Below are 171,294 nucleotides of genomic sequence, written 5' to 3'. Positions count from 1 at the left end.
CATAAATTTTCTTTTGAATCTTTGTCTAACTTTTTGGGGTCAGTTCACGAACGGGTGGATGCCTGTTCGCTTTTTATATTCACTGAAAATTCATTATTTATTTGTTTATTTCACTATAAATTTGTATTAAGCTCTGCTATACTACTCTTTAGAACATAAAGATTTTAACATTGTTTTCGTATAAACCAAGGCTTAAAATCAGAAGATTTTATACTTAATATAAGAATATGAAACACAAATGCTATTATATTAGACATGACGGCTTATATTGTAAATTATATTAATAACGTTAGCCGAGCCACAGTTCTTGACTTTATGAGCTTATTGTGGTAAACTTAAAACCAAGTCCATGTGTGAAAAAAATTCCGCAGTGCCTGGATCATATGTGCGTTGAGCCGAGGGTTGAGCTTGCAAGGGTGTTGGACGATATTAACGAATTTTTTTAGTAACAGAATAGGCAGGAAAGTCCTGTCTTTAAAATAGGAGGAAATTTTATGAGCGAATACAAGATCTACTCATTGCATATGGGTAAGGCAAAATGTGCTGTTGATTTGGGCGATGGCTCTGAGCGTGGAGAGTATGTAAATCAGGATTACATTCTCAACAAAATGGGCAGACCACACAGAAGCATAAGCCTTATGTACTGCTACTATCCGCTGGATAAGGAGTTCCCCGGAAGAATTTCTGAGGTAATGAAAGACGCAGATGTTTCTTTTGCATGGGATTATCCATATGATGATTATTTCACATACAAGGGCGGTCTTGAGGGCAACACAGAGGGCGAGCCTTTTACCTTCATGAGAGATGTAAGACGTCATGGACAGGACGTTACACTCACACTCACAGTTGACCCACACGTTTCAGACGAACAGCTTATCGCTATCGCAAATGACCTTAGACCTTTCGGCAGACTTCTTCTTAGAATAAACCATGAAGCTACAGGCAACTGGTTCTCATTCAACAAGAGATGCACTTATCAGGAAGTTGCTGATTTCTACTGCCGTTTCAATAAGATACTTAAGGAATATGCACCAAACGTTTCTACTATTCTTTGTATCGGCGGAGTTGAGGATCCTAATAAGAAGGAGATCGAAAAGGAAGCAGAGTTTTCACAGGCTGTCAAGGAGACAGACATCTGGTCTGTTGACAAGTACATGGCTCTTCACTGGGGTTGGCCTTATGACGTTGCTGAAAGAGGCGGCACAAGCCACAAAAGAGATACTGTCAAGGCTACCTATGACATGACAAAGCGTTCTTTTGAGAGATTCAAGGAGATAAACGGCGGCGTTTCAAAGCCAATGGTCATGAGTGAGTTCAACGCTGACGGCGACGTTACAGGTCCATACGATCAGGCAGCAATGGTAAAGGAATTCTGCGATATGCTCAAGGCTGACGGCGAGGACTGGTTCTCAGGATTTACTTTCTATCAGTTCAGAGACAGAGGTCGCCTTGGTCTTGAAATTCAGGACCCTAACTATGCTGACTGCGGTATCGAGCAGCCTGTTATGAAGACATACAAGGAAATTATCCACGATGATTTCTTCAAGCCTGCAATGACAAGAGGCAACGAGGTGACACTGCCATGCACGCTTCGTTGGGGCGGTTCTGAGGACGCTGAGGGTCTGGAGATCCCTCTCCACTTTGAAAAGAATCCACACTTCTGCGAGGTTACATTTGATGATGATTCAAACATCATGATGGAGATAAACGGCAAGTGGTTCTACAAGTCACCTGAGGCAAAGACGATCGACCTTATGGCAGCTTTCTTTGAGAAGCCGCTGGAGGGTGAGGCTGATCTGACTCTCAGACTTTTTGCTCCTCCTGCAAGCGGTGAGAATGATCTGTCTGTTGAGGACGGACTTATGAACAGCTACACAGAGATCAAGAAGCTTCCTGATATCCGTATCAGATTTGAGCCAGTTGAGCTTTAATTTCAGACATAATTTAAGGGACGGTTTTGCCGTCCCTTTTTTGTTTATAGGGTGACAAATAATGCAAACGGGACGTCGGGGGCGCCGTCCCCTACAAAGCAAAAAGGTTGTATACTGCACAAAAATTCGTACAGTATACAACCTTTTTGTTATTTATCACATGGTGCTTGTCTTGACATTATCTGCATTGCGGCTTTAAGACCGTCAACGGCGGCGGACATTATGCCTCCTGCATAACCTGCACCCTCGCCGCATGGATAGAGATTTTCCACTGAGAGAGATACCATATCTGCGTTTCGTGTAATGCGGACAGGGGAGCTTGTACGGGTTTCAGGTGCGGTGAGCATTGCACCTTTATCGCCGAAGCATTTCATTTTTCGTGAGAAATTCTGCAAGCCGCCCTCCAGCATATCCGTCACGAATTTAGGGAATACATCACGAAGCTCTGTCGCCTTACAGCCGAGTGCGTAGGTGGGTGAAACTGTGCCTGCTGTTTCAGGCTTGCAATCAAGAAATCCGCCAACTGTCGTGCCTGCGCCTTTATATGAGCCTGTGAGAGTATAAGCTTTTTGCTCTATAGACCGTGCGAAAGCCACTCCGTCAAGTGGGCAGTGACCAAAGTCGTCAGGGGTAACAGCCACGACAACTGCAGCGTTTGCGTTTTCACCGTCACGGGCAAACTCGCTCATGCCATTTGTGACAGTGCCTCCGCTTTCGGAAGCTGACGGGACAACTGTACCGCCCGGACACATACAAAAAGTGTAAATACCTCTGCCGTTTTTATCACGCCATGAAAGCTGATATTCACCCTTTGGAAGCAGTGGATTGCCTGCATGGTCACCGTATAAGCTTTCGTCCACAGCCGCCTGCTTATGCTCTATTCTTGCACCGACAGAGAACGGCTTAGGCTCTAAAAAGATGTTTTTGCACTGCAAAAGCTCAAAAGTATCCCTTGCGGAATGACCAATAGCAAGTATAACAGCAGACACTTTTTCGTCCTTTTCACCTGCTGATATAGTTTGCACTTTGCCGTTAGCGATAGCCAGATCAGTGAGGGCAGTGTCAAATCTTACCTCGCCCCCAAGCTCTATTATCCTTTTTCGGATAGCTGTGACGATATTTCGCAGATTGTCAGTGCCGATATGCGGCTTAGCTTTGGTGAGTATCTCTTTCGGCGCACCGAAATCCACGAAGCGTTCAAGAACATATCTGCAAAGAGGGTCTTTTATTCGTGTGGTGAGCTTGCCGTCAGAAAATGTACCTGCACCACCTTCACCGAATTGCACGTTGCAATTGGTGTCAAGCTCGCCTGTGAGCCAGAATTTCTGTACCGATGCAGTACGTTTTTCCATTGAGCTGCCACGCTCTAAAATAATCGGTCTATAACCCTGCTCGGCAAGGGCAAGCCCTGCGAACATTCCTGCCGGTCCAAAACCTGCAATGACAACTCTGCCCTCGGTTTTTTCGGTGGATATGACAGGCTTGTAAACACTGCGCTCAACATAGGTCAGGGAAGTGTTCTTCTCACAAAGCTTTTTTTCAAGGTCGGCACTGTCAAGTGTCACGAAAACTGAGTGGACAAAGTGAATGTCGTTGCGCTTTCGTGCGTCAAGAGAGCTTTTGTGTATCTCGCAGTCTATGGCGTGCTTTGAGGCACTGCCTAGCTTTTTCAGAGCGGTGGAGATAACTTCCTGCTCTGTTGCGTTAAGGGGGGAACTTATTTGATTTACTATTATTGGCATATATCCTCCTGCGTTTTTACCGAAAAATCGGGACGAATAGATCGTCCCGATAAAATTCTATTAGTCTGAAACAACTATCTGTATCTCGTTTTTGCCGAAACCCCAAACATTGTTATAGGTCGGTGAATAGATTATAGCCTCTCGAGCGTAAGAACCAGAGTCGATTATGTCGCTGAGGTTGACCTGAGCGTACAAGTCGCTGTCCTTAAGCTTGTTTATCACATCTTCAGGACCGTAGACCTTGACGTTTGTGAGCTTTTTTGTTTCTATCTCAGTGGACTTGCCTGACGGCTTGCCTGTTGTGATGATATGGTCTGAGGTTATGGTGAACTCCTTCGAGGTGTATCCCTCTGAGTCAAAGGATACACGAACGTTTTCATCGCCATTCATATTGATCTCACCCGAGTTGAGAGGGATCTTGAAGCTGAACACCTTTGCAAGGTTTATCTCTGAAAGGTTTATGGAGCCGATAGTGATCGTTTCTGTATCCGAGTCGTCAAGATTTGGCGATACCACAGATATCTCCTCCTCGGAAAGCTTCAGCGGCAGGGAGTTGACATCAAAATTATCCGTACAATTTGAGATATCTACCTTTAGCTTTGCTGTCTTTTTCTTGTAGATAACAAAATTCACATCGACAGACTTTGTATCCTTGACTTCTATTTTAGATGGATCAACAACGTTGTCGTCATCGTCATAGAATACGATATCCTGTGTGTTGATAGTCGTGTCCTCAGATATTTTCTTTGATTTTGAGATCTGTGCCACTGCTTTGCTTATGTTGTCAAGGTCATTTTTCGGACCTTCAATTGTTATCTCGCTTGGCGATGTGGTAGTTTCTTTAAGGATATAGCCCTCCTCAGCGCTTATGAGCGGGGCTTCTGCGGTGAGTGGGATAGTCTTTGTGGTAAGTCTGTCAAACTCCACAGAAACAGTGTCAGGGTTGACAGAAACTACAGTTACCTTGTCGGTGGAATGTGATGACTTGACATCAATGTCAAGGTCGTAGGTACCCTCTTTTGTTACGTCATCAAGATTGACAGTTGCCACAAGATCTGCGGCAGTATAGCTGCCTATCTCATAGTTCATGCCCTTTATCTCAACGTCTACGGAGATATCCTTATAGTTGAGTGCGGAAAGTCCTTTTTCTTTTGCCTGCGTTCCGTCAAGTGAGAACACAACAGGAACGTTTGTTATAGTCTTGTTTATTGTAGGATACTGAGTGATAGAAAGGGCGAACCATATTATTACAGCAATGATTATGGAAAGTATTCTCAGACCAAAGTCTGCACCATGGCGATTTTCTTTTTTAGCCTTTTTTACTTTTTCCATTTTGAAATCACCCTTCCTGCAAAAGAATTTTCTCTAATGGAATTAGCGTCCTTTTCAGGCAAAAGACGATTGTCCAGAAGTCTTTTCAGAGAGTCCTTGGAATATCCTCTGGTAAGCTCTCCGTTTTCGGCAACTGAGATGTTGCCTGTTTCCTCAGATACCACGACGACTATTGCGTCAGAGTTTTCGCTCATTCCGATAGCTGCACGGTGTCTTGAACCGAGTTGTTTGTTTATAAGTTCGTCCTTCTGCGGTCTTGGCAGGAAACAGCCTGCCGCAAGTATTATTCCGTCTCTGATTATTACAGCACCATCATGGAGCGGTGTATTCGGGAAGAATATGTTTCCGAATATCGCTGTTGACGGTATGCAGTTGAGTATCGTTCCTGTAGCTATCTGTTCCCCAAGCTTTGTCTTTCTCTCACAGATTATAAGCGCACCTGTTTTGGTGGAAGAAAGACTTGCGGCAGAATCACATATAGCGTCAATAGCTTTTTTCCAATGTTCGGTGTTGTCGTCTGAGTCACTTGAGCTAAAGAAATTAAAGCCACCCAGACTTGTTCGTCCAACCTTTTCAAGAACACGTCTGAGTTCAGGCTGAAACATTATGATAAGAGCAAGGAAGCCCCACTGGAAGCAGATCTTCAGCAAAAATCTGATAGTTTGCAAATTGAAGAATACTGCAAGCAGGTAGCAACCTATAAGTATAAGGATACCTTTTGTGAGCTGCTGCGCCCTTGTTTCGCGAATAAGCTTTATGCCGTGGAATATCAGAAAGGAGAGGATAGCAATATCGACAATGTCATTAAGACCAATTGATGTAAAAACGCCCCAAATAGCGTTTATAACATAAGCGATACTGTCAAGCATAGTTCACACCCTTTCGATAATTTCTGTAAATGTAATGAAAAAACAAAACAAATACAGATGATTTTATATATATTAATAGTATATCATATTTTTTCGCAAAGTACAAGGGTTGAACAAGATTTTTTTTAATAAAAAGCGGACCTTTTTCAGTCCGCTTCTATATCAGCTCTCTTTTGGCAGATAAAATCTTCCTGAGAGTTTTTGTGTTTTTACTTCATTTATGAAGGCTTTCGGATCGGCTTCTTTTACAGCGTGTATGACCTTTTTGGTCTGTGCCGCTGATACTACTGAATAGACGATCTGTCTTTCGCAGTGTTCGTAAGACCCCTCGCCGTCAAGTATGGTCGCGCCATGCTGGCTCACTGCATAAATAGCGTCTGCTATCTCTTTGGGCTTGTTTGTTACGATAAGCAAGGTGCTTTGCTGGAATTTTTTGTAGAGCATATGCAAAACGGTTGTTGAAGCATATTGAAAGATGATAGAATACAGTGCTTTGTCCCAGCCGAACATAAAGCCTGCAACGCACAATATGACCGCATTGAAGCCAAGTATAACATTGAAGGTGTCCATATTGCTTTTCTCTGAAAGATAAATGGATATAAAGTCCGTTCCACCTGATGTTGCACCACGATTAAGGCAGAGGCTAATGGCAACGCCGTTTATCATTCCTCCGAAGATGCTTATGAGAAGCACGTCCTGGGTGATTATGTGGTCGGGGATAAGGTCGGTGAAAAAGCTGTTGAGCAGTATCATCACGCAGGAAAAAGCCGTGAACTTTTTGCCGATAAATCTGAAACCGATATACACGGGGATTATGTTCAGAGTTATGTTTATGATGCTGAACGGAAGCATTATGCCTGCAAGCTGTTTCACTGCACGCTGTATGAGTATGGACATTCCTGTCATTCCGCCTGGGTAAAGACCGCCTGTGTTTACAAAGGTCTTTGTGTTTAGCGCCATTAGAAAGGCGGCGACAGTCACGGCGATAATTGTGAAAATGTCTTTTCTGATATCTTTTTTCATGGCTTTGCCACTCCTTTCATATGTCAGCAATTATTCTCCTTTAAGCTCGGCAAATTTTTTCTGCATGGTAGGATTATTTTTGGTAAGGCTCTTGATAGTGAGAGCGTCAGCCTTTTTGTTAGCAAGGCGCAGATTGTTTTCTGATGAAATAAGATTTTCTTTTATCTTTGTGAGATGTGCTATAGACTTGTCTATTTCTGTGATAGCTTCGCCAAAACGTCTGCTTGCAAGTTCATAGTTTCGGGCAAAGCCCTCCTTGAAAGTGTTGATGTTTTGCTCAAACATTGTGATGTCGATATTCTCGTTGCGCACCTTTTCAAGCTCTTCCTTATAGGAAAGGGTATTCATGGCGGCATTTCTCAGTATGGTGATTATCGGTATAAAGCACTGAGGTCTGACTACATACATTTTATCATAAGCATATGAAACATCTGTGATGCCTGCGTTATAAAGCTCGCTGTCGCTTTCCAGAAGTGAAACAAGTACAGCGTATTCACATTTTTTCTCACGCCTGTCCTTGTCAAGCTCTTTGAAGAAATGCTCGTTCTTTTTCTTGGTGGAGGTGGTGTCCTGCTCGTTTTTCATTTCAAACATTATGGATATTATCTCCACACCGTTTTCATCACATTCACGGTAGATAAAGTCGCCCTTGCTTCCTGAGCTTGCGTCGTTATCCTTGTCAAAATAAGCGTTTCTGAATGCGGTAGCTCTTATCTTGTTGAACTCGTTCATGCAGTGCTGTTCAAGGCTCTCGCCCACCATTTTTGTAGACAGACGGCTTTTTAGGTCTTTGTAGTATGCGATAGCTTCGTCCTTGCTTTTTATCTGTGCATTAAGCTCTGCAATAGTGGAATTTTTCTCACTTTCCACTTTTGAAAGTGCAGTGGTAAGCTCCAAAGCCTTTTCAGTATCCTTATTTTTGATATCTGTTTCAAGACGTGTTATCTCCGCTTTATATTCATTTTCTGACTTTTGCATTTGCAGAGTATGCTCAGAATTGAGCTGCTGTATCTGCATATCACGCTGAGATATCTCCTGCCTGAGCTTGTCTTTTTCGCTGTTGAATTGCGATCTTGCTTTCTCCACAGCCATTGATATGGCAAGTTCTTTTTCTGTGGTCATAGATTTAGTCTGAGCGGTAAGCTGTGCGATAAGCTTTTCGTTTTGACTTATCTGCTCCTTTAGCTGCTCAAGCGTTTTTTCATACTCGGCTCTTGTGCTTTCCTGAGCCTTTGTGACTGCAAGTGTCTTTTCGCTCTCACCGTTAGCCGCAGCCGCTTTTAGCTTTTGTATCTCCATATCCTTGTCATTGACAGCTTTTGTGTACCTGCTGTCAAAATCAAGCTTAGCAAGCTTCAAAGCCTTGTCTTTTTCATCAGCCACACGCTTGTCAAGCTCTTTATCAAACTCAGCCGTTTTTACCTGAGCCACGATAGCCGCATAGCCCTGTTCATCAACTTTGAACACCTCTCCGCAGTGGGGACATTTTATTTCAGACATTTTATGTACCTCCGATTTCTTGTTTTTTCTTTAATATGATTATACCATATTTTATTCTCCTATACAAGAAATGAAGAAGATTTTTTTTACGACAAAAAAGCAGGAACGCAAAAATCACGTTCCTGCCAATTTGTTGAAAAGCCCAACAGTTAGCGAGGGACCAAAGGTTGCCCCTACATAAAATAGCTACGTCATTTGTAGGGGACGGCGCTCTCAACGTCCCGCTTGCTTGTTTTTTTCAGCACTCTCAGCAGGAACGTATTACCACGCTCCTGCGAAAATTTAGCCAAGTATTTTCTTTATATCTTCCTCTGGTGTGCTGATAGGTGTAAGCTGGAACTTATCGACCAAAACGTCAAGCACTCCCTTTGAAACGAATGCGGGGAGGGTCGGTCCGAGGTAGATGTTCTTTATGCCCAATGAAAGCAGGGTGAGAAGTATGCAAACTGCCTTTTGCTCATACCATGAAAGCACAAGCGTCAGCGGCAGATCGTTCACTCCGCAGTCGAACGCCTCGGCAAGTGCAAGGGCTATCTTTATGGCTGAGTATGCGTCATTGCACTGTCCGCAGTCAAGTATCCTTGGTATGCCGTCGATAGTGCCAAGATCCATATCGTTTATGCGGTATTTTCCGCAGGCAAGAGTGAGGATAAGGCTGTCAGGCGGCGTGAGCCTTGCGAAGTCGGAATAGTAACTTCTGCTCGGTGACGCACCGTCACAGCCGCCTATGAGGAAGAAGTGCTTTATCCTGCCCTCTTTCACAAGGCTTATTATCTTTTCGGCATTTGACAGCACTGCGTTGTGTGCAAAGCCTGTTGTTACTGTGTGACCGCCGTTCATGCCTGTCATTTCTCTGTCCTCGTCATAGCCGCCGCACTCAATGGCTTTTTCTATAACAGGCGTAAAATCCTTGTCGTCGCCAATGTGCACAAGCTCAGGATATGACACGATAGAGGTGGTGAAAACTCTGTCGCAATAGCTTTGACGGACAGGCATTATGCAGTTTGTCGTGAAAAGTATCGGTGCAGGGATATTGTGAAATTCCGTCTGCTGATTTTGCCAGCCTGTGCCGAAATTGCCCTTTAGCTGCGGATAGGCTTTGAGCTTTGGATAACCATGGGCAGGGAGCATTTCACTGTGAGTGTAGATATTCACTCCTTTATCTTTGGTCTGCTCAAGGAGAAGTTTCATATCGTGCAGGTCATGACCGCTCACGACGATAAAAGGCCCTTTTTCAATGGTCAGTGGAACTTCTGTAGGGACAGGGTCGCCGTATGCGTCAGTGTTTGCGGCGTCGAGAAGTGCCATACATTTCAGGTTCACATTGCCTGTTTCGAGCACCAGTCCCAACAGCTTTTCAGGGTCGTTCTCACTGCCTATGGCACGCAGAGCCTTGTAGAAAAAGCTTGTCACCTCGCTGTCAGTTTTGCCAAGTGCCTGTGCGTGATAAGCATACGCCGCCATACCCTTTATTCCGAAGAGGATAAGTGATTTCAGCGAGCGGATATCCTCATGATCGTTCCACAGTTTTTTCATGTCGTAGTCATCAAACTTCTGAGAGTTGATGCGGTTTCGCTCAATGTGTATCTCCTCTGTGAGCTGTTTTATGGTGACATTATTGAAGTTCACGTTCGTGATAGTCGTAAAAAGCCCTTTGAGTATGAGCATATCTGTTTTTTCAGTTGACGAGCCATTTTCTGCGGCGTTTGCAAGGGCGATAAGTGCACCGATTAGCTCGTCTTGATAAACTGCTGTGTCGGCTTTTTTGCCGCATACGCCTACTTTTCCGTCACAGCCTTTGTTGTGTGCAGTCTGCTGACACTGGAAACAAAACATATCTTTCACTGGTAAGACCTCCGTTTATTTGTGATAGGTCTATTATGTACCAATATGTAAAATTTATTCCTGGGTTTTATGAGAAAAACAGCCTAACTGCAAGTGCAGAGAATACAAATCCCATGGCGTCGGAAAGGCACGCCGCTGCAAATACTGAGGGATAAGCCTTTTGTTTTATGGCTGAAAAATATACTGCTATGGTGTAGAATGTGGTTTCCGTTGACCCCATTAAAACGCTTGCCACACGTCCGCTGTAGCTGTCAGGGGAAACGCTTGAAAGAATGGTTTCAAGGCAGGCGAGTGCGCCGCTTCCTGAAATGGGTCTGACTATGGCAAGTGGTATGCACTCTTCCGGAAAGCCCAGAAAGGTGGTCACAGGTCGGAGCAGTTTTGCTATAATATCAGCTGCTCCTGATGATGTGAACATTCCCACTGCTGTCATAAGCAGAATGAGCATTGGTATCAGCCCCACGGCGATTTTGAGGTTTTCAGTCGCACCCTCGCAGAACACATTCACTATATCCACCTTTTTCACAAGCCCATAGCAAAGTATAAAAACCATAAGCGCAGGCACGAAAATGTCACCGAAATCCATGGCGTTCGTCCTTTCTGAGGTTGAGGGCATAGACCATAAGACAGCCTGCGGTCACGGAGATAAGGGAGGAGAAAATGATAGCAGGCGTTACGTCAAAGGGGGATACTGCACCGTGTTCAAGGCGCATTGCCGCAATGGTGGAGGGGATAAGCTGAATGGAAGCCGTGTTAAGCACCACAAGCATAGAAATGCACCTCTTTCGTGCCGCAGGCGGAAGCTTCTGCATGGCTTTCACTGTGGCTATGCCTGAGGGTGTGGCGGCATTGCCTAATCCTAAAAGGTTTGCGGTCAGGTTCATTGTCACGGCATTCATGACCTCGGGGCAGTGTGCGGCATCTCTGAATAGTAGCCTTGTGACAGGGGATAGCATACGGGCAATGACCGCTGTTATGCCAGCCTTTTCACATATCTTCATAAGTCCGCCCCAAAGACACATTGAGCCACTCAGGTATATGACAAGCTCCACCGCTTTGTTACAGCCTTCAAGAGAAGCCACTGATACTGCTGTCATGTCGCCTTTAAGAAAACCGCATAACAAGGCGGATAGGGACAATATCACAATTATTACGCTTAATATAATTAACACTCCTTTCAGTTAGTATTCATATCAAGTTAATATATAAAAAACTTTGACAATAAGTGTGAAATTTTGGTGATAACGCTTGACAAATGTAATTATGTTTGTTATAATATGTTTATCATAAGATTTATGTTAAATGAAATACTATTTTTGTGTTTCAAATTAATTTAAAGGGGATTGATTTTATGAAATCTACAGGAATTGTAAGAAAAGTTGACGAGCTTGGAAGAATAGTTCTTCCTATCGAGCTCAGAAGAACCTACGACCTTGCTGTTAAGGACGCTATCGAGATCTACACAGATGATGACAAGATCATTCTGAAGAAGTTCCAGAGAACTTGTATCTTCTGCGGAAGCGGTGAAGAGTGCGTTGAATACAAGGGCAAGACAATTTGTGCAGCTTGTATGGCAGAGCTCAAGGGTGAAGCTAAGTAATTACATATTTGTAGTAATATTATGAAACAGACAGGACGGACATGAAAGTGTTTGTCCTGTTTAATTTTATGTATGAAAAAAAGCGTGTATGCAAAAAAACATACACGCTTTTTTATATTATAAGCTTTTTGAAATCATCTTCGCTGCCATTAAATACCGTCATGTGAAGATATTCGCCGCTTTCATAGAATGAGAATTTTACACGGTTGGTATAAGTCCAAAACGTCCAATCCATATCCTCGTCAGGCTTTGAAAACAGGCTCTCATACCATATCTTGTCCTTGTTAAATCTGCTGTCTGAAGCAACGATGTTTTTGTACGTCCGTTCTGTGCAGTATATGACAGGTCTTACGCCGTATTGCTTTTCTATCCTGTCGCAGAAGTCTGCAAGGTTATCTGCGGTTTCGTAATAGTCAGGTGGCAAAAGTCTGTAAAGTCCTCTCAGTCTTACCTCCACTGCAGGGATAAGCCTGCCGCTTAGATCCTCGCCCACGGCATTTATGAAATGCTCTGCCTGCTTAGTGCCGTCAGTATCAAGCTCCAGCACATGATATGCACCCACTGATATATCAGTGTCCTTTGAGCCGTTCCAGTTGTCACGGAACGCACCGTCCTCAAAGGTAGTGCCTTTGGTGGCTCTTATATAGGCGGTCTGGATATTCTGCTTAGCAAAACTCTTCCAGCGTATCTCGCCCATTGACTCTGTTACAACAGGTCCTCTTATTGGATAGTCACGCTTTTTCGGCTCATTGAACCACAGTCTGCCTGTATACAAAAGCACCGCAAGGTTTATCACAAGCACGACTGCACACAGTATTATCAGCCGTTTTACGAGCTTTTTCAGAAATCTGTGCCGTGGCTTTTCTTCCTCATAAGCCTCGTAGTTTGTATAGTCTGAAAGGTCACGATCGTCATACTCGCTGTCTATTTTGTTTATAGCTTCCTTGTCAAGCTTGAATTTCTTGCTGCGTTTCATTAGCAGTATCCTCTCGGTTAAATTCCTCGGAATTTGCGATAAGCTCCGCAAAGGTATATGTGTCAAGCTTGTTCCTTACCATTTCAGATATCTCGTTAAAAGCTTTCTGATAACAGCAGATACCGTCTGCACCTCTGTTGCAGGTGCAGTCTGGGGAAAGACATCTTGAAAAATAATATGTACCCTCTATGGCTTCAAGAACGTCTTTCAAGGTAAGCTGTGCAGGGTCTTTATTTATGATATAGCCCCCCTGCGTGCCTTTATATGACTTCACTATATCAGCCGCAACAAGCTTTCTCAGTATCTTCAGCGCAAATCGAAGTGTAACGCAGGCATCATTGGAAATGGTCTTTGCGTCCATTTTGTCTTTTTCGCGGCATAGAACGGATACTATTCTTACTGCGTAATCCGCCTCAAGTGTTATAAACATTTATTTCCTCCGAAACTTAGTCAAGGTAATCTCTTACCTTGTTGCTCCTGTTAGGGTGACGGAGCTTTCTGAGAGCCTTTGCCTCTATCTGACGTATTCTCTCACGGGTAACGTTGAACTGCTGACCTACTTCTTCAAGAGTTCTTGAACGTCCGTCCTCAAGACCGAAACGCAGTCTGAGCACCTTCTCTTCTCTCTCTGTAAGAGTGGAAAGCACCTGATTTATCTGCTCTTTAAGAAGCACAAGTGAAGCGGCTTCTGCCGGAGCCGGAGCGTCATCATCAGGGATAAAGTCGCCAAGATGTGAGTCCTCCTCCTCACCGATAGGTGTTTCAAGAGAAACAGGGTCCTGAGCGATACGCATTATCTCTCTTACTCTTTCAACGCTCATATCAAGCTCTTTTGCTATTTCCTCAGGTGACGGATCATGACCGTTCTTGTGGAGAAGCTGTGAAGATACTTTCTTTACCTTTGTGATAGTTTCTACCATGTGTACAGGTATTCTGATTGTTCTTGCCTGATCGGCGATCGCTCTTGTTATAGCCTGTCTTATCCACCATGTGGCATATGTGGAGAATTTGAAGCCCTTTGTATAGTCGAATTTTTCAACGGCTTTGATAAGACCCATGTTGCCTTCCTGGATAAGGTCAAGGAAGCTCATTCCTCTGCCCACATATTTCTTTGCGATAGAAACAACAAGTCTGAGGTTTGCTTCTGCAAGTCTTTTTCTTGCTTTTTTAGCGTCCTTTTCATTGCCGCTAGACATCTTTTCTGCAAGCTGTATCTCCTCCTCGGAGGTAAGAAGCGGCACTCTGCCTATTTCCTTAAGGTAGATCTTAACCGGGTCGTCGATAGCGATTCCGTCAGTTGAAAGGGAAATATCAACGCCGTCCTGATCCAGATCGTCTTCCGGGTTTACCATGTCAAGGCTGTCGTCGGTGATGATATCATCAATTATCTCAATATTATTTGCGGCACAGCTATCATAGAAGCTGTCCATTTGCTCGACGTCATAGTCGAGCTTTTCAAGAGCGTCAGTTATCTCTTTTGTAGTGAGCTTGCCTGTAGTTTTGCCGTGTTCCATAAGGTTATCAAGTATCTGTTTCTTGTCTGTCATTTCAAACACTCCAATCTCAATTTTTACATCGGTTGATCTTTGCTAATTCTTTTTGCGCATTTCTTCAAACTTTTTGAAGAAGTCGTCGTCGGATATATCCTCCTGTTTCTCCTTCGGCTTGTAGTTTAAAAGCACATTTATATAATCCTCAGCGACCTTGGCGTCAATGCCCAGTTCGCTGTATTTTTCCAGTATCTCCGTTATCTTACCCACTTCCTCGGGTGAAAATTCACCATTAAAAGATGATACAGAGCAATCCTGCAAATCGGTTATCTTGCTCGTCAGGCTTTCGTAAACACGCCTATTGAAGCTGGTAACGAATTTGTCGGGCGGAAGCCTTTTGAGAACATCTCCGCAGGCGTCATGATTATTGTAGAGATAATATATGATACCCGCTTCGGCGGCGGATTCTCGTCTGTGTTCATTGGCTTCGGGGTTTATTGTGTCACGCTTGTCAGCGAAGGTTATAGTGCGAGTCCATTCCTTTTTGCTATACTGATAGCGACGGTTTTTAAGTATAGCATTAAGTTCTGCATTGACAGTTGTGATGCTCACATTCTGTTCAGCCGCCACCTTTTTTGCGTATATCTCACGCTCAGTAGGGGAGCTTATATCCGCAAGGACTTTATAGGCTTTTTTGAGATAATCTATCCTGCCTATATCAGTGTCCATATCAATGCCGTCTTTGCATTTTTCTAGCTCAAACTCTATTGCACCGTCTGATTTTTTCAGCAAATGGCGAAAGTGGTCTGCTCCGAATTTGTTTATGTACTCATCAGGGTCTTTTGCACCGTTCATTTTTATAACTGTGGTCTTAAGGCCGGTTTCACCTAGAATTTTTATTGCTCTCGTTGTGGCTTTCTGACCTGCGCCATCTGCGTCATAGCATATGACAACGTTGTCTGCATAGTTGGATATTATCTTCGCCTGTTCAGGGGTGAGCGCAGTTCCGCAGGAAGCTACGGCATTTTCAAAGCCTGCCTGATTAAGGGAAATAACGTCAAGGTTACCCTCGCACAGAAGAATGGTCTTATCTTTCACTGCGGCGTTTTTGGCGAAGTTCATGGAGAAGAGAAATCTGTTTTTTGAATACACAAGGGTATCTTTTGAGTTAAGATATTTTCTCTTATCGTCAGGTGTGAGCGCTCTTCCACCAAAGCCCACTATATGACCTGCAAGGTCGATAAAAGGGAACATTGCACGATTTACGAAGAAATCGAACGTATTTCGGGTATTCTTCTGTGAACGTGAGATAAGCGAGCCTTGCTCCAATTCTTCCTCGGTGAAGCCCTCAGAGAGCATATAGCTTTTCAAGGCAGACCAACTGTTTGGAGCAAAGCCCATGCCATATTTCTTTATGGTTTCAATACTGAGCTTACGTTTGTTTATAAGATAGTCAAGACATTCCTTGCCCTGTGGTGTCTTTAGCTGATGATAGAAAAACCTTGCGGCTGTTTTATTCATTTCATAGAAGCGCTTTCTGGTATCGGTGCGCTTGCTGTCATAGCCGTTATCCTCCGGAAGCGGCACTCCGCCACGTTCTGCAAGGAGCTTGACAGCTTCCCAATAGTCCAAATTATTGTACTTCATTGTAAAAGTGATAACATCTCCGCCTGCTCCGCAGCCAAAGCAGTGAAAATACTCTTTGTCAGGGTGAATATGGCAGGACGGGGTTTTTTCGTTGTGAAAAGGGCAGAGGCAAACATAATCTCTGCCTGTTCTTTTGAGGGTGACATAGCTGCTCATGACCTCTGCGATAGGGTTGGCAGCTTTAAGTCTTTCTATAAAATCTATAGGCAGCGGCAAATTTCTTCCTCCTTGGGTATGCGCTAATACTTTGTCCACCCCAATGGGATAAACAGATTTTTAAAGGTCTCAATGGCAAAGCCGTCTGTCATGCCTGATATGTAATCGCAGATAGCGCGGTCAATTCCGAACTGATAGGCGAGATTCATATAAAAGGCAGGCAGCTTTTCTATATGATGAACATAGTAGTCATAGAGCTTTGCTATCATGTCTTTAGCTTTGACTTCTTCTGATTTGCACTTTGGATTTGTGTACACAAAGTCAAACATAAATCTATGCAGTGCAGTGTAGGCGTCACTCACTTCGTCGTCCATATGCAGGCTTTCAGCTCCGCCCTTGATAAGCGATGTCACAAGAGTGGTTATCCTCTCAGACTTGGATCCGCCAAGAACCTTTGTGATGTTTTTCGGGATATCCTCCTCGGTCATAATGCCTGCACGAACGGAATCGTCGATATCGTGATTTATATAGGCGATAACGTCTGCAAATCGCACAACATAGCCCTCTTTCGTGTCGGCTATCATGTTAGTGTGCTTTAATATTCCGTCACGGACTTCTTCTGTGAGGTCAAGACCCTTGCCGTCTTTTTCCAAAATATCCACTACACGCAGGCTTTGCTCATAGTGGTGAAAGCCGTCAGGGCTAAGCTCGTTGAGAGCCCTTTCTCCTGCATGACCAAAAGGCGTATGACCAAGATCATGACCCAGTGCGATAGCTTCGGTGAGATCTTCGTTGAGCCGCAAAGCCCGTGAGATAGTCCGTGCAATCTGACTTACCTCAAGGGTATGAGTAAGTCGTGTTCTATAATGGTCGCCTGCAGGGGACAGATAGACCTGAGTTTTATGCTTCAGCCGTCTGAAAGAGTTGCAGTGAAGTATCCTGTCACGGTCACGCTGGAAACACGTCCTCAGCGGACAAGGTTCGCAAGGCTCTTTACGCCCTTTTGAATCAACAGACAAGCAGGCGTTTTCGCTCAGAAATTGTTTTTCAAACAACTCGGTTTGTTCTCTCGGCAGCACAAAAATTCCCCCTTACAGTATATAAAACATACTAACTCTATATAATATATACTATAATAGTTCAAAAAAGCCTTTATTTTTACATAAAGGCTGAATGTTTTTGTATGATCGCACAAACTTCACGCAAAATCAGCAAGAAGATTTGTTTCTTCTGACAATTCAAGCTTGCCGCAGGATATATCCGTAAGCTGTTTTTTCAGCTTGTCTGAAAATTCAGACTTCACAAGAAACGCAAGATTTACAGAATCAGCAAAGTCCTCTTTTTCCATTATCACGCCATATTCAGGCAACGCATAGCTGACTTTGCCATAAAGTGTATAGTCGCAGGAAAAAGATATTCTTGAACACTCGCACATTTCCATTTTTCTTGCAGCGTTCACCGCCATTGAACAACCCTGAGAATAGGCTCTTGTAAGACCGCTTGCCCCTAAAAGTATTCCGCCGAAATATCGTGTCACCACCACGCAAACATCTGTAAGCCCGGATTTGTTTATTACATCAAGCACAGGCACTCCGCCTGTACCCTGTGGCTCGCCGTCGTCGCTGTATCGTGAAACGTTTCCCTCTCTCAACACATAGGCATAGACGTTGTGTCTAGCCTTGCGGTTTTCGGCTTTTATCCTGTTTATAAATGCGACAGCCTCATCAGCGGTGCTGACAGGTGCGATATGCCCGATAAATTCGGACTTTTTCTCCGTAAAGCTCGCCTGAGCTTCCTCATAGATTGTTGTATATCCCATTTGGTGTCCTCATATAAAAGAAAAAAGGAACGGAATTATCCGTTCCCTTTGAAAATTAGTCAAGATTAAATCTCTTCTTGAATCTGTCAACACGTCCGCCTGTATCTACGAGCTTCTGCTTACCTGTGTAGAATGGGTGGCACTTAGAACAAATTTCAACCTTGATATCCTTCTTTGTAGAACGAGTATGGATAACATTACCGCAAGCGCAAGTAATTGTTGTTTCCTCATACTTTGGGTGAATTCCTTCTCTCATTTGACTTCCTCCTTCCAAACTAAAATTATGACTCATAGAAGCCCATCATTTCAGTTTAGACAGTAGTTCTATGTAGTATTTATCAATATGCTGAACAAATCAGCTTTATTATTATACCATTATATACGTCACTTGTCAAGCACTTAACACTTTTTTTACATTTATCCTGCTCATTTCGACAAAACAAAAAGGCAACCCATCGGCTGCCCTTTGCTTGTGTAAAAATTTTGGAGAGGATGAAACGAGCTAAGAGTTTGATCTTAGTGTTTACATTCTTTTTTTCTTTCTCTGTTCTACATTACATATTATAGCCTTTAGGGGCTGTAACTTCAAGAACAGACAAGTTACATTTCACTACAATACTGTTACAAATTATTTCAATTTGTAACTTTAAAATAACCTTAAATTTTCCTCAAAGCAGGCTTATTATTCGTGGTCAACTCCGTATGCTGCACGGTATTCCAGCATTTTGTCAAGATACTCTTTGCCCTCAACAACACCGTCCTGAATAGCCTTGATGATATCGTTGATGTTTACGATAGAGTATACCTTTACACCAAAGTCTTTATAAGCCTGTTCAACGGCAGAGAGGTCAGTATCCAGTGCTTTTTCCATTCTGTCAACTGTTATAACCATGCCTGTTACGTTTACGTCTGCGGCACTTTTGAGCTTTGGCATTGACTCTCTGAGAGCCTTGCCAGATGTCATAACATCGTCGATGATTATTACCTTTTCTCCGTCTGCAAGCTTCTTTCCAACGAACATTCCGCCCTCGCCGTGATCCTTAGCTTCCTTTCTGTCAAAGCAGTAAGAAACGTCAATGCTATACTTGGTTGCAAGCGCGATAACGGCTGAAACAGCAAGAGGGATACCCTTATATGCAGGTCCGAAAAGTGTTTCAACAGGTATTTTGTTGTCAGCTATGCAGTCAGCGTAAAAGCCGCCCAACTTTGCAAGCTGTTCGCCTGTTTTATAGTTTCCGCAGTTGATGAAATACGGAGCTTTTCTGCCGCTTTTGAGAGTGAAGTCGCCAAACGTGAGAACTCCGCTGTCTACCATAAATTTTATAAATTCTTCCTTGTAGGTCATATTGAACTTCCTTTCAATTATGTTATTTTGATTATACCACATTTTTCACGGCTTTGCAAGGTTTTTTTGCCTGCCGAACATAAGTCCGTGAGAGCCTGTGGCAAGGCAGAAAACGCCGTGCTCACGCATATCTCCGCATATTGAGTGTATAACGCCGTATTGCTGTCTATCGGTGTTTATACGTGCGAAGCTTTCGCCAAGATCTTCAGAAATATAAAAGCCGTATTCGCCACTGATATTTCCTGTGACATACATTGCAGGAGTTTCCTCAAGCCCTTTTCCAAAGCCTATGCAGTTAATCCTGTTCTCAGGGAGAATATCACTTATACCCACGCTGTCACTCTTTATCTCAAAGCGGTAAAGTCCTTTTATGCCGTTTGCAAGCCAGAATACTCCGCTTTTATCTGGCTGTCTTGAAAGCTGATAGTGAGCGTATCGCGGACACTTTATGTCCGCTTTTATGGACACTTCTCTGAAAGTTGCACCTTTGTCACGGCTGATGTAAAGCCCCAGATTTTCTCGTTCTGCTATGGCGAAGAAAAGATCGCTGTTGTAATAGTCCGAGAAAATTTTTACGTTGTGTTCATCTGCTGAGTTTTCGTTACTGTCCGTAAAAATGGACTTTTGCCATGTTTTGCCCTCGTCGTCGGTATAGCAGACAGCCTTGTTAGAAAAGCCTCTGCCGCCTGCAATAGCCCACATTATGCGTTTGCCGTCGGCAGATATCGCTGTCCAACCTGAGTCTACATTAGGCTTTTCGATGTTGTCAAGCTTTTGGTCTATAAACTCAGAAAGCCCACGGGGCATGGGAAGTCTTTCCCACGTTGAACCGCAATCTTTGGATAAGATCAGACCGCCTTTTGTTTTGCCCGTCCAGTTGCCACGGGGAGTTGCAACGATGTATTCAGGTCTTTGAAGTGTGAAGTCTGCGTTTAGGCAGGTGATGTAGCGGTCGCCATTTTCGTTTGCAAAGGAATTTTCGCACTCACTGTCATAATCTTCAAAGGCAAAGCCGCCAAGGTCGCCAATGATATCTATAATGCGATTTCTGCCATGGGGAGTGGTGTATACATTAAGGTGAACAGTTTCCTCGATGCCCTCGCAGAATGGTTTGACAAGCACAACTCCGCTTGCAAGACCTGTTATCATGAACAGACCTGTTCCTGTGTTGAACAAGGCAGTGTCGCTGTCAAAAGGCGAAAGCTTTATGTCGCTTATCCAGTGGACGCAGTTTCCGCCTCCGTTGTATCGTGGTTTCATGTATGGGATATTCCAATCGAAGCGGCTATATTCAAGACCGTTCATTATTATCTGCCAGCTTTCACCGCTGTCGGTGCTTGTATAGATCATATCTCCGCCATTTTTTCGGCAGACAGTTGATAGCAAAAGCATTTTGCCGTTGGAACATATTCCGCTGTAGCCGCATGGGATATGGTCCTCGGGGGTGATGTCTTTGTCAAAAACAGTCACTCCATTTTCGATGCGGTATCTGTAGACCTTGCCGCCTGAAAGCGAGCCTGTGTCGCAAGCATAAGCACCCATGCCACCGTAGAATACTTCTCCGCTTGAAGCAAAAGTGATGTATATATATCTGCTGTCGCTGGTGATACGCTGTGGCACGAAGCCATAATAGGAGGAGTTTTCGTATTTCACAGGGTCGGGGGCGGTGAGGGGAACGAAGCTTTTCAAGCCGTCTGTGGAGCAATACAGAGTGTGACCTCTTGTTACACCATCAGGGGAGTTTGCTTCACCTGAACAGCCTGCTATAAAAAGTTTGCCCTCACTGTCTGTCCATATAAGCGAGATGTTTTTCTCACCAAACAGGTCTATGCTTTGCCAGCTTTCGCCCATATCATCAGAATAGATAATTCCTGCGGTCTGAGAGCCGAAATACAGCCTGCCGTTTTTGTAAATAAGTCTGTCACCTGTGGCTCTGCCAACTTCATTTCCGTGAACGCTGCATGGCAGTGTCTTTTGTATTATATTTTCTCCCTTGTCATCAGATATGCAGATATAATTTGAGCGTTTATCTCCGCAGGTGAAAAACAGCTTATTTGGGTCGTTTTCGTCAAGGGCTATTGCAAGGGGATAGGTCTGTGCAGGGTCGTCTGCGGTAACTTTGTCTGCCAGATAGACCCATGTGTTTTTGTCAAAGTCATAGCGATAAACGCCACCGATGTCGGTGCGTATATAAAGCGTTTTGCTGTCGGTGGGGTGGAAAGTGATACCTGTCACAAAGCCGCCTCCGCCTATTTTCAGATTGCCATATTCGTATTTGATAGGTGAAAGAGTTTTCATATATTTCTCCGTTACCATTCGATAGTAGAAACGTCAACAGGGTCTTTGTTTATCTCAACTTTGTCTACTTTGCTGTTTTTGACGGTTATAACTCTGTCAGCCATTGGTGCGATAGCGGAGTTGTGGGTTATGACTATAACTGTAACTCCGTCACGGCGGCAGGTATCCTGCAAAAGTCTGAGGATATTTTTACCTGTGTTGTAATCAAGAGCGCCCGTTGGTTCGTCGCAAAGAAGAAGCTTAGGATTTTTCGCCAATGCTCGTGCGATAGAAACACGCTGCTGCTCGCCGCCTGAAAGCTGGGAGGGGAAGTTGTTCATTCTGTCCTCAAGTCCCACTTTTTTCAGCACTTCTTCAGGCTGTGAGGCATGTGCGCATATCTGTGTGGCAAGCTCTACATTTTCCTTAGCAGTAAGATTATTCACAAGGTTATAGAATTGAAAAACAAAGCCTATGTCATATCTGCGGTATGTTGTGAGCTGCTTTTTATTAAAAGTGGCAATGTCCTTGCCGTCAACAAGGATCTTGCCCTCATCGCAGGTATCCATGCCGCCGAGCATATTAAGTATAGTAGTTTTTCCTGCACCGCTTGCACCCACGATAACAGCAAATTCGCCTTTTTCTATCTCAAATGAAACACCGTCTGCGGCATTTATGGTTATCTCGCCCATTTTGTATCTTTTATAAACGTTCTCGAATTTTACAAAGCTCATAGTCTGCACCCCCATATTGTCTTTACGTTATTGTATCACAATAATATGAACATTTCAAGGGCTTTTGCTACTTGAAATGGTGGAAGTGATATGTTATAATTGTATCTGAAACAGGCGTGAGCCTCACATTTTGACAAGGAGAGATATAAATGGAATTTCAGAAGCTTATTGAAAGCAGAAGAAGCATAAGAAAATATGACGGCAGTAAAAAGGTAACAAAAGAGCAGATAGAAACGCTCATAGCTGCCGCAACAGAAGCACCATCGTGGAAAAACTCTGAAACTGCAAGGTATTACTGCGTTCTCAGCGACGAGATGACAAAGAGGGTAAGAGAGGAGTGCTTGCCCGGATTTAACAGAGAAAGGTCTGAAAATGCGGCGCTTCTTGTAACGACTTTTGTACATACAAGAGCAGGTTTTGACAAAGAGGGTGATCCTGATAATGAAGTTGGCAATGGCTGGGGATTTTACGATCTTGGTCTGCACAATGAGATACTTCTTCTCAAAGCGGCTGAGCTTGGCTTAGGCTCGCTTGTAATGGGCATCAGGGACGGAGAAAAGCTCCGTGAGGTGCTTGAAATACCAGAAAGCGAGATCGTAGTATCGGTTATAGCCGTTGGCTATCCTGCAGAAGCCCCTGCCAGACCTAAAAGGAGAGCTGTTGAGGATATTGCAAAGTTCTTTTAATATGGGAGTTATGCAGTTTTTTAGCTTGTATTTGTGATATTGACCTTCCTGCGCTTTAGTTTGGTCGTCAGACCTTTCCTTACAGCATGGGGAGGTCTTTTTGTGCATAAAAATAAGGCGTTAGAACAAAATCTAACGCCTTACTGATATTCTTTTGAACACGAAGTCTTATCGTTGTTCACATTACAAGACTTGTGAAGTGGATTAAAACCTTACTTCATAGCCTCTTCAACTGCAACTGCGCAAGCAACTGTAGCACCAACCATTGGGTTGTTGCCCATGCCGATAAGACCCATCATCTCAACGTGTGCAGGAACTGAAGAAGAACCAGCAAACTGAGCGTCGCTGTGCATTCTTCCCATTGTATCTGTCATACCGTAAGAAGCAGGACCAGCAGCCATATTATCTGGGTGCAGAGTTCTACCTGTTCCTCCGCCTGATGCAACTGAGAAGTACTTCTTGCCCTTCTCAAGTCTTTCCTTCTTGTATGTACCTGCAACTGGGTGCTGGAATCTTGTTGGGTTTGTTGAGTTACCTGTGATAGAAACGTCAACATTTTCTTTCCACATGATAGCAACGCCCTCGGTAACATCGTTAGCACCGTAGCAGTTTACCTTAGCTCTCAGACCATCAGAGTATGCCTTACGGAATACTTCCTTAACTTCGCCTGTGTAGTAATCCATTTCTGTTTCAACATATGTGAAGCCGTTGATTCTAGCGATGATCTGTGCAGCGTCCTTGCCAAGACCGTTAAGAATAACTCTCAGAGGCTTTGTTCTAACCTTGTTAGCCTTCTCAGCGATACCGATAGCACCCTCAGCGGCAGCGAATGATTCGTGGCCTGCGAGGAATGCGAAGCACTCTGTGTCCTCTTCAAGAAGCATCTTGCCGAGGTTACCGTGACCAAGACCAACCTTTCTCTGGTCAGCTACAGAGCCAGGAATACAGAAAGCCTGAAGTCCCTCGCCGATAGCAGCAGCAGCGTCAGCAGCTCTTGTGCAGCCCTTCTTGATAGCGATAGCGCAGCCTACTGTGTAAGCCCACTTAGCGTTCTCAAAGCAGATAGGCTGAATGCCCTCAACGAGCTTATAAATGTCAAGACCCTTAGCCTTGCATACGTCAGCACACTCTTCGATAGTGTTGATACCGTACTGATTGATAACAGCAAGGATCTGCTTTTCTCTTCTCTCATATGATTCAAATAAAGCCATTGTAACAAATCCTCCTTATTCTTTTCTTGGGTCAACGATCTTAACAGCGTCAGCTACTCTGCCGTACTGACCCTGTGCTTTCTCAAAAGCAGTGTTAGCATCGTCGCCAGCCTTGATGAAGTCCATCATCTTGCCGAAGTTTACAAACTTGTAGCCGATGATCTCGTCATCTTCGTTAAGTGCAAGACCTGTAACATAGCCGTCTGTCATTTCAAGGTATCTAGGACCCTTTGCAAGTGTACCATACATAGTACCTACCTGTGAACGAAGTCCCTTACCAAGGTCCTCAAGACCAGCGCCTACTACAAGACCGCCCTCAGAGAACGCACTCTGTGAACGACCGTAAACGATCTGGAGGAAAAGCTCTCTCATAGCTGTGTTGATAGCGTCGCAAACGAGGTCTGTGTTAAGAGCCTCGAGAACTGTTCTGCCTGGAAGGATCTCTGATGCCATAGCAGCAGAGTGTGTCATACCTGAGCAGCCGATAGTTTCAACGAGACATTCCTGGATAACGCCCTCTTTTACGTTAAGTGTCAGCTTGCAGCAGCCCTGCTGTGGAGCACACCAGCCGATACCGTGTGTAAAGCCTGAGATATCCTTGATTTCCTTAGCTTTTACCCACTTTGCTTCTTCTGGAATTGGAGCTGCACCGTGAGCAACGCCCTGAGCGATAGGGCACATTGTTTCAACTTCGTGAGAATAAACCATTATTTACATAACTCCTCTCAAATGATTTTGGTGTAAATGTTGTATATTACATACACTTATATTATAACGCATATTTCGCCATTTTGCAATAGTATTTTATGATTTTTAATATTTTTTTCTCATTCTGTGGTAATTATCACGCTGCTGAGAGGTGCGAGTCTGAGCGGCAGCTTATAGTTTGTGGTATAAAGACCGCTGTTTATGCAGTTTGATCCACTATAAATATCACGGTCAGAGTTGAGAAGCTCTTTGTAGGCTCCGTTTTGCTCGACCTTCAGGCTATAGTTCTGATAGCTTCCGGAAAAATTGAACACCATATAAAGCGTCTTGCCGGAAGGGTCGCTTCTGCGGTAGGCATAAATGCACTGATTTTTGTTGTCTGCGTCTATCCAGCGGAAAGATGTGGAATTATAGTCGGACTTATACAGTGCAGGCTGTTCAAGATAAAGTTTGTGGAGTGCTTTCACATACTCGTGTAATGAATCGTGTATAGGATATGTGAGCAGATTCCAGCCAAGCTCTTTTTCATCACGCCATTCAAGATATTCGCCAAGCTCGTTGCCCATGAAGTTGAGTTTCTTGCCGGGGTGAGTGAACTGGAAAGTATACAGTGCTCTTATGGTAGCAAACTGCTCCTGCTGACTGCCGAACACCTTATCCACCATGGTTTTCTTGCCGTGAACTACCTCGTCGTGGGAATAAGGAAGAATGAAAAGGTCATTATAGAAATAACTCATGGAGAAAGTCATTTTATTGTGATGATTTCTGCGTTCAAAAGGCGGAGTCTTTATATAATTGATGGTATCGTTCATGAAGCCCAGATCCCATTTATAGTCAAAGCCAAGACCGCCGAACTCAACAGGGGCAGTTACCTTAGTGTAGTTTGTGGAATCTTCTGCGAAAAGCATAACGTCAGGGTGCATTTTCTGAATGGTGTAATTAGTGTTCTTCAAGAACCATATACCGCTGTCGTTCACAGCGTCATCAGTGTGGCCGTGACGATAGATAAGGTTTGCAACTGCGTCATATCTCAATCCGTCAACATGATATTTTTCTATCCAGAAATTAACTGAGGATTTTACGAAGCTAAGCACATGAGGCTTTGTGTAGTCAAACAGGGCAGTACCCCACTCGGAGTATCTGTCATACTCGTTGTCGCTTTCAAAGAGGAAGCCTCCGTCATAAATGTGCAGGGCATAGAAATCACGGACAAAATGTACGGGTACAAAGTCCAGAATAATGCCGATATTTTCCGCATGGCAGGCGTCTATGAACCTCATAAGCCCTCTGGGGTCGCCGTAACGGCTGGTTGCGGAAAAATATCCCGACACCTGATAGCCCCATGAGCCGTCATAAGGATATTCCGTCAGTGGCAGAAGCTCGATATGGGTATAGCCCATTTCCTTTACATAAGGTATGAGCAGGTCTATCATTTCTTCATAGGTGTAAAAGCGGTCGGTTTCTTCTTTTCCCTCTTTTATGCGCCACGAGCCGAAATGTACCTCATATATGTTCATAGGCTTTTCATAGCATTTGTCACGCTTTGAGAGCCATTCTTGGTCATTCCAGCTATAGCTGTCAATATCATACACCACAGAAGCATTTTTAGGTCTTACCTCGCTGTACACCGCAAAAGGGTCTGAGCGGTAGTGCTTTTCAAGAGTAGGCGTTGTGATAACATACTGATAAATGTCACCCTCTTTTGCAGGGCGTTCAACGCTCCATACCCCACGTTCATCGCATTCCATAGGGATAATATCTCCGTTCAGGCAAAGCTCTACCTTCCTTGCATGGGGCGCATAGGTGGAAAATCTTATGCCGTTCTCTGTTTTTACTGCCCCAAGAGCTTCATACGCTCTACAACTTTGACCATTTATAAATTCTGTGATGATATTGTTTTTCATGCCGTTTCCCCCTGTGAAAAATATTTATAAAAAGTTATTGAAATTTCATAAATTTATGATATAATAAAAGTTAGCGCGAATTGTCTGCTTTTTTGACACAAACGTGTCTTAGTCTGATTTTTCTTCAAAAAAGCACTTTTGTCGCTATGAATTTGAAAGGAATGTAGTTAAATGTCAAGCTCTGCGATAACCAAAAGTGCTTTGTGTGATTCACTGAAAAAGCTCTGCGAGCAAAAACCCTTTGATAAAATATCCATATCCGATATAACAGGTGAGTGCGGTCTTAACCGCCAGTCTTTTTATTACCATTTTCAGGATAAATATGAGCTTTTGAGCTATATCTATCTTCACGAGCTTTTCGCTGACATCACCAAAGGCGTAAACTACGACAACTGGTATGAGCGTCTTGAAGGATTTCTCGTAAATATGCTCAAAGACAAGCGCTTTTACTCAAACACGCTAAAAAGCAACGAAAAGATTTTCGAGCATTATCTTTTCAGAAGTATGCACAAGCTGTTTATCAGATTTTTCTATCACGCTGTTGCTATAACCAGAAAGCGTTCCGATAAGGCGAAGTTCTTTGCCGATTTTTATTCTCATGGCTATTGCGGAATAATAATAGATTGGGCAACGGGCGGAATGAGAGAAACTCCACATGATGTAATGCTGAAAATGCGTGAGCTTGCATACGAAAACGTTACCATTGGTGAGGGATTCAGACAGAACCTTTGACAAAAGTCACACAATCACTCTGTTATTTTATCATATTTTATGTAATAAGTGAATAGACAAACCTAAACATACGACAAAAAAAGCGACAGATCCAGATTTCTGTCGCTTTTATTTTTTTTACTTTGAAGCTTTTGATTTTCTTCTGTCAATAATAACGCATATTATGAATATCAGCAAGCCTGCCGCTGAAAGTGCTATGCCCTTGTGGAGCAACGGTGCGGTAAAGGTTATCTTTATGCTGTGGCTGCCCTTTGGTATCTTGAAGCCAAGGAATGCAGTGTCGGTCTTTTCACACTGCACCTCTTTGCCGTCGATCTCGGCGGTGAAGCCGTCGGTATACGGAATGGAAATGGTGAAATAGCCGTCATTTTTAACGTCTATAGTGCCGTTTATCACATCTCCGTGAGAGGTCTTCTTGTCTATCATGAACGGGTCAACGTCACGCACAAGGCTGTCTTTGTCGATGACATAACAGCGAACGTTGGTTATCTCATACTTGCCGTCAGAGAAATTCACCTTAACGCTGTCTGCACTATAGTCCTGACCTGTGGTTATGACATATTCAAAACGTCTGTTATTATTGTAATACTTCCAATCAGGTGCAGTGAGCTTGTTTTTATTGCCGTTTATGGACACCCAAGCGTCCTTTCTGCCACCCTTTATATCGTTGTTCACATTGAAAGATACAAACATTATCTCATTGTTCGTGAGCGTTTCGGGAAGCGTTATCTCCTGAGTGAAAGGCTTTTTGGCGTCAATGGTGTATTTTCCCCATTCACGCTTTATCTGGTCGCACTCTGTAAAGTTGATGGAGCGTACCTTTTTGATATCAGATGAAAATGACTTTTCCGTCTTATCCTCAACTATTATATTATTGAAAAGAGCTTCCACTGAGTATGGATAATTCAGGGAATTATATTCTTTTCTGCCGATAAGAGCATTGGTAGCATATCCGAAAGGCAGAACGTCATTGTTTTCATAAAGTGAAAGGCTTCCGCTCTCTTTTATCTTCTTGTAGCCTGACACTGCCTTTACCGGGTCGTCAGTGATAAGATATCTGTTTGAAAAATACATATCAGCAATAAGGCTTCGTGTCTGAGTGGTCAGGGAAGTGTTGCGGTATGAATTTTCGTTGTATATCTCACTGTAATAAAATTTGTTGTAATCTTTATTGTGCAGTGAGGAATATATTGACATGGTGTAATAATCTGCATTATATATCATGTTCACTGTGTTTACTTCGTCAACGCAGTTTGAAGTCCTCGATATCTCCTCTTGCGAGCCCACATAATCTGCAAGTGTATTCATATCACTGCTGTTATCATATTCAAGCTCTCTTAAAGGCACAAGCTCGTCTGCAAAGTTTGCATATACTGTGGATACCACGAGGCAAAGGGACATTCCTATATTAAGTATGAACTCTTTTTTGCAACGTCTGTATACAAACAGGCTCGACATAAGCACAACAAAGTCAAGGATAATATAAAACTCCACTTTTTTGGTGGTCTTGAACCAGAAAACTCCTGCCAGTGCAACTAAAAGGGTTATCACTGCAAGTGGTTTAAGCTTTAGCTTTCCTCTTATTATATCAAAATAGGTGTGTCCGAAAAGGAGCATACCAAGAGGAAGGAAAGGTATAAGAACTTTCGGGTCAACATACAGTGTGCCGTTTAACATATAGACTATTATAGGGCAGGTGGCTATTACCATCATAACGATCCCGAGAAATCTTCTGCAACGCTGTTTTGAGAACACCGCCGATATTATGCTAAGCACTGTGAAAAGGCAAAGCCCCATTGAGTAGTGATAATAGAGCAGAAATTTCAAGTTTACCCCAGGTATGAACGACTTGAGGTCAACATGACTGTTGCCTGCCTCTCTGCCTGAGAGCATACAGTGCAGTGTCGGCAGGATAAGCACGCACGCCATTATCACTGCTAGGATAAGCCTGAAAGCGAATGCTGTTCCGTCTTTGCAGAACTTCTTGAAAGTTGGCTTTTCATTTATTTTCAGCCAGCGGTAAACGCCATACACTGCCATTGCCGCAAGACCCGACACTGCAAAGAAATAGCTTGTCATGAGCATCAAAAATGCCCAAAGCGTCACCATGTATTTTCTCTTGCCCTCGAAATAATCCTCGATAGCCATAAAACCCAAAAGCAGGAAAGGCATATAATTCACGAACATTATGTGCCTGTGACTGTGGAAGATAAGGGGTGCTGAAAAGAGAAACACAAAGCTCAGTGCAAACGCTGTGTTGTCTGTGAATTTCTGCCGCATCCATATATAGAATATCCACAGGCTTGCTATAATGCCTATTATGGATACTATCTGTATATAGGTGGACATTTTCACAAAGGGCAGAAGATAAGAAAAAAGTATTATAGGCGAATAAAGCCCATAATATGACAGATTATAGATGTTCTCACCACAACCTATGTTCGGGGCAAAGGAGGGAAAAAAGTCCCCAGTTTTGTAAAAGAGCTTTCTGAAATAATCCGGGATAGCATAGTGCTGTCCGCCCCAATCAAGCTCAGAGCCATAGGCAAACTTGAATCTTGTCAATGCAAGCACAAAGAGAAGATATATCCCTGTAAGCACACACAGATGTATTATATTTTTCTTACTGAGCCTCATTCACAGCCACTCCCAGCGCAGTTGCAGTTTGTTTTTTCATTTCAGGGTGTTCACTGTAGCGTTTATACAGCGTCCAATCCTCATAATAAGCCATATGCCACAGCTTGTCTACAGTTTTCTTTTGAGAGGTATACATATCCGCAAGCTTTTTCTTGAACTCGTATCTCTCCTTTGATATCTTTGGCAAAGTGTTGCCCACCACCTTCAGACGGCTAGCCTTGTAATACTTGCCAAAGCAGTAAAGGTCACATTGGATATCGTTCTTATCGTATATCTCAGTGACGTAATTATGCACGTTTACATGGTGGATATGACCATATTCGCCTTTTTGATTATGCACAGCTATAAGCTTCCAATCCTTGCAGGTCATTATCTTTTCAAGGTCAGATTCGATACCGTCCTTAACAAGCGCCCAATCGTCACGCTTACCCCTGACTTTATCAGGATATTCAAGCATTATACACTCGTTTCCCGAGGCTTTCACCACGTCCTTGAACTCCTGAGAACGCACCTTATTTCTTCCGTTTGTTACGCACACAACAAGATAGCCTTTATCATAAAGATGTCCTCCGCCCCAAAGCACTTCGTCGTCTGGATGAGCAACTATCATAAGCTTATCAGCCTTTGATGACGAAGCAAGCTGTAACTGTATGGCGGATATAGGCGCAACGTCATAAGCCTGATTGACGGTATCTCTTATATGTCTTTTGTAGCCTAAAAACCACAGTGTGCCTATAAAAAGGACTATTGCCAGAATTATTGCTGTTTCCTTTATATGCCGTCTTGTAAATTTGAGCATAAAAATGCCCGCACCCTTGCAGGATCTCTTCTGCGAGATACGGGCGTTCACCTCTTTCTTTATTACTTGTTGTTCACATAGTCTACAAATCTTTCAAATGCAGCTTTTCCGTCTTTGTTTCGCTTATAAACGCCTGCATGTTCAAGCACCTTTGCGAACACGATGCCTATTTCTTTCTGCAAGACCTCGTGAACGTTCTCAGCTGTAATATTGTTTCTCTTTGATATTTCCTCAGCCCAATCAGCGTGCTTTTCGATCATCTCGTCACGGCGTACACCCTCTATGCCCTCTGTGACCAGAACCTGAGCAAGCTTTTCCATTTCGCCTTTAAGTCTTGACGGAAGCACTGCAAGACCCATTACTTCGATAAGACCGATATTTTCTTTCTTTATATGATGAAGCTCCTGATGTGGGTGATAAACGCCGAGAGGATATTCCTCGGTTGTGATGTTGTTTCTAAGCACAAGGTCAAGCTCATATCTGCCGTCCCTCATTCTTGCGATAGGTGTGATAGTGTTGTGCGGCTCACCCTCAGTTTCAGCGTAAATGAACGCTTCTTCGTCGGTGTAGCCTCTCCAAGCTTTGAGTATCTTGTCAGCAAGGTCAACGAGAGCGTTTTTATCCTCGCTGTTTATTCTGATAACTGACATAGGCCATTTAACGATACCTGCGTCAACGTTCTCAAAGCCCTTGAAAACTATCTTTTCTTCAACAGGGGCTTTCGCCATTGCAAAAGTATAATGACCGCCCTGAAAATGCTCGTGTGAAAGGATAGATCCGCCAACGATAGGCAGGTCAGCGTTTGAACCTATGAAATAGTGCGGAAACTGTCTAACAAAGTCAAAAAGCTTCTCAAATGCCGAGCGGTCTATTACCATAGGCGTATGCTTCTTATTGAAAAGGATACAATGCTCGTTGTAATAAACATATGGGGAATACTGAAGTCCCCAGTCTGTGCCGTTTATTTTAAGAGATATAACACGGTGGTTCTGTCTTGCAGGGGAGTTCACTCGTCCTGCATATCCCACGTTCTCATAGCACAGCAGGCACTTAGGATATCCCGACTGCTTTGCAAGTTTTGCCGCCGCAATAGCTTTCGGGTCTTTTTCAGGCTTGGAAAGATTGATGGTTATATCAAGGTCGCCGTACTCTGTTGGAGCTATCCAGCGCATATCTTTCTTAACTCTGTATCTTCTTATGTAGTCCGTATCCTGCGAAAGCTTGTAGAAATAGTCAGTTGCGACCTTTGCAGACTGGTGGTTGTAAAGTCCCCAGAACTTTGTGTCTACCTCTGACGGTCTTGGAGTAAGAAGCCCCATGAGCTTTGTGTCAAAAAGATCTCTGTATACAATAGAATTTTCTGTAAGACCCTTTTCCACAGCGTAATCGAGAAGCTCTTTGAGAGTGCTTTCAAGATCAACGTCAGAAAACTCCTCCGCTGGTTCGTCATATTCCTCAAGGTCAAGGGCTTCAAGAAGCCTGTTTGTGGTATAAACTCTGTCGCTCTCCTCAATAAGTCCGCTTTCCAGACCATATGTTACAAGCTTTTTAATGCTTTCAAATATCATGTTATAGATCCCCTTTTGTACAAAAGTATTAGGGGTAACCCCCTAAGCCAGCATCTATTATTATAGCCCATTGATTATTCTTTGTCAACCGACAGACGGGCTAATTAAGATACTTTTAAGCATTTGAAAAGCGTAATAAGAATATTTTAAGATTATTTTGCAGGGGACGCCAGCCCCTACATTTAATGTCAGGGAAAACGATTTAGCACCGAATATTAACAAATTGTTAAATCGACAAATGCCCTATTGACAAAAGCGGGAAGTATGGGTATAATAAAAACAATATGACAAAGGCGTTGACAGGAACAAAAGCAAAGTTCTGACATTACAGAGAGCCGTCGGTGGGTGCAAGGCGGTATGCGGAATTTGTGATAACTCGTCCCCGAGCCTGAACGGTGAAATTTTATTAGCCGCTCACGGGTTCTCCCGTTATAGAGATACGCATTGATAGATGCGGCTGAGATATGCGGTGTGAGCCGTATATGAATGAGAGTGGTAACACGGCAAAGCTCGTCTCTCCTTATTGGTAGGAGCGGCGATTTTTTTATGCCCTTTTCCACATCACTATCAAAATAATTATCGGCTTTATATTTATAAGGAGGATTTGACATGAAAAACGTAGAAAAGTATGAGAGAGGCTATTATATGCCTCCTGTAAAGTGCATGAAGTGGGCTGAAAAAGAGTATGTTGACCACGCTCCTGCATGGTGTTCTGTTGACCTGAGAGATGGAAATCAGGCTCTTATCATTCCTATGAGCCTTGAAGAAAAGCTGGAGTTTTTCACAAAGCTCGTTGAGATAGGCTTTAAGGAGATAGAGATAGGTTTCCCTGCCGCCTCTGAAACAGAATATGAGTTCTGCCGCACACTTATTGAGAAGAACATGATACCTGATGATGTTACTATTCAGGTGCTCACACAGTCAAGAGAGCATATCATAAAGAAAACATTTGAAGCTATCGACGGTGCAAAGAACGCTGTTGTCCACCTTTATAACTCAACATCTGTTGCACAGAGAGAGCAGGTTTTCCGCAAGTCAAAGGAAGAGATAATCAAGATAGCTACAGACGGTGCAAAGCTCTGTAACGAGTATAAGAAGCACGCAAAGGGCAATATCGTATTCGAGTATTCTCCTGAGAGCTTTACAGGCACAGAGCCTGAGTTTGCAAGAGATATCTGCAACGCTGTTATCGACATCTGGCAGCCTACACCTGAGAGCAAGGTCATCATCAACCTCCCTGTAACAGTTGAAATGTCAATGCCTCATGTTTATGCTCAGCAGGTAGAGTATATGTGCGACACTCTTCACAACAGAGAGAACATTATAGTTTCACTTCACCCACATAATGACAGAGGCTGTGCAGTGGCAGACTGCGAAATGGGTCTGCTTGCAGGTGCTGACAGAATAGAGGGTACTTGTTTCGGCAATGGTGAGAGAACAGGCAATGCCGATATCGTTACTATCGCACTTAATATGTACACTCACGGAGTTGACCCTAAGCTGGACTTCTCAGATATGCCTGCACTGGTAGAGCTTTACGAGAGAGTTACAAGAATGAAGGTTTATGACAGAAGCCCATATTCAGGCGCACTTGTATTCGCTGCATTCTCAGGCTCACATCAGGACGCTATCGCAAAGGGCATGAACTGGAGAAAAGAAAAGAGCTGTGACAAGTGGACAGTTCCTTATCTTCCTATTGATCCGCATGACGTTGGCAGAGAGTATGACGGTGACGTTATCAGAATAAACTCGCAATCAGGCAAGGGAGGAATAGGCTTTATCCTCCAAAATCAGTTCGGCTACGATCTTCCAAAGAAGATGAGAGAGGACTTTGGCTACAAGGTAAAGGCTGTTTCAGACCACAAGCACAAGGAGCTTATGCCTGATGAGGTCTACAAGATATTCAAGGACGAGTACCTCAACAAGTGCGCACCTGTTGATATTCCTGAAGCACACTATGTTCAGAAGCAGAACGGCACTATCTGCGCCGCTATCACAGCTTCAGTAAACGGCGTAACAAATGATCATACAGCAGAAGGCAACGGACGTCTTGACGCTGTGGCAAATGCTATCAAGCAGGCTTTGAACTTTGATTTTACCGTGGAAACATACACAGAACACGCTCTTGAAAGAAAGTCAACATCTGAGGCTGTTTCGTATGTTGGAATTTCCTGCGGTGATAAGATGTATTGGGGCGTCGGCAGACACTCAGATATTATCGTATCTTCTATCAAGGGTCTTGTTTCAGCTATCAACAACGCTTTTGAAGATAAGAAGTAATGAATAAAAATTTAAGGGACAGGCGAAAGTCTGTCCCTTTTTTTGTACAAAAAAATGCAGCCATATAGAATATGACCGCATTGTATATTATTTCTTTTTTCTTCTGAAAAGCCTTTTGAGCCAGCCGAAAAAGCCCTTTTTCTCCTTTTCAGGCTGGACAGCCTTGGCATCATTAACAGGAGCAGGCTTTGGTGCATTGGCGTATGCTTCAGCGTAAAATCTGCTTTGTGCGTCAATGGCGATATCTCCGCGCTCTGCACGGAGATATTTTCCGTCAGGCTGCATTATCCTTGCTTTTACGTTGTCCTGCATCTGGGTGTCAAAAATATCGAGGACACGTTTTTTTACTTCTTCACTGAGGATAGGTGCGGCGACCTCAACTCGCCTTGTGGTGTTTCTTGTCATATAGTCTGCACTGGATATGTATACCTTTTTGCGAACACCTGTGCCGAAAATATATATCCTTGCGTGTTCAAGATATCTGCCCACTATTGAGCGTATCTGCACATTGTCAGTAACGCCCTCCACGCCTGCCACAAGGCAGGATATACCTCTTATAACAAGCTCTACCTTCACGCCTGCCTGAGAACATTCGATTATCTTGTCCATAAGCACCTTATCAGTAAGAGAATTGAGCTTTGCGGCAACATATCCCTCACCGCCTGCTCTTGCAATGCTTATCTCATTATCCATAAGCTCCACCACCTTGTTTTGCAGGCAGTGTGGAGCGACCATAAGTGCCTTTGAGCTTTCCACAAGTTCGCACATTGAAAGCGTTCTGAACACCTCGCAAGCATCCTGAGCAATGTCATTGTTTGATGTCATAAGGCAAAGGTCGGTATAAAGCCCTGCGGTCTTTTCGTTGTAGTTTCCTGTACCCACCTGAACAGTGTACTTAACGCTGTCGCCTACTTTTCTTGTGATAAGACAAAGCTTTGAATGGACTTTAAGTCCCTGCGGACCATACATTACATGACAGCCTGACTCCTCGAGAAGCTTTGACCAACCTATATTGTTTTCCTCATCAAAACGTGCTCTCAGCTCCACAAGCACAAGCACGTCCTTGCCATTTTCTGCGGCATTGCACAACGCCTTTATTACCTTGGAGTTCTTCGCCACACGATACAAAGTCATCTTGATAGATGTAACGCTTTCGTCCTTAGCCGCCTCGTCAAGCAGCCTGATAAAAGGCTTTATGGACTCATAAGGATAGTGCAGAAAAAGATCCTTTTCGTCTATCTGCTCTATCATTGACCTTGACGGGTCTATCATAGCAGAGGGCTGAGGCTCCTGCTTTGGGAAGAAAAGTTCCTTTCTGCCCGATGCCTTGTCAAACACAGCGAACACATAGGACATATCAAGTGGAGTTTTCTCCACAAAGACTTGCTTTTCTGAAAGCTCCAACCTTGAAAGCAGTTCGTTCAGCACAGTGTCGGATATTTGCTTTGAAAGCTGCAATCTTACAGGACAAAGGCGTTTACGCTTGTTGATAAGCTCAGACATATTTTGTCTGAAATCAAGTTCCGAGTCAAAGCCCTCGTCAACGTCGATGTCGGCGTTTCGTGTCACTCTCATAAGAGCCTTTTCTTCTATTTTATAGCCCTCAAATGCCTTGTCAGCATAATGGAGAATAAGCTCTTCTACAAGGATATAGTTTGTGCACCCTTCATCAGCAGGAAGAAAGATCACACGCTGGAATTTCTCATTACAGCTAACTATACCCACTGTGACGGAAGATTTTGAAGCAAGCTTTGCCACTGCATAAATACTTTGATTTGCAAGAAACGGGAAAGGGTGTCTTTTATCGATAATAAAGGCGTTAAGAAACGGCTTGACCTCATAGGCATAATAAGCCTCAAGAAATTTCTTATCCTGTTCAGTGAGAGCCTTTATGTTTTTATGCACTATATTTTTAAGCTCCAGTTCCTCGCAGATAGCTTTGTATGTTTTATCTTTTATTGGTATAAGCTCATGAACACGCTCAAATATTGCAGAAAGCTGTTCAGATGGACGCATTTTAGACTTGTTGTCTTTATGATCGTCGTCCACAAGCGAGGAATCATAAAGCGAACCCACACGCACCCTGAAAAACTCGTCAAGATTGCTTGCAAATATCGACTGAAAAAGCAATCTTTCAAGAAGCGGTGTAGCACTGTCCTGAGCTTCTTCAAGAACTCTCTCGTTAAATTTAAGCCATGATAACTCTCTGTTATCGTAGACCTTGTTATTCATATTCTTATTTCTCCTAACTCCTATCGTAAGAAAGGCATCTTATATCATACTGTATTATTATACCGCCAAACGCATATGATGTCAATGCAGGTGCCGTAAAAAGCTTGTAAAATCGCCATAAAACAAAAAAACTCCCGCCCGAAGGCAGGAGCAGATCGTCTTGAAGATCAGATCCCGATATATTCCTTAGCGGTCTGGCATATATTTGCACAGTTATTCGCAAGGACGCTGTTGTCTTGTGGCAGATTCGGCAACATTATAAGCCAAAAAAGAATGAACACCATTATAAGCATAAGCGTAGCACCAGTCACAAGTATCAAAGCGGCTGAACGCTTTGATTTCAGTGTTGTATGTACGTCGCTGCACACTTTCTCGGCGGGCTGTGCATTTTCTTTTTCCTCGTTAGGAATACGTTTTTCTTGCTCTTTTTTACACTCAGTACACAACATATACTTTAAACCTCCATAATCTATTTTTACTTCATTAACTATTATACCACATTCTTACCGTCTTGTGTTAAGCTGGCAGCTATAATTTACAGAAATTTTGACTGAACTTTTTGTTAATATGTAAATAGATAAAGCTATATCCCGAAATATACCTTTGCAAGCTTGAAAAAGCCGTGCGATCATGATATAATAAATAAAAAAACACAGGGGATATTATATGCTCAAAAATAAAAAATTACTTTGTATATATGTATGTGTATTTGCATACATATTGTTCTTAACTGCAAACTGCGGATTTATTACAGACGACTACCACTTTCTTTTCGTTTGGAAAGATTTTGAACCACAGATAAATGATAAACCTATCAATGGTCTTAGTGACATACTGCTGTCCATGACAAATTACTACAACTATAGCGGCGGCAGAATAATCGCACACTTTGTGGCTTTTGTTTTCATAAATATAAACAAATGGTTCTTTAATATTATTAATTCCATAGTTTTCGTTTGTCTTGGCATTCTTATAAGGAAACTGGTCTATGACCGTCAAAAAGGAATACCACTGGCACAGGTCATCATATATTTTTCCATGCTTTTATTTCTGCCATCATTTGGTGACACAGTTCTGTGGATATCAGGATCCGTAAACTATCTGTGGACATCTGCTTTGCTGCTGTATACAGTATACTTTTGTAAAAAGCATCTTGATGACAGCAATAGGATATATTATATTGCTATGCCCATTCTGTTTTTCATAAGCTCAGCAACAAATGAAACAACTGGCGGGATACTGCTGGTATGGCTAACGATACACCTTATCACCATAAGACATAAGCCTGATCTGAAGATAGTATTGAGCTGCATTACTTCTGTCTTAGGTATCATGCTTGTGATCTTAGCACCTGGTAATCACAACAGGGCAGCTTTAGTAGAACAAACAGATGTCTATAATATCAAATCATTTTTGACATTGTTAAAGAATTATTTGGGCTGGTTTTTAAATGACTACAAGATCATAATTGTAGCTTTTATGATCTCTGTAATAGTACTCTATACCTGTAATAAGAAAAATACTATTATAACGTCCCTGCCATATTGTTTTGCAGGACTTGCAGGGCTGTCTGCATTGACCTTGACAGGTTTCTTTTCCATGCGTCCGACCTTCTTTGCAGTTCTTTTTATACTTGTTGGAACTCTAAAAGCAGCTTTTGATATAGGTTCAATAAAACAGGAGAAACTATCCAACCGAACTATCCAAAGATTGATTATTATATTTATCTGTGCATTCGTTGTAGTAATTATATACGATTTTTCATATGCCTTACTATATCTATTAGGCACAGCACAAGTCATATACACCTATATCCCAATATTACTTTGTACCACTTGCTTTATACTCCCACACATCAAATTTAGAGATCAAGACATTATCCCACATGATAAAGCTGATTCACTAAAAGAAAAATTACAAAAGTTATTTAAAGCAAAAAGCAAAATAATGTACATATCTATGATAATTATAATTTCGTCATTACTGGTTTATGATGCTTATGATTATTACATCACAATGTCTGACGGCAAAGACTTTTTGTATAAACGCTACGAAAGTTATATAACTGATGGTGATACGAATGTAGAGGATAGTATGTCTTATGACAATAGGTATATTCCTAATGAAATGTTTGTAAGCGGTGATTACTGCTGCAAATGGATAACTGAATGTTACAAGTATAATATTCAGAAACACGAGTTATATGGGTATTATAGCATTATCAAAAACGATCAAGCCTCTGCCCTGCGTCAAAACCCCTAAAAGAATAACTTAACAAAATCAAATATTGATATAATTCTGCTATTGACAAATGAGAAGTGTATGTTATAATTACTGTGTGTGGAAAAATCAACGAAATTACGTTGTAATTAGCTTTATGTGGAGGAAGTAAAAATGGTAGACAATGTACGTCGTGAATGTATCATGTCAATGTATGAGATATACCCTCTCAGCAGAAAATTGGTATTTGATACGTTTGATAAGAAAAAGTATGATATAACAAGAACTCAGCAGATAATAATGCTGTCACTATGTATTGAGGGAACGCTCACAATGTCACAGCTTGCAAGCAAGATAAACACTTCTAATGAGCAGGCAACAAGGGCTGTGGCACAGCTTGTTGACAAGGGCTTTGTTATCAGAATGCAAAACCCAGATAATCGCAGAGTTATCAACATCAGGCTCACTGACGAAGCTATGCGCTTTATGGAAAAGATGAAAAACGAGATACTTGATGATATACTTGGTAAATTTTCCAGTGTTTCAGATAGTGATATGAAAAAAATGAAGGACGCACTTGTATTTATAAATAGTATACTTAAAAAGGTGCTTAAATAGGAGGCTGTTATGACAAAGGCGAAGAAAATAGTCAGCCGTTGCGAAAGCTGTGTGAATTACGTTTTTGATGAGGATTGTGAATGTTACTGCTGCATGGTCGATCTTGACGAGGACGAAGCATACAGATCAATGAGCGACAGCGAATATAGCTGTCCTTATTACAGGCTTGATGATGAATATGCTGTTGTGAGAAAGCAAAATTGATGATAGATCGGTGAATACATGAAATTTGCCGATTTTTCTTTGCTTTGTTGAACGTGTAAAGTTTGAAAGCTTGTCGATGTAGCTATGTAAAGCTTATTTGCTTTGCAGTGAACATCTGTCGTTGAATAAGAATTGATCTGGGACTAAATTAATATTTGGCGAATGATAGAAAGTTATTTATCAAAGTTTACAAAATATTAATAAATACAGTATTAGTATACAATGTTAAAATATTGACTATGCAGGCTGCTATAATCAGAATAGGAAAGATTTTTTTGGGGAAAGTTGCAATTAGCGTAAAAACGCAGGTTTCGTATTGTTTCATGTTCAAGGCTAATAAATATGCCGTTTTATCATCTGCCGGCACTGGGAAAATGATAAATCAATATTGTGCGAACTATCAGTATATTTATATGCAATAAAATACAAATATGATATATTGTGGGATTGACAAATGGAAAATCAAGTGATATAATACTTGTAATTATATAGGTATATTGCGTCGGAGGTGAGGCTTTTGAAGGATAAGGCGCTTGAAAAATTGTCAAAAAATGAGCTGCTCGAGTTAATGCTTTATCTGCGAAAAGAATATGATAAGCTTAACGCAGAGAATGAAAAGCTTCTTCAAAAGCTCGAAGATAAAAAAAGTATCACTGACCGACTTGACAGGCTGGAGCGGCAGGTAGCTGCACTGACAGGTCACAAGCCGGTTGTTGAGCAGCCTGTAGTGGAGGAAGATCATGGCGGCAGATAGCAAGAACGAGGTGTTAAAAAAACCTGAGCTTCCTGATGTCCAGACACTTGAGCGGGTGGTAAAAAAGCATCATGAAAGGCGGGAATATCTGAGGATACTCCGCAGCACCGTGGCGTCGCTTCTTGTTGTGGCAGCGGCAGCAGTGATCATATCAATGTTATTTTTGCCTGTTTTGAGAGTAACGGGTACAAGTATGACGCCGACTTTGCATGACGACGAGCTGGTGGTGTGCAGAAAGCGTGGAAGCTTTCAGAAGGGCGATATAGTTGCGTTTTATTATAATAATAAGATACTGTTGAAACGTGTTATCGCTACAGCAGGAGATGTGGTGGATATCAAGGAGGACGGTACTGTTATCGTCAACGGAAAAACCTTGAATGAGCCGTATGTTGACGGCAAAGCTCTGGGAGAATGTGATATCGAGCTGCCTTATCAGGTGCCTGACGAGAGAATATTCGTTATGGGCGACCACAGATCTACGTCTGTTGACAGCCGTACAAAGAGGATAGGCTGTATTGCTGAGGAAGCAGTGCTTGGAAAGGTCTCACTGAGGATATATCCTTTTAAAAGGATAGGCACAGTGGACTAGCGTTTATTATAAATAGTGTATAATTTCGGAGGGAGTGATCCGTTTTGCAGAATTTTAACGGTAAAGTTCGGCAATATCTAAAAGAAAATGAAAGGAAAAAACGCAGCCGCTTGTTCGGTGTGGTGCTGTCTGTTGTTATGACAGTGTCAGTGCTGGCAAGTCTTGTTATGCCTGCAATAAGTGCCACTGAGGGTACTTCTGTGGCAGGGGGAAATGTTTCTTATAACGGCGGAAGCTATTCTTATAAGGATGCGAATAGCGTCACGATAAAAGCCTATGATGCGGTCGGTTCAGGAAAAGACCAATCTAAAAAGATCGAATTCAATGTGGAATTTGATTTTGATAAGGGCGAAATGACCAATAGGTATATTTATTTCCCTATCGACGATAATGTTAGCCTGCCCGAGGGCGGTATACCGTCAGACGGATCCTGGGGCGATGTTGAGGATACTCTTTTTACTGATGGCGGAGGAATTTCAGGTAAGTACAGAGTCGACGAGATAGACGGAAAGAAATATCTTTTCATTGAGTTTGACGAGCGATATCAACAGAAAAACGAGAAGGACGCTATAAGCGGTAAGGCGAGCTTTGAGGGTAATGTAAAGCGTAAGGATACAGATACAGGCGATAAGACCACTGTTGAGATAGGCGGTCAGACGGTTGAAATAGGCGGTTTTACTCCGCTCACTATGTCTGCCGTAAAGGACGCAAGCGAAACTGCAGACGGAGTTAAGTGGACTATCACAGTGGACAATCCTGCAAAGAAGCCTCTTGACAGGATCGAGGACGAGCTTTTTAAGGATGCTGTTGACGGAAGCTTCACTGTTTCACCTGAGGGTGCAGGAAGCTATGACGCTGCAAGCGGAAAGTTTGTTTTCAGCGATGGATTTAGCGAAGAAAATGTTACCATAAGCTACACGACCCCATATCCTACAAGCGACCCGAATTTCGTTATGTCAGGTAAGGTGGAAAACAAATCCACTACATATGATAAGGACGGAAATGGAGTAAAAGCAGATAAAACTATTTATTCTGAGTCAAAGAAGGATAAGATCTCAAAAACAGGCAAGAATGTTGACTACGACAATAATGAAGTCACATGGGAAATTGTTGTAAGCAACCCTAGCGGTGCAGACCTAAAGGGTTATCATCTTTATGATGAAGCATTCCCTGATGCAAAGCAAGGAAGCTTTGCACTTAAAGCTGACGATGGCTCAGATGTAAAGTACACACTTGACGGAAACACGCTTACGTTTGACGATAAAATAACAGCGTCCCAAATCACCATTGAGTATGTGACTGCTATCGATCCTGACAAGGCGGAAATTACAAATACAGTTAAAATGCAAAGACCTGATAAAAACCCATGGTCTGATATCACTTCAAGTGAAACTGTTTATAATAAGTATCAGATATCAAAAAGTGGCTGGATAGATAATAACACATTAGGTATAATCAAATGGGAAGTAACTGTTAAATGTAATGATAAAAACTCCACCCTTAAAGGTAAGACAATAACTGACAATATGCTTAAAGCAGGACAGAAGGTCAGCATTAAAATAGGAAACGATACTATTGATGCAACGGTTGCAAGTGACGGTGAGCTTGTTTTGCCTGACAGCATAGGCGACAATAACGAGGTAGTTATTTCCTATGAAACAAAGGTTGCTGACTATGATCTTGGCGACCCTGACAGCAGAGGATATTATTCAGTGAAAAATACTGCAGGTATTGACGGCTTCCATTCTGACAAGACGGTCTATTATAAGCCTGTAAATGAAAAGTCAAAAAAAGTTCTTGACATTTCTCAGAACGGGAGCAAGGTTACATATAAGTGGCAGGTGGAGGTCAAGCAGACAAACGGTTCCTTTAGGGGAAAGACTATAAGCGATGTAATGAACGCTGCGTCAAATGACGGCAAGTCAATAAAGAGCGTTCTTGACACTGATTCCATTATTATGTATGTTCAGAGAAATGGAACAGGAAGCTATGAAACTCTTAACAGTTCAAATTACACTGTAGTACCTAATGCCGACAACACTTCGTTTGAGATAAAGTTCAATGATAGTGAAGAATTTGACAATATAAACCTTGTGCAGATACAGTATAGCAGTACCGTAGATGTAACAGGTCTTGATGCAGGTACTATTATAAATGTAAATAACAAGGCTACTTATAAAGGTGAAACATTCGAGCCTAGTGCAGATAAGACTAAGTTTACTATAGGCGACAGCTCCAAAGCACCTTATGAAAAGTATGACGCTGCAAGCAGTGTAGCAGGTGACACAGTACATGATCTTAGCAGCCTGCCTGTTGTTACTGTAAATGGCGTTGAGTATTACAGGTTTGATTGGCGGCTTGATATCAATAAGGACGGCACTTATAAGTATGGCGATAATGTCGAGATCGTGGATACTTTGCCATCTGGCATGATCTTATATGAGAATAATGATTATCTGAAATATTCATCTGGAAATAGTTCTGATAAGTATGATTTTGCACAAACAAATCAGTTTAAATATTTCTATGATAAGACAGCCAATACGGTAACTTTCAAGACTGCATGGAATCAGCAGGACGCTTGGACAGCTTACTACAGCACACTTGTAAAGGTCGATGATGTTAAGAACGGCGTTTACAAGAATGGTACTGCAGCGTTCAAAAACACAGTTCAGGATAAAGCTGGAAAATATCCGGAGAGAAGCCAGACGCAGACAGTTAAGGAAAAGAACTTGAAGAAAACTTCTTCTCCGAAGTCCACCGGCTGTGAGATAACTTATACCATTGATGTTAACCCTAAAAAGCTCAAATGCTCAACAAACGGAATGATAACTCTCAACGATGTTATCAAGTGCGGAGGCACGGCTGTAGTTAAGACAAAGGACGCTCAGGGTAACATTCAGACAAAAACGGTAAGCATAAATGGCAATTCCGCTGTTGATATGGATCTGAAGTCTATCAAGGTATTTGACGCAGATACGGGTGCAGAGCTTGCTGTGAGTGATTACAGTTATGTGATATCAGATCCGGAGGCAGTTGACAGCACAGTTTCCTGCAGTGCAGATGTTATTACCAACGAAAAGGCCAAGTTTATCGCTAACTTTATTCCAAGTGAAAGTATTGTTGGCGCTAAGGGTACTATTGATCTGACTTTGCCTGAGGGCTACGAAAACGGAAATATAAAGAGATACTATGTGGCTTATGGCTATATGGACGGCAACAGTTTCAAGGAAGTAAAGGCTTTTGCCAATAAGAGCGGCGAGTGGTCAGATTATGGCTCAAGCATATCCGTTCCTGTGGAAGAGGTTTCTTCTGAGAAGGCGGGCGGTGTTTTCAGAGTTGAATATGAATACAGGGATAGCAACGGCAGTTCAAGCACTGTGGTAAGCAATGAAAAAATGCTTTCGGCTGTAAAGTGTTCTGCACTGACAGCGAAGACACGAGATTTTGTAAAGAAACTTGAAATAAACGTTCCGGATCAGCGTCACCTGAAAATAGTATACGTTTATACAGGAAGTCCTGCAAATGATGAGGACGCTGAGAACGATGGCTATAAAGTTCATGTGTTCAATAATATCTCATTTGACACAAACGGTTCAGCTGTAAATGACAGTGAAGATAATGATTCCGAGTTTGAGTTGATAAATCAGTCAAAGGCGTCATCAACAACTGTTGAGCCATTTAAGCTTATGAAGGTAGACAGCGGAGACTATAGTATTATGCTTAAGGCTTCTTTTGAGATCTACAGATATACTAAGCTGGAAAATGGCACATACGATTGGCTCCCGGCAGTAGATTTCAAAGAAAATGCTGCGAAGGACAGAAGATCAGTTATATGGGGAAATTCGGCACAAGATAAGGCGCAGACATTCAATGTAAATGCTGACGGGTCATACAACCTTGATCTTGAACCTGCCGCAGGTACAGGAGATACTGAGGGGCATCTTTATAAGCTTATAGAAAAGCAAAGTCCGGAGGGTTATCTTCTTGACGAAACTCCTATTTATTTTGCTTTTAAAGTGCGTCCGGCTGTAGTTCCAAGTGAAGTTGGTGAGGACGGATATCAGTTCGTGAAGAACGGAGATATGTTCAGAGTAACAAATCTGCTGAAAGAGTTTAAGATAACTGCAAGCAAGGTTTGGAGCGATGGAAATGGCAATCACTCGGCAGAGAGCGTAAAGTTCCTTCTTGGCTCGTCTACAACTAAGGTTTTAAGCGGTGTTCCAGATGATATTCAGTGGGGCAGTGATGAGGTAACTCTTAACGAAGCTAATAATTGGAAACATGAGTGGTCAAAGCTTCCTGGATATACGAAGGTCGGCAATGATTACAAGCAGCTTTACTACTATATCAAAGAGATCGATCTTGCAACAGGATATGAGGCTGTATACAGTGCAACGGCAATGAGCAAAAACACTGATGTTACAGTTACGAACGTCAAGGGACTTAACATTACGAAGGAATGGCGTGATGAGCTTGGAAACAAGCTTGCTGACAGTGAGCTTCCTGCCGGTATCGACAAGATCGAGGCAGATGTTTATGAGTCCTCTGTTGCACCAAATTCAACTTCAAGAGTGAATGGAGATAACGGAATACCAACAGATTGCAAACTTATAAAAACTGTTTCTCTGGAAAAGTCTAAGAATTGGACGGTAACTCTTGACGGTCTTGACAAGGACAAGTATTACTATGTTCTTGAAAAGAATATACCTGACGGCTTTGGCGTTACATATACTTATTCAAATAACGGCAGTGCCACGGGCTTTGATACGATCGTCAATACCAAGACCCCGCAGAAAGTTGAAAATATGGACGTTCGCCTGCAAAAGGCATGGTCTGACGGCGATAGCAATACCCATACCAATGATAAGGTAACGTTCAATATCTATAGGTCAACAAATAAGGCTGACGTGCCTGAAAAATATAACAAGTTTACAGGCATAATGGATAAGGGACAGAATGTAAAATTCAAGATCCTTACAAGCAATGGTGCAGAAATGGCTCAGAACGGAAGCTTTGCCTCTGAGTATACCATGTATGGCTCGGCTAAGTTCAGCTTCACCCTTAATAACGCATGGCTCGAAAAGGGCGATATGAAATATTCCGGAGTAAGGCTTATCAATTCGTCTGGCGATGTTCTTGCTGAGTTCTACAGAGATCAGGATGTTTGGGACGGTGACAAAAATCAGAGTGTTGCGTCATGGAGCGCTTCAAGTAAGTATATAAGTGTGTCTGTTGCTGATCTTTATAATTCCAGCAAGTTCACAGTTGACCTCAGCGGTATTACTTCCGATGTTACAGTTGAGCTTACAGCAAAGGTCAATGATGATAGCAGTTGCTCTTATGAGGTGACAGCTAATGATCTTGGCACACCTGAGAAGACGAACGTTACACCTGTTCCTGATAAAGATGCGATACCTAGCGGTGAAGTATTCTTGTGGAAGCAGATAACGCTCACGGCAGATAACAACTGGTCAACTGCCGTTTCTCTTGAAGAAAATAATATCAAAGGAAACAAGTATTACTATTGGTTTGAGGAGATAGACGTGAACGGTCAGCCGGTAAGCACGTCGTCATATAAGGCTTACTACAGATACAATGGCTCAGAAAATGAGAACTGCATTGATATGACAAAGAACGGTGATCAGTATGTTCAGATCTATAACAACTCTGAGGAAACCTTGGGAGAGCTGCCTGAAACAGGCGGCATGGGTGTTATCCCATTCGTGGCGGCAGGCGGAACAGTCACTGTTGCTGCAACAATACTTTTAGTTACAAAGCGTCGCAAAAAACGCTGTAAATAAACAAATATGAAAGGATAATTAATTATGAAGATGAAGAAATTCGCAGCTCTTGCTGCTGCAACCGTTATGTCAGTTTCAGCTATTGCTGCAACATCAGCATTCGGAGTATTTGCTACTACTGATGCTGGCGTTAATAACATTGTTATCAAGGATTCTGATACAAACAGAGTATATAAGGCTTATCAGATCTTTGACCAGGCATCTGCAACAAATACTATCAAGTGGGGCAAAGGCATTGATGGCGATGCTCTGCTTACCAGCCTGAAAACTTCTGGTCTTAGCACTTATATGTCACAGTTCGACAGTGCCGAGAGCGCAGCAGACGTTGCAAAGATAATCTCAGACGCAGATCATTGGACAAAGGAAGATACTGCCAAGTTTGCAAAAGCTGCTTCTAGCTGCATCATCGACAATAAGTCTGTAACCGCCTATGAAGAAAACGGTGAGTACACTATTCCGCTTCCAAATGCTGGCTATTATCTCGTTGTTGATGCAACAGAAAATAATGGTGTTGATAAGGCTAACTCAGCTCTTATCCTTAACGTTTCAGGTACAACAAACGTTACTCCAAAGAAGACAAAGCCAACACTTACAAAGCAGATCAAGCATAATGAGAATAACTCATGGGGCGATGTTGGCGACAATGCAATCGGTGACGATGTAGAGTTCAAGATCACAACAACTATACCAAGCGACGTATCAGCTTATGACAAGTATACATATACAGTTCGTGACCAGCTCAGCGAGGGCTTTACGTTCAATGATAATCTTACATACAAGTATTATGACGCTGACGGCAATGAGATCACTCCTGTTACAGTAGGTCCTAACACAACTGTAGGTGTTGACGATCCAAGCACTGCTGATTTCAAAGAGACATTCTATGTTACCTTCGATATCAAGGAGCTTCTGAAAAAATATCCAAATGTTGATAAGATTGAAACTCTCTATTCTGCTAAACTCAACGAGAACGCTAACGTTGTAACAGGTACACTTCCTAATTCAAAAGACAACAACACTAACACAGCTTACCTGACATATTCAAACAATCCTCAGGACACAACAGGTAAGGAGAAAGGTGAAACACCTAAGGTTACAGTTTATGACTGGACATTCTCACTTGTTGGTAACAAGGTAGACGAAAAGGGCGCGCCTCTTGCAGGTGCTAAGTTCCAGCTTCAGGATAAGAATGGTGCAGTTCTTAAGCTTGTTGATATAAGTGACGGGGAAAACAAGAATGTTTACAGACTTGCTATTGGTAACGAGGCAGGTGCTATCGACACTATCATAACAGACGCAACAGGTGAGTTCACTATCAAGGGAATTGATGATATGACAACTTACAAGCTTGTTGAGACAGAAGCTCCTGCTCAGTATAACAGAGCTGATCCATATGAGTTCAAGTTTGACACAACATATTATCCTGCTGATACGCTTCAGTCCATTCGTATGCTCGACGGCACTGATTCAGGCACAAGCGGTTCAACAGTTAAGATCATAAACCAGAAGGGCGGCTCACTTCCAACAACTGGTGGTATCGGTACTCAGATCTTCTACGGTGTAGGCGGAGCTATCGTACTGGGCGCAGGTGTGCTTCTCATTGCTAAGAAGAGAGCTAAGAACGACTAATTTTTGAATTTATTTTTACCTTTGTCCTGCCGATCTTGGTCGGCAGGCATCAGGGAGGACTCCATGAGGAAGAAAAGCGGTAAATCAACTACAATTTTATTGGTCTTGTTGTTGCTTGTGGGGCTCTCCGTGATGTTATATCCAACAATAAGCGATTGGTGGAATTCAAAAACGCAAAGCCGTGCGGTGGCGACTTATCAGAAAGCGGCAAATGACCTTTCTGACAAGGAGAATGAAGAGATACTCAGCCGTGCCAGAAAATATAATGAAGAGATAGCAAAACTTGCCCGACCTTTTGTGGATTATGATCAGGTCAAGGGCTATGAGGATATTCTGGATATCACGGGGACGGGTGTTATGGGCTATATTTCCATTCCGACTATAAGGGTGGAGCTGCCTATTTATCATGGCACAAGTGACGGCGTGTTAAATGTCGCTGTGGGACATCTGCAAGGTTCGAGCCTGCCTGTTGGCGGAGCGGACACTCATTCGGTCATTTCAGCACATAGAGGTCTGCCGTCGGCAAAGCTTTTCAGCGACCTTGATAAGCTTGCGGAGGGCGATGAGTTCACTATAACAGTGTTGAAAGAGGTCTATACATATGAGGTCGAGGCTGTTTATATAGTTCTGCCTAATGAAATGGATAAGCTGAACATTATTCCGGGTGAGGATCATGTTACGTTGACTACCTGTACACCATACGGAGTCAATTCTCATAGGCTTCTTGTTCGTGCAAAGAGAGTTGAAACTGCAGACGATACAAAGAGTGTTTCAAAAATAACGGCAGACGCTGTTCAGCTCGATTCTCTTGTGGTCGTGCCTTTTGTAGCAATACCATTGTTTGTGGTACTGCTTGTGTGGTGGTTTGTGGATTCAAAACGCAAAAAAATCTCTCATGATGAGCTTGTGGCAATGCTAGATAAGCCAGAGAGTGACGATAATGTTGAAAATCTACCTGATAAGGAGAGTAGCAAAGATGAAACTTAAATTTTCTCAGCTTGCAAAGGCTGTTTTGTGTACGGCGGCAATGGCTGTTTCAGCCTTGGGAAGCATGACGATCTCAGCTTCTGCAGCGGATAATATCAATGTGGATATAGTGTGCAAAAATGATACAACGACTGTTAGTAATGCCGAGTGGAGCATATATAAGGTCGGTGAGCGTAAAGAAGCTGATTTTGTCCTTACCGGTGAGTTCAGCGATTATCCTATAGATATGTCTGATTTTACTGACGCTTCAAAAATGCAGGCTGTCGCTGATACGCTCGACAACTACGCAAAAACCGATGGCATAACACCGGTTTCAACAGGCAAGACGGACGCAAACGGTGAAGTAAAGCTTTCTGCTGATTCTGTGGGTCTGTATCTTGTTTCAGGCAAGAGTTTTGAAAACACAACAGCTAAGTTTACACCTTCTCCGTCACTTATCGAGATAGATAAGGATATCGTGGCTGAGGGTCAGTTAACAGTTTACACCAAGTTCACATATGAAGAGATCCCAGCAGGGGACAGTGATTATGGTGTAAGAAAGTCATGGATAGTTCCTGATGGTCAGGAAAAGCTCATACCTGATAATATCAAGGTGGAGATCTATCGTGATGGCAAACTTTTTGATACTGTTACTCTTAGTGCTGACAACAATTGGGAGTATTTCTGGAAAGACGATACTGCGGCTGAGTGGACAGTTAAGGAGATAGATATTCCTGCCAACTACACAGTTGTTACCAAAAACAATGACAAGCTGTTTCTTATAGAGAACACATATAAGTCAGACAGTTCGAGTAATACAGATAGTAGTTCAAGCACACCTGACAGCAGCTCGTCAGGCTCTGATTCATCAAGCTCAACGCCTGACAATATACCACAGACTGGTTCGCTCAACTGGCCGGTGCCTGTACTTATAGGCGGTGGAGTTATCCTTATCGTGGCAGGCTGGAGAGTAAGCAGAAAAGAGAAATAAAGGCGAAACGACATAGGCTCGCCTTTACAACAGGAGAAAAAATAGTGACTAAAAAAAAACTAGGACTTTTGTTGATAATATTGGGGATAATGCTGATAGCGGCGGCATTATCCCTTAATTATTACAACTATTTTCATGAAAAGCAAAGTAATAAAAGGATGGAGGCTGTGCTGAGTGACCTGAAAACGCAGATCTCAGACAGTTCAGAGGATAGCGACAGCAGTTCACCCTTTGACATTTTTGACGATAGTCGATCCACGGACAGCGAGATAGATGACCCGGATAAGGATATCGTGCTTGACGGCAACTCATATATAGGCTTGATTTCATTCCCGACACTGGGGCAGGAGTTCCCTGTGACCCGTGGCTGGAGCTATGCTGCCATGAATACTGCAGCTTGTCAGTACAGCGGCAGACGTGTAGACAATGATCTTATAATCTGCGCTCATAATTACACAGGCTTTTTTGATAAGCTGGATAAGCTCAGCTCAGGTGATGAGGTCATTTTCACCGATGTTTACGGCAGAGAATTTAACTATACTGTCACAAACAGCGAACTGCTGAGCGGCTGGGATTCGCCATCGCTCATAAAAGGTGGCGGCAGCGACTGGGATCTGACCCTGTTCACCTGCACATGGAGCGGTTACAGCAGAGTGACTGTAAGACTTGTTTATTCATAAATACATCAAAAACGCACAGAGTTCTACACCCTGTGCGTTTTATATTCCTGCGGCTAGTCTTATTTTTTTTATATCAAAAGTTTTTAGTTTGTCATCGTATATGCAGTGTCGTCTTGACTTTCTTGGGTGGCGGCGTGTATAGTCAATGGCTTCTACAAGGTCATTTGTTTGAAAAACTGGACGTTTCATTGCTTTGTTGTATACTGTGTATCTCATAAAAATACCTCCCAAATAATTCTTATAATTAATTATAACATTAATTGGTACGTTGGTCAATAGCAATATTGTACAAATTTAACCTATTAATCAGATATACATAAATTAAAACAGAAATCGACTTGTTTAAGAACACTTCACGACATAAGACGACATAATTCTACTTATAAAAATTATAGTGATAGTGGGATATTGTGCAAAAATGAGAATGGTTGGTCAATTTGACGAACGATAAAGTATAAATTTGTTTTGACAGCGAAAGTTGTAACACAGTTTTCATTGATTGATAATTAATTGAACATTCAAATATGGTATAATACCCTAAAGAATCGGAGAGGAGCGAGGAGTTATGGATAGCTTTGTGCGAAAATATGGAAGATATGTACCCTTTGCTTTAACTATTATCATAATAATTTGCTGTGCTCTTTTTCTGAAAGACCATGAGTTTTCTGAGATACTCAGTTATTGCCCGGACAATTTGTGGCTTGCCGCATTTGTTATTCTAGGATTTTATGGATTGAAGTCTTTGTCGGTGGTATTCCCGCTTGCGGCTATTTTTGTGTGCGTGGGTGCAATATATCCGTTTTGGGTGGGCATTTTGTTGAACGTAATAGGACTATCGGTTTGCTTTACTGTTCCTTATCTTGTGGGAAGGATATCGGGTGGCGATATCATGCGTGTTATTGAGATGAAATATCCTAAGGCACGGAAGCTTGTAAATTATGGACATGACAATAATCTGTTCGCCTCCTACATTTCAAGGGCAGTGGTAGTTGTGCCGGGCGACCTTGTTTCAATGATACACGGCGCACTGCGAATGCCTTACAGACCATATCTTCTTGGCTCGATAATGGGAGTGATGCCTGAAATGCTTGTGCAGACATATATTGGAGCACAGTTGAAGCATTTGACAATAAAATCAGTGCTTGTGATGATAGCACTCATAGCTGCAACGCTGGCTTTTTCGCTGATACTTAATAAAAAGGTCAGCAGGAGCGGCAAGCAGATGGACAAGGAAGATTTTTGATATATGTACAAAAAAGCGGACTGATAACAACAGCCCGCTTTTTTTATTATTTGTCAAAGCTTGGATTGAAAGCGTAGAAATTTTTGCTGTCAAGCATATCCTGAATAAGTCTTAGTCCTTCGCCGAAGCGCTGATAGTGGACTATCTCACGTTCACGAAGAAACTTGATAGGGTCACGGACATCGGGATCGTCAGCAAGCCTGAGAATGTTGTCGTAGGTCAGGCGGGCTTTTTGCTCAGCAGCAAGGTCTTCGTGTATATCAGCAATAGCGTCACCGGTACTTTGGAAGATTTCCGCAGAAAATGGTACACCAGAGGCGGCTATAGGGTAAACGCCTGTAGTGTGGTCAACAAAATAGGTGTCAAAACCACTGTCTTTTATTTCCTTGAGTGAGAGGTCACGGGTCAGCTGATAGATAATAGTGCCGATCATTTCGATGTGGGCAAGTTCTTCTGTGCCGATATCGTTGAGTATTGCCTGCACCTCACGACAAGGGGCTGAGTAACGCTGATTGAGGTAGCGAAGCGCTGCACCAAGTTCCCCGTCAGGGCCACCAAGCTGCGAGATAATGACCTTAGCCAAAGCAGGATTAGGGTTAGCGATCTTAACGGGGTATTGCAGCTTTTTTTCATATTGCCACATTAGTCAACACTCCTTTCCCACGGAAAAGGTGATGTTACCCATTCCCATTTCTTGGACGAATTGTTCTGCGTGATCGTCAATGGTCCGTATTTCTCATTGTATTGAGCAATAAGCTTCTCTTTTTCTGCCTTGTGGCGAGCAAAATATGCCAGACCATCTCTGCAGGTAGGGTGGCTGTCGAGGTAAAGATTAGCCTCTACAAGAGCAAAGCTGCACGCCTGTATCTTTCTAAGAAGCCTCTCCTTTTCACTTAGTATGGGCATTCTTTACAGCCTCCTCTCCTATAAAAGGTTTGTCTATGGACGGGAAGATAGTTCCTCTTGAAAGTCCTACATCTGCCTCATAAGGCTTCTCCCACATCTGAAAAGGCACATATGCCATTGCCAGCGGCGTGTCCTCAGGAAATCTTCCTTTCGGAAAAGGGCAGGCAGGTGTGTTATCCTCTGTGTCGTCAGCAAGTATCCTGCCTAACGACAGATTGTCAAACATATCCAAATAAGTTCACTCCTTATGTTGTCTGAATCTCATATACCACAGGTTTCGTGTGGCTGTTTTATCATATGCAGCTTATAAGTCAGTGGTGTATGTATGCAGGATATTATCAAAAAACTTGCAAATCGTTCATTGAAAATACACAAAATTAATTTTCTGTGAACGCTAATATTTTTTGTAACAATAAACATACTGTAAATAACGCTAAATTTGTAAGATTTAATATTGACAAATCGGGCTTCTGCGTGTTATATTAATACTATTAAAAAAAAGCATATGCAGTGACATATGTGATCAGAGGAGAGATTATTATGAAAAATGTCAAGAGAATTCTTGCATTAACAGTTTCGGCTGCCCTTGCAGTTTCTTGCTTTGCAGGTTGCGGAAACGGTGCAAAGAAGAACAGCGATACTATCGTTATCGGCTGCAGCGGTCCGCTCACAGGTGACGCTGCACAGTACGGCGTTGCTGTTAAGAATGCTATCGAGCTTGCTGTCAAGGACGTAAATGACGCAGGCGGAATAAACGGAACAAAGCTCTCATACGTTTTCGAGGACGATGAGGCTGACTCAGGCGATAAGGCTGTAAATGCTTATAACGCACTGAAAGACAATGGTATGCAGGTAATGGTCGGAACAGTAACAACAGGTTCTTGCCTCGCAGTTATTGAAAAGACAAAGCAGGATAACATCTTCCAGCTTACACCTTCTGCATCTGCTCAGGACGTTATCAAGAACGATAACTGTTTCCAGGTTTGCTTTACTGACCCTAACCAGGGTAAAGGTTCTGCCGACTATATCGCAGAAAATAAGCTTGCTACAAAGATAGCTGTAATTTATGACAGCTCTGACGCTTATTCATCAGGTATCTTCAACACATTCAAATCCGAGGCTGAGGCTAAGGGTCTTGATATCGTTACAGAGCAGTCATTCACAAAGGACAGCAAGACTGACTTCTCAGCTCAGATCAGTGCAGCTAAGAACGCAGGCGCAGACCTCGTGTTCCTGCCTATCTACTATCAGCAGGCTTCACTTATCCTTACACAGTGCAAGTCAGCTAACTACAACCCAACATTCTTCGGTTGCGACGGTCTTGACGGACTTCTTTCTATCAAGAACTTTGATACTTCACTTTGCGAGGGCGTAATGCTCCTTACACCATTTGCTGCCGACGCTCAGGATCAGGCTACTCAGGATTTCGTTAAGAAGTATAAGGACGCTTACAAGGGCGAAACACCTAACCAGTTCGCTGCAGACGCTTATGACGGCGTAATGGTACTTGCAGAACTCATGAAGAAGGAAGGCATTACAGCCGATATGTCTGCTTCTGATATCTGCGATAAGCTCAAAAAGGCTATCTCTGATAAGGACTTCTCATATGACGGACTTACAGGTACAGGCATGAAGTGGGGCGAAGACGGTGCCGTATCTAAGGACCCTAAGGCTGTTATCATCAAGAATGGTGCTTATTCAGCACTGACAGCTGATGACATTGCCGCTTCTACTGCTCAGTAATAGCTGAAATGAAGTGCGTACAAAAAGTACGCTTAATATGAAAAAACCGGCAATTGCGAAAAATTGTCGGTTTTTTTGATTTATTTCATTAAAATGTGTTGCAAAAACTACGGGGTTATGTTATAATTTATTGTATATTGTGTTTATGACAAGGACAGATGTAATATATGTGATTACATCTTGTGTTTTGTCTATTCCAAAAGGAAGGAATGTTTGTATATGGGTTTTCTTAATAACCTCATCAACGGAATAAGCCTCGGCAGTATATACGCAGTTATAGCTTTGGGCTATACGCTTGTATACGGTATTGCCAAAATGCTTAACTTCGCACACGGCGATGTTATTATGGTGGGCGGATATGTTATATTCACCTGCATGACCACATGGGGACTGAACTCTTGGCTATCTATAGTTCTTGCAGTTATTGCCTGCACACTTCTCGGCATAGTCATCGAAAAGGTGGCGTATAAGCCGCTCAGACAAGCTACTTCGCTTGCGGTGCTTATCACTGCCATAGGCGTCAGCTACTTTTTGCAGAACATCGCACTGCTTATATTCGGTGAAAAGCCTGTAAACTTTACATCAGTTGTAAACGTGCCGAGCATCAAGCTTTTTGACGGACAGATAGTTATTTCCGGAGAAACATCAGTTGCAATAATCGTATCTATACTCATTGTAGTTGGTCTTTCATTGTTCATCAACAAAACCAAGAGCGGACGTGCAATGCTTGCAGTATCTGAGGACAGAGGTGCAGCTCAGCTCATGGGCGTAAACATCAACCGCACTATCTCTCTTACATTCGCTATCGGCTCAGGTCTTGCCGCAATTGCAGGCGCACTGCTTTGCTCAGCTTATCCTACGCTTCAGAACACCACAGGCGCAATGCCTGGTATCAAAGCGTTCGTTGCGGCGGTATTTGGCGGTATCGGCTCAATACCGGGCGCTATGATCGGCGGTATCCTTATCGGTGTTATCGAGATACTTGGACGTGCCTATATCTCACCGCAGCTTGCCGACGCTATCGTTTTTGCTGTTCTTATACTTGTGCTTATCATCAAGCCTACAGGTATCCTCGGCAAGAAGATCAGCGAAAAGGTATAAAAGTCAACTTAAAATTTTCGAGCAGACTTGCTTTGCAGTTCTGTTTTATCTGAAAGGATTGGTTTTTTGTGAAAAAAGAAGGGGCTAGCGCAAAAACAAAGTTTTTTAAGCCGCAGACCAGAAAAAGCTTTATCACATATGCAATGGTAATAGTTGCCTTTGTGGTAATGCAGATACTCAGCAGCGGCGGATATATCTCAAGTATGCTCACGGGACTTCTTGTTCCTCTGTGTGTATACTCTATACTTGCAGTATCCCTTAACCTGACAGTTGGTATACTTGGCGAGCTTAGCTTGGGTCAGGCAGGCTTTATGTGCGTTGGCGCATATACAAGTGCGATATTCTCTATCGTTACTTCTGAAACTATTGAAAATGTGTGGATCAGATTTCCTTTGGCTATCCTTATAGGCGGAATAATTGCCGCTGTGTTCGGCATACTTATAGGAATACCTGTTCTCAGACTTAAAGGTGACTATCTCGCTATCGTTACACTTGCGTTCGGTGAGATCATAAAGAACGTTTTCGCAGCACTTTACCTTGGTTATGATTCTAAGGGTGTTCACGTTTCTCTCAAAAGTCTGTCAAACCTTAACCTTGAGCCTGACGGAAAGCTTATCCTGAACGGCCCTCAGGGTATCAGTGGCACACCTAACGATTCTACATTCATTATCGGCGCTGTTATGTTGCTTATCACTCTTATCATTGCCTATAACTTTGTATATTCAAGAACGGGAAGAGCAGTAATGGCTATCAGAGATAATGTTATCGCAGCCGAGTCTGTAGGTCTTAACATCACAAAGTATAAGCTTGTTACTTTTGCATTGACTGCATTCCTTGCAGGCTGTGCAGGTGCGCTTTATTCTCATAACTTCTATACGCTTCAGGCTTCTAAGTTCGACTATAACCTGTCTATCCTTATCTTGGTATTCGTTGTTCTGGGTGGCATAGGCAGTATCAGAGGAAGTGTTATCGCAGCTATCGTGCTTGTTCTGCTTCCAGAAATGCTAAGAAGCATAAACAGCTACAGAATGCTTATCTATTCTATCGTCCTTATCGTAATGATGATAATAACTTCAAATGAAAAAACAAAGACCTTTATCAGTGCAAATACTGCTAAGTTCAAGGCTTTGTTCAAGCGTGAAAAAGTAAAGGAGGCTGAGTGATATGGCACTTCTTGAAGTAAAAAATCTCGGCATCTCATTCGGCGGACTCCGTGCAGTTGACGAGTTCAGCATAACAATAGAAAAAGGTCAGCTCTATGGTCTTATTGGGCCGAACGGAGCAGGAAAGACCACTATCTTCAATATGCTCACAGGCGTTTATAAGCCAACAGACGGCACAATCGTTCTTGACGGAAAGAACATCACCGGCAAAAACACTATCGAAATAAACCGTGCAGGCATTGCCCGTACATTCCAGAACATCAGACTTTTTAAGGATATGACGGTGCTTGACAACGTCAAGGTCGCACTTCACAATCATTATAAATACAGCACCTTTACAGGCGTTTTCAGACTTCCAAGATATTTCAAGATTGAAAAGGCAATGGACGCAAAGGCGCTGGAGCTTCTGAAGGTTTTCGAGCTTGACGATAAGGCGAGTCTGCTTGCTTCCGGACTTCCGTATGGCGATCAGAGAAAGCTTGAGATTGCAAGAGCCCTTGCAACACAGCCGAAGCTGCTGCTTCTTGACGAGCCTGCTGCGGGCATGAATCCAAACGAAACAGCGGAGCTTATGGATACTATCCGCTTTGTAAGAGATAATTTTGATATGACGGTGCTGCTTATCGAGCATGATATGAGCCTTGTTTCAGGAATCTGCGAAAAGCTGTCAGTGCTGAACTTCGGTCAGCTCCTCTGCGAGGGCAAGACAGCGGAAGTACTTAAAAATCCTGAAGTTATCACCGCATATTTGGGCGAATAAGGGGGTAAGTAAAATGGCAATGTTGGAAATCAATGATCTGCACGTCAATTACGGCATGATAGCCGCTTTGAAAGGTATCTCCTTTGAGGTAAACGAGGGCGAGGTCATTTCCCTTATCGGCGCAAACGGAGCAGGAAAGACCACCACTCTGCACACCCTTACAGGTCTTATCTCTGCAAAATCGGGTTCTATCAAATTCAACGGCGTGGAGCTTACAAAAACTCCTGCACACAAGATCGTGGAGATGGGCATAGCACACGTTCCTGAGGGAAGAAGAATATTCCAAAACCTCACAGTGCTTGATAACCTTAAGCTTGGAGCATTTACAAGAAAAGACAAGGAGAATATACCGAAGGATATTCAGGATATATACGAGCGTTTCCCTAGACTTGCAGAAAGAAAAAATCAGATAGCAGGTACTCTTTCAGGCGGTGAGCAGCAGATGCTGGCAATGGGCAGGGCGCTTATGTCAAGACCTAAGATAGTTGTAATGGACGAGCCGTCAATGGGTCTGTCACCGATCCTTGTGTCAACCATATTTAAGATAATCGAGGACATAAGAAAGAGTGGCACAACTGTATTGCTTGTTGAGCAGAACGCAAAGAAAGCCCTTGCAATTTCAGACAGAGCTTATGTTCTTGAAACTGGCAAGATAGTTCTGTCAGGCAAGGCGTCTGATCTTATCAATGATGAGTCGGTCAAGAAAGCATATTTAGGTGAATAGGAGTTGAGCTTTATGGCAAGGATCATAACCATTGCAAGAGGCATCGGCAGTGGCGGAAGAACTGTAGGAAAAATGCTGTCAGAGGATATGGGTATAAAATATTATGATAAGGAGCTTATAAAGCTTGCAAGCGACGAAAGCGGCATAAATGAACGCTTTTTCGGGCTTGTTGATGAAAAACTGAAAGGTTCTTTTCTTAGAAAGGGCGGAGTTTACAAGGGTGAGCTTCTTGACCCTGATGACCACGACTTTACTTCTGACAGAAATCTTTTCAATTATCAGGCGAAGATAATAAAGCAGCTTGCAGACAGAGAGCCTGCGGTAATAGTTGGCAGATGTGCTGACTATATCCTCCGTGACAGAAAAGACGTACTTAAGGTTTTCATATATTCTGATATGGAAACTGCGGTCAAGAATATCGTCGATCTGTATGGTGTTTCTGAAAAAGAGGCTGTCAAGATAATCGAAAAGACAGACAAGGAGAGAAGCGATTATTATCGTCACTACACAGGCAGGGATTGGACAAATGCGAAAAACTACAATCTGTGTCTTGATACCAGCGACATGAGCTATGACAAGTGCGTTGATATCATTGAGGGATATATAAAGCTTCTTGAAGAGTAAGGCATAAAAATAAAGCCGCATTGCTTTTTGGCAGTGCGGCTTTTGTGATATATGAAATCAGTTGAATTTTTCTGAAATAGTCCTTGCGGCAAATACTCCTGATGCAGAAGCCTGCGACAGAGAGTGCGTAACGCCTGAGCCGTCGCCAAGGACGTAAAGACCTTTGACAGCAGTTTCAAGGTTCTCGTCAACGTCAACTCTTGAATTGTAGAACTTGACCTCAACACCATAGAGCAGGGTATCTATATTCGCCATACCCGGAGCTATCTTGTCAAGTGCGTATATCATTTCGATAATATCGTCAAGCTGTCGCTTTGGGATAACAAGGCTCAGGTCGCCCGGAGTAGCTTTGAGAGTAGGGTTAAGGAACGTCTGACCAAAGCGGTGTTCATTTGTACGTCTGCCTGCAACAAGATCACCAAAACGCTGAACAAGCACTCCACCGCCAAGCATATTAGACAGCCTTGCGATAGACTCACCGTATGCGTTTGAGTCCTTGAAAGGCTCAGAGAATGTGTTGGATACCAGCAGAGCGAAGTTTGTGTTCTCAGTTCTCAGCGCAGGGTCAGCATAGCTGTGTCCGTTTACTGTGATGATGCCGTTTGTATTCTCGGTAACTACCTCACCGTATGGGTTCATGCAGAATGTTCTTACAAGGTCGCCGTATTTCTTTGTGCGGTAAACTATCTTGCTTTCGTATACCTTGCTTGTGATATGCTCAAAAACAGCCGCAGGTATCTCAACACGAACGCCGATATCAACTCTGTTTGAACGTCTTTTGATACCAAAGTTGTCGCATATCTCAGATATCCATTTTGAACCGCTTCTGCCTGCCGCAACAACAGCGTTTGAGCAGTGATACTCGTCCTTGTCTGTGATAACAGTGAAGTCGTTCTCCTTGCCTGTTATACCCTGAACACTTTCATAAAATTTTATGTCTATCTTGTCCTTGACAAAGTCATAGATGTTCTGGAGTATCTGCATATTTCTGTCAGTGCCAAGGTGCCTTACCTGAGCGTCAAGGAGGTGGAGGTCATATTTCAGAGCCATTGCCTTGATGTCAGAAGAAGTTGTGGAGTAAAGCTTAGCGTCCTGACCGCCCATTTCAAGGTTTATCTTGTCAACATACTGCATAAGCTCGATAGCCTTTTCCTTGCCAGTAAATGTGTAAAGGTCACCGCCGAAATTGTTTGTGATGTTATATTTGCCGTCCGACATTCCGCCTGCACCGCCGAAGCCGTGCATAATGGAGCATACCTTGCAGTGAATGCAGGACTTAACTTTTTTACCATCTATAGGACACTTACGCTTGCTGACAGGTCCGCCCTGATCAATAATGCAAACTTTTATGTTTTTGTCAAGCTTGACAAATTCGTATGCCATGAATACGCCGGCTGCACCTGCACCGACAACAACTACGTCATAATTCTGAGCCATAACTATTTCCTTTCAAATCAAAATCCAATTTGTTTTTATCCATAAAACGGGCGGCCGCACCTTTGCAGAAGATAGCCTGAAAGGAGATAACCGCCATATTTTTTCTATTTTATATCAAATACGATAGTAGCCAATGTGAAGAATATCAGTGTTGAGCAAGTGTCAACGATAGTGGTGATAAGCGGGGCAGCCATGATAGCAGGGTCAAGATGAAGTTTCTTGGCAGCCATCGGGAGCATACAGGCGATGAGCTTTGAAAGCACAACAGTTGCCATGATAGCCATACTTACCGTGAACGCAAGCTTGTAGCAATCCACAGATGTGTCACTGTGATACACCAGAATTATTCTTATAGCATTGACTATAGCGAGGATAATGCTGCAAAGAAGCGCGACTCTGAACTCTTTCCACATGACCTTGAAAAAGTCTTTCATTCTTATCTCACCAAGCGCCATGCCTCTTATAACAAGGGTCGAGGTCTGAGAGCCGCAGTTTCCGCCTGTGCCGCTAAGCATTGACAGGAACGATACCAAAACAGGGACAGCCGCAAAAGCAGACTGATATTTGTTTACGATAGCACCCGTAAGGGTAGCCGACAGCATAAGTATCAAAAGCCATGCTATTCTGTTTTTCGCATGAGTGAAAACAGAGGTCTTGAAATATGAATCGTCACTTGGCGCAACGGCAGCCATTTTCGAGAAGTCCTCAGTGGTCTCCTCTTCAATAACGTCCATAGCGTCGTCGAATGTAACGATACCGACCATGCGGTTTTCTCTGTCAACAACAGGCAGGGAAATGAAGTCATATTTTGAGAACATGGAAGCAACATACTCTTTATCCTCAAGAGTATCAACGGAAATAACGTTGTCCTCCATTATGTCCTCTATTTTATCGTTATCATCAGCAGTTACGATATCAAGCAGTGAAAGCACGCCCACGAGCTTTCTGCTCTCAGTGACATAAAGTGTATTTACAGTTTCCTTGACCATACCAACGTGTCTTATCCAATCCAGTGCTTCCTTGGCGGTGTAGCTTCTGTGAAGATAAACGTACTCGGTGGTCATAATAGAGCCTGCACTGTCTTTAGGATATTTGAGTATCTGATTTATCTGCTTTCTCGTTTCTGCGTCAGCAGACTTGATTATCCTTGCAACAACATTTGCAGGCATTTCCTCGATAATATCTACCGTATCATCAAGATAAAGGTCGTCAACGATCTCCTGAAGCTCCTTATCCGTAAAGGCATTGATAAGCATCATTTGTGTATCGCTGTCCATGTAAGCGAAAACGTCAGCCGCAACGTCCTTGTTCAAAAGACGGAACAGCAGCGGAAGCTCGTATTTCTCGACCTCGTGATCGTCATAAAACTGCTGCAAAAGAGCAGCCACGTCGGCTTCGTTCATATCCATAAATATTTCACGGATAGCCTTGTAGTTTCTTTTCTTTAACAGCTCCAATACTGTGTTAAACATAATGTTTCCCCCTAACAGCAGCGGTAATAAGCACAACAGTACAAATAATCGTACTTATACCAACTCTGTACAAATATAAGGATCTACCAAAACACAGATCGTCCTATTCAATTAAAATTGATATTTAGATCACAAAAAGGCTGCCACAAACGGGCGAGCCGCTCTGCAATCGAGGGGCGATCGTATTCTGACTGGCGTCGTCCATTTGTACACACTCCTTAAAAATCATGATTTATGCACGTTTTTACTATTCGCACACATAATATTATTATACGCTTACCTTGTTTTTTTGTCAAGAAATTGTTTAATTTAATTTTATGAACGTGCTGTAAATTTGCGAAGTATAATGAATTGCTTTTGACCTCTTGCCAAACGGGGAGAAATAGGGTATAATTATAATATTGATCGAATAATAAACCGAAAGGAATTGATAAAATGAGCGAAATAAGAGATGAAAGCTTGTGGGAAAGCGGTAAAAGAAAGATAGAATGGGTAAGACAGAATATGTCATTGCTCAGAAGCGTTGAGGAAGATTTCAAGAGAGATCAGCCTTTTAAGGGTCTGAAAGTTGCACTTTCTATCCACCTTGAAGCTAAGACCGCTTATCTTTGCAAAGTCCTTGCAGCAGGCGGTGCTGAAATGTACATCACAGGAAGCAATCCGCTGTCTACTCAGGACGATGTTGCGGCAGGTCTTGTGCATGACGGTTTGAACGTTTTTGCATGGCACGGTGCAACTGACGAGGAGTATCACAGACATATATCCGAGGTAGTCAAGGTAGGTCCAAACATCATTATCGACGACGGCGGTGACCTTGTAAACCTTATCCACAATGAATACCCTGAGCTGATACCGAACGTTATCGGCGGTTGCGAGGAAACTACTACGGGTATTATCCGTCTTATTGCAATGAACAAGGACGGTCAGCTCAAATTCCCTATGATGCTTGTAAACAATGCAAAGTGCAAGTATCTTTTCGATAACAGATACGGCACAGGTCAGTCTGTATGGGACGGAATAAACAGAACAACTAACCTTATCGTTGCAGGCAAAAACGTTGTTGTTGCAGGCTACGGCTGGTGCGGCAAGGGTGTTGCAATGAGAGCAAAGGGTCTTGGCGCAAGTGTTATCGTCTGTGAAGTCGATCCTATCAAGGCTATGGAAGCTGTTATGGACGGCTTCAAGGTAATGAAAATGGTTGACGCCGCTAAGGTGGGCGACTTCTTTGTTACTGTAACAGGCTGTAAGGACGTTATTACTGAGAAAGCTTTCATGAACATGAAAGATGGTGCTATACTTTGTAATGCTGGTCACTTTGATTGCGAGGTAGACGTGGCTGGACTTAAAAAGCTGTCTGTTGAAAGCAAGCTTGCAAGAAACAATATTGACGGTTATAAGCTTCCGAACGGTAATTGGTTGTATGTTATCGGCGAGGGCAGACTTGTAAACCTTGCCGCAGGCGACGGTCACCCTGCCGAGATAATGGATATGTCATTTGCTATCCAAGCCCTTTCTGCGGCTTATCTTGTTAAAAACAAAGACAAGCTTACAGACAAGATAGTTTATGTTCCTGATGAGATAGACAAGGAAGTTGCAAACAGAAAGCTTGAATTCTGGAAGCTTGAGATAGATAAGCTTACACCTGAGCAGGAGAAATATCTTAACAGCTGGCAGGTATAAAATATCATATTAGTACAATAAAACGGACAGCTTTGATTGTCCGTTTTTTTGTAACTTGAAATTGCCATAAATTTATTTTGTCTTCAAGGTTTTAAATCACTGATTTCTGTACATTTTAATATTAGGGCGATAAAAAAACAGGGCGGTGAGAATGTGGCGGCAAAGATGTATAAGATACTTACGCTTTTTTCGGTGGGCGCAATATGCTACGGCTTCATGGAAATACTTAACAGGGGTTATTCTCATATCACAATGGGGGTGCTTGGGGGAACTTCAATGCTTGTTATCCATATCATGAATGGCGAGCGCAGGCGAGGAGTGAGCCTGCTGTCTGTGCTTGCAGTGTCGGCAGCATTTATCACTGCCATAGAATTTCTTGCAGGGGAGTATCTCAACCGCTATCTCGGCATGGGCATATGGAGCTATGAGGAAGTGCCGCTGAATTTTGACGGACAGATATGCCTGCCCTTTGCTTTTCTGTGGTTTGGGTTATCCTATATTGGTGTGCTTGCGGATAATTTTATACGCAGACATATTTTCAAAGAATACCCTGTCATTGTTAAACGAGGAAAAGAAAAAATACCTGCGGCTGTTGGATAAAAGTACGATTATTTGTACTGTTTATTATGAAAAAATATAATTAACGTGCGAACGCATATAAAAATAAACGGACTGTCTATCCAATGATAAACAGTCCGTATTTTTGTACATATCAGTCTTTTGTGTACCACTTTTTCAGCACTTCTTCGCCAAGCTTGCCGTAAACTGTGAAGTCACGGTTTTCTTTGGCTTTCTCTATTGGCGGCAGGATAGCTTTCCAATCCCACCAGAAATAGCCGCAGAACCAATCCAGATCCCAAGTTGCTTCCATTGCAGTGTCGTAGAAATCTGCCTGCTCCTGCTCGTCAAGTGGCTTGTCGAGCCTGTCATGGAAATCCCAAGGGTACTGAGTGCAGCCCTCCTCGTTTCGCACGCCTATTTCAGCGAACATTATAGGCTTGTTGAAATGCTTGTGAGCCTTTTCAAGGGAGCCGACAACTTCATTCCAGCGACTGAGCATATGTTTCTTGTCCCTGTTCACACCGTCTGTAACAGGGTAGTAGCCTGAGATGCCAATGATATCCACGTCGCTGAGCCAATCGAAACGCTGTTCGTCACCGTGATTGATGTTGTGCATAACGATACCGCCGTAGACCTCTCTCACCTGTGCGATAAGCTTTCTGCATCTGTCAGACTGCTTGTCCATTCCTGCCATTTCACAGCCTGTGCAGAGCATTTCACAGCCGAGCTTTTCTGCAAGCTTTGCATAGTGAAGCATGAAAGCTGTGTATGACTTGAACCACTTGTCCCAATATTCAGGGTTCTCAGGCGGGAAGTCTATCCTTGCACGCCATGAATGGTCAAGGCAATCCACCATAGGCTTAAGGCAGACTTTAAGTCCCAGTGACTTTGCTTTTTTTATAGCGAAGGCAATGTCCTCGTCAGATTGTGTTCTCTCATAATCACTGAAAACTCTTGTGCTTGCAAAGCTCTCCTGCAATGCGTTTACAGGGATACATATCCAGTTCAAGCCGTTTGAAGCAAGCCTTTCCATTGACTTTTCTGCCGCTTCCGTCTGAAAATCACCTCTTTTGGAGAAAAATCCCCAAGTATATCCTTTGCAGAAAATATCTTTGTTCATGTATCAAAAACCTCTCTTTTTCGTAAATGTCCTGATAGAAAAGCCGCAGGTAAGCTCAAGTCTGTCGACCTTTTTAAGCTTCTCCACCGCCTCGGCAGATGTTTTGTAGTAATACGGAGTCATTGTAAAAAGATTGAAAATATCCTCCTGACTTTCAAGCACCACAGGGTATTCAAAAATCATCTCCTCTGACTCGTCAAATTTATTAAGTCCGTATACATTGGGCTTGTTTTCGTAAGGCTTCTCATAAAGCACTTCTTTAAGCTCAAACAGATGTCTTGGGGATGGGGAAACTACCACAAGCTTTCCGCCGTCTTTCAGCACCCTTGCGTATTCGTCGTTTGAAACAGGTGCAAATGTGCATACGATAAGGTCTGCAAATTTGTCTATAAACGGAAGCTGAAATGACGATGTCACTGCAAATTCGCAATTTGTGATATTTTCGCAATGTATCCTCGTCATGCAGTGGGCAACTGCCGCCTTTGATATGTCAATGCCGTAAAACTTCGCCTTTGGCAGTGCCTTGGCATAGTTCACAGTGTAAAAGCCCTCACCGCAGCCACTGTCGATAATATAAGGCTGCTTTACGTTTTCAAGCAGACCACCCATTACCTCAGCCGTTTTCTCCGCAAGCGGCAGATAATAGTCACGGTCGAGGAAATCCGTTCTCGCCTTTACCATTTCCGCATTATCCCCTGCGTTCTTAGGGTTTCTGCCCTTTGTGGTAAGCAGATTTACATATCCTTTTCTCGCAATATCAAAGCTGTGACCGTTCTGACAGTGCCATACGTTGTCAAGCCTTCTGAGCCGTTTTTTGCATATCGGACAAACATACATATAAATCACCCTGAACATTATAGCATTTCCCCCTGCTTTTAGCAATGGATATTTTATTAATAAAAAAGTGCTTGACAATCGTCGGGTTATGCTTTATAATATCAATATATGCAAAATGCGGTGACGGAATTATCCGAAACAGTGTCGGTAAAGAGAAAAGGCGGTGGGTGAAAGCCTTTGCGACAAGTTCGGTGGCTAACCTGAGCGGTGCTGAAAACAGCAACGTATGCTCTGCGTTAAAGGGCTTCGAGTGGCTGGGCGATGAGTTCGGCAATTTGGGTGGTAACACGGAACTGTCGGTTTCGTCCCATGTTTAGGGACGAGCCGTTTTTTATTTTGCGAATAATTTCATTTGGAAGGATCTGAATTTATGGAATGGACAGGACTTAACGAACTGCGTGAATCTTATCTGAAATTTTTTGAGAGCAAGGGCTGCTTAAGACACAAGAGCTATCCTCTCGTACCTCAGAACGATAACAGCCTGCTGCTTATCGTTGCAGGTATGGCGCCTCTGAAGCCTTACTTCACAGGTCAGGAAACACCTCCGAGAACAAGAATGACAACTTGTCAGAAGTGTATCAGAACAGGCGATATCGAAAACGTTGGTAAGACGGCAAGACATGGCACATATTTTGAAATGCTTGGCAACTTCTCATTCGGCGATTACTTCAAGAAAGAGGCTATCGCATGGGCATGGGAGTATGTTACACAGGTACTCAAACTGCCAAAGGACAGACTTTATATCTCTGTTTATGAGGACGATGACGAGGCTGAGAAGATATGGCATGAGGACGCTGGCGTTCCAATGGATCATATCATAAGAATGGGCAAGGAAGACAACTTCTGGGAGGCTGGAACAGACGGCCCTTGCGGTCCATGCTCTGAGATATATTTTGACAGAGGAGAGAAATATGGCTGTGGCAAGCCTGACTGTAAAGTCGGCTGCGACTGCGACAGATACATGGAGTTCTGGAACCTTGTGTTCACACAGTTTGAAAGACATGAGGACGGCACTTATACTCCACTTAAGCAGAAAAATATCGACACAGGAATGGGTCTTGAAAGACTTGCTTCTATCATGCAGGACGTTGACTCTATCTTTGACGTTGATACAGTAAAGGCTATCAGAGATCATGTTTGTAAGATAGCAGGCTGTGAGTACGGCAAAGAGTACAAAAAGGACGTTTCTATCAGAGTTATCACAGACCATATCCGTTCTGTAACATTCATGGCGTCAGACGGAATCCTGCCGTCAAACGAGGGCAGAGGCTACGTTATGAGACGTTTGCTCAGAAGAGCCGTTCGTCACGGAAAGCTTCTCGGCATAAACGGACTTTTCCTCAAAGACCTTGTAAAAACTGTTGTTGACTGCAACAAGTGTGAGTATAACGAGCTTGAAGAAAAGTATGACTATATCGTAAAGGTGCTCACAACTGAGGAGCAGAACTTCAATGCCACTATCGACAGAGGTATGAAGATACTTGACGATCTTATCGCACAGATGCAGAAAGACGGCAAGACGGAGCTTGACGGTGAGAGCTGCTTCAAGCTTTCCGACACATACGGTTTCCCTATCGACCTTACAAGAGAGATCCTTGAAGAAAAGGGCATGACCTGTGACGAAGAGGGCTTTGCTGAGTGCTATGCAAAGCAGAGAGAAACAGCTAAGAACGCTCATGCTGCAACAAAGTATATGGGTGCAGACGAAACTGTTTTCCATAAGATAGATAAGAATTTCCACACAGAGTTCATCGGCTATGACAAGCTCGAGGGCGACAGCGAGATATCATTCATCACAACTGATGATGAGCTTATCGAAAACGCAAAGGCTGGCGATGAAGTATATATCGTATCTTCACAGACGCCATTCTATGCAGAGAGCGGCGGACAGGTGGGCGATATTGGTACTATCGTTACAGAAAGCGGTAAGTGCAGAGTCGTTGACACACAGAAGGTCGTTGCAGGCAAGTTCGCTCATAAGGCGGTTGTTGAAGAGGGCGAGATAGCTGTAGGTCAGAAGGCTCACTTCACTGTTGACAGAAAGACACGTTATGCTGTTATGAGAAACCATAGCTGCGCACATCTGCTTCAGGCTGCACTGAGAAAAGTTCTCGGTGAACACGTTCATCAGGCAGGTCAGCTCGTTGACGCTCACAGACTTAGATTTGACTTCTCTCACTTCAACGCAATGACAGCAGAGGAGAAGCTCAAGGTCGAAGCACTTGTAAACAAGTATATCCTTGAAGCTCTTGATATAAAAATGAAAGAAATGCCTATCGCAGAAGCTCAGAAGCTTGGCGCTATGGCTCTGTTCGGTGAGAAATACGGCGAAACTGTAAGGGTAGTAACAATGGGTGACGGCGATGAAACAGCCTCTATCGAGTTCTGTGGCGGTACACATCTTGACAATACTTCAAGAATAGGTCTGTTCAAGATAATCTCCGAAAGCTCTGTAGCTTCAGGCGTAAGACGTATCGAAGCCGTAACAGGCAGAGGCGTTCTGGAGCTTGTTGAGGAAAGAGCCGCAACTATCAAGCAGGCGGCTGAAAGCCTTAAGCTTGCAAATCCACTGGACATCGTAAAGAGATGCCACACTATCATGCAGGAAGTCAAGGATCTTGAAAAGGAAAGAGACGCTTTGCAGGCAGAGATAACAAATCTCAAAACAAAGTCGCTGTTCGATAATCCATATGAGATAAACGGCGTTAAGGTAGTTACTGCAATGCTCACAAATACAAGGCCTGATATGCTCAGAAAAATGGGCGACGAGCTTAAAGCAAGAGAAGCTGACGCAGTTGCAGTTGTTGCAGGTGTTGACGGTGAAAAGGCAAACCTTGTTGTAGTTTGCGGCAAGAATGCTGTTGCAAAGGGTGCACACGCAGGCAAGATAGCAGGCAAGGTAGCAGCACTCACAGGCGGTAAGGGTGGCGGACGTCCTGACTCTGCTATGGCTGGCATAGGCGACAGATTCAAGATCGACGAGGCACTTGACAAGGTAAACGAAATAGTTGGCGAATTTGTAAAATAATATGGGCAAAGGCTGTGCAAAATGCTGTGCAGCCTACCCCTTTTTGAAAGGCGGAGAGATAAATGGAAGATTGTCTTTTTTGTAAAATTATTTCCGGGGAAATACCCTCAAAAAAAATATACGAGGACGAGCTGACATACGTTTTTGAGGACATTGCTCCTACAGCTCCGATTCATTATCTTGTTATCCCTAAGCAGCATATTTCAAAGCTTGACGAGATAACACCTGAGAACAGTGCAGTTATCGCACATATCTATGAAGTTATCGCAAAGCTTGCCAAAGACCTCGACCTTAAGGACGGTTTCAGAGTTGTTTCCAACTGCGGCGAGCAGGCAGGACAGAGTGTTTTCCACATTCATTTTCATCTTCTTGCAGGCAGACCACTTGCTTGGCCAGCCGGTTAAAGAAATAAAACGGGCGGGTAAATTTCTTATCCGCCCTTAGTTTTAAGGGGGACGGCGGCAATGGTGAGAAAAAGCTGTTATATCGGCTTTTCGTATTTTGCAGGACTTTTTCTCTGTACCATTGGCTGGGGGAGGAACAATGCAGTTTTCGCACTTGCGTCAGCGTGTGTAGCCATTACAGCCTTTGCGCTTTTTAAGAGATACCGAAAGCATATAGCTCTCTGCTTTGTTTCGTTCCTGATAGCGGTGGGAGTCAATACCGCTTATACTCACATTTTCTATGATAAACTGACAGCTTTAGACGGAAAGACCGTCACAGTTAAAGGCGAGATAACCGACATAAGCTATATAGGCTCTGACACCTGTCGACTAAGTGTCAATGGTACTGTTGGGGGAGTAAAAGGCAGGCTGACCTTTTATGCAGATGACATTGAATATGATTACTATGACAATATCGTGGCGACAGTAAAGGTCAGCAGGATAAAAGACAGCATCAATTTCAAATCAGAGCAGTATAACAGACCTAAAGGCATTTTTCTCCAAGGATCGACCGCTGAAAGCATAGAAGTCACAGGCGGCGGAAACACCATTTTACGCAGTATAATGCATTATCGTGACAAGATGTTCATGTTGATAAACGATATCATAGGCGGAGATGAGGGTGGTTTTGCCGCTGCAATGCTCTGCGGAGATAAAACTGAGCTTTCAAAGCAAACGAAGCTCACGGTCTATCGTAGTGGCATAGGTCATATATTTTCCGTGTCGGGAACTCATGTGGTCATAATAAGTGCCATGATAGGCTGGCTCATGCAGAAACTAAGCAAGGATAAGCGTGTGATATTTGCCGTCCAAACAGTGGTAATGTGGGCGTTTGCGGTCTTTGCAGGATTTTCAGTATCCGTTGTGAGGGCGGCTGTTATGCTGACCTTGGTCACTGCCGCACCGCTCCTTTACCGTAGACCAGACCCAGCAAATACTCTCTGCCTTTGCGCTGTTGTAATACTCACTCTTTCGCCCTATGCGGCGGCGGACTGCTCGTTTCTGCTGTCGTTCACAGCAGCGTTTGTTATAAGCGTTGTATGCCCGAAAGCGGTGACAATGGTAAAGCGCAGGGATATTCTTGGCGGCATTGAGCGTGAAATAGTCACAGCGGTGACGATACTTCTTTGCACAATGCCTGTTCAGCTAATGTTTTTCAGCGAAATATCTCTTGTTGCACCACTATCAAATATCCTGCTGGTGCCTGTATGTACCCTTGCTCTGGGTCTGACGGTAATAACTGCGGTAACAGGCGGTGCGGCAATAATAGCCTATCCTGTGCTGACGGTGGTAAAGTATCTTCTGAAAGCCGTTCTGTTTCTTGCTGAGCTGTTTTCAAAATTCAGCTTTGCCTATCTTCCTCGTGGAGTAAGACCACTTGGTCTTGTAATGCTCGTTACCTGCCTTGTGCCTGTGGCGGTCATGTTTCTGAGAAAGTCAGTAAAGCTTGGGGCTTTTTGCACTGCTCTAATGCTTGTATGTTGGACAGCGGTGTATAATTTTTCTCTTGCTTTTGGAGGCTCGGTAAAGATAGTTGTAATGCCAAAAGGAAATGCTGTGCAGGCTGTGCTGTATGATAAAACAAAAGGTATGGTTTTCGATATCGGCAGTAAGGGTAAGCTCAACAGCGGTATGGAAAGCTTTTTGGAGCTTTACGGCATAAAAGAGCTAAAAGGCGCATTTATAGAAAGCGAACAGTATTACACTTTAACGAAATATAACGAGCAGATGACTATACGACCTGACAGATTTTATATAAATGGCGAGCCTGATAATGACAGCGAACTGCCATTCATAACAGGCGCACAGCTTGATTGGAACGGTGTTAAGATAGAAGCATTGGAGGACGGCTATAAAATTACCACCGAGGGCTGTGTGGTCACTATAGAAAAAGGTTCTGTCACCATAAACGGCAGAAACCTTGACACAACAGATGAAGAATACCCATTGATGATAGATATGAAAAATTCGCAGATAAGGAGGATGGACTATGGCTTTGCTTACGGCTTCGGCTCTTGGTAAAACAATAAGAGAGAATGATATCGACAGCCTTTATTATTTTTACGGACATGATACAGCGGCACTTGAAAGCTTTACAAAAAGGCTTGTGAACAAGCTTTGCCCTGCCGACGCTCAGGTCATGAACTTTCATAAGCTTGACGGCAAAAATCTTGATTTTCCAATGCTTACAGACGCTTGCGAAGCTCTGCCTTTTATGGCAGAACGTGTGGTGGTGACTATAAACGACCTTAATATAGACGCAGTGACTAAGGACGATCTTGACGACCTGAAAAAGATCCTAGGCTCTCTTGGCGAAACCACCACAGTGATAATCTATGCCACAGGAGTTGATCTTTTCAAGAACAAAAAGTATCTTACAGACAAAAACAAGCGCTTTGCAGATTTCTGCGAAAAGCACGGCACTGTCTGCAACTTTGAATACAAAAGGGCTTCCGACCTTGGAAAGTCTATATCTACTTATCTTGCAAAAAGCGGCTGTACCATAACAAAAAGCAACGCAGAGTATCTTGCAAACCTCTGTTTGTGCGACACTGCATTTATCAGCAAGGAGCTTGAAAAGCTTTCGGCTTATGCAGAGGGCAGGGAGGTAACAAGAGAGGATATCGACTTGCTTTGTATCAGGCGTATCGAGTCGGACGGATATTCTCTTGCAATAAATATCCTCAGAGGCAATGCGGCAATGGTCTTCACACGTTTGCGTGAACTCGACGTGCAGAATTATGAGCCGTATGCTATCATAGGAATAATCGGCTTTTCCCTTGCGGATATCTATAGGGCGAAGCTTGCACGTTCCTCTGGCAGGAGCGTTGCAGACGTGGCTAAAGATTTTTCCTATGCGAAAAACAGAGAGTTTGCAGTAAAAAACGCCTATTCCGAGTGCGGAAATATCTCGGCGGAGCGTATAAGAAAAACGCTTGAGATACTTTCTGAAACCGACCTTATGCTCAAAACAAGGTCACGAGGAAAAGACGGAGATATGCTCACCCTCGAGCAGGGGCTTGCAAGGTCAATGGCGTTAAGGTGTTAGTAAATGGAAAAACTTAAAATATCAAGGGCAATAATCGTTGAGGGAAAATATGATAAGATAAAGCTTTCGTCCATAGTTGACGGCGTTATAATCGTCACTAACGGCTTTCGTATCTATAAAGACCCTGACAAGGCAGCGCTTATAAGATACTATGCTCAGCATGGCGGAATAGCAATTCTTACCGATTCTGACACAGCAGGCTTTCGCATAAGAGGGCATATAAAGGGTATCGTCCCCAAAGGCGATATTGTGAACGTGTATGTTCCTGAGATATTCGGCAAAGAAAAGCGCAAGACAGAGCCGTCAAAAGAGGGCTTGTTAGGGGTCGAGGGCGTTCCTGCGGATATTATCAGGGAGGCCTTTGAAAAAGCAGGCATTATAGGCGAAAAGGTCGCAGACAGAGAACTCATGACCAAGCTTGACTTTTATGAGCTAGGTTTAAGCGGCAGACCTGACAGCAGCAGGCTCAGACAGCTTGTGTGCGAAAAGCTGTCGCTGCCCCAAAAGCTCACTGCAAACGCACTGCTTGAAGTGGTGAACACAATGCTCGATAAAGAAAGCTTGCAAGCACTCATAGAGGAATTGACCTCAGAAAACAATAAAGACAAGGAGAATAGCGTTGGTTAGTCTTGAATTTTTATATTTCTTTCTTCCTGTTTTTATGGGAGTATACGCTTTGTCAGGGGTGCGTTTCAGAAAAGCCGTGTTCCTGCTTGGAACAGTTGTGCTGTGTCTGTGGGTGTCCACATGGGGGATAATACCAATGGCGGTGTGTGCTGTTGTATCATACTTTTGCGGCAGGCTTATCCACCGCTTTGCAGACAAAAAAGGACTTAAAAGGCTATGGCTCATATTATCGGTGGTAGCAAATATGGCAGTGCTTCTTGTATTCATAAGAAGCGGTCACAGCAGCTATGACGTGACGTCTATATTCACAGGCAAAGGCGCAATGCTAAAGCTTTTCCCAGTGTGGGGAGCAGGCGTTTTCACTCTCCATGGCATCTCCTACTGCATGGATATCTATAGGAAAGAAATAGAGCCTGAGAAGAATTTTCTTTTGGTATCTCAATATATATGCTTTTTCCCATGCTTTAGCTGTGGACCGATACTCAGATTTTCAGATATGAGCGAACAGCTTAGAAAACCTGTCATAACCTCCGGAAAGCTTGCAGAGGGCATAAAGCTTATGCTTATAGGCTTTGCGGAGAAGCTTTTTCTGTCGGATCCTATGTACGAGATGTGGCAGCACATAAGGGGAGTAAGTACAGATTCGCTCTCCGCCGCTTGTGCATGGCTTGGGATAATAGCTTTCTCCTTTGCGTTCTACTATGAGCTTAGAGCTTATTCGCATATTGCACAGGGTATTGGTTCAATGCTCGGCTTTGAACTTCCTGATAACTTTGATCTGCCGTTTATGTCAGCAGGCTTTAATGAGCTTATAAAAAGATTTGCCTGCACCTTTTATAGTTGGGTGAGAGATTATTTCTACAGACCTATATGTAGAAATAAAGACAGCGTTTGCCTTTGGGCATTGATACTGTCTGTGCTTGCAGGCTCGGTTTGGTATGGCTACGGCAGACACACAATGCTGTGTGCAGCGTTTATTTGTGTTATGCTTGGCATAGAATATCTCTTGAAAAATATTCTTGCGGCTGTGCCTACAGGGGTAAGATGTGCGGTGATGAATGTCCTGTTTCTTGTAGGTCTGCCGTTTCTTGCGATAGACAGCCTGCCTTCAGCCTGCGGATATGTTGCCGCAATGCTCGGCGGGGGAAGTTTTGCAGGAGATGTTCTTGCATCGTATGTGATAAAAACAGGAGTTGTGATGTATCTTATCTGCGGCTTTTTTGCAACAGGTATCGGCAGATATCTCAAACGCAGGATAATGCAGCTCAATACTAATATAGTTTATATAATCGAGCCAATGCTCACTATAGGATTTCTGCTTATCAGTACAGCTTTTCTTGTGGGCGGAGGTAATTCGTCTATGAATTTGTTTGTGAGATAAAATGGGAGGAGTGAACATTAATGAAAAAGGCTGCTGATTTTATCGCAGTAAGCGCATTTTTTGTAATAGTCATAATGTTTGCGGCATATACTCTCGTGATGGGCAGACATGGATCTGAAAGTGAAAAGGCAGACAGTTCAGATATAAGACAAAACGTTCAGACTTATGTTAGCAGTAATTTTCCTCTAAGCTCAAATTGGAAGTCGCTCAGAACGACCATGTTTGTGATGACTGGTAAGAAAAATTTTGATAATATCTATATCCTTAAAGATCGTCTTGTAGAGATCACAGATTTTGATAAGGACAGGCTTGATAAAAATATCTCGCAGATAAATGATTTTTCAGAAAACACAGATACACCTGTATATGTTATGTTAGCTCCGACTGCCGCAGGTATCTATTCTGCTAAGCTGCCTGCTTATACTTCAAACACAGACCAGCGTGAAATGATAGATAATATCTATTATGACCTAGACAGCAGGATAGACACTATAGATACGTTTTTTCCTATGTATTCTGCAAGAAATAATTACGTTTACTATCGTACAGATAGAAAGTGGACTTCTTTCGGGGCGTATTTTGCATATGCAGACGGCATAAAAGAGCTGGGTTTTGAGCCGGTCGCTCTGTCCAATTACGATCAGGAATATACCTCAAATTCTTATTATGGGGGACTTTACAGTGAACTTTGCTATAACAGCATAGGCGCAGACAGAGTGAACATCTTCCGTTCAAAGTATAAGACTACTGTGGATTCTGTGGAGCTTTACAGAGAAGATCAGGTGCTTACCTCAAAATCTGTTTATTTTAGATCTGCACTGAAAACAGCAGATAAAACGGCTATCTTCCTGCAAGGTGACAACTTTACTAAGGCAACGGTCAAGACAACTGCAGAGGACGCACCAAAGCTTCTTATCATCAAAGGAAGCTATGCCAATACCCTGGTGCCGTTTCTTACCCCACACTACAGCGAGATAACCTTGGTAGACCCTGACAAGCTCAAAGAGGAGGGCAAGACCCTTTCTGACGTGGCAGATACGAGTGCATATGACCAGATATTATTTATGTATGACTGCGACCAGTTTGCAGATGAAACAAATTTTGACCTACTCAAATAATATGGGCTATGTACTTGAAAAAATGGAGCAGGTGTGATATAATAAAGAAAATGCCGTACAAGGAATGTGCGGCATAATGTATGTCTGAATATTTGAGAGGGTGTTTGATGTGAGTGAGCAAAAAAACAGACTTGATCTTATTGATCTTAATGACTATCCTGTATCTTGGTGGCTGAAACTTCTTGATCTAGGTCATAAGATAGTTCAGGACCCTGCCGCCTACAGCGAGGCTTGCAAGGGCAAGATAATGGGTACTCTTTTCTATGAGCCGTCAACAAGAACGCAGATGTCCTTCCAGACCGCTATGCTCCGTCTTGGGGGAACGATAATTGGCTTTGACAATCCTGCCACTTCTTCCGTTGCAAAGGGAGAGAATATCAAGGATACCACAAAGATAGTTTCCGGCTATGCCGATATCATGGTAATGCGTCACCCTACCGCCGGCTCGGTAAAGGCTGCGGCACTCACTGCTGATTGCCCTGTTATCAACGCAGGCGACGGTGGACACCTCCACCCAACACAGACACTTACAGACCTGCTTACACTTAAAGAAGAAAAGGGCAGACTTGATAACCTGACCATAGGCTTCTGCGGTGACCTTAAAAACGGCAGAACAGTCCATTCCCTTATTAAAGCAATGGTATGTTTTCCAAACAATAAGTTCATATTAGTTTCAACCTCTGAGCTTGCTTTGCCTGTGTATGTAAAGGATATCCTTGAAGCGGCAGGCATGGAGTACAAAGAAGTTACCGACCTTGAAGAGGTTATTGGTGAGCTTGACGTGCTATATATGACAAGAATACAGAAAGAGCGTTTTGCTTCTGAGGAGGAGTATCAGTCTCAGAGCGGAAATTACATACTCGATACAAGAAAGCTTTCAATGGGAAAGCCTGACCTTATCGTGCTTCACCCTCTGCCAAGAGTGGACGAGATAGCTATCGAGGTGGACGATGACCCGAGAGCAATGTATTTCAAGCAGGCAAAATACGGTATGTATATCAGAATGGCACTCATACTTACAGTTATAAACGGCGACGGTGCTTCGCAGCCGCTTATGAAGGGCAGAGTGCATAAGCACGTTGATTGTTCAAATCCTAACTGTATCACTCACCACGAAAAGTATCTGCCACATTGGTTCAAAGGCGACGGCACAACGCTTGTTTGCGAATATTGTGACGAGAGAACATTGGTGGAATAAAATAAGAGCTTAATGGGGTAAACAAAGGCTGTGTGTCAGTCTTTGCTTGCCCTTTTTTATTGTGCAGATAGCGTATATTAATAGACTCGAGATATGCAAAATCGTTAAAAGTAACGAAATTCTTACAATGTGGTAACAAACAGTCTTGAATTAACGTTGAGCGTGTGGTATAATTAAAATGGATAAATTTTTTACAGGAGCTTTGATCTAATGAATACACTTTCAGATGAGGAGTTTGAACAGATCTACGGACGAAAGCCTGTCAGAAGGGTGAAAAAGAAAAAAATATACTGGAACAGAATTATTATTGCATTGATAATACTTATCGGCATTGTGACTGGTCTGGTAAAGCTGACAGCCTTGGTAGTATCAAAGATCAAAGGAGACGATACGCAAAAAACAAACAAGGTATTGAATAATACATCTTCTGTCGCTGTGAAGGAGGACGCTTCTTCTGCTGAGGATAAAAAAGACGAGCCTGCGAAGTATTCAAATATGGACTTTACAGTGTGTGTTGACGCAGGTCACGGTGATTATGACGGCGGCACAACTGACGCCTCAGGAAAAAGATATGAAAAAGACGATAACTTAAAGGTCGCACTTGAGGTGCAGAAATATCTTGAAAAATACGGCGTCAATGTGGTGATGATAAGAGATGATGACTCTTTCCTTGAGCTTGACGAAAGATGCGCAAAGGCAAATAACGCCAAGGCTGATATGTATGTTTCACTTCACCGAAACAGCTATGACGGTGATATTTCGGGCGTTGAGGTTTGGGTAAACAATTCTGAGCCTGAATATGACACAAAGCTTGCACAGAATATACTTGATGATCTTGAAAAGGTAGGTATATCTGAAAATAGAGGAGTACAGTATGGCTACGTTGGCAATTCCGGTGTAAACTACTACATAAATGCCGACACTGTTATGCCAAGCTGTCTTGTGGAGCTTGGATTTATAACCGAGGATATCGACAATAAGCTTTTTGACGAACACCTTACCGAGTATGGACAAGCTATTGCTGACGGTATAGTTCAGACAGCTGTTGATGTTGGTCTTGTTGATGAAAGCGGCAAAAGACTTATGTCTGAGCAGCTTATCTCACCTGAGAAGCCTGTGAACAATAAGGATTCTTCTTCTGCGGTTGACGCTATGACACAGCCGATGCAGACGGACTCTTCTGCTGACGTTTATAATACTCAGGAAAACGAGTGGTATTGATAAAAAAAATAAAAGCGAACACAGTTCGTTTCTGCTAATGCAGAGAAACCGTGTTCGCCTTTTTGTTGTTAAAGCTCTTTTCTGATGAGTTTGAATTTTTCAAATTCTTTCGTCAGGTCTGCCAGAACGTTTTCAAGACCCTTTTCAGAGTATTCTTCGTGATATTCTGCCACAAAGTCTGTTACCTCTGTGACGCACTTTGTGCCGTACCATACTCTGACATAAAGCTCTTTTTCATCGCCGAGAATAGGGTCTATGCGGTAGCTGAAATTGGTGTAATTGCTGCCGGACCAGGTGTTTTTTTCTTCAAAATAGTGAAATGTGGGTATATCAAAATAACCATGGAGCATTGCGTATTTTCCTTTCAAAAATCATTCGTTTATGATATTATAGCATATCACTGTTCCTTTTTCAAGCGTTTAGTCTGCTTCTTAATTAAATTAGCCTAAAAAACGTTTACAATTTTGTTAGGAATGTATATTGGAGAATTGTTCAAAATATGTTATAATTGATAATGGTATGACTATTTCAGCGGTATGCTGTCGCAGAAAGGATAAGATCTATGAGCATTACAATAAAAGATGTTGCCAAGGAAGCAGGTGTTTCAGTGGCGACAGTGTCAAGGGTTCTCAACGGAAGCTGTAACGTATCAGATGAGTCAACAAAAAAAGTCAATGAAACTATTGCAAGGCTCAACTATTCTCCGAATTTTCTGGGAAGAAATCTTAGAAAGTGCGAAACGAATGTTATTCTTGTAATTATGCCGACCTCTGAACATTCCCTTTATTCAAAGATAGTCATGGGTATGCAGGAATATGCAGGACAAGTTGGTTACGATATCATAACTGCAGTTTCCTATTCAACCTCGACCGCTGAAACAAGGCAGATGAATATGCTTTTTAACAGAACTGTTGACGGTGTTATCCTTCTTGGCACTCAGTATGACGCAGCTTCGCTTAATAAGCTCGCAGAGAATTATAATGTTGCTCTGTGCTGTGAGGGCGTGGAGGGCGCAAATGTGCTTACTGTCGCTGTTGACGATGAACAGGCTGCGTTTGACGCTGTCGCTGCTCTTATCAAAAAGGGTCATAAAAGGATAGGCTTTATCGGAACGAACTCTGCGGCTATCTCCTCCACTGCAAGAGAGAACGGCTATATAAGAGCATTAAAAGAATATGGCATAGAGATAAAGAATGAATATATCTATAAAGAGTCCTATGACTATGACTGCGGAGGCAGAGCGTTTGAATATTTCAATGCACTTGATGAGAAGCCTACGGCGATTTTCGCTGTGTCAGACTTGCTTGCTATCTCTGCAATGCACAAGGCAATAGATATGGGCATTGATGTGGGCAAAGATGTCGCCATAATGGGATTTGACAATATATCCATGTGTGAGTGGATAATCCCTACACTTTCAACGGTTGAACAGCCTTGCTCCAAAATGGGCGAGCTTGTTGTGGCAAAGCTTATTGAGAACATGAATAAGACTACTAAGGATAATCATTATTATACTGTTGACCACAGGATAATTTTAAGAGAGTCCACAGGCGACTAATTACTTTCGTAAAAATAGATAGGGGAGAAATAAGGCAGTTTTTCCGTAAAAACTGCCTATTTTCTGTAAGAAAGGATTTTTTAGGGCATGGAGAAATTTACAAATATACTTAAAACGATAGATGGCTATGTCTGGGGCATACCGCTTATCGTACTCATTATGGCTGTGGGAATATTCCTCACCTTTAGGCTAAGGCTTCTTCAGATATTCCACCTGCCAAAGGCACTGAAATTTATGTTTCAGAACGAAAATGGTGGCAAAGGCGAGATATCGAGCTTTGCAGCACTTTGCACCGCACTTTCCGCAACCATAGGTACGGGAAATATCGTCGGTGTTGCAACAGCCATTGGTGTGCTTTCAGGCGGACCTGGAGCGCTCCTCTGGATGTGGATAGCGGCACTCCTTGGTATGGCGACAAAGTATTCCGAGGGTTTTCTTGCTATCAAATACAGACGTATGGACGCTGATGGACACGTTTGCGGTGGACCGTTCTATTACATAGAATACGGCATGGGTAAGAAGTGGAAGTGGCTTGCAAAGGTATTTGCGTTCTTTGGTGCTTGCGTTGGACTTTTTGGTATCGGAACTTTCTCTCAGGTGAATGGTATCTCATCGGCAGTTCAGGCTTTCTTTGATCCTAAAAAGGAACATACAGTGAATATTTTTGGCGCTGACTATACATGGGCTGTTATAGTTTCCGGACTTTTGATAACTATTTTTGCCGCACTTGTTATTATCGGAGGCATAAAGAGGATCTCAAGTGTTTCTCAGGTAGTTGTGCCGTTTATGGCGGTCGTTTATATAGTTGCCTGTCTTTCACTTATTGTTATAAACATTCAGAAGCTCCCTCACGCTGTCGCTCTTATTTTTGAACAGGCATTCAGCTTTAAGGCTGTCGCAGGCGGATCTCTTCCTACAATGTTCATTGCTATACAAAAGGGTGTTGCCAGAGGAATTTTCTCAAATGAGTCAGGTCTTGGTTCGGCACCTATCGCAGCCGCAGCCGCTCAGACAAAAGAGCCGGTAAGACAGGGCCTTGTTTCTATGTGTGGCACATTTATCGACACTATCGTTGTATGTACTATGACAGGTCTTGCTATCGTAATGATGGGAAGCTACGAGGCTATCAACCCAGTAACAGGCAAGCCTTTTGAGGGCGTTGAGGTCACAAATCACGCTTTCCAGAACGGCTTCTCGTTCCTGCCGTCAATGATACCTGCATTTATTCTTATGGTCTGTCTTGTGTTCTTTGCTTTCACAACTATCCTTGGCTGGAACTATTACGGTGAAAGGTGTATGGAATATCTTTTTAACAGCAACATGAAGGTGGTCATGGTCTATAGATATCTCTATATCCTCGCTGTATTTATCGGACCATATATGACGGTTTCTGCCGTTTGGACGATCGCTGATATCTTCAATGGACTTATGGCACTGCCAAACCTTATAGCGTTGCTTGCTCTCAGCGGGGTTATCAGTAAGGATACAAGGCGTTATGTGGCGAAGTATTCCAGAGCAAAACGAATCAATAAGCTGGTAAGAGCGTAGATATCGTATTTTATATGAAGCGGAAACGGCTGAATGTTGTTTCCGTTTTTTTTATGCTGTAGGCTTAATCACCAAAAAAATGAATGATTATTTGTTGAAATCACCAAAAGTATTTAAAAGAATGTAACAGTGATTGTAACTTTGTTGACAACGATTACATTCGGTGATATAATAGCTATGTAAGAATCAAGGAAACGTTTTCTAATGAAAACGATCCGTTACGGAGGTTATATATAATGAAAAATTCCAAGCGTGTTATTGCCGGTGCAATGGCTCTCTTGTCAGCGGTGAGCGTAGCTTCATGCGGCAGCTCATCAGGCGGCGATTCAAGCAGCTCTTATGTTGATAAGGTAAAGGTAGCAAGCACCGACGATATTGCTACTATCCCTGATGGTTCGGAAAAGGAGTTGGAGTGGCTTTCTTATTTTGACATAAACCCAACTAAGAAAGAGCCGGAAAAGAGAACCGACCTTACTCTTTTTGAGGAAAAGGGCGGTAAGATCAAGTATTCTCAGACTTCATCAATGAACAAGTATGATAAGCTCGCAGCAAGACTTATGTCTAACAATCCACCGGATATGTTCTGGTATGAGCAGTCTATGACATTCCCTGCAAACTGTATCAAGGAAATGTTCCAGCCTGTTGATGATATCGTTGATTTCGACAGTGCTATGTGGAGCGATGTCAAGAACGTTGCAGAGCAGTTCACTCTCAACGGCAAACACTTTGTTGCACCTATCAACTTCCTGCCAGGTTCTGTTATCACATATGATAAGTCTATGATAGACGCTGCTGGTCTTGATGATCCATATGAGCTTTATCAGAACGGCGAGTGGGATTGGAACGCATGGTATGACATGATGTCAGAATATGTTGAGGGTGCTGCTGCTGACGAGGAAAGATACGGCGTAAACGGTTGGTTCGCACCATTTATCTTCCAGTCAACAGGTAAGACTCTTATCACATATGACGCTGATAAGGATGAGTATGTTTCAAATCTTAACGACGCTGACTTTGTAAGAGCGTCTGACCTGCTCTATGATATCGCAAAGAATGGTATGTACTATCCTGATTGGGTAGGACAGGCAGGCGACGCATTCAAGAAGAATATCCTCTTCTATGCAATGGGTCCATGGGCTTCTACCGGTACACATTCACCAAAGGACGGCGACAATTGGGGCGTAGTTCCAATGCCTAAGGATCCTAACTCAGATACGCTTTATACAACTATTGACATGAATGCGTATATGTGGGTAAAGGGTTCGACAAAGAATGACGCTATGAAGTGCTGGCTCGAGTGTGCAAAGATAGTTTATACTCAGGATACATATAAGGATATCGAGAAGGAGAAGTTCTTTGTAAACAATCCTAACTGGACAGAAGATATGTATAACGTAGCTTACGTTGACCTTGTTACAGACAAGTTCACTAAGATATTTGACCCTGGTTATGGCATTTCCACAACTCTGTCAGATAATGACGCTGCAACAAATGATACTAAGGAAGCTGTTATCCCTTACCTGTATACTTCAGTTATGAAGACAGATGAGAACGGTTCACAGTATACTTGGACACAGCTCAAAGAGCAGTATAAGGGTACTGTTGATTCAGAACTTAAAACTCTCAACGAGCAGTATCACGCATATTTGGAAAAGAATAAGTAATATAACTTGCCATATAAAGACGGACGGAATTTATTTCGCCCGTCTTTTTTTGTTGTAATGTCAGAAAAAATGTGATATAATCATAGAGTACATTAAGATTTAATTAAGAATTATGTTGAGCTGTTTTTAAAGAATGTGGCTTATAATAATAAACGTAAAAGAAAGGATCGTGCCGATATGGAGATAAAGGAGCCTGTAATCCTTGTTGTAGATGATGATAAAGATATAGTGGGAGCTATCGCAAAGCTGCTTGAAATGGAGGGCTATAAGGTAATAAAAGCCTATGACGGTCTTGAAGCTTTGGAGAAGCTCACTGAGAACAGCGTTCAGCTTATACTCATTGACGTCATGATGCCTAAGCTGGACGGACTTTCTACAATGATGAAAATAAGGGCAACGGAGAATATCCCTATACTTGTGCTTTCTGCGAAATCTGAGGATACAGATAAGGTGCTTGGGCTTTCAATGGGCGCTGACGATTACATAACAAAGCCTTATAACCCTATGGAGCTTGTGGCAAGGGTAAGAAGCAACCTGAGAAGATATATGCAGCTTGGCGCTATCGACACGGCAAACAAAACGGATATTATAGAAATAGGCGGTCTGGAGCTTGACACTCAGGCGAAAAGCTTAAAGGTTGACGGAGAACCTGTCAAGCTCACCGCCACGGAGCTTAAAATTCTTGAGCTTCTTATGAAAAACGCAGGCAGGATATTTTCTGCCGAGGAGATCTATTCAAAGGTATGGAACGAGGACGCTTATGCTGTTGAAAACACGGTAATGGTACATATTCGTCACATCAGAGAGAAAATAGAAATAAACCCTAGAGAGCCGAAATACTTGAAGGTGGTGTGGGGAATTGGCTACAAAATCGAGAAAATTTGAGCAGGCAGAATGGTTTAAGATATTCTCAGCAAAAAAGACGAGAATTATTGCATTTATCCTAGCCTGTGTTATTGCGGGCGGCTTTTGCTTGTCTTTGGTGCTTTATGCTAACAGCCATGCTGACAGCAGCAGTAAGTCTTATCTTAGATCAGAAAGCTATAAGCTGGCTTCCAATGAAATGTATGAGGAACTGTGCGTTACAGCTTCGGCTTATCTTAGATATGTTGATGAGGATTGGAACTACACTCAGCCCAGACACCTGCTCAATGACTATCTTAACTATCTTGACTATAACCGCTATAAATATAAAAAAACAGAAGACGGTATACGGCTTATAGACAGTCAATTTGATTACTATGTGGGAATTACTCAAAATGGCAAAACAATATATCTGTCAAATATAAAAGATATAGAAAACTATGACAGCGAAACGGATAAGATAGAAGCTTTTAAATCGTCACATAAGAACTATATACTTCGCCGTGATAACGAGATAATGAGCGACAGAACTTCATCAGGACAGATAGTTGACTACTATTACAATACCGCTGAGTATCTTGACACTGTGACAGAAGAATTTTATGCCGACAACCTTGTACCTGTGGGCGGAAGTTATTATGATAACTACGGCAGATATTTCTACAATTACGGCAATTATGATCCAATAGCTTTTTATAATGTTGACTCATCATACAATGCAAGAAAGGGTCTTGATTTGAAAAATGGTTTTAAATATTCAGAAAGACTGCAAGATGACGAAACAGACGGGAATTATTACAGCAGCGACGGTATTTACTATTATGATGAAGATTATGACTATGGCTTTTATGAGGACGATTACGGAAACGCATGGGCAAAATGTGAAAACCTTTACGACCTGTCTGACTATAAGGCAATAGATAATGACGATTCAGGTATAACGGTATTCTTTGCACCGAAAGCTGAAAAGCTTACGGCAATGGAAAAGGAATACACCGAGGCTTTGAATGATATGTATCGTGCAAAGCTTTTTGTGATCGTTTTTGGCGTTATTGAATTTATGCTTGTGTGCTATCTGCTCCTGATCTGTGCATATAATGCAGAGCCTGAGAGCGTTGAACGCTGGAAGCAAGGCAATTTTCTAAAAAAAGTGCCAACGGAAGTTTACCTTATCCTAATGGTATTGGCTATTACATTTGCTTTTGTATTTGTCACCTGCTGGAATTATTATGTGAGCATCACAAAAAATATTTTTGACAATGCTTTGGCTAATTCCGTTTTCAGAAATATACTTGCTGTAGCGCTGTTTGCATTGGCATATTTTGCAGGCTTCGGCTCGCTTATGGAGTTTGTTGGCAAGATAAAGACAAGAAGCATATTCAAAGAAAGCCTTATTTGCAGATCATGTAAGTTCCTATGGCGCAAGTATAAGGAAACCTCCCTCTATCACTATTTTCATGGACTTCCACTTGGAGTGAAACTATCCATAAGAACGATAGCCATAGGCGTTATACTGTTTTTGGAATCCGCTTATTATTCCAGTGCAGATGTTGAGCCGTTCTTGCTTGTTGTGGCTTTGGTACTGATGGTGTTAGATATCCGTGACTTCTCACAGCTTTCAAAGCTCAGCAAACAGATAGACAGCCTTGGAGAAGAAAAGCCTTATGAGGGCAAGATAAGAAAAACTTCGCCGGTGTATGCTGAATCTGAAAAACTTAACTCAATTCAGGATAAGGTGAGAGAGTCGGTGGAGCAGCAGATACAGTCTGAGCGTTTGAAAATAGAGCTTGTGACAAACGTTTCACACGACCTGAAAACACCGCTGACTTCTATTATCAGCTATATCGACCTGCTTAAGAAAATGGATCTTGACGATGAAGCTTCGAGCTATGTGAAGATACTTGATAAAAAAGCGCAGAAGCTCAAAGGCATTGTGTCTGACGTTTTCAGCATAGCAAAAGCCACAAGCGGCGTTGATGTAAACCTAACAAAGCTTGATTTTGTGATGCTGTTAAATCAGTGCATTGCAGACGCAGAGGACAAGATAGCTGACAGTGGCAAGATAGTAAAGATAAACATAAATGCCGACAGCGCAATGGTAATGGGCGACGGCGACAAGCTTTACAGAGTGTTCCAAAACATTGTAGACAATGCTCTGAATTACTCTATGGACGGCACAAGAATATTCCTTGATGTGTACAAAAAAGCGGACAGAATAGTATTTGCCGAGAAGAACATTTCGGCAACGCCGATAAACTTCACAGAGGAAGAGATACTTGAAAGATTTGTGCGAGGGGATAAGTCACGAACAGACGGCGGAAGCGGTTTGGGATTATCCATATCAAAGAGCTTCACGGAAGCCTGCGGTGGTATCTTCAATATCGAAATAGACGGAGATATGTTCAAGGCGATAGTCGAAATGCCGATAATTCAGGAGGATACGGCAGAGAAAACCGATGACAAAACGGAATAGTGTAAATAATAATAGCGGTGGAGAATGACCAACACTCTCCACCGTTTTTACATATACGCAATTACTATGCGTGAGATAAAATATCTGCTTTACTTTATCCCCTTTACCTTATACCCTGCGTCCGTCACCGCCTTAGAAAGCACCTCGTCAGCCACGTCCTTGTCAAGTGTGATGTAAGCGCACTTGTCCTCAAGGGAAACGTCTGCTGTAACGCCGTCTATCGCATTAAGCACCTTCGTTACTGTGCCTGTGCAGTGCGAACACATCATGCCGTCGATCTTCATTACCTTTTTCATTTTTTCGTCCTCCGTTTTAGTATTTATTTCAGCCTTTGCGGCTTTGTTTTCTCTGCCACTTTTAAAAAGATTGAGCCTTAACGCATTGGTCACAACGCAAACTGAGCTTAAACTCATTGCCGCTGCACCGAACATAGGATTGAGCTTCCAGCCAAGTAAGCCGTAGAATACTCCTGCCGCCAGCGGAATACCAAGCGAGTTGTAAATAAGCGCCCAGAAAAGGTTTTCCTTGACGTTCTTCATAACGCTCCTGCTGAGCTTGACAGCTGTAACAGCGTCATTCAGATCGCTTTTCATTAGCACGATATCAGCCGACTCGATAGCAATATCCTGTCCTGCGCCGATAGCTATTCCAACATCTGCCGTTGTAAGGGCAGGTGCGTCATTTATTCCGTCGCCTATCATGGCTACCTTTTTGCCTTGCTCCTGCAATTCTTTGATTATCGTAGCCTTGTCCTCAGGCATAAGCTGTGATCTTACTTGTGAAATGCCAAGCTTTTTCTGTATTGCTCTAGCTGTTTTCTCGTTGTCCCCTGTGAGCATTACAGTTTCAATGCCTGCCTTTTTGAAGCCCTCTATAGCCTCTGCACTTGTATCTTTTATCTTGTCTGCAATGAACAGAATGCCTGCAAGCTTGTTGTCGATCGCTACATAAAGTGGTATCTCACCATTGTCAGCGTGAGCATGAGCCGTTTCCTCAACCATCGATATGTCAACTCCACTGTTATCCATAAGCCGCTTGTTACCGATAAGAACGTTTCTGCCCTCAACAACAGCCGATATACCACCGCCTGCTGTTTCTGTGTAGCTTTCAGCAGGGGAGAGTTCAATGCCATTTGTCTTGCAGTGGCCTGTAACAGCCTTTGCAAGTGGGTGTGATGAACCGCTTTCTGCCGAGCCACAAAGCTTTTTAAGCTCTGAAACATCAAAATCACCAAACGCTTGCGCTGAAATAAGCTCAGGCTTGCCCTCTGTGCAAGTTCCTGTTTTGTCAAGAACAACAGTGTCAATGCTGTGAGCAGTTTCAAGGCTTTCAGCGGATTTTATTAGGATACCGAACTGTGCCGCTTTACCTGTTCCTACCATTATTGCAGTAGGCGTTGCAAGTCCCAATGAGCATGGGCAGGATATAACAAGCACTGATATTGCCATGTTAAGAGCAAATGCGAAGCTATAGCCAAGCAGCAGCCATACTACCAGTGAAATAAGAGCTATCGTTATAACTATAGGCACGAACACAGCGCTTATCTTGTCTGCAAGCCTTGCTACAGGCGCTTTTGAAGCAGAAGCGTCCTCAACGAGTGCGATTATCTGTGAAAGTGTTGAGTCTTTAGCTTGCTTCTCACACCTTACCTTAGCAAAACCGCCAGCCGATACGCTTGCACTCATAACTCTGTCACCCACTGCCTTGTCTACAGGTATGCTCTCGCCTGTGAGTGCAGATTGGTCAACAGTGCAGTTTCCATCAATAAGAACTCCGTCACATGGCACAGACCAGCCAGCTTTGAGCAGGAATACATCTCCCACCATTACGTTTTCCGCAGGAACTTCAACCTCCTCGCTGTCACGGATAACAACTGCCGTCTTAGGCGCAAGGCTCACAAGCTTGTTTACAGCATTAGCCGTCTTGTCTTTTGAGCGAGCCTCAAGATATTTTCCCACAGTGATAAGTGTGAGTATCATGCCGCATGACTCGTAATATAGATTCATCATGTACTCATGTGCCGAACCAAGGTCGCCCCTGCCCATAAAGTAAGCCATTCTGTAAGTGCCGTAAACACTGTATATGAATGAAGCCGCCGCACCAAGAGCTATAAGGCTGTCCATGTTAGGGGAGCGGTGGATAAGATTTTTGAAGCCGTTTGAAAAATAGTGAAAGTTTATTGCAATTATAGGCACTGTGAGCAAAAGCTGAGTGAGTGCATATATCATCATGTTTTTGTGACCTGTGAATATAGGGGGGATAGGTATGTTCGCCATGTGTCCCATGCAAATATAGAACAGCGGTATCAAAAATCCCACAGACCACCACAGGCGTTTCTTCATCTTTTTGCTTTCGTCCTGAGCCACTGCAACAGGTGATGCAGTTTTGTTCTCGTTGTCGCCTATCTCGCTTGCTCCATATCCTGCGCCCTCAACAGCATTTATGACCGCCTGAGCGTTAGTTACGCCCTCGTCAAGATCCACCGTCATTTTGTTTGCAAGCAAGTTCACGTTTACGTCCATTACGCCATTGACCTTACTCACAGCCTTTTCCACATGAGCCTGACACGCCGCACAACTCATGCCAGTTACATTGAATTTCAACTTTTTCATAGATATTTGCCTTTCTATTTAAGCTTTTTCATAAGCTCCAATACTTCATCGACAACTTCAGTGTTGCCGCTTTGTACCTCCTCTGTCATGCAGGTTTTCATATGTTCCTGCAAAATAAGATAACCGAAGCTTTGCATTGCACTTTCAACCGCTGCAACCTGAATGAGTATATCTCCGCAGTAGCGGTTATCGTCAAGCATTTTGATAATGCCGTTTATTTGTCCCGAAACTCTGCTTAGCCTATTCTTTAGCTGTTTTATTTCCTTATCATCACGGGGCGTGTGCTTGTGCCTGCAAGTGTCACAGCAGCCACATGACTTTTCTTTATCATTTCCGTCGCTCATTTTTTTGCCTCCTTACTATATCAAATACCCTTATTGGGTATCTTTTATTGCATATATATTATATACCCCTTATGGGTATTTGTCAACCATTTTTTATATTTTTTGCACAAAGCAAAAAAATATCCGCCCTCCCAAAAGGAAAGCGGATATCAATTATTCAGTTAGTAGCCGTAATACCCGGTGTCATAGCTGTAGTTGTAAGCATTTTCTTCCTGATACTGCTTGATAGCTTCGTCAATGTTTTTACAACTGCCGTAAACTATATATTGAATGAACGCAGAGTTTGCGGCAAAGTCCGGATTAAGCACGTCCATGCTGTAGATGACTTCGTTTGTGAAATAGCCGTCAGCAGGTATTCTAAGCTGCTGGATATCATATTTCATATAGTCAAAAGCATTGAGGAGCAGATTTGCGATTTCACCATCAGTAAGGTCTGTGTTTATCTCAGGAAGGACTTTGTTCAGAAGCTTGTCAAGCTGAACAAGACTGAGCTTCTTGGATTCGGTTATGATCTCTGAGATAACACGTCTTTGACGCTCGGTACGCTCATAGTCGGAATTTCCTACATATCTAAGCCTTGCAAACGCAAGTGCCTGATTTCCGTTAAGATGAAGCTTTACCTTATCCTCATCACTCTTGCCCGCAAATATGTCGTCGCTTATATAGTCAGTGCCTTTCTTGTTTTTAAGATATTTGTTCTGTTCGGCCATCGGCTTCTTCATGCCCTCGGCTTCAGCCTTTGACACTTCCATGTCGATACCACCTACAGTTTCAACTATATCTATAAACGAGTAGAAGTTCACTTTTGCGTATCTGTCTATCTGGATACCGAAATAATCCTCAATACACTGTTCAAGATACTCACAGCCACCGTGCCAGTAAGCGCTGTTGAGCCTGTTGCCCTCGTCAAACTGCGCCATGTAAATGTACATATCACGCATAAGGGAGGTCATTGTAATAGTCTTGTTCTTGGTGTTTATGGAAATTATCATCATAACATCAGTATTTCCACGGCTCTCCTCTTCTGTATCACGGATATCCTCGCCAATGAGCAGAATGTTCGTTACGTCCTCGCTGGATATTTTGGAGGACTGCTTTTGTAGCTGAGCCTTAAGCTCGTCCTCTTTTTCCTTTGCGTCAAATGTATCCGCCTCGTTTGTAAGCTCGCTGGAATTTATAGGCGCTTTGCCTGAATTTATCTTAGTGTCTTTAGTTCTGTCAAGCATTCCTGTGTAGTGGAAAAACAAACCTACGATAATGGCAATTATAATAATGAATACTACAAATATTATTCCAAGAGCAATGCCCGTCTTTTTCTTCTTGCTCCAGCCTTTTTTCTTTTTTGGTGTCTTATCCTGCTTTGGATCAGACTCATGTATCGGATCTGCTTTCTGCTGTTCCTTTGAGGGGATAGGTATGACCCCCGTAGGTCCGTTTGAGTTTGAAGCATCAAGTATCTTTCTATTTTCTATTGCATTGGATATTAGCGACTGTAAATCCTTATCTCCCTGAGTGTTGGAGGTGTTCTTGTTGTCGTTGTCCATAAAATAAACCTCGTTTCCGATTAAAGTCAGCAAGCCGGAAGTCTATAGCTCGTTTAAGCATAATACAATAATAGTATATACTATTTTACCTCAAATTACAACATATATTTCGTACGAATTTGACTTTAAAATTACCTCTATTTTTATATAATCAAATAAAACCGCTTTAATTTATAACAATTTTACAAGAGATTATTGCAGCTATTTGATAATTTATAAAAAATTCAGAGAAAAATAGAAAAAACACTTGCCTTTTGTATAAAAATTTGTTATGATATTAGTAAGAGCGAAAAGGTGAGTTGTGTCCACATGATCTCACCTGATTTTTTTGTGTTTTATTTTTGATATATGGAGGAGAAATGATATGCCTACAAAATATGTCTTTGTAACAGGCGGTGTAGTATCAGGTCTTGGAAAGGGCATAACCGCTGCGTCACTGGGAAGATTGTTAAAAGCAAGGGGCTACAGCGTTACCATTCAGAAATTTGACCCGTATATAAATGTCGATCCAGGCACAATGTCACCTTATCAGCATGGTGAGGTTTTCGTAACTGACGATGGTGCGGAAACTGACCTTGATCTTGGTCACTATGAGAGATTTATCGACGAAAATCTTTCTATCAATTCAAATGTTACCACAGGTAAGATATACTGGACAGTTCTTAATAAGGAGAGAAGAGGAGATTATCTTGGCGGCACAGTTCAGGTCGTTCCTCATATCACCAACGAGATAAAGGATCGTCTTTACAGAGTAGGCAAATCAACTGACACAGATATAGTTATCACAGAGATCGGCGGAACAGTTGGCGATATCGAGTCCACACCATTCCTCGAGGCTATCAGACAGGCTTCTATCGAGCTTGGAAGAGAAAATTCTGTATTTATACATGTGTGCCTGCTGCCTTATATCTCAGGCTCAAAGGAGCTTAAATCAAAGCCTACACAGCATTCCGTAAAGGAACTGCTTTCTATCGGTATCCAGCCTAATATCCTTGTTCTTCGTTCTGAAATGGAGATACCTGAGGATATGAAGCAGAAGATAGGTCTTTTCTGCAACGTAAGAGCAGAGGACGTTATACAGAATCTTACAGCACCATCACTTTATGAAGTGCCTCTCTGGCTTGAAAAAGAGGGTCTTGCAGATGTTGTTTGTCATCATCTTAAGCTTGAGTGCAGACAGCCAGATCTTAAAGAGTGGCAGGAAATGATAGGCAGAGTTCATAGCTGTAACAAGAAAGTAACTATCGGTCTTGTTGGCAAGTATGTTGAGCTTGAGGACGCTTATCTTTCCGTAGCAGAAGCTCTCCGTCACGGCGGTTTTGAGAACAGTGCAGAAGTTGATATCAAGTGGATACAGTCTGAAAATCTCAATGAGAACACTGTAGCTGAAATGCTTCACGGCTGCGACGGCATAATCGTACCGGGCGGCTTTGGTGACAGAGGAATCGAGGGCATGATCGAAGCTATCAAATATGCAAGAGAGCATAAGATACCAATGTTCGGTATCTGCCTCGGTATGCAGATGTCTGTTGTTGAGTTCGCAAGACACGTTGCAGGACTGGAAGGGGCAAATTCTTCCGAGTTTGGTGACACTCCATATCCTGTTATAGATATCATGGATTCACAGAAGGATATTACAGAAAAGGGCGGCACGATGCGACTTGGCCTTTATCCTTGCAAGCTTGCAGACAATTCAAGATGTGCTGAGATCTATTCAGCGCCACAGAATCTTATCCGTGAGCGTCATCGTCACCGTTGGGAGTTCAATAATGAATACAGAAAGCTTCTTGAAGATAAAGGTCTTATGCTTGCAGGCCTTTCACCTGACGAAAAGCTTGTTGAGATAGTAGAGCTTCCAAAGAATGTACACCCATGGTTCGTTGGTGTTCAGTTCCACCCAGAGTTCAAGTCAAGACCAAACAGAGCGCACCCTCTGTTCAGAGATTTCATCAGAGCTTCTATCGAGTATTCTGAGTTTGGCGAGAAAATATAATAACATATAGTTTTTATCAAGGACAGATGATTTTTTTCATCTGTCCTTTTTTTGTGCAAAAATGCAAAACGTGCAGGGAAAATGGCATAAATATGTATGATTTGAATAAAAGTCATTGACCTTTTATGTGATGTATGATATAATCGTATTAAGTGGAGTAAAAGCTGACAGGTGGTGAGGATTTGTTAAAAGATCTTGAAAAACCAATAGAGTATCTAAAAGGCGTCGGCGAAAAACGTGCCGAATGTTATGAAAAATTAGGCGTAAAGACAGTATATGACCTGCTTTGTCATTATCCAAGAAGTTATATTGACTATACCTCGCCCGTCCCCATAGCCGACGCACCAACTAACGAGCCTTGCATAGTAAAGGGCAGAGTAGTTAAAAAGCTCCCTGAAGCCCATATCAGAAAAGGTCTGTCAGTGTACAAAGTCATTTTTACCGACGACGTCACCGACCTTGTAATAGTTATCTATAACAGCGAGTATATGTATAAACAGCTTGAAGTGGATAAAGAGTATTACCTCTGCGGCAGGATAACAGGAAACCTTGTGCGAAAAGAGATAAATTCTCCTGTGATACTTTCTGCCGATACGGAAGATAAAGTCCAGCCTGTCTATCACCTCACAGAGGGTCTTAGTCAGCAAATGCTCAGAAAAACAGTAAGGCTCGCCCTGAATGTTTTTAATAAGAATATCTATGAGCCGCTGCCAAAAAGCATAATGCATAGGTATAATTTCTGTTCTCTTGAATATGCTTTGGAGAATATACATTTTCCAAAAGATATGCACACCTGCGAGCTTGCGAAAAATCGCCTTGTCTTTGACGAGCTTCTTGTTTTGCAGCTCGGTATGCAGCTTATGAAAAGCCGAAGCCGTGAAAAAAGCGGCTTTGTGCTGAAAACGCAGGATATGGACAGCTTTTATAACGCTCTGCCTTTTATCCTTACAAACAGCCAGCAAACCGCCATAGAGGATTGTATCAGAGATATGCAGAAAGAACAGCCTATGAACAGACTCGTTCAGGGCGACGTTGGCTCGGGCAAGACCGCAGTTGCGGCAGGAGCGGCATATTTTGTGTATGAAAATGGCTGTCAGAGCGCACTTATGGCGCCTACAGAGATTCTTGCAGAACAGCATTACGAGACACTCAAAGGCTTTCTCGAACCGCTAGGCGTAAAAGTGGCACTGCTCACAGGTTCTATGACCGCAAAACAGAAAAAGCTTGTGAAAGAGGGGCTTGAAAACGGTGAATACACCGTTGCAGTGGGAACACACGCTCTTGTTCAGCAGACAACGAAGTTCAAAAAGCTTGCCCTTGTCATAACAGACGAGCAGCACCGTTTCGGTGTTGAACAGCGTGCGGCACTTGCTTCAAAGGGTGAAAATCCCCATAAGCTTGTTATGTCAGCCACGCCTATCCCTAGAACTCTTGCCCTTATGATATACGGCGACCTTGATATTTCTGTACTGAAAGAGCTTCCTAAGGGCAGACAGCCTGTTGAAACTTATGCCGTTACAGGAAAGCTTCGCGAGCGTGCTTTTAACTATGTGAAAAAATATCTTGACGAGGGCAGACAGGGTTATATAGTCTGTCCAATGATAGAGGAAAGTGATATGGACTTGCAGGACGTTAAGACCTATGCTAAAAAGCTTTCTCAGGGTACGTTTAAAGATTACACTGTGGGACTTCTTCACGGCAGAATGAGCGGTGCTCAGAAAGAACAGGTCATGAATGATTTCAAGGAGCATAAAATAGACCTGCTCGTTTCCACAACAGTTGTGGAGGTAGGAGTTGACGTGCCTAATGCGGCAATAATGGTAATAGAAAATGCTGACAGATTTGGTCTTTCCCAGCTTCACCAGCTTCGTGGCCGTGTGGGAAGAGGTAAATATAAATCAAGTTGTATCCTCATTACAGACAACGTGAATGAGGAAAGCGTGAAAAGGCTTAAAATTTTGGGCAAGACTAACGACGGCTTTAAGATATCTGAGGAAGATCTTAAACTCAGAGGTCCCGGTGACTTTTTCGGAAGCAGACAGCATGGCCTTCCTGCATTGAAGATAGCGGATATGTCACAGGATATGGATATACTAAGAAAAGCACAGGAAGCCGCACAGCTTATCAGAAACGCAGATCCTAAACTTGAGCGTACAGAAAATATATATCTAAGAGAGCTTGTGGATAAACTCTTTGATAAAACTATGTCAGATAATTGAAAGATGTAAAGTTTGAAAACTTTATCATGTAAGATGATGCGTAAAGCATAAAGACTTTATAAGCAAAAGAATAAAACGGAGGTAGTTATGGAGCCAATAAAATTTTTAAAGTACATTCTGTCGAGAATTGGGATAATGATCGTTCTTACACTGTTTTCAGCCTTTGCAGGCATTGTGCTGATACCGGCTCTGGTTACGGTCTTTCCGTCAAGTACATCTGCTTTCAAAAGCTTTATGACAAATAGTAATGTAGACTCATTTATAGGCTTTGCGGTCATGCTTATATTTTTCCTAAGGCTTTTTTATGACGACGGCAAACGCCATGCCGCATATGAAAATTGGAGCTGGGTCAATATTACAATAGTGTATCTTCTTATGCTTCTAGTGTATTTTATTCCTGCAATATTCAGAGATTCATTCAGTCAGGAGGGCAAGGGAGATATCTTCTATAAGGTGCTTTATTATCCGTGTATATGGCTGAATGAAGGCGTGGGCATGAACTACCTTGTAAGCGTGATCATCGGCATAGGACTTCTTCTTGCAGCGTCCTATTGTTTCTATCTGATAGCCTATAAAGTGTATGTTCATAAGCATCCTGTCATTCTCAAAAGTATGAAATCTTTTAGTGCGGGCAAGACAGATAATAAAGTATAAATTGTATTATTTGAACATAAATAAGAGTATTTACTATCGGAAATCTGTATGAACTCGCTTCAAATGTTAAACTTTATTTAAAATGTTAGTTTAATTATTCTATTTGTACAAATTCGATAAATTTGTGAAGATTATTTTGTAAATAAATTAACGCTTAAAAAGCACTCAATCACTTGCGAAAAGATGAAAATAATGTTATAATTATAAAAATGCGTTTTGTGTATTTTTAAAGTTTTTTGTTATGAATGCACAAAATGTATAAATAAGTGGAGGTGTATCTACATATTATGAAGAAATTTTCCTATGTTGCTAAGGATACCTCGGGAAAAACCATAAAGGGTATCTATGAGGCTGAGGATGCACAGGAAGTACTGGACAAGATCCACGAACAAGGTCTTTTCTGTATAAGTTATACAGAAGCATTGGGCGGTGCAGGCAAACAATCTGTGCACAAGTTCAATACTAAGGAACTTGCTTTCTGCTGCCGTCAGCTTGCGGCAATGATGACATCGGGTCTTACCATTGTTAAAGCACTCGACATTCTCTATAAGGAAGAGGAGAATAAGGGTGCAAAGGATGTTTGGAGAAGCGTTTATGACGATGTTCAGAAAGGTCAGAGCTTTACCGAGGCCCTCGATACAAGAAGAGGAAGCTTTCCGGACTTTTTCATTTCAATGGTAGACGCAGGTGAGACCTCAGGTACGCTTGATATGACAATGCAGCGTCTGAGCGATTACTATGCAAACTCAAACAAGTTGAACAATAAGGTAAAGAGTGCGATGACTTATCCTATCATACTTGGCGTTCTTTGTATCGTCATGGTAATCGGTATGTTTACGTTCATCATGCCTATATTTGCAGGTCTTATGCCAGAGGATCAGATGCCTGCACTTTCTAAGGCTCTCTTCTCATTCAGTGACTTTTTCAAGGCAAAATGGTATATCATTCTTATCGTGGTCGTTGTTTTGATATTCGGTTGGATATACGCCTTGAAAGTACCGTCAGTCAGACTTAAATTTGACTACATAAAGATAAAGATGCCTGCCGCCGGAAAGCTTATGGTAAAGATCTACGAGGGTCGTTTCGCAAGAACTCTTTCATCACTTTATTCAAGCGGTATCCCAATGGTAGAGTGTCTTGAACGTTCGTCAAGAATACTTGGAAACGCTTATGTTGATAAGATGTTCATTCAGGTAGTTGATGAAGTTAAGCAGGGCGCACCTCTTTCAGCGTCACTTGCAAAAACAGAGATATTTGAAGGAATGTTTACTTCCATCATCTATGTCGGTGAGGAATCAGGTGCTCTCGATGAGATCCTTGAGAAAACTGCTGACTACTATGAGGAAGAAGCAGACGCAGCCGTTACAAGACTTGTAGGACTTATGGAACCATTGCTCATCGTATTCATGGGTGTTGCGATCGGTCTTTGCCTTGCGGGTATCTTCCCACTGCTCTACGGTTCATTGTCAGGTCTGGAAAACTAAGGGTCTGCATTTTGTGTTCGTTAATTTTAAATATCTCCTCTCCTTTAAAACGGAGAGGGAAGATATTTGTTTTGAAAAATAATTTAAGAGGTGAAGGAATAAATGCTATCATTTGATATTTCTGATAGACAAATCAACATTGTTAAAGGTGATAACTCCTCTAACAAGATAAGGATCGAGAGATCTTTGCAGGTAGACGTTCCTGAGGATATGATCCTTAACGGTGAGGTCATCAACCTTTCTGGTCTGTCTGAGTTACTGCTCACACAGATCAAGGCTGAGGATATGATGGATAAGGACGCTATCGTTACTTTTTCATCGAGCAACATCGTATTCAAGGAGCTTGTAGTTCCAAAGGCAAAGGGTAATGAGTTCCTGCTTATGGTACAGAACCATATGAGCCAGGAAATGGGTATCACAGATGAGTATTCTATCTCATATACAGTAGTAGGTGAAGCAGGCGAGGATAATCCTGGCGCAGTGAAGGTACTTGCAACAGCTTGCCCTAGTACGATAGTTGAAAGCTACAGAAAGCTTTATAACATTATGGGCATGAACCTCAGATCTGTTAACATCGGATGTAACTCTATCGCAAGAATCGTTCTTGCTGACAAGTCCAACATGGAGAAAATGCCACTGTTGGTTTGCCAGATCGATAAGAACTTCCTTGGTCTTACACTTTTTGAGAATGGACAGATGGCATTCGCCAGATACGTTCCTATCTCAGAAGATGATTATGATTCTGATGATTATATCACTGAAGCTCTTAACGAGAACATCTTCAGAATGGAGCAGTTCAATAAGGCAAGAGGCGGTTCAGGACTTGAAAATGTTATTCTCTATGGCTTTATCGAGGACTACATTAAACTCGTTGACGCTCTTGACGGTCTTGATATAAAGGCTTCCGTTCTCGGTGTGCCTGCTCAGATCACAGGTTTCGAGAACTTCGAATTTACAGTATTCGCTAATGCTATCGGTGCTCTCTATAAGAGAAACAAGGCAACAGAGAAGATCAACCTCCTCGAAGTCGATCAGTCCACAGGTAAGGGCGGCAACAGCGGAATGGGATCGCTGCTCATGACAGGCGGTATCTTCGCTGCGGCAGCCGCAGTGCTTATCGCAGGTGCAACACTTGTTATTAATCTCAGGAAGAGTTCTATCGAGAAAGATATAGACAAGACTAATGATAAGATAGCTGTTTGCAATGAGAAGATCGCTCAGAACCAGATACTTCACAATAAGATGAAGATCATGCAGGATTATTCAAACTATGTTACATCAGCAAATGCAGCTCTTGAAACACTTCCGGTCGTGTCAAGTGAGATGTTTGACGATATCAAGGAAGCTCTTGGTTCTTTCAAGTATGAAGGCTTTACATATAACCTTGAAGCTGGTACAGTAACACTTACTAAGGTTGAGCTTGATGATCAGTCAGATGTAAAAACAGCAATCGATGCCCTTGTAGGTACAGGACTCTTCCAGGAAGATGTAGGATACAACGGATATTCGATCGGTGAAGAAGGCAGCTCAGGCGTAACGCTTGATTCGCTGACACTTTATCTTAAAGAAGAGGGCGAGGGTGAATAATTATGAAGTTGAATTATCGTGATAAAATGATTTTGATAGTAGTATTCGTACTGCTTATAATTGTTGCAGGTTTTATGCTTTTTATTAAGCCTGCCATTGATGAGTGTAGTCAGGCAAGCAGTGATCTGGAATCAGCAAAGGTACAGCTCAGCGAGCTTGAAGATCAGGTAGACAAGGATAAGAACCTTGCCGCTGAGATTCAGACACTTTATACAAGCACCTCACAGGTCGCAGCTAACTTCTATGATTATCAGGTAGCATACAAGGCTACTGATAAGGTTCGTGAGCTTTTTAATGTTGATGATGTAAAGATCAAAAACTCCAATATGACTATTTCATCATACGGCAGCACAGTTCTTTCGCCTTTTGCTTATGAGTCAACAGCAACAGCTACTGATTTTGACACTAAGGTAGATGAATACAATAATGCAAGCACAGCTGATTCATCAGCTGCAGACGCTAATGCAGCTGATACCAATGAAACAGCTGCACAGACAATAGGTTACTATAGCCTTAACATTCAGTTCAAAAGCTCGCTTTCAGGTTTCAAGAATTTTGCTGACAACCTGACGACAAACAACGAAAAGAGCATGGTTATCCAGAATGTTAACATTGAGAATGTCAACGAAAGCGAGATCTCCGGTACAATGACACTCAATATGTACGTTTTGAAGAAGCTTGCTGATCCTTCTGCCAGCTAAGAGAAAACTATTTGGTAGGATAAGGAATATTTCTTATCCTGCCAATTAGTGCTATATAATGATTAAAAATTTTATATAAGTAATCAACCTGTGTAAAATGAAAAAAGTATAGCATAAGTGATAATAAAACTAAGAAAGGTGGTTAATATGAAGAATACTCCGAAGAGGAAACAAAGAAACAAACCCGGAGTCGTGCTTTTCACAGCGGTTGCTGTCATGCTCATGCTGTCAATACTTTTGACTGCAACTGTTTCTTTTGTTTCGGTAAATAGGACAAAAACAAATGATAACTATAAGAGCAAACAGGCTTATCTGACAGCTTCATCTACTCTTGAAAGCTTTATTAATCAGATACAAACTGATACTGCTCCTACCAATGACCCTACTGCAAAGGCTCAGCAGAAAAAGGCCATAGATAACCTTAAAAAGCTGGCAAGTGCTAACAGCGGTAAGGGTACTACTACTACTGTAAGTTATAACGGCGGTGACGGTAAAAGCGATAATATCGGTACCACAAAGATAACTGTAGCACAGGAGGGTACAAGTGTTGCAAATATCGTTGTTACCTGTGAAACTACTTATCTGGGAAAAACTGAAAAGGTAGCAGCTCATATTTCCACGCAGTCAGTTACAAAGCCTGCCGAATATACAAATACTATCGAGCTTGTTGGTAACGGCGGCGCAGGTTACGATAACCTTAACGTTATCGGTGACATGGCTGGTATCAATAATACCACTGGTAAGGTCTATAGATTTACAAACAATACCAGTATCTATGGTTCTTATCTTATGTATGGTTCTTTGGAGGTTTCAACTCAGCCTCTTATCATGCTCAAGCCTAGTCTTGTAGATGAAAAGCAGGGTTCAACTGTTACAATTTCTGAAAACCTTGATGTTTCAAATGAATTCCACATCAACTCCACAATGGCAAGAGCAGACGGATATAACTATGTTAATATCGGTCAGAAGCTTTCTACTTCAAACCATATGGACGTTGGTTCTTCAGGTTTTGATGTCGATTTGTTCTGTTGTGAAGCTAACATTGGCGGAAATGACTATACACAGTATGGTAACTTCTACGTTTATAAGGGCGCAGGTGCTTATAATGGCGATGCAACATTTGGCGCAAATGGTCAGACGATCAATGGTTCTCTCTATGTCGAGGGTGATCTTAATGTCACAAAGTCACTTAAGGTAACAGGCTCTGTTTATGTTACCGGCACTATCACAGGTAAAGATAAGATTGTCTGCCCGGCTTCAAATATTCATGAAGGAGCTGTTCTTAGCAAAGCAGGTCGTGACGCAAAGCCACAGATACCTGTATCTGCTGATGCCTATGTATATTATCCGGAAGATTTCTTCATGAGCAATGATACTAATGTGACAACGATCTCTGATGAATATCAGGCTTTCTATGATGGCTCAAACACTAAAACTTTCAATTCCTTTGCAAGCAATTGGACTAATGTTGACTACACGCTTACTGAGCTAATAGACCTTACAGGAACAGGAGCAAAGACTCCAGTTACAAGCCGCTACAAATTGAGAATAACATCAAGCTGTACATGGGCATCTGATCTTTCGTTCAATGATTATGGCAATGGTTCAAGGATCCTCGTTGATGTTTCTGATTCTTCAGGCGATATTGTTATAAGACTTCAAAATGGTCTTAGTCTTGATTCAAGCTGGTCTCCAACTATAGTTGTCAGAAATCGTTCAAATATAATTGATACAACTACAGGTGACAGAAAATACAACTGCTATTTTGTTTCAGACTCAGGCAGTGCTATTACACTTAATGGTATCGACTCAGTAACAGGCAAGTCCAAGCATTCGGGTTCAAGCGCATGTAACTATAACTTTAGTGGCTTGAAAATATTTGATTATGACACTTATGTTCGTATGTATGACGCTGGTACACTTAATAATACTAAGGGTAATCCTGGTGCTCCACAGAGCAGTTTCGTCCTTAATCCAACATCAGTGGACGTTGCAGGCTCTTACAGACCATCAAACAGCAGTATCATTTTCTTATTTGCTGAGAACACAACACTTAGCGCCACAAACAACAGTTTCTTCCAGGGTTCATTCTACTCACCGGAAGCAATGGTTAATATAGCAACAAGTGGTCTTAGTGGACTTAATGTTACAGACTCAGCAGGCGGAAAAATGACCGTTCAGTGCTGTGCAGTCGGTGTAGTTATCGCAAACAGCTTTGGTAACGCCAATACAGCGTTCTATGTATACACCAAGCCTTCAACTACTTCTGTAATGCAGAATGCAAAGGGCGGCAAGGACGATTCAGCATTCGGATATACTCTTGACAGATATGATCATTACTAATTGAAAGGAGTATACTCATGAAAAAGAACAGCAAAAATAAAAAGGGTATGACTCTTGTAGAGGTCATCATAGCAATGGCACTTTTGTCAGGTATGTCAGCTATGCTTGTTACAGTTGCTGTAGCGGCAAAAAAACAGAATCTTGAAAACTACTACCGCAACAATGAAATGTATACTCAGGCAGTAAATGCCGAGCAGTATAATGATAACAAGACCGTCAATATGAACGAGTTGAAGGTAAACAAGTTTTCTTCAAGCGGCAAAACTACAAATGAGTTTGCCCTTGAGGCAGACTTTGGAAGCGGCATAAAGTTCAATACTACAGCCTATGGCTTTAAAGCAAAGCTTAATAATATTGATGAAGACGCAGGCTATCAGCTTAAATTTCTTCAAGGTAAGGACGTAAACATTACACCTAATCCTGAAAAGAGCGTATATTGGGTAAAATTTTACAACAATTCAGGAGCAGATATGAATTTCTATGCTCTCACTCCTGAGCTTACAGGCGGAAAGTTCTTTGATGTAAATAATAACTCATCAGGAAATTCACTTCTTATTCCTATCGGTGACGGCGGAAGTCAGCAGTTTGGCGTTGTGCTTTCAGGCGTAACAGGAAGCGATTATTTCGGCTTCTCACAGTCATCTGATCTTTACAGCAGCACTCCAACGGCCGATGCGGCTGCATTTAAGATCACAGATGCGACCTTTGACCATTATCTTGAAAAAGATGCGTCAGGTAAAGCTACAGGTTATGTAGTTATCCATTATATGGGCGGTTCTGATTACAAAAATCAGGCTGAATATGACGCTGCACAACCAACACCATAAGGAGGGAGGATCTTGAAAATGAATAAAAACCGCAAGGGTTTTACCCTTGTTGAGCTTATCGTTGTGGTAACGATTTTTGGTGTGATCCTCGGAGCTATCCTTAATATGATCAAACCTGCAAATAACGTTTATCATGACGCTGATGCAACAATGGAAAGCAATGTCATAGGTTCAGGTCTTATAGACTATCTTGACGATGAGCTTAGATATTCGACCAATGTCCTTGTTCTTAAAGATTATGTAGGTGTGCCTGATGTTTCAAACTCTGGTACTATCGGTGCAAGCGGTGTGACCTATTCAAACTGTATCGTTATTGACAATAATAATCTTCGTGGCTATAGTCTGAAAAACTATTCAGGTAGCGACACGGATACAGCCGCAAAGAGAATGGGTGCAAAAGGCTGTATCCTCAATGTAGGTAAGGTAAATACAGAGGGCTTAAACTTTAATAATTCTGCTGTTGCCAGAGGCGTTGATTTTTACGACAATTATAAGTTTGATATCGGTGCAAGTATCAGCAAAATTGAGGAAATGTATACTCTCGACGTTTCTCTTACAGCCTATCAGCCAACATATGAGAACGGAAGCTATACTTTTACGAAAACAAAGTATAAAAAGGACGCAGCAGTAAATCTCACAAATATTAACATAGATGAAGGCGATTCATACAATGTTAATGACTATAAAGATTTCTCTGTAGCTCCTGATTATGTCACATATCCTCAGGCAACTACTGCTCCTGCAGGTTGCACAGCTCAGCAGGAAAAGTATTACAGCCTTGACGCTTCAAACACATATACTTATATTTTCTACGATAAGACAACAGTTTCAAGTTCAAAAACATACAGTGTAAAGTTTATCTACTCTGCAAGCGACCCTGAACCAACGCTTCGTGGTAAACAGATAGATACTAAGTCTGTCAAGGCGGGTACAGTTTATAAAGCTCCACCTTCTATGACACCAAGAACAGGTTATGGCACACCTTATTGGGTAGACAGCAAGAATAACGTTGCTGATTTTACAACAGGTGTAACGATAAACAAGGATATGGTATTCTCATGTGTTTATCCGCCTGTTGCACCGAAAACCCAGTTTACAGTAACGTTTGAGAATATCGACGGTTCTACATTTACAACAACAAGTGTCTATGATGGCGACTTTGCAAATGACCCGGGAATTCCAACTGACATGGATACTATAAAACAGGATTTTGTTAAGTGGGTATACAAATCAGATAACTCAAAGGGTCTTACTGATGTTTCTATTACAGATAACTCAGTTATTTTCGTTCCGGTTGTACAGAACAAGCATAAGGTTGAGTTCAAATTAAACGGTTCTTTAATAAATGCCTCAACTATTTATGTTTCCGATGGACAGTATGCAAATTATCCAGGAGCTACCCCTGTTTCGTCAGACGCTAATAAGATATTTGGCGGTTGGGTCGTAGAAGGAACAAGCGATGATATATCTACTAAGGTTATAACATCAGATACTGTTTTTGAGGCAACCTTCATTTCAAAACCGACAAATGATTTGTACGTTATCAGCAGTATCGCAAGAAAAATCAATGATGGTGAGATAGACTATGATATAACAATACAGAATAATGGTTCTGATGTTGTAAAGATCTGGTCTTTAAGTGCTAATGTTGGTTTTGCATTTGATCAGATGCAGGCGGATTGGAGATTGAAAATTCCAAATGATAAGGTTTGTGGATTTACAACGAACAACGATTTGAATAACCCATCAAACTGTGTATTTATTCCAGCGGGTGGAACCGTCACAGTTACGTTGTATTTTAAGAAGTACAACGATCCAAAGTATACTGAGGATCTTTCAAAGTATTCACTTAACCCATCTGATATTACAGTATCTAAGGTACAGTAATTTCTTTTCTCAATCAGACCCCTCCATGGGTCTGATTGCTGAAAAAATCCCCTTAACAGAAAACTTCTATTAAGAGGATTTTTTGAGCAAAAAAATTCCGCAGTATCAAACTGCGGAATTTGTGCAATTATCTTATTATCAGCATTGCTTCGTTCATCATCTCGTTAAGACCAGTAAAGTCCATGTACCATGAACCGATCTGCTCTGAGTACAAAGCTGCAACAGCAATTCCTATGGAGAGATATGGACCAAATGCAAATACTGAATCACCGCTGCGGTGCTTCTGGATAAGTCCTCCAATCGAGCCTGTTATCAGTCCGATAAGAAGCGCTACCAAAGCACCTTGCATTCCGAGAAACAGCCCTGCGGCTGCCATGAGATATACATCTCCCATGCCCATTGCTTTCTCATGTGTGATAAGACAAATAATAAGCAAAGGCACGCTCACAATGAAAAATCCAATCAAGTGTGATTTAAGCGTAAGTCCCGTCTGATCTTTGCAGAAGATGTATTCCGCAACACCAAGTAAACCTATGAATATCACAACATATGTGTTGATAAGCTGTGTGTCCCAGTCCATGAAGAATACAACGATAAGAGCAGAGAATAACAGACAGACAAGTGCTGCACGAAGCGGATTGAAAATTCCATTAAAATGGTAGAATACCCATAAGTAGAGCAGTGCGTTCAGCGTTTCAACTATAGTGTATCTTGCCGATATCTTTGCACCGCAGCTTCGACACTTTCCACGAAGTATGCACCAGCTTACTATCGGTATCAGGTCACGCCGTTTGATCGGCTCACCGCAGGTCATACAGTGAGAATTTCGCTTGATAAGACTTTCATTTTTCGGCAATCGGTATATGCAGACATTAAGAAAACTGCCTATGCACGCTCCGAAGATGAACACAAATACATAAATGATTATGTATGATAAGGTTAAATTATCCACAGTGATCCTCCTTTGGATTCATTAGTTAATATATTAATTTTATCATACTTTCATGAAGATTACAATAGATAATATGATTTTTTTGCGGTTTTTGCACCGCAGCAGACGTTTCCGCAGCGTCGGATCCCTAAATCAATGCGGAGGATTGGAGTAATATATATGAGAAACGGCCCTATCGGTCAGTATCTGGTACAGAAAGGTCTTATAACTGAAGAACAGCTTCAGGAAGTCCTTGCCAAACAGAAGGAGCAAAAGGGAAGACTTTTTGGTGATGTCATTATTGACATGAAGCTCGTTACCGATGTTCAGTTCTGTCAGGTCCTTGCCGAGCGACTGAATGTGTCTTATATCGACCTTGATAATACTGAGCTTATGCCTGATATAGTCAAGAAGATACCGGAGGCAACTGCAAGAAAGTATAACGTCATCGCAGTCAGCAAAATAGGCAAGCGTATGACCGTTGCAACTAATGACCCTATCAACTTCTATATTTTCGAGGATCTCCGTGTTATCACAGGCTGCAGCATAACACCTGTCCTTGCCACAAAGTCATCTATCAACCGTGCTATCGGTAAGATGTACTCAGAAGGTCAGGTTAACTCCGTTGTTGACGAAGCTACAAAGCAAAAAGAGGAAGAGCTTAACCTTGAAGAACTTAAGGATATCTCCGAGGAGAGAATCGAGAACGCTCCTATCGTTAAACTTGCTACCGCTATCGTCGAGAATGCCCAGCGTCAGGACGCAACGGATATACATATCGAGCCATTCAAGGATAAAACCGTTATCCGTATCCGTGTAAACGGCGACCTTATCGAGCTTATGACTCTTTCCGCCGCACTTCATACTTCGCTTGTTACCCGTTTCAAGATCTTGAGCGGCATGAATATCGCAGAAAAGCGTGTCCCGCAGGACGGCCGTATGTCACAGGTCGTTGACGGCACAACTCTTGACCTCCGTGTATCTAACCTTCCAATGGTGTACGGTGAAAAAGTCGTTCTCCGTATCCTCGCAACAGGCGATATGTCCCTTAGAAAAATAACCGACCTGGGTATGACCGAGTATAACTATAAGAGATTTGAGTCTTGCCTTAAAGTGCCACAGGGTGTTGTCCTTGTAACAGGCCCTACAGGTTCAGGTAAATCTACAACACTTTACGCCGCACTTGGCGAAATATCTAAACCAAGCAACAACGTTATCACTGTCGAAGACCCAGTCGAGAAAAAGATCGACGGCATAAACCAGTGCCAGATAAACGAAAAGGCAGGCATGACATTCGGTGCAGCCCTTCGTTCTATCCTCCGTCAGGACCCTGACATCATAATGGTCGGAGAAATGCGTGATGCTGAAACTGCCGAGATCGCTATCCGTGCCGCTATTACAGGACACCTTGTTCTGTCAACACTTCATACCAATGACGCCGCTTCTACTGTAACAAGACTTGTGGATATGGGCGTTGAGGCATACATGGTTGCAACCTCACTTATCGGTATCGTTGCTCAGCGTCTTACAAAGGTGCTTTGCCCTGAGTGCAAAAAGCCTAGAATGTCAACTGAGGAAGAAAACGAGCTTATGGGTCTTGACCATTCAGTGCAGGTGTACGACCCATGTGGCTGTCCAAAGTGCAATAACACAGGATATAAGGGAAGAACCGCTATCCATGAGATCCTTCTCGCAACACCGTCTATGCAGGCTCTTATCACAAGGGGAGCAAAAGCTGACGAAATTCAGGAGCTTGCAAAGAAAGAGGGCTGTCACCTGCTTCGTGACAACGTTTCAGAGCTTGTTCAGCAAGGCAAGACCTCAATGGACGAACTTATCCGTGTAACATATGCTGTATAAAAAAGAAATATATGGAGGTAAATTCTAATGGCAATCGACATTAACAAAATTCTTGATGAAGCAAGAGCCCTTGGCTGTTCCGACCTGCACTTCACCGTAGGTATTCCGCCGATAGTTAGACAGGGCGGTAACCTGAGAAAGCTTTCCTCATATCCTGATATGACCGAGATCGAAATTCTCAAAATATGTGAGGATATGTGTACAGATAAGCAGCGTCAGTCTATCAAAGACCATATTGATACCGACTTTACATATGTATCTTCAAGAGGTTTCCGTCACCGTGTAAACGTGTATCGTCAGAGAGGAAACACGGCCATCGCTCTCCGTCTTTTGAGAAACGATATCCCGACCCTTACCGACCTTGACCTGCCACCTATCCTTGCAGAGTTCTCAATGAGACCTCGTGGACTTGTGCTTGTAACAGGCCCTACCGGTTCAGGTAAGTCAACAACTCTTGCCGCAATGATCGACCATGTAAATATCCATAAATCAGCTCATATCATCACTATTGAGGATCCTATCGAGTATATGCACGCTCATAAGAGATGTATGGTAAACCAGAGAGAGATCGGACCTGACGTACCGAGCTTCTCACTTGCTCTCCGTGCTGCTCTCCGTGAGGACCCGGACATTATCCTCGTAGGAGAAATGCGTGACTTCGAGACTATCGAAGCTGCTGTTACCGCCGCTGAAACAGGACATCTTGTTATGAGTACACTTCATACAACGTCCGCACCGTCAACTATCGACCGTATTATCGACGTTTTCCCTGCACACCAGCAGCATCAGATCAGAACTCAGCTTGCTTCCGTTCTTGTAGGTATCTGTACTCAGACACTTTGCCGTACATTCGACGGCACAAGCCGTGTAGCTTGCTGTGAGATTCTTAATGCAACAGACTCTATCAAAGCTATGATCCGTGACGATAAGGTACACCTTATTGGTTCAGCAATGCAGACAGGTAAAGCAACAGGAATGCAGACCATGGATCAGGAGCTTGCAAAGCTCGTTCGTTCGAGGACGATCTCCATGGACGTTGCGCTTGAAAAGTGCGTAAACCCACAGGATCTCAAGAGATTTATCGCAGGCGGAGCATAAACCACAATATAAATAATAAAGAGCGTTTTTACCGAGAAAGTAAAAACGCTCTTTTTGTTTACCTTTTTGTCAGCCCTTGACCTCGTTATCCTTGTGCCAAACATTGTTGTAAAGAAAAACAAGCACGGCCATTGCAATGATAATGAAATATCCAAGAAAACTCCAGCCGTCAGGAATGTCGCCAAATAGGAAATATCCAAGGATAGTTGTGAATATCAACTGCGAGTAATCATAAACTGATATCTCCCTTGCAGGAGCGTGAGTGTAAGCCGCAGTTATAGCGAACTGTCCGCCTGCCGCACCTGCGCCAGCTCCCAATAAACAAAGTATTTGGAAAATCGTCATAGGGTGGAAATCTAATATTAGAAACGGCAGGGTGAACAAGCAGGAAAATCCCGAGAAGTATGCAACTATCACCGCACCATTTACTCCATGTTGTCCTAAGTATCTTACGCAAGCGTAAGCAAGTCCCGCTCCCATTCCTCCTAGAAAACCGACAAGGGCAGGGAAGAAGTCCACATTCTGAAAACTCGGCTTGATGATAAACAAGCTTCCTATAAATGCACAAACTACAGTGAAGCCCTGAAAGAAAGTCAGCCGTTCTTTAAGGAAAATAAAAGAGAAAATGATAACGAAAAACGGTGACATTTTGTTTAGCATGGAAGCGTCAGACAGCACAAGATGATCTATGGCATAAAAGTTTCCAAGCATTCCTAGCGTGCCGGCAAGTGCCCTCACAAAAATGACCGCATTGTTCTTTTTGCCCTCAATGTGAAAGCGTATGTGATTTTTCTTCAGCACTCCGATAGCGAAAAACAACGCCACAAAATTTCTGAAAAAGGTCTTTTGCACCGTCGGTAAGTCTCCCGAAAGCCGCACAAAAGCGAACATGAATGCAAATGAAAAAGCCGACAGAATAATGTAAATTATAGCCTTGTATTTACTTTTCACCGCTGTCGCCCCCATTCATGTGAAGGTGTTCACGCCGCAGCTCTTTTATAAGCTCGCCAACGTTCCAGCTTTGATTGTGTGCCGTGACAATGGCTTTCAGCTCCACTGCCGCACCTTTCTCCCTGAGCTTTTTCAGTATCGGGTCAAGCGACCTGCCGTCAATGCCTGAAAAAATAAGGCACTCGTCCGTGATGTCCTCGCCCTCTTTTTCAGACCTGACAAAGCCCTTGAAACCGCAAAGATATCCCACCTGCTGTCCCATTATCTCATTGTCAAAGAAAACAGCCTCCGCATTTTCGCTTTGAGCAATATCTTCAATGATATCACGCTTTTGCGAACTGATATTTATGCCGATTATCTTTTTCGGTATAGCACTTCTTATTCTTGACTTCATAAAATTACTCCTCAAATCGTACTATCTATATTATACCCCAATCTCATATTTTCTTCAAGAGCAAATATACAGAATTTTTACCCTCATTTGCCCCGATTTTATGTGTGAACGCAAAAAAAATCGCCCCGATCTCTCGGAGCGATGATTTTATTTAGTCATTAGAGTTCAATAATTACCTTGCCACTGAAGTTAGGAGCAATTTCAACAGTCTTGTCTGTGTTAGCCACAGCGATCTTGAAGCTTGCCTTTGTGTCAGTGTATTCGCACTCAATCTTGTTGCCGTGTCTTGTAGCTGTCAGCTCGAATACCTTGTTTGCCTCAGTGTCATAAATAGGGCAAACTGCACTCTTGCCGTCCTCAAGCTCGTAGATAGTGAATGTTGTGCCCTCAAGATAATCATACTCTATCTGTCTTTCAAAGTTGCCGTATGCAATAATGCTGTTTGGCTTAGCAAGAGCAGGAATCTCAAAGTATGAGCATTTGTGCTTATACCACTTGCCGCCCTCAAGAACCTTGCCGGTGATAATATCTGTCCACTTGCCCTCTGGAACATAGTATTCAGCGATACCCTCGTCATTAAGGATAGGAGCAACAAGAATGTTGTCGCCGAACATATACTGTCTGTCAAGCGTCAGGCAAGTTGGGTCGTCAGCAAAGTCGATGACCATTGCTCTCATTACAGGTACGCCGACCTCGTGTGTCTTGATAGCCTGAGCCCACAGATAAGGCATGAGCTTGCCCTTGAGCTTTGTGAAGAAGCGCAGAACGTCGCAGGACTCCTCGTCAAAGAGCCATGGCACTCTGTATGACTGGTTACCATGCAGTCTTGAATGTGATGAGAACATACCGAACGCAGCCCATCTCTTGTAAATGTCAGGTGTAGCAGTAGCCTCAAAGCCTGCCATGTCATGTGAAGTGTAGCCGAAGCCTGAGATACAAAGTGACAGACAGCCTCTTACAACCTCAGCCATTGAGTTGTAGTTGCCTGAGCAATCTCCGCCCCAGTGAACAGGGAACTTCTGGCCACCTGCTGTAGCAGAACGAGCAAACAAGCAAGCCTTGTTCTCTCCAAAATATTCTTTCAGTACATTGAATACACACTCATTATAAAGATATGTGTAGAAGTTGTGCATCTTGATAGGGTCAGAGCCGTCATAGTAAACAACATCTCTTGTAGGTATTCTCTCACCAAAGTCTGTCTTGAATGTGTCAACACCCATTTCGCAGAGCTTTCTCAGATATCCTGCATACCACTTGCAAGCCTCAGGATTAGTGAAGTCTACAATAGCCATACCAGGCTGCCACTCGTCGCACTGGAATACAGAGCCGTCAGTTTTCTTGATGAAGTAGCCGTTCTTCATACCCTCGTCAAAGAGCTTTGAACGCTGACCAACATATGGGTTGATCCATACGCAAGTTTTCAGACCCTTGTTCTCGTGAAGTCTCTTGAGCATTGCAGGTGGGTCAGGGAACTGTGACTTGTCCCATTCAAAGTTACACCACTCAAAGCCCTTCATCCAGAAGCAGTCAAAGTGGAATACCTGAAGAGGAATATCTCTCTCAGCCATGCCATCGATAAATGATGTGATAGTTTCCTCATCATATGTTGTTGTAAATGAAGTTGTGAGCCACAGACCAAATGAGAATGCAGGCGGCAGTGAAGGCTTGCCTGTAAGGTCAGTGTAGCCCTTGAGTACGTCAGTGAGGTTAGCACCGCCGAATACATAGTATTCAAGGCTCTCACCCGGAACTGTCATGGATACCTTAGAAACAGTGTCAGAGCAAACCTCGTATGAAACCTTGTCAGTGCTGTTTACGAATACACCGTACCCCTTTGAAGAAAGATAGAATGGGATAGACTTGTAAGACTGATCTGAGCAAGTGCCTCCGTCAGCGTTCCATATCTCAACGTTCTGACCGTTCTTAGTGAATGTTGTGAATTTCTCGCCGAAGCCGTAGAAATATTCGCCAACAGAAGTGTCAAACTGCTCTCTGATGTATGTTCTTGTAGGATCGGCAGGGTAGCTCCAGAATGTGTCGTCGAGCTGTGTCTGAAGTCTTGCCTGCTGCTTGTAAGCACTCTCGAAAATAACGCCTGTCGATCTCCAGCCACCACTTGTGAGTTTCTTATCCTTATAATAGTATGTGAAGCTCCAGTTTTCCTTAGAAACAACGAGCTTTGTGTCGCCTGTAACAAGTACGGCTTCCTTGTCTGTAACAGTTACCTGTGGCTTGAAGCCCTTGTCCTCGAGAACAAAGTGCGGACCATTGTCAACATGACCCTTGTGATGTGTGATGCTTACCTTTACGCAGTTCTCCTGAGTTGAAGTGTAAGCGATCTCAAGGTTTGCACTTCCGAGCATCATAGCTCTGTTGTATACAACGAAAGGTGTTGCCACAACGAGGAATCCGTTTTCGATCTCTTCGATCTCGAAAGCCTGATTTGCATAGTTTACTTCGTAGCCTCTCTGGTTAAGCCAGAAACCGTCAGCAAATTTCATGTAATAAACCCTCCTGTAAATTTAAAATAGTTTTCAGAATATAAAAAAATGAAAATTTTATCGGGAAGTCCGTTCCTCCCCTTATATGTATATTTTATAGCATATTTGCCTAAATTGCAATAGTAAAAAAGTGATTTGTGCGAGTATTTTAATGGATTGAGCATATTTTAATGTAAACATTTCATGAATTGATATTTACGCTATATAAATTTATTAAGATATATGTAAACCTTTACACAATACCCCAAAAAAAGCGGACGGCATAAAAGTCGTCCGCAGAAAAATCATATTCTTAATCAACTTTGCAAACGGGACGTCGAGGGTGCCGTCCCCTGCATATTGCCACGACTACTCAATACTAAGAAACTCATCAGGTATGTAAGACAAGCATTGCTCAACGCTCTCACGAGTGAAGCCCTCAACATAATTCTTGGCAAACAGCTCGTCAGTGTATTCCGCATAAGGATAAACAGTGCAGTTGTACCAATCGCCATAGTATGAATCACCCTCAAAGTGCGATATTATCGGTATCGCCTTAACGTTCTCGAATGTCACCTCATTGGTGTCAGGGTCTTTAACAACATTGAGCTTGCCAATAAGTCCCACAAGCGATTTTGTGTCATACATAGTCGAAATAAAGTTGCCCAAACCATAGTAAACGAACGCCTGTCCGCCATCAGGCTTGTCAAGATATCCGCAAGTGCTGATAGTGTGCGCCTGCGTGCCTATTATCAGGTCAGCACCCCACTCCACAAGCTTAGGTGTTATCTCCGTCTGCTGTTCGTTAAGCTCGTTCTGTATCTCTGTGCCGTAATGACATGAAACCACAACAACGTCCGCCATTTTGTCAGCCTCTTCTATCTGAGCCTTTATCTTGTCCTCTTCATCAAGATATATCACCTGAGCGCCGTCACCGCTGAGATAATTGCCGTTGGTGTGCTCCATGTATCCCAGAAAAGCGAACTTTATTCCGTTGACTTCCATGGTCTTGATAGTATCAGCGTCCTCCTGCGAACGATAAGCACCGTAATGCACAATGCCCTTTGTGTCCCAGTAATCAAGAGAGCTTATAAGCCCCTCTTCACCCTGGTCGAGAACATGATTGTTTGACATAGAAACCACATTGAAGCCCATGTCAACTATCTTGTCGCCCACAGCCGTCGGCGATGCGAACATAGGATAGCTTTGTGGTTCAACGCTGTCTGTAACAAGCGTTTCCTGATTGATTATAGCCACATCAGTGCCTTCTATGTACTTTGTAACGTGTTCATAAGCCTGCGTGAAATCATATTTTTCACCACCGCCAAGCTTTAGCGCCTCATTATAAATGTTGTCGTGTATAAGGTTGTCGCCCACGCAAACCAGCGAGCAGGTGTAGCTTGGCTGTTCCTTTTCTTCATTCACCTCGACCTCTTTTTTACTGGAGCTGTCCTTAGTTTTTTTGACTTCCGCTTTGCTCTCGGTTTCGGTCACTGTCAAAGCGTTTCCGTCAAGCTTGCTTGTGTCAAGCTTACCGCATGATACAGCACTCATCGACAACACCGCCGAAAGAACCACCATTGTGATCTTATTGTATAAAAGTCTGTACTTCATATAAATTCCTCTCATAACATCTTAAAAAAATACAAATTTACTTATAGTTTAATTTTAACACATTTTTAAATAATAATCAAGTCAAATTTTCAAAATGTCGAATGCTTTATGTTGACCTATATATTATAATGTATTATAATAAAAATATAACAATTTGTACAAATATTTGTTTATGTGTACAAAAATTTTCCCCACAAGTATTAAATTGTATGCTATAATAAAAGAACATAGATCAACTTATATATCTAAAAGGAGAAATGACCATGGAATATTACGCACACACCCGTGAGGACGGTGAAAGGCAAACTGTAAAAGCCCACCTCACAGGAGTAAGTGAAAAAGCAGAAATATTTTCAGTAGACCTTTTGAAGTCCCTGACCAAAAAAGTGGGTATGTATCACGATATAGGTAAGTATGCTCTTAACTTTCAGAAACGTCTTGATGATGACAAAGTAAAATTCAGCCATGCTGCCTGCGGAGCGATAGAGTATAAAACACTTGCAGATAAAAACGACTGTTTCGCACCCCTTATGGAGTATTGCATCGCAGGACACCACACAGGACTTATGGATGGCGGCACAGATGCCGACAACTCCGACAGCCCGACTCTTAGCGGCACTTTAAAAAGAGAAAATGAATACACAGGCGATAATGACTACAGCGCATACGCCACTGAAATAGAATTTGCCACCCTAACTCAGGAAGAAATAACACCGCCATTAAATGAACTGCTTTCTGCAAAAGACCCCACCGAGCTTATAGAACGTTACGCTTTTTTCACCAAGTACGTGTTCTCTTGCTTGACAGACGCAGACTTTCTCGATACCGAAAGATTTTGCAATAAAAATGTTGAACGTGGCATGAGCGGTGATTTTGAAAAGGCACTTGATAAACTGAACAGAGAATTAAGCAATATGCCGTCAAATACTCCATTAAGGCAAGCAAGAAGCCGTATTCAGCAACAAGCTTTTGATAATTCGGTCAATAAAAGTCATATTTCAATTCTTGATATGCCAACAGGTAGTGGAAAAACCTTATGTAGTTTGAAACTAGCCTTAGAGAGCGGAAAGAAGAGAATCATATACGTCATACCTTACACAAGTATAATAGAACAGACCGCTAATAAGTTTGAAAAAATGTTCGGCGACGTTCTCCCTGTCCTACAGCACCATTCAAACTATTCCTATGACGGCAACACAGAGGAAGAAAAGAAAACCGCAGAGAAGCTCAAAAGGACCTGCGAAAATTGGGACGCACCACTTATAATCACCACAAGCGTGCAATTTTTCCAATCCATATACCATTATAAAGGTTCAGCACTGCGAAAGCTTCACAATCTCCGTGACAGCGTGATAGTTTTTGATGAAATACACCTTATTCCAACAGAACTTCTTCGCCCCTGTCTTAAAGCTGTGGGCTATATAACAAAGTATCTTAACAGCGAAGCCCTTTTTCTCTCCGCCACAATGCCAGATTATTCTAAGCTTTTTGATAAGTTCCTGCCTGATGTGAACTATAATAAGCTTGTTACCGACCGAACCAATTTTAAGTATTTCAAGAAATGCGAATATAAAGACATGGGCAAAACCTCTCTTGAAAACATTGCCGAGAAAGCCTCTCGGTGTAAAAATGCCCTGATCGTTGTGAATACCAAGAAAACAGCGGCGGAGCTTTATAAGCTCCTTCAATGTGAAAAATATCACCTTTCCGCCAATATGACCCCGGCCCACAGAAGCCATGTCATAGAAGTAGTAAGAAATAAGCTTGAAAATGGCGAGCATATCACAGTAGTTTCAACTTCACTTGTAGAAGCAGGCGTTGACCTTGACTTTAACACAGTTTTCCGCCAGCTTTCAGGTTTAGATAGTATTTTGCAGGCAGGGGGCAGATGTAATCGTGAGGGTAAAGATGACAAGGGCTATGTGTACGTTTTTGACATTGACGAAAAATACCGCAAGGGAAGCGACCTTTCCATGCGAATTAACAAGACCAAAGGTTTGCTGGAAAAGTACCAAGACATAACTTCCTATGATTGTATTAAAGAATACTACGACGGCATTTTCGACTTCAACCAAAGTCGTATAGCTGAAAACTCTATTGCGAAATATAACGAACAAAGCAACTCATTCGACCGCCAAGGCTTAATGTCACCATACAGCATACCCTTCCGAAGCTATGCAATGCAGTTTGAATACATCTCGGCCGACACTATCTCTATCGTTATCGACGATATCGGCGATAATACTTGCCATGAACTTGTTGAAACCTTGCGTAAGGGTGATATGTCAGTAAGAAGAGCATTGCAGAAATATTCAGTGTCCGTCTATATGAACGTTTTCAAGGATCTCTATTCTCAGGGGGTGCTTAACGATCACGGCACAGGAATATTTATTCTTGAAAATCAAAGCTACTATAATAATGAAACAGGTTTGAACACCCAAGCCGCAATGCAGGATTATTTCATCTAAAACAAATGGCAGGCTGCCACCAAGACAGTCTGCCGCTTGCCGTGTTCCGTATCGTACCGAATACGAATATTTTTCAACTCACATATGCGTAAAGCATAGACAAATATATTATACAAACATTAGTTTAAAAAGTCAACGTTTTTATACCACAAACCATTGAACGTAGAATTGTGAAATATGCCAAAAAACCGACACTTTTTTTATACATGAAAACTATTGACATTTTATTCATAATGGTGTATCATATATGTAGAGCGAAAGCATTGTACCAAATACTAATATAAGCTTAAAAGGAGTGATGTAAAAATGAGCTATGGTTTTAAGATCATCGTGACAGGTGACTACGCTTGCTTTTCAAGACCTGAAATGAAAGTTGAGAGGGTAAGTTACGACGTACCCACCCCAAGCGCACTGGAGGGGCTTATCAAATCGGTGTATTGGAAGCCTGCCGTGCGCTATCAGATAAACAAAATAGTGGTGTTCAACCCTATCGAGTTTACCAATATCCGACGAAACGAGGTCAAAGATAAGCTGTTGTTATCATCAGTGAAACAGCAAATGAAAGGCGGAGGCTCGGCGGAGATGTACACCTCGGAGATACGAAGTCAGCGTGCGGCAATGGTGTTGAAAAACGTGAAATACGGTATCGAGTTCACGTTTGAGCGCACCTATCTTAAATCAGACCACCCAGACGAATCCGATGAAAAGCATTATAACATAATGCTCAGACGTCTCAGAAACGGCCAGCATTTCAGACAGCCTTGCCTTGGCTGCCGAGAATTTGCGGTAAAAAGTATCGAGCTTGTTGACGATTTTGGCCTTACGCAGATAGCGCCGCAAAATATGGGCGATAAAGACCTTGGCTTTATGCTTTACGGCATGAAGTTTGAGGACGGAGGCAAGCCTGTCAATAATGATTGGAATGACCCTAAGTTTTCTGACAAGGCCGACGCAGTTTTCTACCGCCCGCATATGATAGACGGTGTTATCGATGTTGCAAAATACAGGGAGGAGATTAAATGCTGATTAAAGCCTTGTGCGATTACAGTGCTTTGCAGGAGAATAAAACTCCTGCAGGCTATTGTAAGCAAGCCATACACTTTGAAATTCTTCTTACCCCCGAGGGCAAGGTAGCTGCGATAAATGATGTAAAAGAGCCGAAGATCATTAATTTGAAGAATGGCAAAACTAAAACGAATTACGTTCCGATAATGGAACAGCTCCCTGTAAGAACGCAGAAACCGGGCATAGACAAAAACACGATCGAACACAGACCACTCTACATATTCGGTCTGAACTATGATAAAGGAACTTTGACCCCTACAGACGCTACCAACAAAGCGGCAAAATCCCACAAATGCTTTTGCGAATGGAATGAGAAGTTCTTTGAGAATATCGACTCACCTATCTGCAAAGCCTATCTTAATTTTATCCGTACATGGGAACCTGAGCAGGAGACCCAAAACCCACATCTTCTTGCTTTAGGCAAGGAGTATTCAAGCTCCTACTATGAGTTTGGACTTGACGGCTCTCCTGAAATAAAACTTCACAATGACAGCAAATTCAAAGCTGCCTATGAGGATTATCTCGCCCAGCTTAACGCCGACAGCGACAGTGACGATACCGAACTATCCACCTGTTCCATTCTTGGTGAGAAGCTCCCGCAAGCCCGTATCCATGATAAAATAAAGGGTATCAAAGGCGGAATGTCCTCAGGCTGTGTCCTCGTTGGCATGAAAGAATCTGCCTTTGAATCCTATGGCAAGAAGCAGTCATATAACAGCAATGTTTCTGAGAAAGCCATGAAAATGTATACCTCTGCGTTTAATTCTCTACTTGCTGACAGAAGCCATTACAAGACTTTTGATGACATGACTATCGTCTATTTCGCAATGAAGAAGAACGATGCAGAAGAGTGCAATATGTTTGCCGGTATGTTCAGCGGATTTGAGGACGAATTAAATAAAACCGTTGTGACCGAAGCCGACCGAAACATAAACACTGTCATGACCCAGCTTAAACAGGGCAGGACAGCCGATATGCCTTATGACCCTAACGTAGAATTTTACGTTGCAGGCTTTACCCCAAACAGTTCAAGAATATCCCAGAAGTTCATCTTCCACGATAAGTTCGGCAGGATATTTGACAATGTACTCAAACATCAGCAGGATATCTCATTCACTGAGGGTCAGCGGCAAGTAAGCATTGAGCGTATCAAGCGTGAGCTTATCTCACCAAAATCGTCCAAGGAAACAGTTCCGCCGCCTCTCACAGCCGCACTTTTTGAAGCCATACTCAAAGGCACAAGATACCCTGACGAACTGCTTTCCACAGTAATAACAAGGGTCAAGAGCGACAGCGACGAGGAGAACAACCATTTTATAAAACTCAATGATACAAGGGCAGGCTTGATAAAAGGCTGCATAAACCGTAAGCAAAATAAGGAGGAGATCAAAATGTCATTAGACCTTGAAAACAAAAATCAGGCTTATCTCTGCGGAAGACTTTTCGCAGTGCTTGAAAAGATCCAGCAGGACGCTTCAGGCGGAGGACTTAACAGAACTATCAAGGACTCGTACTTTGCTTCTGCGTGCTCAAAACCGTCAACGGTTTTCCCGAAGCTGTATAAGCTTTCGCAAAACCATATCAAGAAGCTTTCAAGCCCGATATTCTATAACAAACTCTGCGGAGAGATACTTGACGGACTAGACGGCAAATTCCCGTCCACCCTCTCCCTTGACGATCAGGGCAGATTTATTGTAGGATATGCACAGCAGAATAAAGCTCTTTACACCAAAAAATCAGAAGAATAAAGAAAGGACGAAATATTATGGAAAATGCAATCAAGAACAGGTATGAATTTGTAATGCTTTTTGACGTTGAGAACGGCAACCCAAACGGCGACCCTGACGCAGGCAATATGCCTAGAACAGACCCCGAAACAAGCCTTGGTATCGTTACAGACGTGTGCCTTAAGAGAAAGATAAGGAACTTTGTAGAGCTTACCAAAGAGGGCGAAGCAGGCTGCAATATCCTCATCAAGGCAGACAAAGCCCTTAATACAAAATTCACCGAAGCCTATAATGCCCTTGGTCTTGCAACAAAGCAGAAAGGCAAAAATCCTGATGATGTTAAGCAGGCTCGTGACTATATCTGTCAGAACTATTTTGATGTAAGAACATTCGGTGCAGTAATGAGTACAGGCGACGATCCATGCGGCATTGTAAGAGGTCCTGTACAGCTCAACTTTGCAAGAAGTATCGACCCTGTTTTTGCTCAGGATATCACAATCACAAGACAGGCAAGAACAACAGAAGACAGACAGCAGAGCGGTGAGACCGAAATGGGTAAAAAGAGCATAATCCCATACGCTCTCTATCGTGGCGAGGGCTATGTTTCCGCAATGCTCGCTCAGAAGATAACAGGCTTTAGCGAGGACGACCTTGAGCTTCTTTGGACATCTATTATCAATATGTTCGAGCATGACAGAAGCGCCGCAAGAGGAAAGCTCTGTATGCGTAAGCTTATCGTGTTCAAGCATGACTCCGCCTTGGGCAATGCCCCTGCACATATCCTCTTTGACAAGGTGTCAGTTAAGCGCAAAGACGGCGTGACAACTCCAAGACATTACTCAGATTATGACATCATTATAGATAAGGATATGCCTGAGGGCGTTACCCTTATTGAAAAGCTCTGATGAGCGAAGATGTAACTATCAATATCCGTGACATACAGCATTATATGTATTGTCCACGCAGGTTTGCTCTTTTAGAAGTTAATGACGACTGGGCTGAAAACGCCTTTGTCGTCAAAGCAAACCTCCTCCATGAGAACGTTCACAGCGGCGAGCGCAACTTTGAAAATAAGCGTAAGATCGTCCGAAGCGACGTGTCAGTGTATAATGATGACCCTAAGTACAATATTTTCGGAGTTGTAGATTGTATTGAGTTCGTTCGTGACAAATGCGGCGACTATATAGATACCCTGGACGGCACATTCCGTGTGGAAATTGTGGAGTATAAACCCACCAGACCCAAAGCAGGGGAGTTCAATCAGACCGACGCTATACAAGTCTATGCGCAGAAGCTTTGCGTGGATAACGTATTTCATTGCAATAGCCGATGTTTTCTGTACTATGCAGATGTGCGCAGACGATCAGAATTGCCCTTTGATACTCAGGGCGCAGAGTATGATAAAATGCTTTGCGACTATCTTGGAAAAATGCGTGAGATACTTGCAGCGGATATTATTCCAAAGCGTGTAAAAGGTCAGAAATGTTCAGGCTGTTCACTGTCGGATATGTGCTTTCCAAAAGTGAAGAAATATAGCGTGAAAAATACGATTTTCTCCATGAACGGAGGTGAAAACAATGCGTAAACTGCTCAATTCACTTTATATTCTCGAAGAAACTGCCTACCTCACACTTGACGGCGAAAACATAGTGTGCAGGGCAGAGGACAGCGAGAAGTTCCGTGTGCCTTTTACCAATATCGAGGATATCTATATTTTCAGCTATTCGGGCTGTTCACCTGCGCTTATGGGCAAGTGTGCAGAATATGGCATAGCCGTTAATTTTATTTCTCCTCAAGGTAAATTTCTCGCAAGAGTTCAGGGCAAAACAAAGGGCAACGTCTATCTGAGAAAAGAGCAGTTTGAGCTTTTTTCTATTCCTCAGATCGACCTTATCAGGAATACTGTCGCCGCAAAGCTTTCAAATACACGTTATCTTATCAGACGTTCGCTCCACGATAACCCGGATATAAACAGTGACGGAGCGCTTACAGATTGTATAAAATATCTTGAAAACGGCATAAAGACCGTCTATGAAACTGCCGATAAAGATATCATCATGGGTATAGAGGGAAGCTGTGCAAAGGCATATTTTGATATATTTGACCGACTGATACTCCACCAAAAAGAAGATTTTTACCTTGCCAACCGCACCAAACGCCCACCTCTCGACAGAGTAAACGCCATGCTCTCGTTTCTGTATACTATCGCAATTTCATCATATACATCAGCACTTGAAAGCGTAGGACTTGATAGCTGCCTCGGCTTTTACCACGCCCTGCGTTCAGGCAGAAGCAGCTTGTCCTGCGACCTTGTAGAGGAATTTCGTTGCGTGGTGGAGCGACTTGTGCTTACCATGATAAACTTGAAAATGATAAAGCCCGAGGACTTTGAAACTCAGGTCAGTGGCGCAGTATACCTCTCCAAAGAGGGCAAGAAAAAAGTCCTCACCGCATGGCAGGAGCGTAAGCGCACAAGCATAGTCCACCCATATCTGGGCGAAAAGATACAGCAAGGGCTACTCCCGTATGTGCAAAGCTCGCTTCTCGCAAAATATATCCGTGGCGAGCTAGATGAGTACCCGAACTATCTGCTGAAATAGAGGTGATATAAATGATGACCTTAGTAAGCTATGATGTATCAACAACAGATAATAAGGGTAAAACAAGGCTTAGAAAAGTAGCCAAAGAGTGTCAAAATTATGGTCAGCGAGTGCAGAACAGCGTGTTTGAAATAGACGTAGACTATGGCACTTTTCTGAAAGTGAAAGATAAACTTCTGAATATAATAGACCCAAAGCATGATAGTCTGCGGATATATTACTTAGGAAACAATTGGAAACATAGAATAGAACACTACGGCACCAAAGAGACCTATGACCCCGAAGGCGTCCTAATATTTTGACCAGCGTACCCCAAGTGATCCACAAATCCCTAGTAAGTTCGCATGAAAATGCCATGCTATTTGTGAATGCACAGTGAACAAAATCAAGTCGATACCCATTAAATAAAAAAATAAGTCCGCATCACGTTGAGCAAGCACCAGATATACACAACATCAAGGGTCACGCTCCACGTGAGCGTGTGAGTTGAAATGTACTTCCTGTTCCAGAAGTTGAGATAGAAGAATGTCACGCTCCACGTGAGCGTGTGAGTTGAAATGTCATATGCTCTAACGCGATAGTTTCCGCTAGGCGTCACGCTCCACGTGAGCGTGTGAGTTGAAATTGACCGTTCGCAGGCGGTTAAGAGTTCATTTCCGTCACGCTCCACGTGAGCGTGTGAGTTGAAATTGATATAAAACAGGCTGTATATATGCAAATGTCCTGTCACGCTCCACGTGAGCGTGTGAGTTGAAATTGACAGCTTCGAGCGTAAATCACTTGCACCACTTCGTCACGCTCCACGTGAGCGTGTGAGTTGAAATATTTCCTCATTTACTAATAGGGCCGGCCTAGATCGTCACGCTCCACGTGAGCGTGTGAGTTGAAATGATAGAGTTGGCTATCAAAGATTAAGCTAACAAAAAGTCACGCTCCACGTGAGCGTGTGAGTTGAAATCGTATTCTCATAACTGTATCCTCCTGACTAAAAGTCACGCTCCACGTGAGCGTGTGAGTTGAAATCTTCGATAAACAAGGTATCAAACTTGCCATTCTGGTCACGCTCCACGTGAGCGTGTGAGTTGAAATCTGTTCATCGTATAGTGCTTCAATAAGCCGTTTGTCACGCTCCACGTGAGCGTGTGAGTTGAAATATAAACAAGCTTGTCCTTATCAACTTGCGCACCAGTCACGCTCCACGTGAGCGTGTGAGTTGAAATAAAATCATCATAAGCAACGTCAAGACGAGATATGTCACGCTCCACGTGAGCGTGTGAGTTGAAATGTTTCTTTGCCCAGTTAACATAATCTGCTACAACGTCACGCTCCACGTGAGCGTGTGAGTTGAAATATTACATTAGGCAAGCTATATCTGGAAGCCTGAATGTCACGCTCCACGTGAGCGTGTGAGTTGAAATAACATGGGGTTGATAGAAAACACACCGATAGGCGTCACGCTCCACGTGAGCGTGTGAGTTGAAATTTGTGACGCACTGGACGGCCTAGCGGTGATATTGTCACGCTCCACGTGAGCGTGTGAGTTGAAATTACAATTTCTTGAAATTTAGTTTCGTCAGCGTTGTCACGCTCCACGTGAGCGTGTGAGTTGAAATGCCATTCAGGGGAAATTTCAACGCTGATATTTGTACGTCACGCCCCACGTGAGCGTGTGAGTTGAAATATTGTGGTTATAGCATATTTCGCCAAAAAATGCAGGTCACGCTCCACGTGAGCGTGTGAGTTGAAATGTTGAGCTATAATATCTGTGCCTGAGTTATTAATAACACGTCACGCTCCACGTGAGCGTGTGAGTTGAAATGCAGTCAGCGTTTTGGTAAATTCTGCGTTGTACATGTCACGCTCCACGTGAGCGTGTGAGTTGAAATTGCTTCCACCACGTTGACGAGGTTGACGGAGATAGTCACGCTCCACGTGAGCGTGTGAGTTGAAATTGGAAAGCGTTCAAGTATTCTCTGATACGTCCTAGTCACGCTCCACGTGAGCGTGTGAGTTGAAATTTCAGACAGACACATCATGCAAGACAACACGCCTGTCACGCTCCACGTGAGCGTGTGAGTTGAAATTTATGGGAATCAATGAAGATTTACGCATAATCGGGTCACGCTCCACGTGAGCGTGTGAGTTGAATACGTGGCGCAGACCATAGAGAAGCAGTCACGCTCCACGTTAGAATATGGTTAGTAATCTGTATGTCACGGATATTAAGATGTGTTGTATATATTGTCTTTTCTTAAGTGTTGAATTTTTTACTATTGCATTGTGATATATCGTAATGAAAATATAATATTTTATTCAAATTTCTGCTTATGTGTACAAAAATTTTCCCCACAAATAAGATAATTAGTGCTATAATAGTCTTTACAATAAAATGTTTTCATCAAGGAGGATAAAATAATGAGTTTGAAAGAATATGTAGCTTTGTTACCTACATTGGATAAGGATACTATATATACGAGTATCCTTATTTTTGTAGTTGTAAGTATTTTTAAACTGCTTCAAAAAACAATAATTTTGGATATGAACAAATGTGATCGTCAAGCTGACAAGGCTATTAAAAAAATTGTTGATCTAATAAAATTGTTAGATAATCCGGTTTTAGATTACAGCAAATTTTATGAAGCATATTTATTCGTTGATATTAAAGAAAGAAAAGAGTTAAAGGCTTATATAGATAATCACGAAAAAGAGAAAATTGGTGATTTTTTATATAAAAAATTAGCTGATTATGATTGTTATATCAGTAAATTAGGCGAAGATGATTTAGTTGATCCTTTTAACTTTGTAAAAGTGAACCAAAAGCTAAAAATAAAGGAAAAGATTTTATATCCTTTATTTTATACTTTTATTGCTTTTATAGTAATAATTCTCATTTTGGTTGTTTATGCCATCTCGGCAAAGTATGGTCCACTTGAGTGGTTAAGGTTTCTAAATATACTATGTGCTTTTATTTGGACTATAGCAATCATAATATATTTGTTTAAATATGATAAATTCTTTTTATCGTCAGTATTTATATTATTAATTGGTATTTTTAATATTGCGATATTTCTAGTCTATGGCTACATTCCTTATTTTTGCGACGTTCTTTTGTTCATTAGTAATGTATCATTGGTGTTAATATGTGTAAAAACAAAATCTGCTTGTAATCTTAAAGATGTAACTAGAAAAATGAATTTTAAATTTTATACAATACCAAAGAATATAATAAAAGATTTTGTAACTGAGCAAAATGCGTCTTTAATAAATAAAAAAGAAGTTAGGACATTTGCGTATCTGTATGACGGAAATGTGTGTGCTGTTTTTCAGGCTGTAAAAAAGGAAGAAAATATAGTTTTGAAAAATGTAATTACAAATGAAATTTTTGAAGATATTAAGAAAGAAAACAACACTGCTATCTGTAAAATTATGAAATCATATTTTAAAAAGTGAATTAATTTCCCGTCAATCTCCCCAATTCCCCCACCCCAAATTTGTGCAAACAAATGATTTATAATTTAATTTGGCAACATTTCTGCAATTGTTGCATTTTTTGTGCAACAAAATATCCACTTTTCGTGTATAAGTAGAAGGGGTTTCATCACAAATCGGAAACCTTGCGGAGCGACAGTGTATGAGGAAACATTTTGTCAACGTGAGTTAGGTGAACACGATGAGAGGTTCTGATCGCACAGAAAAGCACTTCCTGCACTCCGTCTGAAGCTTGAAAATTGAATATATATACCGACACACCTTAGCTATACCCAATGAGCATACTGCTAAATATAAATGTTATAGCCACGTTTGTTGACATTATTCATATAAAATGGTATACTTAAAATAAAATTTATACATAATGAAAAGAGTAAATGTGATGAATAAACATACCACTATCGATAAGTCAACAGGCGAGAAAAAATGCAGCTGCTTTAAACGTTGCGGCGGCTGTCAGTTGGATAAGGTCTACGCCCAGCAAATAGAATGGAAGCAGGCAAAAGCCGATAGAATGTTGAGCCGTTTTTGCAGACCTCAGCAGATAATAACTATGGACGACCCCTATAATTATCGCAATAAAGTCCAAACTGTCTATAAGGTCAATAGCTCAAAGCGTATCGTCTCAGGAGTATATCAGTCCTCTACCCATAGCATGGTTATAACTGACGATTGCTTTTTGGAGGATATAAGAGCACAGCAAATAGTCGCTACCCTTAAAGAGCTTATGGTTGACTTCCGTATCCTTCCATATAACGAAGAAAGTGATCAGGGCCTTCTTAAGCATACCCTTATCCGTACCTCCCAAACAACAGGCGAGGTAATGCTTGTGCTAGTTACAGCTACCCCCATATTTCCTGCAAAGAAAAATTTCGTCAAAGCTATCACTGAAAAACACCCATATATAACCACTATCATTCAGAATATCAATAAAGGCACGACCCCTCTTACTTTGGGCGACCGTGATATTATAATGTACGGCAAAGGCTATATCACCGACGAGATGTGCGGCTGTAAGTTCAGAATTTCGCCTCATTCTTTCTATCAGGTAAACCCTGAGCAGACCGAAAAGCTCTATTCTAAAGCAGTTTCCTGCGCAGAGCTAAAAAAAGGTGATAAAGTTATCGACGCATATTGCGGAACAGGTACTATCGGTCTTATCGCTGCAAAAAGCGGTGCAGACGTGGCAGGCGTTGAGCTTAATGCCGAAGCCGTAAAGGACGCAGTTTCAAACGCCAAGCTCAATAAGCTTGACAATATCAGGTTTTATAATGAGGACGCAGGTGAGTTCATGACAAAACTTGCGCAGGCAGGGGAGAGCTGTGATACAGTTTTTCTTGACCCTCCAAGAGCAGGCACAACAGAAGAATTTGTTGAAGCCTTGGGCAAACTCAGACCTGAAAAGATAGTCTACGTTTCCTGTAAAATAGAAACTCTCGAGCGTGATTTGAAGCTTCTTGCAAAAATAGGCTATAAAGCACAGCTTATCCAGCCCGTTGATATGTTCCCGCATACCACAGGTATCGAAAATGTGGTGCTTTTAAAAAGAAAAATGATATCGCTCACACCAAACAGAACACATGATAAAAAGGGGGATAATAAAATTGAACGAAAAGGTAAAACTTCTCACAGATAATATCGAAAAAGTTATCGTCGGCAAGACAGACTCTGTGCTTAAAATAATCACAGCCATGCTCTGCGGCGGTCATGTTCTTATCGAGGACGTGCCTGGAGTAGGTAAAACTCAGCTTGTATCAGCCCTTGCAAGGTCAGTGGACGGCAAATATAACCGTATCCAGCTTACCCCTGACGTTATGCCGTCCGATATCGTTGGCTTTTCTATGATAGACCAGAAAACTCATGAGCTTGAGTATAAAGAGGGTGTGGCAATGTGCAATTTCCTCTTGGCAGACGAAATAAACAGAGCCTCCCCAAAATCTCAGTCAAGCTTGCTTGAAGTCATGGAAGAACATCAGATATCCATTGACGGTAAAACTCATGAACTTCCATTGCCCTTTATGGTGCTTGCCACACAAAACCCTGTGGAAACTTACGGCACTTATCATTTGCCTGAAGCCCAAATGGATAGATTTCTTATGAAGATATCAATGGGCTATCCCTCATATGATGATGAGCTTGATATCATGTCAAGAGCCGAAAGATCAGGCTTTGCAAAGAATATCCAGCCTGTCATGACCCTTGAAAACGTCCGTGAGCTTATGGGTTACGCTGAAAATGTAACCGCAGAGCTTTCTGTGAGAAAATATATCCTGAGCCTTGTTACCGCAACAAGAAATTCAGATTATGTAAAGCTTGGCGTTTCTCCCCGTGGAAGCATCGCACTTCTCAAAGCTTCAAAGGCCTATGCCTTTGTTCAGGGCAGAGGATTTGTCATGCCGGATGATGTCAAGGCTGTTATGCCTGACGTTCTTGCACATAGACTTATGCTTTCTCCAAAGGGCAAATCTGCCTTTGCAAGCGAAAGGGAAGCCCTTGAAAATATCGCTCTTACAGTAAAATCACCTGACGCAATAGAGAAATAGAGGATATGACCCCATGAAAAATCTTTTAGGTTATCTTACCTGCGTGGCGGTGGCGATATTGCTTAGAGTTTATATAAACGGAAGCGGTGGTACGCTTGTGCTTTATCTTTTAGCTATAGCCTTTGTGATATCTCTTGCGGCACTTCTCATTACCAAGCGTAAACTTGTGGCAGCCATAAAGCTTTCCACAGAAATAAGTGCAAAGAACGAGGAGTTTGACGCTGACATAATGCTTTTAAATGCAATACGCATCATTCCCTCGTGCGTTGTTGAGGTAACGGCAGAGTGTTCAGATAATATCGGTTCTGTAAGCCCACTTGAATTTAAAACTATCGTGGCAGGCGGCAGACAGCAAAGCGTCAGCGTTAAGCTGAAAACACGCTATGCGGGTCTTGGCACAGTGAAAATAAAAAGCATACGTTTGCATGACTATCTTGGAATAATCACCCTGCACCTTGACAGTTCACGTTATGAAAAAGCCGTGGGAAAAATAAAGATAATGCCGAATATCCCTGACACTGGCTCTCAAACAGAGCTTCTTAAAGCAACTTCCGAGAACGCTTCATTTGACGATAACGAAAGCGAATCAGATGAAAATGCACTTGGTCTTACAGGCGTTCCGGGCTATGACCACAGACAGTATGAGATAGGCGACCCGCTGAAAAGAATAAACTGGAAGCTTTCTTCAAAACGTGACGAGCTTATGGTGCGCCTTGATGAAAAGGTCACGGCTTCAAGTCAGGCGTTTTTCCTTGATATACCAAGCGAAAATCATGACCCTATGTTTGCTGTGAATATCGATAATATAGTCGAAGCGAGCCTTGCAATGCTTTCAATGCTTATCATGGAGGGCTTTGAGAGTGAGTATAATTATTATCTTGACGGCTGGAAAAGCATGAAAATAAAGCAGGCAGGGGATATAATAGAGCTTCAAAACGACCTTGCGGCAATAGCACCATATCCGCAGGAAAAGCGTTTTGCCTTTTCTCATGAGATAGGCAAGACCGCTCCTATCTGCTTCACAGCCTGCATGGCGACTTCTCAGGGGGAATTTTCTTCTCTTATAGAAGAATTTAACGGCTCTTTTGTAGTGACACGTCTTAGCGGTCTTGATAAGCAGACAGAAAATATGTGGCTTGTAGACGAAACTTTCGAGTTTCGTAAAATGACATAGGGGGTGCGGCTTTTGAATACTAAAACTGCTCAGATAAAAAACACCCTTGTGAATATTCTTTCAAAATATGCTTTGCCGCTGCTCCTTGGAGCAGTGGTCATGAACATAATCTTTAAGACCTATCTTGTAGACAATGTCAGACTTTATACTTTTGGATATGTGGTCTATGAATGGCTGCTGTTCGCTCTTTTCGAGTGGCTGAAACCGAAAAAAGTCCTGCGAGGTCTTGTCTATACCGCCCTTATGGTGGCAGTGCTGTTTTTGGGCTTTCAGCTTCTTCGTGCTGGATTTGAACATTCCGGAAAATCATTTATCAATTGGTTTTATGTAAACAGGCAGGAGATAGGTCAGATAGATGAATATTTCTACTTTCTGTTTGTGGGACTGGGCTTCTTTATCATTTCGGTGCTTTACTATTTCACCATTGTGCGCTATAGAAGCTTTGGAACGATGCTCGTTGTGCTCTTTCCGTTTTTTATTTACGGAAAGCGTGCCGACTCAATGGATACTCTTGACATAACCATAATGCTCACTGTGTTCATTGCACTTATGGTGCACAGCAGACTTGTTTCAGACGAGAGCAAGCATGACCTTGTTATAAACGGCTCTTATGTGGCGGCATCGGCGGTTTTCGTTACCCTTGTGGGTGCGCTTGCAATGCTTATGCCGACTTCCTCAAAGACATCTTATCTTGAAAAAAACAGCAACTTCTTTGATGTGAATATCAAAAGCAGTGGCACATATGACAATCTTAGTGATGAGTCTTCCCCAAGATTTGGCGCAGACGCAACGGGCGAGATTCTTTTCAACTTCACTACAACCTCTGATGAACAGGTCATTTACCTCCGCAGACAATCCTTTGACCTTTTCAGAAACGAGAAGTGGGTGACTGACGATAGCTTCTACAATTTTCATTTTGACAAAAATGTTCACCTTTACGGTGACAATGAGGTGAACTCACCGAGCTATGTTTACAGCATAGCAAAGTCACTTGCGGATAAGGATTACAGCAAGGATCTTGGCGTGGATAAGTCACAGTTTCCTGATGATCTGTTCAGTGAAAAGGCAGTCATGAATCAGTTCAGCGACAGCTTTACCCCTAGCTATATCCCTGCCCCGCTGATGATAACCCCAGGGGAGAACAACGTTTATATCAAAACAACTCACAGCGAGGTCTACAGACCATATGACACCGCCGGAAATAAGCTTGGCATCAGCTTTGAGTATATTCCTGAAACGGAGAGCGAAAGACAGGCTGCGGCAAATCTTGATATGACCGAAAATCAGTTCAAACTGCTGCTTTCTTACGGCTTGACAAACGGAGATGTCACATCAAATCAATCGGTGAATATTTATAATATATATGCGTTGTACGCAGACGTTTCTGCATATGACGATAAAGGTGGAAAAATGGAGGCTCTTGCAAAGAGCATAACGGAAAACTGCAAAAATGATTATGAGAAAGCTCAGGCACTTGTGGATTATTTTGAGCAGAACGGCTATGTTTACGATAACGAGTATGAGCCTGACGATGAGTCTATCGCATATTTTCTTTTCACGAGCAGGCGGGGAAACTGTACGAACTATGCCACAAGCATGACGCTTATGGCGAGAATGCTGGGACTTCCAGCAAGGTATGTTGAGGGCTTTGCAGCATATGAAAAGAATGAGCGTGGAGAGTTTGTGGTAAGAGATAGCCATGCTCACGCTTTTGTAGAGGTCTTTATCACAGGCATTGGTTGGATGACCTTTGACCCGACAGTTCCGGGCTATCAGCGTGACTACAGTGCAAATGGTACGAACTTTGATGTTTCAACTTTTGTAAGCTATTTCAGCAGGATCGCACTGTTTATCGGAGTAGCATTTGTGCTTGTGGTTTTCGTATTCCTTAACAGAATTATCGAGGTATTTTTCAGACTGTCACTTAAATTCAGAGATAACGGCGACAAAGTCATAAGGCTTTACAGACGGGTGGTAAGGCTTTTGACCATAGCTTCTAATGACAAGCTATCGGGATACACGCCTGAAATGATAAGAGAATATCTTGGTAAGAGGCGTGGAGTTGAGCTTGGCGGTCTTATAGATCTTTTTGAAAAGACCTGCTTCGGTGGATATGTTCCTGATGAAGCCGAGTGGAAAATGGTCTATGCAGAGTACAAAGCACAATGGAAAAAGCTCACAAAGCGTGAGAAAACTTCTTTGGAGCTTGATAAGAATATGTAATGAAATGGCTGTGCGGGAAAAATCACGCACGGCTATTTTTTTGTATAAAAAAGGCTGCCGTATAAAACAGCAGCCTGAGAGTGTAAAAAATCTCCGAGATAGTGGAACATCAAGGACGCCCACTGTATCTGATATTTAATTAAAGTGAAGCAAGAAGATCGCTCATTGCGTAAAGTCCTGCCGGCTTTCCACAAAGGAAAATGCCTGCATTCACTGCACCCACAGCGAAAACCTGCTTTGAATGAGCTTCGTGCTTGAGGGAGATGACTTCATCTCTGCCTGCAAAGATTATCTCATGCTCGCCAACAATAGTGCCGCCACGGACAGAGTGCATACCGATCTCGGTCTTTTCTCTCTTTGCTCTTACAGAATGGCGATCGTAAACATAGTGATACTTGTTGTCAAGCTCCTCGTTTATTGCGTCTGCAAGCATGATAGCAGTGCCTGACGGAGCGTCTATCTTCTGGTTATGGTGCTTCTCGATTATCTCGATATCATACTGACCGCCAAGAACTTTTGCGGCAGTTTTTGCAAGATTTGCAAGAAGATTTATACCAAGGGTCATGTTGAATGTGAAGAAAACAGGTATCTGCTCGGAAGCCTTATGTATCTTCGCTGTATCCTCTTCTGTATAGCCTGTGGTAGCTATTACAAGGGCAGTGCCGTTTGAAAGGCAATAGCTGAGAAGTCCGTCCAGTGCGGAAGGGTGTGAGAAGTCGATTATTACATCAGGCTTTTCAGGCAGGTCGGCAGGCTCTTTTACTACAGGGAAGTCTGCATAAGCCTCGCCAAATTTGTCGATACCTGCGCTTACTGTGCAGTCGTCACGCTCTGATATAACGTCATATATGAACCTGCCCATTTTTCCGCAAGCACCGCATATTGCGATCTTTGTCATTTATATCATTCCTTTTCTTTTTATTTATTGACCAGTATGTGCAGGGAAACGGGCGAACGCTGTTCGCCCCTACAGCACATCTTGAAATTTTGTTATAAACATAAAGGGCGAATTTCTCCGCCCTTTGTATTTTTTTACTTGATAAGTCCGAGAGCGTTCATTGACGCTTTCAGCTTTTCTATCTTATCATCGCTCATTCTTACAAGCGGCAGACGGCACTCGCCGACCTCAAAGCCCATAAGGTTAAGAGCTTCCTTGACAGGGACAGGGTTTACGTCGCTGAAAAGTGCCTTTGCAAAACCAAGGGTCTTGAATACCTTTTCTCTTGCTTCTTCATACTTTCCATCAAGGCAGAGCTGTGTGATCTCGTGTGTTTCAAATGGCATACAGTTGGAAAGAACTGAGATAACACCCTTTCCGCCCAGAGCCATGATAGGAACGATCTGATCGTCGTTGCCTGAATAGATATCAAGGTCGCTGCCGCAGAGAGCTGCCACCTGTGTTATCTGGCTGATGTTTCCGCTTGCTGCCTTGATAGCAACGATATTGTCTATCTTTGCAAGCTCACGGCAGGTCTCAGGAAGAATGTTCACACCTGTTCTTGACGGTACGTTGTAAAGAATGATAGGCAGTGTAACAGCCTTTGCGATAGCGGAGAAGTGTGCGATAAGTCCTGCCTGTGAAGTCTTATTATAATAAGGTGTAACACAAAGCAGAGCGTCAGCACCAAGCTCCTCAGCCTTCTTAGAAAGGTTTACGGCATATTCTGTATGGTTTGAACCAGTGCCTGCGATGACAGGAACTCTGTGGTTTGTCTTTTCAACAGCATAGCGGATACACTCGATATGCTCCTCGTCTGTCATGGTAGCACTTTCGCCTGTTGTTCCGCAGATTATGATAGCGTCTGTGCCGTTATCGATGTTGAAATCGATAAGCTCGCCCAACTTGTCAAAGTTGATAGAGCCGTCAGCGTTCATAGGTGTAACGATAGCAACGCCTGCACCTGTGAAAATAGTCTTTTTCATAAACAGCACTCCTTTCGTGCGTATATATGTGTTATATTAGTCAAAATAGCCCTTTGCTGCAAGTAGCTCAGCCAGAAGAACTGCTCCGCCTGCCGCACCTCTCAGTGTATTGTGTGAAAGGCAAACGAACTTATAGTCATACTGTGAATCTTCTCTCAGTCTGCCTATAGAAACTGCCATACCGCCCTCAAGGTTTCTGTCAAGCTTAGCCTGTGGACGATCGTCCTCTGTGAAGTAGTTAAGGAACTGCTTTGGAGCGCTTGGAAGCTGAAGCTCCTGTGGAACACCGCTGAAATCTTTCCAAGCCTGAAGGATCTCTTCCTTAGAAGGTTTATTCTCAAATGATACGAAAACTGCTGCTGTGTGACCGTCGGAAACAGGAACTCTCAGGCACTGTGTTGTGATAGCTGGAGCTGTTGCGTCAACGATAACGTCGCCCTCGATATGGCCCCAGATCTTAAGAGGCTCTTTCTCAGACTTTTCTTCCTCGCCGCCGATATAAGGGATAACGTTGTCAAGGATCTCAGGGAAGCTTTCAAATGTCTTGCCTGCGCCTGAAATTGCCTGATATGTGCAGGCAAGAGCCTTTGTTACCTTATACTTATCCATAAGAGGAGCAAGAGCAGGAACGTAAGACTGGAGTGAGCAGTTAGACTTAACTGCGATAAATCCTCTCTTTGTGCCAAGTCTTTTTCTCTGTGAAGCGATTATCTCGATATGCTCAGGGTTTACCTCAGGAATGACCATTGGAACATCAGGAGTATGTCTGTGTGCGGAGTTGTTTGATACAACAGGGCATTCAGCCTTTGCATACTTTTCCTCAAGGGCTCTTATTTCGTCTTTCTTCATATCAACTGCGCAGAATACGAAATCTACCATTGAAGCGATCTTCTCAACGTCCTCCTCGGCGTTCAGAACTGTAAGCTCACCGATAGCTTCCGGCAGAGGCTCTGAAAGCTTCCACTTGCCTGCAACTGCGTCCTTGAGCTTTTTGCCTGCCGAACGTGGTGAAGCGGCAACGCATACTACATTGAACCATGGGTGTTTGTCAAGAAGCAGAGAAAATCTCTGACCTACCATTCCTGTTGCACCGATGATACCGACATTGTACTTTTTCATATTAAAACTCCTTTTCCTGTGCCATGGTAACAATTTTCTTTGGCGTTATACACTAAAATCACGCACTGTTCAAATGTTATTTTGCACAAAACATAAAAAATAAACAAATAATAAAAAAACTGGTTGAAAACCAGTTCATCATACAATATAATAAGAATGTTGACATAAAAATTTATGCCGATAGCACTCCACCATTTGTAATGATGACAACTGATAGTCTATTAAACTAACAGTCAGCAGGAGTGTTCCCGATACTCCGCTTCGGCAGTTTTACCTTTCTCATTTACCATAGGCGTTGGGACGCTGTTGTGTGGGGTCACACGAAAAATGATACTCATTTCAACTGCACCTCTATCTGTTCTGTTTAATGATAACAAATATTTAGCGTTCTGTCAATACATATAGATAAAAATATTTTAATTTTCTGTAAATTAATAAGTTTATATGAAATTAAATGGCTTTAAAGAATGTTGACAGTTGTTGGAATAAGGACTTTGAGAATGGTGAGAGTGGGACGTAGAGGACGCTGTTCCCTACATTATTATAATTATTATATTTTAAATAAATAGGAGATATTTAAAATGCTTGATATCAACAACATGAAAAGATCGGATTTTTATTATGACCTGCCTCAGGAGCTTATTGCACAGACCCCTGTCGAGCCTAGAAATGCTTCGAGAATGATGAAGATAAACAGGCAGACGGGAGAGGTGGTACACGACCATTTCTATAATCTATGCAATTATCTCAAAAAAGGTGACTTGCTTGTGCTTAACGACTCAAAGGTGCTTCCTGCGAGGATATACGGCGAGCGTGAGGACACAGGCTCGTTCATTGAGTTTTTGCTTGTGGAGCAGAAAGAGAACATGGTCTGGGAGATCCTTTGCAGACCCGGCAAAAAAGCCAAGATCGGCACAAGATTTGTTTTCGGCGGCGGAAAGCTGAAAGCGGAGATAATTGATGTGTTGGAGGACGGAAACCGTATCGCACGATTTGAGTGCGAGGAGAATTTCTTTGCCACACTTGACGAGATAGGTCAGATGCCTTTGCCGCCTTATATTACTGAAAAGCTGAAGGACAAGGACAGATACCAGACGGTTTATGCTCATGAGCTTGGCTCGTCTGCTGCGCCGACTGCCGGTCTGCATTTTACTGAGCAGCAGCTTGAGGACTTAAAGGCAATGGGTGTGAACATTGCGTATGTGACTCTGCACGTTGGTCTTGGCACGTTCAGACCTGTTAAGGAGGACAAGGTCCTTGACCATAAGATGCACAGAGAACATTATGAGCTTAGCCGTGAAACCGCAGACATGATAAACGAAACGAAGAAAAATGGTGGACGTGTTATTGCGGTGGGTACTACTTCATGCAGGACGCTGGAGAGCGTGGCTGCGTTCAATGACGGAAAGATAGTTCCATGTGACGGTTACACGGAGATATTTATTTATCCTGGCTTTGAGTTCAAGGTGCTTGACGGACTTGTTACTAATTTTCACCTGCCTGAAAGCACGCTTATTATGCTTGTTTCTGCATTTATGGGATACGAGAACACTATGAACGCTTATAAGATAGCTGTGGAGGAGAAATACAGATTTTTCAGCTTTGGTGATTGTATGCTCATAATATCTGAGTGAGCGGTTAGAAATTAGGTTATTGTTAAATATAATCTTAGTTCAAGCTTTCATCTACGGAGGTTTTTTTCTATATGAATGACATTAAGTCAGGGGAGAAGAAACGACTGTATTTATATGACAATCTGAAATTTCTGCTTATAGTGCTTGTGGTCTTGGGGCATTTGATAGACGACAGCACTGTCAAGCTTTTTGGTGACGGCGGCGGTGAAACAGGCGTACCGCAGGCAAAGGTTTTCAGCGGTGTATTTGTGTTTTTGTATGCTTTTCATATGCCGTTGTTTATATTCATATCAGGACTGTTCAACAGGGGGCATGATGACGGCAGGAAAGTGCTTGGAAAGACGCTTGGATTTGTTGTTATCGGAATGTTAATGAAATGCCTGAATTATTGGTCGCAGGTAAGATTTCAGACGGATTTTGACAAGGAAAACAGTGATGGCGAGATTTTCTTTGACCTTTTAGGCGGCGACGGTGTATATTGGTATATGTTTGCAATGGCAGCGTTTATGGGGCTTTGCTATCTGTTAAGAAACAGCAGACCTTGGGCGGTGCTTACGGCGGCGATAGTGACGGCACTTGCGGCAGGGTATGACCCTAGCGTGGGCGATGAATATGAACTATCTAGGATAGTGGTGTTTTTCCCGTTTTACTACTGCGGATATGTGCTTGATCCTGAAAAGGTGGCTGATTTTGTGAAGAAGTGGTATGTAAGGGTGCTGTCCTTGGGAGTGATAGGCATTTGGGCTTATTTCTGCTTTGGAAAAACAAAGCTTGTTTATCCGCTGAGAATGCTCCTTACGGGAAGAAACTCTTATTTTTCCATATCTGAAGCAACGGACATGGATTGCACTTTTTTGAGCAGGCTTCTTGTTATGGGTATCTCGGCACTGCTTTGCTTGGCGGTGCTTGGTATTGGGCTTGATGTGAAGATACCACTGATAACAAAGTGCGGATCCAGGACTTTGCAGGTGTACTTCTGGCACAGAACTTTAGTCTATATGCTCACATACTATGGATATCAGGCTTATCTTGCAAAGGCTTTTCCTGAACGTTGGGAGCTTTATCTGGCACTTACAGCGATACCTATTGTATTGGTGCTTTGCATAAAAATATTTGGTGTGCCTCTGGATATGGTGCTTAAAGGGATAAGGGGCAGGAATGATATCATAAAGGAGAACGGAAATGGAAAATAACTTTTTTAAGAGCGTTATTGACGCAGACGATGCACCTGTGGTTATTTGTGACCTTGAGCATACGATAGTATATATGAACCCGACAGCGGTCAAAAGATATGAAAAGCGTGGAGGAGCGGCTCTTGTGGGCAGATCCATAAAGGGCTGTCACAACGGGGATTCTAATGCTAAGATAGAACAGGTCATTGCATGGTTCAAAAAGGATAAGGGCAACAACAAAGTCTACACTTTTCATAATGAAAAGGAAAATAAGGACGTTTACATGATAGCTCTCAGAAATGATGAGGGAGAGCTTATTGGATATTATGAAAAGCATGAGTACAGAACAAGAGAAAGTATGGCTATGTACGATCTTAGAAATGGTGAGAATTAATGGATAAGATCATTGATCTTTCGCTGCCTGAAAAATGCAGGATACTTGCTGTCAGCGATATCCATACCCATTGGCAGCTTTTTGATAGACTGCTGAAAAAGGCAAAATATGACCCGCAAAATGACTATCTTGTGATAGTCGGCGACATACTTGAACATGGCAGTGACAATATAAAGACCCTTGAATATGTCAAGGCTCTTTGCGATAAAAGTGACATGGCAATATTATTAATGGGCAATAATGACATAATGTGTTCAAGAATGGCTTATCACTATGAGTTCAAGCGGTTTCAGCAGCAGTTTTACCGAAATGAGCATAATACTTTCAGGCAAATGGCTAATACGCTGGGATATGTTGACTGCTGGGAGGGCAACTGGCTTGAGATAAGAGAAAAAGTTGTAGAGAAGTATGGCGAGCTGTTATCTTTTATCAGAGAGCTTCCAACGTGCCTTGAAACAGAGGAATATGTTTTTGTTCATGCAGGGCTTGAAAACCGTCCTGATTGGAGAAATACAGATGATATTTATGCTATAACTGTTCCGTGGTTTTTGCGGAAAGAAAATCCAACAGGAAAGCAGCTTGTATTCGGGCATTATCCCACATACAATTATAAGCGTTCAAATGTGACTAATCTTCCGATAATCGACAGCAAAAAGAAAATGATATGTATTGACGGCGGAATGACTATCAAGAAGGCTTGTCAGATGAATTTGTTTATCATTGATAAGTGCGGCGAGAATTATTCTCATAGAATAATTTGGGATACAGATGTGCCAAAGAAAACTGTCTTAAAGGATTTTTCATGTGACATGAAACCTGTTTATATTGATTGGGAAAAGCAGGATTTAACGATAATTGAGAAAAATGGATATATGACAAAGGTCAGAGATGAGTATTCAGGGGGCGAGGGTATTATTCCTGACCGTGAAATATATTTTTTTGATGAAAAGCCTCATGTATATCAGTTTTTGTCATCGTTTCCTGCTGTCAGAAAAGGTGAGCGGGTATCGGTCTTTTACGAAGATGAAACAATGTCTTTGGTAATTTCGGAAAATGCCACAGTCGGCTGGCTGCCGTCTGATATAATAGAATGATAAAGGAGAATTTATGTTTACATTACTTAAACAAGAGGGTGCTGCACGCAGGGGGCAGTTTGAAACTGTTCATGGAACTATACAGACACCTGTATTTATGAACGTGGGAACTTCGGCGGCAATAAAGGGCGGAGTTTCTTCCATTGATTTAAAAAATGAGCTTAAAACTCAGGTGGAGCTTTGCAATACCTATCATTTGCACGTCAGACCGGGTGACGACATTATATACAAAATGGGTGGACTTCACAAGTTCATGAACTGGGACAAGCCTATTCTTACAGACAGCGGTGGATTTCAGGTATTTTCTTTGGCCAAGCTGCGTAAAATCAAAGAGGAGGGCGTGTACTTCAACTCTCACGTTGACGGTCGCAGGATTTTTATGGGTCCTGAGGAGAGTATGCAGATACAATCGCACCTTGCGTCTACTATTGCAATGGCGTTTGACGAGTGTGTGGAAAACCCTGCTGAGCATAGCTATTCAAAGGCAAGCTGTGATAGAACGGTAAGGTGGCTTGAGAGATGTATCGCTGAGCAGAAAAGGCTCAACGGACTTGAGGAGACTATAAATAAGCATCAGATGCTGTTCGGTATCAATCAGGGCTGTACTTATGAGGATCTGCGTATCGAGCATATGAAGCGCATAAGAGAAATGGAATACTGTTCGGGCTTTGCTATTGGCGGTCTGGCGGTGGGTGAGCCTACTGAGGTGATGTATAACATTATCGAAAAGGTCGAGCCTTTTATGCCAAAGGATAAGCCGAGATATCTTATGGGCGTTGGCACGCCGACAAACATAATTGAGGCTGTTTACAGAGGCGTGGACTTCTTTGATTGCGTAATGCCAAGCAGAAATGCACGTCACGGAACGCTGTTCACATGGAATGGCATTATGCACATCACTAATAAAAGGTATGAAACTGACCCTAGACCTATTGACGAGCATTGCGATTGTCCTGCTTGCCGTAATCACAGCAGGGCATACATTCGTCATCTGTTCAAGTCTGAGGAGCAGTTGGGCGGCAGGCTGGCAGTTATGCACAATCTGTATTTCTACAACACGCTCATGGAGAAGATAAGAGAGGCTCTTGACGAGGGCAGATTTGAGCAGTTCAGAAATCAATACAGCTCGCTTCTTGCTTCAAAGTGTGAGGATTAACAAAATATAACGGTATGACGCTGTTTTCGGAAAATGCAAAGATGTTATTTTGTATTTTACGGAGATGGCGTTTTTTTTATAGAGTGGGGGCTATTTTATTTGATGAAAGCATGGGTTTGTTGCTTCGATGGGCGAACGCTGTTTGCCCCTACAGAAAAGGTGTGGTAGCAGGCGTAAAAAGTGTGGGTGCAGATAAAAATATAAGGGAAGTCAAGATTGAATGTAAAGCTGTTTTTTTAATTATACAGGGGGATTATATGAGTATTTTTGAGCTTTTTCTTACTGCGTGTGGACTTTCTATGGACGCTTTTGCGGTATCGGTGACTAATGGGCTTTGCGTCAGAAATGGGAGAGTCAGGGGAGCATTGATGTGCGGTATCATATTCGGGCTTTTTCAGGGGATAATGCCTGCGATCGGCTATGCGCTGGGCATGAATTTTGCGGAGTACATAGAGAGGTTCGACCACTGGATAGCTTTGATACTGCTTGGGTTCATAGGGTTGAACATGATATGCGGTTCGGGGGACGATGAGATCCAGACAGGGGGCAGGCTCACTTTCGGGGCGGTGCTTGTGCAGGGATTTGCGACTTCGGTTGACGCACTGGCTGTGGGCATAAGCTTTGCGGCACTTGGTGTGGGCATAGTCAGGTCGGCAGCGTTTATATGTGTTGTTACGGCGGCCTTATCGTTCTGTGGGTTTATGCTTGGTAACAAATTCAGTGGAAAACTCAAAAGCAAGGCAAGGATAGTTGGGGGAGTTATTTTAATATGTATAGGGCTTAAAATATTCGCTGAACAGACTATATTTGCTTAAAACAACTTTCTTATTCACATAAATATGTATCACATAGATATCTTTGTGAATTTTAATTTAACAATTACAGGTGTGTATGTTCATAAACAAGCCACAATATCAGTGTATAATAAATCTCGTGATTTTTAGACAAGTGTATAAATTTGCGATTGATGTACAAACTTATGATAAGTGTACAAACTTGCGATAAGTGTAATAATTCGTGCATGGTGACCGACAAGTTTATGGAAAGTCGGAGGGAGGAAAGGCTTTTTTTATAGCTGGTTTTATGAAAAAGCTATTTATTTTTGATTTGGACGGAACGCTTGTAAATTCTATTTATGATCTTGGGGACGCCATGAATGCGGTACTTGAGAGATATGGGTTTCCTGTGTTTGATTATGATACCTACAAGCATTTAGTGGGAAATGGTACTTTGAAGCTTGTTGAGCGGGCTTTGCCTGAGAAGCTGAGAAGCGAGGAGAACATCAAAAAGTATCATGCTGAGTTTTCTGAGGAATACAACAAGAGATGTGTGAACAAGACAAAGCCTTATGAGCATATCTGCGAGGTGCTTGACACGCTTCGCAATGAGGGCATTATGACGGCGGTGGCTTCAAACAAGCCTGACGGCTTTGTGAACTACATTGTAAAGAATATTTTCGGTGAGAAAGATTTTGACCTGATCAAGGGCAAAAAGGACGGTGTTCCGACAAAGCCTGCGCCTGAGATAATATACAATATTCTTGGCACGCTTGGGGTCAAGGCTGAGGAAGCTGTGCTTATCGGCGATTCTGATGTGGACGTTATGACAGCAAAAAATGCGGGTCTTGACTGCATTGGCTGTGAATGGGGCTTCAGGGGCAGAGAAGAACTTGAAAATGCAGGTGCGAAGTATATTGCGGAAGTTCCGCAGGACATAGTGAGCATTTGCCACGAGATAAACAGGATCTAATTAAAACGGAGGATTTCATATATGAGTTTTGTAATGGCTGATTTTTATAAGAGATTTGTTGACGAGGAGCTTGACAGCGAGGGCAGACTTAAAAGCTTTAAGCTTGACCTGCCTGAGAACTTCAACTTCTCATATGACGTTATAGACGAGCTGGCTAAGAACGTACCTGACAAGGTGGCTATGCAGTGGGTAAATGAGGAGGGTGAGGAGCATATCTTCACTTACAAGGATCTTTCTGAAAAGAGCAGTCAGGTGGCTAACATGATGCTGGCACACGGAGTTAAGAAGGGCGATTTTGTTATGGCTGTTCTTAAACGTCATTATGAGTTTTGGTTTCTTGCCTACGGTCTTATGAAGATAGGCGCTGTTCTTGTGCCTGCAACTTGTCAGCTCAAGAAAAAAGACTATGTTTATCGCTTTGACGCTGCTTCTATCTCTTATATCGTGGCAACTGCAGAGGACGATGTTCCTAATCAGGTGGACAGAGCTCTTGAGCAGTACAGCGGAATGAAAGAGAAGTTTATCACTCACGGTGCTAAAGAGGGTTGGATAGATTTTCTTAGCGAAATGGACAAGTATCCAAAGACTTTTGAGAGGATCGAAACACACGTTACTGAGTCAATGCTCATGTATTTCAGCTCAGGTACGACCGGCTATCCTAAAATGGTACTGCACAAGTATTCACTGGCTGCGGCACACATTATCACTGCTAAGCACTGGCACCACCTTGACGAGAACTCACTGCACCTTACTGTTTCTGAGACAGGCTGGGCAAAGTGTGCATGGGGCAAGATGTTTGGTCAGTTTATCTGCGGTGCAACAACGTTTGTATATGACTTCGACAGATTTATTCCTGCAAACGTGCTGAAAGTAATTCAGGATTACAAGCTGACTTCTTTCTGCGCACCTCCGACAATGTACAGATTTTTCATCAAGGAGGGTCTTGAAAACTATGACCTTTCTTCACTGAAATATAGCTGTATCGCCGGTGAGGCTCTTAACCCTGAGGTATTCAACAAGTGGTATGAGTACACAGGTCTTAAGCTTATGGAGGGCTTTGGTCAGACAGAGGGCGCTGTGCTTGTGGGCAATCTTTACGGCATGGAGCCAAAGCCGGGCTCCATGGGTAAGCCTACACCGCTTTACAATATCGGTATAGTTGACAACGAGGGCAAGCCTGTTAAGGTAGGCGAGACAGGCGAGATCGTTGTTTACGCTAAGAGGGGCGAGAACCCTGCGCTGTTCAAGGAGTATTACAGAAACCCTGAGGCAACGGACAACGCTTGGAGATTTGGTATGTATCACACAGGCGACACTGCTTACATGGATGATGACGGCTACTACTGGTATGTTGGAAGAACGGACGACCTTATCAAGGCTTCGGGTTATCGTATAGGACCTTTCGAGATAGAGAGTATCCTTATGGAACATCCGTCAGTTCTTGAGTGCGCTATCACGGCGGCTGATGACGCTATCAGAGGCAAGGTAGTAAAGGCTACTATCGTGCTTGCAAAGGGCTACACTGCTTCTCCTGAGCTTGCCAAGGAGCTTCAGAACTATGTTAAGCAATCAACTGCGCCTTACAAGTATCCTAGAATAGTTGAGTTCGTGGACGAGCTGCCTAAGACTATCAGCGGTAAGATACGCCGTGTTGAGATAAGAGAGAATGACAGCAAGAAGAATAGCTGATTGATTTAGATATGATAAAAGCACAATGCTCTTTGTGGGCGTTGTGCTTTTTGTGTATTGCATTGACGGGCGAACGCTGTTTGCCCCTACGGAATTTGCAGAATATTTTATATTTTTTTGTAAAAGTATTGACAAATATTTGGCTTTATGGTATTATGTAATATCACCCTGAAATATTGGGAATTATAGAGAATCGGGAGAGGTGCTTTTTATGAAGAATGGTATGAAGAAAACGGCGGCTGTTGTTATGGCGGCAATGCTTATGGGCACGGGGGCTGTTGTACCTGCGGCGGAGGATATGGGGATATTCTCACAGACGGCTATCGTTGCGGAAGCGGCGAGTGTTGGCAAGGTAACGGGGCTTAAATCTAAGACGCTTTCAAACAGTGAGATACGGCTCAACTGGAGCAAGGTAAAGGGTGCGAGCGGTTACACTGTTTATATGCGAAAAAACGGCAAGTACAACAAGCTTGGGGATTGCAAGGGTACGAGCTACACAGTTAAGAAGCTGCCTAATGCAACGAGAGAAAATTTTAAAGTAAGGGCATACAAGACTGTAAAGGGCAAGAAAGTTTACGGAGAATATTCCGCAAACTGGAACACGGCGACCAATCCGCAGGCTTGCAAGGGGCTAAAGGTAAGCAGTGTTGGCACTGACAGCGTTAAGCTTTCTTGGACGAAGATAGGCTGTACAAATTACCGCATTTATCAGAACATAAAAGGCGAATGGAAAGAGATAGGCAAGACCACAGGGACAAGCTACACTGTGAAGAAGCTTGCGCCTGCGACAAAGTATCAGTTCAAGATAAGGGCTTGCAAGCAGGACGACAAAAAGACGAATAATAATCACTATGGCAAGTATTCGGGGGTCGTGACGGCGACAACTAAGAAGAGTGACAAAATCACACAGGCTGATATTGATGCTATGAAGGCAGAACTTACAGCATATTCAAGAGACAAGGCGGAGTATATCAAGGAACATTATACGGAGTTTTGGAAGTACGGCATAGATTATAATACGTTAGAAGAATATTTTTCAATGCGTGAGAACAAACTTACACCGTCAGAGGCAAGCTATGATGATGTGTATACTATTCCTTTTGGAGAAACAGACATAGATGAAGTGACTGATTTGTTTAGAGGCAAGTTAGATTTTGAGTACAGTGAGAGGAGTGACGTTTATTACGTTGTGTATGTGGAAACCTGTCCTAACGGACACAGAATAAACCCAAAACCTTGTTGGGCTATCTATTTTCTTTACTAATAGCGGACACATATAGCACAATAGTAATGTGAAAGGAAGCTTAAATAATGAGAGATAAAACATATCACGAAATGTATGATCTGTTGACACAATCTATGTCATTAAACCATAAAATGATTGACAAGATTGAAGAACTAAGATCTGAGAACGCAATTCTGTATAGGCAGATTGAGGAGTGCAGAGACACATTAAGAACGTTGATATCAAAAGATTTTGAAAGTTCAAATGATAATAAGAGACTTTTTTCATTCTGTTAGAAAGCAAAAACACTATACAAAATCTGTGCTTGCTATGGAAAAGTCAAAGAGTTGAGAGGTGAATGTTTTGCAGGCGGTTTATGAATATCCTCCGAAGCTGTCAAGGGCGGAGAGGCAGGTCAAGGCGGCACATGATATCGAAGAACACAGGAAAATGCAGAGGAATATGTATAAGAATATCCTGCTTGGGGTCGTTATCATCATAATTGGTGCGGTGTTTGCAAGTGCGGTCTTTGCAAAGGTTCTGCTTATACTGCTGGGGGCTTGCAATTGTTCTGTGGGCGGGCTTATGTATTGGTATTACTCGCTTTCACGGGACGCTGATGTTTACACGAGGATATATGAGGATCACATTGAACACTCTCAGCGCATGGGGCTTTCTAAAAGCTATCTGCACATATGCCTTTACTATGACGAGATAGAGAAGTCTTATCAGACAAACAAGGGCAGACTTGTTTGCAAGCTGAAAAATACAGAGAAGTCTAGCTTTGTGGTTAGGGACAAAGAGGGCAGGGAGAAAGCTTTTGTGCCTGAGGACGGTATGATAACTCTGAGCTTTCAGGACACTAAGGGCAAGCTTGTGCTTATCAATGACTTTTATGAGAAGATAGGTTATCCACACAAGGAATACAATAAGATAGAGGACGAGGAGGACGATTATTACTCCGAGGAGGATATGAAGTGGGACAGGCTTCATAAGCATGGACTGTAGTTGTAAACTTTTTGTTAAGCCCTTGAAATGTGGTGCAGAATGTGATAACATATTATTGTATCAATACACTTAAAACACTATGACCGAGAGAGTAGTTTTGCTAAGGGTCTTCAGAGAGAAGCTGCGGCGTGTGTGCGTTTTCTGAAAGCGGCTTTATATCCTGACAAAATGAAGTTCACTTGCGAGTGGTCATGCCGAATGAGAGATAGTCTTTAGTAAGCTTGAACGTCTGTCTGCGTTAAGGACGGGAGAGTGTTGGCTCTTTACTGATAGGTGGTATAAACAAGAATTTCAAAGTCTTGTCCTGTTTAGTCGGGGCAGGGCTTATTTTTATAGGAGGATAAGTAATGAAAGAACAGTTGAAAAGCATTGACGAGCGTGCGAAAGAAGAACTTTCACATATTGATGACGCCAAGCTGTTGGAAGATTTCAGAGTAAGATTTCTTGGCAAAAAGGGAGAGATAACTTCCATACTTAAGCAAATGGGCAAGCTTTCCGCAGAGGAAAGACCTGTTATCGGTCAGCTTGCAAACAAGGTAAGAGCTGATATTGAGAACGCTCTCAACAAGCGTAAGGAAGAGCTTAAAAGCAAAATGGAGCAGGTAAGGCTCACAGAAGAAGCTATAGACGTTACGCTTCCGGGCAAGAAAACAAGAATAGGCAGACCTCACCCTCTGAACGCTACTCTTGAAGAGGTAGAGGAAGTGTTCCTTGGTATGGGCTTTGATATTGTGGACGGCCCTGAGGTAGAAACAGACCATTATTGCTTCGAGGCACTGAATATGCCTAAATCTCACCCTGCAAGAGATACGCAGGATACATTCTACATCAATGAGAACGTTGTTCTTAGAACGCAGACTTCTTCTGTTCAGATAAGAACTATGGAGAAGAGAAAGCCGCCTATCAGAATCATTTCACCCGGCAGAGTTTACCGTTCTGACACAGTGGACGCCACACATTCACCGCTGTTCCACCAGATAGAGGGTCTTGTTATCGACAAGGGCATCACTATGGCTGACCTTAAAGGTACGCTGGAGCTTCTTATGAAGCGTCTTTACGGCGAGGACACTCAGATAAGACTTCGTCCGCACCACTTCCCATACACAGAGCCTTCTGCTGAGGTCGATCTTATGTGCTTCAACTGCCATGGCAAGGGCTGTTCAATGTGCAAGCAGGAGGGCTGGGTAGAGCTTCTCGGCGCAGGTATGGTACACCCTAAGGTACTTGAGGGCTGTGGCATTGACCCTGAGGTTTACAGCGGATTTGCATTTGGTATCGGTCTTGAAAGAATAACAATGGGCAGATACAACATCAATGATATGCGTCTGCTTTATGAGAACGATATGAGATTTTTAGAGCAGTTCTAATGAATGATGTTATAATGCAGAGCAGGCTTTACAGAAAGCTTGTGCCGTCAAAGGCTAAGCTTGTAACGTCGGCGGCTATCAGCACACTTATGGCACTGATAGTAGGCGTTGGCGGTGGGTTATCGGTCATGCTTGTAAAAGAACAGCAGAGTGCATGGGATATGCTCATGCTATGTGGGTTTCTGATGATTTTTCTGGGTATCCTGCTTTTTATCGGAATAAGAGGATTTAAAAGGCAGGTAAAACAATACAGAGGAAACCTTGCAAGACTGGAGCAATTTGACGCTCAGGATATGCTGGCTTTGGAAAGCGAGATAGAGGGAAGCGAGTTCAAATACAAGACCTTTTATCTACTTGACAGATATATGTATGTGCCTAAGGCTAAACTGCTTATAAAATATACGGATATTAGAGAGTTCAAGACCATAGTTCACAGCACGAATGGTGTCAATGACAGTATGAAAGCTGAGATAACTGATAATTTCGGGATAAAATATACTGTGAACATAAAGCGGTGGAAGGATTTTTACATTTACAGACCGCTGTTTTTAAAGGACTTGGACGAGAAGATACAAAACTGCGGTAAATGATAAGATTACGGAGGAATAATAAATGGATTTGTCAATGAAATGGCTTGCAGACTATGTAGACTGCGATATGCCGATAAAGGATTTTGTTTCCGCTCTGACGCTTTCAGGCTCAAAGGTAGAGTGCTTTGAGCAGGAGGGCAAGGATATTTCTAACGTTGTTGTGGGCAAGGTAGTTTCTATGGAGCGTCACCCTGACTCTGACCATATGTTCATCACTAAGGTAGACGTGGGAGAGGACGAGCCTGTTCAGATAGTTACAGGCGCTCAGAACGTTCACGAGGGCGATTTTGTGCCAGTTGCAAAGCACAAGTCATCTGTACTTCACGAGGGCAAGCAGGTGAAGATAACAAAGGGCAAGCTGAGAGGCGTTGCTTCTAATGGTATGCTTTGCTCTCTGGGCGAGCTTGGACTTTCTGTTCACGATTTCCCATATGCTATAGAGGACGGAATTTTCATTCTTGGCGATGACTGCGACAAAACAGTAGGCAAGGACATCCATGAGGCTATAGGATATAATGATACGACAGTTGAGTTTGAGATAACTTCAAACAGACCTGACTGTCTTTCTGTTATCGGTCTTGCAAGAGAAACTGCGGCTACTTTCGGCACTGAGCTGAAAGTCAAGAAGCCTGAGTTCAAGGGCATTGATGGAGATATCAACGATATGCTCAAGGTAAAGATACACAACACTGACCTTTGCAAGAGATACATGGCCGGTATCGTAAAGAATGTAAAGATAGGTCCGTCACCTCGTTGGATGAGAGAAAGACTCAGAGGCTGCGGCGTTAGACCTATCAACAACTTTGTTGATATCACAAACTATGTTATGCTTGAATACGGCAGACCGATGCACGCTTTTGACCTGAGATATGTTAAGGACGCATCTATCAACATCAGAAACGCTAAGGCAGGAGAAACTATCACAACTCTTGACGGCGAGGTAAGAGAGCTTTCAGAAGAGATGCTGGTCATTGCTGACGCTGAAAAGCCGGTTGCAGTTGCAGGCGTTATGGGCGGCGAATACAGCGGCATCATGGACGATACAACTACTGTTGTATTTGAGTCTGCTTGCTTTGACGGCGCAAGCGTAAGAACTACAGCCAAGAAGCTTGGCATGAGAACTGACGCTTCTGCAAGATATGAAAAGGGTCTTGACCCACACGAGTGCTACGAGGCTCTTATGAGAGCTTTCCAGCTTGTTGAGGAGCTTGGTGCTGGCGAGGTCGTAAAGACTTACATTGATGAGAACTATGAGGACGAAACACCTAAGACGGTGGATTTTGACCCTGAGTGGATAAATAAGTTCCTTGGTACTGAAATACCTGAGAGCGACATGGTTGAATATCTCACAAGGCTTGGCTTTGAGATAAAGGACGGCAAGGTAGTTTCACCATGGTACAGAGTGGACATTGCCTGCAAGGCTGACGTGGCAGAGGAAGTTGCTAGACTTTACGGCTACAACAAGATCCCAAACACTATCGTTAGAGGCGTTGCACAGGCTAAGCTCACCGAGGCGCAGAAGTTTGACAGACATATACAGAGATCTATGCTCGCTATGGGTCTTAACGAGATATCTACATTCTCATTCATTTCGCCTAAGTATTTTGACAAGATAAATCTTCCTGCTGATTCAAAACTGAGAAAGACAGTTGTTATCACAAACCCTCTTGGCGAGGACACCAGCGTTATGAGAACGACTATCATTCCGTCTGTATGTGAAGTGCTTGCAAGAAACTACAGTTACCGCAACCCTGAGTGCTATATCTTTGAGAGAGGAAACGAGTATATACCAGTTGAGGGAGAGGTGCTTCCTAACGAGCCTGAAAGACTTGGTTTTGGTTTCTATGACACTGAGACGAAGGCTGATTTCTATGACATCAAGGGTTTTGTCGAGGGTCTGCTCTCTAAGCTTGGCGCACAGAAAGTTGAATTTGAAAAGGCTACTGCTGAATGTAGCTTTGACGAGTTCTACGCTTTCCACCCGGGAAGAGTTGCTGTCGTTAAAGTAAATGGTGAGGAGATCGGCATTTTTGGCGAGCTTCACCCGAGAGTTCTGGAGAACTACGGCATTGACGCAAGAGCTTATGTGGGCAAGATAAATGTTCCTGAGCTTATGGCAAGCTGTGTTGCTCAGAAGACATATAAGCCACTGCCTAAGTATCCTGCCACAACAAGAGATCTGTCTATCGTTTGTGATGACGATATCCCTGCGGCCCTTCTTGAAAAGACTATAAGCAAGGCTGTTGGCTCGATACTTGAAAAGGTAACGCTTTTTGACGTTTACAAGGGCGAGCAGATCGAAAAGGGCAAGAAGTCTGTTTCATACTCCATTTCAATGCGTTCACATGACGGCACGCTTACTGACGAGCAGGCTGACAAGGCTATGAAGAAAGTTCTTGAAGCTCTCAAGGCTATCGGTGCTGAACTCAGAATGTAAAAAATATAGTGCTTGATTTGTATAATGTGCATAAATTTTGCTTTTGGACTTGTTATTTTGAAACAAATGGAGTATAATAATATCAGGCGTATTGCTGATATTAATACATTGCAAAGGGGCTGAGCATAATGCACGAACAAACTATGGAATTTTCAGTACAGCACGACAAGGAGGCTGAGCTGAAAAAGACACTTACAATTATATATGACGCTCTGAAAGAGAAGGGCTATAATCCTATTAATCAGATCGTAGGTTATATTCTTTCTGAGGACCCGACCTACATAACAACATACAATAATGCCAGAAGTCTTATTCGTCATATTGACAGAGATGAACTTTTGCAGGCATTGGTGAAGTCCTATCTTGAGTCATAACTGATATTTAAAGGCGGTAGTTTTTACCGCCTTTTTTGTTTCACGTCAGAATTTACCTGAAACGATTTTTTGTATAAAGCCGTTTTCTGAACATAATAGTATAAGATGATAAGAAAACGGAGGGCTTCATATGAAGATAAGAAATTGCATGGCACTTATTTGTGCAGTTGTAGCGCTCAGTGCTTGTGGCAGGACAGTGATAGTGCGTGAGGAAAATTCATCAGAGGGAACAAGCTCGGCGGTCATCGAGCCTGTGGCCGTGGGAAAGAAAACCGCAAAGGAAAAGATAGATCTTTCGGGGCTTTCACATGACAAGGTCGGATATGGTCAAGGCGTTCTTGTGGACGAAAAGAACAGGACGACTGGTGCGCTTGATTTTAATGCACAATACGGCAAGCTTAACGCAAAGGCTATAAATAATGATGACAAGATATATCTGACCTTCGATCAGGGGTATGAGAACGGATACACTGAAAAGATCCTCGATGTGCTGAAAGAGAAAAAGGTCAAGGCGACGTTTTTTCTTTTGCAGGATTATGCAGAGAAAAATCCTGAACTTGTGAAGCGTATGATAGACGAGGGGCATATTGTGGGAAATCATTCGGTACACCATTATTCTATGCCGACCCTTGGACAGGCGGAATGTGAGTCGGAGATAAAGGATTTCCATAAGTATATGGAGGATAACTACGATTATACCATGACAGTGTTCAGACCGCCTATGGGCGAGTTTTCGGAGTTCTCTCTTGGAGTGACGGCAAACTGCGGTTATGAGACTGAGCTTTGGAGCTTTGCTTACGCTGATTGGGACGTGAACAATCAGCCTGATGAGGGGCAGGCACTTGAAAAGCTTGTGAATGCGGCTCACCCGGGGGCTATTTATTTGCTTCACTCGGTATCGAAAACCAATACGGATATTCTTGGGGAATTTATCGACAGAATGAGGGCTGGCGGATTTGAGTTTGGCTGATAAGAGAATATGATGAAGAGAGGCCTTGTGCCTCTCTTTTTGTTATTTTAGGGACATTTGTAGCTGATTTGTAATATATTAGTCTATTGACAAATTGTTAAAAGTATGTTATATTTTAAATACGAGCAGAAACATGAGTTTCTTTAAGGAGGAAATAAAATGGTAAAAAATAAGGTGCTTACACCTGTATTGGCAGGCGTTTTGGGTCTTAGCATAGTTGGTTCAGGTCTTGGCTATTATTTTGTAAATAAAGACAGTAATGATGGTAAAACTGAGGGTGGCAAGGCTAAGCTTACTCAGGTGGCAGATAATATAAACAACACTCTTGGCACGGCTGAAAAGGCTATCAAGGGCGAACTTGATTTTGCTTACAATGCAACGGCTACTGTTTCATTCGGTGAGGGCTTCACAGAGCAGGCAGGCGTTAGCTTACAGCCTATCTCTGTGACAACTGTTACAAAGCAGAAGGGAAGCAACACTGCAGCAGATGTTTCGCTGACATATGGCGGAAATAATCTTGTGTCTGCTAATGCTATATATTCCAGAGATAACAAGTCGGCTTATGTTCAGATACCTGAGCTTTCTGACGCTTATCTTATGGTTAATGTTGACAGCCTTAAAGACAAGGTAGGCAGTGAGCTTTCTTCACAGGGCATTGACCTTGATTCTCTCTTTGATTCTGCTGAGGGCGCTGATGTTGATTTTGATACTGACGCACTTGAAAAGGATCTGGAGGAATACAAGAAGGTTATGGAGGACTCTTTCCCTAAGCCTGTTGACGGCGAGAAAAAGACCGGTGACATTGACGGAAACGAGTACAGCTATACAACTAAGGAATACACTATCTCAGGCAATGATGTAAAGGCTGCCTTTAAGGCTGTTCTTGACAAGGCTAAGGACGACGCTACGCTTAAAGATATGTTCAGCAAGGCAGGCGTTGCTGACGAGCTTGGTATGTCATATGATGAGATAATCTCACAGTATGCTGATTCTATGGATTCACTTTTTGCAAGTGATAATCTTGACGAAACTGCAACATTTAGCGCTTACTACAGCGGTGACGATCTTGCGGGCTTTAGCTTTGAAAAAGACGGCGAGGGTGCAACTCTTTACACCATTCTTAAGGACGACGTTGTGGCTGTTGATTTTAGCCTTAACATGAGCGATGAGGGCAGTGCATCATTCAAGGGTTCTGCAAATACTGTTGACGGTGTTACAAATGGCAAGTTCACAATGAAAATGGAAACTGCGTCTGATTCAGATATAGACGCTGACAAGACTTCTGCTGACGGTGGACTTTCCCTTGAGCCTACTATGGCGGCTTCACCAAGCATAAACTTTGACACAATGGAAGCTGAGGTGACTCTCAAAGACCTTAAAGAAGAGGGTGACGCATTCTCAGGTACTATCAGATTTGATGTGAATGGTACATCTGATTCTCAGGCTGTATCAGGCTGGGTAGAGCTTGCTTCTGCTTCAACTGCTGACAAGCTTGACCTTTCTGTTGAGTTTGGCATGAATGGCAAGCAGTTTGTTACAATGGCAGTTACAGGAAATAAGACAGAGGCTTCTGACATCACTGTTCCGTCAGGCGACAAGATCTATGACATGACAAATGACGATCAGATGAATACATACCTTGCAGGCTGTGACAGTGATGGATTTGTTGCTAATGTAAAGAAAGTTCTTGGTGACGAGGTCTACAATATGCTTGTAAATGCAGAGGGTGATCTTGAGTCAGATTATGATGACTATGGTGATTATGATGATTATGATGACTACGATTTCTCTGATATTGATATGTCAGATTATGATCTGAGTGCAAATGCATAATAGATAAAAAATTAAGAGGATCGCATTGAGCGGTCCTCTTTTTTTAGCTGATAACACGATAATTCTCGGCTGCTTCTTCTTTTTTTACATACTCGGTGACATTGAGAACTTCCACCTTGACAGGCTTCTGACCCATATTTATGGTGATAATGTCGCCAACTTTCACGTCATATGAAGCTCTTGCAATCTTATCGTTCACAAGCACCTTGCCTGCATCGCAAGCTTCGTTTGCAATGGTACGTCGTTTAATAAGTCTTGTGACTTTCAGGTATTTATCAAGCCGCATATTTTCCTCCTTTGTAGTAAAAAAGACCTAACCCGCAGGCTAGGTCTGAGTGGCATAAGCTTTAGATTACTTGTTTACAGCGTCCTTAAGAGCCTTGCCTGCCTTGAATGCAGGAACTTTCTTAGCTGCAACAGTGATCTGCTCCTTTGTACGAGGATTGATAGCTGTCTTTTCAGCTCTCTCTCTAACCTCGAATGTACCGAAACCTACCAGTGAGATCTTCTCGCCGTTAGCAAGTGTCTCTGATACAGAATCAATAACAGTTGTAAGTGCCTTCTCAGCGTCCTTCTTTGAATAATCGCCCTTTTCTGCGATAAGATTGATCAGTTCTGCCTTTGTCATTGTTTTTACCTCCAAATTATTTTTAACGAATAAAGTTATTCATTCATTTTGCTCTCGCCAATAAGCGTCAAGCTCATTTATGCTCAGGGCGGTCATATCCTGCCCGTTTTGCCTTACAGCATTTTCTGTTTTCTCAAACTTTTCGATATAATTATTATTTGTATCCGTCAGCACTTCTTCAGCATCAAGGTCAAGCTTTCTTGCAAGTGAAGCACAAGTGAACATTATCTCACCAAGCTGTTTTGCAACTACGGCTTTATCACTGTCAGCACTGTTTTCAAGAGCCTTAACAGCATTTTCAAGTGCGCTGATATCATGAGCATTGTCATACTCAATACCTGCTCTTGCTGCACGTTTGCTTAACTTCTGAGCTCTCATAAGTGCAGGAAAGTTCTTTGGAACGCTTTTAAGGGTATCAGAATAAGTTTCCTGTCCTTTGGTTTCTTTCTTGATAGTGTCCCAATTTTTAAGCACTGTTTCAACGTTGTCAGCTTCTACGCTTCCGAAAACGTGTGGGTGTCTGATGATAAGCTTTTTACAAATATCAGTTATCACATCGTCAAGTCTGAAATTGTTGTTTTCAGTCTCGATAACTGTATGGAAAACCACCTGCAAAAGAACGTCGCCAAGTTCTTCTCTCATCATTTCAGGAGAGTCACAGTCGATAGCCTCCATGACCTCATAGACTTCTTCAAGAAAATCTTTCTTGATAGACTTATGGGTCTGGACCTTATCCCACGGGCAGCCGTTCTCACTTCTGAGAATCATCACGATATCCGCAAGATCATTGATATCAAAGCTGTCTTTAGCAAGCAATTCCTTAATTTTATCGCTCATTACATCATTACCTTTCCAAAAGGGTGCTTATTAATAATAAACCATTTTGCTCAAAATTTCAAGGGTTTTGCGGATTTTTTTTTGAAAATATGTAATTTACAATATTTTTCGGCGTTTCGCACAATAAATATAAACAAAAAAAGTACATTGTGCTACCAATTCCTATAGAAAAAAGGGTCACAAATCTATGATTTATTTGCAAATGGGCTATTTTCGTAAGTGTTTCGTGTGACAAAACGGCTGTCACACTGCACATGATAGCGGCGTAGGTGGGCTTTACGAAAATTTCGCTCACTTTTGGTTTTAGATCCGTCATTTTGCAAACTGAGCGTACGGATAGTACGCATATGAAAACCTCTGATACAAGAGTAGAAATAGCTGCTCCTGATATATTTATTATGGGCTGTCTTATAAGTATAATGTTCAGAAATAGCTTGATAATTCCACCTGCTAACATAATTATTATGGCTTTGTGAGGTTTTCCGAGGGTTTGCAGGATAGAAAAGCATGGTGTGGCTATGGCAAGGAATATTACTGCTATTCCTAGTATGGACATTGGCATTATGCAGACTTGTATCTCAGTTTCACGGCCTCCAAAAAGAAAACGCAGGATAGGTTCTGACAAAACTGCTATGCCCATGCCTGCGGGTATGGCTATGATACTGGTGACGATGAGCATTTTTGTAAGGCCTGACTGCATGGCTTTTTTATCGTTTTTGGCACAGCTTTCGGCAAGTGAGGGGAGTATGCTTTTGCCAAACATTGCGGTGATGGTCGGAACAAGACCGAAAACTGTTACGGCAAGTCCTATGTAAGAGCCGTAAATGAAGTTCGGGAGCATATCGGCGGTGAGCTTGTCAGAAAGCAGGCTGTCAAATGTGTGTGGAGAAGCTTTCATGGCGGCTTTGATACACGGATTGACAGTGAGCATATCTATCATGTTGGCAAAGGTAATTATCACTGAGATAAGTGCGATCGGAAGACAGCAGACGACAAGCTTTTTGGCTGTTGCTCCTGTGGGGTCTGTTATGGTATCTCTTTGAAGCATTTGCTTTGTTACGCTGTCGCCTTTGATCTTGCCTGATATGAGAATATACAGGCAGGCGATCGCAGAGGCTATGGACGAACCTAGGATAGCTGCGGCAGCTATAAATGGAAGTGCGGCGGAGGCTGCCTGGCGTGAGTTTTCATAGGCTGTGCCGAATATCATGCCTGTTTTATCATACATATCGGAGATATGATACATTAGTCCGTATGCGAAACCAAGACCGAGGATAAGCTTGAAAAGGGTTTCTATCACTTCTGATACAGCGGTCGGTATCATATTCTGCAAGCCCTCACAGTAACCGCGTTCCACTGACATAATGGTACAGAAAATAATAGATGGGGCAACGCACATGAGAGCATATTTTGTACTTGGCTCGCCGACTACATTGCGTGACAGAAAATCTGAGGTGAGTATCATTACTGCAGCAGCGGCTGCGCTGATGATCGTGAAAAGAAAAAATGCAGTTCGCTTGGTATGACGCATATTTGAAAAGCGTTCAAGGGCATAGTTTTCAGCGGTGAGACGAGCCATGGTGGAGGGGATACCTGAAACGACTATGGCGAAAACTGGTGTGAAAACTGAGAATGCTGAAGCGAAATATCCCATGCCTGTGCCGCCCAGAAGATTGGTAAGAGGTATCTTATAGAGAAGTCCCAGAATTTTTGTTATCAGAACCATTGCAAGCAATATTGCTGAGCTTTTTATAAAGCCTTGTCTTTTCATCTGTCAACCTGCTTTCTGACTTGTTTTTATATGATCTTATGCTTTTATGGTGGGTTTTATTACGGTTTGTCCATATGTCAGGTGGATATGCAGTTGTTTAAATTGCACAAAAATAGAGCTTAGGGTGCTAATACTAAAAAAAGTTTGCGTAAACACTTTATTTTATAGGAAAAATGTGATATAATCATATTATGTATTTTTAAGAAAAAGAGGTAAAAAAGTTATGACTTATAAGTTTTCAGAAAAGGTTTCTCATTTGCAGGCTTCTGCTATCAGAGAGATACTTAAATTTACTTCTGACCCAGAGGTAATTTCATTTGCGGCAGGCAATCCTTCTCCTGAGGCATTCCCTGTGGATGAGCTTAATAGAATATCAGAAGAGATATTCAAGGAAAATCCTATTGGCGCACTCCAGTACAGCCTTACAGAGGGATACACTCCTCTGAGAGATCTTCTTAAGAAAGAGCTTGAAAAGAAGGGTGAATTTGACCCTGAGAGAGATGATCTTATCATCACAAGCGGTGCTCAGCAGGCTAACGAGCTTGCTTGTAAAGTTCTCTGCGACCCAGGCGACGTTCTTTGCTGTGAAGCTCCAAGCTTTATAGGCTCACTTAATGCGTTTAAGTCTTACAATGTTGAGCTTAAGGGTATCACGCTTCATGAAGACGGAGTTGATCTGAAAGAGCTTGAAGAAGCTTTCGCTACAGGCAAGGTAAAGGTATTCTACATCATTTCTAACTTCCAGAACCCTACTGGTCTTACAACTTCTCTTGAAAAGAGAAAGGCTATCTACGAGCTTGCTAAGAAGTACAGTGTTATGATACTTGAAGATAACCCATACGGCGACCTGAGAATAAAGGGTGATGCTATCCCGTCTATCAAGAGCATGGACAAGGACGGTCTTGTTATGTATTCAAGAACATTCTCGAAGATACTTGCTCCTGGTATCAGAGTTGGATACATTTCTGCTCCAAAGGAGATAATCGGAAAGATAGTTGTATGCAAGCAGGTGGCTGATGTACATACAAACATCTGGGCGCAGATGCTGGCTTACAACTTCATGAAGGACAATGATATCGAAGCACATCTTGCCTCGCTGAGAGTGATCTACAAGCATAAGCTCGAACTTATGATAGAGCAGATCGAGAAGAATTTCTCTTCACAGATCAAGTTCACAAGACCTGAGGGCGGTCTGTTCATTTGGTGTACTCTTCCGGAGGGCAGTGACATGACTGGTTTCTGCAAAAAGGCTGTTGCAGAATATAAGGTAGCCGTTGTTCCGGGCAATGCTTTCATGGTAAGCGAGTCTGACAAGACAGCTTCATTCAGATTGAACTTCTCAACTCCTACAGACAAACAGATAATCGACGGCTGTGAGAAGCTTGGCAAGCTTTCTAAGGAAATGTTCGGCGATTAAGATAAAATGAAAAAAGTTCCTTTTACGCCTTTTCAGCTTGTGCTTACGGTGGTAAATACGGCGGCTCTAATGTTCTGCATGGGGTGTGATTGCTTTGTGCTGATAGTGGGCATGACGGCAGGCAGGACAAAGCCTTATGTGGTGGATCTTGTGCTGAGTCTTCTTGCTATGGCGGTGTTTATTCTGCTTGTGTTTTCAGCAGGCAGGATAAATATTTTCAGTGATAAAGCTGACCCCGATGGGGACACTGCACCTGCGGTATCGGCACTTAGGACGTATTTTTGTATCTTGTTTTTTGATATATCAGGAGTGCTGGGTCTTATGCTTGTGGGAGCGTTGGGGGTTGAGTGGGCTAAAAAAGCTATTATAATTTTTGCTCCTGTCGTTTTTGTCCTTGCAGCGATTGTTTATTTTATTCTATCGGGCAGGATAGGTCTTGATGATTTTTCGGATAGTGACGGGGAAGATTGATATTACAATGGGGAGGTCTGTCATGAAAAGTGCATTGAAAAAGGATACTGTCAGAGAGATAAGGCACTCGTTGGGCAGATTTCTCTCTATTTTTCTGATAGTTCTTCTTGGCTGTGGATTTTTTTCTGGTATCAAGGCGACTATGCCTGATATGATAGACACGGCGGAGAAATATTTCAGTGATAACAGACTTATGGATATTAAGTTAATGTCGTCTATAGGCGTTAAGTCTGAGGACGTTGAGGCTGTGAAAAAGGCAGAGAACGTTGAGGGCGTTATGGCGGGATATTCTAAGGACGTTTTCTACTATCATGAAAATCAAAACCTTGTGCTGAAATTCATGTCCTTTAACGACGTTGTTGATGAGAACAGCCCTAATAATCTTGATAAGCCTGTTTTACTAGAGGGCAGGCTTCCTGAAAAAAAAGGCGAGTGCGCAGTAGAGGTAAAAATGAGTTCGCCTAACACCTTTAAGGTGGGCGGAGAGATAAAGATCAACGAGCCTGACTCGTCAAAAAATATAACTGATACTTTGGCAACTGACACATACAAGATAGTTGGTATTGTGGCTTCACCGCTTTATATCGGCTATGAGCGTGATGCGACCACAGTGGGCAACGGAACTGTGGTAAGCAACGTTTTTGTGCCTGAGAGCGAGTTTGTGTGCGATTATTACACTGAGCTTTATGTGAAATTCAAAGGCACTGACGACCTTGACCCGTTTTCCGACGAGTACAAGCAGGCTGTGAAAGATAAGAGCGTTCAGGCGATGGAGTTTTTTGAGGACAGTGTGAACGCAAGGTTTGAAAAACTAAGCAGTGACGCTCAGGACAGTATTGATGTCGCTCAGGAGAAAGTTGACATCTTGAAACAGGCGCTTGCCTGCGACGAAAATCAGCTTACGGAGCTTTTAGCAACGGCGCAGAAGTCGGTAGAGGAAGCTCAGGAGGCTTATGATAAGGCTGAACAGAGTGGTTCTAGTGCAAAGTATCTGGCAAGGTCACAGCTTTTAAAAGCACAACAGCTTGAAGAAGTGGCAGGAAAGCTTCTTGAAGACAAAAAGACAGGAAGTACGGCGGCTTTTGATGAATATAATGGTCAGCTTGCGGCGGCAGAAGATGAGATAGCCGGAGCGAAAAAAGAACTTGAAGCCGTTAAAACGCCTGCATTCTATCAGTATGACAGATTTGAGGCTAGCTCTGATTATAGTTCCTTTTATGGGGACGCTCAGAAGGTCGACTCTATTGCAAAGGTGTTTCCTGTGTTCTTTATTCTTGTGGCGGCGCTTGTATGCCTGACCACAATGACTAGAATGGTAGAGGAACAGAGAACGCAGATAGGTACATACAAGGCTTTAGGATACAGTGGGGCAAGAATAGCCGGAAAGTACCTTTTCTATGCAGCAACAGCGGCATCAGCAGGAAGCTGCATAGGCGTTGTTGTTGGATTGCAGATCTTTCCGAAGATAATTTATAGCTGCTATAATATTTTATATAACATTCCTGATATTGACACACCGTTTAAGCCTGTTTATATGGTGCTTTGCTTGGTGGTGTCGGTTATTTGCACTTGCTCGGCGGTGCTTTACGCTTGTATCAAAGAGCTTAAGTCACAGCCGTCACAGCTTATGCGTCCAAAGCCACCGCAGAATGGCAGGCGTGTTTTGCTGGAGCGTGTGGATCTTATATGGAATCGGCTTGACTTTCTTGCAAAGGTCACTGTGAGAAATTTGCTGAGATATAAAAAGCGTTTCTTTATGACAATCGTGGGAGTGGCAGGCTGTACGGCGCTGATAGTCACAGGTTTTGGTTTGAAATATTCTATAAAGACTATTGCCGAAAAGCAATTCAATGAGATATTTCTGTATGATGGTATTGCGGTACTTAATTCAGCCGATTTTGACGAGAAACAGTTGGAGGACAAGATAAGCAGTATCGCACAGGTAGACAAATCTATGCTTATGCAGAGTACAGATGGCATTGCAGAAAATGAAAGTGAAAACCAGTCTGTTTCTATGATCGTGCCGAAAGCTCCTGAAAATATGGGAGATTATATCGATCTTGTATCTGCTGAGAATGGATCAAACCTTAAAGTGAAAAGCGGTTCTGTTATCATAACACAAAAGCTTGCAAAGCTTCTTGATCTGAAAACGGGTGACACTATTACTATAAAGCTCAGTGGTCATGAGGAGAAAGAGTTCAAGATAGGCGGAGTAAGCAAGAACTATGCTTTGCATTATATTTACATCACTCCTGATGATTTTGAAAGTGTATACGGTGAGAAGCCTGTTTATAATCTTTCTTTTATTGACCTAAAGAAAGACACTGATGAAAACTCTTTCAAGGAACAGCTTATTTCAAATGACGAGTTTTATGGAATAAGCTTTAAAAATGATTCAAGCAGAGGTTTCCTTAATTCTGTGGACAGCCTTGACGCTATCGTTATTTTGCTCATCGTTTGTGCGGGAGGCTTGGCGTTTGTGGTGCTTTACAATTTGGCCAACATAAACATAACTGAGCGTGTTCGTGAGATAGCGACAATAAAAGTGCTTGGATTCTATGACGGAGAGACTTCAGCGTATATTTACAGAGAAAATCTGATATCGACGCTTGTGGGCATTATCGTGGGTCTTGCGGCAGGAAAGATATTGCACTATTTTGTTGTGATAACTTCTGAGGTCGACCTTGTGCTGTTCAACAGACAGCTTGTTTGGTGGGCGTATGTGCTTGGTGCATTGCTCACATTGGCATTTGCATTTATAGTTAATTTGGTTCTTCATTTCAAGCTTAAAAAGATAGATATGGTAGAATCTTTAAAATCAGTAGAATAGACGGAGGTATTATTATGGATATTTTTGAAGAAAACTGCGATACTGAAAATAACTGCACAGTAAGCTATTTTTGGAAAGGTCTTGCACTTTTTCTCCTTGGCGTTATAATTGGTCTGTTTGTTTCGCCTATCAAGAAAGGCGTTACTATCGGTTGTAACAACAAGATAGACAAGGGTGGCTGTAACGATCATTTTGACCCTGAAGAGTATTATGATGATTATAACTTTGATGATGATGAAGATGATTTTGACCATGATGGCGTAAAATTTTAACGAAAGGCGTATATTGATATGAAACTTGGCATGGTAGGACTTCCTAACGTAGGAAAATCAACACTTTTTAATGCACTCACAAATGCGGGTGCAGAATCTGCGAACTATCCGTTTTGCACGATCGAACCGAATGTGGGCATTGTTTCGGTGCCTGATGAAAGACTTGACAAGCTGGCTGAGATGTATCACCCTGTAAAGTTTACTCCTGCAACACTTGAATTTGTTGACATTGCAGGTCTTGTAAAGGGTGCTTCAAAGGGCGAGGGACTTGGAAACAAATTTCTTTCAAACATAAGAGAGGTGGACGCTATCGTTCACGTTGTAAGATGTTTTGATGATCCTAATATCATTCATGTTGACGGCTCTATCAATCCTCGAAGAGATATTGAAACTATAGATTTGGAGCTTATTTTCTCTGACGTTGAGCTTATCGAGAGAAAGCTTGACAGAACTAAAAAGGCAATGAAGGGCGACAAATCTCTTGCTTCTGCTGTAGAGTTCCTTGAAAAGCTCAAAGAGCATCTTGAAAGCGGCAAGCCTGCACGTTCTTATGACATGACAGAGGACGAGCTGGAGATACTTAAAGAAACACCGCTTCTTTCACTTAAGCCTGTTATCTATGCGGCTAACCTTTGCGAAGATGATTTCAGAAACAATATCGAAAGCAACGAGCATTACAAGGAAGTTTGCGAGATCGCAAAAGCCGAAGGCTCGGCTGTGTTCCCTATATGTGCGCAGATAGAGGCTGAGATATCTGACATGGACGATGAGGACAAGGAAATGTTCCTTGCAGACCTCGGTCTTGAAACTTCAGGTCTTAACAGAATAATCAAGGAGGGCTATTCGCTTCTTGGTCTTATTTCATACCTGACAGCAGGCGAACCTGAGGTAAGAGCTTGGACTATCAAAAAGGGCACTAAAGCTCCACAGGCGGCAGGAAAGATACACACTGACTTTGAAAAGGGCTTCATCAGAGCTGAAGTTGTTTCATTTGACGATCTTATGAGCTGTGGCTCTATGACGGCGGCTAAGGAAAAGGGTCTTGTTCGTCTTGAGGGTAAGGATTACGTTATGCAGGACGGCGATATCGTTCTGTTCAGATTTAACGTATAAAGCGTAAGCTACACAAAGGCAGGCTGAAATATGCTTGCCTTTTTTATGTGCAATGTGTATGTTTTTTGTTATTATATTTGTTTAAAATCACAAAAGTAAATTTAATTTGTGTTATAGATTTTTTCATATATTGATGATAGAATGTGATAGTAAAAATTAAAGATGATAAATGTAATAGTTAGATTTTTGGAGGAAAAGTAATGACAAAAAACATGACAACGGGCAGTCCGTTCAAGCTTATAATGAGCTTTGCGCTTCCTCTGCTTTTAGGAAATTTGTTGCAGCAGACATACAATCTTATTGACGCTGCCATCGTGGGAAGATTTCTTGGTTCTGACGCTCTTGCAAGTGTCGGAGCTTCAAGCAGTGTGCAGTTTTTGGTGCTTGGTTTCTGCATGGGAACAGCCTGCGGCTTCGGCGTGCCTATTGCAAGACATTTCGGAGCAGGGGACATAAAAAAGCTGAAACAGTATTTTTACAATTCTATTGTTATAACCGCCGTTACTGCGTTTGTGTTGACAACAGTTTGTGCGGTGCTTTGTAGTGAGATATTGAAGCTTCTTTCAACTCCGTCGAATATTTTTGATGACGCATATAAATATCTTCTGGTGATATTTCTTGGCATACCGTTCACACTTTTGTATAACCTGCTTTCAAGCGTATTGCGTTCTGTTGGTGACAGCAAAACGCCATTTGTTTTTCTTGCTATATCAACGGTTTTGAACATTGCACTTGACCTTGTGTGTGTTATCGTGTTCAGGTGGGGCTGCATGGGTGCGGCTATCGCTACGGTCGTTGCGCAGGCGATAAGCGGAATACTATGTGCTGTATTTATTATGAAAAAGGTCAGCGTGCTGAAACTTACCAAAGAGGACAGAGTGATGTCAAAGCCTGCGGTGCTGAACCTTATAATAATGGGCTTTCCTATGGGACTTCAATATTCCATAACGGCTATCGGTTCAATGGTCATGCAGTCGGCTAACAATAAGCTTGGAAGCATTTATGTGTCAGGATTCACTGCTGCGGCGAGGATAAAGCAGTTCACAATGTGTCCTTATGACGCTTTTGCAACAGGTGCATCTGTTTTTGCAAGCCAAAATCTCGGTGCAGGAAATCTCAAGCGTATCAAAAAGGGTATACGCATTGGAGTTGGCGTGGGCATGACATATGGAGTAATAGCCGGTATTGTACTTATATTCTTCGGCAGAGAGCTTTCGCTTATCTTTGTTAATAAGTCAGACGCAGCAGTGCTTACTGCTTCAGCCAAATATCTTTTCTACGCAGGCTTTTTCTATTGGACGCTAGGTATACTCAACACTTGCAGAATGTGTACGCAGGGTCTTGGATATTCTGGACTTGCTATATTCTCAGGAGTGACGGAAATGATAGCTCGAATTTCTGTAAGTATGATATTTGTGCCGAAATTCGGTTATCTTGCAATCTGCTTCACAGATCAGGCGGCATGGATAGCGGCTTGTTTGTACATAGTTCCTGTTTGCATATATTGTGTGAACAAGGCAGGCAGACACATTGCAGGAGATCACGGACTTCCTGTGGAAAATAAATAAGTAAAAGGCAGCTCTGAAAAAATCAGAACTGCCTTTTGTTATGCCTACTTGTTTATAGCTTTTTTAAGTTGTAAGACAACTTCGCTGTAGTATCTTGGATTGACATCGCCAAGTTTCATGTTGTCATTGGATGCAGCGTCGGGAAGTCGGAAGTAAAGCTCTTCCACGGTCACGTCCTCTATCTCGTAATAGCCGATGTATGTTCCTGAGAATTTAAGCTCAGCGGTCATGCCTATGTTGACGAGCTTGCCGTCGGGATCTTTCTCCTTGCCTGAGATATCATTTCTTATGAACTCATAGAAAAAGCCTGCGTCCTGTGCCTGACCTTTATACCAGCCTGCTTTGGTCATGCGGTTGACTAGAGTGGTGTTCGTTATCTCGGTATTCTTGAAGATCTCGCAGGCGGTCTTATTCTTATCGATTTCCGCTACTTTGTATACCTTTCTTCTTAGCTGGTCGAATGGCTGTATTATCTCGTAATCATCAAGCTGTTCCAGCCAAGCTTCTTTTTCATGTTCAGTAAGCTCCAACGGGTGAACAAGCCCTATCTGCATACCCTCGGACAGCATTATTTCCTCATCATTTGAGTTTGTAAAGCTGCCGTCGTCAAGATAACGGAACGCAGTTTTAAGGCTACCGTTTTCGTATATGCCCCATATAAGACCTATCGCAAAGCAGTGCATGAGAGGATTTTTTACAAAGAGAGCTTTCCAAGCTTCTGCTGTCCACTTACGGTCAAGCATAAGCACATATTCAAGACGCTGTTTCTGTGCGCCAATAACAGTTTTCATTTGTTTTTTCATTTCCTTGAAATCAGCAGTAGCCTTTTCTGCGAGGGCAGGGTCGTCATTAACGCCTATTTTAGGGAGATTTTTAAGCTTTTTCTCACCCTCGAATATTTCTATATCAAGCTGTGGAGTGAGATAAACGGAGAATTTTCTGCTTCCAAAATCAAAGGTGCGGCACATTTTCTCGTCAAAGCCCATGTCAGGTACTATCTTGTCCGCAAGCTCCTGCGTTGTCAAGCCAAGCTGTTTAGCGGCATTGGCAAGTGCGTCAACTGCGGCAGCTCTGACCGCACGACTCTTATATTTCCTTGAAATATTGTCTACAGTCATAAGTGCATAGGAACTGCCGTTCAGAGCTACGGCATTGACGGCTTTAACCGCAAGGGCAACACGCATATTTAATGACTGTTTCGACCATTCTTTTATGTAATCCGTCAGGCAATTTATTGCTTCATCACCGCCGTAAATGGCCGCAAAATACATTGTCCACTTTGTTTTCGCTTCTGCACCTTTTTCAAGCCAGCGGCTCAGGACTTCAAGGGCGAATGTTTCAAGCTCGTCAGCTTTGAGCTTCTGGGCAAGTGTCTTGCCCTCGGGTGGGAGGGTACCTTCGTCGGCGTTTGCATATGTAAGTAGGAGAGCCTGCAAATAGATATCCTCTGCGACTGTATCATCGGTGAAGTGAATAGGTGCAAAAGGCTGTTCAAAAAGCCAGAGAACTTTCTTGCTTTTTGTGCCTTTGGTGAGCGCAGTCACAAGGTCTTCATCTGATATTTCGGCAGGCTTTGCTTCGCTGCCCAAAAGAGCAGATATTTTCGATTTGAGTTTGTCGGATTTTTCTGTGGCATAGGCTTTTTCAAGCTCTGTGCGGTAGGCGTCAGCACCTTGATTTTCAATTATCATAAGTGCAGTTTCACGCTTGGCTGATTTTTTCTGAGCAAGAAGTTTGAAAACATCATCGTGCCAATCTTTGTGGGCGGATATAACTTTCACAAGCTCTGCTTTTATCACCTTGCTGTTATCATCGCAAAGTTTGAAAAACTCGTCTTTGTACTTGTTGCTGTCTGTGATATCAAGAAGCCTTATATACAAAAGTCGGCTGGACACAGCCATTTTACTTACGTCGATAATGGCGGCTTTGTCTTTAAATTCAGGCATGATAGCCGTGATCTTTTTGATAATATCCTCTTTGAAGTAAGAGTTCTCTGTCTGCCAGCCCAGTGCCCGTATGATTATCTCAATAGGCAGTCCTGCTTTTATCATTGCACGGACGGTGAACTCGGTATCATGTTGAAGTTCTCTGTCTATAAGCTTGAGCGGGTCGTTCGTATCCTTTGTAGCACCTATGGAAAGGGCGGCGATACAGCGGATTATAAAATCGTCCTCGCCATATTCGCCAACATAATTCATATTCTGATGTCCGCCATTACAGGATTCTTCGTCTGCAAAAGGGAGTATGGTGTCTAATTCGGCTTTGCCTGTGATATATGCGTATATCTCGTCACGGTGTTTGAAATGCTCGGCTATATTTTTTGAGATATGTTCCTGCTGGGCGGCTTTAAGACCTACTGCCTTTGCATCATAATTCGGGTCAGTGGCTTTGAGCATTTTCTCCATTATTATGCCTAGATCAAAGCGAGCGTTCTTCATTGTTTGTATGAAGATATCGGGGTGATCTTTTGCGAGCTTTACCATTTGCACAGGGTAGTTTCCGTTTTTGTCAGGTAATTTGACAAAGTGCAGAATGTATCTATCTGTAAGACACTGTGGTTGAGCTTCGATAAGGTCGAATATCCTGTTGGTGGAAAGCTTCATATATATCAGCCCTTGGGTAAGATCGTCGCAGTATTTCACAATGTTCTTATCGAAAAATGCACGGTATTCTTTTGCAAAATATGACGCTTCTGCATATGCGGCAAGAAAAAGACAGAAAACGGCTGTAGTTGTTTGGGGCTTTTTTTCGACTACTTCGGCAAGCTTTTTTATGGCAATTACGGCTGTATCAGGAATTTTTGTTTTGCCGAGCAGGCTCTTTTTAGGCAGTTCAGTTGCGTCCAATGCGTAAACGCACAGGAGAAGCTGTGCTATGATATCGTCAGGGCTAACGAAGTTGAATGTTCTTATGGCATCGTCTGCAGAATAGACAGGATTTACAGTGAAAACGTAGTGTATGGATTGATCTGATCTGTGTGATATCTCTGTTGATATCCAGACTGCTTCTGCGTTCTCACCATAAAAATCGGTGAGCGGCTTCATATACATGGCTTTGTTTTCGGAATATATATAGGCATTGCCAGACAGCGCTTCTGTCATATATCGGAAATATGGACCCGTTGCCATTGAACTGAAAATAATATAACGGTCTTTAAGCTCCTCACTATCTGAATTTGATATCTCACTTTTTACAGCTTTGATAAGCTTTTCACGATAACTATACTGCATGAGTTTTGGATAGTATCTTGTTATAATTTTTCTCATCAGGTCATTGTTTCTTGGCTTTGTAATGTCAAGATATTCAAGGGCAAGGTCTATGGTCTGCTGGTCAAAACCAAGCTCCTTTAGGGCGGTTTCAAGCTTTATAAAGCTTTTGGTGCTTTCGTTGTAGATCATTTTTTCTCCTCCATATTATTTATCGCACTGAACAGTGCTAATTTTTGTGTGCAAAGTCTGATATACCGCATTGTGTTGCCTGCGGCAGTGAAGATATCAAGGCTTTTGTCTGCGGTGGTGTGTCTTGCATTTTCGCACAGCTTTGTGAAGAATTCATAGCGTTTTGCAAGTTCTTCAAGTCCGCATTGGCGTATGCTTTGAACGTGTTCGTCTGCGATAACAGAGTTCATTCCGCACTCCATTGCCGTGACTATCCTTTTATCGGTTTCTTCGGTGGCGTCAAGAAGCTCACTACACATTCCATAGTCTTGGTCTGTATCATTCTCGACAGGTACAGGAACATTGTCAGGTGGATCAATAAAATCATAGACCTCTATTGGGAAAAGCGTTAGCCTGCCGTGGTCGATATACCCCTGAGCCAGCAGGACGTAGTTTTTGTGCTTTTCTTTTAGCATTTTGCCACCTATGGTTTCAAGCGTGGAAATAAATTCACGATTTTCTGCTGTGTATTTTGCGGTGACTGATATTTGTCTATCGCAGCCGTCTTTTATAATGAATATTTGCTGTTGAGTGTGCTTGTCAAAATATGAAGCGACGCACTCTTTGGGGTGAACGAAATAAAGTCGGTCTGTTTCTTCGTCGCTTTTGTTTGCGGAGATCTTTTCCGCAAGCTCTTTGAAATCGCTGACAATAAGCTCACGGAGGGCAAAACAGTTTAGCTGTGCAGGACCTGCGCCTATGGCGTTGGTCTTTGACGATGAGGACAAATGCCCCATGCTCACCTTGGCGTTTTTAAGCTTCAGCTCTGTGCACATATAGCTGTTTAGAGAGCTGTCAAGATCCCATACAGTTGTGCTTTCGGCAAATCGTCTTGACTTTTTTTCATAGAACGTGGGGCGCAGATCGCTGTAGGTTAGAAAGCGCTGGTGAGATGTTCTGTCTTTATTTAGAAAATAGTAGATACAGCCAGTGTATTCGCCACTGACATTTCTTGTGCCTATAGGCAGGAGTTGGAGCGCCCCCTCATAGTCGGTGTATTCTCTGCGGAAGGTGCCGAGCATTTCTTCTGTGATGTCGGCTTTTATAAGCTTGTTCATGCTGTCAGCATATTCAAACATTTTGTGAGTGAATACCTGCGGGCTGAATGAAGCTCGCCTTGAAACACAGTCTTTAAGTCGGCTGCCAAGTTCACGCATTTGTCTTTCTGCCTCAGCCATTCTCAAAGCGTGGCAGGAAACTGCGGCAAGCTCAAAATTATAGGGGTCGCTCTCTTCGGCTCTTACAAGACCTCTGGTAAATATTCCGGACATTATTTTTATGCACTGTTCGGCACATCCTTTTATCTTTTTCTGGGTATCCTTAGAAAGTGAATTTATTTCAGGTTGGTCGGGAAGTTCAATTTCTGCTTGTTCAGGCTCGGAGGTTATGACCTCTGGAGTGATATCCTCGTCGTCGTACTGTGGAAGCTGTGCTTTCAAAAGCAGTATGGCTGTGATAATGTGCCTGCACATTCCTCTTGAAACACAACTGCATTGACTTTCATCAAGAGGTGATTTTATGATGCAGGTTTCACCGTCTAATTTTACTATGTAACATTCATGGCTTTTTTCAGCCGAAAGGGTCATGTTTCTGGATTCCTTCAACGCACGTTTGTAAATGCCCTTGTTTGAAAGCTCAATAAGCGATTGTTCGTTTGCAATGCCAAGCTGTTTATCGATCACGTCCAAGATGTCATCTCCTATGCAAATATTTTTCCGATGTAATCCCCAAGCTTATCAGGGGTAAGACCGCCAACGAATGAGCCCATATCTGCAAGCTTCTGACCTGTCGCCTTGTCATAGGCAGGGTCGGCATTTTCATCAAGGGCGGTAAGAAATGAGAGATGTGCGCCGCTTGTGATTATATTTTTGCTGACGTTCATAAGCTGTGCTTCACTGCCACCCTCGTAGAGGTCTGTTACCACGATAACGCAAGTGTCACGTGGCGTAACGATAAGGCTTTCGCAGTAGGTTAGGGCTTTTGCAATATCTGTTCCTCCCCCAAGCTGAACGCTCATTATTGTCTGAGCAGGGTCGTCTGCATGGTCTGAGAGGTCAACGATGCTTGTATCAAATATGATGAGCTTCACCTCTGCAAATGGCAGTTCGGAAATTATCTGCGCCATTACTGCACTATAGATGACTGAACCGAGCATTGAACCGCTTTCGTCTATGGCTATGATAATGCGCTTTTTGTTATGCTTTTTCACACGTCCACTGAAATAGATATCTTTCAGTATAAGCTGGTTGCTTGCTTTGTCATAGTTTTTCAGGTTTCGGCGGATAGTCTTTTTGAAATCGAGGTTTGCAGAGCATTTCATAACTGACGATGTGTTTTTATCAAGCCTGCCTGTAAGGCTTCGCTTTATGGTCATATCAAGCTTTTGTTTGATATCGTCTGCCACCTGTTTTGCTATTTTTACAGCCGCCTGCAACACCTCGCCGTTCATGAGATGTTTGAGCTGAATGATAGTTTTAAGCAGCGCTATATCAGGCTTCATTTCTTCAAGAACCTTTTTATCGGTAAGAAGCTCGGTCATGTTGAACTTTTCCAAAGCTTGACGTTCAAGCACATCGGCGGTCTGCTTTGGAAAAAGCGTTCTGACTTTTGTTATCCATTCTGCGGCGTTCAGCACACTGCCACCCTGACCGCCTTGCCTGCTGTTCTCGTTCCTTACATCGTCACCTTGCGCACGGCTATAAAGATAATCGAGTAGCTTTTCCATATCCTGAAACGTTATTATCTCTGCTTTGTCACCGGTAAAGGAAAGGCTTTTGTCAGACATTCCGCCCAGCACGAGCCGCCAGCGGTTGACGGATATGGCTTTGTTTTCATCTGTCATGGCTTTTCCTCCTCAGACAAAAGTTTGACTATCTCTTTATCTATTTCCCCACCGAAGCTATATAGCCTTTCGTTTATAGGTTTTTCCACAAGAAGCTCAGCACTGTCAGCGTCATAAAGCTTTGCGACAGCGGTGGCTGTTTGCTGTATTTCATAGGGAGTGAAACAACTGAAAGCAAGCTTCATGGAGGGAAGTATCTCTATAAAATCGTCATAGTCAAGTCCGCAGATAAGCGTGTCTGTCATTCTGATGAAAGAATCGTCCGTCATGATGATATCACGGGCGGCATTGAAAAGTCCGTGAAGGAACTCCGCTCCTTGTATCTGAACATTCCTGTCGCCTTTGAGATAGCTTGACATTGCCTGTTCAGCAAGCTTGCGGCGGTGGGGGTCAAAGGCGTAAAGTATGCCAAGTGCTGTGCCGTAAACAAATGGGTCTTTATCAGATTTGCCGCAGAGGGAAAGCAGGGCGTTTTCATAGTCCTGACGATATTCTCTAAAGCCGTCAGTGACAGCTTTCTG

138 protein-coding genes, 1 CRISPR repeat array, 1 riboswitch and 1 other annotated feature (1 of these 141 only partly in view) are annotated in these 171,294 nt (G+C 42.7%); of the genes, 84 read left to right on the top strand and 54 right to left on the bottom strand.

Going from position 1 to position 171,294, the window contains the following annotated elements:
* Window positions 1-494 precede the first annotated feature (494 nt).
* Window positions 495-1,931 (top strand): hypothetical protein, encoded by a 1,437-nt coding sequence (locus DW015_RS04425; RefSeq protein ID WP_117904479.1) that lies wholly within the window; start codon window positions 495-497, stop codon window positions 1,929-1,931.
* Window positions 1,932-2,080: 149 nt separating this feature from the next.
* Here DW015_RS04425 and DW015_RS04420 read toward each other — a convergent pair whose 3' ends face one another.
* From DW015_RS04420 to DW015_RS04385, 8 genes are all read right to left on the bottom strand, one after another.
* The gene (locus DW015_RS04420) at window positions 2,081-3,673 is read right to left on the bottom strand and encodes an FAD-dependent protein (RefSeq protein ID WP_117904477.1); all 1,593 of its coding nucleotides are present in this window, start codon (window positions 3,671-3,673) and stop codon (window positions 2,081-2,083) included.
* A gap of 60 nt (window positions 3,674-3,733) precedes the next feature.
* The gene (locus tag DW015_RS04415) at window positions 3,734-5,005 is read right to left on the bottom strand and encodes a CdaR family protein (protein WP_117904475.1); all 1,272 of its coding nucleotides are present in this window, start codon (window positions 5,003-5,005) and stop codon (window positions 3,734-3,736) included.
* Window positions 4,993-5,874 (bottom strand): diadenylate cyclase CdaA, encoded by an 882-nt coding sequence (gene cdaA, locus DW015_RS04410; RefSeq protein WP_117876473.1) that lies wholly within the window; start codon window positions 5,872-5,874, stop codon window positions 4,993-4,995. The genes DW015_RS04415 and cdaA overlap by 13 nt, the downstream gene beginning before the upstream one ends.
* Before the next feature lie 162 nt (window positions 5,875-6,036).
* Window positions 6,037-6,897, bottom strand: coding sequence for a YitT family protein (locus DW015_RS04405; protein WP_117897071.1), 861 nt, complete (start codon window positions 6,895-6,897; stop codon window positions 6,037-6,039).
* A gap of 30 nt (window positions 6,898-6,927) precedes the next feature.
* A complete protein-coding gene (locus tag DW015_RS04400; protein ID WP_117904473.1) occupies window positions 6,928-8,397 on the bottom strand; it encodes a DUF2130 domain-containing protein in 1,470 nt (489 codons plus the stop codon).
* Between the two features lie 282 nt (window positions 8,398-8,679).
* Window positions 8,680-10,242 carry a hydroxylamine reductase gene (hcp, locus tag DW015_RS04395; RefSeq protein WP_117904471.1) on the bottom strand — a complete coding sequence of 521 codons (1,563 nt, stop codon included), beginning with the start codon at window positions 10,240-10,242 and terminating at the stop codon, window positions 8,680-8,682.
* A 67-nt stretch (window positions 10,243-10,309) separates the two neighbouring features.
* On the bottom strand, window positions 10,310-10,828 hold the full coding sequence (locus DW015_RS04390; RefSeq protein ID WP_117904469.1) for a nucleoside recognition domain-containing protein: 519 nt from the start codon (window positions 10,826-10,828) through the stop codon (window positions 10,310-10,312).
* Complete coding sequence (locus DW015_RS04385) at window positions 10,815-11,339, bottom strand: nucleoside recognition domain-containing protein (RefSeq protein ID WP_117904467.1); 525 nt, start codon at window positions 11,337-11,339, stop codon at window positions 10,815-10,817. The genes DW015_RS04390 and DW015_RS04385 overlap by 14 nt, the downstream gene beginning before the upstream one ends.
* Window positions 11,340-11,593: 254 nt before the next feature.
* Between DW015_RS04385 and DW015_RS04380 the strand changes: the two genes are divergently transcribed.
* On the top strand, window positions 11,594-11,842 hold the full coding sequence (locus DW015_RS04380; protein ID WP_022288275.1) for an AbrB/MazE/SpoVT family DNA-binding domain-containing protein: 249 nt from the start codon (window positions 11,594-11,596) through the stop codon (window positions 11,840-11,842).
* A gap of 112 nt (window positions 11,843-11,954) precedes the next feature.
* On the opposite strand, the gene DW015_RS04375 is transcribed toward DW015_RS04380, so the two are convergent.
* The 10 genes from DW015_RS04375 to DW015_RS04330 form a co-directional block, all read right to left on the bottom strand.
* A complete protein-coding gene (locus DW015_RS04375) occupies window positions 11,955-12,818 on the bottom strand; it encodes a GH25 family lysozyme (protein WP_117904465.1) in 864 nt (287 codons plus the stop codon).
* Complete coding sequence (locus DW015_RS04370) at window positions 12,790-13,248, bottom strand: Rrf2 family transcriptional regulator (protein WP_022288277.1); 459 nt, start codon at window positions 13,246-13,248, stop codon at window positions 12,790-12,792. Before DW015_RS04370 ends, DW015_RS04375 begins: the two co-directional genes overlap by 29 nt.
* Window positions 13,249-13,264: 16 nt before the next feature.
* On the bottom strand, window positions 13,265-14,365 hold the full coding sequence (rpoD, locus tag DW015_RS04365; RefSeq protein ID WP_022288278.1) for an RNA polymerase sigma factor RpoD: 1,101 nt from the start codon (window positions 14,363-14,365) through the stop codon (window positions 13,265-13,267).
* A 42-nt stretch (window positions 14,366-14,407) separates the two neighbouring features.
* Window positions 14,408-16,171 carry a DNA primase gene (gene dnaG, locus DW015_RS04360; protein ID WP_046440762.1) on the bottom strand — a complete coding sequence of 588 codons (1,764 nt, stop codon included), beginning with the start codon at window positions 16,169-16,171 and terminating at the stop codon, window positions 14,408-14,410.
* A gap of 23 nt (window positions 16,172-16,194) precedes the next feature.
* Window positions 16,195-17,190, bottom strand: coding sequence for a deoxyguanosinetriphosphate triphosphohydrolase (locus DW015_RS04355; RefSeq protein WP_117897065.1), 996 nt, complete (start codon window positions 17,188-17,190; stop codon window positions 16,195-16,197).
* A 119-nt stretch (window positions 17,191-17,309) separates the two neighbouring features.
* Window positions 17,310-17,930 (bottom strand): YigZ family protein, encoded by a 621-nt coding sequence (locus DW015_RS04350; protein WP_117904461.1) that lies wholly within the window; start codon window positions 17,928-17,930, stop codon window positions 17,310-17,312.
* A gap of 55 nt (window positions 17,931-17,985) precedes the next feature.
* Window positions 17,986-18,186: a 50S ribosomal protein L31 gene (gene rpmE, locus DW015_RS04345; RefSeq protein WP_022288282.1), complete on the bottom strand. Its 201-nt coding sequence runs from the start codon at window positions 18,184-18,186 to the stop codon at window positions 17,986-17,988.
* Between the two features lie 426 nt (window positions 18,187-18,612).
* Window positions 18,613-19,275: an orotate phosphoribosyltransferase gene (gene pyrE / locus DW015_RS04340; RefSeq protein WP_117904459.1), complete on the bottom strand. Its 663-nt coding sequence runs from the start codon at window positions 19,273-19,275 to the stop codon at window positions 18,613-18,615.
* Window positions 19,276-19,320: 45 nt separating this feature from the next.
* Window positions 19,321-21,573, bottom strand: coding sequence for a sialidase family protein (locus DW015_RS04335; protein WP_117904457.1), 2,253 nt, complete (start codon window positions 21,571-21,573; stop codon window positions 19,321-19,323).
* A gap of 11 nt (window positions 21,574-21,584) precedes the next feature.
* Entirely contained in the window at window positions 21,585-22,286 is a 702-nt protein-coding gene (locus tag DW015_RS04330; RefSeq protein ID WP_181979831.1) for an ABC transporter ATP-binding protein, read from the bottom strand.
* Between the two features lie 149 nt (window positions 22,287-22,435).
* Here DW015_RS04330 and DW015_RS04325 point away from each other — a divergent pair, with 149 nt between their 5' ends.
* Complete coding sequence (locus tag DW015_RS04325; RefSeq protein ID WP_022288286.1) at window positions 22,436-22,972, top strand: nitroreductase family protein; 537 nt, start codon at window positions 22,436-22,438, stop codon at window positions 22,970-22,972.
* A 212-nt stretch (window positions 22,973-23,184) separates the two neighbouring features.
* On the opposite strand, the gene DW015_RS04320 is transcribed toward DW015_RS04325, so the two are convergent.
* The 3 genes from DW015_RS04320 to glgB all read right to left on the bottom strand — a co-directional run bounded on the left by DW015_RS04320 (window position 23,185) and on the right by glgB (window position 26,795).
* Complete coding sequence (locus tag DW015_RS04320; protein ID WP_022288287.1) at window positions 23,185-24,183, bottom strand: GGGtGRT protein; 999 nt, start codon at window positions 24,181-24,183, stop codon at window positions 23,185-23,187.
* 15 nt (window positions 24,184-24,198) lie between these two features.
* A complete protein-coding gene (locus tag DW015_RS04315; RefSeq protein WP_022288288.1) occupies window positions 24,199-24,891 on the bottom strand; it encodes a hypothetical protein in 693 nt (230 codons plus the stop codon).
* Window positions 24,892-25,010: 119 nt separating this feature from the next.
* Window positions 25,011-26,795, bottom strand: coding sequence for a 1,4-alpha-glucan branching protein GlgB (gene glgB / locus DW015_RS04310; protein WP_117904453.1), 1,785 nt, complete (start codon window positions 26,793-26,795; stop codon window positions 25,011-25,013).
* A gap of 171 nt (window positions 26,796-26,966) precedes the next feature.
* Between glgB and DW015_RS04305 the strand changes: the two genes are divergently transcribed.
* Entirely contained in the window at window positions 26,967-27,527 is a 561-nt protein-coding gene (locus DW015_RS04305) for a TetR/AcrR family transcriptional regulator C-terminal domain-containing protein (RefSeq protein ID WP_022288290.1), read from the top strand.
* Window positions 27,528-27,644: 117 nt separating this feature from the next.
* Here the strand turns inward: DW015_RS04305 and DW015_RS04300 are convergent, their stop codons facing one another.
* The 3 genes from DW015_RS04300 to galT all read right to left on the bottom strand — a co-directional run bounded on the left by DW015_RS04300 (window position 27,645) and on the right by galT (window position 32,531).
* On the bottom strand, window positions 27,645-30,164 hold the full coding sequence (locus DW015_RS04300; RefSeq protein ID WP_117904451.1) for a YfhO family protein: 2,520 nt from the start codon (window positions 30,162-30,164) through the stop codon (window positions 27,645-27,647).
* Window positions 30,151-30,963 carry a PIG-L family deacetylase gene (locus DW015_RS04295; RefSeq protein ID WP_147338135.1) on the bottom strand — a complete coding sequence of 271 codons (813 nt, stop codon included), beginning with the start codon at window positions 30,961-30,963 and terminating at the stop codon, window positions 30,151-30,153. Before DW015_RS04295 ends, DW015_RS04300 begins: the two co-directional genes overlap by 14 nt.
* A gap of 62 nt (window positions 30,964-31,025) precedes the next feature.
* Window positions 31,026-32,531, bottom strand: coding sequence for a UDP-glucose--hexose-1-phosphate uridylyltransferase (gene galT, locus DW015_RS04290; RefSeq protein ID WP_117904448.1), 1,506 nt, complete (start codon window positions 32,529-32,531; stop codon window positions 31,026-31,028).
* A 287-nt stretch (window positions 32,532-32,818) separates the two neighbouring features.
* Window positions 32,819-33,052: a binding site (T-box leader), on the top strand.
* Between the two features lie 88 nt (window positions 33,053-33,140).
* Here galT and DW015_RS04285 point away from each other — a divergent pair.
* Window positions 33,141-34,811, top strand: coding sequence for a 2-isopropylmalate synthase (locus DW015_RS04285; RefSeq protein WP_117904446.1), 1,671 nt, complete (start codon window positions 33,141-33,143; stop codon window positions 34,809-34,811).
* Between the two features lie 87 nt (window positions 34,812-34,898).
* Here the strand turns inward: DW015_RS04285 and ppk1 are convergent, their stop codons facing one another.
* Window positions 34,899-37,043, bottom strand: a complete 2,145-nt coding sequence (ppk1, locus tag DW015_RS04280; protein WP_117904444.1) for a polyphosphate kinase 1 — start codon at window positions 37,041-37,043, stop codon at window positions 34,899-34,901.
* 167 nt (window positions 37,044-37,210) lie between these two features.
* Complete coding sequence (locus DW015_RS04275; RefSeq protein ID WP_117897054.1) at window positions 37,211-37,492, bottom strand: hypothetical protein; 282 nt, start codon at window positions 37,490-37,492, stop codon at window positions 37,211-37,213.
* Between the two features lie 217 nt (window positions 37,493-37,709).
* Here DW015_RS04275 and DW015_RS13720 point away from each other — a divergent pair, with 217 nt between their 5' ends.
* The 10 genes from DW015_RS13720 to DW015_RS04220 all read left to right on the top strand — a co-directional run bounded on the left by DW015_RS13720 (window position 37,710) and on the right by DW015_RS04220 (window position 51,498).
* A complete protein-coding gene (locus DW015_RS13720; protein WP_117904442.1) occupies window positions 37,710-39,305 on the top strand; it encodes a DUF6056 family protein in 1,596 nt (531 codons plus the stop codon).
* A gap of 132 nt (window positions 39,306-39,437) precedes the next feature.
* A complete protein-coding gene (locus tag DW015_RS04265) occupies window positions 39,438-39,881 on the top strand; it encodes a MarR family transcriptional regulator (protein ID WP_022288297.1) in 444 nt (147 codons plus the stop codon).
* Window positions 39,882-39,890: 9 nt separating this feature from the next.
* The gene (locus DW015_RS04260; protein ID WP_022288298.1) at window positions 39,891-40,085 is read left to right on the top strand and encodes a DUF6472 family protein; all 195 of its coding nucleotides are present in this window, start codon (window positions 39,891-39,893) and stop codon (window positions 40,083-40,085) included.
* A gap of 517 nt (window positions 40,086-40,602) precedes the next feature.
* Window positions 40,603-40,839, top strand: a complete 237-nt coding sequence (locus tag DW015_RS04250; protein ID WP_117904438.1) for a hypothetical protein — start codon at window positions 40,603-40,605, stop codon at window positions 40,837-40,839.
* Window positions 40,826-41,428: a signal peptidase I gene (gene lepB, locus DW015_RS04245; RefSeq protein ID WP_022288300.1), complete on the top strand. Its 603-nt coding sequence runs from the start codon at window positions 40,826-40,828 to the stop codon at window positions 41,426-41,428. The genes DW015_RS04250 and lepB overlap by 14 nt, the downstream gene beginning before the upstream one ends.
* 44 nt (window positions 41,429-41,472) lie before the next feature.
* Window positions 41,473-47,232 (top strand): Cna B-type domain-containing protein, encoded by a 5,760-nt coding sequence (locus DW015_RS04240; protein WP_147338134.1) that lies wholly within the window; start codon window positions 41,473-41,475, stop codon window positions 47,230-47,232.
* A 24-nt stretch (window positions 47,233-47,256) separates the two neighbouring features.
* Window positions 47,257-48,861 (top strand): isopeptide-forming domain-containing fimbrial protein, encoded by a 1,605-nt coding sequence (locus DW015_RS04235; protein ID WP_117904434.1) that lies wholly within the window; start codon window positions 47,257-47,259, stop codon window positions 48,859-48,861.
* Window positions 48,862-48,924: 63 nt separating this feature from the next.
* The gene (locus DW015_RS04230; RefSeq protein WP_046440730.1) at window positions 48,925-49,848 is read left to right on the top strand and encodes a class C sortase; all 924 of its coding nucleotides are present in this window, start codon (window positions 48,925-48,927) and stop codon (window positions 49,846-49,848) included.
* Window positions 49,838-50,818 carry a Cna B-type domain-containing protein gene (locus DW015_RS04225; protein WP_181979830.1) on the top strand — a complete coding sequence of 327 codons (981 nt, stop codon included), beginning with the start codon at window positions 49,838-49,840 and terminating at the stop codon, window positions 50,816-50,818. Before DW015_RS04230 ends, DW015_RS04225 begins: the two co-directional genes overlap by 11 nt.
* 44 nt (window positions 50,819-50,862) lie before the next feature.
* Complete coding sequence (locus tag DW015_RS04220; protein ID WP_117904431.1) at window positions 50,863-51,498, top strand: sortase; 636 nt, start codon at window positions 50,863-50,865, stop codon at window positions 51,496-51,498.
* Window positions 51,499-51,537: 39 nt separating this feature from the next.
* On the opposite strand, the gene DW015_RS13355 is transcribed toward DW015_RS04220, so the two are convergent.
* The gene (locus DW015_RS13355; protein ID WP_181979829.1) at window positions 51,538-51,714 is read right to left on the bottom strand and encodes a hypothetical protein; all 177 of its coding nucleotides are present in this window, start codon (window positions 51,712-51,714) and stop codon (window positions 51,538-51,540) included.
* A gap of 349 nt (window positions 51,715-52,063) precedes the next feature.
* On the opposite strand from DW015_RS13355, the gene DW015_RS04215 reads away from it, so the two are divergent.
* Window positions 52,064-52,741 carry a VTT domain-containing protein gene (locus tag DW015_RS04215; RefSeq protein WP_041337260.1) on the top strand — a complete coding sequence of 226 codons (678 nt, stop codon included), beginning with the start codon at window positions 52,064-52,066 and terminating at the stop codon, window positions 52,739-52,741.
* 46 nt (window positions 52,742-52,787) lie between these two features.
* Here DW015_RS04215 and DW015_RS04210 read toward each other — a convergent pair whose 3' ends face one another.
* The 3 genes from DW015_RS04210 to DW015_RS04200 are packed head-to-tail and all read right to left on the bottom strand — an operon-like array spanning window position 52,788 to window position 53,873.
* On the bottom strand, window positions 52,788-53,384 hold the full coding sequence (locus DW015_RS04210) for a manganese catalase family protein (RefSeq protein ID WP_041337261.1): 597 nt from the start codon (window positions 53,382-53,384) through the stop codon (window positions 52,788-52,790).
* Window positions 53,384-53,647, bottom strand: a complete 264-nt coding sequence (locus tag DW015_RS04205) for a spore coat protein CotJB (RefSeq protein ID WP_041337262.1) — start codon at window positions 53,645-53,647, stop codon at window positions 53,384-53,386. Before DW015_RS04205 ends, DW015_RS04210 begins: the two co-directional genes overlap by 1 nt.
* On the bottom strand, window positions 53,631-53,873 hold the full coding sequence (locus DW015_RS04200) for a spore coat associated protein CotJA (RefSeq protein ID WP_117876544.1): 243 nt from the start codon (window positions 53,871-53,873) through the stop codon (window positions 53,631-53,633). Before DW015_RS04200 ends, DW015_RS04205 begins: the two co-directional genes overlap by 17 nt.
* Window positions 53,874-54,187: 314 nt before the next feature.
* On the opposite strand from DW015_RS04200, the gene DW015_RS04195 reads away from it, so the two are divergent.
* The 6 genes from DW015_RS04195 (at window position 54,188) to DW015_RS04170 (ending at window position 59,762) form a co-directional block, all read left to right on the top strand.
* The gene (locus tag DW015_RS04195; protein WP_117904429.1) at window positions 54,188-55,390 is read left to right on the top strand and encodes an ABC transporter substrate-binding protein; all 1,203 of its coding nucleotides are present in this window, start codon (window positions 54,188-54,190) and stop codon (window positions 55,388-55,390) included.
* Window positions 55,391-55,609: 219 nt separating this feature from the next.
* Window positions 55,610-56,491 carry a branched-chain amino acid ABC transporter permease gene (locus DW015_RS04190; protein WP_041337265.1) on the top strand — a complete coding sequence of 294 codons (882 nt, stop codon included), beginning with the start codon at window positions 55,610-55,612 and terminating at the stop codon, window positions 56,489-56,491.
* Between the two features lie 143 nt (window positions 56,492-56,634).
* Window positions 56,635-57,654, top strand: coding sequence for a branched-chain amino acid ABC transporter permease (locus DW015_RS04185; protein WP_081856082.1), 1,020 nt, complete (start codon window positions 56,635-56,637; stop codon window positions 57,652-57,654).
* A gap of 1 nt (window position 57,655) precedes the next feature.
* Window positions 57,656-58,414: an ABC transporter ATP-binding protein gene (locus tag DW015_RS04180; RefSeq protein ID WP_117904427.1), complete on the top strand. Its 759-nt coding sequence runs from the start codon at window positions 57,656-57,658 to the stop codon at window positions 58,412-58,414.
* Between the two features lie 13 nt (window positions 58,415-58,427).
* Window positions 58,428-59,138, top strand: a complete 711-nt coding sequence (locus DW015_RS04175; protein ID WP_022286767.1) for an ABC transporter ATP-binding protein — start codon at window positions 58,428-58,430, stop codon at window positions 59,136-59,138.
* 12 nt (window positions 59,139-59,150) lie between these two features.
* A complete protein-coding gene (locus DW015_RS04170) occupies window positions 59,151-59,762 on the top strand; it encodes a cytidylate kinase-like family protein (protein WP_117904425.1) in 612 nt (203 codons plus the stop codon).
* Between the two features lie 57 nt (window positions 59,763-59,819).
* Here DW015_RS04170 and DW015_RS04165 read toward each other — a convergent pair whose 3' ends face one another.
* Together DW015_RS04165 and mgtE are read right to left on the bottom strand one after the other, a co-directional pair.
* The gene (locus DW015_RS04165; protein ID WP_022286769.1) at window positions 59,820-61,199 is read right to left on the bottom strand and encodes an NAD(P)/FAD-dependent oxidoreductase; all 1,380 of its coding nucleotides are present in this window, start codon (window positions 61,197-61,199) and stop codon (window positions 59,820-59,822) included.
* Between the two features lie 104 nt (window positions 61,200-61,303).
* Window positions 61,304-62,671 carry a magnesium transporter gene (mgtE, locus tag DW015_RS04160; protein WP_117904423.1) on the bottom strand — a complete coding sequence of 456 codons (1,368 nt, stop codon included), beginning with the start codon at window positions 62,669-62,671 and terminating at the stop codon, window positions 61,304-61,306.
* A gap of 435 nt (window positions 62,672-63,106) precedes the next feature.
* On the opposite strand from mgtE, the gene DW015_RS04155 reads away from it, so the two are divergent.
* Both DW015_RS04155 and DW015_RS04150 read left to right on the top strand, forming a co-directional pair.
* Window positions 63,107-64,351 carry an adenosylhomocysteinase gene (locus tag DW015_RS04155; protein WP_117904421.1) on the top strand — a complete coding sequence of 415 codons (1,245 nt, stop codon included), beginning with the start codon at window positions 63,107-63,109 and terminating at the stop codon, window positions 64,349-64,351.
* Window positions 64,352-64,504: 153 nt separating this feature from the next.
* Entirely contained in the window at window positions 64,505-64,951 is a 447-nt protein-coding gene (locus tag DW015_RS04150) for a putative ABC transporter permease (protein ID WP_242988920.1), read from the top strand.
* A gap of 112 nt (window positions 64,952-65,063) precedes the next feature.
* Here DW015_RS04150 and DW015_RS04145 read toward each other — a convergent pair whose 3' ends face one another.
* Entirely contained in the window at window positions 65,064-66,032 is a 969-nt protein-coding gene (locus DW015_RS04145; RefSeq protein ID WP_117904419.1) for a hypothetical protein, read from the bottom strand.
* A 3-nt stretch (window positions 66,033-66,035) separates the two neighbouring features.
* Window positions 66,036-66,887: a putative RNA methyltransferase gene (locus DW015_RS04140; RefSeq protein ID WP_242993215.1), complete on the bottom strand. Its 852-nt coding sequence runs from the start codon at window positions 66,885-66,887 to the stop codon at window positions 66,036-66,038.
* A 26-nt stretch (window positions 66,888-66,913) separates the two neighbouring features.
* Here DW015_RS04140 and DW015_RS13575 point away from each other — a divergent pair, with 26 nt between their 5' ends.
* The 10 genes from DW015_RS13575 to DW015_RS04095 all read left to right on the top strand — a co-directional run bounded on the left by DW015_RS13575 (window position 66,914) and on the right by DW015_RS04095 (window position 78,934).
* Entirely contained in the window at window positions 66,914-67,186 is a 273-nt protein-coding gene (locus DW015_RS13575; RefSeq protein ID WP_207659351.1) for a hypothetical protein, read from the top strand.
* Between the two features lie 53 nt (window positions 67,187-67,239).
* Complete coding sequence (gene alaS, locus DW015_RS04135) at window positions 67,240-69,897, top strand: alanine--tRNA ligase (protein WP_117904417.1); 2,658 nt, start codon at window positions 67,240-67,242, stop codon at window positions 69,895-69,897.
* 62 nt (window positions 69,898-69,959) lie between these two features.
* A complete protein-coding gene (locus DW015_RS04130) occupies window positions 69,960-70,301 on the top strand; it encodes a histidine triad nucleotide-binding protein (protein ID WP_022286776.1) in 342 nt (113 codons plus the stop codon).
* Between the two features lie 60 nt (window positions 70,302-70,361).
* Window positions 70,362-72,362: a ComEC/Rec2 family competence protein gene (locus DW015_RS04125; protein WP_117904415.1), complete on the top strand. Its 2,001-nt coding sequence runs from the start codon at window positions 70,362-70,364 to the stop codon at window positions 72,360-72,362.
* Entirely contained in the window at window positions 72,331-73,389 is a 1,059-nt protein-coding gene (gene holA, locus DW015_RS04120; RefSeq protein ID WP_041337271.1) for a DNA polymerase III subunit delta, read from the top strand. The genes DW015_RS04125 and holA overlap by 32 nt, the downstream gene beginning before the upstream one ends.
* A 3-nt stretch (window positions 73,390-73,392) precedes the next feature.
* Window positions 73,393-74,016: a DUF4093 domain-containing protein gene (locus DW015_RS04115; RefSeq protein WP_117904413.1), complete on the top strand. Its 624-nt coding sequence runs from the start codon at window positions 73,393-73,395 to the stop codon at window positions 74,014-74,016.
* The gene (locus DW015_RS04110; protein WP_117904411.1) at window positions 74,009-75,397 is read left to right on the top strand and encodes an MBOAT family O-acyltransferase; all 1,389 of its coding nucleotides are present in this window, start codon (window positions 74,009-74,011) and stop codon (window positions 75,395-75,397) included. Before DW015_RS04115 ends, DW015_RS04110 begins: the two co-directional genes overlap by 8 nt.
* A gap of 20 nt (window positions 75,398-75,417) precedes the next feature.
* Window positions 75,418-76,515 (top strand): DHHW family protein, encoded by a 1,098-nt coding sequence (locus tag DW015_RS04105; protein ID WP_117904410.1) that lies wholly within the window; start codon window positions 75,418-75,420, stop codon window positions 76,513-76,515.
* 109 nt (window positions 76,516-76,624) lie between these two features.
* Complete coding sequence (pyrB, locus tag DW015_RS04100) at window positions 76,625-77,713, top strand: aspartate carbamoyltransferase (protein ID WP_117904408.1); 1,089 nt, start codon at window positions 76,625-76,627, stop codon at window positions 77,711-77,713.
* Window positions 77,714-77,923: 210 nt separating this feature from the next.
* Window positions 77,924-78,934, top strand: coding sequence for an N-acetylmuramoyl-L-alanine amidase (locus DW015_RS04095; RefSeq protein ID WP_117904406.1), 1,011 nt, complete (start codon window positions 77,924-77,926; stop codon window positions 78,932-78,934).
* 68 nt (window positions 78,935-79,002) lie between these two features.
* Here DW015_RS04095 and DW015_RS04090 read toward each other — a convergent pair whose 3' ends face one another.
* Window positions 79,003-79,302 (bottom strand): hypothetical protein, encoded by a 300-nt coding sequence (locus DW015_RS04090; RefSeq protein ID WP_242988917.1) that lies wholly within the window; start codon window positions 79,300-79,302, stop codon window positions 79,003-79,005.
* Window positions 79,303-79,496: 194 nt separating this feature from the next.
* Here DW015_RS04090 and DW015_RS04085 point away from each other — a divergent pair, with 194 nt between their 5' ends.
* From DW015_RS04085 to DW015_RS04065, 5 genes are all read left to right on the top strand, one after another.
* On the top strand, window positions 79,497-80,492 hold the full coding sequence (locus DW015_RS04085; protein WP_117904404.1) for a LacI family DNA-binding transcriptional regulator: 996 nt from the start codon (window positions 79,497-79,499) through the stop codon (window positions 80,490-80,492).
* Window positions 80,493-80,579: 87 nt separating this feature from the next.
* Window positions 80,580-82,040: a sodium:alanine symporter family protein gene (locus DW015_RS04080; RefSeq protein WP_117904402.1), complete on the top strand. Its 1,461-nt coding sequence runs from the start codon at window positions 80,580-80,582 to the stop codon at window positions 82,038-82,040.
* Between the two features lie 236 nt (window positions 82,041-82,276).
* The gene (locus DW015_RS04075) at window positions 82,277-83,704 is read left to right on the top strand and encodes an ABC transporter substrate-binding protein (protein ID WP_117904400.1); all 1,428 of its coding nucleotides are present in this window, start codon (window positions 82,277-82,279) and stop codon (window positions 83,702-83,704) included.
* A 177-nt stretch (window positions 83,705-83,881) separates the two neighbouring features.
* The gene (locus tag DW015_RS04070; protein ID WP_117863935.1) at window positions 83,882-84,589 is read left to right on the top strand and encodes a response regulator transcription factor; all 708 of its coding nucleotides are present in this window, start codon (window positions 83,882-83,884) and stop codon (window positions 84,587-84,589) included.
* Window positions 84,564-87,041 carry a HAMP domain-containing sensor histidine kinase gene (locus tag DW015_RS04065; protein ID WP_117904398.1) on the top strand — a complete coding sequence of 826 codons (2,478 nt, stop codon included), beginning with the start codon at window positions 84,564-84,566 and terminating at the stop codon, window positions 87,039-87,041. The genes DW015_RS04070 and DW015_RS04065 overlap by 26 nt, the downstream gene beginning before the upstream one ends.
* An 89-nt stretch (window positions 87,042-87,130) precedes the next feature.
* On the opposite strand, the gene DW015_RS04060 is transcribed toward DW015_RS04065, so the two are convergent.
* From DW015_RS04060 to DW015_RS04050, 3 genes are all read right to left on the bottom strand, one after another.
* A complete protein-coding gene (locus DW015_RS04060; protein ID WP_117904396.1) occupies window positions 87,131-89,653 on the bottom strand; it encodes a heavy metal translocating P-type ATPase in 2,523 nt (840 codons plus the stop codon).
* Between the two features lie 14 nt (window positions 89,654-89,667).
* On the bottom strand, window positions 89,668-89,997 hold the full coding sequence (locus DW015_RS04055) for a metal-sensing transcriptional repressor (protein WP_117904395.1): 330 nt from the start codon (window positions 89,995-89,997) through the stop codon (window positions 89,668-89,670).
* 161 nt (window positions 89,998-90,158) lie between these two features.
* Window positions 90,159-91,541 (bottom strand): LCP family protein, encoded by a 1,383-nt coding sequence (locus DW015_RS04050; protein WP_117904393.1) that lies wholly within the window; start codon window positions 91,539-91,541, stop codon window positions 90,159-90,161.
* A 364-nt stretch (window positions 91,542-91,905) separates the two neighbouring features.
* Here DW015_RS04050 and DW015_RS04045 point away from each other — a divergent pair, with 364 nt between their 5' ends.
* The 9 genes from DW015_RS04045 to DW015_RS04005 all read left to right on the top strand — a co-directional run bounded on the left by DW015_RS04045 (window position 91,906) and on the right by DW015_RS04005 (window position 105,236).
* On the top strand, window positions 91,906-93,534 hold the full coding sequence (locus DW015_RS04045) for a CTP synthase (protein WP_022286793.1): 1,629 nt from the start codon (window positions 91,906-91,908) through the stop codon (window positions 93,532-93,534).
* 182 nt (window positions 93,535-93,716) lie between these two features.
* Window positions 93,717-95,753, top strand: coding sequence for an ATP-dependent DNA helicase RecG (gene recG, locus DW015_RS04040; RefSeq protein ID WP_117904391.1), 2,037 nt, complete (start codon window positions 93,717-93,719; stop codon window positions 95,751-95,753).
* A gap of 87 nt (window positions 95,754-95,840) precedes the next feature.
* Window positions 95,841-96,407, top strand: coding sequence for a hypothetical protein (locus DW015_RS04035; RefSeq protein WP_117904389.1), 567 nt, complete (start codon window positions 95,841-95,843; stop codon window positions 96,405-96,407).
* A gap of 287 nt (window positions 96,408-96,694) precedes the next feature.
* Window positions 96,695-97,891 carry a type II secretion system F family protein gene (locus tag DW015_RS04030; protein ID WP_046441446.1) on the top strand — a complete coding sequence of 399 codons (1,197 nt, stop codon included), beginning with the start codon at window positions 96,695-96,697 and terminating at the stop codon, window positions 97,889-97,891.
* Window positions 97,892-97,993: 102 nt separating this feature from the next.
* Complete coding sequence (gene pilM, locus DW015_RS04025) at window positions 97,994-99,478, top strand: pilus assembly protein PilM (protein WP_117876524.1); 1,485 nt, start codon at window positions 97,994-97,996, stop codon at window positions 99,476-99,478.
* A 2-nt stretch (window positions 99,479-99,480) separates the two neighbouring features.
* Window positions 99,481-100,179, top strand: a complete 699-nt coding sequence (gene gspM / locus DW015_RS04020) for a type II secretion system protein GspM (RefSeq protein ID WP_117904387.1) — start codon at window positions 99,481-99,483, stop codon at window positions 100,177-100,179.
* A 147-nt stretch (window positions 100,180-100,326) separates the two neighbouring features.
* On the top strand, window positions 100,327-102,522 hold the full coding sequence (locus DW015_RS04015) for a hypothetical protein (RefSeq protein ID WP_117904385.1): 2,196 nt from the start codon (window positions 100,327-100,329) through the stop codon (window positions 102,520-102,522).
* Window positions 102,523-102,539: 17 nt separating this feature from the next.
* Window positions 102,540-103,349 carry a type II secretion system protein gene (locus tag DW015_RS04010; protein WP_117904383.1) on the top strand — a complete coding sequence of 270 codons (810 nt, stop codon included), beginning with the start codon at window positions 102,540-102,542 and terminating at the stop codon, window positions 103,347-103,349.
* 18 nt (window positions 103,350-103,367) lie between these two features.
* On the top strand, window positions 103,368-105,236 hold the full coding sequence (locus DW015_RS04005; RefSeq protein ID WP_181979827.1) for a prepilin-type N-terminal cleavage/methylation domain-containing protein: 1,869 nt from the start codon (window positions 103,368-103,370) through the stop codon (window positions 105,234-105,236).
* Between the two features lie 127 nt (window positions 105,237-105,363).
* On the opposite strand, the gene DW015_RS04000 is transcribed toward DW015_RS04005, so the two are convergent.
* Window positions 105,364-106,188: an A24 family peptidase gene (locus DW015_RS04000; protein ID WP_022286802.1), complete on the bottom strand. Its 825-nt coding sequence runs from the start codon at window positions 106,186-106,188 to the stop codon at window positions 105,364-105,366.
* A gap of 159 nt (window positions 106,189-106,347) precedes the next feature.
* On the opposite strand from DW015_RS04000, the gene DW015_RS03995 reads away from it, so the two are divergent.
* A complete protein-coding gene (locus DW015_RS03995) occupies window positions 106,348-108,027 on the top strand; it encodes a GspE/PulE family protein (RefSeq protein WP_117904380.1) in 1,680 nt (559 codons plus the stop codon).
* 27 nt (window positions 108,028-108,054) lie between these two features.
* A complete protein-coding gene (locus DW015_RS03990; protein ID WP_022286804.1) occupies window positions 108,055-109,125 on the top strand; it encodes a type IV pilus twitching motility protein PilT in 1,071 nt (356 codons plus the stop codon).
* 69 nt (window positions 109,126-109,194) lie between these two features.
* On the opposite strand, the gene DW015_RS03985 is transcribed toward DW015_RS03990, so the two are convergent.
* The 4 genes from DW015_RS03985 to DW015_RS03970 form a co-directional block, all read right to left on the bottom strand.
* Window positions 109,195-110,076, bottom strand: coding sequence for a DMT family transporter (locus tag DW015_RS03985; RefSeq protein WP_242993214.1), 882 nt, complete (start codon window positions 110,074-110,076; stop codon window positions 109,195-109,197).
* Entirely contained in the window at window positions 110,066-110,470 is a 405-nt protein-coding gene (locus DW015_RS03980) for a DUF3783 domain-containing protein (RefSeq protein WP_117904376.1), read from the bottom strand. The genes DW015_RS03985 and DW015_RS03980 overlap by 11 nt, the downstream gene beginning before the upstream one ends.
* Before the next feature lie 158 nt (window positions 110,471-110,628).
* Window positions 110,629-112,971 carry an alpha-xylosidase gene (gene yicI, locus DW015_RS03975; protein WP_046441435.1) on the bottom strand — a complete coding sequence of 781 codons (2,343 nt, stop codon included), beginning with the start codon at window positions 112,969-112,971 and terminating at the stop codon, window positions 110,629-110,631.
* Window positions 112,972-113,319: 348 nt separating this feature from the next.
* The gene (locus DW015_RS03970; RefSeq protein WP_117904374.1) at window positions 113,320-114,564 is read right to left on the bottom strand and encodes a CapA family protein; all 1,245 of its coding nucleotides are present in this window, start codon (window positions 114,562-114,564) and stop codon (window positions 113,320-113,322) included.
* A 263-nt stretch (window positions 114,565-114,827) separates the two neighbouring features.
* Between DW015_RS03970 and cas3 the strand changes: the two genes are divergently transcribed.
* From cas3 to DW015_RS03910, 12 genes are all read left to right on the top strand, one after another.
* Window positions 114,828-117,032 (top strand): CRISPR-associated helicase Cas3', encoded by a 2,205-nt coding sequence (gene cas3, locus DW015_RS03965; protein WP_181979826.1) that lies wholly within the window; start codon window positions 114,828-114,830, stop codon window positions 117,030-117,032.
* Between the two features lie 306 nt (window positions 117,033-117,338).
* Window positions 117,339-118,058, top strand: a complete 720-nt coding sequence (gene cas5c, locus DW015_RS03960) for a type I-C CRISPR-associated protein Cas5c (protein ID WP_117904370.1) — start codon at window positions 117,339-117,341, stop codon at window positions 118,056-118,058.
* Window positions 118,052-119,845, top strand: coding sequence for a type I-C CRISPR-associated protein Cas8c/Csd1 (gene cas8c / locus DW015_RS03955; protein WP_117904369.1), 1,794 nt, complete (start codon window positions 118,052-118,054; stop codon window positions 119,843-119,845). Before cas5c ends, cas8c begins: the two co-directional genes overlap by 7 nt.
* A gap of 17 nt (window positions 119,846-119,862) precedes the next feature.
* Window positions 119,863-120,729: a type I-C CRISPR-associated protein Cas7/Csd2 gene (cas7c, locus tag DW015_RS03950; RefSeq protein WP_117904367.1), complete on the top strand. Its 867-nt coding sequence runs from the start codon at window positions 119,863-119,865 to the stop codon at window positions 120,727-120,729.
* Complete coding sequence (gene cas4 / locus DW015_RS03945; protein WP_117897006.1) at window positions 120,729-121,409, top strand: CRISPR-associated protein Cas4; 681 nt, start codon at window positions 120,729-120,731, stop codon at window positions 121,407-121,409. Before cas7c ends, cas4 begins: the two co-directional genes overlap by 1 nt.
* Window positions 121,402-122,424 (top strand): type I-C CRISPR-associated endonuclease Cas1c, encoded by a 1,023-nt coding sequence (gene cas1c, locus DW015_RS03940; protein WP_117904365.1) that lies wholly within the window; start codon window positions 121,402-121,404, stop codon window positions 122,422-122,424. Before cas4 ends, cas1c begins: the two co-directional genes overlap by 8 nt.
* 11 nt (window positions 122,425-122,435) lie before the next feature.
* Window positions 122,436-122,726 (top strand): CRISPR-associated endonuclease Cas2, encoded by a 291-nt coding sequence (gene cas2 / locus DW015_RS03935; protein WP_117904363.1) that lies wholly within the window; start codon window positions 122,436-122,438, stop codon window positions 122,724-122,726.
* Between the two features lie 159 nt (window positions 122,727-122,885).
* Window positions 122,886-124,630: direct repeats of the CRISPR family, unit length 32 nt; unit sequence GTCACGCTCCACGTGAGCGTGTGAGTTGAAAT.
* Between the two features lie 209 nt (window positions 124,631-124,839).
* Window positions 124,840-125,874, top strand: a complete 1,035-nt coding sequence (locus DW015_RS03930; protein WP_117904362.1) for a hypothetical protein — start codon at window positions 124,840-124,842, stop codon at window positions 125,872-125,874.
* Between the two features lie 421 nt (window positions 125,875-126,295).
* The gene (gene rlmD / locus DW015_RS03925) at window positions 126,296-127,549 is read left to right on the top strand and encodes a 23S rRNA (uracil(1939)-C(5))-methyltransferase RlmD (RefSeq protein ID WP_117904360.1); all 1,254 of its coding nucleotides are present in this window, start codon (window positions 126,296-126,298) and stop codon (window positions 127,547-127,549) included.
* Window positions 127,518-128,456 carry a MoxR family ATPase gene (locus tag DW015_RS03920; protein ID WP_117904358.1) on the top strand — a complete coding sequence of 313 codons (939 nt, stop codon included), beginning with the start codon at window positions 127,518-127,520 and terminating at the stop codon, window positions 128,454-128,456. Before rlmD ends, DW015_RS03920 begins: the two co-directional genes overlap by 32 nt.
* Window positions 128,457-128,469: 13 nt before the next feature.
* Window positions 128,470-129,630 carry a DUF58 domain-containing protein gene (locus DW015_RS03915; protein ID WP_117904357.1) on the top strand — a complete coding sequence of 387 codons (1,161 nt, stop codon included), beginning with the start codon at window positions 128,470-128,472 and terminating at the stop codon, window positions 129,628-129,630.
* A 12-nt stretch (window positions 129,631-129,642) separates the two neighbouring features.
* Window positions 129,643-131,853 carry a transglutaminaseTgpA domain-containing protein gene (locus tag DW015_RS03910; RefSeq protein ID WP_117904355.1) on the top strand — a complete coding sequence of 737 codons (2,211 nt, stop codon included), beginning with the start codon at window positions 129,643-129,645 and terminating at the stop codon, window positions 131,851-131,853.
* Window positions 131,854-131,992: 139 nt separating this feature from the next.
* On the opposite strand, the gene dapB is transcribed toward DW015_RS03910, so the two are convergent.
* From dapB to asd, 3 genes are all read right to left on the bottom strand, one after another.
* On the bottom strand, window positions 131,993-132,751 hold the full coding sequence (gene dapB / locus DW015_RS03905) for a 4-hydroxy-tetrahydrodipicolinate reductase (RefSeq protein ID WP_117904353.1): 759 nt from the start codon (window positions 132,749-132,751) through the stop codon (window positions 131,993-131,995).
* A 134-nt stretch (window positions 132,752-132,885) separates the two neighbouring features.
* Complete coding sequence (gene dapA, locus DW015_RS03900) at window positions 132,886-133,776, bottom strand: 4-hydroxy-tetrahydrodipicolinate synthase (RefSeq protein ID WP_117904352.1); 891 nt, start codon at window positions 133,774-133,776, stop codon at window positions 132,886-132,888.
* Window positions 133,777-133,812: 36 nt separating this feature from the next.
* Window positions 133,813-134,895, bottom strand: a complete 1,083-nt coding sequence (asd, locus tag DW015_RS03895) for an aspartate-semialdehyde dehydrogenase (RefSeq protein ID WP_022286925.1) — start codon at window positions 134,893-134,895, stop codon at window positions 133,813-133,815.
* A 173-nt stretch (window positions 134,896-135,068) separates the two neighbouring features.
* Window positions 135,069-135,257: riboswitch (Lysine riboswitch) on the bottom strand.
* A gap of 219 nt (window positions 135,258-135,476) precedes the next feature.
* Between asd and queA the strand changes: the two genes are divergently transcribed.
* From queA to DW015_RS03810, 16 genes are all read left to right on the top strand, one after another.
* On the top strand, window positions 135,477-136,529 hold the full coding sequence (gene queA, locus DW015_RS03890) for a tRNA preQ1(34) S-adenosylmethionine ribosyltransferase-isomerase QueA (protein ID WP_022286924.1): 1,053 nt from the start codon (window positions 135,477-135,479) through the stop codon (window positions 136,527-136,529).
* 71 nt (window positions 136,530-136,600) lie between these two features.
* Window positions 136,601-137,722, top strand: coding sequence for an acyltransferase family protein (locus DW015_RS03885; RefSeq protein ID WP_117904350.1), 1,122 nt, complete (start codon window positions 136,601-136,603; stop codon window positions 137,720-137,722).
* Window positions 137,712-138,095 carry a PAS domain-containing protein gene (locus tag DW015_RS03880; RefSeq protein ID WP_117904348.1) on the top strand — a complete coding sequence of 128 codons (384 nt, stop codon included), beginning with the start codon at window positions 137,712-137,714 and terminating at the stop codon, window positions 138,093-138,095. The genes DW015_RS03885 and DW015_RS03880 overlap by 11 nt, the downstream gene beginning before the upstream one ends.
* Complete coding sequence (locus tag DW015_RS03875; RefSeq protein ID WP_117904346.1) at window positions 138,095-139,189, top strand: metallophosphoesterase; 1,095 nt, start codon at window positions 138,095-138,097, stop codon at window positions 139,187-139,189. The genes DW015_RS03880 and DW015_RS03875 overlap by 1 nt, the downstream gene beginning before the upstream one ends.
* Before the next feature lie 13 nt (window positions 139,190-139,202).
* Entirely contained in the window at window positions 139,203-140,345 is a 1,143-nt protein-coding gene (gene tgt / locus DW015_RS03870) for a tRNA guanosine(34) transglycosylase Tgt (RefSeq protein ID WP_117904344.1), read from the top strand.
* A gap of 257 nt (window positions 140,346-140,602) precedes the next feature.
* Complete coding sequence (locus DW015_RS03865) at window positions 140,603-141,160, top strand: manganese efflux pump MntP family protein (RefSeq protein ID WP_117904488.1); 558 nt, start codon at window positions 140,603-140,605, stop codon at window positions 141,158-141,160.
* A gap of 268 nt (window positions 141,161-141,428) precedes the next feature.
* Complete coding sequence (locus tag DW015_RS03860) at window positions 141,429-142,094, top strand: HAD family hydrolase (RefSeq protein WP_117904342.1); 666 nt, start codon at window positions 141,429-141,431, stop codon at window positions 142,092-142,094.
* Between the two features lie 21 nt (window positions 142,095-142,115).
* Window positions 142,116-143,783, top strand: coding sequence for an AMP-binding protein (locus DW015_RS03855; protein ID WP_117904340.1), 1,668 nt, complete (start codon window positions 142,116-142,118; stop codon window positions 143,781-143,783).
* Between the two features lie 211 nt (window positions 143,784-143,994).
* The gene (locus DW015_RS03850) at window positions 143,995-145,047 is read left to right on the top strand and encodes a fibronectin type III domain-containing protein (RefSeq protein WP_117904338.1); all 1,053 of its coding nucleotides are present in this window, start codon (window positions 143,995-143,997) and stop codon (window positions 145,045-145,047) included.
* A gap of 315 nt (window positions 145,048-145,362) precedes the next feature.
* Window positions 145,363-146,016 carry a hypothetical protein gene (locus DW015_RS03840; protein ID WP_242993213.1) on the top strand — a complete coding sequence of 218 codons (654 nt, stop codon included), beginning with the start codon at window positions 145,363-145,365 and terminating at the stop codon, window positions 146,014-146,016.
* A 347-nt stretch (window positions 146,017-146,363) separates the two neighbouring features.
* Window positions 146,364-147,383 carry a phenylalanine--tRNA ligase subunit alpha gene (pheS, locus tag DW015_RS03835; protein WP_022288228.1) on the top strand — a complete coding sequence of 340 codons (1,020 nt, stop codon included), beginning with the start codon at window positions 146,364-146,366 and terminating at the stop codon, window positions 147,381-147,383.
* Window positions 147,383-147,973 carry a hypothetical protein gene (locus tag DW015_RS03830; RefSeq protein WP_117904335.1) on the top strand — a complete coding sequence of 197 codons (591 nt, stop codon included), beginning with the start codon at window positions 147,383-147,385 and terminating at the stop codon, window positions 147,971-147,973. The genes pheS and DW015_RS03830 overlap by 1 nt, the downstream gene beginning before the upstream one ends.
* A gap of 22 nt (window positions 147,974-147,995) precedes the next feature.
* Entirely contained in the window at window positions 147,996-150,410 is a 2,415-nt protein-coding gene (gene pheT / locus DW015_RS03825; protein ID WP_117904333.1) for a phenylalanine--tRNA ligase subunit beta, read from the top strand.
* A 128-nt stretch (window positions 150,411-150,538) separates the two neighbouring features.
* Window positions 150,539-150,784, top strand: coding sequence for an IreB family regulatory phosphoprotein (locus tag DW015_RS03820; protein WP_022288225.1), 246 nt, complete (start codon window positions 150,539-150,541; stop codon window positions 150,782-150,784).
* A 130-nt stretch (window positions 150,785-150,914) separates the two neighbouring features.
* Window positions 150,915-151,754, top strand: coding sequence for a polysaccharide deacetylase family protein (locus DW015_RS03815; RefSeq protein WP_117904331.1), 840 nt, complete (start codon window positions 150,915-150,917; stop codon window positions 151,752-151,754).
* A 159-nt stretch (window positions 151,755-151,913) separates the two neighbouring features.
* Window positions 151,914-153,587: a DUF6583 family protein gene (locus DW015_RS03810; protein WP_117904330.1), complete on the top strand. Its 1,674-nt coding sequence runs from the start codon at window positions 151,914-151,916 to the stop codon at window positions 153,585-153,587.
* 43 nt (window positions 153,588-153,630) lie between these two features.
* Here DW015_RS03810 and DW015_RS03805 read toward each other — a convergent pair whose 3' ends face one another.
* The 4 genes from DW015_RS03805 to DW015_RS03790 form a co-directional block, all read right to left on the bottom strand.
* Window positions 153,631-153,873, bottom strand: a complete 243-nt coding sequence (locus DW015_RS03805) for an RNA-binding S4 domain-containing protein (RefSeq protein ID WP_022288222.1) — start codon at window positions 153,871-153,873, stop codon at window positions 153,631-153,633.
* Between the two features lie 66 nt (window positions 153,874-153,939).
* Window positions 153,940-154,230: an HU family DNA-binding protein gene (locus DW015_RS03800; protein WP_256319968.1), complete on the bottom strand. Its 291-nt coding sequence runs from the start codon at window positions 154,228-154,230 to the stop codon at window positions 153,940-153,942.
* Window positions 154,231-154,254: 24 nt separating this feature from the next.
* The gene (mazG, locus tag DW015_RS03795) at window positions 154,255-155,052 is read right to left on the bottom strand and encodes a nucleoside triphosphate pyrophosphohydrolase (protein ID WP_117877739.1); all 798 of its coding nucleotides are present in this window, start codon (window positions 155,050-155,052) and stop codon (window positions 154,255-154,257) included.
* 58 nt (window positions 155,053-155,110) lie between these two features.
* Window positions 155,111-156,823, bottom strand: coding sequence for a polysaccharide biosynthesis protein (locus tag DW015_RS03790; protein WP_117904328.1), 1,713 nt, complete (start codon window positions 156,821-156,823; stop codon window positions 155,111-155,113).
* 223 nt (window positions 156,824-157,046) lie between these two features.
* On the opposite strand from DW015_RS03790, the gene DW015_RS03785 reads away from it, so the two are divergent.
* The 6 genes from DW015_RS03785 (at window position 157,047) to DW015_RS03760 (ending at window position 164,494) form a co-directional block, all read left to right on the top strand.
* Entirely contained in the window at window positions 157,047-158,240 is a 1,194-nt protein-coding gene (locus tag DW015_RS03785) for a PLP-dependent aminotransferase family protein (protein ID WP_117904326.1), read from the top strand.
* A gap of 6 nt (window positions 158,241-158,246) precedes the next feature.
* Window positions 158,247-158,711 carry a hypothetical protein gene (locus DW015_RS03780; protein WP_117904324.1) on the top strand — a complete coding sequence of 155 codons (465 nt, stop codon included), beginning with the start codon at window positions 158,247-158,249 and terminating at the stop codon, window positions 158,709-158,711.
* A 22-nt stretch (window positions 158,712-158,733) separates the two neighbouring features.
* Window positions 158,734-161,541, top strand: coding sequence for an FtsX-like permease family protein (locus tag DW015_RS03775; protein WP_181979825.1), 2,808 nt, complete (start codon window positions 158,734-158,736; stop codon window positions 161,539-161,541).
* Between the two features lie 14 nt (window positions 161,542-161,555).
* Entirely contained in the window at window positions 161,556-161,813 is a 258-nt protein-coding gene (locus tag DW015_RS03770) for a hypothetical protein (RefSeq protein WP_117904320.1), read from the top strand.
* Between the two features lie 18 nt (window positions 161,814-161,831).
* Window positions 161,832-162,926 (top strand): redox-regulated ATPase YchF, encoded by a 1,095-nt coding sequence (gene ychF, locus DW015_RS03765; RefSeq protein WP_041337323.1) that lies wholly within the window; start codon window positions 161,832-161,834, stop codon window positions 162,924-162,926.
* Window positions 162,927-163,126: 200 nt separating this feature from the next.
* Window positions 163,127-164,494 carry an MATE family efflux transporter gene (locus DW015_RS03760; RefSeq protein ID WP_117904318.1) on the top strand — a complete coding sequence of 456 codons (1,368 nt, stop codon included), beginning with the start codon at window positions 163,127-163,129 and terminating at the stop codon, window positions 164,492-164,494.
* Between the two features lie 44 nt (window positions 164,495-164,538).
* Here the strand turns inward: DW015_RS03760 and DW015_RS03755 are convergent, their stop codons facing one another.
* The 4 genes in view from DW015_RS03755 to DW015_RS03740 are tightly spaced (at most 11 nt apart) and all read right to left on the bottom strand, a layout consistent with a single transcriptional unit that may run on beyond the window.
* Window positions 164,539-167,892, bottom strand: a complete 3,354-nt coding sequence (locus DW015_RS03755) for a DUF4132 domain-containing protein (RefSeq protein WP_117904316.1) — start codon at window positions 167,890-167,892, stop codon at window positions 164,539-164,541.
* Window positions 167,889-169,619 carry a hypothetical protein gene (locus DW015_RS03750; protein WP_117904315.1) on the bottom strand — a complete coding sequence of 577 codons (1,731 nt, stop codon included), beginning with the start codon at window positions 169,617-169,619 and terminating at the stop codon, window positions 167,889-167,891. Before DW015_RS03750 ends, DW015_RS03755 begins: the two co-directional genes overlap by 4 nt.
* An 11-nt stretch (window positions 169,620-169,630) precedes the next feature.
* Window positions 169,631-170,773, bottom strand: a complete 1,143-nt coding sequence (locus DW015_RS03745) for a VWA domain-containing protein (protein ID WP_117904313.1) — start codon at window positions 170,771-170,773, stop codon at window positions 169,631-169,633.
* Window positions 170,770-171,294, bottom strand: partial view of a DUF5682 family protein gene (locus DW015_RS03740; RefSeq protein ID WP_117904311.1) — the 3' end only. Its footprint extends 1,872 nt past the window's final position; only the last 525 of its 2,397 coding nucleotides appear in the window; its start codon lies off the right edge, out of view; the stop codon is at window positions 170,770-170,772. The genes DW015_RS03745 and DW015_RS03740 overlap by 4 nt, the downstream gene beginning before the upstream one ends.

This window comes from Ruminococcus sp. AF37-20 (genome assembly GCF_003460465.1).
GTDB classification, from domain to species: Bacteria; Bacillota; Clostridia; order Oscillospirales; family Ruminococcaceae; genus Hominimerdicola; species Hominimerdicola aceti.
This window is presented reverse-complemented; position numbering and strand designations above follow the sequence as displayed.

Bases quoted from the DNA above. Each gene is read 5' to 3' on its own strand.
- tgt (WP_117904344.1), top strand. From the start codon at position 139,203: ATGTTTACATTACTTAAACAAGAGGGTGCTGCACGCAGGGGGCAGTTT.
- DW015_RS03780 (WP_117904324.1), top strand. From the start codon at position 158,247: ATGAAAAAAGTTCCTTTTACGCCTTTTCAGCTTGTGCTTACGGTGGTA.
- rlmD (WP_117904360.1), top strand. From the start codon at position 126,296: ATGAATAAACATACCACTATCGATAAGTCAACAGGCGAGAAAAAATGC.
- DW015_RS03785 (WP_117904326.1), top strand. From the start codon at position 157,047: ATGACTTATAAGTTTTCAGAAAAGGTTTCTCATTTGCAGGCTTCTGCT.
- DW015_RS04035 (WP_117904389.1), top strand. From the start codon at position 95,841: ATGGAGCCAATAAAATTTTTAAAGTACATTCTGTCGAGAATTGGGATA.
- DW015_RS04330 (WP_181979831.1), bottom strand. From the start codon at position 22,286: ATGAGCTTTGTAAAATTCGAGAACGTTTATAAAAGATACAAAATGGGC.
- DW015_RS03930 (WP_117904362.1), top strand. From the start codon at position 124,840: ATGAGTTTGAAAGAATATGTAGCTTTGTTACCTACATTGGATAAGGAT.
- DW015_RS04295 (WP_147338135.1), bottom strand. From the start codon at position 30,963: ATGCTCAAATTTACAAGACGGCATATAAAGGAAACAGCAATAATTCTG.
- DW015_RS04015 (WP_117904385.1), top strand. From the start codon at position 100,327: ATGAAGAATACTCCGAAGAGGAAACAAAGAAACAAACCCGGAGTCGTG.
- DW015_RS04075 (WP_117904400.1), top strand. From the start codon at position 82,277: ATGAAAAATTCCAAGCGTGTTATTGCCGGTGCAATGGCTCTCTTGTCA.
- DW015_RS03745 (WP_117904313.1), bottom strand. From the start codon at position 170,773: ATGACAGATGAAAACAAAGCCATATCCGTCAACCGCTGGCGGCTCGTG.
- ppk1 (WP_117904444.1), bottom strand. From the start codon at position 37,043: ATGAATAACAAGGTCTACGATAACAGAGAGTTATCATGGCTTAAATTT.
- DW015_RS04165 (WP_022286769.1), bottom strand. From the start codon at position 61,199: ATGGCTCAGAATTATGACGTAGTTGTTGTCGGTGCAGGTGCAGCCGGC.
- DW015_RS04050 (WP_117904393.1), bottom strand. From the start codon at position 91,541: ATGGACAACGACAACAAGAACACCTCCAACACTCAGGGAGATAAGGAT.
- DW015_RS03760 (WP_117904318.1), top strand. From the start codon at position 163,127: ATGACAAAAAACATGACAACGGGCAGTCCGTTCAAGCTTATAATGAGC.
- holA (WP_041337271.1), top strand. From the start codon at position 72,331: ATGGCTTTGCTTACGGCTTCGGCTCTTGGTAAAACAATAAGAGAGAAT.
- cas2 (WP_117904363.1), top strand. From the start codon at position 122,436: ATGATGACCTTAGTAAGCTATGATGTATCAACAACAGATAATAAGGGT.
- rpmE (WP_022288282.1), bottom strand. From the start codon at position 18,186: ATGAGAGAAGGAATTCACCCAAAGTATGAGGAAACAACAATTACTTGC.
- asd (WP_022286925.1), bottom strand. From the start codon at position 134,895: ATGAAAAAGTACAATGTCGGTATCATCGGTGCAACAGGAATGGTAGGT.
- galT (WP_117904448.1), bottom strand. From the start codon at position 32,531: ATGATATTTGAAAGCATTAAAAAGCTTGTAACATATGGTCTGGAAAGC.
- DW015_RS03970 (WP_117904374.1), bottom strand. From the start codon at position 114,564: ATGAAGTACAGACTTTTATACAATAAGATCACAATGGTGGTTCTTTCG.
- DW015_RS04415 (WP_117904475.1), bottom strand. From the start codon at position 5,005: ATGGAAAAAGTAAAAAAGGCTAAAAAAGAAAATCGCCATGGTGCAGAC.
- alaS (WP_117904417.1), top strand. From the start codon at position 67,240: ATGGAATGGACAGGACTTAACGAACTGCGTGAATCTTATCTGAAATTT.
- rpoD (WP_022288278.1), bottom strand. From the start codon at position 14,365: ATGACAGACAAGAAACAGATACTTGATAACCTTATGGAACACGGCAAA.
- DW015_RS03805 (WP_022288222.1), bottom strand. From the start codon at position 153,873: ATGCGGCTTGATAAATACCTGAAAGTCACAAGACTTATTAAACGACGT.
- DW015_RS04380 (WP_022288275.1), top strand. From the start codon at position 11,594: ATGAAATCTACAGGAATTGTAAGAAAAGTTGACGAGCTTGGAAGAATA.
- DW015_RS04235 (WP_117904434.1), top strand. From the start codon at position 47,257: ATGAAGATGAAGAAATTCGCAGCTCTTGCTGCTGCAACCGTTATGTCA.
- DW015_RS04130 (WP_022286776.1), top strand. From the start codon at position 69,960: ATGGAAGATTGTCTTTTTTGTAAAATTATTTCCGGGGAAATACCCTCA.
- DW015_RS04190 (WP_041337265.1), top strand. From the start codon at position 55,610: ATGGGTTTTCTTAATAACCTCATCAACGGAATAAGCCTCGGCAGTATA.
- DW015_RS03980 (WP_117904376.1), bottom strand. From the start codon at position 110,470: ATGAAGTCAAGAATAAGAAGTGCTATACCGAAAAAGATAATCGGCATA.
- DW015_RS04205 (WP_041337262.1), bottom strand. From the start codon at position 53,647: ATGCCCATACTAAGTGAAAAGGAGAGGCTTCTTAGAAAGATACAGGCG.
- cas5c (WP_117904370.1), top strand. From the start codon at position 117,339: ATGAGCTATGGTTTTAAGATCATCGTGACAGGTGACTACGCTTGCTTT.
- DW015_RS04195 (WP_117904429.1), top strand. From the start codon at position 54,188: ATGAAAAATGTCAAGAGAATTCTTGCATTAACAGTTTCGGCTGCCCTT.
- DW015_RS04370 (WP_022288277.1), bottom strand. From the start codon at position 13,248: ATGTTTATAACACTTGAGGCGGATTACGCAGTAAGAATAGTATCCGTT.
- pheT (WP_117904333.1), top strand. From the start codon at position 147,996: ATGGATTTGTCAATGAAATGGCTTGCAGACTATGTAGACTGCGATATG.
- DW015_RS03990 (WP_022286804.1), top strand. From the start codon at position 108,055: ATGGCAATCGACATTAACAAAATTCTTGATGAAGCAAGAGCCCTTGGC.
- DW015_RS04105 (WP_117904410.1), top strand. From the start codon at position 75,418: ATGAAAAAGGCTGCTGATTTTATCGCAGTAAGCGCATTTTTTGTAATA.
- pilM (WP_117876524.1), top strand. From the start codon at position 97,994: ATGCTATCATTTGATATTTCTGATAGACAAATCAACATTGTTAAAGGT.
- DW015_RS04210 (WP_041337261.1), bottom strand. From the start codon at position 53,384: ATGTGGCAATATGAAAAAAAGCTGCAATACCCCGTTAAGATCGCTAAC.
- DW015_RS04275 (WP_117897054.1), bottom strand. From the start codon at position 37,492: ATGTTGTGTACTGAGTGTAAAAAAGAGCAAGAAAAACGTATTCCTAAC.
- DW015_RS03875 (WP_117904346.1), top strand. From the start codon at position 138,095: ATGGATAAGATCATTGATCTTTCGCTGCCTGAAAAATGCAGGATACTT.
- glgB (WP_117904453.1), bottom strand. From the start codon at position 26,795: ATGAAAAACAATATCATCACAGAATTTATAAATGGTCAAAGTTGTAGA.
- DW015_RS04305 (WP_022288290.1), top strand. From the start codon at position 26,967: ATGTCAAGCTCTGCGATAACCAAAAGTGCTTTGTGTGATTCACTGAAA.
- DW015_RS04385 (WP_117904467.1), bottom strand. From the start codon at position 11,339: ATGACAGCAGTATCAGTGGCTTCTCTTGAAGGCTGTAACAAAGCGGTG.
- DW015_RS04175 (WP_022286767.1), top strand. From the start codon at position 58,428: ATGGCAATGTTGGAAATCAATGATCTGCACGTCAATTACGGCATGATA.
- DW015_RS04320 (WP_022288287.1), bottom strand. From the start codon at position 24,183: ATGGCTTTATTTGAATCATATGAGAGAAGAGAAAAGCAGATCCTTGCT.
- DW015_RS13355 (WP_181979829.1), bottom strand. From the start codon at position 51,714: ATGAGATACACAGTATACAACAAAGCAATGAAACGTCCAGTTTTTCAA.
- DW015_RS04145 (WP_117904419.1), bottom strand. From the start codon at position 66,032: ATGAACAAAGATATTTTCTGCAAAGGATATACTTGGGGATTTTTCTCC.
- DW015_RS04225 (WP_181979830.1), top strand. From the start codon at position 49,838: ATGAAACTTAAATTTTCTCAGCTTGCAAAGGCTGTTTTGTGTACGGCG.
- dapA (WP_117904352.1), bottom strand. From the start codon at position 133,776: ATGAAAAAGACTATTTTCACAGGTGCAGGCGTTGCTATCGTTACACCT.
- DW015_RS13720 (WP_117904442.1), top strand. From the start codon at position 37,710: ATGCTCAAAAATAAAAAATTACTTTGTATATATGTATGTGTATTTGCA.
- yicI (WP_046441435.1), bottom strand. From the start codon at position 112,971: ATGAAATTTGCTGACGGTTTCTGGCTTAACCAGAGAGGCTACGAAGTA.
- DW015_RS04300 (WP_117904451.1), bottom strand. From the start codon at position 30,164: ATGAGGCTCAGTAAGAAAAATATAATACATCTGTGTGTGCTTACAGGG.
- ychF (WP_041337323.1), top strand. From the start codon at position 161,832: ATGAAACTTGGCATGGTAGGACTTCCTAACGTAGGAAAATCAACACTT.
- DW015_RS04285 (WP_117904446.1), top strand. From the start codon at position 33,141: ATGAAAAACGTAGAAAAGTATGAGAGAGGCTATTATATGCCTCCTGTA.
- DW015_RS04185 (WP_081856082.1), top strand. From the start codon at position 56,635: ATGGTAATAGTTGCCTTTGTGGTAATGCAGATACTCAGCAGCGGCGGA.
- DW015_RS04230 (WP_046440730.1), top strand. From the start codon at position 48,925: ATGAGGAAGAAAAGCGGTAAATCAACTACAATTTTATTGGTCTTGTTG.
- mgtE (WP_117904423.1), bottom strand. From the start codon at position 62,671: ATGTTTAACACAGTATTGGAGCTGTTAAAGAAAAGAAACTACAAGGCT.
- DW015_RS13575 (WP_207659351.1), top strand. From the start codon at position 66,914: ATGGATATTTTATTAATAAAAAAGTGCTTGACAATCGTCGGGTTATGC.
- DW015_RS04405 (WP_117897071.1), bottom strand. From the start codon at position 6,897: ATGAAAAAAGATATCAGAAAAGACATTTTCACAATTATCGCCGTGACT.
- mazG (WP_117877739.1), bottom strand. From the start codon at position 155,052: ATGAGCGATAAAATTAAGGAATTGCTTGCTAAAGACAGCTTTGATATC.
- DW015_RS03755 (WP_117904316.1), bottom strand. From the start codon at position 167,892: ATGATCTACAACGAAAGCACCAAAAGCTTTATAAAGCTTGAAACCGCC.
- lepB (WP_022288300.1), top strand. From the start codon at position 40,826: ATGGCGGCAGATAGCAAGAACGAGGTGTTAAAAAAACCTGAGCTTCCT.
- DW015_RS04315 (WP_022288288.1), bottom strand. From the start codon at position 24,891: ATGGTTTATTCTCACGAAGTTGAAACAATGTGCCCTATCGCTCAGGGC.
- DW015_RS04155 (WP_117904421.1), top strand. From the start codon at position 63,107: ATGAGCGAAATAAGAGATGAAAGCTTGTGGGAAAGCGGTAAAAGAAAG.
- DW015_RS03865 (WP_117904488.1), top strand. From the start codon at position 140,603: ATGAGTATTTTTGAGCTTTTTCTTACTGCGTGTGGACTTTCTATGGAC.
- DW015_RS04265 (WP_022288297.1), top strand. From the start codon at position 39,438: ATGGTAGACAATGTACGTCGTGAATGTATCATGTCAATGTATGAGATA.
- pheS (WP_022288228.1), top strand. From the start codon at position 146,364: ATGAAAGAACAGTTGAAAAGCATTGACGAGCGTGCGAAAGAAGAACTT.
- DW015_RS03850 (WP_117904338.1), top strand. From the start codon at position 143,995: ATGAAGAATGGTATGAAGAAAACGGCGGCTGTTGTTATGGCGGCAATG.
- dapB (WP_117904353.1), bottom strand. From the start codon at position 132,751: ATGACAAAGATCGCAATATGCGGTGCTTGCGGAAAAATGGGCAGGTTC.
- DW015_RS03775 (WP_181979825.1), top strand. From the start codon at position 158,734: ATGAAAAGTGCATTGAAAAAGGATACTGTCAGAGAGATAAGGCACTCG.
- DW015_RS03830 (WP_117904335.1), top strand. From the start codon at position 147,383: ATGAATGATGTTATAATGCAGAGCAGGCTTTACAGAAAGCTTGTGCCG.
- DW015_RS04180 (WP_117904427.1), top strand. From the start codon at position 57,656: ATGGCACTTCTTGAAGTAAAAAATCTCGGCATCTCATTCGGCGGACTC.
- DW015_RS03860 (WP_117904342.1), top strand. From the start codon at position 141,429: ATGAAAAAGCTATTTATTTTTGATTTGGACGGAACGCTTGTAAATTCT.
- DW015_RS04030 (WP_046441446.1), top strand. From the start codon at position 96,695: ATGAAGAAATTTTCCTATGTTGCTAAGGATACCTCGGGAAAAACCATA.
- DW015_RS04425 (WP_117904479.1), top strand. From the start codon at position 495: ATGAGCGAATACAAGATCTACTCATTGCATATGGGTAAGGCAAAATGT.
- DW015_RS03915 (WP_117904357.1), top strand. From the start codon at position 128,470: ATGAAAAATCTTTTAGGTTATCTTACCTGCGTGGCGGTGGCGATATTG.
- DW015_RS03810 (WP_117904330.1), top strand. From the start codon at position 151,914: ATGGTAAAAAATAAGGTGCTTACACCTGTATTGGCAGGCGTTTTGGGT.
- cas4 (WP_117897006.1), top strand. From the start codon at position 120,729: ATGAGCGAAGATGTAACTATCAATATCCGTGACATACAGCATTATATG.
- DW015_RS04260 (WP_022288298.1), top strand. From the start codon at position 39,891: ATGACAAAGGCGAAGAAAATAGTCAGCCGTTGCGAAAGCTGTGTGAAT.
- DW015_RS04055 (WP_117904395.1), bottom strand. From the start codon at position 89,997: ATGAGCGACGGAAATGATAAAGAAAAGTCATGTGGCTGCTGTGACACT.
- DW015_RS04010 (WP_117904383.1), top strand. From the start codon at position 102,540: ATGAAAAAGAACAGCAAAAATAAAAAGGGTATGACTCTTGTAGAGGTC.
- DW015_RS03815 (WP_117904331.1), top strand. From the start codon at position 150,915: ATGAAGATAAGAAATTGCATGGCACTTATTTGTGCAGTTGTAGCGCTC.
- DW015_RS04170 (WP_117904425.1), top strand. From the start codon at position 59,151: ATGGCAAGGATCATAACCATTGCAAGAGGCATCGGCAGTGGCGGAAGA.
- DW015_RS03770 (WP_117904320.1), top strand. From the start codon at position 161,556: ATGGATATTTTTGAAGAAAACTGCGATACTGAAAATAACTGCACAGTA.
- DW015_RS04375 (WP_117904465.1), bottom strand. From the start codon at position 12,818: ATGAAACGCAGCAAGAAATTCAAGCTTGACAAGGAAGCTATAAACAAA.
- DW015_RS03790 (WP_117904328.1), bottom strand. From the start codon at position 156,823: ATGAAAAGACAAGGCTTTATAAAAAGCTCAGCAATATTGCTTGCAATG.
- DW015_RS03885 (WP_117904350.1), top strand. From the start codon at position 136,601: ATGAATGACATTAAGTCAGGGGAGAAGAAACGACTGTATTTATATGAC.
- DW015_RS04085 (WP_117904404.1), top strand. From the start codon at position 79,497: ATGAGCATTACAATAAAAGATGTTGCCAAGGAAGCAGGTGTTTCAGTG.
- DW015_RS03820 (WP_022288225.1), top strand. From the start codon at position 150,539: ATGCACGAACAAACTATGGAATTTTCAGTACAGCACGACAAGGAGGCT.
- cas1c (WP_117904365.1), top strand. From the start codon at position 121,402: ATGCGTAAACTGCTCAATTCACTTTATATTCTCGAAGAAACTGCCTAC.
- DW015_RS04400 (WP_117904473.1), bottom strand. From the start codon at position 8,397: ATGTCTGAAATAAAATGTCCCCACTGCGGAGAGGTGTTCAAAGTTGAT.
- queA (WP_022286924.1), top strand. From the start codon at position 135,477: ATGCTTGATATCAACAACATGAAAAGATCGGATTTTTATTATGACCTG.
- DW015_RS04095 (WP_117904406.1), top strand. From the start codon at position 77,924: ATGAATACACTTTCAGATGAGGAGTTTGAACAGATCTACGGACGAAAG.
- DW015_RS04215 (WP_041337260.1), top strand. From the start codon at position 52,064: ATGGATAGCTTTGTGCGAAAATATGGAAGATATGTACCCTTTGCTTTA.
- DW015_RS03855 (WP_117904340.1), top strand. From the start codon at position 142,116: ATGAGTTTTGTAATGGCTGATTTTTATAAGAGATTTGTTGACGAGGAG.
- DW015_RS04045 (WP_022286793.1), top strand. From the start codon at position 91,906: ATGCCTACAAAATATGTCTTTGTAACAGGCGGTGTAGTATCAGGTCTT.
- DW015_RS04200 (WP_117876544.1), bottom strand. From the start codon at position 53,873: ATGTTTGACAATCTGTCGTTAGGCAGGATACTTGCTGACGACACAGAG.
- DW015_RS04325 (WP_022288286.1), top strand. From the start codon at position 22,436: ATGGAATTTCAGAAGCTTATTGAAAGCAGAAGAAGCATAAGAAAATAT.
- cas8c (WP_117904369.1), top strand. From the start codon at position 118,052: ATGCTGATTAAAGCCTTGTGCGATTACAGTGCTTTGCAGGAGAATAAA.
- DW015_RS03880 (WP_117904348.1), top strand. From the start codon at position 137,712: ATGGAAAATAACTTTTTTAAGAGCGTTATTGACGCAGACGATGCACCT.
- DW015_RS04115 (WP_117904413.1), top strand. From the start codon at position 73,393: ATGGAAAAACTTAAAATATCAAGGGCAATAATCGTTGAGGGAAAATAT.
- DW015_RS04005 (WP_181979827.1), top strand. From the start codon at position 103,368: ATGAATAAAAACCGCAAGGGTTTTACCCTTGTTGAGCTTATCGTTGTG.
- DW015_RS04140 (WP_242993215.1), bottom strand. From the start codon at position 66,887: ATGTTCAGGGTGATTTATATGTATGTTTGTCCGATATGCAAAAAACGG.
- DW015_RS04350 (WP_117904461.1), bottom strand. From the start codon at position 17,930: ATGGGATATACAACAATCTATGAGGAAGCTCAGGCGAGCTTTACGGAG.
- DW015_RS04125 (WP_117904415.1), top strand. From the start codon at position 70,362: ATGGTGAGAAAAAGCTGTTATATCGGCTTTTCGTATTTTGCAGGACTT.
- DW015_RS04070 (WP_117863935.1), top strand. From the start codon at position 83,882: ATGGAGATAAAGGAGCCTGTAATCCTTGTTGTAGATGATGATAAAGAT.
- cas7c (WP_117904367.1), top strand. From the start codon at position 119,863: ATGGAAAATGCAATCAAGAACAGGTATGAATTTGTAATGCTTTTTGAC.
- DW015_RS04335 (WP_117904457.1), bottom strand. From the start codon at position 21,573: ATGAAAACTCTTTCACCTATCAAATACGAATATGGCAATCTGAAAATA.
- DW015_RS03995 (WP_117904380.1), top strand. From the start codon at position 106,348: ATGAGAAACGGCCCTATCGGTCAGTATCTGGTACAGAAAGGTCTTATA.
- DW015_RS04080 (WP_117904402.1), top strand. From the start codon at position 80,580: ATGGAGAAATTTACAAATATACTTAAAACGATAGATGGCTATGTCTGG.
- pyrE (WP_117904459.1), bottom strand. From the start codon at position 19,275: ATGACCTACAAGGAAGAATTTATAAAATTTATGGTAGACAGCGGAGTT.
- cas3 (WP_181979826.1), top strand. From the start codon at position 114,828: ATGGAATATTACGCACACACCCGTGAGGACGGTGAAAGGCAAACTGTA.
- cdaA (WP_117876473.1), bottom strand. From the start codon at position 5,874: ATGCTTGACAGTATCGCTTATGTTATAAACGCTATTTGGGGCGTTTTT.
- DW015_RS04060 (WP_117904396.1), bottom strand. From the start codon at position 89,653: ATGAAAAAGTTGAAATTCAATGTAACTGGCATGAGTTGTGCGGCGTGT.
- DW015_RS04390 (WP_117904469.1), bottom strand. From the start codon at position 10,828: ATGGATTTCGGTGACATTTTCGTGCCTGCGCTTATGGTTTTTATACTT.
- gspM (WP_117904387.1), top strand. From the start codon at position 99,481: ATGAAGTTGAATTATCGTGATAAAATGATTTTGATAGTAGTATTCGTA.
- DW015_RS04420 (WP_117904477.1), bottom strand. From the start codon at position 3,673: ATGCCAATAATAGTAAATCAAATAAGTTCCCCCCTTAACGCAACAGAG.